Raw genomic sequence first — 230,686 nt, forward strand, 5'->3', positions numbered from 1 at the left:
ACCGACGTGAATCCACACTGGATGGCGCGCAGCACCTGCGCAATCGAAGCGCCGTGGTCAAGGTGAATGGTGAAGGGCACTTTGCTTTTCAGCGTGCGTTCACGCACATAGCCAAAGAATTCATCGGTCACGAACTCCAACTCACTCGGGTGAATCGAGATGATCGCCGGAGTATTGGTGGCCTCGGCTTCCTCCACCACAGCACGAATAAAGCAGCTGTCTGCTACGTTAAAAGCGCCGATGGCGAAGCGGTGTTCACGAGTCGGTGCCAACATCTCTTTCATAGAAATCAACATGTTAATATTTCCTCAACGTGAGTTTTACCAGAGCCGACGCGTGCGCCGACCCGATGATGGATAAAAAGGGAAATGCTTCTGCATCCTGTTGCTGCGCGACTTATCGCGCTGTATCTTGCCGCTGCTTTACATCGCGATGATCGAAGCGGCTTTTCAGGTGCGTGTTAATGCGTCAAATCACGAGTGTTCTTTTCCACGCGTACCCTACGGGGCCCCGTAGGGGGGCCATTTATGGCGTCCGCGCCCTACGCTTTGCCAGCCGATCCCGACCAGCTCAGATACTCAATCACCACTTCACGGCAGGCGGATTCCATCAGCCCAAGCAGATCGGCCAGTTCCGCGTGCGGATGCTGTTTCAGCGCCTGCTCAACCGCGTTTTTACCGGCATCAAACACTGCGGCGCCGACGTTAATCTTCGCCACACCATGCTGACTGACGCGGCGAATATCCTCGGCGGGTGTGCCCGAACCGCCATGCAGTGCCAATGGACGTGTTGAGACCGCATGCAGCTCCTGCAAGCGCTGGAAATCAATCTTCGGCTTCACGCCAGCCGGGTAGAGCCCGTGCGCAGTGCCCACCGAAATCGCCAGCAAATCGATATCGGTTTGCTCAATAAACGGCAGCACGTCAGCAACCTGCGTCATTTTCACCGACGCATCCGCCAGCTCATAGGTGGGTGCATCGGCGATATGCCCCAACTCACCTTCGACGCAAACGCCAGCGGTGTGCGCCATCTTCACTACCGCTGCGGTCTGGTGGATATTTTCGGCCAGCGGATCGGCAGAGGCATCGATCATCAGGCCGGTAAAGCCGGCGCGAAATGCCTGGCCAATCAGCGGAAAGGCCTTGCCGTGGTCCAGCGCCAGCGCAACGGGTACCGTGGCGGCATTCGCCAGTGTCTGCACCAGCGGCACCGCGACGGCAGGTGGGAAGTGCGTGCTGTGGCCCTGATAGACATTTAATATCAGCGGTGCGCGCTGTTGCTCGGCGGCCTGAATCGCCGCCCGCGCGGTTTCAAGGTTGAAGCAGTTGATCGCCAGCACGGCATACTGCTGCTTAGCGGCGGCCTGAATCAGGTCATTCATCATGGCAAACATGGTGGCTCCTTATTCCAGTGTGAATTTGATCTCTTCGTCGCGGACGCCAGGGGCTTCCACGTCATCGAACTCTTCATCTGCCTGCGTCACCGGTTTCTTCATCAGCGACAGCATCACGCCGCACACCACGGTGCCGATTCCCAGCGCCAGACAGAACATCAGCGGTTTGGTGAACAGCGGCACTACAAACATCCCGCCGTGCGGCACCGGTGCTTCCACGCCCCACACCATAATCAGCCCACCGGCGATGGCAGAGGCCACCACGCAGCTGCCGACCACACGCAGCAGGTCACGCGCTGCAATCGGAATCACCCCTTCGGTAATCATGCAGATGCCCATCGGGAAGGCGGCTTTCAGCGCCTCTTTCTCCGCTTTGGTGTACTTATGGCGCGTCAGCAGATACGACAGCGTGATGCCAAACGGTGGAATCATTGAGCCGACAAACTTCACTGCTTCCGGGCCATAAATTCCGTCGACCAGCATGCCGTCGGCGAACAGCGACATGGTCTTGTTGATGGGGCCGCCGAAGTCAAAGGTCGCCATCGCGCCCAGCACCGCACCCAGCACAAACTTCGATCCGCCCTGCATCGACTCCAGCAGATGAATCAGCGCTTTCTGTAGCCAGACAATCGGCTGGCCAATAAAGGTCATCATCAACAGCCCGGCGATGATGGTGCTCAACACCGGCAGCACCATAATCGGCATCAACCCCTGCATCGACTGCGGCAGCTTAATGGTGCGGCGCAACAGCAATACCGTGTAACCCACCAGGAAGCCGCCGAGCATACCGCCGATAAAACCGGTGCCGATCTGCCCGCAGATGAAGCCGACGATCAAACCTGGCGCAAAGCCGGGACGATCGGCGATCGAGTAGGCAATCGCCGCGCTGATCAGCGGCACGATCAAGCCCATGCCCCAGCCGCCGATCTGATTCAGCATCCAGGCGATAGTGCCGGTTTGCTTGCCGACATCCGGCCCGCCAATCACCTGGCCGAGTGCGATACAGATCCCGGCGGCGACGATCAGCGGGATCATCCAGGAGATCCCGGTGAGCAAGTGACCTTTAATCTCTTGTCCGTACTGACGTTTGTTGTCGTTCATGATGGATCTCCTCAGGCTCGCGCCAGTGAATCCGCCACTTTTTCGAGGAATTTCACCGGTGACTTGATCACCACTTCGGTTTTCACTCGCACAATGGGTTTGCCCTGGAAACGTTCTTCGCCGTTGATCTTCACATCAATGGCGAGGATCACTACGTCAGCGGCGGCGATGTCTTCACGCGTCAGCGCGGTTTCAGTGCCAATGGTGCCCTGGGTTTCAACGTGGATGGTGTGGCCCAGTGCATGAGCGCCTTTGATCAGTTTTTCACGCGCAATATAGGTATGCGCGATGCCTGCCGTGCAGGCCGCTACACAGACGATATTCATGTGTCACCTCAAAGAGTTAGGGGATTAACAGAGGTCGGTTTCGGCGTACTGGCTAAACAGCCGGATGATATTGCTGGGGTCGTTTTCCACCAGCAGTTGGGCTATCACCTCATCATCGGCCAGCGCGCTGGCCACCTGCGACAACAGGCGAATATGGGTGGTGTTCTGATCTTCCAGTCGCACCGCGAACAGGATGATGCAGCGCACCTGGCTGCCATCGAGCGTTTCCCAGGGGATATCCTGTTGGGTACGACCAATGGCTAATGTGGTGTGTTGGACGGCGGAAGACTTGCCGTGCGGAATAGCAACGTGGTTTTCGAATCCGGTTGAGCCTTCAGCTTCACGCAGCCAGACATCTTCAATAAAGGCTGCGCGATCGGTGATGGCGCCGTCCTGATACAGCAGATCGGTCAGTTCGTTGATCACTTCTTCTTTGGTGGTGGCGGTGAGCGCCAGGTTAACGCGGCGTGGCGTCAGAATGCGGGAAATGTCCATGGGTTTTACCTCATTCAATTAATGTTCAGCCAACGCGCAGTGCGCGCTGTCCGGCAGCTGGCTGCCAATCATGGCGTCAGTCACCCGCCGGATATCGTCATCGTTAAAAAATGCACTCACATACACTGCCGGAATAGGCCCGGCGTTGAGATGGATAGTGGTGATCACTAAATCCACCGTCTGGTTCTGACAAAACGCGGCGTGATTGCTGGCGGAGACCACACCCGCAATTTCCCAGTCAGGGAACGCCCGCAAGATGCGGCTCTTCAGCAGATGCGACGTCCCCACGCCGCTGGAACACACCACCAGAATGCGTTTATGGGCAATTTGCCGCTCCAGCGCAGCCTGGAAATGCACGCAGAGATAACCGATTTCGTCGTCAGCCACTGGCGAAAGCCCATAAGTGCGAGCGGTTAATTGCATCGCCTGTTGCGTTAACGAAAATATGCCCTTCATTTCCTGCTGAATATCCTCCAGCAGCGGATTGCGAATATGAATGTGATATTTGAGTCGATTTAATAGTGGCTTTATATGCACCAGTAAGCCGTCAAATAATAATCGGTCCTGCGCTAAATCTTGCTGAATAAAGGCTGCGAAACGATCAATTAATTCACAGGTTATTTTTACGGACTCTGCGGTGGAGAATTGATTATGCATCGGCGCATTATCGCCGCGCTCTTCCACCACAATGCCGGATGACACGATATATTGATAAATAAAACCCACTTCATCGGCGGGCAGGGCGCAGCACATCCGCTGTTCAATCTGCGTCACCATTTGCTGGGCAATCAGTAAAATGCGCTGATCGAGATCCTGCATTGTGGCCAGGGTTGCCAATGCCAGCGCATTCCCCTGCGCCATGCGGTGCATCATGATCAGAATATGGGTGCAGAGATTCAGATACCAGGCATCGCCTAGCGGGTAACTGAGTTGCTGCTCCATCTGTTGCAGCAGCGTCTGCACAAAAGCCACATCCTCATCGCCAAAATAATGCACCAGTGCCTGCTGGCTGCCGGGATCTAGGCGCGGTAACAGCGGCGTGCCAGCGACGTTTTGCTGCATCACATCATTAATCAGGGAGACCATTGCCTGACGCAGCGCCTGTTCGTTGCCTTCGATATGGGTGCCGCCTGGCCCACGTTGCAGCGTCAAACCCAGCGGCTGCAGCCACTCTTCAATCACCTTAAGGTCATTCACAATCGAGGCGTGGCTGATAAAATAGCGTTCCGACAGCTTACTGATCGAGGTTGCACGCGGCGCGTCACTCAGCAACTGCGAGGCAATTTTTACTCTGCGGCTGTTTTGCCCCAGCGCATCGGCACTGCTTTCATCGCCGTTGAGTTGCTGCTCCAGTTGCAGGCGCTGCTGGATATCATCAACCCGCAAACGCACGCCGCGGCCTGGGGTTTTCTCCAGCGTTAGTGACCAGCTACCAAGCCAGCTTTCCAGCCACTGCAGGTCGCGCTGAATCGTCTTTTCTGACACGACCAACTGTAGGGCTAATTCTCTGATCGGCTGCGGTGCAGCATGTTGCAACAGCAGTTTGACTAAACGGTGTTGTCGCGAAGTCAGTATTTGCATTCGGTCACCCTTTATTTTGGCAAAGCGTTTTTAAGATTATTTCCTCGTTATCTATTTCTTCATGCCAGAAATCAGGAGCGCAATATTGATGTCTTATGGAGTATAAATTTAGGAAAGGACGGTGTAAGCAACAATACTAAATGTTGTCCATGATTACGGACAGCTTTAATACACCTGAAATCGTTAATAATTAATTGCGATCCTGCTCACATATTAATTGGGATATTAATTGTGATATTGCTCTCATTCCTTTTTCATTTTCCAACCGATATCACGTTATTTAATGCCTTACGATTCTGCCTGCGGTCATTGGCTTCCCTGTGACTAACTCGCACGAATAAGGTACTATCCTCGCCAAATGAGCGCCGGATGCCCCGCCGTTGCGGGCCACGAAGTGAGGATGCGAGCTTAATGAGCGAATTGACGCAGGATGGTGCAGAGCGTCTTGCCCTGCACAAATTTACGGAAAACGCGTACCTGAACTACTCCATGTACGTGATCATGGACCGCGCACTGCCGTATATCGGCGATGGTCTGAAACCGGTGCAGCGTCGTATTGTTTACGCGATGTCGGAACTGGGCCTCAACGCCAGCGCCAAATTCAAAAAATCTGCCCGTACCGTGGGTGACGTATTAGGTAAATACCATCCGCACGGCGACAGCGCCTGTTATGAAGCGATGGTATTGATGGCGCAGCCGTTCTCCTATCGCTATCCGCTGGTGGATGGACAGGGTAACTGGGGTGCACCGGACGATCCCAAATCCTTCGCCGCGATGCGTTACACCGAATCACGCCTGTCCAAATATGCCGAGATTTTGCTGGGCGAGCTGGGACAAGGCACGGTGGATTATATCCCCAACTTCGACGGCACCATGCAGGAGCCGAAGATGTTGCCGGCGCGTCTGCCGAACATCCTGCTGAACGGCACCACCGGTATCGCCGTGGGCATGGCCACCGATATTCCTCCGCACAACCTGCGTGAAGTGGCGGAAGCGGCGGTGAAGCTGATCGACAAACCCAACGCCACGCTGGATGAGTTGCTGGATATTGTGCAGGGCCCGGATTATCCGACCGAAGCCGAGATCATCACGCCGCGCAGCGAGATCCGTAAGATCTACCAAAGCGGGCGCGGTTCGATCCGTCAGCGCGCGGTATGGAAGAAAGAAGACGGCGATGTGGTGATCACGGCACTGCCGCACCAGGTTTCCGGTGCGCGCGTGCTGGAGCAGATCGCCAACCAGATGCGCAATAAAAAGCTGCCGATGGTGGAAGATCTGCGTGATGAATCCAACCATGAGAACCCAACGCGTCTGGTGATTGTGCCGCGCTCCAATCGCGTGGATGTGGAGCAGGTGATGAATCATCTGTTTGCCACCACCGATCTGGAAAAGAGCTATCGCGTTAACCTGAATATGATCGGACTGGATAACCGTCCGGCGGTGAAAAACCTGCTGGAGATCCTGTCTGAATGGCTGGTGTACCGTCGCGATACCGTGACGCGCCGCCTGAACTATCGCTTAGAGCGCGTGCTGCGCCGCCTGCATATCCTCGAAGGTTTGCTGGTGGCGTTCCTCAACATTGATGAAGTGATTCACATCATCCGTACTGAGGACGAGCCTAAGCAAGTACTGATGTCGCGCTTTGAACTCAGCGACACGCAAGCCGAATCCATTCTGGAACTGAAACTGCGCCATCTCGCCAAACTGGAAGAGATGAAGATTCGCGGTGAGCAGGCGGAGCTGGAGAAAGAGCGCGATCAGCTGCAGGCGATTCTGGCGTCCGAACGCAAGATGAGTAACCTGCTGAAGAAAGAATTGCTGGCAGACAGCCAGACCTACGGTGACGATCGTCGTTCGCCGCTGCATGAGCGTGAAGAAGCTAAAGCGCTGAGCGAAACTGAGCTGGTGAGTGCCGAGCCGGTAACGATTGTGCTGTCGCAGATGGGCTGGGTGCGCAGCGCCAAAGGCCACGATATCGATCCAACCGGTCTCAGTTACAAAGCCGGTGACAGTTACCTCGCCGCCGCCCGCGGTAAGAGCAACCAGCCCGTGGCCTTTATCGACTCCACCGGCCGTAGCTATACGCTGGATCCGACCTCGTTGCCGTCGGCGCGCGGGCAGGGCGAGCCGCTAACCGGCAAACTGACGCCACCGCCAGGTGCCGCGTTTGAACAGGTGCTGATGGAAGCGGACGACCAGAAACTGTTGATGGCCTCCGATGCGGGTTACGGCTTTATCTGTACCTTTGCCGATTTGATTTCGCGCAACCGCGCCGGTAAAGCGCTGCTAACGTTGCCAGACAATGCCAAAGTGATGACGCCAATGGCGGTGCATTCGGGCGATGATATGCTGCTGGCGATTACCCAGGCCGGACGTATGTTGATGTTCCCGGTGGGCGATCTGCCACAGATGTCGAAAGGCAAAGGTAATAAAATCATCTCTATTCCATCAGCGGATGCCGCTGCGGGCGTGGATAAGCTGCAGTGGTTGCTGATTCTGCCGCCGGGCAGTTCGATCACCCTGTATGTCGGCAAACGTAAGCTGATCATGCGTGATGAGGATCTGCAAAAAGTGCGTGCCGATCGCGGTCGTCGTGGCAGCGTGTCGCGTGGCCTGCAGCGCATTGATAGCGTAGAAGTGAATGCGCCAGCGCGCCCGAAAAGTGACGCCAGTAGCGAAGAATAAGACTGACCAGGCAATGGATTGCCCAACTTGAGGAAGCTATGTTACTAATTATACGCACGATTATTGTTATCGTTTATTCGATTTTGGTGTGCATCTTCGGCAGTATCTGGTGTTTGTTCTCACCGCGTAATCCCCGCCATGTGGCGACGTTCGGCCATATGTTTGGTCGCCTGTCGACGGTGTTTGGCGTCAAAGTCGAACTGCGCAAACCCGTTGACGCGGAGAACTATGGCAATGCGATTTACATTGCCAACCATCAGAACAATTACGACATGATCACGGCGGCGAAGATCGTGCAGCCGACCACGGTCACCGTCGGCAAAAAGAGCCTGCTGTGGATCCCGTTCTTTGGTCAACTCTACTGGCTGACCGGTAATTTGCTGATTGACCGTGATAACCGCGCCAAAGCGCATGGCACCATCGGTGAACTGGTCGAGCAGTTTAATAAAAAGAAGATTTCATTCTGGATGTTTCCGGAAGGCACCCGCAGCCGTGGCCGTGGTTTACTGCCGTTTAAAACCGGTGCGTTTCACGCTGCGGTGGCAGCAGGTGTGCCGATAATCCCTGTGGTGGTGTCGAATACCCACGGCAAAGTGAAACTTAATCGCTGGAACAACGGCCTGGTGATTGTTGAAATGCTGCCGCCAGTGGATACCAAGCAGTTTGAAACCACCTCGGTGCGCAAATTAGCCACCCACTGCCGCGAATTAATGTCTGCTAAGCTGGAAGAATTGAACGCCGAAGTCGCCGAACGCGAAAAAAACGGTAAACTCTAGCCATCCACGGGGCAGAAACGCTGCCCCGTGCTCATCACAGCAAAAACTCACTAACAAGAACAACATGGACACGGCGTCTTCACGCCCCGCTCAAAAGGTCTGAAGTTTTATGTCTTGCAGCAGACGTCAGTTTATTCAGCTTTCCGCCGGTGTTGCGCTGGCGACCAGTAGTATGCCTTATGCCGCCTACGCTGCGGCCCCGATGGGCGATGTGCCGCTTCCTGTTCCGCCACTGCTTGAATCTCGCCGTGGCCAGCCGCTCTTTCTGACGCTGCAACGCAGCCATTGGTCATTTAGCGGTAATAGCAATAAAGTGCCGGTCTGGGGCATTAATGGCATGTACCTCGGCCCCACGGTGCGCGTCTACAGCGGCGATGATGTGAAGCTGATTTACAGCAACCGTCTCAACGAACCGGTGGCGATGACGGTCAGCGGATTGCAGGTGCCGGGCGCCTTAATGGGCGGTGCGCCGCGCATGATGTCAGCTGGCGTTGACTGGGCGCCGGTATTGCCGGTTCGTCAGGGTGCATCGACCTTGTGGTATCACGCCAATACGCCAAATCGTATGGCGCCACACGTCTACAATGGCCTGGCGGGCATGTGGCTGATTGAAGATGACGTCAGCAAAGCGCTGCCGTTACCTAAGCACTATGGCGTTGATGACTTCCCGCTGATTATCCAGGACAAGCGTCTCGATAACTTTGCCACGCCGGTTTATAACCCACCCTCAGACGGCGGTTTCCTCGGGGATACGTTGCTGGTCAACGGCGTGCAGAATCCGTATGTCGAGGTGTCGCGTGGTTGGGTGCGTCTGCGCCTGTTGAATGCTTCGAACGCGCGTCGCTTTGATTTGAGCTTCTCGGATAATCGTCCGTTTACCGTGATTGCCAGCGATCAAGGCTTCCTGCCTGCGCCCGTTGCGGTGCAAACGCTGTCGCTGGCACCCGGTGAACGCCGTGAAGTGCTGGTGGATATGTCGCAGGGCGATGAAGTCTCGATTACGGCAGGGACTGCGGCGGGCCTGATGGATCGCCTGCGGGGTCTGTTTGAACCTTCCTCCATTCTCGCCAACACGCTGGTTCTGAGCCTGCGCCCGACCGGCTTACTGCCGCTGGTTACCGACAATCTGCCGATGCGCTTATTAGCGGATCAGATTCTGGATGGTGTGGCGGTGCGCACGCGCGAATTCCGCATTGGCGACAGTGTGCCGGGCATCAATGGCGCACTCTGGGACATGAGCCGCATCGACACCACGGTGCAGCAGGGCACCTTTGAACGCTGGATTATTCACGCCGATCGTCCACAGTCGCTGCATATTCAGGGCGTGATGTTCCTGATCAAGAGCGTCAATGGCGCACAGCCGATGGGCGAGGATCGCGGCTGGAAAGATACGGTGTGGGTGGATGGTGATGTCGAATTATTGGTGAGCTTCCCACAGAGTTCGTCGGATCACTTCCCGTTTGTCTACTACAGCCAGACGCTGGAGTTAGCCGATCGCGGCACGGCGGGGCAGCTACAGGTCAATCCCGTCCCTTAAGAAAAAAGGTGCGCAGCGATGCGCACCTTACAAGAGATCGCCAAATTGACAGGGTCACGATGCATAGCGATCCGCACATGACCGCACGACTGTTGTTAAGCCAATGCAGGCGAGCACGCGCTAGCCGTATCCGCCTGGCGTTTAAACTGTGCCGACTTACCCGTTAAAGCTCTCCGGATCCGGCCCCAAACGATTTCCTTTATCCAGCTTAGTCATCTCGCTGATCTCGGGTTTTTCCAGTCTGAAGTCGAACACCTGGAAGTTTTCACGAATACGTTCCGGCGTCACCGATTTTGGAATCACCACTAATCCGCTATCCAGATGCCAGCGAATCACAATCTGCGCTGGCGTTTTACTGTATTTCTTCGCCAACTCGCGAATGATCTCCTGATCGAATACCCCTTTACCGCCTTGCGCCAGCGGGCTCCAGGATTCGGTCTGAATCTGATGCAGTGCGTTCCAGGCATGCAGCGTGCGCTGTTGCAGCATGGGATGCAGCTCAATCTGATTCACCACCGGCGAGACGCCTGTTTCATCGATCAGGCGTTTAAGATGGGCTTCATGGAAGTTACAGACGCCAATGCTTTTGGTTAAGCCCTGCTGCTGCAGCTCAATCATCTTTTTCCAGGCTTCAACGTAGTGATCTTTTTCCGGGCACGGCCAGTGCATCAGATAGAGATCGACACTCTCCAGTTGCAGCTTCTTCAGGCTGGTTTCAATCGCCTGCTGGCCGTTCTGCTGATCGTCATTCCACAGTTTGGTGGTAATGAAAATGTCTTCGCGTGCGACATCGGTGTCCTGCAGTGCCTGACCGACGGCTTCCTCATTTTTGTAGATGGCGGCGGTATCAATCGAGCGATAGCCTACTTTTAAAGCCTCGACAATCGCCGCCCGGGCATCCTCGATACTCGCTTGCCAGACACCGAGTCCGAGTTGCGGCATCATATTGCCGTCGTGCAGTTTGATAATGGGTTGCTCTGCCATAGTTGCTCCTTATCTGTCGCAGTGACTTACCGTAAAAGCGCTGAGGTTAAGTCTAGTCAACAAACTCAACCGCAGGATCATTGTGGCAATCACCTCGCCCTTTTACCCTGGTCATTTCTGCCAGAATCTTGCCTGATTCTGCTGAAGGGTGGAGCTTTGAGCAGCATTGCGGCACACTGATTTTTTTGCTGCCTGAGAGTGATCCATGCCGAACGATGCCCTTTGCCGCCAGCTGGCGCAGCGCGTGACCGCGCTAATGAATGATGCGCGTAAGCCGCTATGCGCCGTGGAAAACGTCAAGCTCATCTACGCCTGCGAAACACTTCCACGCACACCGATGATGTATCAACCCGGCATTGTGATTCTTTTTCAGGGGCGTAAAACCGGTTATCTCGGCAGCACGGTGTTTCATTACGACGCCACGAAGTATTTGATGCTGACCGTACCGCTGCCGGTGGAATGCGAAACCGAAGCCACCCCGGAAGAGCCGCTGGCCGGCATGTGCCTGAGCGTGGATATCGCCAGCTTACAGGATCTATTGATGGATATCGGCGACGACGAACAATTTCAGCCGCAGTTGCATACTTCCGGTATCCATTCGGCGTTTATGAGTGAAGAGATGCTGTGCGCTGCCGAGCGTTTGCTGGATGCGATGAGCCATCCGCGTGATGCGCGCGTGCTGGGACCACAGCTGGTGCGGGAAATTATCTACTATGTGCTCACCGGCCCGATTGGCGGTGCGCTGCTGTCGCTGGTGAATCGTCAGACCCAGTTCAGTCAGATTGCGCGCGCCTTACGCCGCATCGAAAGCCATTTCGCCGAAAGTCTCAGCGTCGATATGCTGGCTGCTGAAGTGAACATGAGCGTTTCGGCGTTCCATCACAACTTCAAAGCCGTCACCCAGACCTCGCCGCTGCAATATCTGAAGCGCTATCGTCTGCATCAGGCACGATTGATGATGTTGCAGGATGGGATGAAAGCCAGTGCGGCAGCGGTGCGCGTGGGCTATGAAAGCCCTTCGCAATTCTCGCGGGAGTTTAAGCGCTATTTCGGCGTGACGCCGGGAGAGGAAGCCAGCCGCGTGCGCCAAACGTTGCCGTTTGACGCTGCCTGAACAAATACAGATCAATGTGCATTGAAAGAAATGGCACTGCGCTATGGGTTGCTGTTTGACGCCATCTGAACGGCCAAATGTGCATCAATGCGCGCGCGACGAAACGGCACTGAACCATTGAAGGGTTGCCATTAATGGCAACCCGAACCGAATTAGCTCGTTTTCTGGCGGCGTTTTTTCCAGATCACCACGATGCTGCCGGTCAGACCGACAAACAGCAACACCATCGGCAGCACCATCAGCACTGCCATCACCTGATCTTCGTGACGCTTGATAAACGGCACCTGACTGATGCCATAGCCCATGGCGACCACAATCCCGACCCACAGCGCGCCGCTCAGCCAGTTAAACAGCTGGAAACGCCCATTCTGTAAACCCGAAATGCCTGCCATGGTCGGCAGCAATGTGCGAACAAACGCCAGGAAACGCCCGACCAGCAGCGCCATCAAACCGTGGCGGTTAAACAGATTCCAGGCGCGCTGATGATATTGCGCCGGTAAATGCATCAACCAGCTTTTCACCATCCGCGTATTGCCCAGCCATCGCCCCTGTAAATAACTCAACCAGCAGCCCAGGCTGGCGGCAGTGGTCAGAATCACCATCGTGGGCACGAAATCCATCACGCCTTTGGCAATCATGGCACCTGCGAGCAGCAACAGGCTGTCACCCGGCAGAAAAGAGGCAGGTAACAAACCGTTTTCCAAAAACAGCGTTAAAAACATCACGCCGTAGACAATCCACACGACATCCGGATTGGCCAGCGCGGCAAAATCCTGATGCCAGAGCGCGTGGACAATCTCATGTAAAACACCCATCTGCTATCCCATCGAGTCACAAGGATTCTATTTTAACCATCTGTGGCATCGCAGACGTTGATCTCACCGATGCGGCACGAAATGGTTTAGGTTTTGTTTAAATATTTACTGTTTTAAGCGCGCAAAGCCCGCTTTCAGGTCGTTCAGCAGGTCATCAACGTGTTCAAGACCAATGTGCAAACGCACCAGCGTACCGTTGAAATCGACGCCGCCTGCCGGGCGAATCTCCGCCAGCTCTTCCGGTTGGTTGGCCAGAATCAGGGATTCATAGCCACCCCATGAATAAGCCATGCTGAAATGGTGGAAGTGATCGAGGTAATTAGCCAGCTGCTCACGGCTCAATTTTTCATGCAGGATGAAGGAAAACAGTCCACTGCTGCCGTTGAAATCACGCTGCCAGAATTCATGGCCTTTACTCTGTGCCAGCGCCGGATGGTTGACGCGCGCCACTTCCGGTTGTACTGCCAGCCATTCCGCGACCTGCAAACCGCTCTCTTCATGCTGGCGCAAACGCGTACCAAGTGTGCGCAAACCGCGGCTGGCCATGTACGCCGTATCGGCATCCACCATCTGGCCCATCAGGTACGAATTCTCTCGCAGCTGCGGCCAGCAACGTTCATTGGCGACGGCGGTGCCAATCATCGCGTCGCTGTGGCCAATAATGTATTTGGTGCCTGCCTGAATCGAAATATCGATGCCATGTTCCAGCGCGTTAAACAACACACCCGCCGCCCAGGTATTATCGATCATGATGATCGCATCGGGTGCTTTGGCGCGCACGGCGGCCACGATGGCAGGAATATCCTGCACTTCCATGGTGATGGAAGCGGGAGACTCGAGGAACACCACGCGGGTATTTGGCTGAATCAGTTCACCGATCTCACTGCCAATGCAGTGATCAAAGAAGGTGGTGGTGACATTGAGCTTACTGAGAATTTTGGTGCAGAAATCCTGCGTTGGCTCATAGACCGCGCCGCTCACCAGAATGTGATCGCCCGCTTCGACAAAGGAGATAATCGCATTGGATACTGCAGCCGCACCACACGGATAAAGCGCGCAACCCGCGCCGCCTTCCAGTTCGGTCATGGCGTCTTGCAGCGAGAAGTGGGTGAGGGTGCCACGGCGGCCATAAAAAAGCTCGCCCGATGCACGACCCGCGGTCGCCCGTTTTTTGTCAGCAACCGTGTCAAAAACCAGTGAAGATGCGCGTTGAATGACGCTGTTAACTGAGCCCTGAGTGTAACGTTTGCTTCGTCCCGCGCTAACCAGCGTGGTATCAATTTTATTCGTTGCCATCACTGCCTTTCCTGACACTTACCACATAACATCCACGTTACCACGAAACACCGCAGTGGGTTGCGCCTGATTGCGGATTATCAGAGTGACGCCAGTATTCTGTAAATCATTTGCCAAATTGTGGAAATACAAGACACTTTTGGATTGTAAATAGTAATGAGAACTACTATCACTTCGGTCAATTTTTTTGCTATGATCCGCGCTTCAATCGTGAACTGTGCAACAGAAGTTGGAGACGCAGCGTGGTAGCCAGTGATTTGATGCAAACGGACCTCTCCGTTTGGGGCATGTATCAGCATGCCGATATCGTGGTAAAAGTGGTGATGATTGGCCTGTTACTGGCCTCGGTTGTCACCTGGGCGATTTTCTTCGGCAAGTTTGCTGAGCTGAGCGGGGCGAAACGTCGCCTGAAACGCGAACAGCAGGCGCTGGGCGAAGCACGTTCGCTCAATGATGCTTACCGCGCCGCTGAAAGCTTCAACAGCAACAGCCACAGTGCGGTGTTGCTGAACGATGCGCAGAACGAGTTGGAACTCTCTGCGGGTACCGAAGACCTTGATGGCATTAAGGAACGTACCAGCTTCCGCCTTGAGCGTCGCGTTGCGGCTTTCAGCCGTCATGCCGGCCGCGGTAACGGCTTCCTCGCTACCATCGGTTCTGTTGCTCCCTTCATCGGCCTGTTTGGTACCGTGTGGGGCATCATGAACAGCTTTATCGGTATCGCTAAAACTCAGACCACCAACCTCGCTGTTGTGGCGCCGGGCATCGCAGAAGCGTTGCTGGCGACCGCGATTGGTCTGGTTGCCGCTATTCCTGCTGTTGTTATCTACAACGTCTTCGCGCGCATGATTGCCAGCTACAAAGCCTCATTGGGTGATGTTGCGGCCCAGGTGATGCTGCTGCAGAGCCGCGATCTGGATCTCGGCAACGTGGATACCGCGAAAGAAGCGACCCGTCCGGCGGCGGCACAGAAACTGCGCGTAGGATAAGTAATATGGCGATGCGTTTAAACGATGATTCGGTAGGCGATGGCGAAATGCATGAAATCAACGTGACGCCGTTTATCGACGTTATGCTGGTTCTGCTGATCATCTTTATGGTCGCCGCGCCATTAGCCACGGTGGATGTGCGCGTTAATCTGCCTGCGTCCACCAGCGCACCGCAACCGCGTCCGGAAAAACCAGTTTATCTGTCCATCAAAGAAGATAAGCAGATTTATATCGGCAACGATGCGGTGACCAAAGAGACGCTGGTGAATGCGCTGACGGCGCAGACCGAAGGCAAGAAAGACACCACCATCTTCTTCCAGGCGGATAAGTCAGTGGATTATGAAACGCTGATGAGCGTGATGGATCAATTGCGTGAAGCGGGTTATTTGAAGATTGGTTTGATGGGCATGGAGACGGTGAAGAAGTAATTCCCCCTCTGATCGCTCACAAGGGCCGCTATCAATAGCGGCCCTTTTTGTTTGCTTCCGCCGCCAATGTTAATTTTTTGTTACTTTTGGTCTTACTTTTGTAAACTGCAATGGTGAAGCGGATCACATCTATTCCTGGCGCAACCCGCTACAACGGAAGAAAAACCCAGGAAGGACAATATGAGCGCGAGTCAATCTTTACAAAAACCATCGCAAGGCGGTGCCAAGACCATCTTTAGCGTTACCAGCGGTAACTTTCTTGAGATGTACGATTTTATGGTGTTTGGCTATTACGCTACGGCGATCGCCAAAACCTTTTTCCCCGGAGATGATCCCTTTGCTTCACTGATGCTCACGCTGATGACCTTTGGCGCGGGCTTCCTGATGCGTCCACTTGGCGCGATTATTCTGGGTGCCTACATTGACCATCACGGACGCCGTAAAGGGCTGTTACTGACATTAGGCTTGATGGCGTTGGGCACACTCACCATCGCCCTGGTGCCGGGCTATGCCACGTTGGGGGCTGCCGCGCCGATTCTGATTCTGCTGGGTCGTTTGCTGCAGGGCTTCTCTGCGGGCGTGGAGTTGGGCGGTGTGTCGGTTTATCTGTCTGAAGTGGCGCCAAAAGGACGCAAAGGTTTCTATGTTAGCTGGCAGTCCGGTAGCCAGCAGGTCGCGGTGATCTTCGCTGCGCTGCTTGGCCTCGGTCTTAATCATCTACTGGCGAAGGAAGCGGTCACCGAGTGGGGCTGGCGTATTCCGTTCGTGGTCGGTTGTATGATTGTGCCGTTCCTGTTCTGGATCCGCCGCATGCTGGAAGAAACCGAAGCGTTCAGCAAGCGCAAGCAGCATCCAACTATGGGACAGATTATGCGCTCGGTCGGTGAGAACTGGGCATTGGTGCTGGCGGGTATGCTGATGGTGGTGACTACCACGGTGATGTTCTACATGATCACCGCCTTCACCCCGACCTTCGGTAAAACCGTGCTGATGATGAGCGATGAGCAGAGTTTTATGGTGACGCTGTTCGTCGGTATCTCTAACCTGATTTGGTTGCCCGTCATGGGCTCGCTGTCGGACCGCATAGGGCGTCGTCCGCTGCTGATCACCTTCACCATCCTGATGATTCTGACCACCTGGCCGGTGCTGCACTGGCTGGTGGGATCACCTACGTTTGCGCATCTGGTGGAAGCGGAGCTGTGGTTATCGTTCCTGTATGCCAGCTATAACGGGGCGATGGTGGTTTACCTGGCGGAAATTATGCCGGCTGAAGTGCGCGCCACCGGCTTCTCACTGGCGTACAGCCTGGCGACCGCGCTGTTTGGTGGCTTCACGCCAGCAGTTTCAAGCTACCTAATCCATGCCACGGGCGATAAAGCGATGCCCGGCGTGTGGTTGTCATTCGCTGCGGTGTGTGGATTGATCGGCACGCTGCTGATTGGCCGCATGGTGAAACAATATCAGGCGCGCCATGGCGGCACGCCGGTGGGGGCTTCGCTGTAACGTCCTGGCTGACAACGGGTCACATGTCAGGCCGTTGAGAAGCCATTCGAATAAAGCAGCCTCTTTCTGAAGGGGCTGCTTTTTTGTTTGTGTAGGGGGACTCATTCATCGGGCCCTTATCAACAGACTAGATCGTCGCCAATGTCCTGCCTAAAACGACAGGTCCACCACCACGCTGTCCGTGTAACTCCCCGCCGCTGGCGTATTCTGCGTCGTCAGAATCTGCGCGGTATAGGTGAAGTTGCGCGTCACCAGATCCGCGTTAAGAGAGGTGGCGCTGGCGCTGCTCCAGCGGTCGGTGCCGGTCGGTCCCCAGCGCGTTGTGGTGGTGGTGCCCTTGTAGATGTCGTACGCCAGTCGGTTGGTGCCGCTCGCCATCTGGCGCGTGGTGCCGCTGTAGTAACTACCATTGCTCAACCCCACAGTGAAGGTGCTGCCTTTTGAACACACCACGTTGATGGTCTGCTGCACCGTGGAGAAACTTCCCACCAGCGGCGCGCTGCCAAAACTCACGTTAGGAGCGGTGATGGTGGTGCAGTCATTCGTCACTATCAGGTTAACGGTAATCGGCATCGCGGTGCCGGTACTGGTTTGCACCGTTCCTACGCACAAACCTGCTACGTTCAACCCGGCACATACCGTATAACTCACCGTTATGGTTATCGTCGTGGTGTAAGTGCCGGCTGCAATCACCTGTCCCGTTAGGGTGCGGAAATAGAGCGGAATATTAAAGTTAAGGCTGTTCCCAAGCGCCAGCAGCAAGGCCGAGCTCCAGCGATAGCTGCCGCCCTGTTGCAACTCTGTGGCGCAGGCGCTGTCGATGCACATCTGAATCGGAATGCTGTCGGTGCCAGTGCTCGAACTTTTCAACACCGCGCGCGTGCCGCTGAGATAGGTCGCAGTGGTGAAGGCGTATGTGACGTTATCGGTGCCCAACAGCGAAAGCGTGCCGGAACCACAGTTGACGTTGGTGGTGCTGGAAGTGTTCTGCACGGTAGAGCCAACCGCGAAGGTGGTCACGGAGCCGAAGGTCGCCGCTGGGGCCGATAAACTACAAAGCGCATAACTGGTGCCCGGCAAGATAAACAGCGCCAGCAGCAAAAAAATCTTTCTCATGGTGAGATTCCTGACTGTGAATTATTGGCCGTGCTGACCGCCGAACCCGGTGCCGGCGGCGGCAGATCGCACGTCAGCGGACCGTAGGTTTCCAGCGCTTTTGGCTGGCCGTCTGCAATGGTCAGCGTGGTATCACAACTGCGCCCATCAGGCGTCATGACATGAATCGGGTTTTCAGCGCTCAGGTTCTCCATCCAGACAATGCCATCCCATCCGATATATTCCGTACCCTGATTAGGGCGCAACACCTGGCTGGAGATTGGCAACGGTTGCCCCTGTTTATCATGCAGCACCACACTGGCGGCACGCAGGCGCTCTACCGGGAAGTTCAGCAGGTAACCACTTTTCCGTTTCACTGCAAAACGCTGTTCCACCTTTGGCGCGGTGCGGTCAGCCGGTAAATCCAGGGTATCGATGTCATATTTCGCGCCGTAGTAACTGCTGATCGAGGGCACCAGCAAATAGCCCTGATTATCGGTGCGTCCCATTTCCTGGTTTTCATAGCGCACCGTGACATCGGGGTAGTCGGTTTTCACCACCACAAACGCATCATTGATATCGTTGGCGGCAAACACGCGGTTATCCATCAGCACCAGCGAACCGGTGAAATCGGCCCACTGCGTGGTGTTATCGTTATCGCCGTAGAATCCAGCGGAGGTGTCGATTTTGTTATTGCGATAGCGCAGGCTCGCCTGACGATAATCACCGCTGTCGCTGCCCTGATTGGCCCAGGCCGCATCGTAAGCAAAGCCACCATCGGTCGGCATGGCGCGTGACACATAGAGACGCTGATTGTTGTTGCCCTGCTGATCGCGCTCGTAACTCACCGAAGCGCTGCTCTGTTCGCCGAACGGGATCACCAGAGATATAGCACCGCTCCAGTCGCCCTGTTCCTGATCGCGGCTGGCGGAGATATACAAGCTACTGTTACCCCACAGGTTTTTACTCCATGACAGGTTCCATAAACGGGTGCGATCGCCCGATCCTCCGGCAATATCAAAATAGGCCAGACCCAGACTGCCATATTGATTGAGTGACACGCTGGCGGTGTATTGTGCACTGCGTCGCGCCAGTGAATAGCTGGTGCTAGCGCTGTCGCCCCGGCTGCCGACCAGCGCCAGATTGCCGTAATCTGCAGTGCGTAAAATATGCTGCGTGCCGAGGCTGAACCAGCTGTTGTTATATTGATAACCCCAGCTATATTGCGTGCCGGGTTTTCCCTCCATCTGGCTTTGTGCCAGGGCACCATTCACTACCCCCCAACTGCCGAGCTTCACTAAGCCTCCTGCGCCGCCGGTGGCCACGTTGTCGCTGCCTTCCGCATGGCTCTCCAGGGTCAGCCAGTCGGTTAACCCGTAACGATAAGATCCGCTGGCTGCCGCTGCGCCATAGTCAAAGTTTTCCAGTCCGTAGTTTTCACGCAGGGCACCGGCAGAGAAGGAGTAATCCGACAAACCCTGTCGCAGCAGGCTGCTCGATACATAAAACGGCAGCGTGGTGGTGACCTGACGCCCCACGGCATCGGTGGTGGTGATCACCGCATCGCCCGCCCCATTGACGAACGGCACATTGGTCAGCGACCACGGACCCGGCTGCACATTGGCTTGCGTACTGCGATAACCGTTAATAAACAGATCGACGGAAGAGGGCACCGCGGCCTGGCCGGAAAACGCCGGCAGAGGGTAAGTGACCAAATCCGGCCGCACGCTGAAATCACGCGCAATCTGCACGCCACCCAGACGCACGCTGTTACTCCAGCTCAGCGCATCGGTCACCAGGTCTCCGGCACGCCAGCTGATCGCATCGTTCTCATCTTCATTGCTAAACCAGGTGTCGTAGCGAATATATCCCTCTTGCTGACCGCTTACGCCGCCTTCAAGTTGTTGGGTGTAGACGCCATTGGTGGAGAACTGTCCGATGGGGCCAAACACGCGCAGCTCATTCCAGCTCGACAGGCGGGAGCCGGCATTATCGGTACGGGTGGCGTAAAAGTCGTAATTGAGCAGCGCACCGTTACTGGCACGCCCCGGATAGCGTGGACCGCGCTGATCTTTACCGATCACCTGACCGGGCAGCCAGGCGGGCGGAACGGTGAGCAACAGGCGCTGACGGCGCTCGTCATATTCGGCTTTCACCTCCGCAAGTTGATTCACATCGATTTGCTCGCCCTGAAGTTTCTCTGCAGGGATACCGGCACGCTGCAAATCGCCACTGCGCAGCCAAAAGTCCCCGTTTTTACGCTCCACTGGTACGATATCGCCGCGAGCGTTCTGATTCACCACCAGCTCCAGCATGTACTGCTGACCGCTGGCGTTGTTCTCCAGCGCAGGGGGCGGGGGTAGCTCGGAGAAGGTCTCCGCGCTACTGATTTGAGGTAACAGGCATAGCACGCTAGCCACTGCCAGCGTGCAGGGATGCAGCGAAAACGTCATCAACGCGCGGCCGCGCTGCTCCAGTGCCCTTTATTGACCTCCGCTGACAACTCCCCGCTCACGCTGCTGGTTAATGGCCAGCGGTTGCTGCTGTTTGCCAGTACGTAGCCAAACAGACCATTGCCCAGGCGGCGACCACCAATGGTGACGTTACTCAGCCGCGCATGGCCGTTGCCACGGTTGGTGAGCTCCAGCCAGCGCTTGCCACCACTGTCCACCTGTTGCCAGCTGAGTTGCGGCTTCGCACTGTCGCTGGTAACACCGTTACCATAAACAAACAGCGGAACCGAATAGCGCATCTGGAAGGTTAATCCCGCCTGATTTTCGCCGGGTGTGCGTGGCGTAGGGATTTCATCCAGCACCACGCGGTAGGACATTTCGCGTCCCGCTTGCGGCGCGCCCTGCTTAATGAGTCGTACCAGCTGTTTCTGACCCGGTTCGAGGCGCACCATTGGTGGGCTGGCGACCACTTGCTGCTGGGTTTGATACTGTTCCTGACCGCCCACTTGCAGCCAGCTAAAGATACGCACCTGCATCATGGTGGTGGTATTTCCACGGTTTTCCAGCCACAGCTCACTGGCTTTCTCATCGGGATTGATGGCGGGATCGATGGGCCAAATCATCAGCGAATTGGCGGCGTGGGCAGTAGGCATTAGGGCCATACTAAACAACAGTAGCAAGGCGCGCAGGTTCATGATTATTCATCCTTCTTTATCACTGCCGTCACCAGCTAAGCGTAACGGTTAAGGTGTCGGTATAAGTGCCGGCGCGCGTGGGGCCGGGCAGCGTTAACAGGCCATAAATCGGCAAAGTAATGTTATTGGCGTTGCTGTAACTCAGCGCCACGGCGCTATTCACGGGAATCGCCGTGGTGTGTGCCGCGTTGGTGTAAAGGGAATAGGGCACGGTATTGGTGTTGCCCGAGACCTTGAGATTGCGGGTAGTAGAGTAATTGGCGCCGCCATTGATACTCATGCTAACGGCGGTGCCTGGCGTGCAGGCGAGAATGATGGTGGTGCTTTGCACATAGCTGGCGCTCACGCTGCTGGACGACACACCCGATTGCGTGCCGAAATTAAGCGTGCCAAATACCCCGGTATTGGTACCGGAGACAACACAGCCTGCCACTACTGATGCAGAGACCTGAAAGGTTGCGGTTGGCAACCCCCAGGCAGAGACGCTCCCTATCAGCAGGGCGAGGCCGCCTGCACTGTGCGCCCAACGCTGCACCACGGCCACCCTGATTACCCCACAACTGACCTCAGTAGTTCACCGCAACGTTAATGGTGTCGGTATAAGTCCCTGCCGGGATCAGTGGGTTAAACCCGCCCCCCACGACACGACCGTAAATGGCGTAGTTGGTGCCTAAGGTCGGGTCCGTGGTGCCGCTGGCGGCAATGTTGGTGTTATTGGCGATGGCGGTAGTAAATGCCGCATCGCTATACAGGGTATAGGCAATGCCTTGGGTGTTATTGGAACCGAGGATCAGATAGCGAGGCTGGCCGCTAACGGTGCCGTAAATGGTCGCCGGTGCAGCATTACTGCTGGTGACCTGCACGTTGAAAGTCTGGCCGGTGGTGCAGCGAACATAAATACCGTTGCCCGATGCGCCGACCAACGTGGCGTTCAGGGTATCAAAGGTCGCCGCGCTGCTACCAAAGTTCAGGGTACCGAAGTTGCCCCCCGTGGTGGCAGACTGACCATTCACCAGGCAACCGGTGGTCAGGGTCAGGGTCGCATTAATGGTTCCCGTTGTGGTGGCGGCAAAAGCCGCGTGAGGGGCGAGCACGACGCTCAGGCTGGACGCCAAAAGAAAAAGCTTGAGTTTCATAATCATTCCTTACTGATTATCCAAGGTCAGTGCTTTTTCACCTGGTGATTCATTTATGTAACGAATCCGAAGTCAAACAAGAGCCACGATCGGCTTTACCGCGTAAGTGCCCGACATCTAGGAATATTCTTAGATGATGGATTTATGATTTATATCAGTTTTCTTTACTATAGATCAGCAAATCAACACTGGGAGCGTTGCGCTTAGATTTTTCATTAATCAATCCACACTTTTCGCCGATAACGCAGTAATCGCAAGGGATGACAACCGGTTAAAAAAACTAAACAGCGAGTGATTTAACCCTCTACCGCGATTAACCGTTCAATGCTATGTTCGTGCATTAATCAGATATTATTAATTTTTCTGACTGCGACTGACGATGAAAAACCAAAAACATAGTGCGGTGTTTCCAGAATTGTCTGGATCGGTTACTCCCTCTGCCTCACTGCGTGCGGTCATGACTCACCTTTAATCAATGTTCTCGAACACTTTGAACTTTTTTGACGATACAGCACCTGCTCCGCAGCGGGCTGAGTTTAGGAGCGCACATGCTGCTGGTTACCTGGGATAGCGTTCTGGTCACGGTTTCATTGATCGTGGCCTTCATTGCTGCGTTTACCGCACTGGATACGGCGGGACGCGTCGCGGTTTCACGCGGCTGTCTGGCGAAAATGTGGCTGATTGGCGGTGGCACCGCGATGGGCATTGGCATCTGGGCGATGCACTTCATTGGCATGCTGGCGATGATGATGCCGATGACCATGCGTTATGACATTACCCTCACCACGGTTTCTCTGCTGGTAGCGATCCTCTCTGCCATCTTTGCTTTCGCGCAGGGCGTGCAGGGCAGCCATTTAACTCCACGTCGGCTGCTTCGTGGCACACTGATACTCGGCAGCGGTGTCGTGGCGATGCATTACATCGGCATGAATGCCTTGATGATCGAACCGGCGATACGCTGGGACATGCCGCTGGTCGCGCTCTCCGTGGTGATTGCCTATGCCGCCTCAGGTGCGGCCCTGTGGCTGGCGTTTCATCTGCGCCAGGGCGAGAGCGTGTGGATCATGCGCGTTTGTGCTGCGCTGGTGATGGGCATTGCCATCGCCGGGATGCACTATACCGGCATGGCCGCGGCGGAGTACAGTATGCCGAGCACCATGCAGCAGCATCATGGCATCAGTGAAGATGGATTGGCGGTGTGGGTGACCATTATCACATTGTCCATCCTCGGCCTCACGCTGTTAGTTTCCATGCTGGATGCCCAGCTACGCGCGGCACGTCTGGCCACCAAACTCAAACGCGCCAACAGTGAACTGCGCCAGCTGGCGATGCATGACAATCTCACCTCGCTGCCCAACCGCGTGCTGCTGGAGCAGCAACTGACGGCACAGATCAAGCAAGCCACTTTGCAGGATGAAACCTTTGCGCTGATGTTTATGGATCTCGACGGCTTCAAAGCGGTCAACGATACCTGGGGCCATCATGTGGGCGATCGTCTGCTCATCGCGGTAGCCGAGCGACTGCGCGTACAACTGGGCGAAGGCGTGTTACTTGCGCGACTTGGAGGCGATGAGTTTGTGTTGCTGTGTCCGCAATACAATGATTTGCAGGCCTCGGCGCTGGCGCAACAGTTGGTCAATGCCATCGATGCGCCGTTTGAACTGGATCGTTATTCGCTGCGGGTGTCACTCAGTATTGGCATCGTGGTGTTCCCACTGCACGGTCGAAGTCAGCAGGAGATGATGTTCAACGCCGATTCCGCCATGTACCACACCAAACACAGTGGCCGAAACGGCTGGTGCCTGTTTGAGCCTGTGATGAGCGCGGTGGCGCAGCATCAGCTGGCGCTGGCGAATGATCTGTGGAATGCGCTGGAATATCAGGAAATGTGCCTGTTCTATCAGCCAAAATTCCGCGCGGGCGGCACGGTGCTGATGGGCTTCGAAGCGTTATTGCGCTGGCAGCATCCACGTCGGGGATTGCTGATGCCAGATATGTTCCTGCCGCGCGCGGAGAAAACCGGGCAAATCGTGGCGCTGGGCAATTGGGTGATCAACGAGGCGTGCCGCCAGTTGAAGCAGTGGCACGATGAAGGTCACCGCGACTGGAGCGTGTCCGTCAACCTTTCGGCGTTGCAATTCCATCAGCGTGATCTTATCGACAGCTTACGTCATGCACTGCAACGTTATCAGCTGCCGGAGGGCGCGCTGATGCTGGAGATAACCGAGAATATCGCGATGCGCGACCCGCAGTTCAGCCAGCAGCGCATTGCTGAACTGCACCAGTTGGGCGTGAAAGTGGCTATCGATAACTTCGGTATCGGTTATGCCAATTTGCTGCATCTGAAACATCTGGAAGCCACCGAACTGAAAATCGACCGCGCCTTTATTAACAGCCTGCGTGCCGACAGCGAGGACGCCACCGTCGTGAGCGCGATGCTGACGCTGGCCCAAAGTCTCAATCTGCGCATGGTCGCCGAAGGGGTGGAAACTGAGGAGCAGCAGCGTTTGCTGACCGGACTCGGTTTTGACACGCTGCAGGGCTATCTGCTCGGCAAGCCGACACCAGCGGAGCGTATCGGTGAATTCACCGCTGCGTTTAATGCACCGCCGCTGTTTGCTGAGCACCCGCTGCCTTTAACCAGCGCCTGATAAACAATTTTTATTTTCTTCCGCATCGGAAGGTTTCATCGTTCAAAGACTCAAATCGGCAGGTTATCTGCCGATAAATCACACAATAAAACCAATGACATTGACTTTTTCTTTATAACACCACAGCTGAGTGACAACGGCTTTAACTTGGGAAATCACTATGTTAGTGACTTCGTACGATTCGTTTACCGTCATCGTTTCCATTCTGGTGGCGATGCTGGCTTCGTTTACCGCGCTGGATATGGCGGGCCGCGTAGCTTCTTCAACCGGCAAGGTGGCGCTGGTTTGGTTATTAGGCGGTGGATTCGCCATGGGCGTGGGCGTCTGGGCGATGCATTTCATCGGCATGCTATCGATGAGCCTGGATATGGTGATGAGTTACGATCCGCTGCTAACGGCGACGTCGATGGCGGTGGCGATTCTGGCATCGATTTTTGCCTTGTGGCTGGTGTGCTCATCCCATGATTTATCCTGGCGGCGCTTAACGGGCGGGGCTTTGGTGCTCGGTTCCGGCGTGGTCGCCATGCACTACATGGGCATGGCCGCGCTGATGTTTGCGCCGGGCATCGTCTGGAATTGGGGCTGGGTTGCCGCTTCGGTGGTGATTGCGCTGGTGGCATCGGGCGCGGCACTGTGGCTCGCCTTTAACCTGCGTGAAGGACATGGTCGCGTGACGATGCTGCGTCTCGGTGCTTCGGTGGTGATGGGCTGCGCCATTGCCGGCATGCACTACACCGGTATGGCCGCTGCCAGCTTCCCGATGATGAGTCATGCCACGCACATGGGCGTCAACAGCAACTGGCTGGCGATAGTGGTCACCGTGGTGACGCTGGCGATCCTCGGTATCACCTTGCTGGTTTCGATGCTGGATGCTCGGCTGCAAGCGCGCACCTCTATCCTTGCGCACTCGCTGGCGGAAGCCAACCGTGAACTGGCGCAGCTGGCCCTGCACGACAACCTGACACGCCTGCCAAACCGTATTTTGCTCGAGGATCGTCTGGAGCAATCCATGAACAAGGCCAACCGCGAAAAGTCGCAGTTTGCGCTGATGTTTATGGATTTGGATGGCTTCAAAGCGGTCAACGATGCTTTTGGTCACCATGTCGGTGACAACCTGCTGATTGCCGTGGCCGAGCGTATGATCGGCCAAATGAAAGGTCACCACACGCTGGCGCGCATGGGCGGCGACGAGTTTGTGCTGCTGATCGAAATCGATGAGCCCAATGATGCCGCTGCGGTAGCGGATGCGCTGGTGAAAGCGGTCGATCGCCCGTTCGATATTTCGCGCTATGAACTGATGGTGTCACTGAGTATCGGCATCGCGGTCTACCCTGGCGACGGGAAAGATGAGCGCGAGCTGATGTTTAACGCCGATGCCGCGATGTACCACACCAAGAACAACGGCCGTAATGGCTACAACTTCTTCCAGCCATCGATGAACACCCTCGCGCAGTCGCAGCTGCAGCTGAACAACGACCTGTGGCAAGCATTAGATAACGGCGAGTTACGTCTGTTTTACCAGCCAAAATACTGTGCGCCGAGCGGTCCGATTCTTGGTTTTGAAGCCCTGTTGCGGTGGGAACATCCTTCGCGCGGTTTGCTGGCACCGGACAAATTCCTGCCGATTGCCGAGAAGACTGGCATGATCATCAACATCGGCAATTGGGTGATCAACGAAGCCTGTCGTCAGTTGCATAGCTGGCATCTGCAGGGCCATCCACACTGGTCGGTAGCGGTGAATCTCTCCGCGCTGCAGTTTGAACAGAGCAACCTGGTGGAAACCGTGACGCAGGCGCTGGCGAAGCACCAGATCCCGGCCGAATTGCTGACGCTGGAAGTGACGGAAACCACCGCGATGCGTGATCCAGAAGAGAGTGTGCGTATCCTGACACAACTGACGGATATGGGCGTGAAAGCCTCGATCGATGATTTTGGTACGGGTTACTCCAGCCTGCTCTATTTGAAACGTTTGCCCGCCAGTGAGTTGAAGATTGACCGTGCCTTCGTCAATGAGCTGCAGGCGAAATCAGAAGATGCCACCATCGTCTCTGCCATTGTGGCACTGGCGCAGTCACTGGATCTCAAAGTGGTCGCAGAAGGGGTGGAAACACAGGATCAGCAAGCGTTTCTCACCGGCCTGGGTTGCGATACGTTGCAGGGTTATCTGCTGGGTAAACCGGTGCCGCCGGAACGCATCCATGAGTTGCCGAATTTTGTCGAAAACGAGCAGCAGCTGGTGCAGCTACCTTAAGGTAAGGGGGCAGTGATTGCCCCCATGCCAACTTCTCCTGCAAGCCGGGGAAGGTGCACGCCTGTGCGCGCAGAAAGTGAGTGCCTGAGTGTGATTCCCTCGCCTGTACGAGTCTCTCAGCTCAATACCCTTCTCCCGTCAGCAGGGGATGGGCGGTAAAGCCTGAGTACAGCATCGATTCCCTGCCCAACGATGCTCTCTCTCGCTTGCGGGACAGGCCCAGGGTGAGGGAAAATGGTCGCCTCTATCCCCCATATCGGAGCCAGGGTGGCGAAATATCAGCAGTTGGTTGATCAGCTTCGGACGCAGATTGAAGCGCGCATCTGGCCGCCGGGCGAAAAGCTGCCGTCGTTGCGTCAGCAGGCGGAACAGAGCGGCCTCAGCCTGATGACGGTGATGCACGCCTATGAAGTGCTGGAAAGCCAGGGCTGGATCCAGTCAAAACCGCAATCCGGATACTACGTTGCGCCGCGTGCCGCCGAAAGCCGTCCGCGACTGCCCACGCAGGCGATTGCCAAAACCGAGCAGGCGGACACCAACAGTTTCGTTTTTGATGTGCTGCAAGCCACGCGTGACCCGGGCATCATGCCGTTTGGCTCTGCCTTTCCCGATCCTGAACTCTTTCCACAGCGTCAGCTGATGCGCTCGCTGGTTAAGGTCTCACACAATCTGAAACCCAGCGATGCCCTGAATAACCTGCCGCCAGGCAACGAAGCGCTGCGTAAAATTCTGGCGCAACGTTATGCCCAGCAGGGCATCACCTTGTCGCCGGACGATATCGTCATCACCAATGGTGCGATGGAAGCGCTGAACCTCAGCCTGCAAGCGGTGACTGAACCCGGCGATTGGGTAGTAATTGAAAATCCTTCGTTTTACGGTGCCTTGCAGGTGATTGAGCGGCTGAAACTGAATGCGATTGCCATCGCCAGCGATGTCGAGCAGGGCATCGATCTCGACGAGCTGGAGCAGGCGCTGCAACGCTGGCCGGTCAAAGCCTGCTGGCTGATGACTAACCGACAAAACCCGCTGGGCTTTACCCTGAGCGCTGAACGAAAACAGCAGTTGGTGTCTTTGCTGGCGCGCTATCAGGTCGCGATGATTGAGGATGATGTTTACAGCGATCTCTACAGCGGTCACGACAAGCCTTTGCCCGCCAAAGCCTTTGATCGCGAGGGGAATGTGCTGCACTGCGGCAGTTTTTCGAAGAATCTGGTGGCGGGATTTCGCGTAGGTTGGGTGGCTGCCGGGCGCTACGCACAGCGCGTACAGCGAATTCAGCTCATGAGCACGCTCTCCACCAGCGCGCCGATGCAGCTGGCATTAGCTGACTTCCTCAGCACCCGCAGTTACGACACGCACTTAAAGAAACTGCGCCAGGCGCTGGCTAAGCGTAAGCAGCTTGCACATCAGGCTTTACGTCGCGTGCTGCCTGCTGACGCGCAGATCAGCGATACGCCGGGCGGCTATTTCCTGTGGATTGCGCTGCCGCAGCAGATCAACACCACGCAGCTCTATCATTTGGCGTTAAAAGAGGGCATCAGCATCGCCCCCGGCCAGCTGTTCTCGGGCAGTGAAGGGTTCAGCCACTGCTTCCGCTTCAACACCGCCTGGCCGTGGGATGCCCGCGCTGAGGCGGCGGTGGAGACGTTAGGGAAATTGATTGCTCAGCTGGAATCGCCCTAAATGGCGACGCTATAAATGCGGCTGACTTTAATCGCGGCATACAGAAGCGGCCCGATAAATGCCGCTGCCGTATTAGGCGAACCAGCACAATCGCGAGAATTTTGTAGGGTGCGCATTAATGCGCACCTCCAATAAATGGCAATGAATCAGATGGATGACGCCTGTTTATTTCCCCATGTCAGGTAATAAACATCATAAAAATCCACTTCGCCTTTCTGCTTCATCAGGCGATCGATGCCGCTGCGCACGCGGTCGGGCGTGCCGGGATTCTCCACGATTTTATCCAGCGCCTGCTGGGACACCGGCTGCACGTAATACCACTCCCCGTTGTAGCACACGCGCAGATCCAGCGTGTCGATATCCTCAAAGCGGTATTTGGGGTTGATATCCATCAGCATCAGGAAGCTCATCACCAATACAAAGGCGGTGGCGAACCAGAACGCGGGCCAGCCGAGCATATCAGTGGAGAAGATCAGCGCCACGCACAGCGCGTAGCACAGGTACATGATCGCCCACAGCCCCGGATGGGTTTTGAGGAATGAAAAGCTAAAGCGTGGCAGATTATCGCGCTGGCCTTCACGGTTCAGCGTGGCGATTTCATCGAGCAGAATTTGTTTGATCGCTTCCATAGTTCACCTCTAAATGTTACTGCCTGCCAGTTAATCACATAACAGTGAAGCGAATCAGACACAGATCCTGAGTGTTTTTTTATAACAGTTTGCTGGCGGTTTTATCGGCCCCACAAAATGTTAAATATGTTGCTAACTAATTTGGCTTTAGTAAGGTAAATCATTCTTTTATGTGAATTTTGTCGGCGGGCGCACATTGCAATGCCGTCGGGGTTTGCCACAATTAAGCAACGTGGCTTCCCGGAGAAAGAGTATGACTGCCAACACTTCCAGCCTGCTGTTACTGATGTCTTTCGCCGCCGGTACCTTTTCTGCAGGTTCATCCAATAATCCGCAGCATTTGATGCTGTCGCAGCCCTCAGGCGGCGTGCCTAATAATCTGCTGCCGCTGATCATCTGGCCGGGCATCGCGCCTGACTATGATGAAGAGCTGCAAAGCAACAGCGCCGAATGGTTTGAAAAAACCTTCACTGCCAACGGCTGGCCGGCCGCGTGGCGCGCACCGATCTTCCCTTACACTCATTACCATCCGAATACCCATGAAGTGCTGGGTGTGGCGTCCGGTTGGGCGGAAGTGCTGTTTGGTGGCGATAGCGGCCGCATGGTGACGCTGCGCGAGGGCGATGCGGTGCTGATCCCCGCCGGTGTCGGCCATAAACAGGTGTTCGCCTCAGACGACTTTTTCGCCGTTGGCGCCTATCCTGAAGGCATGTCCCCGGAAACCGTGCGTGATGAACCTTCTCGTTTACGCGCGGCGAAAGATCAAATCGCGCGCGTGCCTTTACCGCATCGCGATCCTTTCACGGGGGGCGATGGAGCGTTGACGGATATCTGGCTGCCAATTGCGCAGCAGTTAATGCACCAGTAAGGTGCAATCTGAGGGTTATCCGGCGCTGCTCCGTTATCGGGGCGCGTGTGCCGTTTGGGGCGTGAGCCTCTGGCACACTTTGTGCAGGAGAGGATCCAGGTCCTCTGACAAGCGCCGGGTAAATCATGAAAGAAAGCTACCAGATAGCGTCACACTTCTATGATGAGATGTTATTGAGCAACGGTGAACACCGTGCGCACTATCAGCATTACTGGGAGTGGTTACAACAGGCGGACAAAGAGGCCGTGGCGCGTAAGCGCGAAGAAGCGGAACTGTTGTTTCATCGTGTGGGCATCACCTTCAATGTCTATGGAGACGATGGCGGCGCGGAACGGCTCATCCCGTTCGACAGCGTACCGCGTATTATTCCGGCGGGTGAATGGGCGATGCTCGATCGCGGCATCCGCCAGCGCGTGCAGGCGCTGAATGCCTTCCTGCATGACATCTACCATCAACAACACATCCTCAAGGCGGGGATCGTGCCTGCCGAGCAAGTGCTGGTAAACGATCAATATCAGCCCTGCATGCAAGGTGTCGATCTGCACCGCAACATCTATGCGCACATTACCGGTGTCGATATGGTGCGCAACAACGACGGCGAGTACTACGTACTGGAGGACAATCTGCGCACGCCTTCTGGCGTCTCCTACATGCTGGAGAACCGCAAGATGATGATGCGCCTCTATCCCGAGTTGTTTGTCGAGCAGCATGTGGCACCGGTAGAACGTTATCCTTCGCATCTGCTGCAAACCCTGCGCGAAAGCTCACCGGTCAACGATCCGGTGGTGGTGGTGCTGACGCCGGGCCGCTTCAACAGCGCTTACTTCGAACACAGTTTCCTGGCGCAGCAGATGGGCGTCGAGCTGGTGGAAAGTGCCGATCTGTTTGTCAAAGACGGTGCGGTGATGATGCGCACCACCGCCGGGCCGTGCAAAGTCGATGTGATCTATCGTCGCGTTGATGATGCGTTCCTCGATCCGCTGGCGTTCCGTCCCGATTCGATGCTCGGCGTGCCGGGCCTGCTGTCGGTGTATCGATCCGGCAACGTGGTGCTGGCCAATGCGATCGGTACCGGCGTGGCCGATGACAAATCGATCTATCCCTACGTGCCCGACATGATCCGTTTCTATCTGGATGAAGATCCGATCCTCAACAACGTGCCGACCTGGCAGTGCCGTAAGCCGCAGGATCTGACTTACGTCCTCGCCAATCTCAGCAAAATGGTGGTGAAAGAGGTACACGGCGCCGGCGGTTACGGCATGTTGATTGGCCCGGTGGCCAGCCAGCAAGAATTGAGTGATTTCCGCGATCGGCTGAAAGCACGCCCGGAAAACTACATCGCCCAGGACACGCTATCGCTCTCCACCTGTCCGACTTTTATCGACAACGGCCTGGCGCCGCGCCATATCGATTTGCGTCCCTTTGCCTTATGCGGAGCGGATATTCGTTTAGTACCGGGTGGCTTAACCCGCGTGGCGCTGACTGAAGGTTCGCTGGTGGTGAACTCGTCGCAGGGCGGTGGCACCAAGGACACCTGGGTTCTGGAGGATGACGCATCATGCTAAGCCGCACGGCCAGTGGCCTCTATTGGATGGCGCGCTATCTGGAGCGCGCAGAACAACTTGCCCGGGTGCTGGATGTCACCAACCGGCTTTCGCTGATGCCGGTGCGCAACAGCCAAACCGATGAGCTGCTGTTGCCGCTCAATCTCACCGGCACGCGTCAGCTGTTTGAAACCCTCAACGGGCGTTTCACCATGCCGCAGCTGTTTAACTTTTTCGCCCTCGACGATCGTAACCCCAGCAGCATTTTTAGCTGCTGGCAGGAGGCGTGGAACAATGCGCACGCGGTGCGCGGCAGTCTGTCGTCTGAAGTGTGGGAGAGCATCAACTCGACGTGGATTGAGATGCGTAACATGCGGCGACGCGGCATCACCAGCGCCAACGCTGACAGCTTTTTTGACTGGGTGAAAGAGCGCTCACACCTGTTTCGCGGCGCGATGTTCGGCACATTGTTGCGTGGCGATGCGATGTGTTTTATCCGTATCGGCACGCTGATGGAGCGCAGCGACGGCACCGCGCGCTTGTTGAGCGTCAACCAGCAACTGCTGGAGCAGAACCCTGATTCGGTACGGGAATATTACTGCCTCGATACCTTGCTGCGTGCAGTGTCGGCGCGTGAAGCCTATAACGCGATCTTTAAGCAGCAACTGATGCCGGATCTGGTGAATGAGATGCTGATCCTGCGTAACGAAAGCCCGCGTTCGCTGCACTCCTGCATTGAGGAGATCGCCAACCAGCTGGAACAGATCGGCAGCAGCGGTGAGGATCGTCCACGCTATCTGGTGACGGTGCTGTTGGCTGAAATGCGCTTCAGCACCTGGGAAAGTCTGACGCGTGACGGGTTGTATAGCTGGCTTAATCACTTTCTCTCGCAGACCAACGCGCTGGCAGAAAGCATCAATCAGACCTATCTGGAGGCGAAATGAGACTGAACATCGAGCACAAAACCTGGTATGCCTATGAGCATCAGGTCAAACTCAGCACCCAGTATCTGCGCCTGACGCCGCAAAACTCGGTGCACCAGCAGATTTTGTCATGGGATCTCGATTTACCGTGCGAGGCCACGCGCACCACTGATGCTTACGGCAACGTGTTGCACGTGCTGACGCTAGATACGCCACATCAGCAACTGGAGATTGCCGCGCGCGGGGTGGTGGAAATTCTGGATGAAGGGGAGTATGCCCCCGATCCTGAATCGATCCTTTCGCCATTGGTGTTTCTGCGCGCCACGCCATTAACCTTGCCCGATGCGGCGATTCGCGATTTCGCACAGCGCTACTGGCACGCAGAAAAACCGCTCGCCAGCCTGGAAAAACTGATGGATGAGCTGCTGTTGAAAATGCCGTACCAGCCTGGCAGCACGCAGGTGAGTGATACCGCAGCGAAAGTATTTGCGGCGGGCAGCGGCGTTTGTCAGGATCACAGCCATGTGTTTCTGGCTTGTTGTCGCAGTCTCGGGATCCCGGCGCGCTATGTCAGCGGCTATCTTTATACGGACAATGTCGAACACGTTGCTACTCACGCCTGGGTTGAAGCCTGGCTGGATGGCAGTTGGCACAGCTTTGATATCACCAACAATACGCGCAGTACGCGCCAGCATTTACGTCTGGCGGTGGGTGTGGATTATCTCGATGCTTGTCCGGTGCGCGGTATGCGGCTGGGCGGCGGCGGTGAGGATATGCTGGCGATGGCCGCGGTGCAGCAGGTGCATGCGCAGCAGTGATATTTTTTTGCAGGCGTGACTATGACTTATTGTGTGGCAATGCGTTTATCGTCAGGGATGATTTTTGTATCGGATTCACGCACCAACGCGGGCGTCGATCATATTTCCTCGTTCCGTAAATTACACGTGTTTCAGGTGGATGATGAACGCACGCTGGTGCTGCAAAGCGCCGGTAATCTGGCGACCACGCAAAGCGTGATGAGTTTGCTACGGCGTAATAACCACGACAGCGATCAGCCCAATCTGCTGAATGGGCGCTCGCTGTATGACATTGCGCTATTGGTGGGGGAAACCCTGCGTGAAGTGATCAAGCGTGATGGCGAAGAGTTTGGTGGCACGCTGCTGTTAGGTGGACAGATTCGCGGTGAAGAGCCGCGCCTGTTCCAAATCTATCCGCAGGGCAACTTCATTGAAGCCAGCGTAGATACGCCTTATTTCCAGATTGGTGAAAGCAAATACGGCAAGCCGATTATTGATCGCGTATTGCGCTATGAAACCCCGCTTAGCCAGGCAATGCAGTGCGCGCTGATTTCCATGGATTCAACGCTGGCGAGTAACATTTCGGTAGGCCTGCCGCTGGATGTGATGGTCTATCACACCGACAGCTTCAAAGATAACGAACAGCATCATATTACCGAACAACACCCTTACTTTTCGCAGATTCGTCAGCTGTGGAGCAAAGGCTTGTTGAGCGTGTTCTCACAATTGCCGCCGTTAAAACTATAGAGCAACGCCGCGAGAGACATCACGCCGCTACCCTAAAGCGCCCCATTCGGTAGCGGCGTCACTCCTTGCACATTTTCCCGCAATAACGCCGCGTCAGTCCCGCATGATAAACCGCGTTGCTGCAATGAATTGATCAATTCAGTCGCGGCGCACTGTCGTGCTTCTGCTTTCCGCTCCTGCTTTTTCCGTTCCGCTTCGGTACTGGTCATAAATCTGAAAACAAGCCTGTTTAACTTCGGTGCCATAAACCTCTGCGCACAAAAGGTGAATGATGTTTTCTGTTGATCAGCTTCTCGATACTTACTGGCCAGGCCATCACCCCGCGAACTGGCAAAAAAGCCTGTTGAAATGGGCCGTTCGCGAACATGAATTCCAATCTTTTGCTGACCGTTATCGCCACCTGAAAGGGGTGGATATGGTCGAGCAAGTGCTGGAGCACCTGGATGTGCGCTGTGAATTAAGTGAACGCGATTTGGAGCAGATCCCGACCAGCGGCCCGGTGGTGATTGTCGCCAACCATCCGCTCGGTGCGCTCGACGGCCTGGCGCTGCTGGCGGCCGTTTCTCAGGTACGTCGTGATGTGAAAATCGTGGCGAACCGCATGTTGATGATGCTGGAACCGATTAACAACCTGATGTTGCCCGTGGATAACATGGGCAACCGTACCAGTCGCGAACAGCTGACGCGCATGCAACAGCATCTCGACAATCAGGGGGCGCTGATTATCTTCCCGGCAGGTGAAGTGTCCCGTCTCTCCAGCCGTGGTGTGCGCGATAACCGCTGGCATCACAGCTTCCTGCGCCTGGCCGCCCGTGCTCGTGCGCCGATTGTTCCGGCACACGTCGTCGGACGTAATAGCCTGGCGTTCTATGCCGCCGCCAAAATTGCCTCACCACTGGCGCTGCTGATGCTGGTGCGCGAAATGTTCCGCCAGCGTGGATCGCGCATCAAGCTGCATATTGGCGAGCAGATCCCGTTTGCCAACTGGCACGACGGCCACACGCCGGGCAAAGAGCTGGCGAAACGGTTGCGCAAGCATTTGTATCGCATTGGTCAGGGCCGTCGGGGTCTGTTCCAGACTGAAGCGGCGATTGCGCGTCCGGAAGACCGTGCCGAACTGAAAAAAGCGCTGATGGAGAGTGAGCGTCTGGGCTCGCTGCCGGATGGCAAACAGATCTACCTGTGGCGTCGTAACGGCGCGACCTGGGTGCCGCTGCTGCGTGAACTCGGACGCCTGCGTGAAATCGCCTTCCGCGCCGTGGGCGAGGGCAGCGGTCGCCGTCGTGACCTCGATAAATACGATGACGATTACTATCACCTGATTCTGTGGGATGACGATGCGCTGGAAATTGTTGGCGCTTATCGCTTTATTCCGGGTGCCGAGCAGCTGGAACGTCGTGGTCTGGAAGGCATCTACAGCGATAGCCTGTTCCACTACGACGAGCGCATGCTGCCGATCATCAATCAGGGTCTGGAACTGGGTCGCAGCTTTATCCAGCCCGCCTACTGGGGCAAACGTGGTCTGGATTATCTGTGGATGGGCATTGGTGCCTATATCGCCAAATACCCGGAGACCCGCTATCTGTTTGGCCCGGTATCGATCTCCGGCGGTATGCCACTGGCGGCACGCGATCTGTTAGTGGCGTTCTACCGCATGTACTTCCCAACCGAGTTGCCGCTGGCGAAGTCGCGTCGTCCCTATCCGGCCTCGCTGCCGGAAGTGCTGGCGCAGTTTACCGGTGATAACTACGCCGAAGACTTGCGCCGCCTGAAGCATCTGCTGGCGAACCTCGGCACCGCGATTCCCACGCTCTACAAGCAGTACTCTGAAGTGTGTGAGCCGGGCGGGGTGCAGTTTATCGATTTCGGCAGCGATCCCGATTTCAACCACTGTATCGACGGGTTGGTGCTGGTGGATCTGTCACGCGTGAAGCCATCGCGCTATGAGCGTTATATCGGTATGCATTTGCAGGCTGAAAGCGTCGAATAAGGTACACGGAGGCTCTCGGGCCTCCCGTTCTGTTTGAGCACGGAAACGTCAAGTTGATGTCACGGGATCGTCATCTGATTGTCGTAGGGTCTTAGCCGGACTGTCAGATAAAGGCCAGAAACATGGCAACAATCACACTTCGCGGGTTAAGCAAAGCCTTTGCTGCCCAGCCGGTACTTCAGGATATCTCGCTGCAGATTGCGCAGGGAGAGTTCATCGCCGTTCTGGGTCCTTCGGGCTGCGGCAAAACCACCCTATTACGTCTGCTGGCGGGCTTTGAAACCGCTGATGCCGGTGAAATCCACGTCGGCGAGCGCTGCTTTGCTGCGCCGGGCGTGCACCTGCCGCCAGAAGAGCGCCAACTTGGCGTGGTGTTCCAGAGCTATGCGCTGTGGCCACATATGACGGTGGCGGAAAACGTCGCCTATAGCCTCAAAGTCAACGGCGTAGCGCGCCATGAGCGTGACAGCCGCACGCAGCAGGCGCTGGAGCTGGTGGGATTAGAACATTTTGCTTCACGCCGTCCGGCCGATCTTTCAGGTGGCCAACGTCAGCGTGTGGCGTTAGCCCGCTGCCTGGTCGCCAAACCCACGCTGGTGCTGCTCGACGAACCATTGGCCAATCTTGATGTATACCTGCGCGCCACCATGGAAGAGGAGTTTCGCCGCTTCCATCGCTACAGCCACGCCACCTTGCTCTACATCACCCACGACCAGCACGAAGCGATGGCGCTGGCCGACCGCATTGTGGTGATGGACGGCGGCCGCGTAATGCAGTTTGCCACGCCGCAAACCCTGTGGCGTGAACCGGCGAATGAAATGGTGGCGGGTTTTATCGATGACGGCAAAGTGCTGGCGGTCAGCGATATTGAACCAACAGGCGAGGGCAAAGCGCTCGCCACGCTGTGCGGTCTGCGCGTCACCTTGCGCTGTGCGGCCGAACAACGCCCGATGCCTCACGGCAAAGCCAGTTTTCATGCGGTGGATTTCCGCCTCGCTGAACCGGATGAACCGCAGTTTGCGGTGCGCGTGCAGCGGGTGATCTATCGCGGCAGCCATTACCAGATTGATGTTGCGCCACTTGATGCGCCAGACCACAGCATCACGCTGCAGCTGGCGGAGACCGCTTTACCCGTTGTGGATGCGACCCTTGGGGTGGCGCTGCGCGACGATTGGATTCTTCCTTCATAACATTCAGATACTTAGGGAAATTGCTATGCGCACGTCTTTTAACGCTTTGATGTTAGCCAGTGGATTAGTGTTTGCCGCCACCAGCCACGCCGATGATGCCCCGTCCGGCAAGCTGGTGATTTACACCTCACAGGCACCGGAAATCGCGCAGCAAACCGTGGACGCGTTCAAAGCCGCGTACCCGAAAATCGAAGTGGAGTGGACGCGTAACGGCACCACGCAGCTGATGAACGTGTTGCAGACCGAGATGATGAGCGGTGGTGCCAAGCCGGACGTGCTGCTGATTGCCGATGCCATCAACCTCGGTGCCCTGAAAAATCAGAACCAGCTCTACAGCTACAACGATGCGCCGTTGAGTCACATCAATCCGTCCTTCTACGACAAAGACAAAACCTTCTTTGGTACCAAAATCATCGCCACGGTGATTGCTTACAACACCCAGCACGCACAGCCGATTGACAGCTGGAACGCGCTGGCGGTAGAGGCCAACAAAGGTCAGATCGCCATGCCAAGCCCGCTCTACTCTGGTGCGGCGCTGTACAAGCTGCACACCGACATCAACACGCCAACCATCGGCTGGAATTTCTACAAGAAGCTGGCAGCGATTGGCGTGGCACCGCAGGGCGGCAACGGTCCGGCGCTGAAAGCGGTCGCCAGCGGGCTGGATAAGTACGGCATCATCACTGACGCTGACGTGATTCTGGCGAAGAAAAAAGGCTCGCCGGTGGATCTGGTGTACCCGAAAGAGGGCGTGTCTTACGTGACGGAGCCGGTAGCGATCATGAAGTCGGTGCACAACCTGCCAGCCGCTAAAGCCTTCGTGAACTTTATGCTGTCTGAACAAGGCCAGAAGCTGGTGGTCGAGCAGGGCAACCGCCCGGTGGACGATCGTGTTTCTGCACCGGCGGGCTTTACACCCATCAATAAAATCAAGCTGCTGACCCCTGACGTCGCGAAAGCCATCAAGGAAGATGCCACGGTGCGCGATCAGTTCACCGCAATGTTTGGCGGCTAAGCATGAGCGTGGTGAGCAACGAATGGCGTAACGCGGCGCGTGGCGGTCAACGCTGGCGTCTCAACAGCGAAAAGCTGATCCTGGCCCTGATGGTGCTGCTGATTGGCTTATTGTCGGTGGCGCCACTGCTGCGACTGGTGTGGACGGCGATTGCCCCGCAAGGCGTGCCGGATCTGGCGCGCTTGTCGCGCCTGATAGCCAGCGACCGCGTGCTGATTGCCAGCGGCAATACGTTGCTCATCGCCTTGAGTTCGACCCTGATTTCAGTGCTGCTTGGCACCGCCGCCGCCTGGCTGGTGGCGCTGAGCGATCTGCGCGCCAAAACCGCCTGGGTGTTTGCCTTTATCCTGCCGCTGATGATTCCGCCGCAGGTTACGGCGCTCGCATGGCTACAGGCGCTGGCACCGTCCAGCCCGTTAGCGCTGCTGTTTGGTTCACTCGGCTTGCGATGGTTTGCACCGGGCGAGCAACCGCTTTATTCGCTGAGCGGCATCGTGCTGCTGCTCGGTACACACAACGCGCCACTGGTGTTTCTCACTGTACGTGCCGGTTTGCGTCGTTTACCGGCTGATTTAGTCGAAGCGGCGCAGATCAGCGGTGCCTCGCGGATGCGCGTGTTGTTGACCATCATTCTGCCGCTGGCGCGCCCGGCGATCTTTGCCGGGGCTGCACTGACCTTTGTTGCGGCCGCCGGTAACTTCGGTATTCAGGCGATGCTGGGCATTCCCGCCCGCGTGCCAACGCTGATTACGCTGGTCTATCAGCAGCTTAACGGCATTGGCCCGAGTGCCTTACCCAATACCGCCGTTTACGCGCTGCTGATTGCCGTGATCACGCTGGCGGGCATGGCGGCCAGCGCCTGGCTCGGCGGTCGTCACGATGTGCGCGTCAACGGTGCGCCGCGTCTGTGGCAGCAACCATTAGGACGCGGGCGGTTGGCGATTGAAGGCGCGGCCTGGCTGTGGATGGCGCTAACGCTGCTGCTGCCGGTCAGTGCGCTGCTGATCACTGCACTCACCAGCGGATATGGTCAGGCGCTCACCTGGCAAACGCTGACGCTGGAGAACTTCCGCAGCGCGCTGTGGGGCTATCCGGCGGTGCGCCATGCCTTTATGACCAGCCTCGGGCTGACCACGCTGGCGGCGATGATTCTGACGTCCACCGCGCTGTTCCTGGCGTATTTCCTCAGCTGGCGCCGGACCAAACTGGTGCGCGGCCTGTGGCTGGCAAGTGAACTGACTTATGCCTTGCCGGGGATTGTCACCGGCGTAGCGGCGATGCTGTTCTTCCTGCGCCCGCTGCCGATCATCAATGTGTCGCTGTATGGCACGGTGTGGATCATCCTCGCCGCTTATCTGGCGAACTTCCTTGCGCTAGTGTTGCGTCCAACGCTGGCGGGATTCGCGCAGCTGGAACCGGCGCTGGATGAGGCGGCACGCTTGTGTGGTGCCAGCTTTATGCGCCGCATGCGCGATATTTTACTGCCGCTGGCGGCGCCTTCTGCGCTGGCGGGCACGGTGCTGGTGTTCCTCACCGCACTGAATGAAATCCAGGTTTCGGTATTGCTGGTGACCTCGCAAACCCAAACCATCGGACCCACCATCGTGTTCCTTGACGAAGGGGGCTCCGCCTCGCTGGCGGCCGCGGTAGGCTGCCTGATGATTCTGGTCGTGTGTTTGCTGATGGGACTGGCAACGCGGCTGGCGCGGCGTCTGCCGCAAGGGGTTTTACCATGGCAAGCTTAACGGTTATCAGCGGTGTGGGTGGCAAGCTGCCCGCGGCTTTTTTGGTCGAGATGGAAGGCTATCGCCTGCTGTGGGATCTCGGGGCCGGCCCACAACCCGGCGTGCGCCCGGATATCCGCGCCATTGGCCGCGTTGATGCGTTATGTTTGACCCACTCGCACATTGACCACGCGGCCTCGCTCGACTGCTGGGCGCAAATCGGCTCGCCGCCGGTGTACGCCACCGAGCAAACCTGGTTACAGCTGGCTAACGTCGCGGTGCCGATGTATGCGCGACGTTTGTTACCGCTGCGCGGGCAAACGGCCATTGGCCCGTTGCATCTGTTTACTGGCCGCAGCGGCCATTCACCGGGCTCGGTGTGGTTCCATCTGCCCATCGCCGGTGGCATCACCTACATGGGCGACTGGAGCCGTGAAGCGCTGCTGTTACCGTTTGACTGCCCGCCGTCGGCAAAACTATTAATCACGGATGCTTCCTACGGCGACCGCACGCAGCGTTTGCGCGATCAAATGGATGCGCTGGCGATAGCCGCCACCCACGGCGCGGTGATTGCCGTGCCGGAACACGGACGCGGGCCGGAAGTGGCTTTACAGCTCACCGCGCGGGGTCTGGCGGTTCAGCTCTGCCCACAAATTCGCAGTGAGGTCGCGCAACTGCTGGCGATGGACAAGCTGCCCGCCACCACGGCGCTGGGATTGGTGCGCTTGTTGAAACAGCCGCAGCCGCAACAATGGCGGCCTGCAGATGTGATTGTGGCGGCCGATGCGGTGGCCGACAGCGGCTTAGCCGCGCAGCTGAGTGCTCAACCAGGCTTTAAGCTGATCTTCAGCAGTCACGTTGCGCCCGGCACACGCGCAGCCAGGTTGCTGGCCGATCAGCAGGCGCGGTGGCTACCGTGGAATGTTCATCCGCCAATTGACGATCAACTGTGGTTGATCGAGAAAACTGCTGCCCAGCGCGTGATACCAGCCTTTGTTGCGGCGGCGGAGTGCCCGATTTTAGCGGCGCGTGCCCCTTTGTGCTGGCAAGTGCATTTTCCCCTGCAATGCCATCTTGATAGCCCCCGTTTCCCCCACGAGCAGCGTCAACGCAGCAGGATAAATTGAGTATCCCGCTGAATGTTTTTTCGCCATTGCCGATAACCTGACTACCAACTTTTGTCTGTGGACGATTAACGCTTGTCAGCGCTGTACTTTTGCGTTTAAGTCTCCACAGCAATTAGGATTTTTCTTAAGAAGCAATTTTTACCAGGCCAGCAATAGGCGAACAACAATGAATAATAACTCTGACGTCATGTACCGGCTGCTGGTGCAGAGCGTGGTGGATTATGCCATTTACATGCTCAAACCCGATGGCACCGTCGCCAACTGGAATGCAGGGGCACAACGCGCCAAAGGTTACACGCCCGACGAAATCGTCGGTAAAAACTTCGCGCTGTTCTACAGCGAAGACGATCGTAAAAACGGTGCGCCACAGCGTGGACTTTCCGTCGCGACAGCGGTGGGGCGCTTCGAGACGGAAGGCTGGCGCTATCGCAAAGATGGCAGCGCCTTCTGGGCACATGTGGTGATTGATGCGATTCGTGACGACTTCGGCGAACTGCTCGGCTTCGCCAAAGTCACGCGTGACTGCACGGTTCAGCAGGAGCAGCAGCGTAAGCAACAGGAACAGGAGCAACGTTTCCGTTTATTAGTTGAAGGCGTAACGGACTACGCCATCTACATGCTTGATCTCGACGGCAACGTCGAAAACTGGAATGCCGGCGCGCAGCGTGCCAAAGGCTATGTGGCTGAAGAGATTGTCGGTCAGAACTTTGCACGTTTCTACAGCGCGCAGGATCGTAAAAATCATATTCCGGAAAAGAACCTCAGCACCGCTTTCAAAACCGGCCGCTTCGAAGATGAAGGCTGGCGCTATCGCAAAGATGGGAGTGCGTTCTGGGCACATGTGATTATTGATGCGATTCGTGATGATGCGGGCAAGCTGATTGGCTACGCCAAAATCACCCGTGACTGCACTGAACAGCGTGAGCTGCAGCGCAAGCAGCAGGAGTACGAGAAGACCTTCCGGCTGCTGGTGGAGGGCGTCACTGATTACGCCATCTATATGCTGGATCTGCAGGGCCGCGTAGTGAACTGGAACGCCGGTGCGCAGCGTGCAAAGGGTTACCTTTCTGACGAGATCGTCGGCCAGCACTTTTCGGTGTTCTATGGTTCGCAGGAGCGGCTGACCAACACGCCGGAAGCCAACCTGGGTATCGCGCTGAAGACCGGTCGCTTCGAGGATGAAGGCTGGCGCTATCGTAAAGATGGTTCGGCGTTCTGGGCGCATGTGGTGATCGATGCCATCCACAATGAAGATGGCAAGATGATCGGCTTCGCTAAAATCACCCGAGATGTCACCGAACGTCGTGAGAATGAACAGCAACTGCTGCGCGCGCGGGATCTGGCGCAGGCGCAGAGTGCCAAAATGTCTGAGCTGTCTGGCTTCCTCGACACCATCATCAGCAATATCCCTTCATGCGTCATTGTAGAAGACGCCATCAGCCGCGAAATCCTGATGGTCAATGACAAAGCCGAACAGCTGTTTGATGTCAGTAAACCCTTGATTATGCACAAGCGTCCGCACGAATGTATGTCGGCGGAGCTGAGTGACTATTTCAACAGCCTGGCGGATATCGCGCTGCGCAGCGAAGGCATCCATTCACGCGAGCAGCTGCTGCTCACCGCAGGCGGCGACCGTATTCTGCATACCCGTGCCACCACTATCAGTGGCAAAGATATGCGTCAAAACTACGTGATGCTGATTGTCGAAGACGTGACCGACCAGCGTGAAGCCGATGCGCGTATTCACCATATGGCGCACCACGATAACCTCACCAGCCTGCCAAACCGTATTCTGTTCCGGCAGAAGCTGAGTGAAGCGCTGCGTCAGGATAACCAACACCATGCGCTGAGCGCCACGCTGTGTCTCGATCTCGATAACTTCAAGAACGTTAACGATGCGCTGGGTCATCAGATTGGTGACGATCTGCTGCGCGTGGTGGCAAAACGCTTGCGTAGTGCGCTGCGCGACCATGACACGCTGGCGCGTATTGGCGGCGACGAATTTGCTATCGTGCTGCCGAATATCAATAACGCGCAGGAAGCGGCGGTGGTGGCACAGCGCCTGATTGAAGCGATCCGTCCGCCTATCAATGTTGAAGGGCACAACCTTTCCGTTGGGTTGAGCGTGGGCATTGCGTTGACGTCACAGGTCACCAACACGCCAGAGCACATGCTGCGCTGTGCGGATATGGCGCTGTACGAAGCCAAACGCAACGGACGCAACCGCTATGAACACTTCACCATGGAAATGGATGATGTGGCGCGCAGCCGCCGCGTGATTGAAAACGATCTGCGTGAGGCGATCACCGGGCGTCAGCTGAAACTCTACTATCAGCCGATCACCAATGAGGACGAAATCATTGGTTATGAAGCGCTGATGCGCTGGCACCATCCGGTTAAGGGCTTGATCATGCCGAATGATTTTATCCCGATTGCCGAAGAGACCGGGCTTATCCATATGCTGGGCGCTTATGCGCTGTATGAAGCCTGCCGCGAGGCACAGACTTGGGGCACCGAGCAGTCAGTGTCGGTTAACCTGTCGCCGTTGCAGTTCAAGAACAGCTCGCTGGTGTCGGTGGTGGAAGGCGCGTTGCGCGAATCCGGATTGGCTCCGCAACGCCTCGAAGTGGAGATCACTGAATCGGTGCTGCTGGATGACACGCTGGGCAATATCCGCACCCTGCAAAGCCTGAAGGCGATTGGCGTGCAGATTGCGCTGGATGATTTCGGCACGGGCTACTCATCGCTCAGCTATCTGCGATCTTTCCCGTTCGACAAGATCAAAATCGACAAGTCGTTTATCAACGATATGGGTGACAGTCGCGAAGCGCTGGCGATTATCCGGGCGATCACCGGCATGAGCCGCAGCCTGGATATTCAGATCACCGCCGAAGGGGTGGAGAGCAGCGAGCAATTCGCCAAGCTGCGTGAAGAGGGTTGTACGCTGTTCCAGGGCTATTTCTTTGGCCGCCCGCAGCCTTCGGAACTGCGTCTGAAAGAGCTGGAATAAGCTCGCCATAAATGGCGACGTTACAACCCAGGGGCGCATTGATACGCTCCTGGTTGTTTATAAGCTCGTCGCAATCTAAGCGTAAGATTTCAGCATAAAAAAACGCCCGGCATTGCCGGGCGTTGTGCTGTTTGCTGTGTGAAATCTTTATTATGACTGGCCGTGGCCTTCGACGTTCATGCGGCCCAGGTCTTTGTCCACCAGGAACAGGCCTTCGCCTTTGTTGCCGACCAGCGCCAGTTTATCCAGTACGGTTTTGAACAGCTTCTCTTCTTCGTGCTGCTCAGCCACATACCACTGCAGGAAATTGAAGGTTGAGTAGTCCTGAGACATCAACGCGGTGTGTACCAGGTCGTTGATGCGCTGCGTGATCAGCTGCTCATGCTTCAGCGCTTCTTCCAGCACGTCATTCAGTGAGTTCCAGCTAACGGCAGGGGCGGCAATGCTGCCCAGCACCGGCAGAGAACCGGCATCGCTAACGTAATCGAACAGACGCTGCATATGTTCCATTTCTTCGCGAGAGTGCATTTTCAGGAATGAAGCGGCACCTTCAAAACCTTTGTCGCTGCACCATGCGCTCATCTGCAGATACAGGTTGGCAGAGAAGAATTCGAGGTTCAGTTGATCGTTCAGGCGAGAGGTCATTTCAGCAGTTAACATGGCTGAGTCCTTTTTAATTTGTCAGGTGAAGTACGGTGAATTATGCATCAATCTATACTTTTTTGTGAAGGCTTTTTCGTCAAAAAGTTGAAATTATCTTATTGATTGTAAATGGAATTATTTCATTTATTGAATGCGAAGAGTTCTCAGTTTTGACTCATTTTCATTCACGCTGGATTGATTATAGCCGTACATCGGCGGATGCTGTGGCGAGCCTTTACTTGTCAGGAGCTTAGCGGTGTCGAACGTATTAGATCATTACCATTACCTGCATGAAATCCCGGAACTGGGATTCGAAGAATTCAAAACTTCCGCCTACATCGCCGACCAGCTTGAGCAGGCTGGCATCAGTGTGACGCGCGGCATTAATCACACCACCGGCATCGTGGCGGAAATTGACAGCGGCGTGCCGGGTCCGGTACTGGCGCTACGTGCAGATATGGATGCACTCGGCCACATCATTAACGGCGTCGCCTGTGCACGCCATACCTGCGGCCACGATGGGCACTCATCGGTGGTGCTGACGGCAGCACAGGAGTTGCTGAAAGAGGGCGCAATCAAGCGCGGCAAGCTAAAGCTGCTGTTCCAGCCTGCGGAAGAACTCGGTGCGGGTGCGTTATCGATGATTGAGGGCGGTGCGCTGGATGATGTCGAGATGATCCTCGGTTTCCATGTGCGTCCACTGGAAGAGTGCCATGTCGGACAAGCCACGCCAGCCGTGCTCTATTCGGCGTGCAGCACGCTGGAAGCGACAATTAAAGGTGTGCCTGCTCATGCCGCGCGCCCACATTTGGGTGTCAATGCACTGGATGCCGCAGTACAAGCGGTACAGGCGGTGAACAGTATCCATCTGGCGCCGGGCCTGACATGGAGCGTGAAAGCCACCCGCTTCCTGTGTGATGCCGGTGTCACCAACTCGGTGCCGGATGAGGCGCGTGTGGTATGGGATCTGCGTTCGCAGGAGAACGCGCCGATGGAAGTGCTGAAACAGAAAGTGACGCAGGCGATTCAGCACAGCGTGGCTGCATTGGGTGCGAGCGCTGAAGTGGTGGTACTGAAAGAGATGCCCGCCGCAGAAATCCACGAGGAAGCCACGGCGGTGATCCGGGCTGCGATCGTTGATGTGCTGGGGGAAGAAGGGCTGCTCGACACCAAATCCACACCAGGCAGTGAAGACTTCTTCTACTACCCGGTGAAGAGACCGCAGGTGAAAGCCGGTTTCTGGGGTTTGGGCACCAATCTGGTGCCGGGCCTGCATCATCCGGATATGCGTTTTGAACTGAGTTCGCTGGAGATCGGGGTGAAGATCTTTAAGGCGGCAGTGGTGCGCGTGTTGGGTTAGCCGTATGTCGTTTCCCACATTCCAGCCTCTCCCGCAAATGGGAGAGGCTGTTACCCGGAATGAAAACCTCGCTCGAATAGCCTTCTTACTCCTCACTTGCAGGGCAGCGGCTGAGTGAGGCTGTCACCCGGAATGAAAGCCTCGCTCGAACAGTCCCTTCTTCTCATTTGCAGGAAAGCGGCTGAGTAAGACTGCCAACTGGCATCAAAGCCTCACTCGAATAGCCTCTTCTCCTCGCTTGCAGGAAAACGGCAGGGCGAGGGTGCACACAGGTTCCATCCCACGATTTCCCCGCCTGCTGAAATATTGTATGCTATGCCGCCTTAATGCTGACTGGATAACCGGACTGCCGCCAATGTAGATCGCGCACATCTTGCTGTGAACTGACGCCACTGCGTCACCATTGGTACCGTTATCCCCCGGCTTTGCCCGGAACGATTTATTCGCAGCGCGCCGCCCGCGCGTTGCCCTTGAAGAAGAATTCACACATGTCTATTGCTTCCTTTTTAGATGAAGTGGCGCGCCGCCGTACGTTTGCGATCATCTCGCACCCGGATGCCGGTAAAACCACCATTACCGAAAAAGTGCTGCTGTTCGGGCAGGCGATCCAAACCGCCGGTACCGTCAAAGGCCGCGGCTCCAGCCAGCATGCTAAATCTGACTGGATGGAGATGGAGAAACAACGTGGTATCTCCATCACCACCTCGGTGATGCAATTCCCGTATCGCGACAGTCTGGTGAACCTGCTGGATACCCCAGGGCACGAAGACTTCTCTGAAGATACCTACCGTACGCTGACGGCGGTTGACTGCTGTTTGATGGTGATCGATGCCGCGAAAGGTGTTGAAGATCGTACCCGTAAGCTGATGGAAGTGACCCGTCTGCGCGATACGCCGATCATCACCTTTATGAACAAACTTGACCGTGACATCCGCGATCCGATGGAACTGCTGGATGAAGTTGAGAGCGAGTTGAAGATCGCCTGCGCGCCAATTACCTGGCCGATTGGTTGCGGTAAGCTGTTCAAAGGCGTGTATCACCTCTACAAAGATGAAACTTACCTGTATCAAACCGGTAAGGGCCATACCATTCAGGAAGTGCGCATTGTCAAAGGTCTGGCGAACCCGGATCTCGACGCGGCGGTCGGTGAAGACCTGGCACAGCAACTGCGTGATGAGCTGGAACTGGTGCAGGGCGCGTCCCACGAGTTCGATCAGGAGCTGTTCCTGAGCGGTGAAATTACCCCGGTGTTCTTCGGCACCGCGCTGGGTAACTTCGGCGTCGATCATATGCTCGATGGCTTAGTGGCTTGGGCGCCGACGCCGATGCCACGTAAAACCGATGCGCGTCTGGTGGAATCCAGCGAGGAGAAATTCAGCGGCTTCGTGTTTAAGATCCAGGCGAATATGGATCCAAAACACCGTGACCGTGTTGCCTTCATGCGTGTGGTTTCTGGCAAGTACGAGAAAGGCATGAAGCTGCGCCAGGTGCGTACTGGCAAAGACGTGGTAATCTCGGATGCGTTGACCTTTATGGCCGGCGACCGTTCGCACGTAGAAGAAGCCTTCCCTGGCGACATCATCGGCCTGCACAACCACGGCACCATTCAGATCGGCGACACCTTTACCCAGGGTGAAACCATGAAGTTCACCGGTATTCCGAACTTCGCCCCGGAGCTGTTCCGTCGTATTCGTCTGCGCGACCCGCTGAAGCAGAAACAGCTGCTGAAAGGGCTGGTACAGCTGTCGGAAGAGGGCGCGGTGCAGGTGTTCCGCCCAGTGCACAACAACGATCTGATCGTGGGTGCGGTCGGTGTGCTGCAGTTTGAAGTGGTTGTGGCGCGTCTGAAAAGCGAATACAACGTTGAAGCGATTTATGAAGCTATCAACGTCGCAACCGCTCGTTGGGTTGAGTGCAGTGATGCGAAGAAATTCGACGACTTCCAACGCAAAAACGAAGTGAACCTGGCGCTGGATGGCGGTGATAACCTCACTTACATCGCCCCGACCATGGTGAACCTCAACATCACGCAGGAACGCTATCCTGACGTGACGTTCCGCAAAACGCGCGAACATTAATCCCGCCTCACAAACAGGGCCAGTGATTTTCACTGGCCCTGTTTTTATCCTACAGACTCCTCCTAATTACGCTGCGTTTATCGCTTTTTGGCGAGATATCAACCACAAAAGCCAGCAAAACCTGTAATCCCTACTATGATTATCCTGTCGGACGAGAAAAGAGACCCAAGGGTTTCATTACGTCTATAAATGCAGCGACGCCGTTTGTTGCTGGCGCATTCGCAGTTGCGAGTGAGTTAACTGATAGAAGGATGATATCGATGAATAAGACTAAGATTGCCAAAACCCTGATTGCGGCTCTGGCCACTACTGCCTTGATGGGCGGCGCGGCGTTTGCTGCGGATACCAGCAGCACGGGTTCTAAAATCGATAGTTCTATGAATAAAGTCGATGGTTTTATGGATGACAGCGGCATCACGGCCAAGGCCAAAGCGGCACTGGTGGATGATGAAGCGATTAAAAGTACGGATATCTCAGTGAAAACGCATCAGGGCGTGGTCACGCTGAGCGGCTTTGTCGCTTCGCAGGATCAGGCGGAAAAAGCCGTGGCGCTGGTGCAAAAAGTTGAGGGTGTGAAATCCGTCAGTGACAAACTGCACGTTAGAGACAGCAAAGAGACCACACTGAAAGGTTATGCGGGGGATACCGCAACCACCAGTGAAATCAAAGCTAAGCTATTAGCAGATGACATTGTGCCATCGCGCAACGTGAAGGTGGAAACCACCGATGGCGTGGTGCAGTTATCAGGAGAAGTGGCGAACCAGGCACAGTCCGATCGTGCTGAGAAAATCGCCAAAGCCATTGAAGGCGTCAAAAGCGTGAAGAATGACCTGAAGGTGAAATCTTAACGCGAGCGAAGCGGCACTGTTTCGGTGCCGTTTCGTAATAAAAACAATGTGGTATGAATAAGCAGTTCGATTTTCACTACGGTAAGGAGAGGCTTATGTTTCGTTGGGGTATTATCTTTCTGGTCATCGCTCTGATTGCTGCAGCATTAGGTTTCGGCGGTCTGGCGGGTACGGCAGCATGGGCAGCTAAAATTGTCTTCATTGTCGGTATTATTCTGTTCCTCGTAAGCCTGTTTACCGGGCGTAAACGACCCTGACCGATTGCGTTAACACAACGCTAACCCGCGAGTCACTAAAGCGGAGACCAGTCATTTGCGGCATAATAGGCAGCCGCACCGATTGCACGATGCAATAGGTCAGGGAATGACAATGACTGGTTCTCCGGGATGCTGCCGTCAGCGGCTCCCTCAGAGCAGGAAAACTGAGGGACATCCATTGGGAATACGCATCCCGGTGTCGCTGGACACCTTTGAGCCACTGGCGCTCACCCCATTTAAATCCAAAAAAATTGCCCTGGTCTGCGAAGGCGGCGGTCAACGCGGCATCTTCACCGCAGGCGTCCTTGATGAGTTTCAGCGCGCCGGTTTTAACCCGTTTCAATTGATGCTGGGCACCTCCGCTGGAGCACAAAACCTGTCTGCGTTTGTTTGCGCCCAGCCGGGCTACGCGCGCCGCGTCATCACGCGTTATACCACCAGCAAATTGTTTTTTGATCCGTTGCGCTTTGTGCGCGGCGGCCATCTGATCGATCTCGACTGGCTAATCGATATCACCAAACAAGAGTTTCCATTGTCCCTGAGCAACGCCGAAGGGCTGTTTGCCAAAGGCAACGAGTTCTATATGTGCGCCTGCCGGGGAGATGATTACCGCGCCGAATATTTCAATCCCACCAACCTGAACTGGCATGACGTTATCAAGGCCTCCAGCGCCATTCCGGGTTTCTATCGCAGCGGCGTGCTGATGGATGGGGTGAACTATCTGGATGGCGGTATCAGCGATGCCATTCCGGTGCGCGAAGCGGCACGGCGTGGCGCTGATACCATTGTGGTGATCCGCACCGTGCCGTCACAAATGTCTTACACGCCGAAATGGTTCAAACGCATGGAGCGCTGGCTGGGTGACAGCGCGCTGCAGCCGATGATCAATATCCTGCATCACCATGAAGAGAGCTATCGAGAGATTCAGCTGTTCATCGATCAGCCGCCGGACGATCTGCGCATCATTGAAATTTACCCGCCAAAACCGCTGGCGAGTATGGCGCTGGGCAGCCGTTTGGCCTCACTGAATCAGGATTACCATTTAGGGCGCCGCAGCGGCCGCTATTTCCTCGCGACGCTGGGTCAATGGCTGAGCGATGCCGAACCGTTCCTGCGCCAGACTACCGTGACACCGCCGGCCGCCGTGGCGAATGCGCCAGACAATCGTGCCGTGCATACGCCGCCGCTGGCGGATAATGATGCCGATTTTGATGCAGGATCGCTGGCATGAGATTTATCGACACCCACTGCCATTTCGATTTCCCGCCTTTTGTTGATGACGCCACAGGCAGCATCGCCCGCGCGGCGCAGTCGGGTGTGGAACGCATTATTGTGCCGAGCGTCGATGCCAGCCGCTTTGCACTGGTCAGCCAGCTGGCGCAACAGCACGAGGCGCTGTATGCCGCATTAGGGCTGCATCCGATCAATATTGCCGTGCATCAGGATGCGCATCTGGATCAGCTGGAACAATGGTTGAAAACGCCGGATAGCAAACGCGTGGCGATCGGCGAGATCGGCCTCGATCTGTACATGCAAGATGCGCAATTTGATAAGCAGACGCGGTTACTGGATGCACAGCTCAAACTGGCGAAACAGTATGATTTGCCGGTGATCCTGCATTCGCGTCGCACCCACGATCAGTTGGCGCTGCATTTGCGTCGCCATGATTTACCGCGCCGTGGCGTGGTACACGGTTTTGCGGGCAGCCAGCAGCAGGCAGAACGTTTTATTCAGCTTGGCTATGCGATCGGCGTGGGTGGCACCATCACCTATGAACGCGCCAGTAAAACCCGCAACACCATTGCTAACCTGCCGCTTAACTCGCTGTTGCTGGAAACCGATGCGCCCGATATGCCGTTGCAGGGTTATCAGGGGCAGCCCAACCGCCCTGAGCGCGCGCGTAACGTGTTTGATGTGCTGTGTCAGTTGCGCAGTGAATCGCCCGATATCATTGCCGATACGCTGTGGCAAAACAGCCTGCGCGTGTTTGCCCTGCCTGCCTGATCCCCTCCCGACACAATCTGGATTTCCCGCGGTTTTGGCGGGTATTGGCTACAGTAATAAAATCGGCATTACCCTTTTTCGCCCTGATTTGTGATAATATTCACAACCTGTATTGCGCCTGAAAACGGGTGTGCTGGCGGTTATTTGTGACTTAAATCACTAAATAATTGTATTCATATGACGAATTTTCTTTTTTCATGTGACATGAAGCGCAATTCATTCAGGTGTGGTTTGTTAGAATTATCACATTATCCGGTGGGCACAGTCTGCCGGTCACCTTTTGGAGAGCATCATGACCGATCTTAAAGCGGCCGCACAACGCGCCCTGCAACTGATGGATTTGACCACCCTGAACGACGATGACACCGATGAGAAGGTGATCGCGCTGTGTCATCAGGCGAAGTCGCCAGCCGGTAACACCGCGGCCATTTGCATCTATCCGCGTTTCATCCCTGCGGCACGTAAAGCACTGCGCGAGCAGGGCACGCCTGATATCCGCATCGCCACGGTCACTAACTTCCCGCACGGCAACGATGACGTTGAGATCGCGCTGGCAGAAACCCGTGCGGCGATTGCATACGGTGCAGACGAAGTGGACGTGGTCTTCCCGTATCGCGCGCTGATTGCCGGCAATCGCGACATCGGTTTTGCGCTGGTGAAAGCCTGTAAAGAAGCCTGCGCCGCTGCCAACGTGCTGCTGAAAGTGATCATCGAAACCGGTGAACTGAAAGAAGAAGCGCTGATTCGCGCCGCTTCTGAAATCGCTATCGATGCCGGTGCGGATTTCATTAAAACCTCAACCGGTAAAGTGCCGGTTAACGCCACGCCAGAGGTGGCAGCCATCATGATGCAGGTGATTCATGATAAAGGCGTGCAGCAGCAGGTGGGCTTTAAGCCTGCGGGTGGCGTGCGCACGGCGGAAGATGCCGCGATCTATCTGAAGCTGGCGGATGACATTCTGGGCGAAGGCTGGGCGGATGCGCGCCACTTCCGCTTTGGTGCTTCAAGCCTGCTGGCGAGCCTGCTGAACACTCTGGGCCACGCGACTGCGACCAGCAAAGCGGGCTACTGATCCCAGCCTCAGGGTCGCCATCAATGGCGACCCAAAGAATGTTTGGTGCATTTCACAGCAATCCCCCGGGGAGGCAACCTTGTTCCTGCCACAAGAAATTATTCGAAAAAAACGCGACGGCCAGCCACTGAGCGAGGCGGAGATCCGTTTCTTTATCAATGGCGTGCGCGACAACAGCGTATCAGAAGGCCAGATTGCCGCGCTGGCAATGACCATCTACTTCCACGATATGAATCTGGAAGAGCGTGTGGCGCTGACCATGGCGATGCGCGATTCCGGTTCGGTGCTCAACTGGAAGTCATTGAACCTCAACGGCCCGATTGTTGATAAGCACTCCACCGGCGGCGTGGGCGACGTAACATCGCTGATGCTCGGCCCGATGGTGGCCGCGTGTGGCGGTTATGTCCCGATGATCTCCGGGCGCGGCCTCGGTCACACCGGCGGTACGCTGGATAAGCTGGAAGCGATCCCCGGTTTCGATATCTTCCCGAGTGACGATCGTTTCCGCCAGATCATCAAAGATGTGGGTATTGCCATCATTGGCCAGACCAACTCACTGGCGCCTGCCGATAAGCGTTTCTACGCCACGCGTGATATCACCGCTACCGTTGACTCGATCCCGCTGATCACCGCCTCGATCCTCGCCAAGAAACTGGCGGAAGGACTGGATGCGCTGGTGATGGATGTGAAAGTCGGTTCCGGTGCCTTTATGCCGACCTTTGAAGCTTCAGAAAATCTGGCGCAGGCGATAGTTGGCGTGGCGAACGGTGCGGGCTGTAAAACCACCGCGCTGCTCACCGATATGAATCAGGTGCTGGCATCCACCGCCGGTAACGCGCTGGAAGTTCGCGAAGCGGTGCAGTTCCTGACGGGTGAGGCGCGCAATCCACGCCTGCTGGAAGTGACCATGGCGCTGTGCTCGGAAATGCTGATCTCCGGCAAACTGGCAGAGAACGACGCCGAAGCGCGGCAGAAACTGCAAAACGTGCTGGATAACGGCAAAGCGGCGGAAGTGTTCGCGCGCATGGTGGCGGCGCAGAACGGCCCGGTTGATTTTATCGAGCGTATGGATAGCTATCTGCCTGCACCGACCCTGAGCAAAGCGGTGTATGCCGATCGCGCCGGGATTGTCAGCGCCATGGATACCCGTGCGCTGGGTATGGCGGTGGTGTCGTTGGGTGGGGGTCGTCAGCGTGCCAGTGACAGCATTGATTACAGCGTGGGCTTAAGTGACATGACCACGCTCGGCACGCAGGTTGATGCACAGCGCCCGCTGGCGGTGATTCATGCCGCGTCGGAAGCGCAGTGGCAGCAGGCTGCGGAAGCGGTCAAAGCGGCTATCACGTTGAGTGACAGTGCGCCTGCGGAAACGCCGGTGGTCTATCGCCGCGTCAGCGAGTAACGCTTCTTCGTGCCAGGGAGCGGCCATTCGGGTATACTGATCTGATCGCTTTTTTTTGACTTGTCATCGCGCCATTGCGCAGGAGACTTGCATGAAACGTGCTTTTATTATGGTTCTCGACTCCTTCGGGATCGGCTCCAGCAAAGACGCCGATAAATTCGGTGATGAAGGATCGGATACGCTCGGCCATATCGCCGAAGCGTGCTTCGAAGGCCGCGCCAATGAAGGTCGCGAAGGCCCGCTGCATCTGCCAAACCTGACCGCGCTCGGTCTGGGTAAAGCCGCTGAACTCTCTACAGGCCGCTTCCCGCCTGGCCTCGACGCCAATGCTGAAATCATTGGTGCCTACGCTTACGCCAGTGAGCTGTCATCCGGTAAAGATACGCCGTCAGGCCACTGGGAAATCGCCGGCGTGCCGGTGCTGTTTGACTGGGGCTACTTCAGCGACAAAGAGAACAGCTTCCCGCAGGCGCTGCTCGACGTGCTGGTAAAACGCGCCGATTTGCCGGGCTATCTTGGTAACTGCCATTCGTCCGGTACGGTGATCCTCGACCAGCTGGGCGAAGAGCACATGAAGTCCGGCAAGCCGATTTTCTACACCTCGGCGGACTCGGTATTCCAGATTGCCTGTCACGAAGAGACCTTTGGTCTGGATCGTCTGTACGAACTGTGCGAAATCGCGCGTGAAGAGCTGACCAACGGCGGTTACAACATCGGCCGTGTGATTGCGCGTCCGTTTGTCGGTGACAAAGCGGGCAACTTCGAGCGTACCGGCAACCGCCACGATCTCGCGGTGGAACCCCCTGCGCCAACCATGCTGAAAAAGCTGGTGGACGAGAAGGGCGGCGAAGTGATTTCCGTGGGTAAAATTGCGGATATCTACGCCGAGCAGGGCATCACCCAGAAAGTGAAAGCTACCGGGCTGGATGCACTGTTTAACGCCACCATCGAGCAGATAAAAAAGGCGCCGGACAATTCCATCGTCTTCACCAACTTCGTTGATTTTGACTCCACCTGGGGACATCGTCGCGATATCGCCGGATATGCGGGCGGTTTAGAGTTCTTCGACCGCCGTTTGCCGGAGCTGATGGCGCTGGTGAAAGAGGGTGATATTCTGATCCTCACCGCCGACCACGGTTGTGACCCAAGCTGGAAGGGCACCGAGCACACGCGCGAGCACATCCCGATTTTGATTTATGGTCCAAAAGTGAAGCCAGGATCGCTGGGTTATCGCGATACCTTTGCGGATATCGGCCAGACCATTGCGAAGTATTTTGGCCTGTCCAGCATGGACTACGGCAAAAGCCTGCTGTAAAACAGCCCACCAATTTTAAAAAGGAAAATAACCATGGCAACGCCTCATATTAATGCAGAAATGGGTGACTTCGCGGACGTGGTGCTGATGCCGGGCGATCCGCTGCGCGCTAAGCACATCGCAGAAACCTTCCTGGAAGATGCGGTTGAAGTGAACAACGTGCGCGGCATGCTGGGTTACACCGGGACGTACAAAGGCCGTAAGATTTCGGTCATGGGCCACGGTATGGGTATTCCATCCTGCTCGATCTACACCAAAGAGCTGATCACTGATTTCGGCGTGAAGAAAATCATCCGTGTTGGTTCCTGTGGCGCGGTGCGTGCCGACGTGAAACTGCGTGACGTGGTGATTGGTTTGGGTGCTTGCACCGATTCCAAAGTAAACCGTATGCGTTTCAAGGATCACGACTTCGCGGCGATTGCGGACTTCGACATGGTGCGTAACGCGGTTGATGCCGCCAAAGCGCTGGGTGTGGACGCGCGCGTCGGCAATATCTTCTCTGCTGACCTGTTCTATACGCCAGATCCGCAGATGTTCGATGTGATGGAGAAGTACGGCATTCTGGGCGTGGAAATGGAAGCCGCCGGTATCTACGGTGTGGCAGCGGAGTTCGGGGCTAAAGCGTTGACCATCTGCACCGTGTCGGATCATATCCGCACGCACGAGCAGACCACGGCTGCTGAGCGCCAGACCACCTTCAACGATATGATCAAGATCGCGCTGGAGTCGGTGCTGCTGGGGGATTAATCCCGGCTGTTTTGTTCGGTGCGCTGCAAGGCGCACCTGACGAAACGCACCAGCGCAAAGGGTCGTCATTGATGGCGACCTAATTCTTCACCCTGCCATTTATGACGACCTCGTGAGTTACCGCTCGAAATCAGCGATACCACTCAGGGCGACCTGAACCTCTCCTCGTAAACATCTGACACACTTTTACCCAGGCTTGTGCATCTTCGTGCTGGCTCTAAAGCAATCTGTGCTTATCATTAGCGTGATAACAAAGAGACTAAGCCCCCCTGATGAATTTCCGTAATTTCGAAGCTGAAGAAAAACTGTTTGTCCGCCGTGCGCTTGTCGCTTTTGCTCTGGTCGTCATCTGTTTCATTATCCTTGGCGTTAACCTGTATCGTCTGCAGGTGGATCAGCACAGCTATTACCAGACGCGGTCCAACGAAAACGACATCAAAATGATCCCCATCGCGCCGACGCGAGGGTTGATCTACGATCGCAACGGTATTCCGCTGGTGCGTAACGTCACCTGGTATGACATCCTCGTGACGCCGTACAAAATCGACAATATGCAGGAAACGCTGAAGCAGCTGACGCCGATTGTCGACCTGACGCCGGAAGAAATTGAAACCTTCGAGCACGAACTCAAACAGAACAGCCGCTATAAGCCGGTCGAGTTAAAAGCAGAACTCACCGATGAGCAGGTGGCGCGCTTCTCCGTCAATCAGTTCCGTTTCACCGGCGTGGCCATCGACACCTATGAGGACCGCGAGTATCCCTATGGCGCCGATTTAGCCCATGTGGTGGGCTATGTTTCCAAGATCAACGATAACGATTTCAAACGCCTGAATGCCGAAGGCGTCGGCGAAAACTATGCTGCCGACCACAACATCGGTAAGCAGGGCATCGAAGGCTATTACGAGTCAATTTTGCACGGCAAAACTGGTTATCAGGAAGTGGAAGTGGATAACCACGGTCGCATTGTGCGCGTGCTGAAAGAAGTGCCGCCGGTTGCCGGGCAGAACGTCTATCTGACGCTGGATCTGCATCTGCAACAGTACGTTGAGAGCCAACTGGTGGGCCAGCGTGCGGCGGCGCTGATTGAAGATCCGCGCGATGGCAGCGTGTTAGCGATGGTGTCTGCGCCCAGTTACGATCCTAATCCGTTTGTGAAAGGCATTAGCTACAAAGCTTATAAAACGTTGCTGGCGGACAAAAACCTGCCGCTGATTAACCGTGTCACCCAAGGCCTGTATCCACCGGCTTCGACGGTCAAACCTTATATGGCGATGTCCGCGCTGCTGACCAAGGTGATCACCCCCAGCTTTACCATCTTCGGCGCACCGACCTGGACACTGCCAGGCACCGATCGTAAATATCGTGACTGGAAAAAATCGGGGCATGGCACGCTGGATGTCACCAAGGCGATTGAGGAGTCGGCGGACAGCTTCTTCTATCAGGTGGCGTTTATGATGGGCATCGATCGTATTCACACCATGCTGAGCCAGTTTGGCTACGGCAAACCGACCGGCATCGATCTCAATGAAGAGTATTCAGGATTGCTGCCAAGTCGTGAGTGGAAGCAGAAAGTACATAAACACGCGTGGTATCAGGGCGATACGGTTTCGGTAGGGATTGGGCAGGGTTACTGGATCGCTACGCCGATTCAGATGGTGAAAGCGCTGGTGGCACTGCTCAACAATGGCCGGGTGATTAATCCGCACCTGCTGGAGAAATCGCAGCGTGGCACTGAGCAGCAGCTGTATCAGCCGAAAGAACCGCAGCCGCAGATTGGCGATCCAAAATCACCGTACTGGTCGCTGGTGCGTCACGCGATGTTCGGCATGGCCAATGCACCGAACGGTACCGGTTATAAGTACTTCCACACTGCGCCTTACGGCATTGCGGCCAAATCGGGGACGTCTCAGGTGTTCAGTCTGAAGCAGAACCAGGTCTACAACGCGAAAATGATCCCGACGCGCCTGCGTGACCACATCTTCTATACCGCGTTCGCACCCTTTAATGATCCGAAAGTGGCGGTGGCGTTGATTCTGGAAAACGGGGGAAGTGAAGGGGTGACGGCAGCACCGTTGATGCGCAATATTCTCGATCACATCTTCCTGCCGCCACCGTCTGAGCCGCCGGTGGAAACAGCGCAGAAAAATTAATTTGCGCGAGACCGCACCCATCTTTGCGGTGCGATTTATCGCGCGAACCTGATAAAGCCGTATTGCTAATCTCTGCGCTATAAATTCCGCCGCGACAAGGCTCGTCTAGCGGAAGAAAACCCGATTGCGACCGTGGTTTTTCGCATCATATAGCGCGGCATCAGCATTGTTATACAGGGTTTCGAAATCAGAGCCCGGTTTGCCGTAGCTCACGCCGAGGCTGGCCGTGACTAATTGACCCGGCAGCACCGCCAATGGCGAGGCGTTCAGTGAGGCGTGAATCGCGCCTGCGACAATCACCGCGTCTGATAAACGGTAGTGCGGCAACAGCACGGTAAACTCTTCACCGCCAATACGGCCAATGCTGGCTTCTTCCGGACAGTGCGTCTGAATACGCGACACCAGGCCGCAAATCACCTTATCCCCCATTGGATGACCGAACTCATCGTTGATCTTCTTGAAGTGGTCGATATCGAGAATGATCAGCGCCGCCGGGCCATTGCTCAACGTATTCGTAATACGCTGAATGATGGCACCGCGGTTCCAGACAGCGGTGAGAGGATCGTGGCTGGCTTTGTATTCCAGCTCCTGAGCCAGTTGATGCAGCTGCTCATTGACGCGGTTCAGCTCGCGTTCAGCACGGTCACTGCGCGAGATCATGCGATAGGTCTCGCGCATCAGGCGCTGATAGTGGCGATTAACGTTCAGCAACGCATTACGATAATCGTCTGCACTGAGCGAGGTCTGAGCCGCAACATCCTGAGCGCGCGTTAGCACCTCGCTCTCTTCGCGAAACAGCTCATTCAGGTCCATCATGAGGCCATTTCCGCTCGCAGATTGACCTGCAGATCGGTGAAGTCCAGCGCCAGTTCCTGACCGAACTCTTCAGACACATCATCTTCTTCATCAAAGAACCAGTTGAGTTCAACCTTCTGGCCTTTCTGCGCCAGCTGATTGAACAGATCGAACAGGCTGAACAGCATTTTGGTACTGGAGCTGTTGAAATAGCGCAGGGCAATATTGGCTTCGATCTGGCCGCTTTGTGCGGGCTGCCAGCTTTCCAGCGCATCCAGCAACGGACGGTAGAAGGCGGCGGCGTTTTCTGGCCAGGACTCTCCTCGCAGGGAAAACTGGCCGCTTTCGAAGTCAAAATTGACCTCGGGAGTGCTTTCTGTGGCAGCAATAACAAGGTTTTGCATAAACAATTCAATCCTGGTGAATGGTGGCTTTGAGCCAAAACGTGGCGTAACCACTGGACTCCAGCGGACGCAGTTCATACTCCAGCGGTTCACTGACATCGCGGGCAAGTGTCAGTAATCCTATGTTGGCCCCTTTGCTTGTGGCAGGGCTCTCAGCTCGCAGACCTACGCGGTAGGCCTGTTTGATCTCTTCATTGCTCATGGTACGCAGCAAATCCAGCCAGTAACGCAGCTGCTCACAGGCGACTTCATCGACCTGATTGCTGCTTTCCAGCACGTAGTTGTCGCCATCTACGCGCAGCGTAACGGTGCCAAAACGAAAATCCTGCTCGGCGTGGTTCATGACGCGGCTATCCTGCGAATAACGCAGGATATTCTGTACGATTTCAACAAAGCTGGAGAACAAGCGGCGGCGCACTTTCACCGGCGCCTGCTGGTTCTCCAGAAAGACCTTAATCACCTCGCCCATGGCGGTGATGTTCTGCGGCGAGAAGAAGCCAGTATAGTGCAGTGCAACGCTTTCTGGCGGTACGCGGCTAAGGGTTGAACCTGAGTTCATAGGGTGCTCATTCAATAACGGAAGCCAAACCAGGTGACGTCATCGCGTCGCGGCTGGTTGCCTTGCCAGTTGAGAAATTCCCGCTCAAAGGTCGCTGACAGCTCGTCCATCGGCAGGGTTTGATATTGTGTTACCAGCGTCTGAATGCGCTTTTTGCCAAACATAATATGGCGTTCACCGCCGGGCTGATCGGTCACGCCATCGGTCATCACCAACAACATATCGCCGGGATGCAGCGTGCGTTGATGTTCCGGCCAGATGTAATCCTGCGGCGTATCGGTGTAACCCACACCGACGCGATCGGCCTTTAGCGATTCCGCTTCGCCAGCAGCTGGATGTAACAGCGCATGCATGCGTGCGCTGGCCCAGCTGAGTTGATGTTGGTGAGTATCAAGGCGTAGCGCGATAGCATCACAGCCGTCATTGGAGAGCGACGTTTGCTGCGTGGCATTGAGCTGCCCAAGGGTTTGTTTAATATGACGATTCAGTGATTGCAGCAGATCGGACGGTGCCCGACGGTTTTTCTGCAGCGCGTTTTCCAGCGCGGATTGCAGGATCACCGTCATAAAGGCACCCGGAATGCCATGGCCGGTGCAGTCGGCAATCAATGCCAGCCAGCCGTGTTCATCCTGATGGAATGCATAATAGTCGCCGCCCACGCCATCGCGCGGCTGCCAGTGCAGGCACCAGTCATTGAGTTGCTGGGCCATTTGCTGTTTTGAGCGATCAAGCATCGCGTCCTGAATCACGCGTGCATAATCGATACTCTGCAAAATTTGTTGATGCTGCTGCGCCTGCAAATCGGAGACGGTGCGGATCAAATCGATCCCCAAACCGATGCCGATATAGCGGCCTTGTTCGGTCAAAATAAATCCGTCGGTGACCGATTTATCACCGGTTGCCACCACCTGATGCGCCACCTGATCCAGCTCGGTATCGGCATCAATCACCAGCGGCTCTTTGTCCATAAAAGCGATGCAGCTTTTGCGGTCATAGAGTTCGCGGAAGAACGGGCGCGTCATCTGTGACAGGAAGATATGGCGGTTGATCATGCCAAACGGCGTGCCGTTCTCGATGACCGGCAAACCGATCAAATCTTTGTGTTCGGTAAACAAAGCCATGACCGCAGTATTATCCATGGCGGGACTCACAAACGGTACCTCAATGCACAGCGAACGCGCACGGGAACGGCTCGACAGGGAGGTTAATCCTGCGCGTAAATCAGGCAGCTGCATAAGAATTATTCTGGCATTGATTAGGATTTATCCTAGATTACTGCACTGCCATGACAGTTTTATGTCACAGCAGTGCAATAGAAGAAGAGATAAGACGAAAATCACTCTTCTTTCAAGGCTTCAGCCACATGACTGATAGCGCGCAACACTTCGCTGGAGCTGCCGCGAATCTCAGAGATCACACCACCCGCTTCTTTGGCTAACACGACGCCATGATCGGCACGTTTCAGGTTAGATTCGATGCCCTTCAACGCTTTTTCGGCGAGAGTGTGATTATGTTGCACCATATTCTCGATCTCGGTGGTGGCGCGGTTGATGTTCGCCGCCAGCGTGCGAACCTCGTTAGCGACCACCGCAAAGCTGCGACCATGTTGCCCGGCGCGTGCAGCTTCCACCGCGGCGTTGAGCGCCAGCAGATTGGTCTGATCGGCTATGCGGCGAATGCTCTCGACAATCGCACCAATGCGGTCTGAGGATTCGCTGAGGTTACTGATATCGCCGGAAATACCGTGCAGTTCGCCCGCCAGTTCATTGATGGTTTGCACACTGTTTTCAATCACCGTGGCACCGAGGCGCGTGCTTTCGCTGGTTTGCAGCGCCGTTTGATACGCCTGCTGTGCCGCCTCGCGCTCCAGATGGTTCTTCTCCACCTGTGCAGTGACATCGGTGGCGAATTTCACCACTTTGTACAGTTCGCCCGCTTCATTGAAAACCGGGTTATAAGTGGCACGCAGCCAAACGGTGCGTCCCAGTTTGTTAACGCGCTCAAACTGGCCGGAGATATATTCGCCCTGATTCAGCTTGTGCCAGAAGCGGCGATACTCGTCACTGTTGCGCATCTGCGGCGGGCAGAACTGGCTGTGATGAACGCCAATTACTTCATCGCTGCGATAACCCATGGTTTTAAGGAAATTGTCATTGGTCATCAGCACTTCGCCTTTGAGGTTAAAGGCGATGACCGCCATCGAACGCTCAATGGCGGTGGTCATGGCGCGCTGCTCTTGCGCATCAATAATCCGTGCGGTGATATCGCTCGCCAGCTTAACGATTTTAATCACCCGGCCGCTGCGATCCTGCACCGGCACATAGTTGGCTTCCAGCCAGATTGGACGGCTGTGTTTTGCCACGCGCAGGAATTTGTCGCTAAAGCCTTCGCCACGGTTCAGGCGGCGCCAGAAATCGCGATACTGCGGGGACTGGACTAAATCAGCCGTGCAAAACATGCTGTGATGCTGGCCAACAATCTCCTTCAGCGTGTATCCCATCCGTTCAAGGAACAGTTCATTGGCGGTGAGAATGTGGCCTTCCGGCGTAAATTCAACCATCGCAATCGCATCCTGCAACGAACTGAGCGTTGCATTGCTGCGAGCGCGCTTCTGCCACGCCAGGCGTGACAGGATTCCCGATGTAATTGTGCTAAACATGGTGGACCTTATTATTGGTATTTGTCGTCACATCGGTTATCGGCGGGTGCGGTTAAAAATTCACCACTAAAGTTGGTAATTGCAGAAATTTTTTACCGGATGGTCTGAAGGTTGCTGTAAAAGCCAGCAGTCAGCGGATTTTTGCTGAAAAGCGTTTGACGGTGCGGCCTGAGTAGGGTTTAATGCGCCCCGTTGCCCGGATAGCTCAGTCGGTAGAGCAGGGGATTGAAAATCCCCGTGTCCGTGGTTCGATTCCGCGTCCGGGCACCAACATTCTGAAAACCCAGCCTTTATGGCTGGGTTTTTGCTTTTGTGGGTTTGTAAAACATCTTCACGTACTCACCCAATCAAAAGCATTAATCTTGATTCCTGCGCTTTAACGGTATGCACTGCAGTAGCTCACCACATACAGAGCGCTTGCCGGATAACGATAATTCTACCCTTAGATCCATCCACCGGCAGGTTAATGCCGTGGCTCATGCCGATAATTTCAATGCTGCCTTCACGATTTTGAACATCAACAGATCCTCGAATATCTTCTCCACTATCGTCTTTCAGCCACATATACGGAGGGAATAGCATTCTACTTTCTCTTTGTTTTTTTTAAATAACTTCATGATTGTTAAGTAAACAGCTGCAGAGATGGACATCACGATGGAAAAATCAATGTAGAAATAGGCGTCGTAGAGGGTTTCAATGTTGGATTCGCCACTGATAAAAACGGCGACCTTATGGGCGAAATCTTGAGAGATATACGTATCAGCACAACCGATCGATCTGCCCACAACAAGCGTTATAAGTATAAAGAAAACGCATTTTGCGATTCTAAGGGCAAGTAATTGAGCCATTGGCCACAACCTCAATTAATCCTCGGGCCATAAAAGAAAGCTGGCTTGTTACGGACACCATTGCAGTGTTCATAAACGCCTGGCGGATACGAGCGTAGTCTGCGCTATTTGGGATCAATGTTCCCTGAAGTGCCATTACCTGTCCATAATTAACAATCATGTAATAACTGTGGGTAATGTTACATATGATGAATTTTTAGAGTCAGTGAGAATAATAACGTGTTTTCATTTTTGCATAGTCGCCCACATTATATAATCGTCTGAAGGCCAGATTCGGTATGAGTACCGAATAATTTTTAATCGCGAAAAAATAAACACTTGCGTAGCCGTTTTCCTGAGGTGGTAATTAACTATTAAGCTGACGATTGATATTGTCAACCTGAAGGATATCCTGACATTAATGGAGCCTGTCAGGTTTTTACTACGAAGATTTCATCAAATCATGGTAATTATAAGATGGTTGGTAATATTGTCTTTAGTTATGTGTTTAATTAATAATTTATCGCATAAGCGCTGTAAGGTTCTTATGTTCTGTTGCTCGCTATTCTCAGTGATGACTTGATTTTTAAGTGCACGGAAATAGCGATAAACTCCTTCAAAACACTTTTAACAAATGGACGCGTTATTATGAATAAGCTCATTAAGTTTTCAATTGCCGCTGCGGTAGTGACTCTGCTGTCTGGATGTACTGGAAGCGTGTACAACAAAGAAAAGAACTGTGATTACGATTACCTGCTTCATCCGGCTGTTTCTATCTCGAAAATTATTGGCGGTTGTGGGCCAGTAGATAAATAATCAGTATTGAAGATTAGCGGCCAGTCACGCCAGTTAACTGGTCGCAACACCTTTAACAACCCTGAAAAATCTGAAAGATAAATTCCTATCGTGTTGTTTTAAAGTGGTTTTATTTTATTTTTGAGAGTGTTAACTTTAAAGATGGAAAGTTTATTCTTCTTTTGTCTTGCAATGTTGCATTAGACATGCGTAAATGAACTCCAGTCTGATTTGCAGACAGTTTCAAAGTTAGTTCACAGTTTATCTCTCATCTACGTCAGTGCCGAAAATAAGCCTTTCTCTTTGAGTTTTATCTCAGTCCTGATTTTTCTCTGCGATTCAGTTCACTCAGCCTCACGGCAAAAGAAAAGGTATTAATTATGTCTAATAAAATTCTCGGTACAGTAAAGTGGTTTAATTCTGAAAAAGGTTTCGGTTTTATTACCCCTGAAAATGGTAGCAAAGATGTCTTCGTGCATTTCTCTGCTATCAATGGTAGTGATTTCCGCTCCCTTGAAGAGGGTCAGCATGTTGAATTCTCCGTACAAGATGGACCGAAAGGCCCTTCAGCAATCAATGTTACAGGTCTCTAATATTAATTTGTTCACCTATTTTATGAGATGTCCTCAGTGTCAGGGCTCTCAATACCGTAAGTCAGTATTTGATGTCAGCCAAAAAAATCCTCACGGTGCGACTTGCATTTTCTGCAAGTCCACGATGATTGAGCTTAAAAATATCGCTGCATAAACGCAGGTTTGCACAACTTTTCGTGTAACGTCCTCACGCTGTATCTGAACGATAACCCCGCGTTATAACTCGAGCTGAATCGGCTCGATATCGCCATTCTGCTGTGCCGGCTGCGCGCAGCAGATTAATATCTCCCCCTCTGCAACACTGGCACTCGGCGCAGTCGTGTAGGTTACTGCTCCCTTTAGAATCCGCGTTTTGCACGATCCACAATGCCCTTCACGACAGCTGTACTCCGGGCTTAACCCACGTGCTTCGGCCAGTTCCAGCAGTGAACCGCTTTGCGGTGTCCAGCGCGCCTCTTTCAGTGATGCCATAAATTTAATCGGCACGTCATGAGTTGCAACCGCTGGCAGCGCCAGTTCGGGCTCAGCTTCATCTTTGTGGCGCTGCAGCGATGAGGGACCAAAAGCCTCCGCGTGAATATGCTGGTCGGCGATGTTGAAGCTGCGCAGCCCGTCATATAACTCCTGAGTAAACTGCGGCGGGCCACACAGGTAAAAGTCGTAGTCGTTAAAGGGCAGCACCTGTGAAAGCAGCGCCATATCGATGCGTCCGGCGACATCGTAATCGAATCCCAATTCTGCATCCTCCGGCTGGCTCAACGCGCGCACCAGTTTGAATGCGCCTTGTGAGGCCGACAGCAATGCATCCAGTTCTCGTACAAATGGGCGTTCCGCTTTGTTGCGCGCGGACTGAATAAAGTAAGTGGGGCGCATGCGCTGTTTGCGGCGTCCTTCATAAACCAGATGGCGCAGCATCGCCAGCATCGGAGTAATGCCGACGCCTGCCGCCATCAAAACCGCTGGGCGCGTCTCTTGTGCATCGATGGTGAAATCACCGGCCGGCGCACGGGTTTCAATTTGGTCGCCGACCCGAAGATGATCGTGCAGATAGCGCGAAACCACGCCATCGCGTTTGATGCTGATGCGATAAAAACCATCTGACGGCGCGACGGACAGGGTGTAGTGGCGAATAAGTGGTTTCTCAGCATCGGGTAATCGCACACGAATCGGCAAATGTTGTCCGGCCTGGTGCGGCAGTAAACCCGCGCCATCATCCGGCCTCAGATGAAATGAGCGAATCGACGCGCTCTCATCAACAATCTTCGTCACTCTGAATGGCCGCCAGCGCTGGGCCAGTTCGCTGGCGCGCAGGCGTTCGGCAGCCGATTGCCAGTCGCCGGTCATTTCTGAAGCCGGTGAGATACCGCCCGCTTCCGTTTCCCAGCGCAAGGCGAGGGCGGCATGACGGCGCACGATGCGGCGCGGGCGGAACGTCCACAGCCGTTCGGCACCCTGAAATGCAGCGATCTCCGGTGAATCGAGGATCACGCTGGCATCACCGGTCATTTGCAGCGTATCGCCGCTGCGGTAATCGACAAACAGCAGCCCGGCTTTACCGTTCTGGTGGATGTTGCCGAGCGTGGAGAAAAACAGGTTGCCGTTAAAATCGGGAATGGTCAGCAGGCCATCGTCATTCACGCGCACAAAGCCGGGTTTGCCGCCGCGATGCGAGGCATCCACCTGCTGTTCATTGTAGGTGGCAACGTAAAACGCATCTGCGTTGGTAACTGTGGTGAGAGCCGGCTGATCCAGCGTGCTAAGTACTTCAATCTCACCTGTCGCAGGCTCATCGGGCGAGCGAGCAAAGCGGAAGTCGCGCAGCTGAATATAGCGCGGGCAGTTGCCGAAACTCTGCTCTACCTGTACCCGAAAGCCACCGCCAATCGCGCTCAGGACACCGTTCATGCGGTTACGTCGACGGGTGTGCAACTCGATGCCGAGCAGGCCAACCGGTGCGCCGTCAGTAAACCCGACAGCAGCCGGATCGCGGGGATCGGGCTGGGCGGCAATATCCAGCGTGGTGGCGTTGGGCGAGAAAATAAAACCGGGTTGGCCTTCCAGCAGCGTAGCCCAGGCATCGCCTTGCGCGTCCACGCTGCCTGCCACGATAAACGGCAGCTGCGCGTAGAAGTCACGATGCTGATCGGGCATGTAGTCGCGAATCACGCGCTGGCCGACTTCCGCCATGCGTTCGGCTACGCCCGCCTGTTGTTGCAGGGCTATTTCACCTGCATGCCATACCGGAAGTTTCTCGCCCATGATCGTTAACTCACGCGATGCTGCGCAGACCGGCAGCGGTTTGCGGGAAGGGAACAAAGCCCGGCAGCGCTTCGATACGGCGTAACAGCGCATTGACCGCCGGATAGCCAGAGAGATCCACATTGCCTTCCGGCGCGCCGATCAGGTAGCTGTACTGCGCGATATCCGCGATGGTCGGGCGATCGCCCACCAGCCATTCACACCCGGTAAGATGTTGATCCATCAGCGCCAAAATGGTGTGCGTACGGGCGATCACTTCGTCAGGGTTGAACGAGCGGCCAAACACGGTAATCAAGCGTGCCGCGCAAGGGCCATAAGCCAGTTCACCTGCCGCGACAGATAACCAGCGTTGCACCTGCGCCGCACCCAGCGCATCTTCTGGTAACCACTCACTGCGGCCTGATTTTTTCGCCAGATAAACCAGAATGGCGTTGGAGTCGGAGATATACGCGCCTTCATCTTCCAGCACCGGCACCTGGCCGAACGGGTTGATGGCGAGAAACGCCGGGGATTTGTGTTCACCGTTAGCGAGGTCTACATCAATCACCTCGTGCGGCAGGTCGAGCAGTGACAGGAACAGACGTGCACGGTGCGCATGACCAGAAAGCGGGAAGTGGTAGAGTTTCATCATTAATGTCCTTTAGTGGTGGATGGGGTGATCCCAAACGCTGTCTAAAGGTTGTCATAGCCTGTGACGCGGCAGAATAGCCGGGTTTGCGAAGTCATTATTGCGGAAAATGGAAGAATGGCGGGCAGTGCTGAAACACGGCGGCCCTGCAAAATCGTTAAACCTATTTTGCAGGGCGCGCAGTCATGCGTATCGCTATTGCCGCGAGGGGTTGGCCGGGAACGATGAAACCACCGCACTCCCTGTCACAGCCTGAGCCTGCTGTTCGCTTTGCTGTTCTTCGCGCTGTTTCAAACGATCCCATACGCGGAAGAACGGATAGTAGATCACCATCGAGATCGCCAGGTTGACCACCTGTAACACCGTGCCGGAAATGTGCCCGCCGGTTGCCAGATAGCCGCTGACAAATATCGGCGTGGTAAACGGCAAAGCGATCCCGGCGGGTGGCGCGACTAATCCGGTCGTCATGGCCGCCCAGGAGACAATCACCAGCACGACCGGCGTCAAAATAAACGGCAGGAACAGATAGGGGTTCATCACCAGCGGAATACCAAACACCAGGGGTTCGCTGATATTGAACAAGGCGGCTGGTCCGGCAATCTTACCCAGCTGTTTCATCTGGCGGCTGCGTGAACGGATCAGCATAAAGATCACCAACCCCAGCAAGGCACCGGTACCACCGGGCGCAATCCACAAATCATAAAACTGCTGCGTGAAGATGTGCGGGATCGGCTGGTTATGCTGGAACGCTTCCAGGTTTTCACTCATGTTGGAGAGCCAGACCGGCTGGATGAACACCAGCACAATGGCATCGCCGTGCAATCCTAGCGTCCAGAGAATGCCAATCAACAGCACTGAGAAAATCATCCCCGGCAGCGTGCCGCCTACGTGGTGCATCGGCAATCCAATCACGGTGGCGATCAGGTTGTTGATGTCGCCAAACGGCGAGGCTTCCACTGCCAGACGGATGATCAGCACCACCGCCAGCACGCAAAAGCCAGGCACCAGTGCGAGGAAGGATTTGGCCACCGCAGGCGGCACACCTTCCGGCATCTTGATCACCAGATTGCGGTTATGAACGAAGCGATAAATCTCTGTCGACATCAGCGCAATCACAATGGCCACGAACAAGCCCTGGCTGCCAATCATCGAGATCGGCAGTACGCCGGTCACCAGCTGTGCGGGCGCATTTTCCACTGGGGCAAACAGTGTCTGCTGCGGAATGGTCATCACAAATGCCACTAACGCCATGGCACCGCTGGTGAGCGGGTCCAGCGTGCGGTACTTCTCCGCCAGACGGTAGGCGATGCCGAAGCTGGAGATCAGCGCCATGATGTCGTAGGTGGCACGCACCGGATAGAGCAGTTTGTTGCGCCAGGTGTCGCCAAACAGATCCGCCATCAAGTGGCCCCAGGCTGGGATGGGCAGATAGGCGAAAATCAGGAAGAAACTGCCAATCAGCATAAACGGCATATTGAGAATGATGCCGTCACGCACCGAAAGCACATGTTTCTGGCCCGCGACTTTCAGCGCTGCGGGCAACACATAACGTTCAATAAAAGTACGGTTGGACACAGGGCCTCCTCAGGCTCAATGGCGCAACGATATGATAATAAGCGGTCCCTTTGCACCTTCACTCGCGGCGGAAAAATCGCGCCGCCAGCGTTGGTGCAGGTGACCTTACATTGCCAGATGCCTTCAATTGCGCAGCAGCACGGTTTATCGGGCATATCGGGAACCGCATGCTCGCGATTGCACCGCTACGGCGCTATTGAGCCGATGAGAACTGCGGCAACCACGGTTTGTTCAGGGTTAACACTTCGTCCAGCAGGGCTTCCGCTGTCGTGACATCACCCACCAGAGGGTTGCCCAACAGCGCCAGCAGCGCCTGATCCCGGTCACCGTGTATTGCCGCTTCAATGGTTAAGCGCTCGAAGGCTTTAATCTGCTGCGTCAGACCGTGCATCAGCGACGGCAACTCGCCAAACACCAACGGGTGCGCACCCTGGGCATCCACCAGGCAGTTCACTTCCACCACCGCGTCATCGGGCAGGCCGTGAATTGCGCCGTTATTGCGGCAGTTCACCACCAGATTCTTGCCGCTGTTGTTGTGAATCGCGCTGATCAGCTCGACCGCCACTTCAGAGTAATAGGCGCCACCGCGGAAGCTTAACTGCTCGGGCTTGTGCGCCAGCTGCGGGTCGGCATACAACGCAAACAGCTCGGCTTCCACCTTCATGACCTGCTCAGCGCGGGTGCCTTCGTGCCCGTTTTTGGCTTTCTCCTGTTCTTCAGCCAGCATCTGCGGCGTCTGCCAGTAGTAGCGATGATACGGACAAGGAATGGCGTTGAGCGCGCGCAGGAACTGCGGCGACCACGGCATATCTTTGATGTTGTTCATGGTCAGCGACTGACCATCACACAGTTGGTCAATCACCTGTTTGGTGACATCTTCGCCACGACAGGTGACCTGATGCACCCACACCAGATGATTGAGCCCGGCAAAGCGCAACTGCACATCATCCCATGGCGCGTCGAGCATACCGGCAATCATATGATGCATATTCACCGGTACGTTACACAGACCGATGATTTTGGCGTTGCTATAACGCGATACCGCTTCAGTGACGATCCCGGCGGGGTTGGTGAAGTTGATGATAAAGGCATCGGGCGCCAGCTCTTCTACTTTCCGCGCCACATTCAGCATCACCGGAATGGTGCGCAGGGCTTTGGCAAAACCGCCCACGCCCGTGGTTTCCTGGCCGAGTCGTCCATATTTCAGGCCAAGACGCTCATCGGCTGCGCGCGCCGCCAGCTGGCCGACGCGCAGTTGGGTCAGCACGAAGTTCGCACCGCGAATCGCATCATCCAGCTCAAAGTGCACGCTGACGTTGACCTGCTCTAATCCCTTCTTCTGCAGCATCCGGCGAGTGAGGTCGGCAATAATATTCACTTTCTCGCGACCCGATTCCACATCCACCAGCGCCAGTTCAGTCACAGGTAACTGCGCATAACGGTTGATGATTCCTTCGACCAGCTCCGGTGAATAGCTGCTGCCACCACCAATAATTGCCATTTTAAGCATCGCTTCCTCCTGCCGCAGTACGGCGATAGAGTTCAATGATTTCGCCTGCCAGATCCTGCACCAGCATGGCATTCATCAGGTGATCCTGGGCATGTACCAGAATCAGAGTGACAGGCAGTTTGCCGCTGCCCTCATCGAGGCTGATCAACGCCGTTTGCTGCTGATGCGCGCCATTGACGCTCTCTTTGGCCGCCATGAGCTGCTGCTCGGCGGCGGAAAACTGGCCTTCACGCGCCAATCGCAGGGCGCTCAGTGCTGCACTGCGGGCAGCACCGGCCTGCACCAGCAGCAGCATGATCTGTTCTTCAAACTCGATAACCACTTCTTCGGACATGCAGAATCCCCCACAGCACAAGGCCGTGTTTAAATCGGTCAGTTTGGATAAAACGGAAGTATTACGAGGCGTGTAACGCCAGGGCGGTATCCAGCACCTGTTCACCACGCATCATGCCGTAATCCATCATGTCGATTACGGCGACAGCTTTGCCCTGCGGCTCAGCGATGGCAGTCAGGCGGGCGGCTTCAAAATTCACCTGTGGGCCAAGCAGCACCACATCGGCATCCGGCAGGATGCGCTCGAATTCCGCTACCGGTACCGCTTTGATATCTATCGTCAATCCGCGCCCCTGAGCAGCGCTCTGCATTTTGTTGACCAGCATGCTAGTGGACATGCCCGCAGCACAGCAAAGTACGATACGCATATGATTTCCTCCTGTGATTTGTCGGGGCCATTTAAGACCTGTGTTGGAGGCGGTGTAAATACCCTCTGGACAGACGATTTTCTGATGAATGAATAATTAATTATTTAAAATTAATTGGTTACGTGATGATTGTTTGTGAAAATATTTTTCACGACTGTGATCGGTGCTGTAATTTATCGTTAACATAAGCGGGATTTAACCCTTCCAGCGGTGAAATCGCTGAAAAAAAACTCACACTGAAAAATATTTTCATGCATGATGAGTGTTCGCAACGAGAGGATGTGGTGAGCGGATGGATATTGTCTGGCAACTGCGGCAGCAGTCGGCACGCGCGGATGCGCCTGAATCTAAGCTGGCGCGTTTTATTCTGGAAAACCTGCATGTCAGCACGCAGGCGACAATGGAAAGTCTGGCAACGCAGGCAGGGGTGGGTCCTGAAGTCCTGCGCCGCTTTGCGGTATCGGCAGGCTGTCGCGATTTAGATGATTTCCTGCATCAGGTGCGCAAAGCAGGACAGCAGGAAGGGGCATTTATCGATGTCATCCGGCAGCGCCAGCCATCGCTGAGCCAGCAGGAAAACCGTGTGGCGCTGGCAATTCTTAACGATATCGCGTTTGCCGCATCGGCTACGATCGAGCAATTAGCCGGACGCGCCGAAGTCAGTGCTGCCACCATCACCCGTTTTGCCCGTTCTGTGGGTTGTGAAGATATTCGCGAATTGCGTATGCGGCTGGCGCGTGCCAGTTCTGTGCCTTCAACCCCAACCGCGCAGGGTATTCCGCAGCTGGAGGCGATTCATCAGGCGTTAGCCCAGCAGTGGTCATTGGCGGAAACGGCCACCTGGGAGCGGGCAGCACGGGCGTTACGCCAGGCGCGTAGCGTGTTGTTGATTGGTGCGGCAGGACAAACCACGCCGCTGGTGGCTGAAGTACACCAGCGATTAACGGCGACGGGTCTGGCACTGGCATGGATTCAGGATGATAACCTGCTGCGTATGACGTTGAGCCGATTACAGCCGGATGATTTGCTGCTGATCCTCGCGCCGGATGCGGTGAACAGCAGCGTGCTCAGTGCCGTGCATCACGCTCATATCCAAAAAACGGCGGTCATTGCGATCTGCCCAACTAGGCTGGATCTGGCGAGTCAGGCCGACATTTGGTTGCCGCTGCCGGATGATCCACAGGCGCGCAGCTATGGAATTCTCTGCGCGCTGGATCGGCTGGAAATGGCGCTTACGTCATTTTAGCGCGTAGATTTCTGACATCAGCGTGCTGCCATCTTGCAGCACCACTTCAACGGGTACACGCTGATAGCCTTCGCCTTCAAACTCATCAAGCATTGACCAGTTTGCCGGAAGATTTTCCGAACTGAAGACAAAGCCGTTGACCTGCGTGCCTTCAGCTGAGAGTTCAATACCTGGAAAACCCATCGCTGCGCCCCAGCCTGCTTCACGCAAATTGCCGAGCACATAACCTGGCTGCCAGCTTCCGCCGATATTTTCCATAATATGTGCATTAGGACGGCCGGGACCGAGCGTGCCGTAAACGAAGAGACTGTGCATTAACTACCTCAGCAATAAGGGAAAGGCTTTGAATCTATCGCGGGAGGCGAGGTAAGCCAATGGCGTGTAACGTCTGCCCGTTTCTCGTTGAGTAAAGCAGACGTTACAGCCACTTGATTTACAGGTAATCCAGTATGAAGGTGGCGGTCGCCGTGAATTGTCCATGTCCAATTCGTCGGTTAAGAATGGCATCAGGCTCTCCCTGCACATAGGCCTGGAATGCCAGCACCATATTGCCTGCTTGTAATGCTTTTGCCGGGGCAGGTTTATTAATTTTCACGGCAGATCCATCTAAACCCTCAATGCCGATGGCAACACCGCGTGCTGTGCTACCCGCATCAAGGCGCAATAATCCAGGCAACGAGGAATTCTCTGTGCCTTGAAACGTTACTTCGACTTCTTTAAATACGCTGACATCGCAGTCCTCTAAATGAATAAGCAACGGACGACTGGGTGTGCGGGTGTAGCGATAAAGAAACTTATCAATGACCTCTTCAAAATCAAGTTTAATTAAGTCGTCACCCGGCCGTATAAAACAAGGTGCATCGACAAGGCTGCCACGCATAATGAGGTTTTCCGCGGCCTTGACCGCAGAGGATGTGAGCATTCCACAGCTTAACGTGAATAGGATGCTTAACAATGTGATGATTCGCTTCATGGTTAATCCTATTGGTAATCTGCAATGATTGTGGCTCGCGACGTAAAGTCACCGGCATCGGGCAACGCTGCTGGATTAGCAACAGGAACAACCGTTAAGGTGGGGGGGCGCAAAAGGTTGATGGCAATATATTGGTTTATACGCAGCGGAGAACCATTCTGCTCAACCCTTATTCCCAAACCACTTTTGTTAGTCACAACGGCGGTATTATCAAAGCTTGCTGGCGTTCCTTGCACGCTTAAACGTACGCTTCCGGTACCCGTGCAGGCCACTGAATAAGGCACGGGACGACGGTATTTATCGCCATCGATACCACGAATAATTAAGGTGTCGAAATCGATGGTAATCGTTCCGCCACTATTTATTTCGCAGGGAATAGATTCCACAAGTGTGCCTTTAAAGGTGACATCTGTTGCTTGTGCTGATGGAAGCGCCATATATAAACAAGCTAATAACATTGCCTGCTGTCCCTTAAGGCATTTGACGTATCTCATTGTTCTCCCCTATTGATACTCAACCAGCAGCGTTGACGTCGCGGTAAATGTCCCACCTGTGACAGCGCCGCTGCGATTTTTGACTAATACCGCGCTAAGTAACGGTCTTGCGGGGTCGGTGAAGTTATGCCAACTGTTAACCGCCATCTTGGTACCGTTGCTTTTTAATTCAATCGCAAGATTGGCTTTACTGGTACCCAGGACGGTGGTGTCGAATGAGGCACCGCCTCCGCGTAATTGCATTTTTAGCGCTTTTGAAGTGGCTGCTGAGCAATCAAGTACATAAGGTATTGAGCGTTCATAAATCCGGCTATCAATTCGCGAAATAATAATGTCATTGCCAAAATCGATCGGTATATCCCGATTACCATTAACGATACAGGGCGGCGCTAATACTTTGACCTTCACCGTGGCGGTGGTTGAAAATGCTTGCACAGAACCGGTCAAAGGAATAAAAGCGAGTGATATCGCCAACGCGCTGCTTAAAAGCAGCGCATTTGTTCTTTTGTTTGAACGTGAATTAATCATAATTCAACCTAAAATTCACATTGGCGGAATAACTGCCGGCGCGCAGATTCTCGCGTGTGCGCTCTGGAGCAATGTAATAGATCACTACGTTGCTGGCCGGTTTCAATATCAGCGGTTTACCCTTTTGCCCAAGTACGACGTTTTGGCGAAACGCATCTTTTAAGCGCAACCCCATGCCGTCTACACCCTGTGCTTTTATAAGTTGCGGGTTCGCATCATCTTCTATTCCGGTAAATGTGAAGGATACTGCAGGCTGAGCGGCATTCCAGACTAAGTTTCCTCTCACATCACGGTTTGCCGATGACGTGCGCAGGCAGTCATGCAAATAGAGTGCAACGGGGACTAAGTTGCCATTATCACCCGGAAGCTTTAGCTTGCCCGTGGCAATATTACCTAAGTCAACAGACTGATCGGCTGAACGCATATCCAGCCGGCAGGCGCTTTCGGTTAAAGTGCCGTGAGCACGGATGACACCGTAGTTGCCATCCACCAGGCCATCATCAAAACCTGCCTGCGCCACTGAAGAAAATAGCAATGCGCAGGACAGCAATGCGGTTCCCTGAATCTTTCTACATCCCGTTACTGAATGTGCAGCGATGATTATTTTTCGCATCTGATCACTTCCCTGATTATTTTGGCGTTGCGCGTTTGCTGGTATCAACAGTGCAAACATTACCGCTGCATTTAAAAGTCAATGCGGTTTGCCCGCCGTAATCATTGACGTAAACCAATACCGGCGTTGGGCCTAGCGCTGCGGCGCTCCCGCCTAATTCCGACTGACTCTTTGGTGAAACCATCAATGCATCAAATCCTTTAATAACATCGCCTTCCTTTTTCGCGCTGGCACCAATCAACGTGACGTAATAAGGCGTCGGATTGATAACGGTATATTTATCACCACTTTTACTTAGCGTGATCTTTTCCTGGAATGGCGACGCATGTTGTGCCGCCGCCGCTTCTGCTAATGCAGCAGGGCGATAAAAAATTTTGATGCGTGTTTGCAGGGCGATTTGTAATACATTGGGCTTATCACTTTTTGGTGGTATCTCTCGCAGGTTGAAATAAAACAGTGATTCCCGATCTTGTGGCAGCCTTTTAAAGGCTTCAGAAGAGGAAAGGGCCTGAATTTTGACCTGGCTTTCTGCTTTAGGCTCGATGCGTTGTACAGGCGGCACCACTGTTAATGGGCTGCTGTTATCCAGTTTTTCACCTTGCTCATCTTCCAGCCAGCCCTGAGCGAGATAAGGTAATTCGGTGTTTTGGTTGCTGACGGTCAAACTCACCGATTTCTCTGAGCCGGGAAAAACAACGCGCGTTCTGTCCAATGAAATGGCAGCGGAAACCGAGTGAGCAATAATGCTCAATGCTGTTACAGTGAAGACGTTAAGTAATATTTTTCTTTTCATCATTGACCTACAGAATAAAATGACTGGTTTATGTTTATTTATAAGCTCGCGATTTCTTCGCAAGGAAGTAATAGATTGTTCATCATGTTTTCAGGCAGATTCTTTGGCAGAGAAATTTTGCATTGCTCTGCATTATTCCAACGCACCGTCATGCTATCGCCTGCATTGATTCCGCTCAGATACACACTGCCATCATCATTAACGATGCCCGTTTCCTGGTTTTTTATATTCAGCACGGTGGCACCAAACGGCGGTGCACTGCCATCAGCCAGGCGGATTACTGCCATGGCTTTTTCACCGGAGATGACTTTGAATTTCCGATAGCCAATTGCACCTTCAGTCAGCGTTCCTTGCACCACCGATTGGCTGGCTTCGACGTTATCTGCCAACTTATCGAGGTTGATTCGCACGCTGTTGCGGTAGTAGCTACTGACATCGCTCACCACAGCGTTACCGTAACGGTTGGTATAAACTGGATTGCCATAACCGCCGACAGGCACACCGGCAACGCCATCGGTGTCCACTAGCATCCTTGTTCCGCCCATAATATTGCTGCGATGTAATGCACCGCCTTTAGGGGTGAGCGTTGCACCACCTTGCATGGAAACACCTAAGGCGCTGTATTGACCTTCGCGATAGCTGGCCGAGGTGTTTACCTGCGCCAGCGTGCCGTTATGGGTGTAATAGCCGCTCAGGTCGGCGCCCTGGCGTGCAACACCGGTACTCACTTGATACGAGTCAGCATCGCCCACGCGACTGTAATAACTCACGCTTTGACGGTTATCCCCCCTGGCATAGGAACCGTTGTAACTTACCGTTCCAGAGGCGCCCCAGGGCAAAGACAGCGACATATACATGCCGTCATCATGGGTGTTATTGAATTTGTTGCGATAGGCCGTCATGGAAAGACTCAGATTCCTAAAGCGGCCAAGATCGAAATAACGCGAAAGCGAAAAGTCGTAGCGGTCGTTAGCAGGCTGATTCCAGTACGTCTGGTGGTTGTAATTCACATATGCGGTCAGGTTCAGCGATTCAAACTGTTGATTCAGCGAGATGGTATACATCTCTTTGCTGCGTCCAGCGGTGATATCGCCATCCCGTGCATCCAGATATTCGGCCATGGAACGGAAGCCACTATCGGAAAAACGATAGCCGGCGAACGTCACCTGACTTCCGGTTTGATCAAAACGTTTGGCGTAACTCAGGCGATAAGACCCTCCGCGTTGCGTATCCTGAGCCGGTACCTTGGCTTGCGACAGGGTGACGTCTGATGAAATGGCACCAAATGCCAGTAAATCACGCCCTACACCAACGGAAAGCGCGTTGTAATCTTCTCCACCAATGCCGCCGCCATACAGTGACCAGCCGTTACTCACCCCCCATGAAAGCTCACCGGTCGCAAACATCGGACCATCGACACGGTGCTTCCAATCTGAGGGCTTGCCCACGGCGGTTTTAAAACGCACTTGTCCCGGTCGGGTGAGATACGGGATGGTGGCAGTGCTAACCTGATATTGCTTTACGCTGCCATCCTGCTCTTCAACGCGTACATCGAGATTACCGGAAACTCCACTATCCAGATCCTGAATACGGTATGGACCGGCAGCGACTTGTACCTCTTTGATGATGCGGCCTTGTTGACTGATGGTGATTTTGGCATTGCTCTTTGCCACGCCGCTGACTTCCGGCGCATAGCCACGCAAGTTCGGGGGCAACATGTTGTCATCGGATACCAAACTCAATCCGGTGAAACGGAAGCTGTCGAAGATGGCCGAGCTTAGGTAATCCTCACCCATGATAAATCTTGCACCGAGCTTGCTCAGGGCGCGATAAGCGTAGAATCGGCTCCAGTCCCAGCTTCGCGTTCCTGATTCATGATTATTGCCGCTGCGGCGATCGTAACGGGACTGCCAATCTGCGCGTACCCGCCAGGCGTCAAAGTTGGCACCCGTCGTGCCGTTACCCGATAAATTTGTGCCGCTGCCTCCGCCCGCCCCGTTTTGTTGCAGGGTTTGCAGGCTGAGATTGTAGTCAAAGAGTGCGCCAGTAATGCCTTCTTCCCAACGAGCAGGCGGATCCCAATAGGGGCTGCTGTACTCCAAATAGGCTTGCGGGATGCTAACGAACAGCGCTGATTTTCCTAAATCACCACGAGCTTCCATACCCTTTATGCTGTCCAGATTGAGACACTGCTGGTTATGCCACCACGTGAGACTCGCCAATGTGGTCTCTTTCAGGCCAAACTGCTCCACCATCTCCGGTGAAATGCAGGCTACGCTCTCATTAACGTTATTTTCTGCTGGGTAGAAGTGAATCTGCCGCTCAGGCAAGGTGTTCGCATTAAGATCAATCGCGAGGGTATAGGCTCCCGGTAAAATAAAGCCCTTACGCGAGAACTGGCTTAAATCGATATTGCTTCGATCTTTGAGATCAAGGACATCTGTATTGAACTGCACATCACTGGCAGCTTTAGAGGTCGATAATTCCCCAATGAATAATGTTGTCCCAACTGCGGTGATAAAAAAAAGAGAAGCCGCATTGCGCGGAAAACGTAACAGCATGATGGCGTGCCCCGTTAGTTATAATCTATTCTGAAACGGATAGTTAATTGATGATCGCCAGCTTGTAATATTTCCTGGTTACCGACTAAGTTGAGCGTGTACTTAAGATGCATATTCTCAACGATGAGATCGCCATCAGGCAGATGTACACCTGGCGTTGCAACATTCCCTATAAGATCACTGATCTTGACGGAAACTCCGCTGGCAGTACCTGCTGTTTTAAAGTGACCTTTGTCATTTTCACCATCAAACATGACTTTAAAGTTTTTCCAGTCTGGCTTACTGGGATCCAGGCGGGTCAGGACGCAACCAAATAAACGAATGGAGAACTCTTTTTTAGGCCCTTGACCATCCCTTATGATTTTACTAATTGGATGGTTTCCCATATACAGGGTTTGATCGCGATCGCCAACTTCAATTGCACAAGGCGTTTCCACAATTGAACCTGTCATATTTACACGACCAAAACCTTCGTTATTCGCGAAGGTGAGATAGGGCGTTCCCAAGGTGCTGCACAATACCAGGAATGGGGCCACATAACGTAATAATAAGGGCTTCCAATACATCAATATGCTCCAGAATACGGTACAGATTAAAAAACCTGCGACAGGCACGCCGCAGGTAAATAGGTCATGCGTTTTATTAGTTGTAATTCAGCACGAAATTAGTCGGTACCTGGAAGCTACCAGGCACGATGGTCGTCGTGGCCCCACCACCTTTAAGACGTGCTGCGAAGGCCAGGGTGTTGTTGCCATTGATCACCGTCTGGCCTGAAGAGGCAGTGTTCAGTTTGACCTTTACACCATCGCCATCAGTCAGGACAACGGAGGCTCCGCTGGCATCACCACCGACCAGCGCCAGGCTTTCAGAATCATAAGGTGAGGCTGCGCCGGTAAAGGTGACAGTCACTTTGTCTTTGGTGCCGGGCGTAGCGATAACACAGTCTTCCAATTCAATGTTGAAGGGTTTTGGGCTAGATGAACCTGTATTTCCGTTCGCCGCCAATGCTACGTTGGAAATAGCACCAAGAGATACCGTTTGATCCAATGAACCCGGCGCGATAGAACAAGGTGCATCAATAATCGAGCCGGTAAAGGTGACTTTTCCGGTACCACTTGCAGCATGGGTAGAGGAAACAGCAAACAGGCTTAACATAGATAAGGCAATAATACTCTTTTTCATTTAATGTCTTCCATTTGGTTTAGTACCCATATTTTATTATTGATAAATATGGTGTTCACTAATATTGCATCAGGCGCATGCGCGATGATTTACGCTTTTGATCTGATAAAATATTAGTATTTGCACACTGCTATCAGGTGCTCCTGGAACATGCAAATACAGATCTGCATGTTTCATTCTGCTCAGCCTTTTATTTATTTTTAGTGGCGTCGTTGGGGGCATTATGGAGGGAGGGTTGCTTGATGAAAATAAGATTTGTTTTGTGTTGGTGTAGTGAGTGAATGGGCTATTTGTCAGGGATGTATTACATGTGAAGAAATAAGGGGGCTTTCTTAGGGTTTTGAATAAGAGTGAACGATGGAACCCATTGCTAAAAACTATAACATTGCGAAATGAGTGTTACTGTGAGCAGTGTCGTAATTATTACGAGAGTAATTAATGATTATTGCTAATAATATAAAAATATCTTCACTTGCTGAATCTTAACAGGAATGCCCACCCCCATACCCTGTGTGGGCAGAGTTGCTGTTATCGGCTCAACACCTGCGCACCGGCGTTTTTCTCCAGCCGCCAGACATCGAACAGAGACATCAATACCAACAAAGCCACACCCGCGAAAGCGATACGAATATCGCTCTGTTCAATGGTGGCATGCTCCTGCCACAGCATCGAACCGCGCAAGAACAGAGCGGCTAATGCAATGCCGGCGCTCATGCTGAACTGGAAGAAGATGCTGAACACCACGGAGGCATCACTCATTTTGGTTTGCGGCACATCGGCAAAGCCTAAACTGTTGTAACAGCTGAACTGAAGCGAGCGCGATAATCCGCCAATAAAAAGAATGGCAGCAATTGCGAAATAGCCAAGGGAAGAGCTGAGCAGCAAACAGCCCAGCATCGCTGCCAGACTGATGACGCCGTTAACCATCAATACCTGACGGAAACCAAAGCGTTTCATCAGCCAGATGGTGGCCGGTTTCATTGCCAGATTTCCGGCAAACACCCACAGTACCATGGCACCCGCTTGTGCCGCGCTCCAGCCGAATCCCAATTGGAACAATAGCGGAAGAAGGAAGGGCACTGCATTTATCGACGCGCGGAAAAACGAACCGCCCACCACTGCGTTGCGGAAGGTGTTAATGGTGAGCGCGTTAAACGGCAGTAATGGTTGCGGATGGCTAAAGCTGTGACGATAGGCCATAACGCTACACAATATCCCGGCCAACAGCAGCGGGATACCGAGGCTGAGATGCATTTGGCCCAGGGCTTCCAGCGCGATGATCAACGCCGTACAGGCGGTGGCCGTGAGGACGAAACCCCGCACATCAAAGGGGCGTAACAGCTCTGCTTTGAACTGCGGCACCAGATAGCCAGTGGCGATAATAGCGAGGATGCCAAGAGGAATATTCAGCCAGAAGATCCAGGGCCAATGCCCGTAAGTCACAATCAACCCACCCAATGGCGGGCCGAGTACGGGGGCGATCAATCCAGGCCAGGTAATAAAGGCGATGGTTTTCACCATGTCTTTCTTTTCGGTGACGCGTAGCACCACCATACGCCCCACCGGCACCATCATCGCGCCGCCGATGCCCTGCAAAATACGGCTCAGGGTGAACATCGGTAACGTGTCACTGAGGCCGCACAGCACCGAGGCGAGGGTAAAGATCAAAATGGCGCAAGCAAACACGGTACGTGCGCCGAAACGCTCCGCCAACCAGCCGCTCGTGGGAATGCCTACGGCGACAGCCAGTAAATAGGCACTGACACCCACATTCAGCGCCACCGGGCTGGCGGTGAAATCCCGCGCCATTTGAGGGATCGCGGTGGTCATCACCGTGGCGTCGAGGTTTTCCATAAAGAAGGTCACTGCGACCAGCAGTGCCAGCAGCATGGTGTGATTCGGCTTAGTGCCAGGTTGTGTCATAACGTCCCTGAATATTCGATAAATCAAGAAAGTGAAGGCGTATTATTTTTGAGCACAACTGCGTCACATGCAAGCAACATATTGTGAAAAACCCGGCTATTGCCGGGTTGCGAGAGGTAACTATAAGGATATGAATTATAACGTGAATGTTGTTAGAGAAGATTTATCACAATCGTACCGCTGCCGCTCTTATCGCCAGGCGTTGGATTGGTCGCTTTGAGCGTGGAAGCGACAGTATGGGCTGACGTGCCGCTGGGTAAAGAAATCGTTCCAGAGCTGCGGCCATCAAAGGTGAGGGTTGATGTCACTCCACCTCCCAAATTGATGGTGCCGCCCAGGCTTGCAATGGTGGCAGAGGTTGCCCGATTACAAATGACATTGATTGAAACGCTATCCCTTTTACCATTAACCTGGCCCGCTTGCAGTGTGCCATGGTCGATGTTTGGTGAACCTGAAAATGAGCAACTGGTGGGGACCGGAGGAGCTGACGCTGCCCGGCACACAGTACCGGGCTGATTTTGATAATCAGTGCCGGGGAAATATGCGCTGAGTGCGCCAGCGCCACCAACACAAACAGAATAAGGCGGGCTTCCAGAAGTAAAATGAGTCAGTGTGCCACTGCCTGGATGAGTCCTTAAAAATGCGCTGTTGGCCTCCGCCCAAGTCGCCCTGGTGGATACGAAAACGTAGCGCACGCCTCTTACGACGCGCGCTGAGCCGTCAGAATTATCAATAACCCAAATGCCAAAAAAACATCCCGTCCCCCCTGTCCTGCAAACAGGGCCAGTGGTGGGGTTTCCACCTGAGGTGCTGCTATAGCTAAGGGTGACGTTGTGACTACTATCGTATGATGCACTGGTGATGGATATGACAGCATGGGCGCTGAATGAAGAGAGTAAGAAAATGAGCGAAAATAAAAAGGGTATTTTTTTCATTTTAATCCTGGTTGAATTTTAAATCAGTTATCAACATGTTGATATTTTTTTTGATTTTTCGGGGGCATTTAACTGATTTATTCTGGCGGATTTCTATTTACCAATCTGGCAGGTGGGGATCTTATTTGAGTACTACTATTCTGTTTCTAATGTCATGCGTTCCCTACAATCGAGAGACGGTTTCATTTGACTGGAAAATTTAGCAGTATGAATTTGTGAGGAATGGATGGTGTGATGCCATCATGTTTTAAGAGAAGCAATGTTCAGAATATTTAAAAAGCGTTTACGCCGTTTCAGCAGCGTAAACGCATCAATACCTTACTTCTTATCCGCAGACAGCGACTCGCGAACCTTCTGCACCTCTTTTGCCGAAACCGCCGGCGCATCATTGCTCCAGCCGCTGCGCACAAACGTAGCCAGTTGCGCGACTTGCTCATCGCTGAGACGTCCTGAGAAGTCCGGCATCGCCATCACAGAAGGCGCTTTCGGCGTAGACGGAGTCTGCGCACCCTGCAGGATAATGTTGATGAGTCCAGTAGGATTATCTGCTGTCACAATGTCGCCGCCGTTCAGGCGCGGGAAGATGCCTTTCGCCCCGTTGCCATCGGTCCAGTGACAGGCCTCGCAGTTGTTCATGTACAACATTTGGCCCGCGTTCAGATTATGTCCCTGCGTCAGGAAGTCAGCGGTTTTCTGCGTTTCCTGATCGACAGCAGCACGACGGTTTTTCACTGGCACATCCGCAGGCAATGACTTCAGGTAGCGGGCAATCGCCTGCAAATCCGCATCATTCATATGCTGCATGCTGTGTTCCACCACACCCGTCATCTCGCCGCCAACGGAGGCAAAGTCGTTACGCCCGGTCGCCAGATAGTCGGTGATATCTTTCACGCTCCAGGTCGGCATGCCGCGCAGAGCAGGCACCGGCCAGCCGTTGAGTTCGCCACCTGCCAGATAATGCGGGTTGGATTCGTTGAGCGCTTTTTTCTGCATGCCGATACCGCGCGGCGTGTGGCAACTGCCGCAGTGACCCAAGGTTTCCACCAGATACTTGCCGCGATTCAGTTCTTCAGGTGCCGTTGGCAGGGAGGTAAATGGCTTATCTTCGGTAAACGCTTTATTCCAGAACCACATACCCCAGCGCTGACTGAAAGGGAACATCAGCGAGGTTTCCGGTGCTTTTTCCACTACCGGCTGCACGCCCTTCATAAAGTAGACATATAGCGCATGGATATCTGCATCGGTGACGCCACGGTAGTCGGGATAGGGCATGGCCGGATAGAGATTTTTACCATCGCGGCGCACGCCTTTGCGCACGGCATCGGCAAACTCCTGCTCGGTGTATTCACCAATACCCGCCTTAGGATCCGGGGAGATATTGGTGGAATAAATCACCCCCATCGGACTGGCAATCGCCAAACCGCCGCCGAAGGCTTTCCCACCGTCTGTCTTCCACGCGGTAGCGGCGATATCAGGCTATCAATATGGCGCGAATATCATTCACATTGGTGAGCGTCGGGCCCGTGATCACTAAATCCCCGGTGGAGTGAAAATAGCTGTAGCTGTCATGAGCATCCAGGTAGGCCGGGGCACTTAGGCCGTTGATCTTGCCGCGTGCCAGCGTATCGGGATACACCAACGCACCCGCCGCATCTTCGGTGCCATCAATACCATCGGTATCACCCGCTACCGCCCAGATGCCACTTTCACCCTGCAATGCGCAGGCCAGACTGAGCAGAAACTCGGTATTGCGTCCGCCTTTGCCCGCCCGCCCGTTTGCCACAGTGACCGTGGTTTCGCCGCCGGAAAGCAGCACAGCGGGCCCGACAACGGGATGACCGTACTGCTTTACCGACCGGGCAATACCGGCCATCACCACCGCCACTTCACGGCTTTCACCTTCGATGGCATCGCCGAGAATCAAGGGGGTCAGCCCTTGCGCGCGGGCGGCCAACGCTGCAGCCTGCAACGCGAGTGCAGGTGCCGCAATCAGCCTGACCTCACTGTTCGCGGCATTTTCCACCGGGCGGGTCGGCTGGTTCAGTACCTTACGCACCGCTTCCGGCACTGCGATGCCATAGCGCTCCAACACCCTGAGCGCATCGCGCGGCGTACTCTGGTCGGCAACGGTAGGGCCAGAAGCCACATCCGTCGGGTTATCACCCGGCACATCGCTGATAATCAGTGACACGATGCGCGCCGGTTGGGCCAGCGCCGCCAGCTTGCCGCCCTTCACCGCAGAGAGATGACGGCGAACCAGATTCATCTCTTTGATGTTGGCGCCGCTGTGCAGCAGGGCGCGGGTAATCGTCTGCTTATCGGCCAGCGTTAATCCCGGTGCGGGCAGCGCCATCAGCGCCGATCCTCCACCAGAAATCAGCGCCAGCACCAAATCATCCGGGGTTAACCCGCGCAGCGTCTCCACAATCAGCATCGCGGCGGTTTCGCTCATGGCATCAGACACCGGATGTGCTGCCTCAAGAATACGGATGCGGCCCGCGGGTACGGCATGGCCGTAACGCGTCACCACCACGCCCGAGACATCCACATCTGGCCAGGCCGCATCCACCGCTGCCGCCATCGCAGCGGAGGCTTTACCGGCACCGATCACCACGCAACGTCCGCGTGGCTTTTCCGGCAGGTTGGGGGGGATCACCGGTCCGGCGCGGGCGCTGTCGACAGCGTGCTGAAAGATATCGCGCAGGATCTCTGCGGCCTGTTCATTTCTCATGATTATGCGGTCTCGGCGACGTTGGCTTTGGCTTCGATGAATTGCACGACGGCTCGCGTCACGTCAGCGGTATTGGCGGTGCCACCGACATCCGGCGTCAGAATGCCCTGTTCGCACACGTACTCAATGCCTTCCATGATCAGCGCTGCCGCATCAGGTTCGCCGAGGTGATCCAGCATCTGCACGGCAGTCCAGAAGGTGGCAATCGGGTTAGCGATGCCTTTGCCGGTGATATCAAACGCCGAGCCATGAATCGGTTCGAACATGGAAGGGAAACGGCGTTGTGGATCGATATTGGCGGTCGGTGCCACGCCCAGACTGCCCGCCAACGCACCGGCCAGATCGGAGAGGATGTCGGCGTGTAGGTTAGTGGCGACAATGGTGTCCAGCGTCTGCGGGTGCAGCGTCATGCGGTGCGTCATCGCATCGACCAGCATTTTGTCCCACTGCACATCCGGGAACTCCAGCGCCACTTCAGCGGCAATCTCATCCCACATCACCATGCCGTGACGCTGGGCGTTCGATTTAGTCACCACGGTCAGCAGTTTGCGTGGACGCGACTGCGCCAGTTTAAAGGCATAACGCATGATGCGGGTGACACCAACGCGGGTGAAGATCGCCACTTCGGTGCCCACTTCTTCCGGCAAGCCACGGTGCGCACGACCGCCGTTACCGGAATATTCACCTTCTGAGTTCTCACGTACGATGACCCAATCCAGATCGCCTGGACCACGGTTGCGCAGCGGCGAGGTGACCCCCGGCAGAATTTTGGTTGGACGCACGTTGGCGTACTGGTCGAAGCCCTGGCAAATCGGCAGACGCAGGCCCCACAGCGTAATGTGGTCAGGCACATCCGGCGCACCTACCGCACCGAAGTAAATGGCATCGAATTTTTTCAGCGTGTTCAGGCCATCTTCCGGCATCATCACGCCATGTTTTTTGTAGTAATCCGAACCCCAGTCAAACGTCTGCACATCAAACTTCAACTGTGGATTTTGACGCGTCAGCGCCTGCAGCACTTCCACGCCCGCTGAAATCACTTCCGGGCCGATACCGTCGGCAGGAATCGCGGCAATTTTGTAGTTACGCATAGTTACTTCTCCAATCAATGAGTATGAGGATGAGGAATCTCTGCCGTTTGCGGTTTATTCGCTTTGGCAGACAGAATCAGAACGACGAGGGCGGAGAGCGCCAGCAGTCCGGCGACGAAATAAAGACCCCAGGTGTAGCTACCGGTTTGCTGGCGGATGACACCGATCATCATCGGGCCGACAAAACCGCCGAGGTTGCCGATGGAGTTAATGGTGGCGATACCTGCTGCGGCGGCCGGGCCGCTGAGGAACAGGGTTGGCATGCTCCAGAGTGGCGGTTTCGAGGCGCTGATCCCCACGGTGACCAGCGTCAGGGCGATAATCACGGCAAACAGCGTGCTGACGTTACCAGCGTAAATCAGTCCGGCTGCGGCCAGTAAACAGGCACCAATCACATGCCAGCTGCGCTCTTTAGTGCGATCCGAGTGGCGTGCCCACAGGATCATCGCGATGACGCCGATCACTGCCGGGAAGGCGTTAAGGAAACCTATCTCCAGCGAGGAAGCACCAAAGCTGCGAATAATTTGCGGTGACCAGATGCCGAGGGTGTACAAGCCTGCGGACGTGCCGAAGTAGACCAACGCCAGCGCCAACACGCGCTTATCCGCCAGCCCGCGCCAGGCACTGCTGTGGCTCTGTTTTGCCGCACGCGCCAGCTCCTCAGCCTGCATGGTGTTTTCCAGCCACGCCCGCTCTTCGTCCGTCAGCCATTTGGCTTTGGCCGGACGATCGGTAAGGAAGAACAGCACCACCACGCCGAGCGCCAATGCTGGAATGGCTTCTAGCACAAACATCCACTGCCAGCCCGCGTAGCCCAGGAAGCCATGCATCTCCAGCAAGGCAGCGGAGATAGGCGAACCCAGCGCGGTCGAGAGTGGCGCCGCAGCCATAAAAATGGCCGTGACCTGCGCCCGTTTAGCCGCCGGAAACCAGTAGCTGAGATAGAGGATGATGCCGGGGAAGAAGCCGGCCTCCGCCACACCGAGCAGGAATCGCAAGGTGTAGAAGCTGGTGGTGCCTTGCACAAAGGCCATGCAGCCGGAGACCAATCCCCAGGTGATCATCACGCGGGCAATCCAGATCCGCGCACCGACTTTATGCAGAATTAAATTCGACGGTACTTCGAACAAGAAATAACCGAGGAAAAAGATTCCCGCACCCAAACCAAATACCGTGGGCGAGAAACCTAAATCCTGATTCATGGTTAACGCGGCAAAACCAATGTTGACGCGATCGAGAAAGGCGATGAAGTAGAGCAGCATGATGAAGGGCACAATGCGTAACGTCACTTTACGCATCACCCTTTTTTCGAGGTGAGAGTTCATATTAAAGTGCTCCAGATTGTGTAGGGTGGTGTTATTTTTTTGTAATCGAGTTCAGTATGCAGTTTTGACCTGGCGGATCATCAAGAGTGGATTATATAAAGTATTTGAATAATCGAATGGCGAGGGAAATGTGGATATAAATCAACTGCGTTGTTTTGTGGCAGTGGGTAAAGAACTCCATTTTGGTCGGGCAGCCCAAAGAATGGAAATGATGCCTGCGTCACTTTCTCGCTTCATTCGATTACTCGAAGAGGACCTCGGCGTACGTTTGTTGAACCGTTCAACACGCAACGTTTCTTTAACGGCAGAGGGCGCGATATTTTTTGACGAAGCCAGCAAATTAATCGATCAATTTGATGCGCTGGCCCTGCGTTTTAAAGTGGGATTAAAAGATGAGCGCCGAACATTACGTATTGGTGCGATAGACAGCGCGGCGCGAGGATTAGTGCCCGCCTTGTTAAACTTATTTATCCCACTGCATCCCACCAGCGATATTCATATTATCGAAGATAAAACCGTCAATCTGATCCCGAAATTAAAATCAGGCTGGTTGGATATGATTATTATTCGTGCGCCGCAGGTGATTGATGCCTCACTGGCCATGCGCTTTATTACCCGCGAAAGCTGCGTGCTGGCGGTGCCACACAATCATCCGCTGGCGGGGAGAACGCAGGTCGCCGTGGAAGATTTTCAGCATGAAGCGATGATTATCCCTGACCGCCGTACCCGACCACACAGTCACGATCTCACCATGAGTTTGTTTAAACAGGCGGGATTAACGCCTCACATCGCGCAGTTCGCTGAAGAGAAACAGACCATTTTAAGTTTGGTTGGGGCGGGATTAGGGCTGGCAGTGGTACCCGCATCCTATCGCACCATGAACAGCGAAAGCGTCAGCTATATTGCATTGGCCTTGCCAGAGCAAATAAAAGGTCTGCCGCTGAGTATTGCCTGGCAAAAAGGCAATGAAGATGATTATCTGCGAGAGATGCTGCGCCTGTTAAATGACAACAAGCGCGAGCTGACTGAAAAACTGTGATGAATGCTTAACTAAATTCCGATTCCGGCGGGCAGTTCTCGCGAATATATATATTAAACGGCGTATAGCTGCCCGGGCTTTTATCACTTTCCACCCGATTGAAATGCACAGCAATAATTTCCAGCGCACGGCGTGCTTCTTCATGCGGATTTTGGTCGATAATCACATCGATGACCCCTTCACGCAGCATACGACGACGCTCGGTAGTTAATTCATGGGTAATTAATACCATTTGCTGTTCCAGCCCAAGGGACTTAATCGCTTGTGTGATATTGGTATTACCTGCTGAAACATTATAAATGCCGCGAATATTCGGATTATTTTGTAATGCTCTGCGCACCACTTCACCGGCACGGGTTTGATCTTCACCACTCTCCAGTGTTTCGCTGATCGCAAATAACGGGAAGCGCTCACGCAGCACTGAGCGAAACCCCATCTCGCGCTCCTCGTGCCCAATCATGTGCTGCATCCCCAACACCACCAACACCTCTCCGCCCTGACTGCCGCAAAAGCGGCCCATGAGTTCCCCGGCGGCGCGGCCCATTTGACGGTTGTCCGGCCCCACATAAGCGATTCGCCCGCTGGTGGGAATGTCCGTAACCAGCGTCACCACCGGGGTTTTGGCGGATATCTGTCTTAGCGCCTCTGCAACGTCAGGATCGTTGGGACAGACCACAATCATCGCGTCATTCACCGAGGCAATCTGGTGAATCTGCTTGATGGTGCCCTGCGGTTTAGTCAGGTCGAGATAGTGAATAAAACAGTTAAGACGCATTTCCGACAGCGTGGCGCCGATATCGGCGAAGGCATTACGCAGGCCGCGATAAAAGGGATTCTTCGGCGACTGCATCAGTACCGCCACGCGCAGCATCGGCAAATAGCCGCGAAACAGCACGCGATCCACATTGAGCTTATTGGCCCACTCCAGCACTTTGGCTTCCCGCGCGGGTGAGACACCGCCACGTCGGTTCATCACCCGATCAACGGTACTTAAACTGACGCCTGCGGCGGCAGCTATCTGATCCAACGTGGTTTTTTTGATGTCGCTCACATTAATTATCCGTTTTGAAGGGAAACCATCATTGCGTGAATGTTTACCGCCAATTCAGCATTTGATCAACATTTATGCATCAATTAATTTCAAAGGGTGATGTGCGTAGAGTTTATTTAACGATTCGATGAATTTCGCAGGCCAATAATCAGCGCAGAAACCGGTCTTTATTTAAAAGTTAAAGATAAAAGTGCGTGAATTATTCAGCCAATGCCACTCTTTTTATTTCAGGAGTTAACATGACGCAATTAACAGGTATTGCGCTGCTCGGTGCGGGCCGGATGGCGAAAGTACACGCGGCAGCGATTCGCCAGGCAGGTGGGCAGATTGTGGCGGTGTACGATCCGGTTAGCGCCGCAGCAGATGCGATGGCAGCAGAAACCGGAGCGGCGGTGGCATCGAGCGCGGCAGCGGCCATCAGTCACCCTCAGGTCAGCGCCGTGGTGATCGCCACCTCGTCAGATACCCATGTGGAACTGATCATTGCGGCCGTCAATGCCGGTAAACCGGTACTGTGTGAAAAGCCGATCGCCAGCAGCCTGGCGGATGCGCGGCATTGCATTGAGATCATCGGCAGCGAGGCCGCTCAGCGGGTGTTTCTTGGCTTCAATCGTCGCTTTGACCGTGGGCATGCCTCGGTGCGCCATGCGGTACAGGCCGGTGAGATTGGTCGTCTTGAGCAACTGACCATCACCAGTCGCGATCCCTTCCCGCCGCCGCTGGAATACATTCCACGCTCCGGCGGCCTGTTCCGCGACATGATGATCCACGATTTCGATATGGCACGCGGCATTGTCGGCAAAGAGTTTGTCAGTATCACCGCGCACGGATCGTCGATTATCGATCCCGAAATCGGTCGCCTGGAAGATGTGGATACTGCCAGCGTGACGTTACTGGCGGAGGACGGCACACTCGTCACTATCCTCAACTCCCGCCGCTGCAGCTATGGCTTTGACCAACGCATTGAAGCCTTTGGTGCCAGCGGCATGGTGATGTCCGATAACCCGCGCCAGTCTGGCTTTACCCGCTATGCACCAGATGCGCCGGGCTGTGCCGCACCGATTCTTGAATTCTTTATGGAGCGCTACGGCCCCAGCTATGTGGAGGAGATGCGGCTGTTCCTGGAGTGTGCACAGAGCGGCAAACCAATGCCGGTCAATGCATTGGACGGACTGAAAGCCGCACTGCTCGCAGAAGCTGCCACCGAATCACTCAGACTGGGTAAAACCCTGCACCTCACTGGATTAGATCAGGAGTTCCATCATGCGTAACACTGCTGGCCGACATACGAATACCATTGCCATCGTGACCGGTGGCGCACAGGGCGTGGGTTTTGCCATCGCACGTCAACTGGTACGGGAGGGTTGCACACGATTGATCCTTGCCGGGCGTGATGCAGAGAAGGGCGCGCGTGCCAGTGCCAAACTGGCTGAACGGGGCGCCACCGCGCAGTTCGTCGCGCTGGATTTGCAGAATGTGGATGCGTGCCTGGCATTAACCGAGCGGGCGGTCGCTGCCTTTGGCGACGTGAACGTGCTGGTAAATGCCGCCGCACTGGGCGCACGCGGCACACTGGTGGATACCCCAGTGGCACTCTGGGATCAGATGTTCAATACCAACGCGCGCGCACCTTTCTTTCTGATGCAAGGCTTTGTGCGCCATCGGCTGGCTCAGGGTGGCAGTGGGGCGATCGTCAATATCCTGTCGCAGTGCGCGCACTGTGGGCAATCCTATCTGGCACCCTATTCCGCCTCTAAAGGCGCGCTCGCCACGCTGACTAAAAACGTAGCCAATGCCTATCGCGGCAACCGTATTCGCTGCAATGCCATTTTGCCCGGCTGGATGGACACGCCAGGCGAGGATCTCACCCAACGAAAATATCACGGCGCGACAGATGGCTGGCTGGAACGTGCCGAGGCCTCGCAGCCGATGGGACAGCTTTGTAAGCCGCAGCAGTTGGCAAGCCTCGCCAGCTATCTGCTCAGTCAGGAAGCCGGTGTGATGACCGGTGCATTAATCGATTACGACCAGAATGTTGCCGGTGCTTATCCCGAGTAAGGATGCGCCGATTCTGCCCCCTACAAATCCATACAATAAGGTCAGATTATGCAATTAAAAAAACACCTTACCGCACTGGCACTGCTGTGCGCGCTACCCGTGAGCGTGATGGCGAAAGATCTCAGCATTGGGGTCAGCATGGATCACTTCGACGATAACTTTCAGACCATCCTGCGCCAGGCGATGGCGAGCAAAATGAAACAGCTTGGTGATGTTCAGGGACAGTTTGAGGATGCGAAAGGGGATTCCGCACAGCAGTTGCAGCAGGTGGAATCCTTTATCGGCCAGGGCGTTGACGCCATCATCGTCACGCCTACCGATACCCAGGCAATGAAACCGATTATCGCACTGGCACAGCGATCTAACGTGCCGCTGGTATTCGTTAACCGTCGGCCAGAAACCCCGTTGAGTGATCGCATGGCCTATGTTGGATCGGAGCCACGTCTGGCTGGAAAAATACAAATGGAAGCACTGGCGAAGAAGATGGGGGATAAAGGCAATGTGATGATCCTGATGGGGAATCTGTCGGGCGAAGATACCCGCGAACGCACTAAAGGGGTAGAAGAGGTGATTGCGCAGCATCCGGGCATGAAGGTGCTGGATAAGCAATCCGCGCTGTACTTCCGCAAAGAAGCCAATGATGTCACCACCAACTGGCTGCTTACCGGCCAGGATATCAACGCCATCGTCGCCAACAATGATGAGATGGCGATCGGTGCCATTCTGGCACTCAAGCAGGCGGGCGCGAAGAACGTGCAGGTGGCGGGCATTGACGGCACACCGGATGCGTTGCAGTTCATCAAGAGTGGCGAGATGAGCCTGACGGTGTTTCAGGATGCAAAAGGTCAGGGCGATGGTGCGGTGCAATCGGCGGTTGCGTTGGTGAAAGGCGAGAAGGTGGCGAAGGATACCTTTATTCCTTATCAACTGATTACCCGGGAAAATTACAGTGAGTTTGCACAGAATAAGGTGCGCTAAATATTAAGGTGCTGCTTCCGGTGCGCAGTAATGCGCACCCTGCAATGACCGGTAGCGACCAATGTGCATCCTGAAATTATGAGCGCTGTGGATAGCCCTTGCAGCAGCAGAGGCGCTCTGGCCTCCACTATCGTGCCCCCTTTTACCACACGCACTGAAGCTAAAGAGCAGGCCAGCCCCTGTACGACACCAGACTGCGTTGTCACCCGTCGCTTAACTGACGAGCATGACGACCACCGCGCAGTTTTTCCCGCAGTGGCTAATTCGCATAACTCTCTCTATGATGAATTTTTTCCCGCGTTATTGTCGGGAACGATCAGTGACTTAGGGAAGTAACCACGCGATGACTCTGTTAAACGACCTCGATCTGCGTCAGCTGGAAGCCTTCTCGGCGGTAATTTCAGCGGGCAGCGTTACGGCGGCTGCCAAAGCGCTCAATCGTTCGCAGCCCGCCGTCTCCCGCCTGATTCAGGAGCTGGAGCAGTCGCTGGGTTATCCGCTGTTTATCCGCAACGGCCCGCGTATTCACCCCTCGGAAGAAGCACTGCAGCTGCATCAGTATGTGCAGAAAGCGCTGCTGTCGCTGCAACAGATCCGACTCCGCGCACAAGAGATCGCGCATCAGCAGCATCGCCCGCTCAGTATTGCCGCCACGCCGGCACTGGCCGCCGGGTTGCTGCCCCAGGCGCTGGCGGCATTGAACCTGCAAAACAAAGTGCAGATTATCAGCGAATCGGCGGAGCAGACCGCGCATGCGGTGATCACCGCTGAAGCCGATATTGGATTATGTAGCTTGCCGCTGGAGCATCATGCGGTGGAGTTGCACTGGATTGGGCAATCACAGTGCGTGATTGCGCTGCCGGAAGAGGATGAACTGGCGGCACACAGTTCGCTCTCGCTGAGCCAGCTTGCTGGACGCCGTTTGATTGCGCCATGGAGTCCGCAACGCCTGCGTGGTCGTTACGAAAAAGCGCTGAAGAAAGTCAAAGCGCCACTGCTGGAAACCATCGAAACCAACTCCTCGGCGAATATTCTGGGCTGCGTGCGTGCCGGATTGGGCGTGGCGATCCTCGAACCGGTGACAGGCTGGGGCATGCCGCTGGCTGGGGTGGCAATCCGTCCGATTCAGGAAGACATTCCTTACTTCTTTGGCGTGATCACGCCGCAAGGTCGGCAGATTTCCAGCGCGGCCCAGGCGCTGGTGGAAGCGCTGGCAGACGTTGCGGCCGAGTTGCTGCCAGGATTTGAACGCCTGCCCGCCAGCGAGCATCCGCGCATCATGCGAGTGATCAACCAGGAGTCATAGCGGCACGCAACACGGCACGGGATGTTCCTTCCTGATCGTCGCGGCACGATTTATCGTGCATTTAACAGCAGCATCATCGCTTCAACAAGCGCGATAACTCGCGCCGCTACGCATCAGAACGGCATGCAACTCGGCACGGGATGTTCCTACCTAATCGTAGCGGCATAATTTATCGTGCAATTAACAGCGGCATCATCGCTTCATCAACCGCGAAGGATTACCCGCCATTCAACGCTTATAACTTTTTCGGCATAAGATATAAGAAATCCATTGGTCAAATCCTGAGCGAAAATCTTGACTCACATTTAGGGCAAGAGGATTATGCGAAAACTTAGCTCTTACTATGCGTATTGATGATTGTTAGCTACCTATTATGCGTTTTATAGATAATAAAAAAGGTAGGGTCATCGGCGTGTTTTCATCGTTTTCGCTCGCTCTCAACGCGATCGCTGACACCAGGGAAATCTCTCTATGACATATGCCGCCAACGGTCTTGCCGCATTAGAAGCTCAGCTTCAGCAGGATCTGGAATTTCTGGAACTGCCCGCCAAATCCTGGGTACCGGAACGCACCTTTCAGAGTGCGCCGGTCCGCGATGTGGTGGTGATTGGCGCAGGCATGTGCGGTCTGGCGGCACTCGCCAAATTGCAGTTCACCGGCATCAGCAATGTGGTGGCTTATGACGCCGCACCCGCTGGGCTGGAGGGTCCGTGGATCACTTTTGCGCGTATGGAAACCCTGCGCTCACCGAAAACGTTGCACGGCCCGGCACTCGGCCTCGCACAGCTGACCTTCCGCGCCTGGTTCACGGCGCAGTGGGGCAAAGAGGCGTGGCAGGCGCTGGACAAGATCCCTAAAGCGCAGTGGATGGATTACCTGATTTGGTATCGCAAGGTATTGAATCTGCCGGTACAGAACAATGTGCGCGTCACTCACATTGCGCAGGCCGGGGATTTGATTGCGCTGGATCTGGACGGTGCCGAAACCGATCGGGTTTACACGCGTCGCCTGGTGCTCGCCACCGGACGTTCTGGTCTCGGTGGTTTCGCCGTACCGGATTTCCTACAGGGCATTGATCGTCAGTTCTGGGCACACTCCGCTGATGACATCGATTTCACGGCCTTAAAAGGCAAGCGCATTGCCGTGATTGGCGCAGGCGCATCGTCGATGGACAACGCGGCTACCGCGCTGGAGCAGGGCGCGGGCGCAGTGGATCTGCTGATTCGTCGTAAAGAGATGCCGCGCATCAATAAAATGACCGGGATTGGTAGCCAGGGCGTGGTGCACGGCATGCATCAGCTGCCAGACGCGTGGAAATGGAAATTCGTCGATTATACCGCCGCCACCCAAACGCCACCGCCGCGCTCTTCAACCCTGCGTGTGTCACGCCATGAAAATGCGCGCTTCTTCCTCGACTGCGGAATTAACGCCGTCAAACAGGAAGAAAACGGTCTGGTGATTGAAACCACCCAGGGTGCACTGCACTACGATTTTTTGATCGCCGCCACCGGCTTCACCAACGATTTCCACGGCCGACCGGAGTTTGCCACTATCGCGCCGCATATTCGCAGCTGGTCTGACGGTCGCTATCAACCTGAGATGGGCAATCCGCGCCACAGTCTGCTGGAAGCACCGGATCTCGGCTCTTCGTTCGAGTTCCGCGAATTGACGCCTGATGCCTGCCCAATGCTGGCACACATCTACTGCTTCAACGATGCCGCGATGCTGACGCACGGTAAAGTCTCCGGCGATATTCCTGCGGTGAGCGCCGGGGCCGATCGCCTGGTGCGCGGTATTACTGCCTCACTGTTTGCCGAGGACGTCGAGCAGCACTACGCCAACTTACAAGCTTTTGACACCCCTGAACTACAGGGCGATGAATGGGTGGATTCAACCCCGTTACTAAAACAGGAGAACGCGTTGTGAGCGACGCTATTGATCAAGCAGCCGGATTAACACCAGAAGAGGCGTTGTATCAGACGCGCCGCCTGCGTCCCGAATTTGTTGAGGGTGCGGAAGCGTGCCGTGTGTCTGTACTGACGCCGGAAGACGATCAGGGTTTACCTGCGGATCTGCGTCTGGCGCTGGCGCAGCGTATGGCGGTGTTGAACTACGATGCGCCGCTGCAACGTGATTACCAGGCGCAACTGGCGGTGTTAAATCCGTCTGAAGCCCTGCTGGCGCTGGCTTCAGGTTGCGCCGTAGCGGAAGAGCCGCTGGCCACGATTGCGCGCCATGCCGACATGGTCACGCAACAGCCCATTCAGGCTACCGAACAGCATATTCGCTTGCTGGAGCAGGCCGGTTTGAGCAACCCGCAAATTGTTGCGCTCTCTGAGCTGATCGCCTTTGTTAACTTCCAGACGCGCGTGGCGGCTGGCTTACGTTTGATGAGGTCCGCATGATTCCGTCGGTAAATCTCAAGCCGCTGCACTGGCATCCGTACATCACGCCAGTCGATGTAGAACAGGCGACACCGGCGCAGCTGGATGCGATGAAAGTCACGCCGTCCAACAAGAAGATCTCCGAGTACGTGCGCACGCTGGTGCACGATCCCGAGAGTTACACCGCACGTACCGGGCTGTTCAACGCCATTATGTATGTCGAAGGTGGCCTCGATCGCGCCGATCGTGAGCTGGGCGCGCTGGGGGCTTCGATCGTCAACGGCTGCCGTTATTGCGCGGTGGTGCATGCGCGCCGTCATGCACAGCTGGCCGACAGTGACGCCGTGGTCAGTGCCATCTATTTTGATAGAGCGAATGTATTAGGTGAACGCGATGCGGCGATCTATCGCTTTGCTCGCCGTTTATCGGTTACGCCTTCTGAGGCCACACCGGAAGATGTGGCGGCACTGCGTGCCGTCGGCATGAACGATCAGGAGATTATCGATCTGATCCACGCCATCGCCATTTTCGGCTGGGCCAACCGTCTGATGCATGTGCTCGGCCATGCTGACCTGAACAAATAAGGGCTGCACCGGATGTTAGAACTCAACAATATTACGCTCTCTTACGGCAGCAATCCGATCCTGAAAGGGGTTGATCTGTCGGTAAAACGCGGCGATGTGGTATCGATCATCGGGCCAAGCGGCACCGGTAAAACCACGCTGCTGCGCTGCATCAACTATCTGGCGAAGCCATCAGCCGGGACGATTCAGCTGGATCAGATCCGCATGGATTATCAGTCACCGGATAAAGCGGCGATCCAGGCGATCCGCTTGCGCACCGCCATGGTATTCCAGCAGTTCAACGTATTCAAAAACATGACGGTGCTGGAAAACGTGATGGATCCGCTGATCGTCATCCAGCGTAAAACCAAACAGCAAGCGCGCGACATCGCCGTGCAGGAGCTGGAACGCGTGGGTCTGGGTACCAAGCTCGATCACTATCCGTCGCAACTCTCTGGCGGCCAGTTACAGCGTACCGGTATCGCCCGTGCTTTGGCGGTGCGTCCGGATGTGATGCTGTTTGATGAACCGACCTCATCGCTCGATCCTGAGCTGGTGGGTGAAGTGCTGAAAGTGATTAAAGACGTGGCGTCATCCGGCATTACCTCGCTGCTGGTGACGCATGAGATGCAGTTCGCGAAAAGCATTTCGAATCGCATCGTGTTTATGGATCAGGGTGTCGTGGCCGCGCAGGGCAGTCCGGCAGAGATGTTTGATAACCCAACCCTGCCGCGCCTTGCACAGTTCCTCAGTTCAGAACGAGCATTCTAATAATTAAAGGAATCAAAGACATGCCTGCAATCAAAACCACATTACGTCGCCTGGCCGCGCCTGGCATCATCGCTTTAGCCCTGATCAGCGGTAACAGCTTTGCTGACGCGGTTCGCACCATCAAAATCGCCACCGCAGCGGAATCCAAACCGCTGTCATGGGGCGCGATCGGTCACGAACCTGAGGGTTACGAGCCGGACGTGCTCAAAGCCATCAACGCTAAATTGCCACAGTACAAATTTGTGATGGAAGGCGCGGCGGATATCGCGCAGGAAACGGGCCTGGTGACCGGCAAGTACGACATGGCGACCGGCGGTTACTACAAAGCGCCAGCGCGCAGCAAACAGTTCCTGATCCCGGATGCACCGATCGGTGCCAGCCTGATGAAGATCTACAGCCGCAGCGACAGCAATATCAACGGCATGAAGGATCTGGTCGGTAAGAATATCGTGCCGGTGACCGCAGGCGGCGGCGTGTATAAATTCGTCACTCAGTGGCAGCAGGATAACCCGAACGACAAAATCACCATCAAAGCGTCCAGCGCGGGCGTGCCTTATCCGGATCGCCTGAAAGAAGTGCAGAACGGGAAGTACGATGCGCTGATCCTGCCTTCAAACCTCGGTGAGCAGACGGTGATTGACAACCAGAAACTGGCGATCAAAGCCAGTGAGCCAGTGGTGATTAACAACACCTATGTGCTGATCCACCGTTCTGCCGAAAACCAGGCCCTGAACGATGACGTGAATAAAGCGCTGAAAGAACTGAAAGATGACGGCACACTGGATAAGCTGGCGCAGAAGTGGTTCGGCGAAGAAGTCACTAAATACATGAAGTAATAGATTCACTGCGCCCGGTGTTAAGCCGGGCGCATGCTGTCCTTTTTAGCAGGAGTGTTTCACCGTGAATCTATCCTCCATGATTCCAGAACTGCTGTCGGCGCTGCCACTGACGCTCGGCATCATGTTTGTCGCGATGATTGCCGGGTTCTTTCTGGCGCTGATCGCCACCGTTTTTCGCGTGCGCCGTATTCCCGTGATCAGCCAACTGGCCGATCTCTATGTTTCCTACGCGCGCAGCGTGCCGGTGGTTTTACAGCTGTTTGTCGCGTTTTACGGCATGCCGCTGATTACCGATAATTTTGGTTTTAGCGATTTCTTCACGGCCAACGTGGCGGCGATGATTGGCTTGAGCCTATACCATGGCGGCTATCTCTCTGAAGTGATGCGCCCAGCGTATCTGGCGGTGGAGCGCGGTCAGCACGATGCTACTGACAGCCTCGGCTACAGCTTCCGCCAGAAAATGCTGCGCGTGATTGGGCCGCAGGCGGTGCATTTTGCACTTCCGGGCTACGGCAATGCGATTATCTATCTGATTCACAACGTGGCGCTGGTGATGTACATCGGGGCGGCGGATGTGATGGCAACCGCGCACCTGATCATGGAACGCGATTACAACCAGTATCAGTTCGGCACTTATCTGGTGCTGGCCGTGCTCTATTCACTGCTGTGCGGTGTGGCGTGGCTGGTGATCCGCTTCTTTGAACAACGCCATGCGAAGTACAGCTCGAAGTCTGCGCCGCGCGTGAAGTTCACTACCAGCGTCTGAGAAGGGGAGACAAACCATGTTTGATGCTGAGGTTTTGCTGCCGGACTTCTGGAGCATTCTCGATGCGGTACCGGTGACGCTGCTGATGGCGGTCACGGTGTTTATTTGTTCGACGCTATTGGGCGGGCTGTTTGCCTTTATTGAGCATCGCCGCATTCCGCTGCTGCGCCAGTTGGTGATCACCTACAAAATCGCTTTCAAAGGCGTGCCAATGGTGGTGGTGATTTTCCTCGCCTATTACGGCTTGCCACCGGCGCTGCACTTTGTTGCCACGCTGTTTGGCGTCGAGGTGAATGCCCACTCACTGCCGAACTGGGTGATCATCATTGTGGCGCTGAGTGCCTGTGTTGCGGCATTCCAGGCCGAAGTGTGGAAAGGTGCACTGAACTCGTTCGACAGCGGACAATCCGATGCGGCTTTATCGCTGGGCTACAGCGGCGGACAGCTGTTCCGTCGGGTGATGTTCCCACAGATTATTGTGGCGGCGATCCCCGATCTGGCGAATGCCTTTATGGTGATCATGAAAGCCCTGTCGCTGGCGTTTGCCATCGAAGTGGTGGATATCTTTGCCCAGGCGCAGCTGACGGCGGCACTGAACTTCTACTACCTCGAAGCCTTCCTGATTGCAGTGGTGTTCTATATGGTGATTGCCTATGTGGTCACTAAGATCGCCGACAAGATCGAGGCGGCGCTGCGCGTGCGCACCTAGAGATTGCTCAGTGGTGATGAAACGGCAGCCCAGTGTGGCTGCCGTTTTTTTTTGGCAAATTTGCGCGCGCTACCGGGCTTGCTGCTCTCTGATAGCGGCGCAATGCTTTGCGTTTCACAATGAACACTCCTTGCTTTCATTTTGCAAGTTACTTGCAAAATGAAAGTCACTCTGCAACAGTATTCCGCATCAGACCTTTGCGGAATACTTCCCATGAAAAACGAACCGCTTTACCACATGCCTTGTCCTATCGCCCGCAGCCTGGGCCGCGTCGGCGATGGCTGGAGCATGCTGATCATGCGCGATGCACTGGCTGGCTTCACCCGCTTTGATGAGTTCCAAAAAAGCAGCGGCGTGGCACCCAACATTCTGTCACGTCGCCTGAAAGAGCTGGTGGAAGACGGTTTGCTGGAAAAGGTGTGCTATAGCACCACGCCCGCTCGTTACGAATACCATCTCACCCCGGCCGGACGAGATTTTCGCGGTGTGATTCTGGCGCTGGCCGAGTGGGGCAGCAATCACTTCTCGCCGGAAGGACGTCAGATGCAGTTGGTGGAAACCGCCACGCAGCGCCCGGTGAAGCTGCAACTGGTCGATAGTGAAAATGGCCAACCGCTGACGCTCGACAAATACCAAATGGTGCCGGGTCCAGCGGCGGTGCCGATGATGCACTATCGCCATGATTATCTGCAGAAAAAACGTGCCGGCGATACCACACAGAAATTCGCGCCGCCCGCGCTGTCAGAGAAGCAATCATGACGCTTACACGCAAAAAATCGGCACTGTTGCTGGCGCTGACGATCGGCGGTTTAGCGGCGGCAGGTTATGGCTATTACTGGTGGCACACCGCGCGCTTTATGCCTTCCACCGATGATGCCTATGTCGGCGCCGATATCAGTGCCATCTCGGCGAAAGTCTCCGGCTATATCCACGCGCTGGCGGTGCAGGATAACGCATGGGTGAAAAAGGGTGATCTGCTGGTACAACTGGATAACCGGGATTATCTGGCCGCGGTGGATCAGGCCGCAGGGGAAGTGGCGGCACAGCAAGCCGCGTTAAGCGACATTGCTGCTACGCGCCAGCTACAGCTCGCGACCATCGCCGGCACGCACGCTTCTCTGCTGGCGGCGCAGGCAGTGACGCTGAAAACCACCTCAGATCAGCGCCGCTACAGTGCGCTGGCCAGTAGTTCAGCGGTCTCACAGCAAATCCGCGATCATGCACAAGCGGACTACCATCAGGCGATGGCGGAAGAGAGCAAAACCCGTGCGGATAAAACCGTCGCCGAGCGTCAGTTGCAGGTGCTGGATGCGCGTGATCAGCAGGCCAAAGCAGCTTTGACCCAGGCACAAGCGGGATTGGCGATGGCGAAGCTCAATCTCGAATACACCGAGATCCGCGCCCCTTTTGATGGCGTAGTCGGCAATCGTCGTGCGTGGTCAGGTTCCTTTGTCAGCAGCGGTACACAATTGCTGTCGCTGGTGCCGGCGCAAGGGCTATGGATCGATGCCAACTTCAAAGAGAGCCAACTGGCCAATATGCGGCCCGGACAAACGGCGCATATCGTGGCGGACGTTTTACCCGGCCGTACCTTCGACGGCCATGTTGGCAGTTTGTCACCGGCCACCGGCTCGCGTTTTAGCATTCTCCCGGCGGAAAATGCCACCGGCAACTTCACCAAAATCGTCCAACGTGTGCCGGTGCGCATTGTGCTGGACGGTGATGCGGCAGTGCTCGGCCTGTTACGGCCGGGTCTTTCCGTCACGGTGACGGTGGATGAGAGAAGCGCGCGATGAGCAGCGTCGCCGCGCTGCTGGCACCGGCGGAGATGCCGATCAGCAAAAAGGTCTTTGCTTTCGCCACGATGTGCATCGGCATGTTTATTGCCTTACTGGATATCCAGATTGTCTCCGCCTCGTTACGGGATATCGGTGGGGGGCTGTCGGCGGGCGATGATGAAACCGTGTGGGTGCAAACCAGCTATCTGATTGCGGAAATCATCATTATTCCGCTTTCCGGCTGGCTGGCGAGCGTGATGTCTACGCGCTGGCTGTTTGCCGTCTCCGCCTGTGGCTTCACGCTGATGAGTTTACTTTGTGCCTGGGCGTGGAACATCCAGAGCATGATCGCCTTCCGGGCGTTACAGGGATTGGCGGGCGGCTCGATGATCCCGTTGGTGTTCACCACGGCTTTTGCCTTTTTTCAGGGCAAGCAGCGAGTGATTGCGGCCGCCACAGTGGGGGCGTTGGCCTCATTAGCACCAACGCTGGGGCCGACGGTCGGTGGTTGGATCACCGATAACTTCAGCTGGCACTGGCTGTTTTATATCAACATCATCCCCGGCATTTATATTGCCATTGCGGTGCCGATCCTGGTGAAGATCGACAGCCCCAACCCTGACCTGCTGCGAGGAGCGGATTACTTCAGCATCCTGTTGCTGGCACTGTCGCTGGGCTGTCTGGAATACACGCTGGAAGAGGGGCCGCGCTGGGGCTGGTTTGACGATAGCACCATCAGCACCACGGGCTGGATCGCCTTGGTGTGTGGCGTGCTGTTCGTTATCCGTACCCTGAATCACGCGAAGCCGATCATGGATCTACGCGCCCTGAAAGATCCGGGCTTTACCCTCGGCTGTTATTTCTCGTTTATGGCTGGCGTGGGGATCTTCGCCACCATCTATCTCACGCCGCTGTTTCTCAGCCAGGTGCGCGGCTTTAGTGCGCTGGAGATCGGTTTAGCGATCTTCTCTACCGGCATCTTTCAGATCCTGTCGATCCCGTTTTATGCCTGGCTGGCGAATCGCGTCGATCTGCGCATTTTGCTGGCGTTTGGCCTGATAAGTTTTGGCGTATCGATGTTTTTCTTTGTGCCGATCACCCATGACTGGGGGGCGAAAGAGCTGCTGTTCCCGCAGGCGTTTCGCGGCATGGCACAGCAGTTTGCCGTCGCGCCTACGGTGACGTTGACGCTCGGCAGCTTACCGCCCGCACGACTAAAATTAGCGTCAGGACTGTTTAATCTGATGCGTAATCTCGGGGGTGCTATCGGCATTGCGCTGTGCGGCACCGTGTTAAATGACCGCACCAATCTGCACTTCAGCCGCCTGGCCGATCACCTCAACAGCGCCAGTTTGTCCTTGGGCGACTATCTGCAATCGCGCACCGCAGCCCTGATTTTCAACGGACTCAGCCCGGATGCGGCGCACACGGCGGCGCTGCAATCGCTGGCTTCACTCACGTTGCGTGAGGCGCGCACCCAGGCCTTTTCGGACGCATTCTGGCTGATTATGGTCGGATTTTGTATCGCTGCGCTGCTGGTTCCTTTTATGAAAAAGCCCGCAGCTTAAGGAGTTATCAATGAAACGTATTGTGATTACAGGTATGGGCATGGTGTCCCCGCTTGGCTGCGGCACAGAAGCCGTGTGGCAGTCACTGCTGGCAGGAAAATCGGGCATCAGCGCCTTACCGGAAGAGACGGTGCAAGACATCAGCTGCAAAGTCGCAGGACAGGTGCCCACGCTGGAGCAAGATCCTCAGCATGGCTTCGATCCCGAACGCGTGATCGCACCGAAAGATCGCAAGAAAATGGATCGCTTTATTGAGTTCGCGCTGGTGGCGGCGCACGAAGCCCTGACGCAAGCCAAATGGTTCCCGCAGGATGAGACGCTGCGCCAGCGTACCGCCACGGTGATCGCCACTGGAATCGGCGGCTTCAACGAAATTGCCAATGCGGTGGAAACCACCGCCAATCGCGGGCCGCGCCGCTTATCGCCGTTTACCATACCTTCCTTCCTCGCCAACCTGGCGGCGGGGCATGTATCGATTGCCCACGGCTTTAGTGGCCCGATTGGCGCACCCGTCACAGCCTGTGCGGCGGGCGCGCAGGCGATTGGCGATGCGGCACGGTTGATTCGCAGCGGCGAAGCGGATATCGCGCTGTGCGGCGGTACAGAAGCGGCGATCCATCGCGTGAGTCTGGCGGGCTTTGCCGCCGCGAAAGCGATGTCGGGTGGATTTAACGATCATCCCGAACAGGCATCTCGTCCGTTTGATCGCGATCGTGATGGCTTTGTCATGGGAGAAGGCGCTGGCCTGCTGGTGATTGAATCACTGGAGCATGCGCAGGCACGCGGTGCGACACCGCTGGCTGAGTTAGTCGGCTATGGCACCAGCGCTGATGCCTATCATCTCACCGCCGGACCGGAAACCGGTGAGGGCGCTCGTCGTGCGATGGAGACTGCACTGGCGCAGGCGGGCATTACTCCTGCCGACGTGCAGCACATTAATGCGCATGCCACCTCGACGCCAGTGGGGGATAAGGGTGAACTGGCAGCGATCCGCACACTGTTTGCGGGCAGCGAGGTGGCGATCACCTCAACGAAATCTGCCACCGGGCATTTGCTGGGGGCAGCGGGCGGCGTAGAAGCAATCTTCTCGATTCTGGCGCTGCGCGATCAAATCGCCCCGCCGACGCTCAATCTGCTGCACCCTGACGAAGCCGCAGCAGGGCTGAATTTGGTGGCGTTAAAACCACAGCCGCTGGCGATGCAGTATGTGTTGTCGAACGGTTTTGGCTTCGGCGGCGTGAATGCCAGCTTGCTGTTTAAGGGTTGGGATGAGGTTTTCCGTTAACGTGTTGGGAAGACTAACGGCAATTAAAAAGGCCGCTGTTAACAGCGGCCTGGAGGGCGGGGTGAATTAGCGCTTTTCCAGCGCTTCCCACAGACCCATCAGGTAAGTGGTGCCGAGTGCACGGTCATACAGACCGTAGCCCGGACGTCCGGTTTCGCCCCAGATAAAGCGGCCATGATCGGAACGGATATAGCCATCGAAGCCGTTGTCGTGCATCGATTGCAGCACTTTGTACATATCCAGCGAGCCGTATTCGGTCGGGTGTGCACACTCGTAGAAATCTTTGTCCTGAATAATCTTGATGTTACGCACGTGCGCAAACGGAATACGTTTGCGGCGCGAGAACTCGGCCAGAATACCGTACACATCATTCTGCGGATCTTCCGCAATTGATCCGGTACACAGCGTGATGCCGTTAGCCTCCGAATCCACAACGTTACAGATCCAGTCGAGGTCTTCGCGATTCTTCACAATGCGTGGCAGACCGAAGATCGAGTACGGTGGATCGTCAGGATGGATCGCCATCTTCACGCCCACTTCTTCACACACCGGGATCACCGCTTTCAGGAAGTATGCGAGGTTTTCACGCAGCTTGTTGTCATCAACGTCTTTGTATTGCGCAAACAGATCCTGCACCTTCGCCAGACGCTCTGGCTCCCAACCCGGCAGTGCGAAACCGTTTGAGTTGCCCAACACCTCCTGCACCACTTCGTCGAGGCTCTTATCAATGCCTTTCTTCTCGAACGCCATGGTAAGTGAGCCGTCTGGCAGCACGTAGTTCATGTCGGTCTTCATCCAGTCAAATACCGGCATGAAGTTGTAGCAGATCACTTTCACGCCCACTTCGGCGAGGTTGCGGATGCTCTGCTTGTAGTTCTCGATATATTGATCGCGGCTCGGCAGGCCGATTTTGATGTCGTCGTGAATGTTGACGCTCTCGATCACTTCCACCGTCAGACCGGCGGCATGCACCTGATCAACCAGCGTTTGAATCTTATCTTTCGGCCAGGTTTCCCCGACCGGCACGTCATACAACGCGCCCACCACGCCACGGACACCCGGCACCTGGCGAATATATTCCAGCGAAACTTTATCTTCTTTGGGACCAAACCAACGCATTGTCAGTTGCATAATCTCATCCACCGTCATCGTGTTGCTGCGATAACTGTTAAACTACCATTCTAGTAAACATGATCCCAGCATCGACTCGCGAATATCTGTTGATCCGCGTCACAGAACACAATTTCTTAGTCGAGGCAGGGGAATGGAGGATTTATGCGGCCTGACTTTAATGCGGACGCTAACGCAAAGAGAACGATAAAGAGAGATGCGCCATTTTTCTGGCGCGTTTTCCACTGCTTTGCAGGAATAAAGAAAGTTTTGTTAGCTGAAATAACCTCAATGCTTCGCCGTTCCCTCTGAGCTTGATGCAATTTTCCGCTACTGATCGGCTTTTCATTTGTTTTATTTATCAGAAACTTCTTGGCAGGCAGAATAACCCTTATTTCCTCTCCGTCAGCCATCATGTCCGAAGAAGCGCTGCGTCAGCAGATTCAGAACCTGAAAAAGCATAATGCGCGCTTAAAGCGCATAGCGCATGACGCGCGAAACAAGCTGAGTGCGGCGCTGGACGGAACCGGTTTATGTTTGTGGCAGCTGGATATTCCCAGCGGCAAGCTGGTGATTTTCAATCGACGCTGGGGTTCGATGCTGGGTTTTCAGCCGAAAGAGACCAAAGCGCAGTTTGAAGTTTGGCGCGAACGCCTGCACCCCGAGGACGCCGATGAAGTGCTCAGGGCGTTTTACGATCACATCGAAGGGCGTGCGCCTTACTATGAAGCGCTGCATCGCATGCTGGGTAAGAACGACAAAATTACCTGGGTGTTGGATCGCGGGCGCGTGACCGAGTGGGATGAAGAGGGGAATCCGCTCAAAGTTACCGGCACGCATATCGATATGACCAAAGAGAAGCAGTATGAAGCGCAGCTCTCTTCATTGGCTCATCACGATCCGCTAACCGGTCTGACCAACCGCCATGCGCTGCAAACGCATTTCAGCAAAATGAAAACGCAGGGGCCGCTGTGCGTGGCATTTATCGATCTCGATAATTTTAAGCATGTTAACGATACGCTGGGCCATCGCAGTGGCGATGAAGTGCTGATTCAGCTCAGCCAGCGCATTCTTGACCAGGTGCCGCCAAACGTGGTGGTGGGTCGCCTGGGCGGGGATGAGTTTGTGCTGCTGATGCCGTTCCTGATCGATTTCCCCAAAGTGCGCATCATGATGCAGTCGGTGCTGGATGCCGCGCTGACGCCGTTCGATGTCGATAACGGCCATGCGCACATTGGTGCTTCCATTGGCGTGGCGACGGTACAGCCGCACTTTAGTTTTGATGAGGCGCTGACACGTGCCGATGAAGCGATGTACCAGATTAAGAAGAACGGCAAGCAAGGGTTTGGCCTGGCGGGGTAATCTTTTGCGGTTGGGGAAACAGACCCGCGCCAGCGCCAAAGTCGGTGTCCCAATTTGCAGCAAAGCCCTCTCACCAGGAGAGGGCCCTAAACCGCCTTTAACTCAAAACGCGAAGCACGAACAGCCCAGCGCACCCCAGAAGGCATGGTTATCCGACACCGGCACCGAAGACTGGCGTGCCACATCGTGCGAGTGGCTGTGTACGCCACAAGGGCCGCTGCACTGGTGCACTTTCGGCATCATCGCCGCACGACCACTGGCTTGCGGTGGCGCGCTACGGTAGTGGCCCGGCACGGTGACCACCGGAGACCACTCTGGCAACACTGGTACCGGTGGCGGCGACAGCGGCGTGAAGCCGCCCGCGGCATACACCACTTCGCCATCGACCAGCGTCAACACCGATTCAATCCCTTTAATCTCCTCTTCCGGCACGCTGAAGAAATCTTTCGACAGCAGCACCAGATCCGCTAACTGACCCACTTTGATTTCACCTTTGGCGTTTTGCTCGCTGGAGAACCAGGCGCTGCCTTTGGTCCACAGCATCAGCGCGGTTTCACGGTCAATACGCGAATTGTCATCGTATAACTGCATGCCGCCGACGGTGCGGCCAGAAACCAGCCAGTAGAGCGCGGTCCACGGGTTGTAGCTGGCGACACGGGTGGCATCCGTGCCCAAACCGACGGGCACTTCCGCATCGAGCATGCGCGCCACTGGCGGCGTCTGTTTGGCGGCTTCTTTACCGTAGCGATCGACAAAGTATTCACCCTGGAACGCCATACGATGCTGCACGGCCAGCCCGCCACCCAGCGCTTTGACGCGCTCAATATTGGCTTCGGTGATGGTCTCGGCGTGGTCAAAGAACCAGTGCAGGCCGTTAAATGGAATATCGCGGTTTACTTTTTCGAACACGTCCAGCATGCGGCTGATCGATTCGTTGTAGGTGGCATGCAGACGGAACGGCCAGCGATGCTCAACCAGATGGCGCACCACGCGCTCCAGTTCATCTTCCATGCCGGGGGCCAGATCGGGGCGCGGTTCGAGGAAGTCTTCGAAATCTGCCGCCGAGAACACCAGCATCTCGCCCGCACCTTTGTGACGCAGGAAATTGGTGCCCTGGCCCGGCTTCAGCATGTCGGTCCACTTCTCGAAATCTTCCAGCTCATGGCCGGGACGCTGGGTAAACAGGTTGTAGGCAATGCGCACGGTCAGCTGCTTTTTGGTGTGCAGTTCCGAAATCACATCGTAATCATCGGGATAGTTCTGGAAGCCGCCGCCCGCATCAATCGCGCTGGTCAGGCCGAGGCGGTTCAGCTCACGCATAAACTGACGTGTGGAGTTAACCTGCTGCTCCAGCGGCAGCTTCGGTCCTTTCGCCAGCGTGGCGTACAGCAGCATGGCATTCGGACGCGCAATCAGCATACCGGTGGGATTACCATTGCTGTCGCGCTGGATTTCACCGCCCGGCGGGTTCGGCGTGTCTTTGGTGTAACCCACAACCCGCAGTGCGGCGCGGTTCAGCAGGGCGCGGTCATACAGGTGCAGAATAAACACCGGAGTATCGGGCGCGGCGGCGTTGATCTCATCCAGCGTTGGCATGCGGCGTTCAGCAAACTGGAATTCGCTCCAGCCGCCGACGACACGGACCCACTGTGGTGAAGGCGTGCGCAGGGCCTGCTCACGCAGCATGCGAAGTGCATCGGCCAGCGACGGCACGCCCTCCCAGCGCAGCTCAAGATTGTAGTTGAGGCCGCCACGAATCAGGTGCAGGTGCGAGTCGTTGAGGCCGGGAATACCGGTGTGCCCTTTGGCATCAATAATTTGCGTATCGCTGCCGGCAAAGCGCATCACTTCCGCTTCGCTGCCCACCGCGAGAAACTTGCCGTCTTTGATCGCCACAGCGGTGGCTAAAGGGTTGGCGCGATCCACGGTGTGGAATTTGCCGTTGGTAAAAATCAGTGAGGCCGTTGTCATTATCTCTTCTCCAGTTAGATTACGCGTTGCGGCCAATAAGCCACTGTTTTAAAACACGAGTTACCATCGGCATCCACAAGAACACCACCAGTGCCACCACGCTGGCATCATTCAGTAAGTGGCCCCACAGCGTGCCGTGCGCGGCGGGCAATACCTGATTCCATAACCACGGCACCAGGTTGGTAGAAGGAAAAATGACTCCCAGTGTCAGTAAGTATTGTTTCCATTTCGCCGGTTTGACCTGGCCTTTTTGCGTGGGGGTGAACCAGAACGCGGCGCCAGGACGCACTTCAATATGTTCCGGCTGTGCCAGCATCGTCGGCAGGTCTTGGATTAACGCGTTGCGTTGGTCCGATTTCAGCCAGGCGTACAGCTCATCCAGCCCGGTAAAGCGAATCAGCACGGTGTAAGCGTTGTCGCCGTGCACCGGGCGCAGCACATTGACGCCGAGATGGCCGGGAAAGCTCGCGGCCTGCGGCATAATGGTGTCGAGCCACTGCTCATAACGGGCCTGCTGTTCTGGCAGGATGCTGTGGGTAATCACCAGCGTCACATGGTTGGCTTGCTGTGAGTAATTCATCGTAAGTTCCTGAGTTTCCGCTGGTGAAAGTGCTTGCGTCGTTGAGTAAAAAAATACGAAATGAGAGCGTTTATTGATAACGGATAGATTTTGGGTTGTTGTTCAACAATTTTTGGGGAGGCATGGGGAATGCGTTTAAACCTTGAGGCGCTGCTGATTTTGGATGCGTTGGATCGCCACGGCACCTTTGCCGCTGCGGCTGCGCGACTGTTTAAAACCGCATCGGCGTTGAGCTATACCGTGCAGAAGATGGAGAGCGATCTCAAGATCACACTGCTCGATCGCTCCGGCCATCGCGCCACTTTCACCCCAACCGGGCGTTTGATGCTGGAAAAAGGCCGCACTCTGCTTCGCGCGGTCAACGAGTTAGAACAACAGGCGCGCTATGTTGAGAGTGGCTGGGAAAGCCAGCTGGTGATCAGCGTGGATGCCTCACTGCCGTTTCGTATTCTCACGCCGCTGATTGATCGTTTTTATCAGGAGCATCCGCATACTCAGCTGCAATTCCGTCAGGACGTACTGGCTGGCTGCTGGGAAGCGCTCAACTATGGCGAAGCGGACATTGTCTTTGGCGCGGTGCAGGAACCCGCCACGCGCAAAGAGATTGTCTGCCAACCGCTCGGCTGGCTGGATTATGTGTTTGCAGTCGCGCCGGAACATCCTCTTGCTTCAGCACCGGAACCGCTGCTGCGTGAGCAGATCCGCCAGTACCGCGCGGTTACCGTACACGACTCGTCTCGTCATGGCGCAGGCATCGATTTACGCGTGCTGGATGAACAGAAAACCCTGAGCGTGCATGACTTCCCGGCGAAACTGCAGGCGCAGCTGGATGGTTTGGGCTGTGGCTATCTGCCGCTGTACCTGGCGAGACCGCATCTGGAGAGCGGGGCGCTGGTGGCACGCCAGCTGGATAGCGAATGCCGCCGCGATATGGCGTATCTGGCGTGGAATGAAACAGCAACCGGCAATGCGGCAACCTGGTGGCGTGAGCACCTGCTCACGCTGCCGGGTTTACAGGAGATTTATTCTCCCGCGTAAAGCGTCGTTATATCGCAATGTGGTGACTGACCTGCGGGGCTTCCTCGCCTTGATGATATTGCAAAACCGCTTGCTGCAACTCAGCATCGGCGTGCGACACACGCTGGTGCTGACGCATATGCTCCTGCCAGGACTCCACCATAAACCACTCCAGCAATGCCGTCGGATCGTCGGTTTGTTCCATTAAGCCCCATGAATAGGCGCCATCACGACGGCGTGACTGTGCCAGTTTGTGAATCGCTTTTTTGAAGGCGGCGCGATCTTCCTGCGGTACGCGGTAGCGAATCTGAATCAACACCGGACCATGACGCACATCGACATCGTTGTGCACCACCGGTGCGGCCCAATGCTCAGCGGGTTGCAAATCCGCTTCACCTGCAGGCAGCGCCAGACGTTTCAGCAGTACGCCAGTGATCACCAGACCGGCCCCGGCAATCAGCAAAGTGGTGGCCAGACCGAGCTGCTGTGCGATCAGGCCCCACGCAAGACTGCCACCGGCCAATGTGCCGTTAAACACCATCAGATACACCGCCAGACCACGACCGCGCACCCAATCCGGCAATACCGCCTGCGCTACGCCATTCAAAGTGGTCAGCGCAATAATCCAGCCGACGCCCAGCACCAACATCAACAGCAGCGCCAGCCACTGCGGCGGGCTCATCGCTAATGCCAGCATCACTAGCGCGCTCAGCACCGCAGAGAGCAGCAGCAAACCATCGTTGCTCAGTTTGCTGCGCAGACGCGGCAGCAGCAGCGCACCGGCAATCGCACCGGCGCCCACCGCACCCAATAGCAAGCCGTAAAAGCCTGCGGTACCGTGCAGCATGGTGCGTGCCACCAATGGCAACAGCGCCCAGATGGCACTGGCAAAGGCGAAATACATTGCTGCACGCAACAGCACACGGTGCAGTTCGCGGCTGGCTTTGACATAGCGCAGGCCAGCACGGAAGGCGCCAAAGAAGTGCTCATTCAGCTCGGTCTTGGCTTTCGCCGGGCGTTTCCAGTACAGCAGGGCAGCAATAACGAAAAAATAACTCGCCACATCGGCACCATATGCCGCCATGGCGCCTAAACTTGCCAGCAGCAAACCGCCGGTGGCAGGACCGATGGCGCGGGCAATATTGATGCCTAGCGAGTTAAGCGCAACCGCGTTTTTCAGCTCATGACGCGGCACCAGTTCCGGCACAATCGCCTGCCATGCTGGGCCGAATAGCGCTGCGCCGATACCGCCGACGAAGGTCAGGCCGATCAGCCACTCTACGGTAAGCCAGTGATTGTGCGACAGCACCAGCAGGGTGCCGCTGACGCTGGCCATCAGGATTTGCACCACGATGAGTAATCGGCGGCGATCGACGATATCAGAGAGCACGCCCGCTGGTAGTGCCAGTAAAAACACCGGCAGGGTGGCCGCCGTTTGCATCAACGCCACGGCGGTCGGGTTATCGGATAATCCGGTCACCAGCCAGGCGCTGGCAACGTCGCGGATAAAGCTACCGGTGTTGCCGAGTACTGAGGCCGTCCAGATCAGGGCGAACAGCCCGTAGGCGAAGGGAGAAAAAGCGCCGCCGCGTGGCGTCGTGGGGTTTTGCTGGCTCATCATCGTGTTCCTGTAAATGTGCGATGTATGCACCTTACGAAGCCCGTGAGACGCTTGATAGCGGAAAAAATCGGCCAACTTGTTCAGGCTTTTTTGACAGCCTCGCAGGGCAAAAATCTTTGAACAAGTTGTCAAAATCTCTGCTTTAGGTTTTTCAGTTAGACCGATGTAGTTTGATTGGCAGACACAACATCACTCACTTAACGGAGCAAAAAACATGAGCACATTCAAAGCGAAAGACGGCGTTAACCTCTACTACAAAGATTGGGGCAAAGGTCAGCCAGTCCTGTTCAGCCACGGCTGGCCGCTGGACGCAGATATGTGGGAGAGCCAGCTGAATTTTCTTGCTGAACGTGGCTATCGTGCCATTGCGTTTGACCGTCGCGGCTTTGGTCGCTCTGAGCAGCCGTGGGAAGGCTACGATTACGATACCTTCGCCGATGATATCCATGCGCTGATTGAGCATCTGCAACTGGATGACATCACGCTGGTGGGCTTCTCAATGGGCGGCGGTGACGTTTCACGTTATATCGGTCGTTACGGCACGGCGAAGGTGAAAGGGCTGGTGCTACTGGGTGCGGTGACGCCCATCTTCGGCAAAACCGATGATCATCCGGAAGGCGTTGAAAAAGCGGTATTTGATGGCATCAACGCGGGCCTGCGTAAAGACCGGGCGCAGTTTATTAAAGACTTCGCCACACCGTTTTATGGCGCCAATGCCGGACAGACCATTTCTGAGGGCGTGATGACACAGACGCTGAATATCGCGCTGCTGGCCTCACTGAAAGGCACGATCGATTGTGTCACGGCGTTTGCGGAAACCGATTTCCGCGCTGATATTGCCAAAGTGGATGTGCCAACGCTGGTGATCCACGGCAGCAATGACCAGATCGTGCCGTTTGAAGCCACCGGTAAGCTGGTACACGAGATGATCGAAGGTTCAGAGCTGAAAGTGTACGAGAACGGCCCGCACGGTTTTGCGGTGACGCATCAGGACCAACTGAACGACGACTTGCTGGCGTTCCTGCAGGGAAATAAATAATCGCAGGTTTCGATGCGCCGCGATTGATTGCGCTAACTGGCAGCGGTGTTGCTGCTATCAAATTCGCCATACATTGCACGGCTGGTCATAAAAAAGGGCGCTGAGGCGCCCTTTGTGTTTTTTAATCCGCCAGCAAATGCCCGTACATGGTCATCAACCGACGCGTCACGCCGTTGGTCCAGCCGAAGCCATCCTGCAGTGGATACTCACCACCGCCACCCGGACGGGCACGATCGCCGCTGATGTCATACTTCTCCACCAGCTTGTGATGCAGTGAATAGAAGTTCTTCACCGTGGTCAGCCAGTTAACGGCGATCTCTGTCGCCAGCGTCTCTTCACCGTAATGATTCAGACCCACCACCGCCATCCATTGTAATGGCGCCCAGCCGTTGGGTTTATCCCACTGTTCACCGCTCTCTACCATTGATGTCACCAGGCCGCCCTGAGTCAGCAGCAGCTGACGCAGCGCCACCGCCTGCAGATGCGCTTGCTCCGGCGAAGCCAGGCCAAGGAACAGCGGCACCACAGCTGCAGCCGTGAAGGCACCAAAGCGTTCGTCGCGCCAGTTGTAATCACGGTACACGCCTGCGGTGTCATCCCACAGGTAACGATGAATCGCCTGCTTACGCGTATCGGCTTTTTTCTGCCATGCCAGCGCCGTTAGCTCTTCACCTTTGGCGTGTGACAGCGTGGAGATCATCAGCTCCAGCTTGTAGAGAAACGCATTCAAATCCACCGGAATAAACTGGGTAGTACGAATGCTGGCCAGACGCTGTGGATCGCGCAACCAGCGTGAGGAGTAATCCCAACCCGATGCGGCACCGGCACGCAAATCGCGATACACCTCATTCGCCGGACGGCTGGATTTGCTGGCGGTTTCCACGTCTTCCATCCACGACTCATCACGCGGCGTGTCGCGGTCATCCCAGTAACGGTTGAGCAGTGAACCATCCGGCATACGCACCACGTGGCGATACGCCTGATGTGGCATCAGCTCGCCCGCGCCATCCATCCAGAACTGATACTCTTTCATCAGCTGGTCGAGATAACGCTTGGCACCGCGAATCCCATCCTCTTCAAACAGCTCAACCATCAGGGCAAACACCGGAGGCTGTGAGCGGCTGAGATAATAAGTCCGGTTGCCGTTTGGCACGTGGCCGTAGTTATCGATCAGCCATGCGAAGTTATCTGCCATGTCGCGCAGCAAATCGTCACGCCCGGCATCGGCAAGGCCGAGCATGCTGAAATAGGAGTCCCAGTAATAGGTCTCACCAAAGCGTCCGCCGGGCACCACATAGGGTTTTGGCAGCGGCAGCAGCGATGAGTGCGGTAAATGCTGTTGCGGCATTTTGGTTAACACCGGCCACAGCTCGTCAATATGTTCCGTCAGCGATTTATCCGGATTGGAAACATAAAAACTTTCATTTACCTGTGGCAAATAAAAATGGTCGTGCACGAATTTTTCGAGATCGAATTCGGCCGAGCGACGCGTGCGACGATAGCGGATTAATATATCCAGCGGATCATATTTTGGCGCGCAGTCCGGGAATGTTTTTCCATCCGGAAATATGCGCGACATCTGCACATGCTCGAACAGTTCAAGATAGCGATCGGCAGGGGTGAGCGCATCTGGCGCGGGCAGACCCTGGATCAGCTCCGGTTCCGGCTCGGAATCCTCCATGCCTTCGCGGATAAATTCGTGAGGATCGTATTGATACCCCAAATCAGCATGGGCTTCGTGTTCCCCGAAAGCTTGACGTTGCTGGTGGTTAGTATTAATAGCGGCCTCCTGAAATTGCCTGGTTGCTCAAAGCACAAATTATAGAGCTTTGAATAGCTGAGACAACAATGCGAAATATCTATGAACGTAATAAATCTTGTCGATTGATCCGGCTTTTTAGTGAATTTACAGCGATTACAACAAGCTATATTTCAGGAAGTGAAAGCAGTGTTTTAAATGGTGGTTCAAATCAGCGCACAGAATTATCTGTAAATAAGAAAATCGCCATTATTTGGCTTAAGTAGCGCGCTTTGCTTTGATCATTTGGTGGCATACGAGACGGGAATCAGGCCAGCGTGCGCTGGCCTGATGAGACATTACTTCGCCAGTGTGGCTTTAATCACTTCAGCATAGGGCGTGGTCGGGCGGCCAATCAGTTTGCTCAGTGCATGACTGTCATCGAACAATCCGCCTTGTGCAGCACCGGCATCAGAATCCGCCAGCAGTTCTGCTAATGCATCCGGCAAACCAGCCCCTTTCAATGCCGCCTCGAACTCAGCAGGCGGCAGGTTGATGTAATCCACTTGCTCACCAGACTGTTTAGCAATCTCGGCGCTGAACTCGGCCAGCGTATAGCTCTCATCGCCTGCGAGTTCATACACTTTACCTGCCTGATCGTCACGGCTGATCACTTCAGCGGCAGCAGCGGCGTAGTCCACGCGGGCGGCCGATGAGATGCGGCCTTCACCCACTGCACCAATAAAGGCGTGATGCGCCAGCGCTGGGGCAATGCTGGCGGCATAGTTCTCGGTGTACCAGCCATTACGCAGCAGGGCATAGGGCACGCCTGAGGCCTTGAGCATCGCTTCCGTGGCGCGGTGCTCGACGCCCAGACCCAGCATGGTGGTATCTGCATGCAGCAGGCTGGTGTAGGCGATAAACTTCACGCCCGCCGCTTTTGCCGCATCAATCACCGCCTGGTGCTGGGCTTCACGCTGACCCACTTCGCTGGAAGAGATCAGCAGCAGTTTATCGACGCCGCTGAACGCGCTTTTCAGCGTGTCTGGTTTACTGTAATCCGCCGCGCGCAACGTTACGCCCAGCGCTTTGAGATCGTCTGCTTTCTCAGGTGAACGCACTGCCGCAATCACTTCGCTGGCAGGCACTTTTTTCAGTAACTCGTTAATCACCAAACGGCCCAATTGGCCTGTGGCACCGGTAATCGCAATCATGATGTTCTCCTTCAGTTTGAGCTGGAATGAAATCAGCCTAAGGGATAAACTAACTTTTAGTAAGTACTTACAGATTTGTTAGTTTGGGGGAAGCAGCATAAATGTCTGAAAAATTGAGTAATAAATTTATCCGTGGCGAGCTGCTCAATGTAAATTGCCCTTCACGCGACGTGCTCAAGCGCATCACCAGCCGCTGGAGCGTATTGGTATTATTAGCGCTGCGCGAAGAAACGCTGCGTTTTAGTGAACTGCGCCGCAAGATCGGTGGTGTTAGTGAACGCATGCTGGCGCAAACGCTGCGCTATATGGAAGAAGATGGGTTTATCGAACGCATCGCCTATGAAGTGGTACCACCGCATGTGGAATACCACCTGACGCCACTCGGGCGTGAAGTTGAAGGGCATGTGATTGGCCTGGCCGACTGGCTGGAAAGCAATGTGCACCGTATTGTGAAGGAAACGCCATCCGCCTGATGCGCAAGGTCGGCGCGCGGCGCTGACCTGACCCTTTTTTTCACTTCGATCATCCTCACATTTTTTTCTGATCCCACCCTGAATCCCTAGATCCTTCTCACACTTTATGAGCAAAAAACAGTGGTTACCCGTAACCCCGGTGGCGCGCTCTCCAGCCTGTATCTACGTTGTATACAATTCGCATCCAATTTGAATGTGATGCGTTACGCGGCCGAAAACACCACGGCCTAAAGGTTCATGCTGTCGTCATGAGGTACGTCATGCCACAGGGACAATCTAAATCGATAATGCTGGATAAGGCGATCAGTGCACGCAGAACCAACGTGCGCTGGCTGGTGGTCGCCGTGCTGTTTTTTGTCACGCTGATTAACTATGCCGACCGCGCCTCGATCTCGCTGGCGGGGCCGGGGATGGCAAAAGATCTTGGGCTCAACGCCGTAGACATGGGCGTGATCTTTTCGGCATTTGGCTGGGCCTATGTACTGTTTCAGCTGCCGGGCGGTTGGTTGCTGGATCGCTACGGCTCGAAACTGATCTACAGCCTGAGTATCTTTTTCTGGTCGTTATTCACCCTGATGACCGGCCTCGCGGGCTTTGTCACTGGCGCGGCGGCGGTCGTGGTGGTGTTTTGTCTGCGATTTTTAGTCGGTGCGGCGGAATCACCGTCATTTCCGGCGAACAGTCGCCTGGTGGCAGCCTGGTTCCCGGCTTCTGAGCGCGGCACGGCGGCGGCGATCTTTGCCTCCGCGCAATACGGTGCCACCGTGTTCTTTGCGCCGCTGATGGGCTGGCTGGCACATACCTACGGCTGGCATTCGGTGTTTACCGTGCTGGGCCTGATCGGCATCGCCTTTCTGCCGTTGTTCCGCAAACTGGTGCATGACCCGCTATCGCATCCGATGACGAATCAGGCTGAGCTGAATCATATGCAGCAGGGCGGGGCGCTGGTGAATATGGATGGTGATAAGCACAAGCCGCGTCTCAGCTGGCTGAAGCAACTACTCAGCAGCCGCATGATGCTGGGCATCTACCTTGCGCAATATTGCTTAAACGCGATTGGCTTCTTCTTCATCACCTGGTTTCCGGTTTACCTGGTGCAGGAAAAGCACATGACCATCATGAAAGCGGGGTTTGTCGCTGCCATTCCGGCAGTATGCGGATTCCTTGGCGGCATTATGGGCGGCTTCCTGTCAGATGTGCTGATTCGTCGCGGGATGTCGTTGTCACTGGCGCGCAAACTGCCGATTGTCTGCGGCATGCTGCTGTGTTGCGTGATGGTGCTGTGTAATTACACCGACTCAGAAACCGCAGTCATCGCGATTATGGCGGCCTCTTTCCTCGGCAAAGGCATTGGCGGCATGGGCTGGACGGTCAACGCTGACACCGCGCCAAAAGAGATCGCGGGCTTATCCGGCAGCGTGCTTAACACCTTCAGCAATGCGTCGAGCATTACCACGCCGATCATCATCGGCTTCATTCTGCAACTCACCGGATCTTTCAACGGCGTGTTGTGGTTCGTGATCGCGCATGCGGTGGCGGTGATCCTTTTCTATCTGTTCATGGTCGGCAAGATCAAACGTTTTGAACTGCGCGATGTTGGGGAGGAAGCGTAATGGAGAGTCCTGGCTACAAGCCTTCGCTCAGCGAAATAGCCTATCGGCGTATTAAAGAGATGATTTTGTCACTGACGCTGGCACCGGGTAGCTCATTGACAGAAATGGGATTGATTGACCAGCTGGGCATGAGTCGCACGCCGATTCGTGAAGCGCTGTATCGCCTGCAGCAAGAACGCTTTGTGGAGTTGACGCCGCGCAAAGGCTGGTTCGTCAGTGAAATCAAATTGCAGGATATTCAGCAGCTGTTTGTCATTCGTGAGGCGCTGGAGGGGATTGCCACGCGGCAGGCGACGCAGCGAACGCCCGATCATGAGCTGGCGGTGATGGCGGATAAACTGGCCGCGCTGGAACAGGGCCTGCGTGATGATGAACTGAATGCCACTGATGCCGGTGATGAGATCCATACGCTGATCTTTGCACACGCCGACAACCCTTACATCAGCAGCATCATGACGCTTTATCTGGATCGTCTTCAGCTGTTTCACGTTATCGCGATGAATCTACCGGGCCGTAAATGGCAATCCTGGCTGGAGCATCGTCAGATTTTAGCGGCCATGCAGTCGCGCGATGCCGATGCGGCCGAACAGGCGATGCGACAACACATCCGCAGTAGTCTGCAAAGTATTCTGGAAGGGCTGATGCAGCAGCCCGGCTTCCCCTCTCCCGGCGTGCGACTCACGCCCTCTCTTTGATAGGAGTCACGATGCGCAAGGCGATTATTTTTGGCGTTGACGGCCTGACGATGCCGCTGCTGCAACGCTATGTGGCACAGGGCGCGCTGCCCCACATTGCTCGTATGCTACAGCAGGGCTCCGCAGCGGAGTTGCTGCCCTTTATCTCGGCATGGGGCGATGTCAACTGGGTGACCTTTCTCGCCGGGCAGAGCCCTGGCACCAGCTGGATTGGCCAGGGATTGCCGCCCGACAACCAGCAAAGCCGCAACTTACTGGCAACGATGCAAGAGGCTGGGCAGCGCGCGGCACTGGTGCATTTTCCGGAAAGCGTCAAAGCCGATGGCGACCACTTCAGCTTTGCGCCCTATTGGGGACGTGCACAGCCGTGGCCGGGCGAGATATTCCGGCCAATGGGACACACCACGCGCCTCACCGAGCGTTTAGGCCAGGGCGGTGCGAAGCAACAAACGCTGGGCTGGCCACCCAAAAGTGCGCTGGCGTATCACAACAAAGGCGCCTGGCAGGCACTTGAGGCGAGCGAAGAGGGTTATGTTCTGTGGTTACGCGGCGGACATGGCGATGAGCTGGCGTTAACGCTGCGGGTTGAGCAGGGACAGCCATCCCTGCAATTCGGTGAACAGCGAGTTGTCCTGCCGATCGGGCAGTGGTCTGCATGGCTGTCTCTGGCCACTTATGACATTCCCGGCAGCGTGCGTTTTTACTGCGGCGAATGTGATGCGCGGGGCAATATCGAAATTTTGCAAAGCCAGGTGACACGTACCGATGCCCTGAGCAGCGATGCGCGTTATTTACAGCAGCAAACACCTTTCTTCAGCAAAGGGGTGGCAAAAGCGGCGCCACAAACGCCTTATCTGGCCGCAACCTGGCAGGAGGGCGATGAGCAGTCGCAGTGGCTGGTAGATAGCGCACTGGAATTAACGCAACGCCAGGGCTTTGCGTTATGGGCGACGGTGCATCGGCTGGTGGACGAATCGCACCACAACTGCCTTGGGCAGACCGATCCGGATTCCCCGTTCTTTGATGCACAGCAGGCAGAGCAATATGACGCGGTGATGCGCCGCAGTTATCAAATTCTTGATGACAGCATTGGCCGTTTGCTGGACGAAACGGACGAGGAAACGCTGGTGGTGCTCGCATCCGATCACGGCGCTGTGCCCAACAGCTATATGTGCGACATCTATCGTTATCTGCAAAAGCAGTCGCTGGCCGTGCTGGATGCGCAAGGCCTGCCGGATATGGCCCGTTCGCCGCTTTATCTCAAAGCAGAGCGCGGCGGTTTGGAAATCTTCGTGAATCATGACGTCGTTGCGCCACAGCAGGTTGACGATCTCTGCGCCCGCACCCTGCAGGCACTGAGCGGCTGGCAGGTGCAGGAGGGCGATGATGTGCGTAACGCGGTGAGTATCGCGCTGCGACGTGACGATGCAGTGGCTCTGGGATTCTGGGGCGACTGCGCAGGCGACATTGTCTTTGCCTACAACACCGGTTTCGTCTGGGGCGTTAGCCAGACGGGTGAAGATATTTGTGCTGTGGAAGAACCCGGCGCAAATCATGGTCCGCAGAAACCCACCGCAGAAACCGCTCTCGGCTCCAACTATGGCGTGATGCTGGCAAGGGGCAAAGGCATACGCCAAGGTTACTACCATCCGCGCCAGCAGCGTGGACCTTACCGCATGACCGACCCTGCGGCGACGCTGGCGCACTGGCTTGGCCTTAACACACGCGATCTCGATGGACGCATCATGAGTGAAATTTTTGACACCCCGCAGGAGCCACAATCATGAAAATCACCGCCGTTAACACGCACCTGCTGAGTGCCAAACTTAGCCAACCGTTCGCCTATTCACGTGCCCGTTATGATACCCGCACCGCGATGCTGGTGGAGATAGTGACCGATCAGGGGCTGGTTGGCTGGGGAGAGTGCTACGGTCCGGCGCGCATCACCAAAGCGGTGGTGGATGAACTCGGGCAGATGTTGATGGGCGAAGATGCACTGCGCTGCGACTTTCTCTGGCAGGAACTTTACGCCAGGCTGCGCGACCACGGCCAGAAAGGCGTGGTGATTCAGGGATTGAGCGGTATTGATATCGCGCTGTGGGATCTGCGTGGCAAATATTTTGGCGTCCCGGCTTATCAACTGCTGGGTGGCGCCACGCGAACCGAAGTGCAGGCTTATGCCACCGGATTATATCGGCGTGACAGTGGCGACCCGCTGCATTATTTGTGCGAAGAAGCAGCGGGTTACATTGAGCAGGGTTTCCAGGCCATGAAGCTTAAAGTGGGATTTGGCGTGCGTGAGGATGCAGCGGTGACCCGGGCCATTCGCGACACCATTGGCGAAGACACCGCGCTGATGATCGACGCCAATCACGCTTATGACGCGGTTGCTGCCATTCGGCTTGGTCGGGAAGTGGAAGAGCTGGATATTGGCTGGTTTGAAGAGCCGGTGCCGCCAGAAGATTTAGCCGGCTACCGTGCGGTGAAAGCGGCGATCGATATCCCGGTTGCCGGTGGCGAATGCGAATTCACCCGCTATGGTTTCCGCGAAGTGCTGACACAACAGGCGATGGATATTATCCAACCCGATATCTGCGCGGCCGGTGGCTTATCGGAGTGCAAGAAGATTGCCGATATGGCGCAGGCGTTTGGTGTGCGCGTTAATCCGCACGTCTGGGGCAGCGGCATTGGTATTGCCGCTTCGTTACAGTGGATGGCGACAGTGCCGACGCATACGCCCACATCGCTACAGCCGGTTCAGCCTCTGCTTGAATTCGACCAAACCGAGCATCCGATTCGACAGGCCATTATCGCCGAACCTCTTGTGCAGCAAAATGGATGGGTGCAAATCCCGAACGGGCCGGGATTAGGCATTGAAATCAATCGCGATGCCTTGCGGCATTTCGCACTGTAGAGGTGGCAAGAAGGGCGGTCATAAAGACCGCCCTCGATGAACATCAGTCGACAGCGCGTATCCCTTCTCAGCCGTGCAGATACTTCTCAAACCACCCCAATGTCCGGCTCCACGCCAGTTCGGCTGCCGCTTTGTCATAACGTGGGGTCGAATCGTTGTGGAACCCATGATTCACGCCAGGATAGATATAGGCTTCATAGGTTTTGTGGTTGGCTTTCAGCGCCTCTTCATAGGCTGGCCAGCCTTCGTTGATGCCTTTGTCTAACGCGGCATAGTGCAGCAGCAGTGGGGCGTTAATGCGCGGCACGTCTTCCGCTTTAGGCTGGCGGCCATAAAACGGCACCGCACAAGCCAGTTCCGGGAAGGCCACGGCAGCAGCATTCGCCACGCCGCCGCCGTAACAGAAGCCGGTGATGCCAACTTTGCCGGTGCCCTCTTCGTGGTGCATCAGGAAATCGACGGCGGCAAAAAAGTCGTTCATGAGCTTAGTTGGATCGACTTTGGCTTGCATCGCACGGCCCTCTTCGTCATTGCCGGGATAGCCGCCCATTGAACTCAGGCCGTCCGGTGCCAGCGCGATATATCCGGCTTTCGCCACGCGGCGTGCGACATCCTCTATATAAGGATTCAATCCGCGATTCTCATGCACCACCACCACTGCACCCACTTTGCCGCTGGCTTTGGCCGGGCGCACCAGATAGCCTCGCACCTCACCGTGGCCTTGTGGTGAGGGATAGTGAATGTATTCGGGTTTAATCTCGGTATCGGTGAATTCAACCTGCTGCGCCAGCGCGTAGTTGGGGCTCATGGCGCTGAGCAAGGTGGCGCCGGTCATGCCGGCGATGGTGAACTTAGCAGCAAGGGTGATGAACTCACGTTTGCTGATCCTGCCGTGCGCGTAATAGTCATATAACTCAAGCAGTTCCTGGGGAAAATCTTGTGCGGTAAGACGGGTCATAACCTCTCCTTCGCTGATTAACCGATGGCTTTGCTGCTCTAAAAAAGCACAGTGGGTTAACGCTTGCAAACGCTATGCCGCAAAGCGTTAAGAGAAAGAGGAGCGGCAATGTGCCTGCCTATTCCTGGAAAAATATATCCTTTGGTTTTAAAAGAGGGCTATTTTAATTAACAATCGAGATAACATCATATTGTCTGGAATTATTGACACGTTATCTGGCGAAAGATTGAATTAACCTTCCTGTTATCCGCACTAAAAAATAATCAAATGAGAGAGTTAACGGGTAACGATGAGATCTTAGCGCGAAGGTTAATAACAATATCGCTACAATAACCGAGGGTTGTTAACCTTAGGTCTGTGATATCAATCAATTAGTCTTTGATGAAGACAATGATCGTTATCAACAAACACTGTTATAGTTTTAAAGACTTCCTCTGTTTATTTTCGTTCTGACTGCTTCCTTTTACATTAGTGCGACCTTTCATCCGATAAGACGAAATAGATTCCCGCACGCTGTTGTTCATTATAAGTAAAAATTCCAGTGCACTTTGTGGCAATGAGGTAAGCAATGTTTGGATTAGATGCCTTTCACCTGGCAAGGATACAGTTCGCCTTTACTGTCTCCTTCCATATTATTTTTCCGGCTATCACCATCGGCCTCGCCAGTTTCCTGGCGGTGCTCGAAGGGATGTGGCTGAAAACCCGTAATGAGACCTATCGCGATCTCTATCATTTCTGGTCTAAAGCCTTTGCCGTGAACTTCGGTATGGGCGTGGTCTCCGGGCTGGTAATGGCTTACCAATTCGGGACTAACTGGAGTGGTTTCTCTCAGTTTGCCGGCAGTATCACCGGGCCACTGCTCACTTATGAAGTGTTGACCGCCTTCTTCCTTGAAGCCGGTTTCCTTGGCGTGATGCTATTCGGTTGGAACCGCGTGGGGCCGGGGCTGCACTTCTTTGCTACCTGCATGGTGGCATTGGGCACCATCTTCTCAACGTTCTGGATCCTGGCCTCTAACAGCTGGATGCACACCCCTCAGGGTTACATTATTGAGAATGGGGTCGTGGTGCCGCAGGACTGGTTGAAAATCATCTTCAATCCGTCATTCCCGTTCCGTTTACTGCACATGTCCACCGCGGCTTTTCTGGCCAGTGCCTTCTTTGTCGGCGCCTCTGCGGCCTGGCATCTGCTGCGCGGCAATGACAATCCCGCGGTGCGCAAGATGTTCTCCATGGCGTTGTGGATGGCATTAATCGTCTCGCCAGTTCAGGCATTTCTCGGCGATGCGCACGGTCTGAATACTCTGGAATATCAGCCTGCGAAAATTGCGGCGATCGAAGGGCACTGGGAAAACAAGCCGGGTGAGCCCACGCCATTGATTCTGTTCGGCGTGCCGGATATGGAGCAGGAGCGCACCAAATATGCGTTGGAGATTCCCTACCTTGGCAGTCTGATTCTGACCCACAGTCTGGAGAAGCAAATTCCGGCACTGAAAACCTTCCCGAAAGAGGACCGCCCAAACTCTACCGTGATTTTCTGGTCGTTCCGCGTGATGGTGGCGCTAGGCCTGTTAATGATCGGCATGGGAGTGATCAGCCTGTGGCTGCGGGTGAAGAAGCGTTTGTATCAGTCGCGACCATTCCTGTGGTTCTGTTTGTTGATGGGGCCATCGGGACTGATCGCCATTCTGGCTGGCTGGATTACCACCGAAATGGGCCGCCAGCCGTGGGTAGTGTATGGCGTGCAGCGCACTATTGATGCGGTCTCTGCCCATGGCAATCTGCACATGAGCATCAGCCTGATGGCCTTCATTTTGGTCTACTGCTCGGTGTTTGGGGTCGGCTATCACTACATGATGCGGCTGATTAAAGAAGGTCCAGTGACCGGAGAAGGCAGAGAAGTAGCGCACGGTGGTCCCGGAGAGCAGCACACTCCAGCTCGCCCGTTATCTGCTGCCAATACTCATAAGCGCGGGGAGCAGTAATCATGATCGACTTTTCTATTATCTGGTTCGCCATCATCGTGTTTGGCACCCTGATGTACATCGTGATGGATGGCTTTGATTTGGGCATTGGTCTGCTATTGCCGTTCAATAAAGATCCGATTGAGCGCGACATGATGGTCAATACTGTGGCTCCCGTTTGGGACGGTAACGAAACCTGGCTGGTACTGGGTGGTGCTGCGCTATTTGGTGCATTCCCACTGGCCTATTCGGTGCTGCTGGATGCGTTATCGATCCCATTAACCACGATGCTAATCGGCTTGATTTTCCGCGGTGTGGCATTTGAGTTCCGATTTAAGGCCACCGAAGAGCATCGTCCGTTCTGGGATAAATCGTTCATCGCCGGTTCGCTGCTGGCGACTTTTAGTCAGGGCGTTGCAGTGGGCGCCATTCTTAATGGCTTCCCGGTATCAGGTCGTGAATATGCCGGTTCAGCAATGAGCTGGCTGGCACCGTTCCCACTGTTTTGCGGTGTTGGCTTAGTGATCGCTTATGCACTGCTGGGCTGCACCTGGCTGATTATGAAAACCGAGCACGACCTGCACCGCAAAATGTCAGCATTGGCGACGCCACTTACCCTGACGTTACTAGTGGTAGTCGGCATTATCAGTATCTGGACGCCGCTCACCCACGCGGATATCGCGCAACGCTGGTTCTCACGACCAAACCTGTTCTGGTTCCTGCCTGTTCCGCTGCTGGTGGTGCTATGCTCGTGGGGGATTGTGCGTGCCATCAAACGTGAAGCGCATTACTCACCGTTTCTATTGACGCTGGCGCTGATTTTCCTCGGCTTCTCCGGCCTGGGCATTAGCATCTGGCCAAACATCGTGCCACCGTCGATCACCATCTGGCAGGCCGCGTCTCCGGCCAGCAGCCAGGCGTTTATGTTGGTGGGCGGTCTACTGATTATCCCGGTGATTCTGGGTTACACCTTCTGGAGTTATTACGTGTTCCGCGGAAAAATCAAAGCCGACGAGGGGTACCATTAATATGCCAATCGAAGTCAGCAAAATGAAAGACGGAGTAACGCCGTCTCCATGGTGGAAGCGGGTGATGTGGCTGGTCATCATCTATGGAGCCAGTGTGCTGGCACTCGCTGTAGTGGCATCACTGTTTCGTATGATGATGAACGCAGCAGGCATGCATACGCACTAGGTTTACGGAGTAACAAGATTTACAACAGTGTGCACTCCATTACAAAAATCGCGTGAAGGTCGCCGGTAATGGCGACCTTATTCACATTATCGCAGCGTAAAATTGACCTGAAAACGTTAGTAACCTAAGCAATTAATGCTTTTCCCGCCTCGCTGCCTTTACTCTTCCTTACGTAAGTAATACGTTTTTGTTATATTTATGTGACTAATCGCGCAAATTCATTACCTTCACACTTATCACTCGATTGAAAAAATCATGCTCAGCCTGAATCTTAAAAAACAGTACATCAACGATCTGGTGGACTGGATAGAGGCGAATCTGACCGATGAGCTCAATATCGATCTGATTACCCTGAAATCTGGTTACTCCAAGTGGCACATGCAGCGCATGTTCAAAGAGATGACCGGCCAAACACTGGCCTCGTATACGCGTAAGCGTCGCCTGACCATGTCAGCGATGGCGCTGCGTTTGACCAGCATGCCGCTCATCGATATTGCCGTGCGCTTTGGCTTCGATAACCAGCAGAATTTCACGAGAGTATTCAAAAGCCACTTCTCCATGACGCCCGGCGCCTATCGCCGCATCCCGGACATGCTGATGAAGGATTTCCACAGTCGTATTTCCACGCAGCGTTCGTGGGTCAACGCGCGTCTGGCCGAGAAGCCGGAGTTGCAGCTGTGTGGTGAAGTGATTGAGTGGGAATGCCGCTTTGGCGAGTACATCGATCATCATAATCAGGTGGTCGCGCAGCATACCCGCGATTTTGTCCGCTTTGCCGGTAAACATGTCAGCCGTGGCTGGCTGGGATTCCAGTTCAGCCCAGGCGTGAATTCTGCCGACCAGCAGCACATTAGCTTGTTCCAGGCGCTGGAAAGTCAGTATGCCGATGTGATGCCGCGCAATGTGCAGAACTGGACCGGAGAAAGCGGCTTGTATGCCGAGATTGACTGGCATGGCGCACCGGAAGAGATCAATGCATTTACCGCAGAAATTTACTACAACCACTTGCCGGCACTGGGCGTGGCGCGTCGGGCAGGTAAAGATCTGCTAAAACTGGATCTGAAATACAGCACGCCTGATTTGTTGCAGGGCACGTTCTACATTCCGGTCTCCACCTGCTAATGCATAAATCGTGCGGTTAACTGTGACTAACCGCACGATTTTATAAAATATTCGCCGTAACTGGCGTAAAATACTTCATCGAAACCTGATTGGCCGCGTAAAACACCAGCCGCCATACATCAGGCTGGATAATCACCTGCATTCCTGGTCCGCTCTGGACCGTCAAAGTGAAAAAGAAAAAATTATGCGACTTTTACCGTTGTTCCTCATGACAGCGCTTGTGGCGTTTTCCTCGCTGGCAAGTGCACAGATGGCTGAGCCTTTCTCTCCGCCGGGCGGCCTGCATCCTCATCAGACTCACTGCCAGCAGCATGAAATTTTGGGCGATAACCCGCTGCCGCAACACAGCCAGGATGACAATAGCTTCGTTAACTGCGGCAACCATCAGGCCTGATTTCCCTCTGGTTTTACCGCGCTTTACCCCATGACTATCGATGACACGCCGCACGTTTGTTGCGGCGCGATCGTTGCCTGCCATTGCCCGCTCATCGAACGCAATCCTCTTTAACTGCGGTTCTCTCCTGAAATTCAGTTGGCGTTAGTCCCTGCTCCAACCGGTGCAATCCACGCCGAAAATTCTGCAACTTTTCCCAATAGCATTTTTCGGCATTGCATCGAAGATATATCATAACTATGCTAGCCAACGTCAGATGAGAATGATTTTCGATAACGTTTGGCGTGAACGACTCTCAAGCTGCGGTAATCTCAGTTTAGGGGAGGCATCTTGCCACTCAGGATAAGTCATCGCAGGGGCACACTCATTCACGTCTTTGCCTGGAGAGAATACTTGCAAAAAAACATTAACGATCGCGCACCAAAGCGCGTACGCAACGAATTACGCTTCCGTCATATCACCGTGGCGAGCAAAACCTTAATCGCGGGGGAGTTTTGGCGCATTGAGTTTACCGGCAGCGATCTGGCTGGGTTTAATTCACCGTCATTCGACGATCACATTAAAGTTTTCTTCCCGGGCAATGCGGGCAGCGCATTGGCTTTGCCGCAAATGACCGAAGAGGGGATCGTCTGGCCCGGCGGCGTACGCCCGGCAGCTCGCGATTACACCCCGCTGGCGTTCAACGGCACCGATTCACTGACGCTCGATTTCTATATCCATGATGGCGGCGTCGCCAGCAACTGGGCGAATGAGGCGAAGCCAGGCGATCAGATCGCCATGGGCGGCCCGCGTGGCTCCTGCGTAGTGCCCGTGGATTATGCCTGCCAGGTTTACGTGTGCGATGAGACCGGGCTGCCAGCCTTTAAGCGTCGTTACGCTGAGATGCAGGCGCAGCAGATCCATCTGCTGGCCTACGCCGATGAAACCACCGGGCGCGATTACCTCGGTGATCTGCCGAATGTACAGGTGACCTGGCTCGGCAGTGGCAGCATGCAGGTGGATAACCTCGGCCCGCTGATTGCGCAGCTGGATAAGATCTCACTGCCAACAGAAGAGTATTTCATCTGGCTGACGGGTGAAGGTGAGGCGGTAAAATTGCTGAGCGACTACTTTACGCAACGCCGTGGTGCCCACACCGACTTCGTGCGCGCGGTGGCGTACTGGCATCAGAAATAACTGACTTCGCCGCGCCCGCTGCCGCCTGTGTTGAATTTTGCCAGGCGGCAGACTACTATCAACCTCCCTTAATTGACCTCAGGGAAGGCAATGAAACAGCAGCGGGATTTTCCATGGCAGTCCGATAATGCACAACGTGCAATCTGTGCAGGTGCGCGTAAAAAGCGCCGCGAAAGGATGCTGGATGCCAGTGATATTCGCCTGTTAATGATGCACTTCCTCGCCAACGGTTCTGCGCATGGCTATGAGCTGATCAAGTCAGTGGAAGAGCTGTCCAAAGGGGAATACTCTCCCAGCCCTGGCATCATCTATCCTAACCTCACGTTGCTCGAAGAGATGGATGCGATCCGCGTGGTGGATGCGCATGCGTCGCGTAAAGCCTATGCGCTCAATGATGGCGGTCGCGCGTTATTAGCCGAGAACGGCGAGAATATTGCCAATATTATTGAGCGTCTGACTTCGCTGGCGATATTGGTCAATAATCGCAGTATTCCAGAAGTCGAGCAGGCCATTCATCATATTCGCCACACGCTGAATCATCGTTTATCGCAGGAAGATATTTCGCCTGAGTCGCTGAATATTGTGATAAATGCACTGAACGAAGCGACAGAGAAAATCGCGAATAGCTAATCGTACCTGGCCAGCAGAATAAATGCCTTTCGCGCCGATTAGCCATCTCACTTTCTGACATGGCCACGTTAGTCATCGCGAAAAATCGCCCATCATAGCTGCTGAAACAGCAGGCCGATAATTAAGCCCTTGATCGCAATAAATCACCGTTCTGGAATGTTCATTGCCATTCGAATGTGCGCATCTATCCGCTCGGGGCTTAGCCCGGCTTCTTCTTATCCACGTGCCCTAACTCGCGATCCGGCCAGCAGAAATCACGCACGCGCTGTTTCAGCGCCGCTGCATCCGGGAATCCGCCTTCCTGTTTACGCTCCCAAATCACCGTGCCATCAATGCTGATTTCGAACACACCGCCGGTGCCGGGTTTTAGCGTCACTGCGCTCAAATCTTCGGCAAAAGTGTGCAACAGTTCTTGTGCCATCCACGCCGAACGCAGCAGCCAGTTGCATTGAGTGCAGTAGTAAATGGTCACAGCCGGTTTTTGCGTCATCAGGTGCCTCTTCTTAATTATTGATTATAAACAAGTTAACAAAATGTGCGGTCTAAGATACATCTTAGTGTAAAGTTTATTGATAATGATTACCAATTGCATTACATTCCTGACGAAATTATTTATTACATAAAATAAGTCCACACATTTTACGGTTTATTAACGCATATCGCGTTTTTTTGGCGGCAATCCAGTGAGCGAATACTAACAATTAACCAGGTATTTCGCGCATGTCTTCACTCTTACAGGGAATGACCCAGCAACGTCTGTTTAAAGTTGCCATTTTGTCTTCCGCTATTCACGCCGCTTGCAGCTACGCGGCCAGCGATAACACGACACTTGCTTTATCTTCTGACAAATCCACCACTGCAGAGTCGGTCATGACGGTCACTGCACCGAAGCTGGAGAAACAAGCCGGTAGTAAAAGCACCATTACCGCCGCCGACATGCAGCGTGATGGCGGCAATGATTTCGGTACCATCATGCGCTACGAACCCGGCGTAACAGCAACCGGTGCCAGCGGTGGTTCTTCTGCGGGTAAAAGTGGCTTCGATCGTGCGGGTTACACTGGCTACAACATCCGTGGTCTGGAAAGTAACCGCGTCGATATCAACGTTGACGGTGTTTCTCTGCCGGATGCCACCGGACGCAGCTACGTCAGCCGCGCCGGTTTAGATACCTTTGGTATTGGCCGCGATTACATCGACCCTTATATGTTTGGTCGCGTGGATATCGATAAAGGTGCGACGTCTGTCTCTCAGCCCAACACCGCGATTGGTGGTGCGGTCTCGTTCCGTAATAAGACGCCAGACGACTACTTACATCCGGGTAAAACCACCTATTTTGGCTACCAGAGCGACTTCGATTCTTCCAATCGCAGCTGGCACAACGGCATCACTGCGGCAGCAGGTGATGAGGAACTGCGCGGTATCTTTGTCTATAGCCGCCGCGATGGTCAGGAAACGCAAAACAACGATGCGAGCCGTGGGGCATATCCAGCCAACTGGCACTCTGACGCACTGCTGGGCAGCATGGTGTGGGAGCCGAATGATGCGCACAAAATCACCGGTACCGCCGACTTCTATCACAAAACCAATCACACCCATTACGACAGCTGGGATACTTCAGGCAATACCGTTTACGGCACGGCACAACAGCAGAGCGATACCCGTCGCTTTGGCTTGAGCCTGGCGGACGAATACACGCCGTACAACGATTTCATCGACAGCCTGACCTCACGTGTCTACTGGCAGCACACCGAAGCGCATGACAATACTTATATGCCTTCAAGCGCGACAGCCTATGAGACGGTCTACTCTGACTACAACACGGACAGCTACGGTTTTGAAACTAATCTGGCTAAAACGCTGGGTCGTCATGAGCTGACTGCCGGTTTGAATGGACGTCTGGAAAAAACCGAACGCCCATTCCGCCAGTCACCGACACCAAGTACATTCAGTGTGATCATGCAGCCTGAAGCAGATAGCCGCAGCTATACGCTCGGCGGTTTTGTGCAGGATAAGATCAACTTCGACCTGGATAGCCACAACTTTGCGGTGGTGCCGGGCGTGCGTGTGGCGTACCAAAATACCAAGCCCGAGAACCTCAGCAGCCTGACCAGCGGCAGCTCCGTGCTGACCGAATCAGGAGTCGACACGCTGTACGGCTCTGGCAACAGCGATACGCAAGTTCTCCCATCGCTGGCATTCCAGTATGAGCTCACGCCAACCCTGATGACTTATCTGCAATACAAACGCGGCGCGCAGTTCCCGAACGCCAGCCAGCTGTATGGTTCATGGAACCTGGGTTCCAGCTATGCGGGTAGAGCGCAATATGCGCTGATTGGTAATGCGGATCTGAACACTGAAACCAGCAACAACTTCGAATGGGGTCTGAAAGGACAGCCGACCGAAGGCGTGGTGATGAGCACGGCGGTTTACTACAACGCCTACAAAAACTTCATCGCCTATAACCGTTACACCCGTTCCGGCAACCCGGATAAATTCACTAACGTTCCGAGCAACATTTACACCACTTATCAGGCAGAGAACCGCGATAAAGCCTATATCTATGGTGCAGAGTTGAGTGGAAAAGTGAATTTCGGCACCTGGTATGAAGATGTGCAGGGCCTGAGCGCACGCTTTGCCTTTAGCTATAACGAAGGTAAATCGAAGTCGAGCTACCTCGGCGACCGTTACGTCGATCTGGAAAGCGTACCGCCAATGAAAGCGGTGCTGGGGCTGGGTTGGGATGCGCCACAGAACCAGTATGGTGCAGCGGTGACGGCAACCTTCGTGAAGGGCAAAAAGGCCACGGCGACCAACCGCCAGAGCTATAACAATACCGGTTCTGCACTGACCGATTCCACCACCGATTACGCGCGCGTGCCGGGTTACGGGATGGTCGATCTGACGGCGTACTGGCAGGTGGCGAAGAACGTCAAGCTGAGCGGTGGCGTGTATAACCTGACAGATCGTAAATATTGGGATTACCTGAGCAGCCGCGAAATGACCAGCGATACCGCACAGGATCGCAACGATATCGCACTGGCAACTCAGCCAGGCCGCACCTTCCAGCTCGGTGTGAACGTCGACTTCTAATCACATTTTCGCCCTGCGTTCGCGCAGGGCCTTTTCATGGAGCAAGTGCAATGAACCCACGTTACGATCACTACCTGGCGCTGAAAGGCGAACATCCGAAGAAGTATGCCCGCGATCTGGCGGCCCTGATGGGCATTGGCGAAGCGCAGCTGTGTGAAGCGCGCGTCGGCCAGGATGCGCAAGCGTTAAAAGCGGATTTCCCGGCGTTGCTGAAGGCACTGGCAGCCGTCGGCGAAACCAAAAGCATCACCCGCAACGAATATGCGGTGCATGAGCAGGTGGGCAAATATGAAAACCTGCACCTCGGCGAACATGCCGGACTGATCCTTAACCCACGCGCGCTCGATCAGCGTCTGTTCCCGGCACAGTGGCACAGCGCTTTCTTCCTGCGTGAGCAGACCGCGCGCGGTGAGCGTCAAAGCATCCAGATTTTTGATCGCCACGCGGATGCGGTGCTGAAAATCTACACCACCGACAATACCGACATGGCGGCATGGGATACGCTGATCGCAGAATTCACCGTCGAAGCCGCTGCGGCACTCGATCCACAACCTGCCGCCGCGCCAGAACATAGCCGCGCCATTGATGCCGATAAAGTGGAAGCCGAATGGCGCGCCATGACCGATGTGCATCAGTTCTTTGGCCTACTGAAGCGCCACAATATTTCACGCCAGCAAGCGTTTCACGCGGTGTCGGACGATCTGGCACACCAGGTCAGCAACGATTCACTGGCTCAACTGCTGGAGCAGGCGCAGCAGGATGGCAACGAAATCATGATCTTTATCGGCAACCGTGGTTGCACGCAGATCTTCACTGGTGCGGTGGAGAAACTGATGCCGATGGACAACTGGGTCAACATCTTCAACCCAACCTTTACGCTGCACCTGATGGCCGATCACATCGCCGAGAGCTGGGTAACGCGGAAACCGAGTGGCGATGGCTTTGTCACCAGCCTCGAACTGTTTGCCGCCGACGGCACGCAGATCGCGCAACTGTATGGTCAGCGCAGCGAAGGGACGCCAGAGCAGGCGCGCTGGCGTGAGCAGGTCACCGCGCTGGGAGCGACAGCATGAAACGTCTGACCCTATTACTGCTGGGCGCGCTGGCGCTGCCGGCATTTGCTGCTGAACGGGTGATCTCCATCGGCGGTGATGTGACACAAATCATTTATGCGCTGGATGGGCAGGCCGATCTGGTGGCGCGCGACAGCACCAGCCAGCATCCGGCGCAGGCTAACAAGCTGCCGGATATCGGCTATATGCGCCAGCTCAATGCCGAAGGCATTCTGGCCATGAAGCCCACGCTTGTATTGACCAGCGAGCTGGCGAAACCGTCGCTGGTGTTGCAGCAGATTGAGAGCGCTGGGGTGAAGGTGGTGGATGTCACCGGCAAAACCAGCCTCGACGCCATCCCGGAAAAGATCGCCACCATCGGCAAAGCGCTGCATCGTGATGCCGAAGCGAAGGCGCTCATCGAGAAAGTGAACAAGCAGCGTGCGCAGATTCCCCAGCAGCCGCTGCCGGTGAAGGTGCTGTTTGTAATGGCGCACGGTGGCATGCGCACTCAGGCAGCAGGCAACCAAACGGGCGCTGATGCCGCAATCCGCAGTGCCGGTCTGGTCAACGCCATGGCGGCGATCCCGCATTATCAGCAGCTGTCACAGGAAGGTGTGGTTGCTGCCGCGCCGGATCTGGTGGTGGTGGGTGAAGATGGCCTGCGCACCCTCGGCGGCGAAGAGAAAATCTGGTCGCTGCCGGGGCTGGCGTTGACGCCAGCGGGCCAGCACCACGCGCTGCTGGTGGTGGATGAGATGGCGCTACTGAGCTTTGGTCTCGATACACCGGAGACTATCGTGAAGCTGCGCAAAGCCGCCGAAGCGGTAAAACATGACTAACAGTGCTGTGATGCGCTGGCTGCTATTGATGGGCATCAGCATGGTGATTTGCATGCTGATGGCCGCCAATTTTGGCGCCATGCCGCTGTCGATGCGCACGCTGTTCCATGCACCGCTCAGCGATATGGCGTGGCAAATCTGGCTGAACATCCGCCTGCCGCGCGTGTTGCTGGCGGTGTTGCTCGGTATGGCATTGGCGGTGTCTGGCGCAGTGATGCAGGGCCTGTTTCGCAATCCGCTGGCCGATCCGGGGTTGCTCGGCATCAGCAGCGGAGCCGGGCTGGCCGTCGCGTTTTCTATTATCGTTCCGCTCAGCTTGCCGCCTTTGCTGGCGCTGTGGCTGCCTTCGATTGCAGCGTTTATCGGCAGCCTGATCGTCACACTGCTGATTTTTAGTTTTAGTCGGCTGGCGCTGGGGAATTTGTCACGTTTGCTACTGATCGGTATCGCTATCAACGCCTTGTGCGGTGCGGCGGTGGGCGTGCTCTCCTGGCTCAGTAATGATCAGCAGTTACGCCAGCTGGCGCTGTGGGGGATGGGCAGTTTGAGCGCGGCACAATGGCCGAGTCTGGTGGTGTGTGCTGTACTGATTCTTCCTGCGCTGATTGCCATCCAGGCCCGTGCGCGCCGTCTTAATCTGCTGCAACTCGGTGAGGAAGACGCGCATTACATGGGGATTGATGTGAAGCGCACCCAGCGTGAGTTACTGATACTGAGTGCGCTGCTGGTGGGCACGGCGGTGTCGGTGAGCGGGATTATCGGCTTTGTCGGATTGGTGGTGCCGCACGTGATGCGTTTCTGTGTCGGGAGCGATCATCGCTGGATGTTGCCGGGTTCGGCGCTGGCGGGAGCCATCTTGCTATTGCTGGCGGATACACTGGCGCGCACGGTGGTGATTCCGGCGGAAATGCCGGTGGGATTGATCACCAGCCTGATCGGTGGTCCATGGTTTCTCTGGCTGATTCTGCGCCAGAAAAGGGGGATGAATGAGTGATTCAATGCAGGCTCGCGGCCTGCGCTTTAGTCATGGCACGCGTGCGCTGATTGATGATGTCTCTATCACCTTACAGCCAGGCGAAATGATCGCTTTGATTGGCCCCAACGGCGCGGGTAAATCCACGCTGTTGCGCCTGCTGACTGGATTTCTGGCGCCCGAAGCGGGTGAGTGCTGGCTCGGCGATCGCCCGTTAAGCGATTGGCCGCGTGAACCGCTGGCGCAACGTCGTGCGGTGATGCGCCAGCAAAACAGCGTAACTTTCCCGCTGCCTGCTGAAGAAGTGGTGGCGATGGGCCGTGCGCCCTGGCCTGCCAGCAAATCCAAAGCGGTGATCGAGGAAGTGATGCAGATTACTGGCAGTCTGGAACTGGCAAAGCGCGATTATCGTTCGCTTTCTGGCGGGGAACAGCAGCGCGTGCAGCTGGCGCGAGTACTGGCACAGTTATGGCACGATGACGGTCCACGCGGCTGGCTGTTTCTTGATGAGCCGACGTCGGCACTCGATCTGTATTGGCAGCAGTACAGTTTGCGATTGCTGCATAAGCTGACGCGTAACGGCCGCTTTAGCGTTTGTACCGTGCTGCACGATCTTAATCTGGCGTCGCTATGGTCCGATCGTATTCTGCTGTTGCATCAGGGCAAGCTGGTGGCGCAGGGTTCACCGCAAGAGGTGATGACGGAAAATACGCTGACGCGCTGGTATCAGGCTGAGCTGCACGTGGTGATGCCGCAAGGGCAGGGCAGGCCGCAAATTCAGCTGCGGGCTTAAAGCCGATTCAAATCGTAGCGGCGCGATATATCGCGCATGTCTGAAGCGATGATGCTGCTGACAAACGCGCAATAAATTGCACCGCTATACGTTCTTAACGGCAATCCACAATCAGACGGCCACGGACTTCGCCCGCCAGCAAGGCTTCAGCACCTTCACGTGCTTCACTCAGTGGGATCACTTTGGTCAACTGCTCCAGCAGTGCGCCATCCACCAGTTCAGCCAGACGCTGCCACGCTTGCTCACGCAATGGCTTAGCGCACATCACGCTATCCACACCGGCTAACACCACGCCGCGCAGAATAAACGGTGCCACGCTGGTGGGCAGATCCAGACCTTGCGCCATGCCGCACGCAGCCACCACGCCATCGCGCTTGATGCCCGCCAGCACATTGGCCAGGGTATGGCTGCCGACGCTATCAATCGCCGCAGCCCAGCGCTCTTTCGCCAGAGGTTTGCCGGGCGCGCTCAACTCAGCACGATCGATAATCGAGGAGGCGCCAAGGGTATTGATCAGGTAGTCGCTGTCACTGGCGCGACCGCTGGAGGCCACCACGTCATAACCTAAACGAGCCAGCAAACTGACGCTGAAGCTGCCCACGCCGCCGCTGGCACCCGTTACCAGCACCGGCCCCTGCTGTGGCGTGATGCCCTGTTTTTCCAGCGCCAATACGCACAGCATGGCGGTGAACCCGGCCGTGCCGATGGCCATGGTTTGTAACGGGCTGAGCGCAGCAGGCACTTTCGCCAGCCAGTCACCGGAAACGCTGGCCTTTTGTGCCAATCCGCCCCAATGTTTCTCACCTACGCCCCAACCGGTGAGCAGTGCAACATCGTCCTGCTGCCATTCCGGATGGCGGCTGCTGATCACCCGACCGACAAAATCGATGCCCGGCACCATCGGGAACTGACGCACAATCGGCCCTTTGTTGCAGATGGCCAGCGCGTCTTTATAGTTGAGCGTGGAGTAACTGACTTCGAGGGTGACATCCTGATCGGGCAGTTGTTGCTCTGTCAAATCCTGCAGAGATGTGCGGTAACCCTGTTCATCATTTTCAATGACCAATGCCTTGAACATGCAGCCTCCGGCTGATTGAGGAAAGTGCGGGTCATATTACTCCTCTGGAAACAGGGAGCAACACGAAGGCGGACACACCTTGCATAAATTCGCATAACACAAGGATATTTAAGCGTTTTTATCAAGTGTTGATTTAATATTCACTTATTAATCAAATGGTTGTTGAATGTTGCTTATGCGTATCAATCTCGTTGCAACGGGTTGTTCCAGCAAAAAAAAGATGCCATCATTGCGCCGCAGTTTTCCACCGATTCCATTCACACTGAGGACGCCGCCATGCTCGGTACAATGCGCTTTTGCACTTGTCTCCGTTCGCTTTACGATAAGCGTCCCTCCGTCATCTGTTGTTCGCATTTCTCGCTCACCATGCGGTGAGGCCAGCTTAACGCGCTATGCTGTTGGACATGACTAAAGACAGACGCGATCTGACTTTACTGATGTCTATCGGTTGCGGCGGTTGATCCGCCCGAAGACGTTATTCGCCGGGGAATTTTCCTCATTGCTGTGCCACTGGCACCCACTCATCCTTCATTACGGGGATTTGTGTTATGAATCCATTGAAAATCGCTGCCAGCGTTGCGGTAGCGCCAAGCCTGAGCCTGAACACCGCGCGTGATGTGGTGACACTCGACAATACTGATTTTACCGATGTGGCGGCTGTGGTCGTCTCACTGGCGGATACACGCAGTGGCATGTTAACGCTGTTGCGTCAGACCGGCTTTAATCTGCCGGTGTTTGTCGCCAACGCGTTCGATGAAGAAGTGCTGAAGCTGCCGGGCGTGACCGGTGAAATCAACGGTGCACCGAAAGAGTGGGAAGCGCTGGAGGAGGCCGCGCAGGCGTATGAGTCTGACCTGCTGCCGCCGTTCTTCGATACCCTGACGCGCTATGTTGATATGCAGAATAGCACCTTCGCCTGTCCGGGCCATCAGGGCGGGGCGTTCTTCCGTAAACATCCGGCCGGGCGTCAGTTCTATGAATTCTATGGCGAGAACGTGTTTCGTTCTGACATGTGCAACGCCGACGTCAAGTTGGGCGACCTGCTGATCCACGAAGGTTCAGCGAAAGATGCGCAGAAGTACGCAGCGAAAGTGTTCAACGCAGACAAAACCTATTTCGTGCTGAACGGCACCTCCAGCGCCAACAAAGTGGTGACTAACGCCATGTTAACGCGCGGCGATCTGGTGCTGTTTGATCGCAACAACCATAAATCCAACCATCACGGCGCGCTGATTCAGGCGGGCGCGACGCCAATATATCTGGAAGCGGCACGTAACCCGTTCGGCTTTATCGGCGGGATTGATGCGCACTGTTTTGATGAAGCTTACCTGCGCGAACAGGTGCAGAAAGTCGCGCCGCATCGTGCCAAAGATCAGCGCCCGTTCCGCCTGGCAATCATCCAGCTCGGCACCTACGATGGCACCGTCTACAACGCGCGCCAGGTGGTGGATCGCATCGGCCATCTGTGTGATTACATCCTGTTTGATTCTGCGTGGCTGGGCTACGAGCAATTTATCCCGCTGATGGAAGGCTGCTCGCCGCTGACGCTGGAGCTGAACGAGAACGATCCCGGCATTTTTGTCACCCAGTCGGCGCACAAACAGCTGGCGGGCTTCTCGCAGACCTCGCAGATTCACAAAAAAGACAACCACATCCGCGGTCAAAAACGCTTCTGTCCGCACAAGCGTCTCAACAACGCTTTCATGCTGCATGCTTCAACCAGCCCGTTCTATCCGCTGTTTGCCGCGCTGGATATCAACGCACGTATGCACAAAGGTGAAGCCGGGCGCAGCATGTGGCACGAATGCGTCACCATCGGCATTGATGCGCGCAAAGCGATTCTGGAACGCTGCGAGATGATTCAGCCGTTCCTGCCGGAGAAGGTGCACGGTAAGCTATGGCAGTCGGCGGAAACCGAAGTCATTGCCGCCGACCCAGCCTACTTCAGCCTTGCACCGGGCGAGAAATGGCACGGCTTTGAGGGGTATGCCAGCGAGCAATATCTGGTCGATCCCTGCAAGCTGCTGCTGACCACGCCCGGCATTGATGCCGCCAGTGGGGAATACACCAGCTTCGGTATCCCGGCGACCATTCTGGCGAACTACCTGCGCGAGAACGGCATTGTGCCGGAGAAGTGCGATCTCAACTCCATCCTGTTCCTGCTGACGCCAGCGGAGAATCCCGAGAAGATGGCGCATCTGGTGGCGATGCTCGAGCAGTTTGAACACCATGTGAAAGAGGATGCGCTGCTGGCTGAAGTGCTGCCGAGCGTCTACCGCAAAAACATGGAACGCTACAAAGGCTACACGCTGCGCCGCCTGTGCCAGGAGATGCACGATCTCTACGTCAGCTATGATGTGAAAGATCTGCAGAAAGCGATGTTCCGCGAAGCCTGTTTCCCGAAAGTGGAAGTGAATCCACAGGACGCGCATCAGGCTTACATCCGTGGTGAGGTGGAGCTGGTAGCGATTGCGCAAGCCGAAGGGCGCATTGCTGCCGAAGGTGCGCTGCCCTATCCACCGGGCGTACTGTGCGTGGTGCCGGGAGAAGTGTGGGGTGGCGCGGTGCAGCGTTATTTCCTCGCGCTGGAAGAGGGCATCAATTTGTTGCCGGGCTTCTCACCGGAGCTGCAAGGGGTCTACACCGAGGAAGATGACAGCGGTCGTAAACACTTAGTGGCGAACATGATGGTGCGCGAATAGACACCATTCATGTGCAGTGATGCCTCTTTTATATCGCCCATGGCAATAAAAAAGAGGCAGTCAGATTCAATCAATATCTCTCTGTCTGCCTCTGCAATAACGGATACGTCATCTCATTCGGAGACGATTAATACCGATGATAACTACGCTGTGCCTGATTCACCTTATACAGATAGCGGCGTGACTCGCCCGATGGGTGGTTGGTGGTCAGCGTCTGATACACTTCATTCGGCGACATGCCGTTAATCAGCGAGAAGGCGCGATCTTTATCGCTGGAGAACACGCGCAGTACGCTGCCCGCGCCGCCGTTGTAGGCGGTGATCACCGCGTAACGGCGTGACACCGGATCCTGAATTCCGCCTAAATAGCTCTTCTGCAGCAGTGACAGATAGGCCGTGCCCGCATCGATGTTATTGGCCGGGTCGAGCAGATAGCTGCGGCTTGGTTTACCCCATTTGCCCTTCATGCGGAACACGTCCACGCCAGCGGTGTGCTGAACCACCTGCATCAAGCCCAGCGCATCAGAGTTGCTGACCGCATAGGGGTTGAAGCTCGATTCTGTCTGCATAATCGCCAGAATCAGGGATGCATCTACGCCGTACTCTTCAGCGGCTTTACGCACCAGCGGCAGATATTTATGCGCACGTTTGTCGAGGTGGTTCGGTACCATCGGAATGGTCACCGACCAGATCACGTGTAGGCCGGAAGTGCGTTTTTGCAGCTTGTTCTGGATCAGGTAATCGGCAAAGCTGGCTGCGCGACCCTGCCAGCGAATCGGCTGTCCGGTGTTATCCAGTACCTGGCCGTAAAGCAGCGGCTCTTTACTGATCTGAATATCATTGGCATCGGAGTAGAGATCGACATTACCGGGATCGTCACCAATCAGCAGCGTGGTGATGATCGCCTGACGCAGGCTGGCCATCGGATCGGTGCCGGCAATGGTCTCAATGGTGATGCTACCGCTGTCGAAGTTGATGTGACTGCGGGTGTAATAGCTGTCGCTATATTTGACGTAATCTTTCGGTCCGGCGATCAGGACCTCGTTGATTCCCCAAATATTTTCAATGTTGGCGGCGAACTGCCCCATCAGGATGTCGAAACCGTTGGTGTCCTTGACCCACTCTTCGTGATACTGCGATTTTTTTTGTCCGGAGCAGGAAACCAAAAGTGGGGCAATCACTAACAGCGCTATCAGTTTTTTATTCATTGTAAATGCGTGCCTGATTCGAAAAAGAGGGCCTCAAAGGAAGGCCCTGAACGTTTATTTTTCTGGCGGGGTGAAACCTTCGATGTGCACATCTTTGCCTTCGAACAGGAAATTGATCATCTCCTTTTCCAGCACTTTGCGATCTTCCGGATTCATCATGTTGAGCTTCTTCTCATTGATCAACATGGTCTGCTTGGACATCCACTGCTGCCAGGCTTCTTTGGAAATATCATTGTAGATGCGTTTACCGATCTCACCTGGATAGAGCTGGAAATCCTGCCCTTCAGCGTCGCGTTGCAGAAACGTACAAAAAATGGTGCGGCTCATTACTCTTCCTCTTGGATCACGCGCGTGTGCAGTGCCAGTTGCTGGGGATGGCGCAATTCGTGCAGCAAACGCTCAACGGGCGCTGCCAAACCCACTGACGGTGGTTGCGCTAAGTTATACCAGAGACCGCTCGCTTCATCCATCAGCGACCCGGCAGAAGGCCACGCCAGCCACATAGGCACAATGTCTAAGTGGAAATGGCTGAAGGTATGACGAAACGCCGTTAGCTGCTGCGGTTTAGCGTGAATGCCGCGTTCGGCCAGCCAGTCAGTTAGCGCTTGCTCACTAGTAAACTGCGGGAAACAGAACAGGCCGCCCCATAATCCCACTGGCGGACGTTGCTCCAGAAACACGTCGTCGCCGTGCTGCATCATCAGGAACCAGCCGGTGCGCTCGGGAATCGTTACTTTGGGCTTCTTACCTGGATACTCCGCCCAACTATTGTTGGCATACGCTACGCAGCCGTTGCTGACCGGGCAAATTTCACATTTGGGACGTGAGCGAGTACACACTAACGCACCGAGATCCATCATCGCCTGATTAAACTGGCTAACGCCTTCGGCAGGCGTCACTTCTTCGCTGATTTGCCATAGACGTTTCTCAACATCTTTTTTGCCCGGCCAACCGCCGACGACATAACAACGTGCCAGCACGCGCTTGACGTTGCCATCGAGAATCGGGAAGTGGAGGCCCAGCGACAGGGACAGCACGGCACCCGCCGTGGAGCGCCCAACGCCGGGCAGCGCGGCTACGTCATCGAAATTGCGCGGGAACTCGCCACCGTGCTTATCGACCACCTGTTTTGCCGCTTTATGCAAATTGCGCGCACGGGCGTAATAGCCGAGGCCGGTCCACAGATGCAGTACTTCGTCCAGCGGTGCAGCGGCCAGATCGGCAATCGTCGGGAAGCGCGCCATAAAGCGTTCAAAGTAAGGGATAACGGTGGCAACTTGTGTCTGCTGCAGCATCACTTCGGAGAGCCACACCTTATAGGGTGTTTTCTCCTGCTGCCACGGCAGGGTTTTGCGGCCGAAGCGCTGATACCACTCCAGCACCTGTTGCGCGAACTGCGGCGCTTGCATCATTTGAGGAAATATTCCGTGTTTGCTCTACAATCAGGCAGGAATTCCAGCACAGAGACATCGGGGTGTAAACCGGAAGATTGCAAAGGCTTGCTTCTGCTATCTAACTTTGCATAATGCCCGTTTCCCAGAAAAGGCTAACCAGCAGGCTTCAACATGATTAATGACGTCATCACCCCGGAATTTGATGAGAACGGGCGGCCATTACGCCGTATCCGCAGTTTTGTGCGCCGCCAGGGGCGCTTAACGAAAGGACAGCAGCTCGCGCTCGATAATTACTGGCCGGAGATGGGCGTCGAGTTCCAGCAGGAGCCGCTGGATTTAGCTGCACTGTTTGGTCGCGAAGCGCCAGTGGTGCTGGAAATCGGTTTTGGTATGGGCGCCTCACTGGTGACCATGGCGCAAAATAATCCCCATCAGAACTTCCTCGGCCTTGAAGTCCATGCGCCGGGCGTGGGCGCTTGCCTGGCTTCGGCAAAAGAAGCGGGCGTGGAAAACCTGCGCGTGATGTGTCACGACGCAGTGGAAGTGCTGCAGCAGATGATTCCGGATAACTCACTGCGCATGGTTCAACTGTTCTTCCCGGATCCATGGCATAAAGCGCGCCACAATAAACGTCGCATTGTGCAGGTACCTTTTGCCGAGTTGGTGATGCGTAAGCTGAAACTGGGCGGCGTGTTCCATATGGCCACCGACTGGGAAGATTACGCGACGCACATGCTGGAAATCATGAGCAGCGTGGATGGGTATAAAAACCTGTCAGAAGCTAACGATTACGTGCCGCGTCCGGAAACGCGCCCGTTAACGAAATTTGAGCAGCGCGGGCAGCGACTGGGCCACGGCGTTTGGGATCTGATGTTTGAGAGGATTAAATAATGGCCGTACAGCGTAGCCGTCGTTTACGTAAAAAACTGCATATCGATGAGTTTCAGGAGTTAGGTTTCTCTGTTGCCTGGCGTTTTGCCGAAGGCACCACCGAGGAGCAAATTGATGCCACGCTGGATCAGTTTATTACTGAAGTGATTGATCCGAATGGCCTGGCGTATGACGGCAGCGGTTATCTGGTGTGGGAAGGCCTGGTTTGCCTGCAGGAAACCGGTAAGTGCACTGATGAGCACCGTGAGCTGGTGCGTAAATGGCTGGAGAAACGCGAGCTGTCAGATGTTCAGGTGACTGAACTCTTTGACGTCTGGTGGGACTAACTATTTTACCAGCCTGAGAGATCGCTTCAGGCTAGCTCACTTGCGCTTTGGGCGCCGGGCAGTGCATGCACAAATTGCGATAGCAATCTGAACGCCCACAGGGCGGCTCCGAAAGGGGCGAGCATCACGAGTCATTCTTGTGTACTCCGATGCGCGCCAGTTGCTGTGCGCTGACCGTTTTCCAATTCGCTGCGCCGCTTGTGCCTGACCTGTTCTTACAGCAAGGCGTGGGCGGCTTTTCATTTTAGGGAGATTTCATGGTTCGTAAGGCGCTTCTTACCGCACTGCTGCTGGCTGCTGCATCACAGGCCCAGGCTGATTATCAGTGCAGTGTTAATCCTCAGGATGACGTGATCATCAAACCGCAGAGTGTGCAGGTGGTGGGCACTAACGGTAATCTTGAAATCTCACCGCAGGGCGATGTGACCTTTAACGGGCAGAAAGCCAACGTGGATAACGCCACGCGTCAGAAGGCCATCGACTATCAGAATGCGTTACGCCGTGATTTGCCGTGGGTTGATAACGGTGCATCAACGCGTCTGGAGCGCAGCCGCGTAGCGCTGGATAAAGTGATTGTGGAAAAGCTCGGTGCCAACAGCAACGTGCGCAATCGTCTGACCAAACTGGATGGACAGCTAAAGCAGCAGATGAACCGTATCATTGAGCATCGCCCGGATGGTTTGACCTTCCACCATCAGGCGATTGATCAGGTGCGCGCCGATGGCGAAAAGCTGGTGCAGAGCACGCTGGGCGGCATTATGCAGGACAGCCTGAACGAGATGGGCAGCAGCCAGGCCGCGAGCGGCAGCAATCCACTGCAGGCGATTATGGGCAACCTTGGCGGTCTGCAGCAGGCGGTTCAGGCGGAATGGAATAAGCAGGAACAGGACTTCCAGAATTTCGGTCATGAGGTGTGTAATCGCGTGACGGATCTGGAAGCACAGCGTAAAGGTTTGATGCAGAACGTTAAGTAAGTTGTGTCGCGGCCTTCGAAAAGGCCTCGTCGTGAGGACAGCGAATGTCTTCGGGAACGGGGTCACTTCAGCAGGTGCGCCGCTGTGCACAGGCGGCTTAGCCGCTTTGATGGCCTGGTTGCGAAGCCGTCTTGAATTAGCCGCCGCCTTGAATGCCAGGGGGGACGGGTAAGCCGTTTCGAATTAGCCGCCGCCTTGAATGTCAGGGGAGACGGGTAAGCCGTTTAGAATTAGCCGCCGCCTTGAATGTCAGGGGAGACGGCTAAGCCTTTTTGAACACTAAGGGTGTCTCAACATAGGGGCGGCTCAGTGCAGCTTCGTACTAAGGTCTAAGCGTATGGGCTCTGGCCTACATAAACAGTTCAAGCAGCGAATTCAGGAACAACTTCCCTTTCTCGGTTATCTGCCACTGCTCTGCGGTTTCCACCACGTAACCCGCTTTGATCGCTTCATCCATCTGCGCACGGATCACTTGCTCATCCAACCCGGTATAGCGGCTGAAATCTGCACGCGGTGCGGCTTCCAGCAGACGGAAGCGGTTCATAAAGAACTCAAACGGCTTATCATCGTTCTCCACGTTGTGCTGCTTGTCGAGATACTTACCTTGCATAAAGCCGCGCGGATGACGGGTTTTCACCGTACGCACAATTCTGCCATCCGGTTGCGTCAGTTTGCCGTGGGCACCACAGCCGATGCCAAGGTAATCACCAAAGCGCCAGTAGTTGAGGTTGTGTTCGCAGCGATAACCCGGCTTGGCATAGGCTGAAGTCTCGTACTGCTGATAACCAGCGGCACTTAGCAATTCATGGCCTTGCTCATAGATATCCCACAGCGCATCGTCATCCGGCAATACCGGCGGACGCGAGCTGAACATCGTATTCGGTTCGATGGTTAGCTGATACCACGACAGGTGCGGCGGATTCAGCGCAATCGCCTGACGCAAATCGTCCAGTGCCTCTTCCAGTGACTGATCGGGCAAACCGTGCATCAGATCGAGGTTAAAGCTGCGCAGGCCAAGACCGGCGGCGAGATGGGCGGCACGTACCGCTTCATCAGGGCCGTGAATGCGCCCTAAGCGCTCCAGCTTCTGCGGGCTAAAACTCTGCACGCCAATCGAAATACGGTTAATACCGGCTTTCTGGTAGCCGCTGAAGCGATCCGCTTCCACGGTGCCCGGATTGGCTTCCATGGTGACCTCTGCATCGGCCGCCAGCGGCAGGCGCGCGCGCACGCCATCCATCAACATTTGCATGGCGTTGCTGCTGAGCAGGCTCGGTGTGCCGCCGCCAATGAAGATGGTGCGCACTTCACGGCCAGCGGTAAGCGGCAGGTCCTGTTCAAGATCGCTGAGCAGGTGCTGCACATACTCGATGTGCGGCACCTCGCCTTTTAACGCGTGAGAGTTGAAATCACAGTACGGGCACTTCTGTACACACCACGGAATGTGGATGTACAGGCTTAACGGAGGTAACTCAGGCATCGCGCATCGCATCCAGTAACAGCGTCAATGCTTTGCCACGGTGAGAAACAGCACGCTTTTCATCTTTACTCAGCTCTGCTGCGGTTTTGCCTAGTTCAGGAACATAGAAAATCGGGTCGTAACCAAAGCCGCCTTCACCTGCGGCTGCACGGGTAATTTCACCCGCCCAACTGCCGTGGAACACCAACGGTGTGGGATCTTCAGCATGACGCACATAAACCAGCACACAGTGGAACTGCGCCTGACGTTGCCCCTCCGGCACATTTTCTAATGCAACCAGCAGCTTATCGAGATTTTGCTGATCGCTGGCGTCTTCACCGGCATAGCGCGCAGAGTAGATGCCTGGCGCGCCGCCGAGCGCATCTACCGCCAGACCAGAGTCATCGGCAATCGCTGGTAAGCCAGTGATCTGCGCCGCATGACGCGCCTTAAGAAGGGCATTTTCAATAAAGGTCAGGCCGGTTTCTTCCGCTGACTCAACGCCCAGCTCGGTTTGTGCCACGATATCGAGGCCGAAGGCCGCTAACAAATCGGCCAGTTCACGAACTTTGCCCGGATTACCGGTGGCGAGTACGACTTTTTGCATAACAGTTCCAGATTAACGAATTACAGCAAATACCAGAGGCCTGGGAACAGGTCCATGCCGAGGAAATTCAGCGCGTACAGCACCAGAATCACAATCATGGCAGAGAAATCGATGCCGCCCATCGCAGGCAGAATACGGCGAATCGGTGCCATCAGCGGTTCAGTCAGCTGAATCAACACGTAATCAATCGGGCCACGTCCCTGGCTGATCCAGCTCATCAGTGAACGAATGATAATCACCCAGAACACCAGATAACCGGCGGATTTCACCAGTGACAGCAGGCCGACCAACAGATTGGTGGGATCCACGGAGAATACGCCAACCTGAATTAACAGTAGCACCGGATATTTCAGGGTGGTCAGTACAAAGGCCAACACCAGCGAGGCCGTGTCAATCGGGCCTATTGCTGGCAGCACGCGACGCAGCGGTTTGATAATCGGCTGTGTAATCTTCACCACAAACTGTGACAGCGGGTTATAGAAATCACAGCGTGACCACTGCATCCAGATGCGCAGCAGCAATACCATCACGTACAGGTCGATCAGCGTTTTGACTAAAAACGTCATTGTTAACATGAGGTTCCTCAATTATTGTTGTGAAGGTCGCGCATAATCTCGCGCGCCAAATACGGCGGTGCCAATACGCACCATGGTGCTGCCTGCGGCGATTGCCGCATCCATGTCGTCGCTCATTCCCAGAGAAAGCGTATCGACGTCAGGGTAATTCTGTTGCAGGGCGCGAAACGCGTCAGCCATCTGCTGGCATACCGCGAACTGTCGATCGTAATCAGGCTCCGGTGCCGGGATCGCCATCAATCCGCGCAAGCGCAGATGTGGTAATGCGGCTATCTGTGCCGCCAGCGCCGGAATCGCCTCCAGCATGATGCCAGATTTGCTGTTCTCGTCACTGATATTTACCTGAATTAACACGTTAAGCGGCGGCAGCGCTGCCGGACGCTGATCGTTAAGACGTTGTGCGATGCGTTCACGATCCACGGTGTGACACCAGGCAAAATTCTCCGCCACCAGGCGGCTTTTATTGGATTGCAGCGGCCCGATAAAGTGCCACTGCAGATCAGGATGTGCGGCCAGCTCAGCCACCTTTTCAACCCCTTCCTGTACGTAATTTTCACCGAATGCCTGCTGACCCGCAGCAATCGCTTCTGCGACTGCGCTCGCAGGTTTGGTTTTGCTCACTGCAAGCAGGGTAATTTCTTCTGGCGCGCGGCCGCAGCGTGCAGCGGCAGTGGCGATACGCTCACGCACTTGCTGTAGGTTGTGCTCAATGGAAGTCATAGTCAGGAGAAGTTAAATGGATTTGGATGAAGTTGTGGCCCTTAGTGTAAAGCATAACGCCGCCGATCTGCACCTTTGCAGCGGACATTTACCGCACTGGCGACGGCAGGGCGTGCTGGAGCCGATCCCTCATCAAACCGCATTGGATGGTGACTGGCTGGAAACCTTCTTGCAACAGTGGCTCAGCGGCGTGCAGCAGGATGAGCTGGAAGCGAGCGGGCACGTTGATTTTGCCATCACCCTGGAAAGCGGCGTGCGTTTGCGTGCCAACCTGTTTATGCAGCGCCACGGTTTATCGCTGGCGCTGCGCTTGATTGCCAGCCAGGCACCCAACATCAACCAGTTGCAACTGCCCGATGTGGCACAGCAATTGTTGCAGCAGGAAGAGGGGCTGATCTTAATCACGGGTGCCACCGGCAGCGGTAAATCCACCACGCTGGCGGCGATGGTGGACAGCCTCAATCGCGAACAGGCACGCCACATTATTACGCTGGAAGATCCGATTGAGTTTGTGCATCACAGCCAGCGCTCGTTGATACAGCAGCGGGAAGTGGGTACACACACGGCGTCATTCCAGCAAGGATTGAAAGCGGCGCTGCGCGAAGACCCGGATGTGATTCTGCTGGGTGAGCTACGGGACAGCGAGACCATTCGGCTGGCGCTGACGGCGGCAGAGACCGGGCATCTGGTACTGGCAACGCTGCACACGCGCGGTGCCACGCAAGCGGTGGATCGGCTGGTGGATGTGTTTCCAGCCGAGGAAAAAAACCTGGTGCGCACCCAGCTGGCGGGCAGTTTGAAAGCGGTGCTGGCGCAGCGTTTGGTGCCGGCAAAAAATGGCGGTCGGATTGGTTTGTTCGAGGTGCTGGTGGCCACGCCTGCGGTGGTCAATTTAATCCGCGAGGGCAAGATGCATCAATTGCCTGGCGTGCTGCAAACCGGCGCGCAGGCAGGGATGCAGACGTTCGCGCAGAGCGAACAGGCACGTCAACAGGCGGGATTGATTTGAGTGTGTGCGAGTCGATTCAAAAGGGCGGGCATAATTTGCCAGGTGCGCATTCACGCGCACCTGGATTTTATTCAATGCGTGTCGAACCAATCTTCCAGAATGATCACCGCCGATTGTGAATCGACCTGACCTTTCTGCAATGCACGGAAGCCACCGCGTTCGAACAGGTCGGCGCGCGCTTCCACGGTGCTTAACCGCTCATCCTGCAACTCAACGCGCACGCCAAATCGGCCATGAATGCGATTGGCGAACTTGCGTGCGCGTTCGGTTAACGGCTGCTCGGTGCCGTCCATGTTCAACGGCAAGCCCACCACCACGTAATCAGGCTGCCACTCTTTCAGTAGCTTCTCAATCAGCTTCCAGTCTGGCGTGCCGTCTTGCGCTTTAAGCGCGGTCAGAGCGCGTGCGGTGCCGGTCAGCTGCTGGCCAACAGCCACGCCGATGCTTTTGGTGCCGAAATCGAAGCCCAGTAAAGTTTCACTGGCCATCAGGCGTGCCCTGCGTCGCTGGTCATATTATGAATATCAATGCCCATGCTGCGCGCAGCTTCGCGCCAGCGTTCGGCGATTGGCGTCTGGAACAGAATATTGCTGTTCGCCGGGGTGGTCAGCCAGGCATTTTCCAACAGCTCGTTCTCCAGCTGATCTTTCTCCCATGCGCAGTAACCTAACGCTACCAGCACGTTATCAGGCTGTTCTGCGGTGCCGATCGCTTCCAGCACATCCCGTGAAGTGGTGATCACGGTGTTATCAGAGATACGGATACTGGAAGAGTAAATTTTCTGGGCCGAGTGCAGGATAAAGCCGCGATCTTCCGCCAGCGGGCCGCCAGCGAACACCGGCTTGTCCAGCTTAATGGCAGGGTCACGTTCTGTTGGGCTGATTTTAAGTTTCTTCAGAATGCCTTCGACCGTCAGGTTTTCCATCGGCTTATTCACGATCAAGCCCATGGCGCCATCTTCATTGTGCTCGCAGATATACACCACCGAGCGTTTGAACAGCGGGTCCTGCAGCGACGGCATCGCAATCAAAAAATGGTGCTGTAAATTCATTCTCACTCGTATACCAAAAATAACCGGCGCGGCCGCAGCCACGTCGGTTTTGGGTTCTCACGGCGCTTACACGCCGTTGACATCAGCCCAGGCGTTTCTCAATGGCATCCATCAGCATGCCGGTGATCGAGATCGGGAATGCAGCCTCGATTTCACGCACGCAGGTTGGGCTGGTTACGTTAACTTCGGTGAGTTTATCACCAATGATGTCCAGACCGACAAAAATCAGCCCTTTAGCTTTCAGCGTTGGACCCACGCGACGGGCGATTTCCCAGTCGCTATCACTCAACGGGCGTGCTTCACCGCGGCCACCCGCTGCAAGGTTACCACGGGTTTCGCCACCCTGTGGGATACGCGCCAGGCAGTAAGGCACCGGCTCACCATCCACCACCAGCACGCGTTTATCGCCATCTTTAATCGCTGGCAGATAGTTTTGCGCCATGCAGAAGTTCTGGCCGTGGTTGGTCAGGGTTTCGGTGATGACGCCAAAGTTCGGGTCGTCCTGCTTCACGCGGAAGATCGAGGCACCGCCCATACCGTCCAGCGGCTTCAGGATCACATCACCGTGCTCCTGCCAGAAGGCACGCAACTGCTCTTTGTTGCGGGTCACCAGCGTATCTGGCGTCAGGTCGGCGAACCACGCGGTGTAAAGCTTCTCGTTACAGTCACGCAGGCTCTGCGGTTTGTTGACGATCAATGTGCCTTGCTCTTCTGCACGTTCCAGCAGGTAGGTGGCATAGATGAATTCGGTATCGAACGGCGGATCTTTACGCATCAGCACTACGTTGAGATCGGCCAGCGGGATCACCTGCTCACTGCCTAACTCATACCATTTGTCGTAGTTTTGCTCCACGCTCAGCAGGCGCGTGCGGGCGTAGGTCACGCCACCGCGCAGGGAGAGATCGCCCATCTCCATGTAATGAATTTCGTAACCACGGCGCTGTGCTTCCAGCAACATGGCGAAGCTGGTGTCTTTTTTAATGTTGATGGACGAAATTGGGTCCATAACGATGCCAAGCTTAATCATTATTCTCTCCTCAAAGGGGGATTTCTTGCCCCGTTCCGTGACAGCGCTGCGGCTTTTCACGTGCGTAGTTTTACAACCCGAAAGTATCCCTTAACCGAGGTCACCAAACCTCACCTGAAGTGCCGTAATGGCCGTGAGCGCAGTGGTTTCTGTGCGCAGCACGCGTGGGCCTAACAAAATATCGGTGAAACCCTGCTGCGCCGTCATGGCAATTTCGTCCGCTGAGAGACCACCTTCCGGACCAATTAGCAGGCGAACACGTTCAACCGGCTGCGGCAGGGTGTTAATACTGTGACTGGCACGTGGATGCAGATTAAGCTTTAAGCCACTCTCCTGCTCAGCACACCAGGCTTCCAGCGTCATCGCTTCACGGATTTCCGGCACACGATTACGGCCGCACTGTTCGCAGGCGGCAATCGCAATTTTTTGCCATTGCTGAATCTTTTTCGCCAGTCTTTCAGCATCCAGCTTTACGCCGCAGCGCTCCGAAAACAAGGGTGTAATGACGTTCACGCCGAGTTCGATCGATTTCTGGATGGTGAATTCCATTTTTTCGCCGCGCGACATCACCTGCCCAAGATGGAGATGGAGCGGAGATTCACGGTCATCAGGCTGACTGGCAAGGACCCTTACTTTTACACGCTTTTTATCAGCCTGGGTGATTTCGGCGTTAAAAGTCAGATTACTGCCATCAAACAGCTCAATTTGTTGACCGGCGGTCATGCGCAGCACGCGCCCGACGTGGTTAGCGGCATCTTCATCGAGGAAGACTTCACTGTTAACTTCAAGAGGTTCGGGATGATAAATGCGAGGTATGCGCATGCGGTTCCTGCCAGCGTTATGCCGTGTCATCGGACACGGCCCAATCGGAAAAAAGCTAGTGTAGGGTAGCGCTTTTAGCGCTGGCAAGCCTGTTGTACATAGGGATTGTGATTTCCCTGCACCTGCGCGATGCGGTTGTCGCGTTCGCACTCCCATTGGCTTACCGGATATTGCTTGTTCCAGGCGGTAAACAACTGGGTCTGCTGGCGTGACAGACGCAGCTGATATTGGTCACGCATGTAGAAGTAGGTGCGGGCGATGGCGCCGCGTGCACGCTCGGGTGGCTGCGCCAGCTTCTGCTTGAAATCGACTTTCATTGCGCACTGACCATATTGCGCGTCGCCGCCATTCCACTGACTGTACTGGAAATTATTGCGATCGCCATTCACTTCACCAATCGCTGGCTGCAGATTATGCAGGTCGCTTTCAATGCGGCGGTAATCGGCATCTTTACTGCATTTTTTACGACCGCCGTTTTGCCAGCACTGGCGCTGATGGCCGAACTCCCATGCCGGCATCACATGTTCCCACTCAATACGTTCAGCGCGATTGGCATTTTTACGGACGCTGTAGCCGCAGCTACTGAGATCGGGCACGCCTTTCTTGCCGTGCCAGCTGATTTTGCAGCCGCAGTAAAATTCTGCCGGAGCATCGGCATTGATCTGCGCGGCGACCACTTTGGCCTGCTGGAAGTTATTTTGATTGTAGTGGGTAATGCTGAGGCTGAAGGCGCTAATGGGGGCAACTAATAAGGAGAGTAACAACAGCGTTTTGCGAGACATATTCCAAAAATTACCTGATGCGTAAAAAGGCGGCAGGGTAGCAGAATGGCGCAGGATGGGATATCAGATAAACGGATTAACCTGCTGAAAATTCACCAGGTTGCAGCAGAGTACCGCATTGCACGCAGCGGTATTCACTTTCACCCCGTAACACGCGGTTGTGACGGCGCACGGTGAGCTGGTGCTGCTGACAGCGGCAGCGATAGGGGAAGGTGTTGCTGCGCACCGAAGCGATTTCGAACTGATGGGTACGACGCGCGGGAACGCCGAGCACGCTCTCCATCATCCACTTCCACTCTTTGCCGTGCGGCGGCACGCGACCAAAGGTTTTCCATACCAGCAGGTGCGCCAGCTCGTGCGGCACCACCTCATCCACAAAGGCCTGCTGATTCTCCAGCAATAGCACCGGGTTGATGCGAATCTCCCATTTCTCCAGCCAGGCCGTACCGGCAGCGGTACCGCGCTGCTGATACACCAGCTTCGGCTCGTCATAGTGACGCTCCAGCTTTTCATTGGCGAGCTGCAAATGGTGACGCAACGAGCGCATCACGGCTTGTTGCAGGGCAATGGGAAGGCGAGGTGTTTTCATGCCGGGCAGGATAACCTGGTACGCACAAATGCGCACCTGACGAAACGCACAAAAAAAGGGCCGCCAATCGGCAGCCCTTCGTATCGCTTATCGACCTTATTGCTGGCCGATATCGCGCAGTTTTTTGCCTTTCATCAGGTTGCGCTCGATGTGTTCCAGCGAGACGTTTTTGGTCTCGGGAATCAGCGCTATGGTCAGCAGGATAAAGAACACGTTCAGACCTGCGTACACCCAGAAGGTCGGCGCGTTGCCCAGCGTGTTGAGCATGGTCAGGAAGGTGGCACCGACGATCATGTTGGCAATCCAGTTGGTTGCGGTCGATACGGTGATACCAAAATCGCGGCCTTTCAGCGGCTGAATTTCTGAACACAGTACCCAGATCAACGGACCCGCAGACATCGCAAAACCAACGATGAACATCAGCAGCATGGCGACAGCAAAGTACTGTGCGGATGCAGAGTTGATGCCGATGTGCAGCATGGTACCGAGGATACCCATACCGGCAGCCATCACGATAAAGCCCAGCACCAGCGTCGGTTTACGGCCCCAGCGATCCACCAGGCCAATCGCAATAAAGGTCGCCAGTACGTTGACCAGACCGACAATGACGGTGCCCCACATCTGCTGAGTGGTATTAGCGAAGCCCGCAATCTCAAAGATTTTTGGCGCGTAATACATGATGACGTTCATACCGGTGAACTGCTGCATCACCTGCAACAGCACACCCAGGAACACCGCACGGCGGAAGTTACTGTTGCTCTGGAACAGCTGCCAGCCAGACTGTTTAATCTTCAGGCTTTCACGAATCTCATCCAGTTCACGTTTAGCTTGTTCGCTGGTATCACGCAGACGAGCCAGCACGCGTTCTGCACTGCGGAAATCGCCTTTCGCCGCCAGCCAGCGTGGGCTGTTTGGCAGGAAGAATACGCCCACCAGCAGCAGCACTGCCGGAATGGTGATGATGCCCAGCATCCAGCGCCATGCGCCAGCGTCACTGAAAGCGGTATCAGACAGATACGCGCCAAGGATACCGATGGTGATCATCAACTGATACAGAGAAATCATGCTGCCACGAATCTTTTCCGGTGCGATTTCAGAAAGATACAGAGGAGCAGTGTAAGACGCGACACCCACGGCCAAGCCGAGCACCACACGTGCAGCAATCAGCATGTCCGGGCTAACCGCCATGGCTGACCACAGTGAACCGATCACGAACAGAATCGCACCCGCCATCAGGCTCTTTTTACGGCCGAGATGTGAAGACATCCAGCCGCTACCAATCGCACCGACAGCCGCACCGAACATCATTGAGCTGACAATCCACTCTTGCTCATGTGCAGTCACGTTGAAATCTTTGGCGATGAAGGGCAGGGCACCAGCGATAACGCCGATATCCAGACCAAACAGCAGGCCGGCCAGAGCCGCTAAGAAGCAGACAAACAAGGTCATCATCTTGTTCGACGTTCTGCTCTTATGAGTATTACCAGGCATAATGCCTCCGAAGTTTATCTATCATTGTTTTTATCAATGTTATGAAACCTGCCGACGGAAAAAAGTGAGGATGATCACATCAGTGTAATCGGTTACACACGCTGAAACCCTGCAATCCAGCATTTTCCGCCTGAAGTAGTTACGTAACCAGTAAGGTATAGCACCCTTTAAGTTTCTGACATCTCTCTAAATATCGGCTATCAGACGACGCTGAAAATAACGCATTTTAATGCGAATAACTACGCTGAAAATTCTCTAAATGACAGATTACAAAAGGTTTTCAAAATGTAATCGTTAACACTTTGTTGTAAACAGAGAAAATGAAGTGTAGACGGCGGGGAAAAATGTGCTGGCTGGTTAACGGGCGAGGTATCAGAAGACATGAAGAGCCCCACTCATGAGGGAGTGTTGGGCAAACCATTGCAGTTTTGATGAGCCGACAGCAGGGGCAGTTAAAAAATGCCAGTCAGGTTTAACTGGCTGGCATGACGCAATAAGCGGACCCTATACAGAGAAATACGGGGTTAATTAATTGAATAACTCAGGGAGTACGGGCCGGATTTGTTTTCCATACCGTATACCTTACCGCTGTAATCAACATGTATCCTGTCGCCATCTACCGCAACAGAGGATATTGTTCCTCCCCCTGTCAGGAATGGGAATTCTGCGTTTAGCGCCTTCACATCGGCGCCGCCATTATTATGAAAGTAATAACGGAAAACAGTTGGCACTGTTGCCCCACCATCATTGTTTTGCGTAGTGTAAAGCCATAGTTCCGCACTGACCTGCCGCACACTCTGAAGTGAATCATTCGCGCGGGGATCTGGTTGATAAGTAAACCAAACGAAAGCCAATAGCATGATCGTGATTAGCCAGTGGATACCATTAATAACCGTTCTGGCGCGCATAATCGATGCCCTCCCGGATAGCACGTTGGTCTTCGGGGTCATCACCATAAGGCGGGCCACCTCGCCAGTTTCCCCATTCAGGACGTGAGGTTCCGGCACGAGACTGCGCCCATCCGGCTCCCATGAGTAAAATCTCAGCTGGAATACCCGCTGCAGTACCCGTCGCACCAAAGTTAAAGTTACCAAATGCGGCCCAGTACGGATCAAATTGTTTGTAATCCCATGGTCCACGCCCGCGAACTTTTTGGTAGAACCAGTAATACGTTTGCGGCAATGCCATGTTGCATCCATAGCCGCGACTGCGTGCTTCTCTCATATTGTTTTGTAAGATCTGAATTGCGCCGCTGGGGGCAATGCCAGGTGGTGATGCCATATCCAACTCCCTTTGCAGTTTCCATGTTATTAGTGTGGGATTATGTAATAAATAGAAACAACTTAAAAGGCCGCCACGGGCGCAATTGCGGGCAGTTAATGATTAGCTTAAAGAGTTGCGCTGTTCGTACGTAGAACGATCACTGGGTCACATTATTAAACGGACAAATGACGTTAGCTCGAAAGTTTGGATGGTGAGTCTGTTGGGAAGACAGCAACAAAAAAATGCCAGTCAGACTTAACTGACCGGCATTACTATTTAAGAGGCTTGTTTTTCGCTGAAGCGGTCTGAATTACAGGCCAGCAGCCTCACGCAGTTGAGCAGCTTTATCCGTCTGCTCCCACGGGAAGTGTTCGCGACCAAAGTGACCGTAAGCGGCGGTCTCTTTGTAGATTGGCTTCAGCAGGTCCATCATCTGAATCAGGCCGTAAGGACGCAGGTCGAAGAACTCACGTACCAGCAGGGTCAGCTGTTCGGTAGGGACTTTCTCAGTACCGAAAGTTTCCACCATGATGGAGGTTGGCTCAGCCACGCCAATCGCGTAAGAAACCTGGATTTCGCAACGGTCAGCCAGGCCCGCCGCGACGATGTTTTTCGCGACATAGCGCGCTGCGTAGGCAGCAGAACGGTCAACTTTAGACGGGTCTTTACCAGAGAACGCACCACCACCGTGACGCGCCATACCGCCGTAGGTATCAACGATGATTTTACGACCCGTCAGACCGCAGTCGCCCATTGGGCCGCCGATCACGAAACGACCGGTTGGGTTGATGTGGTATTTGGTGCTGGCATTTACCCACTCAGTAGGCAGTACCGGCTTGATGATCTCTTCCATTACCGCTTCACGCAGATCGGCTGTCGAAATTTCTTCAGCGTGCTGAGTTGACAGTACAACCGCATCGATACCGACAATTTTGCCGCCATCGTACTGGAAAGTGATCTGGCTTTTCGCATCCGGACGCAACCACGGCAGTGTACCGCTTTTACGCACTTCAGCCTGACGCTGCACCAGACGGTGCGCATAGGTCACCGGAGCAGGCATCAGCACGTCTGTTTCGTTGGTGGCATAGCCAAACATCAGGCCCTGGTCGCCTGCGCCCTGTTCCAGCGGATCGCTACGGTCAACGCCCTGGTTGATATCAGGAGACTGCTTGCCAATCGCGCTCAGTACGGCGCAAGAGTTTGCATCGAAGCCCATATCGGAATGGACATAGCCGATTTCACGTACGGTATTACGGGTGATCTCTTCGATATCAACCCATGCGCTGGTGGTGATTTCACCGCCAACCAGCACCATACCGGTTTTAACGTAAGTTTCGCAGGCCACGCGTGCTTTAGGATCCTGTTCGAGGATCGCATCTAACACGGCATCGGAAATTTGGTCAGCGATTTTATCAGGATGTCCTTCTGATACGGACTCAGATGTAAATAGGTGTTTAGCCATTCTGTTCTTTACCTTACAAATGGTTTGAATTCGACTGCATAGCGTAAGTGGACCAGGCCAACTCGACGCCCCTTCAGGCAAAGCCGCGAGCAGTAGGGAGTATGGGCGCATTCGCCGACACCGCCTGGATGTTAACCAGTTTAGATGGAAAACCATCTGGACGGCTATTCTAGGTCACACAGTGAGCACTTTTCCAGTGCTTTTTCGGATTCCGCACGTTTACGCAAGTGGGCTGATGGAAGAAATTCCTGACACCTTCCACAGAATCCAGACAAAGATTTTGCTTTTTCACCCTGCAGACTGTATAAAACGCCGCTGCTGTCGACCACAGTACAAAAGGATGACGCCACCGTGCGTCGCGCCGTCAGAGCTGTTCTCTGATTTTCACCCAGGCCGTTTCTCGTTTGCTGTTTGCAGGCGTTGGAGGTGATAAAAGTAATGAACCACACTTCTCTTCTTCCCGGTTCACTGCGCTCTATGTGCGCGCTGGCAATCCTATCCCAATCCAGTTTTATTCTTTTCTCTCGTCGAAGTTTTGCGCGTTGCGGTAATTATCCCGACACGAGCGCCGGCTAAGCTATTCCCTCATTTCTGTCACTGTGTTTCACTCGTCTTACGCGGTACAAGCGTTGGCTTTTGGCCCGTTTTTTACTGACTGCGGCGTGGTGTTTTACACTTAGAGTCAGCAACGTGCACGGCAACCCGATAATCGGAGCTCAGCAGGATGGGGAAATGTTTACCCGGACTCACAACAGCAAGACCCGGCAACTGTTTCATATTTCAACGGAAAATTGAGGTTCGCGATGTCTGACGACATGAAGAATATCAAGGGTTCGTCAGCTGGCGAACAGGGTGTACTCCGCTCCATGCAGGAGGTGGCGATGAACGATCAGGAAGCAAGCAGAATGCTGCGTACCTACAATATTGCCTGGTGGGGTAATAACTATTATGACGTCAACGAGCTGGGCCACATCAGCGTGTGCCCGGATCCGGATCAGCCGGAAGTGCGCGTTGACCTGGCGAGACTGGTCAAAGAGCGTGAAGCCGATGGCCAGCGTCTGCCTGCGCTGTTCTGCTTCCCTCAGATTTTACAGCATCGCCTGCGTTCGATTAACGCCGCCTTTAAGCGTGCGCGCGAGTCTTACGGCTACAAAGGTGACTACTTCCTGGTTTACCCAATCAAGGTTAACCAGCATAAGCGCGTAATCGAGTCGCTGGTGAACTCCGGTGAACCACTGGGTCTGGAAGCCGGTTCGAAAGCGGAGCTGATGGCAGTGCTGGCGCACGCCGGTAAAACCCGTTCCGTGATCGTCTGCAACGGCTACAAAGACCGTGAATACATTCGCCTGGCGCTGATCGGTGAGAAGCTCGGTCACAAAGTTTACCTGGTCATCGAGAAGATGACTGAGGTTCGCCTGGTGCTGGAAGAGGCGGAACGCCTGAATGTGATCCCGCGTTTGGGGATTCGTGCGCGTCTGGCATCGCAAGGCTCAGGCAAATGGCAGTCGAGCGGTGGCGAGAAGTCTAAATTTGGTCTGGCGGCGTCGCAGGTATTGCAGCTGGTGGACATCATGCGCAAAGCCGGTCGTCTCGATAGCCTGCAACTGCTGCATTTCCATCTCGGTTCGCAGATGTCGAACATCCGCGACATCGCCACCGGCGTGCGTGAATCGGCGCGCTTCTATGTGGAGCTGGCGAAACTCGGCGTCAACATCAAATGCTTCGATGTCGGCGGCGGTTTGGGCGTCGATTATGAAGGTACGCGTTCGCAGTCTGATTGTTCGGTGAACTACGGCCTGAACGAATACGCCAACAACGTGATTTGGGCGATTGGCGATGCCTGTGAAGAGAACGGTCTGGAGCATCCAACGGTCATCACGGAGTCAGGTCGTGCGGTGACGGCGCACCACACCGTATTGGTCTCCAACATCATTGGGGTTGAGCGCAACGAATTCAGTACGCCAGTGGCACCGGATGTGGATTCACCGCGTCCGATTCAGAGCCTGTGGGATACCTGGCAAGAGATGCACGAGCCGAACGTCCGTCGTTCGCTGCGTGAATGGCTGCACGATAGCCAGATGGATTTGTTCGATATCCATACTGGCTACTCTTCCGGCACCTATGATCTCGGTCAGCGCGCCTGGGCAGAGCAGCTCTATTTGAGCATTTGTCACTATATCCAGCAGCATCTGGACCCAAGCAACCGCGCGCACCGTCCAATCATTGATGAATTGCAGGAGCGCATGGCGGATAAGATTTACGTCAACTTCTCGCTGTTCCAGTCAATGCCGGATGCATGGGGTATCGATCAGCTGTTCCCGGTGCTGCCGCTGGAAGGGCTGAATAAGATCCCTCAGCGTCGTGCGGTGTTGCTCGACATCACCTGTGACTCCGACGGCACCATCGATCACTACGTGGATGGCGACGGTATTGCGACTACCATGCCGATGCCAGAGTACGACATTGATAATCCGCCGATGCTGGGCTTCTTTATGGTGGGCGCGTATCAGGAAATCCTCGGCAATATGCACAACCTGTTTGGTGATACCGAAGCGGTTGACGTGTTTGCCTTCCCGGATGGCAGTGTAGAAGTGCAGTTGTCAGATGAAGGCGATACCGTGGCGGACATGCTGCAATACGTGCAGCTGAACCCGAACGATTTGATGACGCTGTTCCGCGATCAGGTTACCCGGCAGCATGATATCGACGAAGACCTGCGCGCGCAGTTCCTCGAAGAGTTTGAAAGCGGTCTGTATGGATACACTTATCTTGAAGATGAGTAATCGTTAACGCGCTTAGCGGGCCCTGGTCAGGGCCCGTTTCATTCCCCTGCCATTATATTTTCTTATTTCTTCTTTATTTATTTAAAATGTGATGAAGATCATCTTCAAAGAATCTTAACCTTGCGTTTTAAACTCGCGCTTTAAATACGTCTTTTCTATCTCCTTTATTTTCATTCATTAAGCCAAAAGCACACAGTGTCGCGCGTCTTAATACCCCTCCATTAACTACTGATTTCGTAAGGATTAGGTAGCCTGACTGTTATGTTTTTCTTGCAATGTATAATCAAAATTTAAACATTAAGAGTTGAATAGTACCGGTTTGAAATTGAGTTTATTGGAATCTTTTGGAGCCAATTAATTCCAAAAGAAAAAACTGCATTTTAGGACAAAAATAAACTACCACAATTGTTGACTTAATTTTTATTATTTAAAATCAATTACTTATATTTTTTTGGATCTGTCAAGGTTAGCGGTAAGTTAAATTTTTCCAGGAATTATCTGATCGTTATCTGAAATTAAAAGAAATTCACTCACGAAATTGATAGTTTTAAACGATTAAAGTTGGGGGCGACGTTTACTAAAATCTATTTTTCAAACTGTAAGCTGTACGTTAGGCTTCAGTTAAGGTGTTAAGTTTTATCGATGTTTCCCTTACCTCTCACATGAGTAATCCTGACAATTCAGGAGTATCAGTTAGTTGCAGAAGGGACCGTGAAATGAGCAATCAACCCGAATACATTTTTTTGTTAGAACCGGTTCACGACATCACCGGGGAGTTGATTGCATGGGAGTTGCTTACACGATTCTCAGATGATGCAGATATTAATAATAAGCGTAACCCTTGCAGGGATGAAGGGTTCTTCAGTCGGCTTCCTGCTGACGAGAAATGGCAGTTATTCCTCCACCAGATCGGAAAACTTATTCAGCTATACCAGAAAGGGTTTGATCAGATAGTCAGTGTAAATGTGGATAGAGATATCGTCGCCGGTATTTTTGAAGATGCTGAAATACAAAAAAAACTGGCGAAACTGACGTTGTTGCGTTTAGAGATATCCGCCTTCTTTACCGCGCGCTTTAACAGCGCAGACCTGCTGATATTAAAAGGTGTCGCGAAGGTGACACACGCCCCTTTATGGCTTGATGACTTTGGTCCGGGTTATTCCAACCTGACCATGCTTGATAGCGGAATATTTGAAATCGTCAAGATTGACAAAGAATTTTTTTGGCAATTTGGCGACGGTCACATTTTTGACACGCTGCTTAGCCACCTCAACCAATTATGCAAAGGCGTGATTGTTGAGGGCGTCGAAAGCCAATCACACCTCGAACTGCTCGCGCATAAGGCAGTTTACGGTATGCAGGGCTATCACTGGCAGAGTGTCTATCTAAATGATTTTATTAAGCAATCCTGAAGTGGTGCGGGTTCGGCCAGGATAATCGGGGGCAGATAAAATGTCTAAAAATGGGTTTGTTGCATTCAACTTGATTTGTGCTCGCCCATTGGAAAATAGAGGCATTTCCCCCTTTGTTCCGCTGAAAAATAAACCCAACCCTCTCTCGGGATGGAGGCTTAACTCGGCTCAGCGCGATTTCATCATGAGTTTTTATGAAATCGACCAAGAGAGGAAGTGAATAGTCATTTGGATTATTCGCCATTGAAGCCGGTATCTGCGGATACCGGGCGTTTTTATGGAATTTAATAACTGCGCGGGATTTCGATAACATGAATAATATCTCTATCACTCCTAAAGGTGGGACGGTTGCTTCTGAAGTCAGTGGCAGCCAGGTCAATTTATCTGCGCCAAGCGTAGTTAAACTTCACCTTAATCAATCAGATATTAAGTCTTTCACACGCAATGGTAATGATTTAGTCGTCACCACAAAATCTGGTGAAGTAGTTGTTATTCATAACTTTTATACGGCAGCAGGCGACAGTGACCTGGTGCTGCAGGACGACAAAGGTGCGCTGTGGTGGGTTGAAGATCCGGGCACTGATGGGTTCCAGTACGTCAACATCGACAGCACCGAAGGGCTATTGGCTGAGAACACCACCAATGATGGCACGATTGCGGCCTTCGGTATCGGTGGTGCAGCTCTGGCAGGCTTGGGCGCGATGTTTGCCGGTTCGGCGGGCGGTGGCGGCGGTAATGCCGCAGTCAGTGACGGTAGCACCGGTGGTGGTAATAACGGCGGTGGTAACAACGGCGGCGGTAATAACGGTGGCGGCAACAATGGTGGAGGCGATACCACTCCTCCAGCCGTAGTCACCAACCTGGTGGTCAGTGATAACGTTGGTCCCTATCAGGGCGCAATCACCACCGGATCAGTCTCTGATGACAACACTCCAACCTTAAGTGGTAACGGCGAAGTCGGGGCCATTATTCGCGTTTATGATGGCACAACGCTGCTGGGTTCCACCGTGGTGGGCGCGAATGGCACCTGGACTTTCACTTCCCCAGCGTTGCCAGACGGTTCACATAGCCTGACCGTCACCGCGACCGATGCGGCTGGCAATACCAGCGCCGCCAGCGATCCGATCACCTTTACTGTGGATACCACTGCGCCAGAAGCGGTGAGTGATCTTAGTGTCGGGAATAACGCCGGCTCGGTGGTGATTCCCATCACGAACGGCGGCGCAACCAATGACACCACACCAGTGCTGAGCGGCCGAGGCGAGGTGGGGAGTATTATCACTATTCGCGATGGCGATACCGTTCTGGGCAGCGTCACCGTAGGCAGCAACGGCAGCTGGAGTTTCACCAGTCCCGCGTTAGATCAGGGTAGTCATACTCTCAGCATCACCTCAACAGACGCGGCGGGCAACACCAGTGCAGCGACCACTATTACCTTCACGGTCGATACCGTAGCACCAACCAGCGCCACGGGTCTGGCCTTAAGCGGAAATGCTGACGGTACGGCCTCACAGGTTTCCAGCGGCGGAACAACGGATGACAGCACACCAACCCTGAGCGGAAATGGTGAAGTAGGCGCGGTGATCAGTGTTTATGACAACAACATTCTGATTGGCACGGCGGTGGTCGGTAGCGATAGCAACTGGAGCTTCACCACGCCAGCTCTCAGCAACGGTTCACACAGTCTGACCGTGACGCAGACTGATGCTGCCGGCAATGTCAGCTCGGTTTCTGATGCGTTTGACTTTAATGTGCAGGCTGGGCTGCCTCCAGCCACCACCTCACTGGAAATTACCGACGACACCGGCAACACTCTGGTGCAGCTGGCTAATGGCGCCAGCACCCATGACAGCACGCCAACGCTGAGTGGGCTGGCCATTGCCGGTGCACTGATCACCCTCTACAACGGCACGACAGAAATCGGCAGTGTGGTGGCGGGCCCGGATGGACAGTGGAGCTTCACGCCAGCTGCACTTGCAGATGGCACTTACAATTTCCATGCCTCTGTCACCGATACCGATGGCGATGGCAGCGTGACGCAAACGCCGATCATTGTCATCACCATCGATACAGTGGTGCCGAGTGCAGCAGCGGGCTTGCAGTTGAGTGATAACGGCAGTGGTACCGTGCAGCCCATTGCTTCAGGGGGGGCAACCAACACCACTCATCCAGTGCTGAGCGGCACAGCGGAACCTGGCAGCACCGTTACCGTTCGTGATGGTACGATCGTACTTGGCACCGCCACAGTGGGCAGCAACGGCAGCTGGAGCTTTACCTCCCCAACCCTCTCAGAGGGTAGCCACAGTCTTACCACCACCGTGACCGATCCTGCAGGTAACACCAGCGCAGCATCGGATCCTATCACCTTCACCGTCGATACCCAGGCGCCAGCGGCTGCCAGTAATCTGGTCGTCACTGACGATGTCGGCGCAAGCACCGGGCCGCTCACGGCTGGAGCAACGACTGACGACAACACGCCGACTCTTAGCGGTAACGCCGAAGCGAACAGTATCGTAAAAATTTACGATGGCACGACGTTGTTGGGAAGTGTTGCAGTCGGCAGCAGTGGCAGCTGGAGTTTCACCACGCCAGTTCTGAGCAACGGCAGCCATACGTTAAGCACCACGGTGACTGATGCGGCGGGAAATGTCAGCCAGGCAACCACCGGATTTGGCATCACTGTTGCTGCGGGAGTGCCACCAACCACCAGTACGCTGCAAGTCACCGACGATAGCGGTAGCACGCTGAAAGTTCTGCCAGATGGCTCCAGCACGCATGATAAAACACCGGTTCTCAGCGGCCAGGCAGCCGCCGGGGATATCATCACGCTTTACAACGGTACGACACTGCTGGGCAGCACCACGGCGGGTTCAGATGGACAATGGAGCTTCACCCCGGCTTCGCTGGCGGATGGAACTTATGCCTTCCATGCCGTGGCGACCGATAGCACCGGAAACCCCACCAATTCCGTTACCATCAACATCACCATCGATACCGTCGCGCCCGCAGTGGCAGGCGATCTGCAACTCAGTAACAACAACGGAAGTGTTGTTACGCCAATCGCTGCAGGCGGCACGACCAGCGACAATACCCCAGTACTCAGCGGCACGGCAGAACCGGGAAGCATCGTCACAGTGAGTGATGGTAGCAATGTGCTGGGTACGGCGACAGTGGGGGCTAATGGCAGCTGGAGCTTCACCTCGCCAGCTCTGAGTGACGGTAGCCATAGCCTGACCACGAAGGTCACCGATGCGGCGGGTAACACTGGTCCAGCGTCCACACCCGTTACGTTAACCGTAGACACTACACCTCCTACCGCCGTAAGCGGTTTAGTGGTCACCGATAATGTTGGCGACTCACAGGGTGCATTGGCATCAGGAGATATCACTGATGACAATACGCCGACGCTGAGTGGCACGGGCGAACCGAACGCGCTGTTAAGTATTTATGATGGCACCACTTTGCTGGGCAATGTGACCGTGAATACGGACGGCACCTGGACCTTCACCACCCCAGCACTGAGTAATGGCAGCCACACTTTCACCATCACCGCCACAGACGCAGCCGGTAACGTGGGGCCAACCAGCCCGCCGTTTACGGTGAATATCGAAGCCGGATTGCCAGCGGCGACCACTTCACTGCAGGGTGTTGATGACAATGGGAATACCGTCGAACCGTTGACCAATGGTGTCAGTACCAATGACCCTACACCGGTGCTGATTGGTGTGGCGAGTCCGGGAAATATCATCACTTTGTATGATGGAGGTACGCTGCTCGGTAGCACAACGGCGGGTAGCAATGGCCAATGGTTATTCCGAGTTGGCACCCTGTCGGATGGTGCGCACGCGCTGCATGGCACCATTACCGATGCGGCAGGTAACGTAACGCCAACTGCCACACTCAATATCACCGTCGACACCATTGCACCGGATGCCGCCAGCGGATTGCAGCTGAATAACGATGCAGGCAGCACCGCCGTTCCTATCACCGCAGGTAGCGTCACCAATGATCCGACTCCCGTGTTGAGCGGTAGCGCGGAGGCGGGTAGCGTTGTCACGGTTCGTGACGGCAGCACCGTTCTGGGTAAGGTGACGGTCGGCAGTAACGGCACCTGGACTTTCACTACCCCGGCACTGGGTGAAGGCAACCACAGTCTGACCACCACCGTGACGGATGCGGCAGGTAACGCCAGCCCGGCAACCACGCCGATCTCCTTCAGTGTAGATACCACTGCACCCGCTGCTGTCAGTGGTCTGGTGGTGACCGATGATGTGGGTAGTAGCACGGGTCCACTGACATCGGGTGCAACTACCGATGACAGCACACCTACCTTGAGTGGTACAGCGGAAGCGGGCAGCATCGTAAAAGTTTACGATGGCACCACGCTGCTAGGGTCGGCTGCAGTAGGCAGCAATGGTAGCTGGACCTTCACGCCAGCATCACCGTTGACTAACGGCCAGCATAACTTCACTACCACGGTGACCGATGCAGCGGGCAACGTCAGCCCAGCTTCCCCGGCCTTTACGGTCAACATTGATGCGGGTGTACCTGCAACCAACGATCTGATCGTCGTGTCAGATGACAGCGGCAGCACTATTGTTCAGTTGACGGATAACTCCAGCACCCATGACACCACGCCGGTGTTAAGCGGTCTGGCGGGCGCGGGCGACCTGATCACTATCTTCAACGGCACGACCGTGTTGGGCTCGGTGACGGCAGGCAGCGATGGGCAGTGGAGCTTTACGCCATCTGCTTTAGTTGACGGCACATACGCCTTCCACGCTCAAGCGACAAATCCAACAACCGGCGCGGTGACAGATACCCCAACCATTAATGTCACTATCGACACCGCTGCTCCGACGGCACCAACCAATGTTGGACTGACAAATGGGGATGGCGATCCGATCCCTTCAGGCAGTAGCACTAACACCAACACGCCAACCCTCACCGGCAGTGGTGGTGAGCCTGGCAGTACCGTGACCATTTCCGATGGCACCACGGTAATTGGTACCACCACAGTCGGTGGCGATGGTACCTGGACATACACCACTCCGCCTTTAAGCGACGGCAACCATAGCCTGACGTCAACGGTGACGGATCCAGCGGGCAACACCAGTCCGTCCTCAACGCCAGTGACCGTGACCGTGGATACTCAGCCTCCGGCAGCGGCTGGCAATGTCCAACTTACTTACGAGGGTGGCACGCCAATTACTTCTGGCGGCAGCACCAATGACAACACGCCAACCCTGAACGGCACCGCAGAACCGGGCAGTACGGTAACCGTTTCTGATGGCGGCGCGGTATTGGGCACCGCCACTACCGGAAGCGATGGCACCTGGAGCTATACCCCAACTACGCCGCTGGGCGATGGCAGCCATAGCCTGACCACAACCGTCACCGATCCGGCGGGTAATACCGGACCGGCTAGTACGCCCGTCATTGTAACAGTCGACACCACCGCGCCCGCTGCAGCATCCGGTGTGCTGCTGAGCAATGATTCCAGCGGCACAGCAGTACCGATCACTGGCGGCACCACCAATGACACCACGCCGGTGCTGAGTGGTCGTGCCGAACCTGGCAGCACGGTTAACGTGTCTGATAACGGTACCGTGATTGGCTCGACCACGGTGGGTAATGACGGCAACTGGAGCTTTACGCCATCGGCCCCGTTGAGCGATGGCAGCCATAGTCTGACCACGACCGTGACTGACCCTGCGGGCAATACCGGCGCGGCAAGCGCACCCATCTCAGTCACCGTGGATACCACTATCCCTGCTGCACCGGGTAATGTGGCGTTGAGCAATGATGAGAGCGGCACCCCTGTACCGATTACCTCTGGTGCGGCGACCAATGATGTCACGCCCGTTCTGAGTGGCTCGGCAGCGGCAGGCAGCACGATCACCGTCTCTGATGGTGGCACCGTGCTGGGTAGCGTGGTGGTGGGCAGCGGTGGCACCTGGAGCTTTACGCCAACGACGCCGTTAGGCGAAGGCAGTCACAGTATTACTGCGACCACCACCAGCCCGGCAGGCAATACCAGTGCGCCATCTTCGCCAATCGTCATCACGGTCGATACCACAGCACCTGAAGAAGCGAGTGGTCTGCAGCTCAACAATGACAGCAGCGGCACGCCAGTTCCTATTGCCGCAGATGGCACCACCAATGACACCACTCCAGTCCTGAGTGGTACCGCTGAACCGGGCAGCACGGTGAAAGTTTCTGACAACGGCACGGAGATTGGTTCGGTCACCGTTGGCAGCAATGGTAGCTGGAGTTTCACCCCAACGACGCCGCTGGAGTCGGGTTCGCATAGCCTGACGACCACCGTGACGGATCCGGCCGGCAACACCGGTCCGGAAACCACACCGATTACCTTTAACGTGGACACCACGCAGCCTGAACCTGCTAGTGGACTGGTGCTGAACAATGACACCAGCGGTACGGCGGTACCGATTACCAATGGCGCGACCAATGACACCACACCGGTGTTAACCGGTTCAGCCGATGTTGGCAGCACTGTTACCGTGCTGGATGGCACCACGGTTCTGGGCACTGTGGTTGTAGGCGCTGGCGGGACCTGGAGCTTCACTACGCCAGCGCTGAGCCAGGGCGATCACAGTCTGACCACAACGGTGACCAGCCCGGCAGGTAACGTGAGCGAGGCTTCACCAGCCATCACCTTCACCGTGGATACACAAGCACCTGCAGCGGCAGGAGGGCTGCAGTTCACCACCGACGACGGCACGCCAATTGCCACAGGCGGATCCACCAGCGATACCACGCCAACCCTGAGCGGAACTGCTGAAGTCGGCAGTACGGTCACCATCTCCGAAGGGACCACCGTGCTTGGCTCTGTCGTGGTGGGCAGCGGTGGTACCTGGAGCTTCACACCCACAACGCCGCTGGAGGAGGGCAGCCACAGTCTGACCACCGTGGTCACTGACCCGGCAGGAAACAGCAGTGCGCCAACCTCTGAGGTGATTGTCATTGTCGATAGCACCTCTCCGGGGGAAGTCGGCGATCTGCAACTCAGTAATGATTCAACGGGTGTGGCGGTGCCTATTACCGCAGGCAGTGCCACTAACGACGCTACACCAGTACTCAGCGGTACCGCTGAAGCAGGCAGTATCGTCACAGTGAAAGACAATGGCACCACGATTGGTACCGCGATTGTTGGCAGCGATGGTAACTGGAGCTTTACGCCAGCGGCCGCATTGGCTGAGGGCCCACACAGTCTGACTACCATCGTCACCGATTCAACCGGCAACGCCGGTCCTGAATCACCTGCATTTGAATTCAGCGTGGATACCGTTGCGCCTGATTCGGCCAATGCAGTGGTACTGAACAATGACAACGGCGGTGGTGTGATTCCGATCACATCAGGTGGCGCGACCAATGACACCACGCCGGTACTGAGCGGAACAGCAGAGGCGGGTACCATCATCACCGTGCGTGATGGCGATACCGTGCTCGGCAGTGTGCAGGTCGCAGTGGGTGGCGCCTGGAGCTTCACTTCACCTGTGCTCAGTCAGGGGGCGCACAGTCTCACCGCAACCGTGACAGATGCAGCAGGCAACAGCAGTGCACCTTCTACGGCGATCACCTTTACTGTCGATACCCAGGCACCTAACACCGCCGGTGCCGTGCAGTTAAGTAATGACAGCAGCGGCACTGCTGTACCCATCACCGCGGGAAGTGTCACCAATGACAATACGCCAGTACTGAGCGGAACCGCTGAAGTGGGCACGACTGTCACCATCCTTGATGGCAGTAATGTGCTGGGCACTGTAGTGGTGGGCACTGGCGGCACCTGGACCTTTACACCCACATTGGCATTGGGCGAGGGGGTGCACAGTATTACCACCACCGTTACCGATGCTGCGGGCAACGTCAGTGCACCATCAGCGGCGATTGGCTTTACCGTGGACAGCACACCACCAGCGACTCCGGTGGTGACCAGCCTCAGCAATAACAACGCCGGTACTGCCGTGGTGATCACTGCGGGCAGCACCACCAATGACTCCACACCTGTTATTCGCGGAACGGGCGAAATTGGCGCTACCGTGACCATTCGTGATGGCAGTACGGTTCTGGGGACGGCGATTGTCGGTACCAACGGCATCTGGCGCTTCGAGCCGACTACAGCACTGGGCCAGGGCAGCCATACTCTGACGGCTACCGCAACAGACACCGCAGGAAACAGCAGTGCACCTTCTGCTGGCATTACTTTCAACGTAGATACCATCGCACCTGACGCTATCAGTGATTTGGTGGCGAAAGATGACAGTGGCAATACGCTAACCGGAGTGACCAACGACAATACACCATCCCTGAGCGGCACGGCGGAAGCGGGCAGTATCATCAAAGTTTACGATGGCACCACCCTGATCGGTTCAACTCAGGCTGGCACCGGCGGTACCTGGAACTTCACGACTCAGACCCTGACCGACGGCGCTCACACGCTGACTGCCACCGCCACCGATACGGCGGGCAACGTCAGTGCTGCGGGTAATGCGGTGACAATAACGGTGGATACTTCTGTTCCGTCTACGCCAGATTTTGTGGTCACCAATAACGATGTCTTGCCAACGGAGACAGTAGCGAACAACGGCTATACCAACGACAACACGCCAGTGTTGAGTGGTACCGCTACGGCTAACAGCCTGGTGACCATTTATGATGGCAATACGGCGATTGGTAGCGTCACCACCAATGCGCAGGGCGTGTGGAGCTTCACAGCGGATACGCTGAATGATGGTGCGCATCCACTGACCATTACGGTGACTGATTCAGCGGGCAACGTCAGCCCGGCTTCTGCTGTGGTCACGATCAATATTGACACTGAAGCGCCGGATGTGGCGCAAGGCGTGACCGTCAACAACAACGAAGGCAGTACGTTGGTGCCGATTGCAGCAGACGGCTTTACCAACGACACCACGCCACAACTAACCGGCAGTGCCGAGGCTGGCAGTATCGTCAGAATTTATGACGGTGCTGGCGAAATCGGCTCGGTGTTGGTAGGCAGCAGTGGTAACTGGAGTTTCACCACCGACACCCTGGGTCAAGGTGAACACAATCTGAGTGTGACGGTGACGGATGCGGCAGGTAATACCAGTGCTAATTCCCCAACCCTGACCTTTACCGTGGACAGTGAAGCACCGGACGCAGCGCAAGGTCTTACGCTCGCCAATAACAACAGCGGCACAGAAGTGCCTGTTACGAGCGGCAGCACGACCAATGACAGTACACCGGTTCTGCGCGGTACAGCGGAAGCCAACAGCACCATTATTATCTCTGATGGCAATACCGTTCTCGGTACGGTTATCGCGGATGGCAGTGGTGACTGGAGTTACTCACCAACATTGACAGATGGTACCCATAATCTGAGCGTGGTGGTGCAGGATGCGGCCGGCAATACTAGCCCGATCAGCGACGTTGTGAACGTCACCATTGATACCGTGGCACCGCCATCGGTAACCAACCTGGTGCTGACCAACAACATTGATGGTGCGATTAACATTCCAAACGGCGGTTTGACCAACGACAGCACGCCAGTGCTGAGCGGCAACGGGGAGGTGGGCAGCATCATTACCATCTCTGATGCCAGTGGGGTATTGGGATCCACAACCGTTATTGCCGGTGGTACATGGAGCTTTACGCCACCCACTGCGCTGGCGGACGGTTCTCATACCTTCAGTGTCAGTGCATCTGATGCAGCTGGTAACGTGAGCGGTACCACCACCATTAGTGCGGTGATTGATGCCACACCTCCTGCGGCACCAAGTGCGATTACTGCCAGCAATGACAACGGAACGATGCCGGTGGCGATTGCAAATGGCAGCACCACCAACGACAGTTCGCCGTTCCTCAGCGGTAGTGGTGAAGCGGGTAGCATTATCCGCATCTATGATGGCACCACGGTGTTGGGCAGTACGGCGGTGGGGAGTAATGGTCAATGGAGCTTCAGCGTGCCAGCACTGGATGACGGCACCTATACGCTGCGCGTGACGGCAACGGATGCCGCAGGTAACACCAGTCAGGCCGCGAACACCGTTGACTTCACCGTTGACGCCACTCCACCAGTAACCCCAACGCTGTTGGTGACCAACGACATCACCTCTACGGTCGTGGACAACAACGGATTAACCAATGACAACACGCCTTCACTGAGTGGTAGCGCCGAGGCGAACAGTCTGGTGACCATTTATGATGGCACCACGGTCATCGGTTCAACCACGGCGACCAGTGGCGGTACCTGGACCTTTACTTCACCAACGCTGACCGACGGTTCGCATACGCTCACTGTCACCGTGACCGATGAAGTGGGTAACGTGAGTACTTCGGCGCCGACTGTCGTTCGCATTGATGCCACACCGCCGCAGCCGGTTAGCGATCTGCTGCTGCAAAACAACAGCGGTAGCACCCCGACTACCATTGCCAATGGCGGCACCACCAATGACAGTACACCACTGCTCAGCGGTAAGGCGGAAGCGGGATCAACCGTAACGGTTTATGAGGGTACCACCGTGCTGGGTACTGCAGTGGCAGATACCAATGGCAACTGGAGTGTGGCGACCACAACACTGACCGATGCGACGCATTCGCTAACCATCAATGTCACTGACCCGGCAGGTAACGTCAGCTCCAATGCTTCTGCAACGCTGACTGTGGATACCTCTACACCAGCGCAAGTATTGACGTTTGCGATTTATAACAACGCCAATACCACGCCTGTCGAAGTCGCTAACAATGGCTACTCCAATGACAACACGCCAGTGCTGCGCGGCACTGGTGTCGCAGGTACCACTATCAATATCTTTGTGGATGGTGTGCAAGTGGGTACCACCACGGTAGCGAGCAATGGCGTATGGCGCTATGAAACGGGCACGCAAACTGACGGTCTCCACAATTATGCGGTGTCAGTCACCAACGCTGCTGGCACCACTAGCGCTCAAACTGCAGCGATTGGCGTCAATATTGATACGGGTATTCCGACTACAGTGAGTGCCCTGGTGGTGAGTGATGATGCAGGTGGCAGCACCGGTAACCTGACATCTGGCCAAACCACCGATGATAATACACCGACTTTCGGCGGCTCAGCGGAAGCCGGAAGTACGGTATCAGTTTACGATGGTACAACGCTACTGGGAACCGCGACGGCAACAGGTGGTGCATGGAGCTTCACGCCACCGGCAGGGTTGTCAAACGGTAGCCATAGCTTCACCTTTACGGTGACGGATCAGGCTGGCAACGTCAGCGCTGCAAGTACTCCGGCATTCACGCTGAACATTTCTGCAGGATTGCCGACCACCACCAGTACGTTGGTTATCACCGATGACAGCGGCAGTACGCCTGTCACGCTGGCTAATGGTGCGAACACCAAAGATGGTACGCCTGTGCTGACAGGTTCTGCGGATCCGGGTGATGTCATTACCATCCACGATGTCAACAATACGGTGCTGGGAAGTCTCACTGTTGGCGCAAGCGGCCAGTGGAGCTTCAATCCAACGCTGGTAGATGGTGCTCACGCGATATATGTGACTACCGTTGATTCGTTGGGTAACCCGGGAGACACCTCTGCAACCATCACCTTCACCATCGACACTGTTGCACCAGTAGCCGTGACCGATCTGGCGGCTGCCAATAACAATGGCGGTGCACCGGTTGCGATTGCCAATAACGGCATCACCAATGACAGCACCCCGCTGCTCACCGGTAACACGGAAGCAAACGGCATTGTCACCATCTATGACGGCAACACCGTTGTGGGTTCAACGACAGCCAGTGCAACGGGTGCGTGGAGCTTTATTTCACCTACCCTGAGCCAGGGCGCACATACCTTAAGCGTCACAGTCACCGATGCAGCAGGAAACGTAGGGCCTCGTTCTTCTACCGTGAACTTCACCGTGGATAGCATTGCGCCTAACGCCACTACGCTGGTGGTCACCAATGACGCTAATGGCAATACGGTGGTGCCAAATAATGGTGCGACCAACGACTCGACTCCAACGCTGAGTGGCACGGCAGAAGCCAATGGCCGCGTCTCCGTTTACGATGGCACGACGCTGCTAGGTACGGCGATTGCCAGTGCGACAGGGGCATGGACCTTCACCTCAACGGCATTGACGCAGGGCTCGCATACGCTGAATGTCACCGTGACGGATGCGGCAGGCAACGTCAGCGGTACTACGTCGTCGACTGTGGTGATCGATACCACTCCGCCGGCTGCTGTCGCGGGGCTGGCTGCCGCCAACAACAACGGCAGTACGCCAGTGGCGATTGCCGCAGGCAGCAGCACCAACGACAACACCCCAGCGCTAAGTGGTACAGCAGAAGCAGGCAGCGTCGTCAAAATCTATGACGGCACAATTCTGCTGGGTTCGGTGACGGCGAACGCCACCACCGGTGCGTGGAGTTACACCTCAACGCAGCTGGCTGATGGCGCACACACCATCAACGTGACGGCGACCGATGCGGCGGGCAACACCAGCTCGAATGCCTCGATTACCTTTACCGTGGTGACAGGTGCGCCGAATCCGGTGACAGGCCTGGTGGTGAACGACAACGTGGGCACCTCACAAGGCCCGTTGACGAGTGGTGCATCTACCGATGACAACACGCCAACCCTGAGCGGTTCCGCGACGGCAGGCAACATTGTGGTGATTTCTGAGGGCACCACCGTTCTCGGCTCGGTCGTCGTCGGAAGCGGTGGCACCTGGACCTTCACCACTGCAGCACTGAGTGAAGGATCGCATCCACTGAGTGTCACCGTGCGTGATGCAGCGGGCAACACCAGTACGGCCACTAACTTCACTGTGGTGGTGGATACCGTGGCGCCGGCAACGACGTCACTGGTGGTCACCAACGATAACACCACGGCCGTCGTCCCCAACGGTGGCTCGACCAACGACACCACGCCAACACTGAGCGGTGTGGCGGAAGCCAACGGTCGCGTCTCGATTTACGATGGTACTAACTTGTTGGGCACGGCGATTGCCAGCGGCACCGGCGCATGGACCTTCACCTCAACGGCACTGGCACAGGGCTCTCATACGCTGAACGTCACGGTGACTGATGCAGCAGGTAACGTCAGTGGTACCACCTCTTCTGTGGTGGTGATCGATACCACACCTCCGGCGGCGGTAGCGAGCCTGGCAGCGGCGAACAACAACGGCAGTACGCCGGTGGCGATTCTCGCAGGCAGCAGCACCAACGACAACACGCCAGCCATCAGCGGTACGGCGGAAGCGGGTAGTGTGGTGAGGGTCTACGATGGCGGAACCCTGCTCGGTTCTGTTATCGCAGGCAGCAACGGTGCCTGGAGTCTGACATCCACCACGCTGGCTGACGGTAGCCACACCATCAACGTGACGGCGACCGATGCGGCGGGCAACATCAGTCCGAATGCGTCCATCACCTTCACGGTGGATACCGCCGTGCCTGCCACGGTCACTAACCTGGTGGTCACCAACGATGTCACCAGCACCACGGTGCCAAACGGCGGTTCAACCAATGACAACACGCCAACCCTTACCGGTACGGCTGAGGCGAATGCGATTGTCACGGTGTATGACGGCACGACAGTATTGGGCTCCACTACGGCCAGCGGCACCGGTGCATGGAGCTTCGTCAGCCCGGCATTGAGCAACGGGACACATCCGCTGAGTGTCACAGTGAAAGACGCAGCGGGTAACGTCAGTCCGGCATCGACCCCGGTTTCCGTGATTGTCGATACCGTGGCGCCGAATGCTTCGACGCTGGTCATCACTAACGACAACACTAATACTACGGTGCCAAACGGTGGATCGACTAACGACAGCACGCCAACCCTGAGCGGTACGGCGGAAGTGGGCAGCATCGTCAGGATTTACGATGGCAGCACGCTGCTTACCTCCATCACTGTCGGTGCTTCTGGAAACTGGACCTATACCACTGCGGCTCTGAGCCAGGGTTCACACCCGATCAGCGTCACGTCGACGGATGCGGCAGGTAACATCAGCGCGACCACCAGTGCGACGGTGAATATCGATACCGTAATTCCTACCATCACTCTGGCGGCGGCCAATAACAACGGCAGTACCGCAGTAGCGATTGGCGCAGGGACCAGCACCAACGACAACACGCCTGCATTTAGCGGCACCGCGGAAGCGAACAGCGTCGTCAAAATCTTCGACGGCGGTGTGCAGATCGGTTCTGTGACGGCCAGCAGTACGGGCGCGTGGAGTTGGACCTCAACTACCCTGACTGAAGGTGCGCACACCATCACCGCGACCGCGACCGATGCTGCGGGTAACGTCAGTCCTGCCGCTTCCACCAACTTCATCGTGGATACGGTGGTGCCTAACACCGTCACCAACCTGGTGGTCACCAACGATAACACCAGCACAGTGGTGCCAACCGGCGGTTCTACCAACGACAACACGCCAACCCTCTCCGGTACGGCTGAGGCGAACGCGATTGTCACGGTGTATGACGGCACGACCGTGCTGGGTTCCACTACCGCCAGCGGTACCGGCGCGTGGAGCTTTGTCAGCCCGGTATTGAGTAATGGTAGCCACCCACTAAGTGTGACGGTGAAAGATGCGGCGGGTAACGTCAGCCCATCCTCAACACCGGTCACCATCACCGTGGATACCGTAGCGCCAAATACCGCAACGCTGGTGATCACCAACGATGTCACCAACACCACGGTCGCCAGCGGGGGTTCCACCAACGACACTACGCCAACGCTGAGTGGTACGGCGGAAGCCGGTGGTCGTGTGACTATCTATGACGGTACAACGGCGCTGGGTACTGCTATCGCCAACAGTTCGGGAGCGTGGACCTTCACAACCTCGACCTTGACGCAAGGCTCGCATACCATCAGCGTGTCGGTCACGGATGCAGCCGGTAACGTCAGTGGCAGAACCAACGCCACCGTGGTTATCGACACCACGCCTCCGGCAGCGGTTACCCTGGTGGCGGCCAATAACAATGGCAGCACGGCGGTGACGATTCCGAATAACGGAGTCACCAATGACAGCACGCCGCTGTTGAGCGGTACGGGTGAGGTCGGGGCTAAGGTCAGTATCTATGACGGTACAATCTTGCTGGGCACCACCACCGTCGCCAGCAACGGCACCTGGAGCTTCATCTCCACCACGTTGAGCAACGGCAGCCATACGTTGAATGTCACCCAGACAGATGCGGCGGGCAACGTTAGCCCGAATGCATCAACCGTGATGACCATCGACACTGTGGCACCGAATGCGGTCACCAACCTGGTGATCAACGATGATGTTGGTGCGAGCCAGGGACCGTTGGCCAATGGCGCCGTTACCGATGATGCGACGCCGACCCTGAGCGGTACCGCAGAAGCGAATGCCATTGTCACCATCTATGACGGCACAACGGTGCTGGGTTCTGTAACTGCCGGGACCAACGGTGCATGGACCTTCACCACGGCCACGTTGAGTAACGGTACCCATCCGTTGAGCGTCACGGTGACCGATGCAGCGGGTAACACCAGTGCAGCTTCCGCAACGGTCTCCATTACCGTGGATACCGTGGCTCCAGCGGCATCAACCCTGGTGATTACCAACGACATCACCAACACCACGGTGGCAAACGGCGGTTACACCAATGACACCACGCCAACCCTGAGCGGTACGGCGGAAGTGGGCAGCAAAGTGTCGATCTACGACGGCACGACGCTGCTGGGCACGTTGACGGTGGGCAGCAGTGGCGCATGGACCTACACCACGACGGTATTGACGCAGGGTAGCCACCCGATCAATGTCACCGTGACGGATCCAGCAGGCAATGTCAGCGGCACCACGTCAGCCACGGTGATTGTCGATAGCGTGGCTCCAGCGGCAGTGACCAGTCTCGTTGCGGCCAACAACAACGGCAGTACGGCGGTGACGATTCCTAACAATGGTGCCACCAATGACAGCACGCCACTCTTGACCGGTAACGGTGAAGTCGGTGCACGCGTCAATATTTATGATGGCACTACGCTGCTCGGCACGACTACGGTGGGCAGTAACGGCACCTGGAGCTTTATCTCCACCACCTTGAGCAACGGTACGCACACCATCAACGTATCGCAGACCGATGCGGCAGGTAACACCAGTCCAACGGCCTCGACCACGCTGCGTGTGGACACCGTAGCTCCAACGGCAAGTACGCTGACCATTACCGACGATACCGGCACCACGCCGGTGACGCTGGCCAATGGCGCCTACACCAAAGACACCACGCCAACCTTGAGTGGCACGGCAGAAGTGGGTGCGATTGTCACCATCTATGATGGCGCGACCGTTCTTGGCTCCCTCACCGTAGGCAGTTCCGGTGCATGGACCTACACCACTGCGGTTCTGGCGAACGGTGCGCATCCGTTGAGCACCACCGTCACGGATGCGGCGGGTAACGTCAGTTCCGGCAACACTACAGCCACGGTGAACATCGATAACGTGGCACCAGTCGCGGTGACCAACCTGGCGATTAACTCGGCGGGTACCACCGTAACCGGTAGTGGTGAAGTGGGCGATACGGTGACGGTGCGTGATGCCAACGGTAACTCGCTCGGTACCACGACAGTCGGCGCGGCGGGCACCTGGTCGGTGACCCTCAGCACCGCACAAACCACCGGTGCTTCACTGTCCGTTATCCAGACTGACCGTGCGGGCAACGTCTCACCATCCGCCTCGTTGACCGGGGTGATTCGTATCGTGGCCGCCAACGACACCAATGAGGTGGACTACAGCACAACCACGCAAACGGTGAATAACGGCACCACCAGCGTCTCGCATGCGGCTCTGGCCACGGTGAACCTTGGCACACTGCTGGGTGTAGGCGTTCTGTCTAACGGTAACGCTTATACCTTTAACGTGGGCAGTGGTGATACCCGCACTGTAACCCTGCACGGTTCGGTCGGTGGTATTTCTCTGATATCAACCTACTCGCTGTATCTCTATCAACAGAACTCAGATGGTTCCTGGACACTGAAGAGCGTGACATCGAACTATCTGGCGACCACATTGCTGTCAATCGGTACTCAGACAGGTGCCAACGTCACTTATAGCGGACTCGGCGCGGGTACCTATGCGGTGGTGATTGGTTCGAGTGGCGGTATTGCCGTGCTGCCAAGCACCACCATCACCACGGTGACAGATACCACGCTGGATGCGGTGACAGTTTCCTCAACGGTAACGGGCAATCTGCTGACCAATGACACCAGCTCAGTCGCGGGTACGGTACCAACCGGTACTGCGGTGACTACGGTGTCGGGCAGTGCCGTTGCCGCGACGGGCAACACGGTGATCAATACCACCTACGGTACGCTGACCATCGATTCGCACGGTAACTACACCTACGTGCTGAAGGCGGGGCTGGACGTCAGTACCTTGCCAACCACCGACACCTTCACTTATTCGGTGAGGGATTCCAGTGGTGCAGTGACTTCAGCATCCCTGACGGTCACGTTGCATAACGGTGCGGCGACATCGCTCACAGTGAACAGCCTGCTGGCGGAAACCACCTCAACCGGTGATCACGATGCCAGCGGCAGTATCTACGGTGACTCGACGACGCATACCGGAACCTTGAGTATCACTAATGAACACGGTGATGTCACAACGGTTCACAGCGTGGGTACCACGTCGATTGCCGGGGACTATGGTGTGCTGAGTATTGCAGCCAACGGTAGCTACACCTATACGCTTAATGCAGGGGTTGATGGACAAAGCCTGCTGCATAAAGAGGTGTTCAGCTACACGCTGGCAGCAAGCGATGGCACCATCACCACGCACTCCTTCACCATCGACCTGCATCCGACCATCACAGGAACGGCGGGGGCTGACACCATCACCGGCGGTGCGTATAACGACACCATCACGACCGGTGCGGGTGCCGATACCCTGGTGTATCACCTGTTGGCGAGTGCAGACTCAACGGGAGGGAACGGTCACGATACCTGGACCGACTTCAATGTTGCGCAAGGCGACAAAATTGACATCAGTAACTTGCTAATCGGCTGGAATGATTCCACAAGTAATATTAATGATTTCGTGAAAGTGGATCATACTTCAGATGGCAATACCGTGCTCTCAATTGACCGTGACGGTACCGGTACGGGTTACAGCAGTACCCAGTTGATAACGCTGGAAGGTGTCAACGTTTCACTGGAGGAATTGCTGCAGCAACCGCACCAGACTCACACGGCATAAGGGGCCGCGCGTAGCAAGGATGCAGTAAGGGCTCATGGATGAGCCCCTTTCCTTTTACTGACTGGTGGATTATCGATGGATTTGATGCAATCAGGCGCTCCAACTCGCCGTTACTCTAAGCTCAGCGTCTTCTGTGCGGGCATCGCTTTATTTCATTGTTCACAACTCATGGCTGCCAGTGATGCGCTCACCTCGGCCAGCAGAATCACCTCCGCAGGCCTGGCGCAACAGCAGCAGGATCTGCCGTCATTAACCGGTGAAGTGGCCGAACCCGCATTGGCTCACGTCCCGGATTCACTCACCATCAACCAGGCCGTACAGCGTGCCATTCAGTGGCATCCAGATATCGCGCAGGCGGTGGGCAAAATGCTGGAACAGGCCAACCAGGTGGATGTGGCGAAAGCCAAATATTATCCGCAAATCAGTGGCGGGATGAACAACGGCTATAGCAATGCCTATACCGAAAAGGGGTTCAGCCCATCGTTTGTGTTATCGGTTTCGCAGATGTTGTATGACTTTGGCAAAGTCAGCAGCTCGGTGCGATCCGCTGAAGCCGGCGTGGCGATGGAACAAGCCAACGTGCTGGTGAGTATTGATACAGTGGCACATGACACGGCTTCCGCGCTGGTGGAAGTGCAGGGCTATCAGCAACTCGTCAAGATTGCCCAGCAGCAGCTCGATGCACTGAGCAAAATTGGCGATCTGGCCCGTCAGCGAAATGATGAAGGCGCGGCTTCGCTCTCCGATGCCACGCAAACGGATGCGCGTATTGAAGGTGCGCGCACCACGCTGATTCAGTATCAGGCCAACCTCGATCGCTGGCGTGCCACGCTGGCGACCTATCTCGGTTGGCCGCTGGTGAAGAAAGTGAATGAAGATTTTCCGGTGAACCTGACGCGCTCCTGCTCGGTGGGTAAAGCGGATGACAAACTCAACCCGGCGGTGCTGTCGGCATGGGCACAGGCCAATCAGGCACAGGCAAAACTGGATAATGCTAACGCGCAGAACCTGCCAACGATTTCGCTGGAACCCCAGGTGACGCACTACCTCAACAATCATTACTCCGGCAGCGAAACGCTCGATCGCACTCAGTATCAGGCCTTCGTCAAAGTGGAGATGCCGATCTATCAGGGAGGCGGGATCACTGCCGCGCGTGACGCCGCTGCCAACGCCTTGCAAGCCGCCACCGCGGCCGTAAATTCCGCGCGCCTGAAAGCACGGCAGCAACTCAGTGAATCGCAAAGTGCAGCCCTTAGCTTGTCGCAAAGTCTGGCGATTATGGGGCGGCAACAGACGCTGGGTGAGAAAACCCAGCAGCTCTATCAGGATCAGTATCTGCAACTCGGCACCCGTCCGCTGCTGGACGTGCTTAACGCCGAGCAGGAAGTGTTCCAGACCCGTTTCACCCTGCAGCAAACCATCAGTCAATTACGATCGTTGCAACTCGACTGCTTATACAGCACCGGGCATATCCGATCGGCGTTCGCGTTGAATAATCAGCGGATCCAGAATGTGGAGATCCAGCCATGACCCAGTTACAAATTCCCGATGCCCCGAACGGTGATACCAGCAGTGGTGCCGACGGGCACGTTCCGTTAAATGGATGGGCGACGGCGATCATCCAGATCGCCACCCATTATCGTTTGCCCTGTTCTCCGGGCATGATCATGGCCGCCGCCGAATGGCAGGGTAAACAGACGCGCGACAAAGCGCTGCGCCATTTAGCGCGCCAGGCGGGGTTATCGCTCCAGCTGTACGAAGAGAACAAGTGGGAAATCACCAGCTGGCGTTTGCCACTGGCAGTGGAGCTGGCCGACGGGCAGGTCGGTGTTATCACCAACTTCGATGGTGAAGATGAAGTGCGTGTGCACTTTTCGGGAGATGAGCAACCGGCGCCCGTTGCGCTGGAAACGCTGCTGCCGGAGATTCGTTTTGCCGCCGCATTACGTCCGGTCACCGCTGCCAAAGACAGCCGCGTCGATCGCTATCTGGCAACGGTCAAGCCGGATTGGCTGCGGCGTTTGGTGCTGCACGACCTGCGGCCTTATGGCCACGTGATGCTGGGATCCTTCCTGCTCAACCTGCTGGCGATGGTTGGCATTATCTTCTCGATGCAGGTGTATGACCGCGTGATTCCGGCGCAATCTTATCCCACGCTGTATGTCCTCTATATCGGGGTGATTATCTCCGTGGTGTTCACCTACGTCCTGCGTGTCGGGCGCGATCATGTCACTGACCTGCTGGGTAAACGTGCCGATATGCGTGTTTCGGATCGCGTGTTTGGTCATGCGCTGCGGCTGCGTAATAGTGCGGTGCCGCGTTCCACCGGTACTTTTATCTCGCAGCTGCGCGAGCTGGAATCGATCCGCGAAATGGTGACCTCAACCACCGTTTCCGCCATTGTTGATATGCCGTTCTTCCTGCTGTTTATGCTGGTGATGGCGATCATTGCGCCACAGCTGGCGTGGATTGCGCCGATTGCGGTGATCCTGATGGTGTTGCCCGGCATTCTCAGCCAGAAGAAGTTGTCAAAGCTGGCGCAGCAAAACCTGAAGGAATCGACGCTGCGAAATGCGGTACTGGTGGAGAGCGTGCAGGGGCTGGAGGACATCAAGCTGATGCAGGCGGAAGACCGTTTCCTGCAACAGTGGAACAGCTACATTCGCATTACGGCGCAATCCGGTGTGGAGATGCGCAAAGTGATGCATTCGCTGATCAGCTGGGGTGTCACGGTGCAGGGGTTGGTGTATGCCAGCGTGATCGTGGTCGGTGCGCCGATGGTGATCAACGGCGATATCACCACCGGTGCGATTGTTGCGGCTTCGCTGCTCTCTTCGCGCATGATTGCCCCCATGGCGACGTTGTGTGGTGTGCTGGCTCGCTGGCAGCAGGTGAAAGCCGCCAAAGGCAGTCTGGATGCATTGATGAATCTGCCGGTGGAGAACAGTAAAGACGAGACGCGTATCCATTGTCCGGTGCTGTTTGGTCATTATCAGTTCAATGATGCGATGTTTCGTTACTACACCGATTCACTCACCATCGCGCTGCGTATCAAAAGCCTAACCATCAAGCCGGGTGAGAGAATTGCCGTGCTTGGTCGCAACGGTTCGGGCAAATCGACCTTGTTGCAGGCGATGATTGGTGGCATGGATCTGGTGGGCGGCGAGCTGCGTCTGGATAACCTCAGTTTGCCGCATATTGATGTCTCGGATGTACGGCGTAATGTGGGTTTGATGACGCAAAACGCGCGCCTGTTCCACGGCACACTGCGTGAAAACCTCACCATGGGCGCGGCCCACGCGACTGACGATGCCATCTTCGGTGCATTAACGGTCAGCGGCGGGGCGGATTTCATTCGTCGTTTGCCACTCGGTCTCGATCATCCGGTGATGGAGGGCGGGATAGGCTTATCGGGCGGTCAGCGCCAGTCAGTGCTACTGGCTCGCATGCTGTTGCGCGATCCCAACATTATCCTGCTGGATGAACCTACAGCGGCGCTGGATGATCATACCGAGAAGGAGTTCATCGAACGTCTGGGCGCGTGGCTGAATGGCCGCACGCTGATCGTGGCGACGCACCGTGCGGCGATACTTGCGCTGGTGGATCGCGTGCTGGTGCTGAAAGATGGGCAACTGGTGATGGACAGCCCGAAAGAGAATGCGTTGCCGCCACCGCGTGCCGGCGGTAATCCACCGGAGGTGCGCCCATGATGAAGCAACTTCCCGGCAAACTGCGGCTGGTCACCGCGGCAGAAGTCGATTCCTCTGACGACCTGTTGGGGGAGCTGAAATCTGAGACCCACTACACTGGTGCGGTCAGGCTGATCACCATCAGCGCCGCGTTGATCCTGATATCGCTGGTGTGGGCCTGGTTTGGCACGCTGGATGAAGTCTCAACCGGCACGGGCAAAGTGATCCCGAGCTCACGTGACCAGGTGCTGCAATCCTTAGAAGGTGGGATCCTCACCGAGCTGTATGTGCACGAAGGCGATCGGGTGAAGGCGGGGCAGGTAGTGGCGCGTCTGGATCCCACGCGCTCGCAATCCAGCGTTGGTGAAAGTGCGGCGCGTTATCGTGCGGCACTGGCAGCGGCCTCGCGCCTGAGAGCGGAGGTCAACGATGATCCCCTTACGTTCCCCAATGAGCTCAAAGCTTATCCTGATTTGATTGCCTCTGAGACGCGGTTGTACAAAACCAAACGCGCTCAGCTTTCTGACTCGACGAAGCAGTTCAACGAGTCGCTGGCGTTGGCGAACAAGGAATTGGCGATCACACAAAAGCTGGCCAAAACCGGTGCCGCCAGTAGCGTCGAAGTGCTGCGTTTGCAGCGTGATAAATCAGACCTGGAGCTAAAACTCACCGACATGCGCTCGCAATACTATGTGCAGGCGCGTGAGGAGTTGGCAAAAGCCAGTGCCGAAGCGGACAGCCTGGCTGAGGTGATCAAAGGGCGCGAAGATACGGTGACGCGCCTGACCATCCGTTCACCGATGAACGGCATCGTGAAAAACATCAAAGTCTCCACCGTTGGCGGAGTGATTCCTCCCAACGGTGAACTGATGAACATCGTGCCGTTAAACGACCGGTTGCTGATTGAGGCGCGCCTGTCACCGCGTGATATTGCCTTTATCCATCCCGGCCAGCGTGCGGTGGTGAAGATCTCGGCCTATGACTACGCGATTTATGGTGGGATGAACGGCGTGGTGGAAAGCATTTCACCGGATACCATCCAGGATGAGGTGAAGCCGGAGATTTACTACTATCGCGTGTTTATCCGCACTGATAACGACTACGTGCAGAACAAAGCCGGTAAGCGCTACTCGATCAGTCCGGGGATGGTTTCTACGGTCGATATCAAGACTGGCGAGAAGACCATCATGGATTATCTGGTGAAACCGTTTAATAAAGCCAAAGAGGCGATGCGCGAACGTTAATCGCATATCGTGCATGTTTAAAAGCCGCCGCTGAGGAGTCAACGGCGGCTTTTTTGTGTCTGCAAGGTACATTACTTAAGTTTGGCTAATATTTTGTGGCAGGATTAATGCATTGAATAAAGCGTAATACAGCCCTCTTTTACATAGCATTAGCAGTAATCTTTTACCTCATTTTTTGCAGGTATTGATGACAGAAAAACAAGACCGGTCTTAGGGCTTTTCTACTTTTTTATTGATTTAATTAGTTGAAGTAGCAATTGCTGGAAGCTTTTTGATATTTTTAGAAACCTTTAGTGCAATTTAGTGTAATGTTTCGCCTTGTTAACTTATTCGACCATTAACTTGCTTAAAACAGGTGTTTTATACCACTTTTGTTTGTTTTTAATGCAAGGATAGTCTGTTGAATGTCAGGATTTGAATAGAGGTTTACTGACAAAAATTGTGCGGGCTAGTGCCATGTATTACAAAGCGTATCGAATTTCCACCCCTTGCTTATTTCAGGCTTCTCCGTGAGTAACGCAGTGCGAAAAATTAAATATCGCTAACCTCCTGACTCGTTAAATGTACGCTTACGCTCGTGCTTTGACTCGCCTCAAGGTGTGAGGGTCCGGTCTGGTTTTAAGTGAATTAGGATAGAAATTTTAATGTAATGAGTGCGTCATGATTCCACCTGTCTGGAAGCATGCCGATGGCATTTGCTCCATGACTTCATACAAAAGAACTTAATCCAAAACCTTCGTGCCGACTCAATGTCAGCGCTCAAAGAGTCCCGCATTGAAGTTTTTTGGGCGTTGCCTGGCGTGAGTGACCCATTAGCAACAAATAAATTACCGAATAATACGGGTTAGCTGTCTGCCAGAGGATATAGGCAGGAAAACATGGCGAACATCTCTTCAAGCGGATCATTTCCGTGCGGTAGCTATGGATATACAGCAACGTATCAGCCTATTTCTGCATTTATGCTGTTCCTGCTCTGGTAATACCTCGCAATGGTTTGGCAAATAATCACCGTTGGGTGCCTTCAGCGGCTATTTCGCCTTCCAGAATTTAAATTGTTGGAAAACTGATCTATGAACAACGTCACTCGTCTTCTGGTGATTTCATTCGCCCTCATCTTGGGTGGATGCGCATATTCACCGAAGCAGGTTAAGGCATCAAGGCCGCTTGTTAATCAAGCTGCGACACCCGGTCTGCAGGCTATGCCAAACAATCTGCAGCAATCCCTGAATATCCTGCAGCAGGGTGCCACGCTAAACGCCAACAGCCATACTTATACGCTGGGGCAGCGTTATGTCTCTGCTTTGGGGCAGGAATGTATCGAATTAGTGCGTAACCGCAACGACAACCGGTCGCAGCTCGGCGTGACCTGTAAAAACGACGAGACATGGTATCAGGTACCGCAACTTGAGCAGGCTTCTGCCAGCGACCTCCTTGTCGTGCAATAAATTTAAAGAGAAATGTTGTGAAGATAACGAAATTTCGGCCATTGAGTGCCATCTTACTGCTGATTTGCACCTCTTGCGCTGCGCTGGCCGCACCGACGAAAGAAGAGGCGCAAGCCTTCGGCATGAATAGTCCGGCAGATACTGGCGATGGTCGAATGCACTTGGGCGGCCAACAGGCAATGAGCGGACAGGCGAATACCACCTCCACGACCGGGACTTTTACGCAACAAAACCGGCAGGGAATGCTACTGCCGGGTGAGAGTGATGTACGTAAATTATTGCCGCAGTCTGAATCTGGTCTGCCTCCCCCTTACGGCGCCAACTTGTTTGCCGGCGGCTATGAAACCGAACGCGGTGACGGGCTGAACGATAATTATCTGATCGCACCCGGCGATAAGATCAACATTTGGATCTGGGGCGCAGTCAATTTCTCAAACGTGGTAACCGTTGATAATCAGGGAAATATTTTCATTCCTGACGTTGGGCCGATTAATGTCCACAACGTGACCGCCAGTAAAGTGAATGCACTTGTCACCAGTCATATCAGCGAAGTATTTACTAATAACGTCAATGTCTATGTCAATTTACTGACGGCGACGCCAGTGAGTGTATTTGTTTCTGGTCCGGTTATCCGTCCAGGTCAATATGCCGGACAATCTTCTGATAGCGTGCTCTATTTTCTGAAGCGCGCAGGCGGAATTGATTCCGACCGTGGTAGCTATCGCCATATTAAGGTACTGCGCCAAAATCGCGTCATTCAGGAAATTGACCTGTATGAATTTATGCAGCAGGGCAGGATGCCAAAGCTGTCGCTGAAAGATCAGGACGTGATTTTGGTCGAGTCGCAGGGTCCGATGATCAGTGTGGCCGGTAAAGTACGTAATCCGTTTCGCTTCGAATTAAAGAACAGCAGCGCGCTGGGCTCTGAACTGGTGTCATTTGCCTTGCCCCTTGCCAAGGTGAGTCACGTTGGGGTGATTGGCGATCGTCCAAACGGTCCGTTCTCGGTGTATATGCCGTACAGAGATTTTGACCGCATCCAGTTAAAAGACGGCGACAAAGTGCTGTTCAATGATGATATGCATGCGCAGGTTTACGATGTGCAAATTATCGGCAGTTACCGCGGGCCATCTTATTTCACCGTACGTAAAGAAACGCGTCTTCACGATCTGTTAAACCACATCCCTATTGATCCGAACATGGCGGATTATGGCTCGATCTACATCATGCGTAAGAGCGTGGCGGCACGGCAGAAAGAGATGCTGGAAGATTCACTCAACCGCCTTGAGCGCAGTGTGTTTACCGCACCCGCCAACTCTGACGGTGAAGCCTCTATTCGTACTAAAGAAGCTGAGCTTGTCATGCAGTTTGTGGAGAAAGCGCGTAAGGTCCAACCACTAGGTAAAGTGGTGGTGTCGGATAAAGGCGTGATTGCCAATATCATGCTTGAACAAGGCGACCAGATTGTTATCCCGTACAAGACCGACCTGATTCAGGTGGGTGGCGAAGTGATGATGCCACAAGCGGTGGTGTACAACGAAGGCGCCAGGCTTGACGACTATGTTGCCTGGGCGGGTGGTTTCACCGACCGTGCAAATGACAAGCGCATTGCTGTGGTGCATGCCAACGGTCTGATGGAATTCCAGGACGCCGGTAGCGTGATGCCGGGCGATCAGATTCTCGTCATGCCGAAAGTGGACAGCAAAATGATGCAGTCCATCAAGGACATTACTCAGGTCATCTATCAGGTTGCTGTAGCGGCCAACGTGGTCCTCAGATAAAACTAACTTCGGGCTCGCTTGAAGTGAGCCCGTCCTGTGATATCGGCTTTCCTATGTTTAAACCCATTCTTAACCAAACGCCTCGCAGTCCATTTCAGGTCCTTCGCGATGTGACGTTTGGCCTCTTGATTCGTGAACTGAAAACCAGATTTGGTAGTTATCGGCTGGGGTATGTCTGGGCGCTGATAGATCCGTTACTGATGATTAGCGCATTTAGCCTGATATTTGGTATGCGCGGACATAGCGGTTTTGGCGGTGCGCCAGCACCGTTGTTTATTACTGCCAGTTATTTGCCCTTTCTTTTTTTTAGAAATGTGGTGAATAAACTGCAATCGGCAGTCAATGCCAACATGGGGCTGTTCTGTTATAGGCAGGTAACGCCTTTTGCTACGTTTGTGGCTCGCTTTATCCTGGAAGCCATTATTGGGCTGGTAGTTGGCTGTGTGCTTGTATTGGGATTACTTTGGCTTGGTTTCGATGCAATTCCTAACGATCCCTTGCAAGTTGTTTTTATATTTCTTTTGTTAATGACATTCTCATTTTCATTGGGTGTTGTTTTTTGCATCTTAATTAATTTAGTTAATGAAGCAGATAAATTTCTTAACCTTATAATGATGCCATTAATGTTTATTTCATGCGTAATGTACCCACTGGCAACGGTACCTGTCCAGTTCCAACACTGGTTTATATGGAATCCATTGGTGCATGCCGTCGAATTAATGCGATCTGGCTGGATAGCAGGTTATGTAAGCCCTGATGTTAGTTGGACCTATTTAGCAAGTTTGACATTGGTCTTACTAACGTTTGCGATGAGCTGTTATCGCCTAAGCCATCGCAGATTGATTGCTAGCTAAAGCTAAATAAACATGATTATTCTTGATAACGTTTCGAAATATTATCCCACTAAGTTTGGCCGTAATTATGTGCTGCGTGATGTAAACGTAACGCTGCCACGAGATCGTAATATAGGTATTCTAGGTGCCAATGGGGCGGGGAAATCAACCCTTCTGCGTCTGCTGGGTGGGATGGATATGCCCAGCAGGGGTAAGGTCACTCGTCAATGTCGTGTTTCCTGGCCATTAGCGCTTAATGGTGGTTTTCAGGGTAGCATGACTGGACGGGAAAATACCCGATTTGTCTGTCGCATTCATGGAGTACGTGATACGCAAGCCATTGAAGAGTGGGTGAAGGAATTCTCGGAAATTGGTCAGCATTTTGAACTGCCGATTAAAGCTTACTCCAGTGGTATGAAATCAAAATTCTCATTTGCCGTTAGTATGGCATTCGATTTTGATATCTATCTGACCGATGAAATTACTTCTGTGGGTGATGCTCGCTTTAAGCAGAAATGTATTGATACGTTCACGCAAAAGCGCGAGACCGCTAGTTTAATCATGGTTTCGCATGATATGAAAAATTTACGCCAACAATGCGATATGGGTATTCTACTGCGTAATAGCAAGCTAGAAATATTCGAAAATATCGACGATGCCATCCGTATTTATCAGAGCCTGTAACAAGCCTAAAACAATGACTCAGCCAATTCACCCTCACAAACCTTCAATTTTGATGCGCAAGCTGCGCAAATTAAAAACCAAACCTAAACATTTTATTGTCGACTCCAGTGGCTATCGCCTGACTCATCGCTCCTGGAAAAAAAGCCATAGACTTGGTGGATTTCAGTGGGTAGTCGCCTGTTTTATTATTGCCACAATCTACTTTGGGTTTATTGCATCGGGTCGTTATGTAAGCCGGGCAGATATAGTGGTTAAGCAAGCAGATCAAATTAAGATGCTACCTGATGCTTTGTCGATGCTAGGGCTTGGTGGTAGTAATCACGAAGATGTGCTGTTAATCCAGGACTATCTGAAATCAGCAGACCTTCTCGATAAATTAGATAAAGAATTGGCGCTTAAAGTACACTACCAAAACCACAAGGTAGACTTTTTTTCTCGTCTTCCGAACGACGTTAGCCGAGAACAATTTCTAAAATATTATCGTGATCACCTCTCATTGCATCTGGATGATTTATCCGGAGTACTCACTATTGAGCTACAAGCCTTTGACCCTGCCTACGGTCAGCGAGTGGTCAATCAGATGCTTAAAGAATCTGAGGGCTTCATCAACAGGCTGGGGCATCAGGTAGCCCTGGAACAACTTACTTTTATTGAGAAAGAAGTTGATCGTTCCTATCAGCGTCTGCAAAGCGAGAAAGCGAAAGTTCTGGAGTTCCAAAACACCCATCATCTAATCAGCCCAGAATCATCCAGTACCGCCCGCATGGGGGTGGTTAGCCAGATAGAAGCCCAGCTGGCTCAACAGCAGGCTCAGTTAAAACAACTGCAAAGCTATATGAAAGAAAGCGCACCTTCAGTTGTATCTGTGCAGGCAAGGATCGATGCCTTAACTCAGCAATTGGCTCAGGAGAAATCCAAACTGACAGGTGTGGATAAAGATGCGATGAACGAAGTGATCGCCAGCTATATGGGTGTTGAAACACAGGCAACATTAGCTGCGGATCTCTACAAAACTGGCTTGATTAGTCTGGAGCAAGCCAGAATAGAGGCGTACCGCAAACTAAAACATCTGTTAATTATTAGCAAGCCGACGTTGGCAGAGGAAGCAGAGTATCCACGCCGGCTTTATAACCTGGCTACTATAGCGGTACTACTTTGTCTGCTATATGGCCTGATTGTAATGGGCTTGGCTACCTTACGAGAGCATCAGGACTGATTATATATTATGGACTAAGCTTATATATTATCGACTGGGAAATTAATTTGGTTATTAAAGAGAATCCCAGACTTATATATCCTACTTATGAATCATTATGCTGAATACTTACAAGTGTTATGTATGACATTTGTGACTTTTTAAAATAAATTAAGTTTTGAAATGCCAATAATTTTAAAACCATTATTATTATGAGTGAGGGTGTCTGGTGAGCTTATATTTATATAGATCTTCAGAGGCTAAGTTAGAGCAGTGCAGATCGTTCCCCATACATTCATCTTCTGCGGAAGAGCTAATATCTCTGCTTCAATTAGCGCCAGAGGGTGATATATTCATATGGGAGTATAATTATCCATGGAGCGATATTGGAAGTGAGGATGCTATCACAAAAGAAACGTTAGAAAAATGGAATGAGAAACAACAATATATCTTGTCATTAATTAACAAGGATAAAAGCAAATTTATTTTCTTCAATAGAAGCGTTATCACACTGTCTTCAGTTATTAAACATATATCGAGCGAAGGGGAAAACAGAGAAATAAAAGACCTGCTAAGTGATAAACAGAAGGTAATGATAAGTCAATATTTAGGTTTTTTTTTGGATGTGGGGGAATGAATATTGGCGTACTTTAGAACGTCTAGATGAAGTATCGCTTCGGCCAAATGGTATTAAGCCAATTAGAGAGGATGATTTTACAAACGGATCTGAAGATAAATTAATTTGCGCTGCTAATTTTTTGTCAGATGTAATAAATGAAGTCACAGCCTTGGAATATAATATTGAGTTAAGATTCAATGAAATATCTACATTGACGCTGATGCTGCAAGAAAGTCAAAGCAAAGAAGAAAAAATCTTTTCAAGAAATAACAGTGTTAAAGTAAAAAATGCTCAATTAAATTTAAAAGAAAAAATTAAATTTGAGCATGTTGAAGATTTTGTTAATCTTAGTGAAAATCCAGATTTAAAAGAAATGGCTGAAATTGATTATCTAAAGGAACTTAGTAGGTTAAACGTTGAACTTGGTAAAAATAAAGCGTCACTGACGTGTAGATTCAATGAGTTAGCACTGATTACAAGATTGCTTGAAAAGGCAAATCGGGAAGTGTTAAAGCTTCAAGGGGAAATTTCAGCGGTTAATGATAGGCATGAAAAAATCAAAAATAGTTTTTCGTGGAAAGCAACAGCACCTATTCGCGCTTTATGTTATCCCGTAAAGATTAAAAAAGAAAAAAGTAATAATAAGCTAAATAATAAAATACAGTTAATTAGGAATTCAGTCTATTTCTATTCTGAGTGGTACTTGTTGCAGAATCCAGATGTTGAAAGCTCTGGGATTGATCCTGCTAAGCATTACTTATTATTTGGCGGTTTTGAAAATAGAGATCCATCATCAAGTTTTTCTAATGAAGTGTATTTTGAACTTCATCCGGACGTTAAGAAAAAAGGCGTTAATCCGCTTGAGCATTACATTGTTTTCGGTATTAAAGAAAACCGGAAAATAAAATATTAATGGGCAAGAAAATGAGTTATTCTAATTTATTAAATGAAGTATCTTCCATTGGTTTAGTAGACCCAGTTTGGTATGCCACAGAATACCCTGATGTGATTAAAACTGGTATTAATCCTATTGAGCATTATATTAAATATGGCTTTTATCTCAAAAGGAAGCCATCAGAATCATTTGATGTTAATAAATATGGAAAAATTTCAAGTTTGACGATGTTGTGTGAAATGATAGCTAAAGAGAATAACGCGAGTCATTTAGTTATTCAAAAAAACACTACACAGCCGAAGAATACTACAAAGACAAAGAATACGGCAAAGTCAAACAATAATACCCGCTTCCGGGGATGCTTTGATTCTTTGTCAACGACAGAGATGCGTGGTTGGGCAATAGATGAAAGCAATCCAGGGAAGCCCGTAAGCATTGATGTTTACGTTGATAATAATTTACTTATGCAAATCAAAACGGATAAAAACCGAGGCGATCTTACAAGGAAAGGACTTCCTGGACAGTGTGCAGGTTTCTTACTATCCTTCCAGGAAGGTATTTTAAAAAATGGCTCTGTTATTGATTTGAAGTTTTCTGGCACAACTCAATCACTTAATAATACCAATAAGACATATAATGGTGATTTTCTAAGAAATATCTACAATTCAAGATATATCGATTTTCTAAGATCAAAAAAAATAAGAAATATAACGGTCGTAGTTCCTGTTTATAATGCTTACGAAGCTGTTAGTGATTGTTTAAACTCTCTTGTTAAAACACTGAGTGATGAAGTACAAGTACTGATGATTGATGATTGCAGTACTGATGGAAAAATACCAATTCTACTCAAAGAGTTTAAGGATAAACATGGTTTTATACATGTAACTAATAATTATAATCTAGGCTATACAAAAACAGTAAATAAAGCTATAAAACTAAGCGGTGAAAACGATGTTGTATTGCTTAATAGTGATACAGTTACTACACATAGATGGTTAGATTCGCTTAAATACTTAGCTTATTCCAGAAGTCAGGTATCAACCGTTACAGCTCTTTCAGATAATTCCGGTGCCTTTTCTGTTCCTGATGTCGGGAAATTCAATGAAATAAAAGCTGGGTTGACTCAGGAAGAACATGCTCGTCTGATTACTCAAAACACCTTTGGCAACCCTATCTCAGTTCCTACTGGGAATGGTTTTTGCTTCTATATTAGAAGAGACTTCCTTAACATATTTGGTCTGTTTGACGAAGAAAAATACCCAATAGGTTACGGTGAGGAAAACGATTTATGCATGAGAGCTTTTCGTGCTGGTTGGCTTAATCTCATTTGCGATAAGTCCTTTGTTTATCACAAAAGAAGTCAGAGTTTTAAAGATGAAAAAATTAAGTTAATGGAGGCTGGAGCTAAACAACTTCGCTTTGATTATCCCGAGTATAAAAAATTGACATCAAGATTTCATGATGTCGAATTCAACCTATTGCGTTCAAACATCAGAGCTGCACTTGAAGAAGACCGTACTATATTGCCACGTGCATTATTTGTTATATCAACGACAACGGGAGGCACACCGCAAACCAATCAAGATCTAATGCGTGCAATATCAGACAAATATAGCTGCTATTTATTAAGGTGCGACAAGTCAAACATTTATTTATCAAGGATGATAGATGGTGAATTAGAAATAATTGAAGAGATGAAAATCAGCATTCCTATCAACGCTTTAGAACACCGTTCAGAGGAATACGATATTGTTGTTGCTGAAATGTTATATAAATACAGGATTGAGTTGTTACATATTAGACATATTGCCTGGCATAGTTTAAATCTCCCCTCTATATCAAAGTCAATGAACATCCCAGTCATTTATTCGATGCACGATTTTTATTCAATTTGTCCTACAGTTACGCTGAGTAATGAATCAGGGGAATACTGTACTGGGGCATGCAATAATAAGAATAAAGATTGCAAAGTAGCACTATGGGAAGATGGCGATATTATTAATTTAAAAAATAATTATGTGTATAGATGGCGTGAGCAATTTAGTGATTTCTTATCATATTGCGATGCTGTAATTACTACAGATAATTCCGCCAAAGAACAAATATGTAATATCTTCCCACAGTTGGAAAATAAGTTCGCTGTTATACCGCATGGCCGAGACTTCAGTTCAATGCACCCTGGGGAAGTACTTGATACTCACCCTAAAAAAATAAAAATCATTGTACCTGGAAATATTTCTTTAGCCAAAGGTGCATTGCTAATTAAAAAAATGATTGAAGAAGATACACAAAATGAATTTGAGTTCCATTTTTTAGGGAAAGTTGCATCCGAGTTAAGCGGATTGGGGGTTTACCATGGCCATTATACTCGTGATGATGTTGTTGATAAGATAAAAGAAATTAAGCCCCATATCGGTATAGTACTTTCTTTATGGCCTGAAACTTTCTGCCACACGCTCACTGAAATGTGGGCCGCAGGCGTTCCCGTTTTAGGTGTAGATTTGGGTGCCGTAGGTAATAGAATTAAGGAAACTGGGGCCGGCTGGCTAGTAAGCAGTGATATAAATTCTTATGATTGCAAAGAGTCGATAATTAATGCAGTTTCTGATAAAAAACTCTATAAAGAGAAAATTGATAATTTAAATAATTGGCAAAAAAGTGTTGGTTTGACTAATACAACTGATTGGATGAGCGAACAGTATATATTATTGTATGAGAGCCTTCATGTTTCTTGAAGGGATCTTGCTGAGTGTGTGTTTCTTTCACAAATATGTTGTGCGAAAAATTTTAGAGTAAGGTTTTTGCTCTGAAAGTTTTCATAATTCCAGAGGAAATGCCGTAGGACTTTTACCATGATTATTAAAACTTTAAAAAGGTTGATGGATGGTTAACGGCGTCGAGCCCCAAATGGGCGTTGAAGTGATTTTTGCAGAAGATATTGGGTACAATGCGATCACTATAAAAAATAATGGTTTCAGGAATAAAAAACCAAATGTTTTCAATGAACATCTTATCCCTGATAAAGTAAGACGTGCAATGTCAACTGGATGGGATTCCAATGAAATATTAGGTAAGGATATTAGAATAATCGAATTACATGACGTTATTGTAGGAGAGCAAGGCTTAGTTATAGATTCAAACTTTAGAGTAATAAAAGAGACTATAACGCAACATTCATCTCTTGAAATAGAAGGGTTTATAAACAGAGCTAGAAATTTCAATCACATAGAATATGTTCAGGGTAGTTTTATAAATCTTAGGAAAAGGGGAGAGCAAAATTACGGGCATTGGTTGATTGAGTGCCTTCCTAAGATCAATTACCTTTCTCATATTAATAAAGATTTAAAAGTGCTTGTGCCTGATGTTAGCAGTCAGATGAATCTCGTTATTGAGACATCGTTGAGAACGTCTTGTTCATCTCCAAATCTTATGATAATGAAGATGGGAAAAAGTGAGATCAAACGTTTCCAGAAACTTGTAATAATTGATGGCTTGACCCATCACGGCACTTATATGGCTCCGCAAGTAGTCCAGTTTAATAGTCAGTTGAGGGAAAGTGTCGCTGGAGCAGGACCGAAAAAAGTCCTATTATTAAGGGATTCTCCTCATAGACGTATTAGCAATATTGATCACCTGTCATCTTCTTTGAAAAAACTTGGTTTTTCAGCTATAACTCCAGGTAAGCTTAATCTAAAAGAACAAATATCTGCTCTGAAAAATGCTGATACTGTAATTGGTGTTATGGGGGCTGAAATGACTAATATTGTATATGCAGATAAATATGCGAATATACTTAATATTGCACCCGCATCAATGCCTGATACTTTTTTTCATTTTATTTCCGTTCATAAAGAACACTCCTATAATGAATATAGATGTGAAACTGAAGGTGTTGAGAAAAATAGAAATAATTCCATGAGTGTAGACGTGGGGCATATATGTGATATTGTAATGGGAATGTCTTTATAATATGTATTTTGTCTGTTTTTGAATTTATATTAGGCTGTGGTGATTTAATCATTTTTAATGAGAGTTAGACGTGGTTGGCATTGTCAGTTAGTGGCTGAATTTTGCAGTGATTGGTCATTGATGTCATGATGAGTTTCTTTGCATTATGTAATCTGAAGCTGAAATATTATGTGGGGTGTTTTATGTGTTTTGGAATCATCATTTATAAATCCCCTTCAATAAATTTCATTTGAAGTTTATCTCTGTTCTCTAGAATGTTCTGGTTTTAAATGAAGTACGCCCAAGCACCTGCCAAGATTAGGGTTGTTAATGATCGCGCTGAATTTACCTTGAATTATGAATTTGGGGTTTGATTTTTGCTTTGCAATGGAATGTGTTTTAATTGCAGTTTTAATGATGTTCTTTGTTGTTTTTTTTTATTCTTGGAACTTTAATTAAAGTGGCTTAACGCATTTAATTTATTCGTTGTTGAGGTACGGGTTTGAATTACTACCTTTTATTACCATCGGTTAACGATTTTTATGAGTGATTATTATGAAGATAGCTATAACTGGAACTGGTTATGTCGGCCTATCAAATGCCATACTATTATCTCAGTGTCATCAAGTCATCGCTCTTGATGTAATGCTCGAAAAAGTTAATAAAATCAACAATCATCAGTCGCCCATTGTAGACAATGAAATTGAAGACTACTTAGCCAATAAGCCTCTTAATCTTAGTGCAACAATCGATAAAGTCGAAGCCTATAAAGATGCTGAGTTTGTCATTATCGCAACACCAACTGACTACGACCCAAAGACTAACTACTTCAACACCAGCACTGTAGAAGCCGTTATTAGGGACGTAATCAGCATTAACCCGCTAGCAATCATGATCATCAAGTCCACCATTCCAGTGGGCTTTACCGAGCGAATGCGACAGGAATTTGGCACAGATAATATAATCTTTTCACCTGAATTTCTTCGTGAAGGGCGTGCCCTCTATGACAACCTTTATCCCTCACGAATCGTCGTAGGTGAATGCAGTGAGCGTGCGCAGCGTTTCGCCGACCTGCTTAAAGAAGGTGCCATCAAGAAAGATGTTGAGGTGTTGCTTACTGGAAGTACCGAAGCTGAAGCTATCAAGTTGTTCGCCAATACCTATCTCGCCATGCGCGTTGCGTATTTCAATGAGCTAGATACCTATGCTCAGTCGCATGGGCTAGATAGTCGACAGATTATTGAAGGTATTGGTCTGGATCCACGTATAGGCACGCATTATAACAATCCTTCGTTTGGCTATGGTGGCTACTGTCTGCCTAAAGACACTAAGCAGTTGTTAGCAAACTATCAGGAAGTGCCTAGTAATCTGATACGCGCTATTGTCGATGCGAATACCACCCGTAAGGATTTTATTGCTGACAGTGTGATTAGTCGCCAGCCTAAGGTTGTGGGCATCCATCGTTTGGTCATGAAAGCGGGTTCCGATAACTTCCGTTCATCCGCTATTCAGGCGGTCATGAAGCGGATTAAAGCCAAAGGGATCGAGGTCGTCGTCTTTGAACCAACAATCAAAGAAGATACCTTCTTTAATTCTCGGGTTATCCGAGATATCGGAGAATTCAAAGCGATTAGTGATGTTATTCTCTGTAACCGAATGGCAAATGAATTAGCCAATGTAGCGGATAAAGTTTATACCCGCGATCTCTTTGGTTCAGATTGAGATACGCCAATAAATAATCATACCCCTCATTATTGATAGTTCTTTTAGACGACAACTTTATCTGTAATTTGACCGAGAGTGCATTTTGAAATTATTAGTTGCTGCAATTGTTAAAAACGAAGTAGATGCCCTTTTGGAGTGGGTTGCATACCACAGAGTTGTAGGGGTAAGCGGATTCATTATTGCGGATAACGGTAGTAATGATGGTTCCCGTGCTTTGCTCGACAGGCTTAAAAGGCTCGGGATTGCAACGGTACTCGACTTTCCAACTGTTGATGGAAAAAAGCCGCAGTTACCCGCTTACGAGCGTATTCTACGTAGTTGCGACACTGACAGTGATTTGCTGGCATTTATTGATGCCGATGAATTTTTGGTGTCGCTCAATCCTGAGCAAAGTTTAATAACTAGTCTGAAAGAATGGTTTAACGAACCTTCAGTTAGTGCTGTTGCCCTTAACTGGGCAAACTTTGGTTCAAGCGGTGAGTTGTTCGCTGAAGAGGGATTGGTAACAGAGCGCTTTACCCAACGTGCCCCTCAGCAATTCAATGCCAATAAAAATTTTAAGAGTATTGTCAGATCCAACTGCGTCAATCACTTTAGTAATCCACATCATGCCGATCTGCGTTTTGGCCGCTATATCGATACGCAGGGCAATGATTTGGTCTTACACCCAAAACATGGCAATGGCGTCAGTGCCGAAGTTATCTGGAGCGGTGTGCGGGTCAACCATTACGCAGTCAAATCGCTGGAAGAGTTCTTACTCGGTAAACACCTGCGCGGCAGCGCTGCCACGACCAACCGTGTAAAACATAAAGCCTATTTCAACGCCCATGACCGCAATGACGAAACCTGTCTATTGGCCGCCGCTCTAGCCCCTAAAGTCAAAGCAGAGATGGCAGCAATACAAGCGCAATTGGATGCATTGCCAGAACCAGAACTAGAGAGCCCGCCGAAGAGCGACTCCTGGTTGGCGTCCCGAGTTAAAAAGCTCATCGGCTAATCGACGTATTTTCATTCTCTGACAGGAGTCAGAAGCGGGCCTTCCCACTTCATGGCTGTAAACCCTCTATGCATAGCTATCACCACTGGCACCCTCTGGCACTGCCAGACACCACCTTATTACGCGCGGGCTGGTTCCTGATTCAGGGCACACTGCATGCGCGTTATCCTCGGGGAGAAACCCGGCTGCGCTGGCAGTGCGGCCAGGAGACCTGGCATGAGCAAATCCTGCCGGTCACGCGTCGCGGTACTCTGCTGGAGCTGGTCTGGTTACCGGTGGGGGCCACCGAAGTGGGGCTGCTTGCCAGCAGCGAAGGGACGGAATATCAGTTGAGTATTGTCCGCTTTGCGCAGGTTTCAGCGGGCAACAGTCTCATGCGCCGTTTACGCCGGGTGTGGCATTTCTATCAGCGCCTGGACGCGCAAAAGCGCAAGCGCCTGGGGTTGTCTTGGCATCTGTGGTTTACCGACTTACAGCAGGCTTACCAGCTGGTCGGCAAGATCCGTGACGACAGGCCACTACACGCCTATGAACACTGGCTGGCTAATTTCGATACCGTGCAACCTGGTGAGCGCCGCCTGATTGACCGTCTGCTGGCCCGCTGGGGCAATCTGCCCCATGTATGTCTGCATCTGGTGAAGGGGGGCGATGAGGCGTCACGGCAACGTACCCTCACCAGCATCGCGGCGCTATGTTACCCGACAACACATATCACTGTGCTGGAACAACCTCCAGCCGCGCACAGGCCAGTGGGAGAGTGGCAATGGGCGATTCCAGTGGGCGCTGAACTGGCTCCGGCTGCACTGGTGTGGCTGTCGCATCAGCTACGCCAAACACCCAATGCACAATGGATTTACGGCGATCACGATTTGTTGGACGGCAAAGGCAAACGCCACTCGCCAGACTTCAAGCCTGACTGGAATGAAACCTTGCTGCAAAGCCAAAACTATATTGGCTGGTGTGGGTTATGGCGGGAGCAGGGAGATAAATCCATCCCTCAGGATGGAGCTGAAAGTTATCGTGGGTGGTTCCAGTTGGCTCGCCAGCTTGCGCCACAAGAGATTGCACACATTCCGGCCTTGTTGATGCACGTGCCGGACACATTGCCGATGCAAGATAGCTATGAATCACTGGCAGCTATGCTGCAAGATTTGCCCGTCGGCGTAACGCTGGAGTCAGCGCCACACGGGATTTGCCGCTGGCGCTGGCCGTTGCCAGCTGAACTGCCGCGGGTGTCGGTGATTATTCCCACTCGCAACGGGCTGGCACATCTCAGACCTCGTATTGGAAGCCTGGTGCAACACACCTGCTACCCAAATGTTGAAATAATGGTAATGGATAACCAGAGTGATGACCCTGAAACACTGGCCTATTTTGCTCATATCAGCAAAGAGTACGGTGTGCAGGTCATCTCCTGGGACCATCCGTTTAACTACTCGGCGATCAACAACGCCGGGGTGCGTGAGGCCACGGGTGAGTTTATCTGCCTGTTGAATGACGATACAGAAGTGATCAACCCACTGTGGCTGGATGAGATGGTTTCTCACCTGCTGCGACCGGGCGTGGGGATTGTAGGGGCTCGACTCTATTACGGTGATGGTCGGGTTCAGCATGCGGGGGATGCGGTTGGGCCGGGGGGCTGTGCCGATCATTTCCACAGTGGCCTGGCCGCCGACGAGCCCGGTTACCAGCGCAGGGCGGTGAGCGCGCAGGAATTGTCCGCTGTGACCGCGGCCTGTTTGCTTACCCCTCGGGAACTCTATTTGTCTCTCAACGGCTTAGATGAAGTGAACCTGCCAGTGGCCTTTAACGACGTGGATTACTGTCTGCGGGTGGGGGAGGCTGGGTGGCGCATCGTCTGGACGCCTTTTGCTGAGCTATACCACCATGAGTCGGTATCTCGAGGCAAAGATGTGACGCCGGAACAACTGGCACGCTCGCGGGGTGAACTGCGCTATATGAAAAAACGCTGGGCCAGGCGGCTCAAACACGATCCTGCATACAATCCTAACCTGAGCTACGATCGACCCGATTTCTCCCTAAGCCATACTCCTAATGTGGTACTGCCATGGACGAGTTAATCAGAAAGGCGCTGTTTAAACCCTATCTGAAGTTGAATAAGCAAAGCAGCGGGACAGAGTGCCGCACATTACTGATTTTGCATGAGGGTAATTCACCGACGCTGGCCTATTTTGAAGCCGCCATCAGAAGCCGTTTTTCCGGCGCACAATGTCAGCTAGTGGATACCTTAACCACACCCACTATCGAAGTGGATAACGGAACCGCTATTGTAGTCATCCGCTTTATTTCTGCTCCGTGGCAGCGTGAAATCGCCCGCAATATGGATGACCTCTCACAGGTGGTCTATTTCATGGATGACGATTTGCTGGATCCATCGGCTTTGACGGCGTTGCCTAAAGGTTATCGGACTAAAATTATTCGTCGTTCTGCAGCCCAGCACCGCTGGATCACCTCGCATTGCGACAGTATCTGGGTATCGACGTCGTATCTGGCGAGGAAATATGCGCACCTCAATCCCGATGTAGTGCCTGCTAAGCCCACGCCACAGTTGCTTGCTGTAAAGCAGCCCGTAAAAATCGCTTATCACGGTTCAAGCTCGCATCAGGCCGAGAAGTATTGGTTGCGCGAGGTAGTGGCAGGCGTATTGGCGCAGTGTCCACAAGCCAGCTTCGAAATATTTGGTGAGCACGAGGTTTATAAACTCTATCGCGATTTACCACGCGTAACGGTATTGCATCCGATGAGTTGGCAAAACTATCTGGATTATACGCAGCACCACCGAATCGATATTGGTCTGGCACCTTTACTGGAGTCGGCATTCAATAGGGCGCGCGGTCCAGTCAAATTTTATGATTTCATTCGTATGGGAGCTGTAGGGGTTTATAGCAATTGCGCGCCCTATAGTGATTTTATTGAACAGAATATTAATGGTGTATTGCTGAGTAACGATCCACAAAAATGGATTGAGGCAATATCGCTGTTGGTCAATTCCGATCAAAAACGCCTAACGCTGGCGAATAATGCGAAAGAATATACGGACTCGTTATTGTATTAACACCCAACGCGTCGGCAAATAAAACACTCTAATTTAAAGCCGGCCATGTATTCACATGCGCCTGCCGCTAACACACGGTCAAAACGCAGAGCAAAGACCGTTTTCTGGTGACCATTTCATCCACATAGAAAGTAAAAATTGCTTATGAAAATCCTTGTAACTGGGGGAGCCGGTTTTATCGGTTCTGCTGTTGTTCGCCACATCATCCGTGAAACTCAGGATGCAGTGATCAATCTTGATCAACTCACCTATGCAGGCAATCTGGAATCGCTGGCCGATGTCGCGGCAAGTGACCGTTATACCTTTGAACAGGTCGATATTTGTCAGCGTGCGGAGCTGGATCGGGTCTTTGCCACTCATCAACCCGATGCGGTGATGCATCTGGCTGCTGAGAGTCATGTGGATCGCTCCATTACGGGGCCAGCCGCTTTTATCGAAACCAATATCGTCGGCACCTATACGCTGCTCGAAGCGGCTCGCGCTTACTGGAGCGAGCTGGATGAAGACCGCAAGCTGGCGTTCCGTTTCCACCACATCTCAACTGATGAAGTGTATGGCGATCTGCCACATCCGAATGAAGTGAGCGCAGGTACTGAGTTGCCGCTCTTTAACGAAACCAAAGCATACGCGCCAAGCAGCCCTTACTCTGCGTCTAAGGCCTCTAGCGATCATCTGGTGCGCGCATGGCATCGCACCTATGGCTTGCCGACAGTCGTCACCAACTGCTCCAACAACTACGGTCCGTATCACTTCCCGGAGAAGTTGATCCCGCTGGTGATCCTCAATGCGCTGAATGGCAAAGCACTGCCCATTTACGGTAAAGGCGATCAAATCCGCGACTGGCTGTATGTTGAAGATCATGCCCGCGCGCTTTATACCGTCGTCACCAAAAGTGTGGTAGGTGAAACCTACAACATCGGCGGCCACAACGAGAAACAGAACCTGGACGTGGTGCACACTATTTGCGATCTGCTCGACGAGATGGTGCCAAAAGCCAGTTCTTACCGCGAGCAGATCACCTACGTAGCCGACCGCCCAGGTCATGACCGTCGCTATGCCATTGATGCCTGCAAAATGAGCCATGAGCTGAACTGGCAGCCGCAGGAGACGTTCGAGTCCGGCATCCGTAAAACCGTGCAATGGTATTTGGATAACCAGCAGTGGGTGAATAACGTTCAAAGCGGCAGTTATCAGGACTGGATCGCGAAAAACTACCAGGAACGTCACTGATGCATATTCTTCTGTTTGGCAAAAATGGTCAGGTTGGCTGGGAGTTACAGCGTGCGCTGTTACCGCTCGGCCGTATTACCGCGGTGGATTTTGACTCCACTGACTACTGCGGGGACTTCAGTAACCCGGCGGGTGTGGCCGAGACCGTTCGCCTGCTGAAGCCGGACGTGATTGTGAACGCCGCCGCCCACACCGCGGTGGATAAAGCCGAGAGCGAGCGTGATTTTGCCGAGCTGCTCAACGCCACAAGCGTGGCCGCCATCGCCAAAGAAGCCGAAGCACTCGACGCCTGGTTGGTTCACTACTCCACCGACTACGTCTTCAACGGCAGCGGCGAAAAACCCTGGCTGGAAACAGACCAGACCGCGCCACTGAACGTCTACGGTGAAACCAAGCTGGCGGGCGAACATGCTGCTGCGCTGTGCTCTCGTCACTTGGTGTTCCGTACCAGCTGGGTGTATGCCGCTCGTGGTGCCAACTTTGCCAAAACCATGCTGCGCTTTGGTAAAGAGCGCAGTGAGATGTCGGTTATCAACGATCAGTTTGGTGCACCGACTGGGGCAGAATTGCTGGCCGATTGCACAGCCCATGCGATCCGTATCGCACAGGATAAACCGGAGGTTGCCGGGCTTTATCACCTGATCGCCTCAGGCACTACCACCTGGTTTGATTATGCTCAGCGCGTATTCGCCACCGCAAGTGCAGCCGGCATTGAGCTGGCAGTCACTCAGGTGAATGCTGTTCCGACCAGCGCATTCCCAACGCCGGCTAAACGTCCCCAGAACTCACGCCTTGAAACCAGCAAGTTTCAGCGCACCTTTGGGTTGACGCTGCCGGACTGGACTGTCGGCGTGGATCGCATGTTGGCCGAAATCCTCGGCAAGTAAACAGATTAAGTGAGGCTATTGATGCCTTTTTAATCGACGTGGACTTTGTCTGGGGTGGCACAGTGGCCTCCCTTTTACAGTAATCAAGAAAGAAGCATTGAAGAGTTATGAGCAAGCGTAAAGGTATTATTCTGGCTGGTGGGGCTGGTACTCGCCTTTATCCGGTGACCATGGCGGTGAGTAAGCAGCTGCTGCCAATCTATGACAAACCGATGATCTACTACCCGTTGAGCACCCTGATGCTGGCCGGTATTCGCGATATTTTGATCATCAGCACCCCGCAAGATACGCCGCGCTTCGAGCAACTGCTAGGCGATGGCAGCCAATGGGGCCTGAATCTGCAATACAAAGTACAGCCAAGTCCAGACGGTTTGGCTCAAGCCTTCATCCTCGGCGAAGACTTTATCGGAAACGATGACTGCGCGCTGGTGTTGGGTGACAACATCTTCTACGGTCACGACCTGCAAAAAGAGCTGGAAGCGGCTGCGAGCAAATCGGCGGGAGGCACGGTCTTTGCCTATCATGTGCATGATCCTGAGCGCTATGGCGTAGTGGAGTTTGATGCAGAAGGTAAAGCGATCTCCCTGGAGGAGAAACCGCTGGAGCCAAAGAGCAACTATGCAGTCACCGGGCTCTATTTCTACGATAATCGCGTGGTAGAGATTGCCAAAAGCCTAAAACCCTCCCCGCGTGGCGAGCTGGAAATCACCGATCTCAACCGCATTTACCTTGAACAGGGTGAGATGTCAGTTGCCATGATGGGCCGTGGTTTTGCCTGGTTGGATACCGGCACTCATGAGAGCCTGATCGAGGCCAGCAACTTCATTCAGACGATCGAAACCCGTCAGGGGTTGAAAGTGGCCTGCCCTGAAGAGATTGCTTACCGTAAAAAATTCATCGATGCCGACCAGGTGCGCACATTAGCCGCGCCACTGGCTAAGAATGCCTACGGGCAGTATCTGTTGAAAATGATTAAGTAATTTTCTTTTTTTCTGGGGCATGCGTCCCTTTTGGAATCAGGTTTCAACCATGGATGTTATTCAAACTGCAATTCCCGATGTATTTATTCTTCAACCAACAGTGTTTGGCGATGATCGTGGTTTCTTCTTCGAAAGTTTCAGTCATCAGCAATTCGAAACTGCCATTGGCCGCAGCGTAAACTTTGTCCAGGACAACCACTCAAAATCCTCTAAGGGTGTATTACGTGGCCTGCATTACCAGCTCGCGCCGCATGCGCAGGGCAAACTGGTGCGTTGTATCGCAGGTGAAGTGTTCGACGTGGCGGTGGATATCCGTAAAAGTTCCCCGACCTTTGGTCAGTGGGTGGGTGTGCATTTGTCGGGTGAGAACAAGCGCCAGCTGTGGATCCCAGAAGGTTTTGCTCACGGTTTTATGACGCTAAGCGACACCGCAGAATTCTTGTATAAAACCACCCATTACTATGCGCCGGAAAGTGACCGTGGCATTCGCTGGAATGACGAGACCTTAGCCATCACGTGGCCGAAAATCGACAGCGAGATTCTCACCTCGACCAAAGACAGCATTGCTAAGTCCCTCCCAGACGCAGAGCACTTTATCTGAGTCACACTCCTCCGCGATGGCGTGTGGAGTTTCTACCGCGCAGAGTTCGAATGAAATTTTACACAGGTTCAGCCGGAATCCTTGCCAAAAAAGCACGGTTTGAGCCGATGCTTGGCCACACATTACATGCCTTCAAAGCCAGTATGACGCTCGCTGAAGACGATGTGCTGGTTGGCTGGGGCCAAAAGAGCAACACCCGGCAGATAAAGCAAAGGGCCGAGAAACTCGGGCTGCCGTACTGGCAGCTGGAAGATGGCTTTATCGGCTATATTGGCCACCCCGCCAGGGGAGGCGTGCCAGTCTCCCTGATCGTTGATCCGGTAGGCGTTTACTATGATGCCCGCCAGCCTAGTTACCTTGAGCAATTAATCGCCACACCGTGCGATGCTGCTATGCTGGCGAGAGCTGAGAAGCTGACGAGCGAACTGCTTCGTCTGGGGATCACCAAATACAACTGCTACGGCACAGCGCGCGATTTACCAGCAGCTCTAGCCATACGTCTGCAAAACGATCCTCGCTCTAAAGTGTTGCTGATTGATCAGGTGGCCGGTGATCTCTCCATCCCTGGCGCGCTGGCTAGCGAAGCAGATTTTATTGATATGGTCGCAGCAGCAAGGCGCAACCATCCTGATGCCCGGCTGCTGCTACGCACTCACCCGGATACCCGTCTGGGCAGAAAGAGTGGCGTACTGGCGCGTTTGCAGATGGAGGATGTGGAAGTGGTGGCCGATCACTGCCATCCCCATGCACTGCTCAATCAGGTAGACGCGGTCTACACCGTATCATCCCAGATGGGGTTCGAAGCCCTATTGCTGGGCAAGACAGTCTATTGCTTCGGCATGCCGTTTTACGCGGGATGGGGGCTGACCCATGACAGTCAACATCTTAAGCGGCGGCAGACGAAGGCCTGCCTGCCACAATTGGTGGCAGCGGCGTTGATTCAGTATCCGCGCTACCTCGATCCGGTGCTGGGCGAGCGCTGTGAAGTGGAGCAGGTGTTGCCCATTATCGCGCGTCAGCAGAATCCGCCCCCGCATTATCGACGCCTGTATCTGGTGGGTTTCTCGTTGTGGAAACGCGCATTTATGCGTGCTTTCTGTTCGCCGCTAGCTGAGGAGATCTGCTTTGTGCGTAAGCTACCAAAACAGGTGGCTTCTGATGAGCAGGTTTTGGTCTGGGGCAGTCGTCATCCTGAACTCGCCAACCCTATACGGGTGGAAGACGGCTTTATCCGCTCGCGAGGTCTGGGGTCTAATCTGTGTCGCCCTTCATCGCTCTCTATTGATCCTGTGGGGATCTATTTCGACAGCCGTCGGCCAAGCCGGATCGAGCAACTGCTGAATCAACAGCAACTGACAGAGAAACAGCTGGCGCGCGGCGCGGCGCTAATCGATCTGCTTCAGCAGAATGGGGTCAGCAAATACAACGTCGGTAATGTGCAACCTTTCACGCCGCCTGTTGATGGTCGTCCGCTGTTGCTGGTGGTGGGGCAGGTCGATGGTGATGCATCGATCCTGACGGGTAGCCCGGTCATTCATAGCAATGAACAACTGCTATGGGCCGTACGTGCCGCCAGACCGGAAGCTCATATTTTGTTTAAACCTCATCCAGACGTGGTAGCAGGCAACCGTGAAGGGGCGATATCTGAGGCGTGTTTGACGTCTTGTGTCGATAGCCAGGTGCTGGATATCGGCCTGACCAGTCTCTATCCGCATGTAGACGAGTTGCATACCATGACCTCGCTGAGCGGTTTTGAAGCTTTAGTGCAGGGTGTAAAAGTCACCACCTGGGGCCAGCCGTTTTATAGCGGCTGGGGGCTGACTAACGATATCCATCCTGCTGAACGTCGCCAGCGTCATTTATCTTTGGCTGCGCTGGTTTATACCACGCTGGTCGCCTATCCACGTTATATCGACTGGCAGAGTGGTTTGTGGATGAGCCCGGAGCAGTTAATCCACCAGTTAGCGCAGCAGGGCAACTCCCCGGCACAGAAATCCAGCCGCTGGCAACGCTGGCAAATGAAATTGAGCTACCTCGTGCAGACATTCCGTTAGCGAACGGTTTATCCCCACCAATGAAAGAAAAACGGCCATCAAGCCACTCATATATACGATCCCGCAACGGAACCGCTCTGGGAAAAATAATGGAAGAGCCAGCTATCCGCCATTTGCTTAATGGCCGACGATATCTTTTTTTACAGGGGCCAATGGGCCCTTGCTTTTCACGTCTGGCGATCTGGTTGCAAAACAGCCATCGTGAAGTGAAGCAGGTTTGCTTCAATGCCGGGGATTCATGGTATGCCGCGAAAGAAACCGCGCTGCATTACACCGGATCGGCGAAGAAATTTGCTTATTGGCTGCGTGAGTTACACAAAGAGTACCCCTTCGACACCATTGTCTGTTTCGGTGACTGCCGCCCAATGCATGTCGAAGCTAAGAAATGGTCGAGTACCCAGTCGATCGATTTCCTTGCATTCGAAGAAGGATACTTTCGTCCGTTTTATATCACCCTTGAAAAAGGGGGCGTAAATGCATTTTCTTCAATGCCCATTGAGGCGAAATATTATCGCGAGCAGCCGCTGCCCGAATTGAAAACGCCGACGCCGTGGAAGCCGAGTGCCTATAATCGCGCGGCCCATGCCATGTTTTATTATGCAGCGGGCTGGTTTGGCCGCCACCGTTATAAAGGCTACAGGCATCATAAGTCGTTCTCACCCTGGTATGAGATGCGCTGCTGGATACGTGCAGGTCGCCGCAAACTCGTCTACCGCTGGCAGCAACGCAACATGTTGAGCCATATCACCGGTGAACTGGACAATCAGTACTATCTGGCGATTTTACAGGTTTATAACGACAGTCAGATCATCCATCACAGCCCTTATAAAGACGTACGAGACTATATTGAAACGGTGATCCGATCATTTGCCCGTCATGCGCCAAAAGAACGACACCTGGTGTTTAAACACCACCCAATGGATCGTGGCCATCGTTTTTATGGCACCTTTATTAACGTGCTGACTGAAAAATATGGCATCAGCGGTCGGGTTATCTACGTGCACGATCTCTCTTTACCCGCTTTGCTGACCCACACCCGGGCGGTGATCACGGTGAACAGTACCGCCGGTCTGTCGGCATTAATCCACAATAAGCCGCTTAAAGTGATGGGTAAGGCGCTTTACAACATCGAAGGCTTGGCCTGGCAGGGGCCGCTCAACCAGTTTTGGCAGTCGGATTTTGTCCCCGATAAAAAACTTTTTCAGCGCTTTCGCACTCATTTGCTTTATAACACGCAAATTAATGCCGTCTTTTACGGTAAGTCCGACTGGCTCGATATTCCTTCAGAGACCCTCCAGCCTACTGCTCTCACTAATCTCGAACGGAAGTGAGCTGGAAATTTGGGGAAATGTCTCGTGCGTACCTATGCTGCCAAAGTGATATCAGCGATTTATTTCAAATGTCATTAAAGCGTCGATTGCAGAGCATGAAAATCTCCGCAATAATTACGTTCAATAAATCCCTTCCTCGTCGGGCCTAACGACGCGGAGGGGATTTTTTTTACCTATATTTTAGTGGCTAACCGACTCACGGATCTTAAAGAGGACAAGTTATGTATAACACCCTGGGCAATCAGTACGATAACTCCCTGGTTTCTAACGCCTTCGGTTTCATGCGCTTCCCGGTGAACTTCCAGCCTTACGACAGCGATGCTGAGTGGGTGATCACCGGTGTACCTTTCGATGCCGCAACGTCGGGTCGTCCGGGCAGCCGTTTAGGGCCGGGTGCGATTCGCCAGATCTCCACTAACCTCGCATGGGAAGGTTGCCGCTGGCCGTGGGATTTCGACCTGCGTCAGCGCCTGAACGTGGTGGATTGCGGTGACCTCGTTTACGCATTCGGTGATTCACAGGATCTCTCTGACAAATTGCAGGCGCACGCTGAGAAATTGCTGGCAAACGGTAAGCGTATGCTGACCTTCGGGGGCGACCACTACGTCACGCTGCCGCTGTTGCGCGCGCACGCTAAGCACTTCGGTAAAATGGCACTGGTGCACTTTGATGCGCACACTGACACTTACTCTAACGGTCCAACCTTCGACCACGGCACCATGTTCTTCACCGCACCGAAAGAAGGGCTGATCGATCCAAATCACTCAGTGCAGATTGGTATCCGTACCGAGTTTGATAAGAGCCTTGGCTTTAACGTGCTGGATGCAGCACAGGTTAACGATCGCAGCGTCGATGATATTCTGGCGGAAGTGAAACGCACTGTGGGCGATCTGCCGGTGTATCTGACCTTTGATATCGACTGTCTGGATCCGGCACACGCACCGGGCACCGGCACGCCTGTGATCGGCGGACTGACCAGCGATAAAGCCACCAAGCTGATTCGTGGCTTGCAGGGTATGAACATCGTCGGGATGGATCTGGTGGAAGTGGCACCGGGTTACGACCACGCCGATCTGACATCACTGGCGGCGGCTACGTTGGCGCTGGATATGCTGCACGTGCAGGCAGCGAACAAAGGCTAATACTGGGAAGGGCAGGGCGAGAGCCTTGTCCTCAAATCAACTGTTGATAGTGATACAAAGATTAAAAACTGAGGGCGATCATTTGCTCTCGACTTCCCCGATTCCTAATAGTCGCCATTGATGTCCTGAGCGGCAGACCTTACCACCAGATACGCGCCGATCAGCACAATCGCGATAACGACGGCGAGAATAATCAGAATGGTCATCATAGTATGTGGTGCTCCGGTGACTCTCTCTGGTATCGCCTGCAAACAAACGGTCAGTGTAGACCATCTTCACCATGAAATGGCCCCGTCTGGTGAATACAGACCATTGTCACGCTTCTCGCATTGATGCCTCAACAACTTAAAGGTGACAATTCATTATCGGCACCCTGTAGCTATACTTTTGGGCGTAGCGTTAGTTATCGCTTCGTTAATCACGGTTACTCAATCTTTGGAGGTCACCATGGGCTTTCTGGATGAATTAGTGGGTTCGCTGGGGAGCGGCAACGGGCAAGGCAATCAGTTGGGTCAGTTGCAGGCGATCTGGAATTGGGTGCAGGAGCAGGGCGGAATCGAAGTGCTACTGCAGAAGTTTCAACAGGGCGGGTTCGGTGAGGTGCTGGGTTCGTGGATCGGCACCGGCGGTAATCAACAGGTCGGCGGCGGTGAGATTCAGAGTGCCTTTGGGCAGGAGGAGTTGCAGTCGCTGGCTGATAAGCTGGGCACCGATGTGAATGGTGCATCTGGCACGCTGGCGTCGTTGTTGCCGCAATTGATCGATAAGATGTCGCCGCAAGGTCAACTGGATGAGCAGAGTCTGCACAACAACCAGCTGGATTTGGGATCGATGGTGGATGATCTGTTTAAGCGGTAATTGTCGAAGTGGAAGAGAGGAGCGCACCGGCGCTCCTTTTTATTGTCGATTATTTGCCATCTGCCGCAATACGATCGCGGATGTGCTGTGCACGTGCTGCGGAATCCGGGTGGGAATCAAACATCGAACTCGTTTGGCCTTGCTGCATTTTCGCCAGTTTCTCGAAACTGGTGGCTAAGCCGAGCGGATTAACACCGCGCTTTTTCAGCAGGTCATAAGAGTAGTCATCCGCCTGCGATTCCTGGGTCTGCGAGAACTGCGCATTGACCAGCTTTTCGCTCAGATCGCCCAACTGGGATTGCGACAGTTGACCAATCACGCCACCAACCGAGGCCGCGGCGGTGCGTGCCGCCGTGGTGGCATAAGCAACCTGCATCGCTTTACGCGTATGGCCGAGCGCCACGTGGCCCATTTCGTGGCCGAGTACGCCTTCCACTTCGTTATCCGTCATCATATCCATCAAGCCGCTGTAAACGCGGATACAGCCGTTGGCCATCGCCCACGCGTTCACATCTTTGGTCAGATAGACTTTGTAGTTGGCTGGCACGCCGTTGATATTATCGCCCAGCGCTGCGGCGATTTTGTTCAGACGCTGTTGATATTCACTGTTGGCAGGTGCGAGCTGGTTGTCTTTGTCCATCTGGGCACAGGACTGATCGCTGAGCTGCTTCACTTGTGAATCATTCAACGTATAAGCCTGATAGGCCTGCGCGCCGGATTGCAGTAGCGCGTTATTGTCCATCCCTTCACAGCCGCTTAGCAGCGAAGCGATTCCCACAGCAAGAATGGTGGCGCGGATTTTCATTGAGAGGTCCTTTGCGTAACAAGGTAGAGAAAACAAACACCTGAAATTGAGATCGGTGTTCAAACGCTTTGGTTATAGCGTGCATCCTGTTCACTGGCTAGCAGACAAGCCCCGAATTGCAACCGTTTACCCGCTATTTAGCACGTCGACGCATGTACTTTTGCCCCGATTTTCATGTACATTGATGTGCGACTTTTTTCTCGCTTCGCCTGATAACTGATTAATTACAATACGTTAAGCGCGGCGGAGCATTAATCCGACCTGGAGTAGAAGATGCCCTCTCGTAAAGAGCTTGCCAACGCCATTCGCGCGTTAAGTATGGATGCAGTACAGAAAGCCAAATCGGGACATCCTGGTGCCCCTATGGGCATGGCGGACATCGCCGAAGTGCTGTGGCGTGACTTCCTGAACCACAATCCGACTAACCCGCTGTGGGCAGACCGTGACCGCTTCGTGCTGTCTAACGGTCATGGCTCCATGCTGATTTACAGCCTGCTGCACCTCACCGGTTATGACCTGCCGATGAGCGAGCTGCAGAACTTCCGTCAGCTGCACTCTAAAACTCCAGGCCACCCAGAATACGGCTACACCGCTGGCGTTGAAACCACCACCGGTCCACTGGGCCAGGGTATCGCTAACGCAGTAGGCTTCGCCATCGCTGAGCGCACTTTAGCGGCACAGTTCAACCGTCCAGGCCATGACATCGTAGACCACAACACTTACGTGTTCATGGGCGACGGCTGCATGATGGAAGGTATCTCACACGAAGTGTGCTCCATCGCCGGTACCCTGAAACTGGGTAAACTGGTTGCCTTCTATGATGACAACGGCATCTCAATCGACGGTCACGTTGATGGCTGGTTCACTGACGATACCGCAGCACGCTTCGAAGCTTACGGCTGGCACGTGGTGCGTGGCGTAGACGGTCACGACGCTGACGCCATCAAGAAAGCAGTAGAAGAAGCCAAAGCGGTTTCAGACAAACCTTCACTGCTGATGTGCAAAACCATCATCGGTTTCGGTTCACCGAACAAAGCCGGTACGCACGATTCGCACGGCGCACCGCTGGGCGACGACGAAATCGCACTGACCCGCAAACAGCTGGGCTGGAACCACGCGCCGTTTGAAATTCCTTCAGACATCTACGCGCAGTGGGATGCGAAAGAAGCCGGCCAGGCGAAAGAGTCCGCATGGGATAAGAAGTTTGCTGCTTATGCTGCTGCTCATCCTGAGCTGGCTGCTGAGTTCACGCGTCGTACCAACAACGAGCTGCCAGCGAACTGGGAAACCGAATCGCAGAAGTTCATCGAGCAGCTGCAGGCTAACCCAGCCAAAATCGCCAGCCGTAAAGCGTCTCAGAATGCGATTGAAGCCTTCGGTAAAATCCTGCCGGAATACCTGGGCGGCTCCGCTGACCTGGCACCAAGCAACCTGACTATGTGGTCGGGTTCTAAGCCAATCAACGAGGATGCTGCGGGTAACTACATCCATTACGGCGTGCGCGAATTCGGTATGACCGCGATCGCTAACGGCCTTGCACTGCACGGTGGTTTCCTGCCGTACACTGCGACCTTCCTGATGTTTGTAGAATACGCACGTAACGCGGCGCGTATGGCTGCACTGATGAAGATTCGTCAGATCATGGTCTACACCCATGACTCCATCGGTCTGGGTGAAGATGGTCCAACGCACCAGCCGGTTGAGCAGATGGCTAGCCTGCGCGTGACACCAAACATGAGCCTGTGGCGTCCATGTGACCAGGTTGAATCTGCGGTTGCCTGGAAATACGCTATCGAGCGCGTTGACGGCCCATCAGCCCTGATCTTCTCTCGTCAGAATCTGGCGCAGCAGGATCGTACCGCTGAGCAGCTGGCTAACGTGGCGCGCGGTGGTTATGTGCTCAAAGACAGCGCAGGTACGCCAGAGCTGATCCTGATCGCTACCGGTTCAGAAGTCGAACTGGCGGTTGCCGCTTACGACCAGCTGACCAGCGAAGGCCGTAAAGTGCGCGTGGTGTCTATGCCTTCGACCGATGCCTTTGACAAGCAGGACGCGGCTTACCGTGAATCTGTACTGCCGAAAGCGGTTGCTGCGCGTGTGGCAATCGAAGCCGGCATCGCAGACTACTGGTTCAAATACACCGGTCTGAATGGCGCTATCGTCGGCATGACCACCTTCGGTGAGTCTGCTCCAGCAGAACTGCTGTTCAAAGAGTTCGGCTTCACCGTTGAGAACGTGGTGAACACCGCGAAATCTATTCTGTAATCAGCGGTCGCCATCAAGGGCGGCCCGACAGGTGATTATCGCTATTGAAGGTGCGCATTGATGCGCACCTTTTTTCATTTCAACTCCCGCCTCAAACCTGAAACGGTTCAATTATTCCTGAAGTAATAATTTTTACATGCGAATTATGTGACCCAGATCCAATAATCAGCAGCGCAATTGATCGCAATCATTCCTGTTATTCCTTGCATGCTTTATTCTAGCTGAACCGTTTCAGTTGCAATTCAGTGGCATCATTTTGCAACGTTAAGCGGGCAATAATTCCCTGTACAAAACGCAGCGAAACGCTCAAGGTATTTGGCACGTTTTTTTGGGCTGTTGTTGCAGGAAGTGAGATGACCGTTCGCATAGCAATTAATGGTTTTGGTCGTATCGGACGCAATGTGCTGCGTGCCTTGTACGAAACCGGCCGCCGCGCTGAGATCACCGTGGTAGCGATCAACGAGCTGGCTGAAGCCACTGGCATGGCACATTTGCTGAAGTATGACACCAGCCATGGCCGCTTTGCCTGGGATGTGCGCCAGGAGCGCGATCAGCTGTTCGTGGGCGACGACACCATCCGCATTCTGCATCTGGCCGATATTGATACCCTGCCGTGGCAGGAACTGAATGTCGATATCGTGCTGGATTGTACCGGGGTATACGGCAGCCGCGCCGATGGCGAAGCACATCTGCAGGCGGGCGCGAAGAAAGTGTTGTTCTCGCATCCGGGCGGTAATGATTTGGATGCCACCGTGGTGTTCGGCGTTAACGAACAAGCTCTTAAACAAACTGACCGCATTGTCTCCAACGCATCCTGTACCACCAACTGCATTATTCCGGTGATCAAGTTGCTGGATGACGCCTTCGGAATTGAGTCAGGCACCGTGACCACGATTCACTCGGCGATGCACGACCAACAGGTGATTGACGCCTATCACAGCGATCTGCGTCGTACCCGTGCCGCCAGCCAATCGATCATTCCGGTGGATACGCGTCTTGCTGCGGGCATTACCCGTATTTTTCCGAAATTTAACGACCGCTTCGAAGCCATCGCTGTCCGTGTTCCCACGATTAACGTGACAGCCATTGATTTGAGCGTTTCAGTACGCGAAGCCGTGAAGGCCTGTGAGGTCAATGCCTTGCTGCAAAACGCGTCAGAAGGGGCGTTTCGTGGTATAGTTGACTATACGGAATTACCGTTAGTCTCAGTAGATTTCAACCATGATCCGCACAGTGCCATAGTGGACGGCACACAGACGCGGGTCAGTGGTCACCACCTGATCAAAACCTTGGTTTGGTGTGACAACGAATGGGGCTTTGCTAACCGCATGATCGACACCACGTTAGCAATGGCCGCAAGCGGTTTCAGGTAAGACGCGGACTGCGTCTGGCAAAACTTATGAGAATCAACGAGAGGGTTCACCATGTCTGTAATTAAAATGACCGATCTGGATCTTGCTGGTAAGCGTGTTCTGATCCGTGCCGATCTCAACGTGCCAGTGAAAGAAGGGAAAGTGACGTCAGATGCACGTATCCGTGCTTCTCTGCCTACCATCGAAGCGGCGTTGAAACAGGGCGCGAAAGTGATGGTTACCTCTCACCTGGGTCGCCCGACCGAAGGTGAATACAACGAAGAATTCTCCCTGCTGCCTGTTGTTAACTACCTGAAAGACAAACTGAACGGCACCACCGTTACCCTGGCGAAAGACTACCTCGACGGCGTTGAAGTCGGCGCAGGTGAGCTGGTGGTTCTGGAAAACGTTCGCTTCAACAAAGGCGAGAAGAAAGACGAAGAGACCCTGTCGAAGAAATATGCCGCACTGTGCGACGTCTTCGTGATGGATGCTTTCGGTACTGCGCACCGCGCGCAGGCTTCTACCCACGGTGTGGGCAAGTTCGCACCGATCGCTTGTGCTGGCCCGCTGCTGTCTGCTGAGCTGGAAGCGCTGGGTAAAGTGATGAGCAACCCAGAGCGTCCGCTGGTCGCCGTTGTGGGGGGTTCTAAAGTCTCTACCAAATTCGACGTGCTGCAGTCTCTGGTGAAAATCGCGGATACCGTGATTGTCGGCGGCGGCATCGCTAACACCTTCGTGGCTATCGACAACAAAGTCGGTAAATCACTGTACGAACCAGACTTCGTTGAAGCGGCGAAAAAGCTGCGTGACGAGCACGGCATCCCAGTTCCAACCGACTCTCGCGTAGGAACGGAATTCTCTGAAACTGCCCCTTCAACCGTGAAAAAGGTTTCCGAAGTGGCGGATAACGAAGAGATTATGGACTTCGGTGACGAAACCGCACAGGCGATGGCGAAACTGCTGAAAGAAGCAAAAACCATCCTGTGGAACGGTCCAGTTGGCGTGTTCGAATTCCCGAACTTCCGCAAAGGCACCGAAATTGTGGCGAACGCGATTGCAGACAGCGACGCGTTCTCTGTTGCGGGTGGTGGCGATACCCTGGCAGCGATTGACCTGTTCGGTCTCGAAGACAAGATCTCCTACATCTCTACCGGCGGTGGCGCATTCCTCGAGTTCGTGGAAGGCAAAAAACTGCCAGCGGTAGCGATGCTGGAAGAGCGCGCTAAGCAGTAATTTTTGGGGGCGGCGCTTCGGCGCCGTCTGAAGGCTTGCCCATCCTGGGCAAAAAATCGACGTCCCCTCGTGGGATGAACGGTAACGAAACAGGACACAACCATGTCTAAAATTTTTGATTTCGTAAAACCCGGCGTTGTCACTGGTGATGACGTTCAGAAAGTTTTCCAAGTAGCGAAAGAAAACAAATTCGCTCTGCCTGCAGTTAACTGCGTCGGCACGGACTCCATCAACGCGGTACTGGAAGCTGCGGCCAAAGTTAAAGCGCCGGTCATCGTTCAGTTCTCCAATGGTGGTGCTGCCTTCATCGCCGGTAAAGGTTTCAAAACCGACAAGCCACAGGGCGCGGCAATCTTCGGCGCTATCGCGGGTGCACACCATGTGCATCTGATGGCTGAACAGTACGGCGTGCCAGTGATTCTGCACACCGACCACTGCGCCAAGAAACTGCTGCCGTGGATCGACGGTCTGCTGGATGCCGGTGAAGAGCACTTCAAGAAAACCGGTAAGCCACTGTTCTCTTCTCACATGATCGACCTGTCAGAAGAGTCACTGGAAGAGAACATCGAGATCTCTTCTAAATACCTGGCGCGTATGGCGAAAATCGACATGACGCTGGAAATCGAACTGGGTTGCACCGGTGGCGAAGAAGATGGCGTGGACAACAGCCATATGGACGCATCTGCGCTGTACACCCAGCCAGAAGACGTTGATTACGCGTACACCGAGCTGAGCAAAATCAGCCCACGTTTCACCATCGCGGCTTCCTTCGGTAACGTGCACGGCGTGTACAAGCCAGGCAACGTGAAACTGACCCCGACAATCCTGCGTGATTCTCAGGAATACGTGACCAAGAAACACAACCTGCCGCACAACGCGCTGGACTTCGTGTTCCACGGTGGTTCAGGTTCTTCTGCTGCAGAAATCGAAGAGTCAATTGGTTACGGCGTAATCAAGATGAACATCGATACCGATACCCAATGGGCGACCTGGGACGGCATCCTGCAGTACTACAAAAAGAACGAAGACTATCTGCAAGGCCAGTTGGGTAACCCAAATGGTGTGGATAGCCCGAACAAGAAATACTACGACCCACGCGTATGGCTGCGCTCTGCACAGGCTTCAATGGTTGTGCGTTTAGAGCAGGCTTTCAAAGAGCTGAACGCTGTCGACGTGCTGTAATTTCTCCTTACAGTACAAAAAAGGCCCGAAAGGGCCTTTTTTTTATGCATTCGATTCGGAATAGTGAGGAAATTCAGGCCATTTTTGGCGCTTCATGCCATTTTTGTTTACCCTTGTACACGGGAGTGCCGGAGTTAATCTGGCCGTTTTTGCATTTTCCTGCGGGAAACTCAACAACAGGGCTAACAAATGGAAGACTTAAATGTCGTCGATGGCATTAACAACGCTGGCGGCTGGCTGGTAAGAAATCAGGCGCTGATCCTGAGCTATTTCGTCAATATCGCTGCAGCGATTGTCATCATTGTGATCGGTATGATGGCAGCGCGTATTATTTCGAAAGGCATCAACCGCGTGCTGGTGGCGCGTCATATCGATGCCACAGTCGCAGATTTCCTTTCGGCGCTGGTGCGCTATGGCGTGATTGCCTTTACCTTGATTGCTGCGCTGGGCCGCGTCGGGGTGCAAACCGCATCGGTGATTGCGGTACTGGGTGCAGCGGGTTTGGCCTTAGCGTTATCCCTGCAGGGTTCGCTGTCCAACCTTGCCGCGGGTGTACTACTGGTGACCTTCCGTCCATTTAAAACTGGCGAGTTCGTGGATCTCGGTGGCGTGATGGGAACGGTGCAGAACGTGCAGATCTTCTCCACCACCATGAAGAGCGCGGACGGTAAAATTGTCGTGGTGCCTAACGGCAAGGTGATTGCGGGTAATATCGTTAACTACTCACGCGAACCCATTCGCCGTAATGAGTTTATTATCGGTGTGGCCTACGACGCGGATGTCGACCAGGTGATCGCGCTGTTCAGGGAAGTGGTTGAGGCCGATGAACGCGTGCTGAAAGACATGGGTATCCAGATCGGCCTGAACGAACTGGCCGCGTCTTCACTCAACTTTGTCGTGCGCTGCTGGAGTAAGAGCAGTGACCTGCAAAACGTCTACTGGGATCTGTTGAAGAACTTCAAGCGTACGCTGGACGCGAACGGTATTGGCATCCCTTATCCGCAGATGGATGTGCATCTGCATCAGGTGAAGAACGAACAGCAACCTGAGCGCGCTGAGTAATCAATGAGTGGCGGTGCGCATCTCATGTGCACCCCACAAAACCCGATCATATCCCTTAAGGGCCATCATCTATGGCGACCGAAAGCGCACTCATCGCCATCACTTCGCTATTGATATCAATCTTATTACTTTCTCTAATACCCGATTAAATCTTTCAATTTCCACTAATATCCTCGCGTCACTATACTGCATCGCATTATCTCGTTACTCAGGATCGCCATCGTGTTATCTGTTTATTTACAAGGACTTGCCCTTGGGGCAGCACTCATTCTGCCATTAGGCCCACAAAACGCATTCGTGATGAATCAGGGCATTAAACGCCACTACCATTTAATGACCGCAGGGTTATGCACGCTGAGCGATATCGTGCTGATTTGCGGCGGTATTTTTGGTGGTAGTGCGCTGCTGAATCAATCCCCGATTCTGCTGATGCTGATCACCTGGGCGGGCGTGGCGTTTCTGCTGTGGTACGGCTGGGGCGCACTGCGCAGCGCATGGCAGGGCGATGTGACGTTAGCGACAGAAGCCGCGCTGAAGCAAGGTCGCTGGCGCATCGTTGCCACCATCGTCGCGGTGACCTGGCTCAATCCGCACGTCTACCTTGATACCTTTGTGGTGCTGGGTAGCCTCGGCAGTCAGCTTCCTTCTACCGAAGCGCGTCAGTGGTTCGCGTTGGGCACGGTGAGTGCTTCAATTATCTGGTTCTTTGGACTGGCGCTGTTAGCCGCGTGGCTGTCACCGTGTCTGCGCACCGTGCGTGCGCAGCGCATCATCAATCTGCTGGTGGGCGGCGTGATGTGGTTTATCGCTATCCAGCTGGCGCGTCAGGGTATTGCCGCGTTATGATGCAGATGTAAGCCGTACAGTGCGGGCAGCGCGCCCGCACTGGCCAGCAGCTCTAAACGAATCTGTCGGAAGCTCACCCCCTGCGGTACGGCGTGATGGCACAGCGAGTGATGGTTATCTTCGACTTCAATCAGTAACTCTTCATCCAGCCAGAGACGATAATGCGTGGTGCAGTGCGGCGTGACCGCTTGTGCGTGCCCCATCTGCACCGTCTCCATCGCATGGTCAAAGTCGTTATCAAACAACAGCGTGATTTGGCGAGCGTGTTGCTGCTGTTCCCAGCGCCAAATAACCGTTGGCTGAGCGTCATCCCGTGCCGGCACCCAGCAGTTGGTGTGCTGTTCCGGACGCAATTTGCCGTTGAGCAGATAGTCCCGATGCCAGAGTTTTAACGGCGTCTCCAGCGTGAAGGCGAACAGTATTTGATGCGACACGCGGCGCGGTAGCCAGAAATCGAACTCATCGACGCCGTAATCGCCATCGTTAATCTGTCGCGTGCGTTTGGCGACGCGTGGATTGAGGCTGTTAAACACCATCATGACCCCGGGCAGACGCTGCTGAGTGAGGGCCACTTCAATCGCCGGATTTTCTTCAAAGGCGATAAACAGATAACGATCGCAATCTGCACGGTAATCAAAACTCAGGCGGTAGTTGCCCTGATCGTTAACCGTGAGTGTTTGGCTGGCGATGTGACGATCGCCGCAAGTGTTGGCCGGATTGTCACTGCTGAGCAGCGAAACCTGCATCTTCTGCGTTTGTTTGGCACGCAGTTGCACGGTTAACGCAGGCAAACGTTCACCGGCTTTTAATGGCAGCAGCAGAGCACAGCGCGATTGCAGCGGCTGCCAACCGGCATCGGCGGGGAGATTGCTAAGCTGCAGAGTGCTGCTGACTTCGATCTGCGCATCGCGGGCCGGACTCAGCAATGGATGGCGTGGGATAAACGCACCCTGACGCAGTAGTTGCTGCTGCAACTGTGTGACGCGATCTGGCTGCGCCAGCTGCGACGGCGTGAGTTGCTGCTGATGACAGATGGCCGCCGCACGACCCACCACTTCACCCAGTACGCCGCAGGTGCACATCACGCGTGCGCTGCCAAAGGCAACGTGGGTGGCTGAGATTAAACGACCGGTGAGCAGCATATTATCCAGCGACTGGCTGTATAGCGCACGAAATGGAATGGTATAGGTGCCTTTGCTGTGGAACTGGCGGCAGCCATCGTGTTCGCTGTACACGCCATCGGCCGGATGCAGGTCAATCGACCAGCCGCCGTAGGCAACGGCGTCGTAGTGATCGCGCTGTTCAATGATGTCCTGCTGACATAGTAACGTGTCACCGAGGAAGCGACGGCTTTCGCGCTTGCCGGGGATCAGGCCTACCCATTCGATGGTCAGGGTATCGGCATCCGGAAACTCGCCGGAGTTTTTAATGTAATCCCACACGCCCCAAACAATTTTCCACAGCTCCCATTTGATGATTTCGCTTTCGTGCACCGTATCGAGCCGTCCGCCCCATTCCAGCCACCACAAATCGCAACCGTTAAGATCGGAGCTCAGGCGTTTGTAACGCGGAATGGCGGTAATCTCTTTAAGCGCAAAAGAGGGCGGGACAAAGCGAACCGGCTGCGAAGTGCGTTTGGTGTAGAAGTAGATTGAGTGGCCGAGTTTGTGTCCAAAATGTTCGCCTGGCGCCATCTTTTCGCCAAATTCCTCAACAGTTTCCGCTCCCACACGATGCGCGGCACCCGCCAGATATCCCAGCACGCCATCGCCGCTGGCATCGATAAACTGGCTGGCGTTGACGTGGTAGCGTGTCTGATTAATGGCGTTAAAAGCTTGCACGGCTTGTAAGCGGCGGCCTTCTTTCGTGATATCGCTGACCACCGTGTTGAGCAGCAGCGTCACACCGGGTTGTGACTGCACCAAATCCAGCAGCACCATATCGAACAGCACCGGGTTGCCCTCTTTGTTGCGCCACAGGTTTTCCTCCATGATCTCGCCCATGATGCCGCCTTCGCGCGCCCAGCGGTTGTTGTTGCCCATATGCGATGTTGCACCGTTGGCCCATAACCGCACTTCACTCGAGGCGTTGCCACCCAGCACCGGGCGATCCTGAACCAACACCACCTGCAATCCGTCACGCGCGGCGGCCAGTGCGGCACACACGCCCGCGAGCCCACCGCCCGCCACCAGCAGATCGGCCTGTAACTTTTGCTCTGGGAAGTGGCGCGCATTTTGCGAAGAGAAAGTCTGCATCATTTGCTTCCTGTCATGCTGAAGCTAAGATTGGAGTTTTGAGCGCCACAGGGTGAACTATGTCTTCTCAACCCAACCAAAGCCTGATTGATGGGATTCGCTGCTTGCAGTATTTGGTTTCCAGCGATAAAGCCGTGGGCTGCCGTGAACTGGCGCGACAGATGGACATGAACAGCACGCGCGTTAACCGCCTGTTGATGACCATGGCCTCGATTGGCCTGACGATTCAGGACGAACACCGCCGCTATTTGCCCGGCCCGGGGATTCATGCTCTGGCGGCGCAGGCGATTCGCGGCTCCTCGCTGTTTGCCCAGGCGCTGCCGCAACTGGAAGCACACGCGCCGCGCGACATTGTGGTGGCGCTGGGTGTGCTGTGGGAGGACCAGGTGATTTACATCTGGCACTCCGAACCGGGTGAGCGCACCAGTGCCAGCCAGGCGCTGGCCGGTTTCCGCATGCTGCCGGCGTGGCAGTCGGTGATTGGTGTGTCGCTGCTGGCGACAGAGAGTGATGAGCAGTTGCGTCCACGATTTACCGACGAACAGTGGGCGCAAATGGCGCCGTTGCTGGCGCGTAAGCGTGATGCAAACCATTTGATCTGGCACCGTGATGACGGCGAAATCAGCATGGCGCAGCCAATCAATAACAATCGCGCTGCGTTGGCGTTCGCCAAAATCTGGCAGGCCGACGACGCACATCTGCAGCAGCGGGTGACGCAGTTGCACTCGCTGGCGCAAGTGCTGATCAGTGCGCGCTGACATGCTCGATTTTCCCGACCACGAACAGATAGCTGCAAATGCCTATCGCCGCCAGCACGGCAATAAAGCCGAGTGCTGGCGCGAAATTATCGCCATCGATCAGCGCGCCAATGGCAATCGGCACCACAATAGCGGAAAGCGCGCCGGTGAAATTGAATACGCCGCCCGCTAAGCCAATCAGATGGCGAGGTGCCAGTGCGGTGACAAACACCCAGGTGATGGTCGCGAGGCCGTTGCCAAAAAACGCCAGCGACATAAACAGCACGATGAGCGTGGAGTCGTCGGTGTAATTGGCACCAAGAATAAACAGCGTCAGGAACAGGCCAAGGATGACCGGCAGTTTACGCGCCACGCTGGGCGACACGCCTCGCCGTATCATGCGATCCGAAGCGAAACCTGCCAGCAGTACGCCACAGAAAGCGGCGAAGTAGGGCACGGAAGCCACATAGCCGCTTTTAATGAAGCCCATATGGCGATACTCCACCAGATAGGTCGGGAACCAGGTGAGGAAGAACCAAAAGGTGGCTGAGATAGTAAACTGGCCGATATAGATACCCACCAGTTTGCGGCTGCGGAACATTTGTGCCAGAACGGCCCAGCGGGCCTTCGGCTGCTGCGTGTGCTGACGGCTCTCGAGTAAGGCACCGTTGCTGCGCAGATAGTTTAATTCGGCTTCTGACACGCCTTTATGCTCATGTGGCTCACGGTAAAGCAGATACCACACCAACGCCCAAATCATCCCGGTCACACCGGTAATCAGAAACAGACCGCGCCAGCCAAACGCATCCTGTACGTGGAACAGCAGCGGCGTCATGCAGGCGAGTCCCACAAACTGGGCCGAGGAGTAAATGCCGATGGCGCTGGCACGCTCCTGTTCCGGGAACCAGCTGGAAATCACGCGGTTATTCGAAGGCATTACCGGCGCTTCAAAGGCACCGACGCCCAGGCGCAAGCCAAACAGCGCACCAAAGCTGTTGGCGAGCGCATGCAGGGCAGTGATTAATGACCAGGCAAACAGGCCCACGCCATACACCAGACGCGCGCCGAGACGATCGATCAGAAAGCCGCCGGGGATCTGCAGCGCAGCATAGATCCAGCCAAATGCTGAGAAGATCAACCCCATCTCCATTGGCGTAAAGCGCAATTCGCCGGCCATTTGCGTGGCGGCCACAGAGAGATTGGTACGATCCATGTAGTTGATGATGATGTTGATAAACACCAGACCCAGCATCAGGAATCGCGTCCGTCCGGCGCGAACGGCAATGGCGCTTTGGCTAATTGGCTGCTCTGTCATACCACAACTCCCCATAAGGCTAGAATTGTTTCTTTAATAGAAACACCAAGGCAAAATTTCCGCGAATCCGTTAATCTGGTTTTGCGATCGCGGATACGTTAATACCGTCGTTATCCGAACTTTTTGGTGATTTCAAACTCAGACCATCACGCATAGTAATGTGTTTTAGGTTTAGCCATAGTGGCGACCTGTAAATTGAACCTTCAAGGAGGACTTTCGTGAAACTGAAAGCACTGGCGCTGGCCGCCGTAATGAGCACGGGCGTAATGTCAGCGATGGTACACGCGGGTGAAGTCCCGAATGGCCCGCATGTCGTCACCTCTGGTCAGGCAAGCGTAGATGCCCGTCCTGATATCGCGACACTCTCCATCGTGGTGAATGTTTCCTCGAAAGATGCGGCTGATGCGAAAAAACAAGCTGATGACCGCGTGGCGCAATATTTCGATTTCCTGCAAAAGAACGGTATCGAGAAGAAAGATATTGATGCGGCAAACCTGAGCACGCAACCGGAGTATGACTACACCAAAGAAGGCAAGTCGGTACTAAAAGGCTATCGTGCGGTGCGCCAGGTGCAGGTAACGTTACGTCAGCTGGATAAACTGAATGAGTTACTGGACGGTGCGCTGAAATCTGGCCTGAACGAAATCCGTTCGGTGGAGCTGGGTGTAGCGAATGCCGATGCCTATAAAGATCAGGCACGCAAAGCCGCGATTGCTAACGCCACTCAGCAGGCCGGTGCACTGGCAGAAGGCTTCAACGCGAAATTAGGCCCGGTGTACAGCATCCGCTATCACGTGGCGAACTACCAGCCAATGCCAATGGCGCGCATGTATAAAGCGGCTGCGGCCCCTGCGGATACCACCGCGCAGCAGACTTATGAGCAGCAGAGCATTCACTTTGACGATCAGGTTGATGTGGTGTTCGAGATCAAGCCGAATACCGCTCAGTAATCTGATGTGTTGAATCGTAGCGGCGTGATTGAACGCGCTGATTGGCGGTGGAACTGCCGTTCATTTACGCAATCAATTAAGCCGCTACGTTAATCTGCATTTGGGCTTATGCCGCCGCCGTATCCTGACGCAACACGCGATGACCGTGTGCGATCAACGCATCCGTCACGCTGCGCATCAAACGGCTCTCTGGCGCGAAGCGGTGCCAGTAAAGCATGCGGCGCTGGTACAGGCCTGGCGTCAAATCCACCAAATCACCTTGCGCCAGTTCTCGCTCAATCTGTAAGTGTGGGATCATACAGCACACTGAACCCTGACGCGCCAACTGCACAAAGGCTTCCGACGAATTAACGATGTGGCACGGTACGCTGCCCGGTGACAGATCGAAGTTCTGCTGTAAAAACGCCTGATGCATATCATCCAGATGGTCAAACGCCACCGCAGGGGCTTTCAACAAAGCAGAGCGCGTGACGCCATTCGGGAAGTAGCGCGCAGCGAAATCTGGCGACGCGCAGAACAGATAATCCAGTGCACCCAACTGATCCACCAGACAACTCGGCAGCGGCTGCGGCTGGATACTGACGGCGCCGACCACTTCACCGCGACGCAGGCGTTCCTGGGTACGGGTTTCATCTTCTACCTGCAAATTCAGGCGCACCGGCGAATCGGCCAGCACGTCTTTCAGTGCAGGCAGCAGCCAGGTCGCCAGACTGTCGGCGTTGACCGCCAGTGACAGCAGCAGTGGCGTCGTGCCGCCGTTGTCATCACCCAGCCACTCTTCTTCCAGCAACTCCACCTGATGTAGCAGCGCCAGCAGTTTTTGTCCTTGCTCGGTCGGACGCGGCGGTACGGTGCGCACCAGCAGCGGCTGACCAAATAAATTTTCCAGCTGTTTAATGCGCTGTGACACCGCAGACTGCGTGATGCAGAGTTTTTGGGCCGCACGCTCAAAACCGCGCTCGCGAATCACAGCATCCAGCGCCTGAAGCGTTCGATAATCCGGGCGTTTCATTGTTGTTCTCTCTCGTTCAGGATGGAAAGTACTATGCCACAAAACGGTCATATTGTGCTGCGGCGGATTTTTGCGGGCTGGCTTCCAAAGGCTTAAATCGATGCGTTAACAGCCGCGCATTTTCACGACGCCTTGTTTTATACTACGCGCACTTCGATGTCGCACAGGTTTTAAACATACCATGACCCAGGATGAACTGAAAAAAGCGGTTGGTTGGGCAGCACTGCAATACGTGCAACCCGGCACCATTGTTGGCGTTGGCACCGGTTCAACAGCGGCGCATTTTATTGATGCGCTTGGCACCATGAAAGATCAAATTGAAGGCGCGGTCTCCAGTTCGGAAGCCTCGACGGAAAAACTCAAAGCCCTGGGAATTCCGGTTTTTGATCTGAATAACGTCGATGAACTGTCGGTTTACGTTGATGGCGCGGACGAGATTAATCCACAGATGCAGATGATCAAAGGCGGCGGCGCAGCGCTGACGCGTGAGAAAATTGTCGCAGCCGTGGCGAAAAAGTTTATCTGCATTGCGGATGCCTCCAAAGAGGTGGACGTGTTGGGCAATTTCCCGTTGCCGGTGGAAGTGATTCCGATGGCGCGCGCGTTTGTTGCGCGTGAACTGGTGAAGCTGGGCGGCCAACCTGAGTATCGTCAGAATGTGGTGACCGACAACGGCAACATTATTCTCGACGTGCATAATCTGCGTATTCTCGACCCGATTGCATTGGAAAAAACCATCAATGCACTGCCGGGCGTGGTCACCGTTGGCTTGTTTGCCGCGCGTGGCGCTGATGTTGCCTTAATCGGCACAGCAGATGGCGTGAAAACCATCACTTATTGATCTGATAGCGTACTCACCGGCGCGTGTGCTGCGCCGGTTATTTCCATCTGCAAAACATCTTTTCTTGCTGGGGTGAAATTTGGTGACTTATGTCACAAAAGATTCATCAACAGCAGGTTCGTACTTCGGCGCACTCGCATCCCACGATTTTGTACGGCTTTGTGCTGCCTCAACGTGGGCGCGTGCTGGCGGTCAGGCAATCGTTTGTATTGCCGCGCTCGAAATTTTTGATATTTTGGCAGAAGGCTACCTTATGGTAGTCCTCGTTGAATTCTGAATAGGGTCGGGAAATGGCAAAGGTATCACTGGAAAAAGACAAGATTAAGTTCCTGCTGGTGGAAGGCGTTCACCAGAGTGCACTGGATAATCTGCGTGCTGCGGGTTACACCAACATCGAATTCCATAAAGGGGCACTGGATGCGGAGTCGCTGAAGTCCTCCATCCGCGATGCGCACTTCATTGGTATCCGTTCCCGCACCCAACTGACCGAAGAGATCTTTGCGGCGGCCGAAAAGCTGGTCGCGGTAGGCTGCTTCTGCATCGGTACTAACCAGGTTGATCTGAATGCTGCTGCAAAACGCGGTGTGCCGGTCTTCAATGCACCATTCTCTAATACCCGTTCGGTAGCCGAACTGGTGATCGGCGAAATGCTGCTGATGCTGCGCGGGATCCCTGAAGCAAACGCCAAAGCACACCGTGGTATCTGGAACAAAGTGGCGAACGGCTCGTTCGAAGCGCGTGGTAAGAAGCTGGGCATCATTGGCTACGGCCATATCGGGATGCAGCTTGGCGTGCTGGCAGAAGGCCTGGGCATGCACGTGTTCTTCTACGACATCGAGACCAAATTACCGCTGGGTAATGCGACTCAGGTTCGTCACCTGTCTGATCTGCTTAACATGAGCGACGTGGTCAGCCTGCACGTTCCAGAAAATGCCTCAACGCAGAATATGATTGGCGCAGACGAGTTGGCGCTGATGAAGCCGGGCGCACTGCTGATTAACGCCGCACGCGGAACCGTGATTGATATTCCAGCCCTGTGCAACGCCCTGGCGAACAAGCATCTCTCCGGTGCGGCCATCGACGTCTTCCCGGTTGAACCGGCGACCAACAGCGATCCGTTCAACTCACCGCTGTGCGAGTTTGATAACGTGATCCTGACGCCACATATCGGGGGCTCCACTCAGGAAGCTCAGGAAAACATCGGCCTGGAAGTCTCGGGCAAGCTGGCGAAATACTCTGACAACGGTTCTACGCTGTCCGCCGTTAACTTCCCGGAAGTGTCCCTGCCGATGCATGCTGCCAGCGCCAGCCGCTTGCTGCACATCCATGAGAACCGCCCAGGCGTGTTGACCGCGATTAACCAGATCTTTGCCGAGCAGGGCATCAACATTGCCGCTCAGTATCTGCAGACCTCGCCGGTGATGGGTTATGTGGTTATCGATATCGATGCAGAAGAAGATGTGGCGGAAAAAGCGCTGCAGCTGATGAAAGCGATTCCGGGCACCATTCGCGCCCGCCTGCTGTACTGATGATTCAGGGCACCTTGCGTGCCCGTCTGCTGTGTTGATGATTCAGGGCACCTTGCGTGCCCGTTCATCTTGCTGATTGATCAGGGCGCCACCTCAATTGGCGCCCTTTGTTTTATCGCTCGGCGCTATCCCACTGCCACAGCTTTGACGGCGTTAAAATAGCAGGCAAAGGGACATCCCATGCCGCGACTGGCAATGTCTCAACACGCTGGCAATCGTGCGTAATGCCCATCGGTAAAAAGCCATGCTGTTGCCAGTGCTGCAGGGTGCGATCGTAAAAACCTCCCCCCATACCCAATCGCTGACCCTGGTGGTCAAATGCCACTAACGGCACCAGCATCACATCCAACTGATCGAGTGTGGCCATCTGCGTGATATCCAGCGGCGGTTCAGGGATGCGCAATTTGTTTGGGGCCAGTGACGTCTCAGGCGTGTAACGCAGGAACAGCAGATGCCCGGGAGCGAAAGGATGCAGTACCGGCAAATAAACCTGCTTTTTCTGTTGCCACAGCTTGGCAATCAGCGGGCGGGTGTTGATTTCGCCATCGACAGATAAAAACAGCGCGATGCGTTGGGCATTAGCGATAGGCGCAAAGTTAATAGCGTGCTCGGCGAGCAGATCGGCAGCTTGCTCCTGCTGTTCAGGCGTAAGGTTGCGGCGCAGATGGCGCACATGCTGGCGGATGTCCTGGCGATCAAGTAGGGAAGGTGCGGTCATGATGTCCCCGGCAGAGTCGGCAATTTGACCAACTATATCATGCGAAGCGGGAGATTCTCGTCATACTTCAGGTACAGGGGACTAACTGCGCTCATGCACCCCAATCACTCAATTCGTTAAGCTGATTGGGATCCATTTGCTTGCCGCCTTGCTGAAACATAAGTCTCTGGCGAAGGGGACTAAAGAGGAGATCTCCGAGATGCCGCCGCAGGCTGTAACCCTTGAACCCATGGTTCAAGGTGAACATGCCGTCACAATTATTAGGCTTCTCGGACGGACCGAGCATGCGCACAAATTGTGGATCGTCACATTCTGTTGGTATTAAATATCGGCTCAGGGGACGGGCCCGCTTGCAAACATCTCAGAGAAAATTGACTTCACCGTCACTCTAACACGAGTACCATGAAGTGTTATTCGAATTTAGGGCCCTGGCGATCAGTTATGCGACCTTGCTCAACTAATGCTTGTTCAATGGTCTGCTGCAGCATGCGGATACGTTGTTCCATGTTTGCTGCATAGTCGCGCGTCTTGCCTTTTTCCTGTGCCAGCTCGTGGCAGATGTTTAAGGCGGCGATGAACACCAGTTGCTCTGTATTGGTGACTCTAGTGCGAACTTTTAAATCTTGCAACCGTTGATTGAGATCCTCTGCAGCCAGATTCAGCGCATCTTGCTGTTCGGGCGGACAATTTACTCTCAATGAACGACCAAAAATCTGAATATCTACCGGTTGTGCAGACATGCCACCATCCTGACTGATTACTCTGTTCGCATCTCCCTT

The 230,686-nt window shown here is 54.2% G+C and carries 188 protein-coding genes, 1 tRNA gene, 1 other RNA gene and 2 pseudogenes (1 of these 192 only partly in view); 115 read left to right on the forward strand and 77 right to left on the reverse strand.

Features of this window, described 5'->3' with window-relative positions; genetic code table 11:
• The 6 genes from LH22_RS05355 to LH22_RS05380 form a co-directional block, all read right to left on the reverse strand.
• On the reverse strand, positions 1 to 296 hold the 5' portion of the coding sequence (locus tag LH22_RS05355; protein WP_038644693.1) for a ketose-bisphosphate aldolase. It extends 568 nt beyond the left edge of the window; only the first 296 of its 864 coding nucleotides appear in the window; the start codon lies at positions 294 to 296; its stop codon lies off the left edge, out of view.
• A gap of 245 nt (positions 297 to 541) precedes the next feature.
• Positions 542 to 1,393 carry a class II fructose-bisphosphate aldolase gene (locus LH22_RS05360; RefSeq protein ID WP_038644695.1) on the reverse strand — a complete coding sequence of 284 codons (852 nt, stop codon included), beginning with the start codon at positions 1,391 to 1,393 and terminating at the stop codon, positions 542 to 544.
• A 9-nt stretch (positions 1,394 to 1,402) separates the two neighbouring features.
• Positions 1,403 to 2,494: a PTS fructose transporter subunit IIC gene (locus LH22_RS05365; protein WP_034828408.1), complete on the reverse strand. Its 1,092-nt coding sequence runs from the start codon at positions 2,492 to 2,494 to the stop codon at positions 1,403 to 1,405.
• 11 nt (positions 2,495 to 2,505) lie between these two features.
• A complete protein-coding gene (locus LH22_RS05370; RefSeq protein WP_034828411.1) occupies positions 2,506 to 2,820 on the reverse strand; it encodes a PTS fructose transporter subunit IIB in 315 nt (104 codons plus the stop codon).
• 24 nt (positions 2,821 to 2,844) lie between these two features.
• Positions 2,845 to 3,315, reverse strand: a complete 471-nt coding sequence (locus LH22_RS05375) for a PTS sugar transporter subunit IIA (RefSeq protein WP_034828413.1) — start codon at positions 3,313 to 3,315, stop codon at positions 2,845 to 2,847.
• 18 nt (positions 3,316 to 3,333) lie between these two features.
• Positions 3,334 to 4,896 (reverse strand): BglG family transcription antiterminator, encoded by a 1,563-nt coding sequence (locus tag LH22_RS05380; RefSeq protein ID WP_038644697.1) that lies wholly within the window; start codon positions 4,894 to 4,896, stop codon positions 3,334 to 3,336.
• A gap of 411 nt (positions 4,897 to 5,307) precedes the next feature.
• Between LH22_RS05380 and parC the strand changes: the two genes are divergently transcribed.
• The 3 genes from parC to ftsP all read left to right on the forward strand — a co-directional run bounded on the left by parC (position 5,308) and on the right by ftsP (position 9,894).
• A complete protein-coding gene (gene parC / locus LH22_RS05385; RefSeq protein ID WP_038644699.1) occupies positions 5,308 to 7,581 on the forward strand; it encodes a DNA topoisomerase IV subunit A in 2,274 nt (757 codons plus the stop codon).
• Positions 7,582 to 7,619: 38 nt separating this feature from the next.
• Positions 7,620 to 8,357: a 1-acylglycerol-3-phosphate O-acyltransferase gene (locus LH22_RS05390; RefSeq protein WP_038644701.1), complete on the forward strand. Its 738-nt coding sequence runs from the start codon at positions 7,620 to 7,622 to the stop codon at positions 8,355 to 8,357.
• Between the two features lie 109 nt (positions 8,358 to 8,466).
• On the forward strand, positions 8,467 to 9,894 hold the full coding sequence (gene ftsP, locus LH22_RS05395) for a cell division protein FtsP (RefSeq protein ID WP_038644703.1): 1,428 nt from the start codon (positions 8,467 to 8,469) through the stop codon (positions 9,892 to 9,894).
• Between the two features lie 156 nt (positions 9,895 to 10,050).
• Here the strand turns inward: ftsP and dkgA are convergent, their stop codons facing one another.
• Positions 10,051 to 10,878, reverse strand: coding sequence for a 2,5-didehydrogluconate reductase DkgA (dkgA, locus tag LH22_RS05400; protein ID WP_038644705.1), 828 nt, complete (start codon positions 10,876 to 10,878; stop codon positions 10,051 to 10,053).
• Positions 10,879 to 11,083: 205 nt separating this feature from the next.
• On the opposite strand from dkgA, the gene LH22_RS05405 reads away from it, so the two are divergent.
• Positions 11,084 to 11,992, forward strand: a complete 909-nt coding sequence (locus LH22_RS05405; RefSeq protein WP_038644707.1) for an AraC family transcriptional regulator — start codon at positions 11,084 to 11,086, stop codon at positions 11,990 to 11,992.
• A gap of 152 nt (positions 11,993 to 12,144) precedes the next feature.
• On the opposite strand, the gene LH22_RS05410 is transcribed toward LH22_RS05405, so the two are convergent.
• Positions 12,145 to 12,807, reverse strand: coding sequence for a DedA family protein (locus LH22_RS05410; protein ID WP_038644709.1), 663 nt, complete (start codon positions 12,805 to 12,807; stop codon positions 12,145 to 12,147).
• Positions 12,808 to 12,912: 105 nt separating this feature from the next.
• Positions 12,913 to 14,103 carry a cystathionine beta-lyase gene (metC, locus tag LH22_RS05415; RefSeq protein ID WP_038644710.1) on the reverse strand — a complete coding sequence of 397 codons (1,191 nt, stop codon included), beginning with the start codon at positions 14,101 to 14,103 and terminating at the stop codon, positions 12,913 to 12,915.
• Between the two features lie 260 nt (positions 14,104 to 14,363).
• Here metC and exbB point away from each other — a divergent pair, with 260 nt between their 5' ends.
• The 3 genes from exbB (at position 14,364) to LH22_RS05430 (ending at position 17,023) form a co-directional block, all read left to right on the forward strand.
• Complete coding sequence (gene exbB / locus LH22_RS05420) at positions 14,364 to 15,092, forward strand: tol-pal system-associated acyl-CoA thioesterase (protein ID WP_071845590.1); 729 nt, start codon at positions 14,364 to 14,366, stop codon at positions 15,090 to 15,092.
• Positions 15,093 to 15,097: 5 nt separating this feature from the next.
• The gene (exbD, locus tag LH22_RS05425; protein WP_034828432.1) at positions 15,098 to 15,520 is read left to right on the forward strand and encodes a TonB system transport protein ExbD; all 423 of its coding nucleotides are present in this window, start codon (positions 15,098 to 15,100) and stop codon (positions 15,518 to 15,520) included.
• A gap of 180 nt (positions 15,521 to 15,700) precedes the next feature.
• Positions 15,701 to 17,023: an MFS transporter gene (locus LH22_RS05430; protein ID WP_038644714.1), complete on the forward strand. Its 1,323-nt coding sequence runs from the start codon at positions 15,701 to 15,703 to the stop codon at positions 17,021 to 17,023.
• 150 nt (positions 17,024 to 17,173) lie between these two features.
• Here the strand turns inward: LH22_RS05430 and LH22_RS05435 are convergent, their stop codons facing one another.
• Genes LH22_RS05435 through LH22_RS05455 form a run of 5 tightly spaced genes read right to left on the reverse strand, consistent with a single transcriptional unit; the run spans position 17,174 to position 22,402 of the window.
• Complete coding sequence (locus LH22_RS05435; RefSeq protein WP_038644716.1) at positions 17,174 to 18,139, reverse strand: Csu type fimbrial protein; 966 nt, start codon at positions 18,137 to 18,139, stop codon at positions 17,174 to 17,176.
• Positions 18,136 to 20,574: a fimbria/pilus outer membrane usher protein gene (locus LH22_RS05440; RefSeq protein ID WP_205624984.1), complete on the reverse strand. Its 2,439-nt coding sequence runs from the start codon at positions 20,572 to 20,574 to the stop codon at positions 18,136 to 18,138. Before LH22_RS05440 ends, LH22_RS05435 begins: the two co-directional genes overlap by 4 nt.
• Positions 20,571 to 21,269, reverse strand: coding sequence for a fimbrial biogenesis chaperone (locus LH22_RS05445; RefSeq protein ID WP_205624993.1), 699 nt, complete (start codon positions 21,267 to 21,269; stop codon positions 20,571 to 20,573). Before LH22_RS05445 ends, LH22_RS05440 begins: the two co-directional genes overlap by 4 nt.
• A gap of 25 nt (positions 21,270 to 21,294) precedes the next feature.
• Positions 21,295 to 21,810, reverse strand: coding sequence for a Csu type fimbrial protein (locus LH22_RS05450; RefSeq protein ID WP_038644721.1), 516 nt, complete (start codon positions 21,808 to 21,810; stop codon positions 21,295 to 21,297).
• Between the two features lie 22 nt (positions 21,811 to 21,832).
• Positions 21,833 to 22,402 (reverse strand): spore coat protein U domain-containing protein, encoded by a 570-nt coding sequence (locus tag LH22_RS05455; protein WP_038644722.1) that lies wholly within the window; start codon positions 22,400 to 22,402, stop codon positions 21,833 to 21,835.
• Positions 22,403 to 22,950: 548 nt separating this feature from the next.
• On the opposite strand from LH22_RS05455, the gene LH22_RS05460 reads away from it, so the two are divergent.
• The 3 genes from LH22_RS05460 to LH22_RS05470 all read left to right on the forward strand — a co-directional run bounded on the left by LH22_RS05460 (position 22,951) and on the right by LH22_RS05470 (position 28,987).
• Positions 22,951 to 25,053, forward strand: a complete 2,103-nt coding sequence (locus tag LH22_RS05460) for a putative bifunctional diguanylate cyclase/phosphodiesterase (RefSeq protein WP_038644724.1) — start codon at positions 22,951 to 22,953, stop codon at positions 25,051 to 25,053.
• Positions 25,054 to 25,213: 160 nt separating this feature from the next.
• A complete protein-coding gene (locus LH22_RS05465) occupies positions 25,214 to 27,304 on the forward strand; it encodes a putative bifunctional diguanylate cyclase/phosphodiesterase (RefSeq protein ID WP_038644726.1) in 2,091 nt (696 codons plus the stop codon).
• 267 nt (positions 27,305 to 27,571) lie between these two features.
• Positions 27,572 to 28,987, forward strand: coding sequence for a PLP-dependent aminotransferase family protein (locus LH22_RS05470; protein WP_038644728.1), 1,416 nt, complete (start codon positions 27,572 to 27,574; stop codon positions 28,985 to 28,987).
• A 146-nt stretch (positions 28,988 to 29,133) separates the two neighbouring features.
• Here the strand turns inward: LH22_RS05470 and LH22_RS05475 are convergent, their stop codons facing one another.
• A complete protein-coding gene (locus LH22_RS05475) occupies positions 29,134 to 29,616 on the reverse strand; it encodes a YlaC family protein (protein ID WP_038644730.1) in 483 nt (160 codons plus the stop codon).
• A 253-nt stretch (positions 29,617 to 29,869) separates the two neighbouring features.
• Between LH22_RS05475 and LH22_RS05480 the strand changes: the two genes are divergently transcribed.
• The 11 genes from LH22_RS05480 (at position 29,870) to LH22_RS05530 (ending at position 44,551) form a co-directional block, all read left to right on the forward strand.
• Positions 29,870 to 30,484 (forward strand): cupin domain-containing protein, encoded by a 615-nt coding sequence (locus tag LH22_RS05480; protein ID WP_038644732.1) that lies wholly within the window; start codon positions 29,870 to 29,872, stop codon positions 30,482 to 30,484.
• Positions 30,485 to 30,609: 125 nt separating this feature from the next.
• Positions 30,610 to 32,049: a circularly permuted type 2 ATP-grasp protein gene (locus tag LH22_RS05485; protein WP_038644733.1), complete on the forward strand. Its 1,440-nt coding sequence runs from the start codon at positions 30,610 to 30,612 to the stop codon at positions 32,047 to 32,049.
• Positions 32,043 to 32,972 carry an alpha-E domain-containing protein gene (locus LH22_RS05490; protein ID WP_038644735.1) on the forward strand — a complete coding sequence of 310 codons (930 nt, stop codon included), beginning with the start codon at positions 32,043 to 32,045 and terminating at the stop codon, positions 32,970 to 32,972. Before LH22_RS05485 ends, LH22_RS05490 begins: the two co-directional genes overlap by 7 nt.
• Positions 32,969 to 33,769 carry a transglutaminase family protein gene (locus tag LH22_RS05495; protein WP_038644737.1) on the forward strand — a complete coding sequence of 267 codons (801 nt, stop codon included), beginning with the start codon at positions 32,969 to 32,971 and terminating at the stop codon, positions 33,767 to 33,769. Before LH22_RS05490 ends, LH22_RS05495 begins: the two co-directional genes overlap by 4 nt.
• 21 nt (positions 33,770 to 33,790) lie before the next feature.
• Positions 33,791 to 34,495, forward strand: a complete 705-nt coding sequence (locus tag LH22_RS05500) for a proteasome-type protease (protein WP_038644739.1) — start codon at positions 33,791 to 33,793, stop codon at positions 34,493 to 34,495.
• 271 nt (positions 34,496 to 34,766) lie between these two features.
• Positions 34,767 to 36,485, forward strand: a complete 1,719-nt coding sequence (locus LH22_RS05505) for a lysophospholipid acyltransferase family protein (protein WP_038644741.1) — start codon at positions 34,767 to 34,769, stop codon at positions 36,483 to 36,485.
• Between the two features lie 122 nt (positions 36,486 to 36,607).
• A complete protein-coding gene (locus LH22_RS05510) occupies positions 36,608 to 37,675 on the forward strand; it encodes an ABC transporter ATP-binding protein (protein ID WP_038644743.1) in 1,068 nt (355 codons plus the stop codon).
• A 25-nt stretch (positions 37,676 to 37,700) separates the two neighbouring features.
• On the forward strand, positions 37,701 to 38,690 hold the full coding sequence (locus tag LH22_RS05515) for an ABC transporter substrate-binding protein (RefSeq protein ID WP_038644745.1): 990 nt from the start codon (positions 37,701 to 37,703) through the stop codon (positions 38,688 to 38,690).
• Positions 38,691 to 38,692: 2 nt separating this feature from the next.
• Complete coding sequence (locus LH22_RS05520; RefSeq protein WP_038644747.1) at positions 38,693 to 40,435, forward strand: ABC transporter permease; 1,743 nt, start codon at positions 38,693 to 38,695, stop codon at positions 40,433 to 40,435.
• Positions 40,423 to 41,541, forward strand: a complete 1,119-nt coding sequence (locus tag LH22_RS05525; RefSeq protein ID WP_081946712.1) for an MBL fold metallo-hydrolase — start codon at positions 40,423 to 40,425, stop codon at positions 41,539 to 41,541. The genes LH22_RS05520 and LH22_RS05525 overlap by 13 nt, the downstream gene beginning before the upstream one ends.
• Before the next feature lie 166 nt (positions 41,542 to 41,707).
• Positions 41,708 to 44,551, forward strand: coding sequence for a sensor domain-containing protein (locus tag LH22_RS05530; protein ID WP_038644748.1), 2,844 nt, complete (start codon positions 41,708 to 41,710; stop codon positions 44,549 to 44,551).
• Positions 44,552 to 44,701: 150 nt separating this feature from the next.
• Here LH22_RS05530 and ftnA read toward each other — a convergent pair whose 3' ends face one another.
• Positions 44,702 to 45,211, reverse strand: coding sequence for a non-heme ferritin (ftnA, locus tag LH22_RS05535; protein ID WP_038644750.1), 510 nt, complete (start codon positions 45,209 to 45,211; stop codon positions 44,702 to 44,704).
• A gap of 238 nt (positions 45,212 to 45,449) precedes the next feature.
• On the opposite strand from ftnA, the gene LH22_RS05540 reads away from it, so the two are divergent.
• From LH22_RS05540 to mrdA, 11 genes are all read left to right on the forward strand, one after another.
• Positions 45,450 to 46,553 (forward strand): M20 peptidase aminoacylase family protein, encoded by a 1,104-nt coding sequence (locus LH22_RS05540; protein ID WP_038644752.1) that lies wholly within the window; start codon positions 45,450 to 45,452, stop codon positions 46,551 to 46,553.
• 488 nt (positions 46,554 to 47,041) lie between these two features.
• A complete protein-coding gene (gene prfC / locus LH22_RS05545; protein WP_038644754.1) occupies positions 47,042 to 48,631 on the forward strand; it encodes a peptide chain release factor 3 in 1,590 nt (529 codons plus the stop codon).
• Between the two features lie 260 nt (positions 48,632 to 48,891).
• Positions 48,892 to 49,479, forward strand: coding sequence for a molecular chaperone OsmY (gene osmY / locus LH22_RS05550; RefSeq protein ID WP_038644755.1), 588 nt, complete (start codon positions 48,892 to 48,894; stop codon positions 49,477 to 49,479).
• A 95-nt stretch (positions 49,480 to 49,574) separates the two neighbouring features.
• A complete protein-coding gene (locus tag LH22_RS20070) occupies positions 49,575 to 49,736 on the forward strand; it encodes a DUF1328 domain-containing protein (RefSeq protein WP_007893192.1) in 162 nt (53 codons plus the stop codon).
• 178 nt (positions 49,737 to 49,914) lie between these two features.
• Entirely contained in the window at positions 49,915 to 50,967 is a 1,053-nt protein-coding gene (locus tag LH22_RS05555) for a patatin-like phospholipase family protein (RefSeq protein WP_038644757.1), read from the forward strand.
• The gene (locus LH22_RS05560) at positions 50,964 to 51,740 is read left to right on the forward strand and encodes a TatD family hydrolase (protein ID WP_038644759.1); all 777 of its coding nucleotides are present in this window, start codon (positions 50,964 to 50,966) and stop codon (positions 51,738 to 51,740) included. Before LH22_RS05555 ends, LH22_RS05560 begins: the two co-directional genes overlap by 4 nt.
• A 292-nt stretch (positions 51,741 to 52,032) precedes the next feature.
• The gene (deoC, locus tag LH22_RS05565) at positions 52,033 to 52,812 is read left to right on the forward strand and encodes a deoxyribose-phosphate aldolase (protein WP_038644761.1); all 780 of its coding nucleotides are present in this window, start codon (positions 52,033 to 52,035) and stop codon (positions 52,810 to 52,812) included.
• A 79-nt stretch (positions 52,813 to 52,891) separates the two neighbouring features.
• Positions 52,892 to 54,214, forward strand: coding sequence for a thymidine phosphorylase (deoA, locus tag LH22_RS05570; protein ID WP_038644763.1), 1,323 nt, complete (start codon positions 52,892 to 52,894; stop codon positions 54,212 to 54,214).
• Positions 54,215 to 54,305: 91 nt separating this feature from the next.
• Positions 54,306 to 55,529, forward strand: coding sequence for a phosphopentomutase (deoB, locus tag LH22_RS05575; protein WP_038644765.1), 1,224 nt, complete (start codon positions 54,306 to 54,308; stop codon positions 55,527 to 55,529).
• A 33-nt stretch (positions 55,530 to 55,562) separates the two neighbouring features.
• Entirely contained in the window at positions 55,563 to 56,276 is a 714-nt protein-coding gene (gene deoD, locus LH22_RS05580; RefSeq protein WP_034828492.1) for a purine-nucleoside phosphorylase, read from the forward strand.
• A 272-nt stretch (positions 56,277 to 56,548) separates the two neighbouring features.
• Entirely contained in the window at positions 56,549 to 58,426 is a 1,878-nt protein-coding gene (mrdA, locus tag LH22_RS05585) for a penicillin-binding protein 2 (protein WP_038644767.1), read from the forward strand.
• A 105-nt stretch (positions 58,427 to 58,531) separates the two neighbouring features.
• On the opposite strand, the gene LH22_RS05590 is transcribed toward mrdA, so the two are convergent.
• The 5 genes from LH22_RS05590 to LH22_RS05610 all read right to left on the reverse strand — a co-directional run bounded on the left by LH22_RS05590 (position 58,532) and on the right by LH22_RS05610 (position 62,843).
• Positions 58,532 to 59,242: a GGDEF domain-containing protein gene (locus LH22_RS05590; RefSeq protein WP_081946713.1), complete on the reverse strand. Its 711-nt coding sequence runs from the start codon at positions 59,240 to 59,242 to the stop codon at positions 58,532 to 58,534.
• Entirely contained in the window at positions 59,239 to 59,625 is a 387-nt protein-coding gene (locus LH22_RS05595) for a DUF1987 domain-containing protein (RefSeq protein ID WP_034828496.1), read from the reverse strand. Before LH22_RS05595 ends, LH22_RS05590 begins: the two co-directional genes overlap by 4 nt.
• A 7-nt stretch (positions 59,626 to 59,632) precedes the next feature.
• Positions 59,633 to 60,184: a SiaB family protein kinase gene (locus LH22_RS05600; protein ID WP_038644769.1), complete on the reverse strand. Its 552-nt coding sequence runs from the start codon at positions 60,182 to 60,184 to the stop codon at positions 59,633 to 59,635.
• 11 nt (positions 60,185 to 60,195) lie between these two features.
• Complete coding sequence (locus tag LH22_RS05605) at positions 60,196 to 61,419, reverse strand: SpoIIE family protein phosphatase (RefSeq protein ID WP_038644771.1); 1,224 nt, start codon at positions 61,417 to 61,419, stop codon at positions 60,196 to 60,198.
• A 101-nt stretch (positions 61,420 to 61,520) separates the two neighbouring features.
• Positions 61,521 to 62,843, reverse strand: a complete 1,323-nt coding sequence (locus tag LH22_RS05610) for a methyl-accepting chemotaxis protein (protein WP_038644773.1) — start codon at positions 62,841 to 62,843, stop codon at positions 61,521 to 61,523.
• Between the two features lie 194 nt (positions 62,844 to 63,037).
• On the opposite strand from LH22_RS05610, the gene LH22_RS05615 reads away from it, so the two are divergent.
• Positions 63,038 to 63,113: transfer RNA gene (locus LH22_RS05615), tRNA-Phe, on the forward strand.
• A 147-nt stretch (positions 63,114 to 63,260) separates the two neighbouring features.
• Here the strand turns inward: LH22_RS05615 and LH22_RS20840 are convergent.
• Positions 63,261 to 63,425 (reverse strand): annotated as a pseudogene (locus tag LH22_RS20840) (type VI secretion system tube protein Hcp); the annotation flags it as partial.
• A gap of 893 nt (positions 63,426 to 64,318) precedes the next feature.
• Here LH22_RS20840 and LH22_RS20080 point away from each other — a divergent pair.
• From LH22_RS20080 to LH22_RS20845, 3 genes are all read left to right on the forward strand, one after another.
• The gene (locus LH22_RS20080) at positions 64,319 to 64,486 is read left to right on the forward strand and encodes a YhfL family protein (protein ID WP_071845640.1); all 168 of its coding nucleotides are present in this window, start codon (positions 64,319 to 64,321) and stop codon (positions 64,484 to 64,486) included.
• 359 nt (positions 64,487 to 64,845) lie between these two features.
• Positions 64,846 to 65,058, forward strand: a complete 213-nt coding sequence (cspE, locus tag LH22_RS20085) for a transcription antiterminator/RNA stability regulator CspE (protein WP_071845591.1) — start codon at positions 64,846 to 64,848, stop codon at positions 65,056 to 65,058.
• Between the two features lie 22 nt (positions 65,059 to 65,080).
• Positions 65,081 to 65,212 (forward strand): hypothetical protein, encoded by a 132-nt coding sequence (locus tag LH22_RS20845; protein WP_430905173.1) that lies wholly within the window; start codon positions 65,081 to 65,083, stop codon positions 65,210 to 65,212.
• Between the two features lie 62 nt (positions 65,213 to 65,274).
• Here LH22_RS20845 and LH22_RS05625 read toward each other — a convergent pair whose 3' ends face one another.
• The 6 genes from LH22_RS05625 to LH22_RS05650 form a co-directional block, all read right to left on the reverse strand.
• Entirely contained in the window at positions 65,275 to 67,317 is a 2,043-nt protein-coding gene (locus tag LH22_RS05625; protein ID WP_038644775.1) for a pyridoxamine 5'-phosphate oxidase family protein, read from the reverse strand.
• A gap of 10 nt (positions 67,318 to 67,327) precedes the next feature.
• On the reverse strand, positions 67,328 to 67,948 hold the full coding sequence (locus tag LH22_RS05630; RefSeq protein ID WP_240474692.1) for a glutathione S-transferase family protein: 621 nt from the start codon (positions 67,946 to 67,948) through the stop codon (positions 67,328 to 67,330).
• A 192-nt stretch (positions 67,949 to 68,140) separates the two neighbouring features.
• On the reverse strand, positions 68,141 to 69,520 hold the full coding sequence (gene celB, locus LH22_RS05635) for a PTS cellobiose transporter subunit IIC (RefSeq protein ID WP_038644778.1): 1,380 nt from the start codon (positions 69,518 to 69,520) through the stop codon (positions 68,141 to 68,143).
• Positions 69,521 to 69,713: 193 nt separating this feature from the next.
• Complete coding sequence (locus tag LH22_RS05640; protein WP_038644780.1) at positions 69,714 to 71,030, reverse strand: 6-phospho-beta-glucosidase; 1,317 nt, start codon at positions 71,028 to 71,030, stop codon at positions 69,714 to 69,716.
• Positions 71,023 to 71,364 (reverse strand): PTS lactose/cellobiose transporter subunit IIA, encoded by a 342-nt coding sequence (locus LH22_RS05645; RefSeq protein WP_038644782.1) that lies wholly within the window; start codon positions 71,362 to 71,364, stop codon positions 71,023 to 71,025. The genes LH22_RS05640 and LH22_RS05645 overlap by 8 nt, the downstream gene beginning before the upstream one ends.
• Positions 71,365 to 71,425: 61 nt before the next feature.
• Positions 71,426 to 71,731 (reverse strand): PTS sugar transporter subunit IIB, encoded by a 306-nt coding sequence (locus tag LH22_RS05650; protein WP_038644784.1) that lies wholly within the window; start codon positions 71,729 to 71,731, stop codon positions 71,426 to 71,428.
• A gap of 292 nt (positions 71,732 to 72,023) precedes the next feature.
• Here LH22_RS05650 and LH22_RS05655 point away from each other — a divergent pair, with 292 nt between their 5' ends.
• Positions 72,024 to 72,977, forward strand: a complete 954-nt coding sequence (locus LH22_RS05655) for a MurR/RpiR family transcriptional regulator (RefSeq protein WP_038644786.1) — start codon at positions 72,024 to 72,026, stop codon at positions 72,975 to 72,977.
• Here the strand turns inward: LH22_RS05655 and LH22_RS05660 are convergent.
• The 15 genes and pseudogenes from LH22_RS05660 to LH22_RS05720 all read right to left on the reverse strand — a co-directional run bounded on the left by LH22_RS05660 (position 72,969) and on the right by LH22_RS05720 (position 88,126).
• On the reverse strand, positions 72,969 to 73,292 hold the full coding sequence (locus LH22_RS05660) for a gamma-glutamylcyclotransferase family protein (RefSeq protein ID WP_038644788.1): 324 nt from the start codon (positions 73,290 to 73,292) through the stop codon (positions 72,969 to 72,971). The two genes, LH22_RS05655 and LH22_RS05660, sit on opposite strands and share 9 nt — an antisense overlap.
• A gap of 118 nt (positions 73,293 to 73,410) precedes the next feature.
• Positions 73,411 to 73,950 (reverse strand): fimbrial protein, encoded by a 540-nt coding sequence (locus tag LH22_RS05665; RefSeq protein WP_038644790.1) that lies wholly within the window; start codon positions 73,948 to 73,950, stop codon positions 73,411 to 73,413.
• An 8-nt stretch (positions 73,951 to 73,958) separates the two neighbouring features.
• Complete coding sequence (locus LH22_RS20095; protein ID WP_045814757.1) at positions 73,959 to 74,444, reverse strand: fimbrial protein; 486 nt, start codon at positions 74,442 to 74,444, stop codon at positions 73,959 to 73,961.
• Positions 74,445 to 74,453: 9 nt separating this feature from the next.
• Complete coding sequence (locus LH22_RS05670) at positions 74,454 to 74,972, reverse strand: fimbrial protein (protein ID WP_052059356.1); 519 nt, start codon at positions 74,970 to 74,972, stop codon at positions 74,454 to 74,456.
• Positions 74,965 to 75,645, reverse strand: coding sequence for a fimbrial protein (locus tag LH22_RS05675; RefSeq protein ID WP_240474693.1), 681 nt, complete (start codon positions 75,643 to 75,645; stop codon positions 74,965 to 74,967). Before LH22_RS05675 ends, LH22_RS05670 begins: the two co-directional genes overlap by 8 nt.
• The gene (locus tag LH22_RS05680; RefSeq protein WP_038649880.1) at positions 75,602 to 76,378 is read right to left on the reverse strand and encodes a fimbria/pilus periplasmic chaperone; all 777 of its coding nucleotides are present in this window, start codon (positions 76,376 to 76,378) and stop codon (positions 75,602 to 75,604) included. Before LH22_RS05680 ends, LH22_RS05675 begins: the two co-directional genes overlap by 44 nt.
• 38 nt (positions 76,379 to 76,416) lie before the next feature.
• A complete protein-coding gene (locus LH22_RS05685; protein ID WP_038644792.1) occupies positions 76,417 to 78,939 on the reverse strand; it encodes an outer membrane usher protein in 2,523 nt (840 codons plus the stop codon).
• Between the two features lie 14 nt (positions 78,940 to 78,953).
• On the reverse strand, positions 78,954 to 79,505 hold the full coding sequence (locus LH22_RS05690; RefSeq protein WP_038644794.1) for a fimbrial protein: 552 nt from the start codon (positions 79,503 to 79,505) through the stop codon (positions 78,954 to 78,956).
• A gap of 76 nt (positions 79,506 to 79,581) precedes the next feature.
• Positions 79,582 to 80,121, reverse strand: a complete 540-nt coding sequence (locus LH22_RS05695) for a fimbrial protein (protein ID WP_038644796.1) — start codon at positions 80,119 to 80,121, stop codon at positions 79,582 to 79,584.
• 528 nt (positions 80,122 to 80,649) lie between these two features.
• On the reverse strand, positions 80,650 to 82,044 hold the full coding sequence (locus LH22_RS05700; protein WP_038644797.1) for an MFS transporter: 1,395 nt from the start codon (positions 82,042 to 82,044) through the stop codon (positions 80,650 to 80,652).
• A gap of 152 nt (positions 82,045 to 82,196) precedes the next feature.
• Positions 82,197 to 82,979: a hypothetical protein gene (locus tag LH22_RS20520; protein ID WP_156102776.1), complete on the reverse strand. Its 783-nt coding sequence runs from the start codon at positions 82,977 to 82,979 to the stop codon at positions 82,197 to 82,199.
• Between the two features lie 318 nt (positions 82,980 to 83,297).
• A pseudogene (locus LH22_RS05705) lies at positions 83,298 to 84,422 on the reverse strand (c-type cytochrome); the annotation flags it as partial.
• A gap of 28 nt (positions 84,423 to 84,450) precedes the next feature.
• A complete protein-coding gene (locus LH22_RS05710; RefSeq protein WP_038644799.1) occupies positions 84,451 to 85,710 on the reverse strand; it encodes a glycerate kinase type-2 family protein in 1,260 nt (419 codons plus the stop codon).
• Between the two features lie 2 nt (positions 85,711 to 85,712).
• Positions 85,713 to 86,801, reverse strand: a complete 1,089-nt coding sequence (locus tag LH22_RS05715) for a tartrate dehydrogenase (RefSeq protein ID WP_038644800.1) — start codon at positions 86,799 to 86,801, stop codon at positions 85,713 to 85,715.
• 14 nt (positions 86,802 to 86,815) lie between these two features.
• Complete coding sequence (locus LH22_RS05720) at positions 86,816 to 88,126, reverse strand: MFS transporter (RefSeq protein WP_038644802.1); 1,311 nt, start codon at positions 88,124 to 88,126, stop codon at positions 86,816 to 86,818.
• 130 nt (positions 88,127 to 88,256) lie between these two features.
• Here LH22_RS05720 and LH22_RS05725 point away from each other — a divergent pair, with 130 nt between their 5' ends.
• On the forward strand, positions 88,257 to 89,165 hold the full coding sequence (locus LH22_RS05725) for a LysR family transcriptional regulator (protein WP_038644804.1): 909 nt from the start codon (positions 88,257 to 88,259) through the stop codon (positions 89,163 to 89,165).
• 7 nt (positions 89,166 to 89,172) lie between these two features.
• Here LH22_RS05725 and LH22_RS05730 read toward each other — a convergent pair whose 3' ends face one another.
• Complete coding sequence (locus tag LH22_RS05730) at positions 89,173 to 90,216, reverse strand: LacI family DNA-binding transcriptional regulator (protein WP_038644805.1); 1,044 nt, start codon at positions 90,214 to 90,216, stop codon at positions 89,173 to 89,175.
• Positions 90,217 to 90,455: 239 nt separating this feature from the next.
• On the opposite strand from LH22_RS05730, the gene iolG reads away from it, so the two are divergent.
• The 15 genes from iolG (at position 90,456) to fabF (ending at position 105,221) form a co-directional block, all read left to right on the forward strand.
• Positions 90,456 to 91,487 carry an inositol 2-dehydrogenase gene (gene iolG / locus LH22_RS05735; RefSeq protein WP_038644807.1) on the forward strand — a complete coding sequence of 344 codons (1,032 nt, stop codon included), beginning with the start codon at positions 90,456 to 90,458 and terminating at the stop codon, positions 91,485 to 91,487.
• Complete coding sequence (locus tag LH22_RS05740; protein WP_038644809.1) at positions 91,480 to 92,274, forward strand: SDR family oxidoreductase; 795 nt, start codon at positions 91,480 to 91,482, stop codon at positions 92,272 to 92,274. Before iolG ends, LH22_RS05740 begins: the two co-directional genes overlap by 8 nt.
• A 48-nt stretch (positions 92,275 to 92,322) precedes the next feature.
• Positions 92,323 to 93,252, forward strand: a complete 930-nt coding sequence (locus tag LH22_RS05745) for a sugar ABC transporter substrate-binding protein (RefSeq protein ID WP_038644811.1) — start codon at positions 92,323 to 92,325, stop codon at positions 93,250 to 93,252.
• A gap of 343 nt (positions 93,253 to 93,595) precedes the next feature.
• Positions 93,596 to 94,558 (forward strand): LysR family transcriptional regulator, encoded by a 963-nt coding sequence (locus tag LH22_RS05750; RefSeq protein ID WP_038644813.1) that lies wholly within the window; start codon positions 93,596 to 93,598, stop codon positions 94,556 to 94,558.
• Positions 94,559 to 95,029: 471 nt separating this feature from the next.
• Entirely contained in the window at positions 95,030 to 96,484 is a 1,455-nt protein-coding gene (locus LH22_RS05755; protein ID WP_038644815.1) for an NAD(P)-binding domain-containing protein, read from the forward strand.
• A complete protein-coding gene (locus LH22_RS05760) occupies positions 96,481 to 96,963 on the forward strand; it encodes a CMD domain-containing protein (protein ID WP_038644817.1) in 483 nt (160 codons plus the stop codon). Before LH22_RS05755 ends, LH22_RS05760 begins: the two co-directional genes overlap by 4 nt.
• Positions 96,960 to 97,526, forward strand: a complete 567-nt coding sequence (locus LH22_RS05765) for a peroxidase-related enzyme (RefSeq protein ID WP_038644818.1) — start codon at positions 96,960 to 96,962, stop codon at positions 97,524 to 97,526. The genes LH22_RS05760 and LH22_RS05765 overlap by 4 nt, the downstream gene beginning before the upstream one ends.
• A 12-nt stretch (positions 97,527 to 97,538) precedes the next feature.
• A complete protein-coding gene (locus LH22_RS05770) occupies positions 97,539 to 98,276 on the forward strand; it encodes an amino acid ABC transporter ATP-binding protein (protein WP_038644820.1) in 738 nt (245 codons plus the stop codon).
• 20 nt (positions 98,277 to 98,296) lie between these two features.
• The gene (locus LH22_RS05775) at positions 98,297 to 99,112 is read left to right on the forward strand and encodes a transporter substrate-binding domain-containing protein (RefSeq protein ID WP_034823325.1); all 816 of its coding nucleotides are present in this window, start codon (positions 98,297 to 98,299) and stop codon (positions 99,110 to 99,112) included.
• Between the two features lie 79 nt (positions 99,113 to 99,191).
• A complete protein-coding gene (locus tag LH22_RS05780; protein ID WP_197079577.1) occupies positions 99,192 to 99,881 on the forward strand; it encodes an amino acid ABC transporter permease in 690 nt (229 codons plus the stop codon).
• A 16-nt stretch (positions 99,882 to 99,897) separates the two neighbouring features.
• Positions 99,898 to 100,590: an amino acid ABC transporter permease gene (locus LH22_RS05785; protein ID WP_038644824.1), complete on the forward strand. Its 693-nt coding sequence runs from the start codon at positions 99,898 to 99,900 to the stop codon at positions 100,588 to 100,590.
• 213 nt (positions 100,591 to 100,803) lie between these two features.
• Positions 100,804 to 101,349: a winged helix-turn-helix transcriptional regulator gene (locus tag LH22_RS05790; RefSeq protein WP_038644826.1), complete on the forward strand. Its 546-nt coding sequence runs from the start codon at positions 100,804 to 100,806 to the stop codon at positions 101,347 to 101,349.
• The gene (locus tag LH22_RS05795) at positions 101,346 to 102,386 is read left to right on the forward strand and encodes an HlyD family secretion protein (RefSeq protein WP_038644828.1); all 1,041 of its coding nucleotides are present in this window, start codon (positions 101,346 to 101,348) and stop codon (positions 102,384 to 102,386) included. Before LH22_RS05790 ends, LH22_RS05795 begins: the two co-directional genes overlap by 4 nt.
• On the forward strand, positions 102,383 to 103,936 hold the full coding sequence (locus LH22_RS05800; RefSeq protein WP_038644830.1) for a DHA2 family efflux MFS transporter permease subunit: 1,554 nt from the start codon (positions 102,383 to 102,385) through the stop codon (positions 103,934 to 103,936). Before LH22_RS05795 ends, LH22_RS05800 begins: the two co-directional genes overlap by 4 nt.
• Positions 103,937 to 103,946: 10 nt before the next feature.
• Positions 103,947 to 105,221: a beta-ketoacyl-ACP synthase II gene (fabF, locus tag LH22_RS05805; protein ID WP_038644832.1), complete on the forward strand. Its 1,275-nt coding sequence runs from the start codon at positions 103,947 to 103,949 to the stop codon at positions 105,219 to 105,221.
• 66 nt (positions 105,222 to 105,287) lie between these two features.
• Here fabF and uxuA read toward each other — a convergent pair whose 3' ends face one another.
• A complete protein-coding gene (gene uxuA / locus LH22_RS05810; RefSeq protein WP_038649887.1) occupies positions 105,288 to 106,352 on the reverse strand; it encodes a mannonate dehydratase in 1,065 nt (354 codons plus the stop codon).
• Between the two features lie 393 nt (positions 106,353 to 106,745).
• Here uxuA and LH22_RS05820 point away from each other — a divergent pair, with 393 nt between their 5' ends.
• The gene (locus LH22_RS05820; RefSeq protein WP_038644836.1) at positions 106,746 to 107,693 is read left to right on the forward strand and encodes a sensor domain-containing diguanylate cyclase; all 948 of its coding nucleotides are present in this window, start codon (positions 106,746 to 106,748) and stop codon (positions 107,691 to 107,693) included.
• A gap of 102 nt (positions 107,694 to 107,795) precedes the next feature.
• On the opposite strand, the gene LH22_RS05825 is transcribed toward LH22_RS05820, so the two are convergent.
• Positions 107,796 to 109,664, reverse strand: coding sequence for an amidohydrolase (locus LH22_RS05825; RefSeq protein WP_038644838.1), 1,869 nt, complete (start codon positions 109,662 to 109,664; stop codon positions 107,796 to 107,798).
• A gap of 19 nt (positions 109,665 to 109,683) precedes the next feature.
• Positions 109,684 to 110,244 carry an antibiotic biosynthesis monooxygenase gene (locus LH22_RS05830; protein WP_038644840.1) on the reverse strand — a complete coding sequence of 187 codons (561 nt, stop codon included), beginning with the start codon at positions 110,242 to 110,244 and terminating at the stop codon, positions 109,684 to 109,686.
• A 129-nt stretch (positions 110,245 to 110,373) separates the two neighbouring features.
• Here LH22_RS05830 and LH22_RS05835 point away from each other — a divergent pair, with 129 nt between their 5' ends.
• Positions 110,374 to 111,282, forward strand: coding sequence for a LysR family transcriptional regulator (locus LH22_RS05835; RefSeq protein WP_038644842.1), 909 nt, complete (start codon positions 110,374 to 110,376; stop codon positions 111,280 to 111,282).
• A 7-nt stretch (positions 111,283 to 111,289) separates the two neighbouring features.
• Here the strand turns inward: LH22_RS05835 and LH22_RS05840 are convergent, their stop codons facing one another.
• Positions 111,290 to 112,879 carry an MFS transporter gene (locus tag LH22_RS05840; RefSeq protein WP_038644844.1) on the reverse strand — a complete coding sequence of 530 codons (1,590 nt, stop codon included), beginning with the start codon at positions 112,877 to 112,879 and terminating at the stop codon, positions 111,290 to 111,292.
• 217 nt (positions 112,880 to 113,096) lie between these two features.
• Here LH22_RS05840 and LH22_RS05845 point away from each other — a divergent pair, with 217 nt between their 5' ends.
• Positions 113,097 to 113,921, forward strand: coding sequence for an alpha/beta fold hydrolase (locus tag LH22_RS05845; RefSeq protein WP_038644846.1), 825 nt, complete (start codon positions 113,097 to 113,099; stop codon positions 113,919 to 113,921).
• A 121-nt stretch (positions 113,922 to 114,042) separates the two neighbouring features.
• Here LH22_RS05845 and treF read toward each other — a convergent pair whose 3' ends face one another.
• Both treF and LH22_RS05855 read right to left on the reverse strand, forming a co-directional pair.
• The gene (gene treF, locus LH22_RS05850; protein ID WP_052059359.1) at positions 114,043 to 115,701 is read right to left on the reverse strand and encodes an alpha,alpha-trehalase TreF; all 1,659 of its coding nucleotides are present in this window, start codon (positions 115,699 to 115,701) and stop codon (positions 114,043 to 114,045) included.
• Positions 115,702 to 116,018: 317 nt separating this feature from the next.
• The gene (locus LH22_RS05855) at positions 116,019 to 116,873 is read right to left on the reverse strand and encodes an SDR family oxidoreductase (protein ID WP_038644850.1); all 855 of its coding nucleotides are present in this window, start codon (positions 116,871 to 116,873) and stop codon (positions 116,019 to 116,021) included.
• A gap of 101 nt (positions 116,874 to 116,974) precedes the next feature.
• Between LH22_RS05855 and LH22_RS05860 the strand changes: the two genes are divergently transcribed.
• The 5 genes from LH22_RS05860 (at position 116,975) to LH22_RS05880 (ending at position 122,568) form a co-directional block, all read left to right on the forward strand.
• Positions 116,975 to 117,346 carry a winged helix-turn-helix transcriptional regulator gene (locus LH22_RS05860; protein ID WP_038644852.1) on the forward strand — a complete coding sequence of 124 codons (372 nt, stop codon included), beginning with the start codon at positions 116,975 to 116,977 and terminating at the stop codon, positions 117,344 to 117,346.
• Between the two features lie 260 nt (positions 117,347 to 117,606).
• Complete coding sequence (locus LH22_RS05865; RefSeq protein ID WP_276203257.1) at positions 117,607 to 118,959, forward strand: MFS transporter; 1,353 nt, start codon at positions 117,607 to 117,609, stop codon at positions 118,957 to 118,959.
• Positions 118,959 to 119,654, forward strand: coding sequence for a GntR family transcriptional regulator (locus LH22_RS05870; protein ID WP_038644856.1), 696 nt, complete (start codon positions 118,959 to 118,961; stop codon positions 119,652 to 119,654). Before LH22_RS05865 ends, LH22_RS05870 begins: the two co-directional genes overlap by 1 nt.
• Positions 119,655 to 119,665: 11 nt before the next feature.
• Positions 119,666 to 121,441, forward strand: coding sequence for an alkaline phosphatase family protein (locus tag LH22_RS05875; RefSeq protein ID WP_038644857.1), 1,776 nt, complete (start codon positions 119,666 to 119,668; stop codon positions 121,439 to 121,441).
• Complete coding sequence (locus LH22_RS05880) at positions 121,438 to 122,568, forward strand: mandelate racemase/muconate lactonizing enzyme family protein (RefSeq protein WP_038644859.1); 1,131 nt, start codon at positions 121,438 to 121,440, stop codon at positions 122,566 to 122,568. The genes LH22_RS05875 and LH22_RS05880 overlap by 4 nt, the downstream gene beginning before the upstream one ends.
• A 67-nt stretch (positions 122,569 to 122,635) precedes the next feature.
• Here the strand turns inward: LH22_RS05880 and yghX are convergent, their stop codons facing one another.
• Positions 122,636 to 123,526 carry a YghX family hydrolase gene (yghX, locus tag LH22_RS05885; RefSeq protein WP_038644861.1) on the reverse strand — a complete coding sequence of 297 codons (891 nt, stop codon included), beginning with the start codon at positions 123,524 to 123,526 and terminating at the stop codon, positions 122,636 to 122,638.
• 568 nt (positions 123,527 to 124,094) lie between these two features.
• Between yghX and LH22_RS05890 the strand changes: the two genes are divergently transcribed.
• The 7 genes from LH22_RS05890 (at position 124,095) to LH22_RS05915 (ending at position 130,005) form a co-directional block, all read left to right on the forward strand.
• Positions 124,095 to 125,510, forward strand: a complete 1,416-nt coding sequence (locus LH22_RS05890; RefSeq protein ID WP_038644863.1) for a cytochrome ubiquinol oxidase subunit I — start codon at positions 124,095 to 124,097, stop codon at positions 125,508 to 125,510.
• Between the two features lie 2 nt (positions 125,511 to 125,512).
• A complete protein-coding gene (gene cydB / locus LH22_RS05895; protein WP_038644865.1) occupies positions 125,513 to 126,517 on the forward strand; it encodes a cytochrome d ubiquinol oxidase subunit II in 1,005 nt (334 codons plus the stop codon).
• Position 126,518: 1 nt separating this feature from the next.
• The gene (locus LH22_RS20100; RefSeq protein WP_071845593.1) at positions 126,519 to 126,683 is read left to right on the forward strand and encodes a DUF2474 domain-containing protein; all 165 of its coding nucleotides are present in this window, start codon (positions 126,519 to 126,521) and stop codon (positions 126,681 to 126,683) included.
• A gap of 255 nt (positions 126,684 to 126,938) precedes the next feature.
• Positions 126,939 to 127,805: a helix-turn-helix domain-containing protein gene (locus tag LH22_RS05900; RefSeq protein ID WP_038644867.1), complete on the forward strand. Its 867-nt coding sequence runs from the start codon at positions 126,939 to 126,941 to the stop codon at positions 127,803 to 127,805.
• A gap of 184 nt (positions 127,806 to 127,989) precedes the next feature.
• Positions 127,990 to 128,199, forward strand: a complete 210-nt coding sequence (locus LH22_RS05905) for a hypothetical protein (RefSeq protein WP_038644869.1) — start codon at positions 127,990 to 127,992, stop codon at positions 128,197 to 128,199.
• 393 nt (positions 128,200 to 128,592) lie between these two features.
• Positions 128,593 to 129,375, forward strand: coding sequence for a siderophore-interacting protein (locus LH22_RS05910; RefSeq protein WP_038644871.1), 783 nt, complete (start codon positions 128,593 to 128,595; stop codon positions 129,373 to 129,375).
• Positions 129,376 to 129,465: 90 nt separating this feature from the next.
• Complete coding sequence (locus LH22_RS05915; RefSeq protein ID WP_038644873.1) at positions 129,466 to 130,005, forward strand: PadR family transcriptional regulator; 540 nt, start codon at positions 129,466 to 129,468, stop codon at positions 130,003 to 130,005.
• 199 nt (positions 130,006 to 130,204) lie between these two features.
• Here the strand turns inward: LH22_RS05915 and LH22_RS05920 are convergent, their stop codons facing one another.
• The gene (locus LH22_RS05920) at positions 130,205 to 130,495 is read right to left on the reverse strand and encodes a SelT/SelW/SelH family protein (protein WP_038644875.1); all 291 of its coding nucleotides are present in this window, start codon (positions 130,493 to 130,495) and stop codon (positions 130,205 to 130,207) included.
• Between the two features lie 230 nt (positions 130,496 to 130,725).
• On the opposite strand from LH22_RS05920, the gene LH22_RS05925 reads away from it, so the two are divergent.
• Genes LH22_RS05925 through LH22_RS05945 form a run of 5 tightly spaced genes read left to right on the forward strand, consistent with a single transcriptional unit; the run spans position 130,726 to position 136,755 of the window.
• A complete protein-coding gene (locus LH22_RS05925) occupies positions 130,726 to 133,095 on the forward strand; it encodes a TonB-dependent receptor domain-containing protein (protein WP_038644877.1) in 2,370 nt (789 codons plus the stop codon).
• 50 nt (positions 133,096 to 133,145) lie between these two features.
• On the forward strand, positions 133,146 to 134,168 hold the full coding sequence (locus LH22_RS05930) for a hemin-degrading factor (protein WP_038644879.1): 1,023 nt from the start codon (positions 133,146 to 133,148) through the stop codon (positions 134,166 to 134,168).
• Positions 134,165 to 134,989 carry a heme/hemin ABC transporter substrate-binding protein gene (locus LH22_RS05935; RefSeq protein ID WP_038644880.1) on the forward strand — a complete coding sequence of 275 codons (825 nt, stop codon included), beginning with the start codon at positions 134,165 to 134,167 and terminating at the stop codon, positions 134,987 to 134,989. The genes LH22_RS05930 and LH22_RS05935 overlap by 4 nt, the downstream gene beginning before the upstream one ends.
• Positions 134,982 to 135,983, forward strand: a complete 1,002-nt coding sequence (locus LH22_RS05940) for a FecCD family ABC transporter permease (RefSeq protein ID WP_038644882.1) — start codon at positions 134,982 to 134,984, stop codon at positions 135,981 to 135,983. Before LH22_RS05935 ends, LH22_RS05940 begins: the two co-directional genes overlap by 8 nt.
• Positions 135,976 to 136,755 (forward strand): heme ABC transporter ATP-binding protein, encoded by a 780-nt coding sequence (locus LH22_RS05945; RefSeq protein WP_038644884.1) that lies wholly within the window; start codon positions 135,976 to 135,978, stop codon positions 136,753 to 136,755. Before LH22_RS05940 ends, LH22_RS05945 begins: the two co-directional genes overlap by 8 nt.
• 94 nt (positions 136,756 to 136,849) lie before the next feature.
• Here LH22_RS05945 and LH22_RS05950 read toward each other — a convergent pair whose 3' ends face one another.
• The gene (locus LH22_RS05950) at positions 136,850 to 137,833 is read right to left on the reverse strand and encodes an MDR family oxidoreductase (RefSeq protein ID WP_038644886.1); all 984 of its coding nucleotides are present in this window, start codon (positions 137,831 to 137,833) and stop codon (positions 136,850 to 136,852) included.
• Between the two features lie 548 nt (positions 137,834 to 138,381).
• On the opposite strand from LH22_RS05950, the gene LH22_RS05955 reads away from it, so the two are divergent.
• Complete coding sequence (locus LH22_RS05955; protein ID WP_038644888.1) at positions 138,382 to 140,535, forward strand: ornithine decarboxylase; 2,154 nt, start codon at positions 138,382 to 138,384, stop codon at positions 140,533 to 140,535.
• A 127-nt stretch (positions 140,536 to 140,662) separates the two neighbouring features.
• On the opposite strand, the gene mltC is transcribed toward LH22_RS05955, so the two are convergent.
• Genes mltC through mutY form a run of 3 tightly spaced genes read right to left on the reverse strand, consistent with a single transcriptional unit; the run spans position 140,663 to position 143,154 of the window.
• Positions 140,663 to 141,742: a membrane-bound lytic murein transglycosylase MltC gene (gene mltC, locus LH22_RS05960; RefSeq protein WP_038644890.1), complete on the reverse strand. Its 1,080-nt coding sequence runs from the start codon at positions 141,740 to 141,742 to the stop codon at positions 140,663 to 140,665.
• A 54-nt stretch (positions 141,743 to 141,796) separates the two neighbouring features.
• Positions 141,797 to 142,069 carry an oxidative damage protection protein gene (locus tag LH22_RS05965; RefSeq protein ID WP_038644892.1) on the reverse strand — a complete coding sequence of 91 codons (273 nt, stop codon included), beginning with the start codon at positions 142,067 to 142,069 and terminating at the stop codon, positions 141,797 to 141,799.
• Complete coding sequence (mutY, locus tag LH22_RS05970) at positions 142,069 to 143,154, reverse strand: A/G-specific adenine glycosylase (RefSeq protein ID WP_038644894.1); 1,086 nt, start codon at positions 143,152 to 143,154, stop codon at positions 142,069 to 142,071. Before mutY ends, LH22_RS05965 begins: the two co-directional genes overlap by 1 nt.
• Positions 143,155 to 143,307: 153 nt before the next feature.
• Between mutY and trmB the strand changes: the two genes are divergently transcribed.
• The 3 genes from trmB to LH22_RS05985 all read left to right on the forward strand — a co-directional run bounded on the left by trmB (position 143,308) and on the right by LH22_RS05985 (position 145,327).
• The gene (trmB, locus tag LH22_RS05975; protein WP_038644896.1) at positions 143,308 to 144,027 is read left to right on the forward strand and encodes a tRNA (guanosine(46)-N7)-methyltransferase TrmB; all 720 of its coding nucleotides are present in this window, start codon (positions 143,308 to 143,310) and stop codon (positions 144,025 to 144,027) included.
• Complete coding sequence (locus LH22_RS05980) at positions 144,027 to 144,353, forward strand: YggL family protein (RefSeq protein WP_034823275.1); 327 nt, start codon at positions 144,027 to 144,029, stop codon at positions 144,351 to 144,353. Before trmB ends, LH22_RS05980 begins: the two co-directional genes overlap by 1 nt.
• Positions 144,354 to 144,610: 257 nt before the next feature.
• Positions 144,611 to 145,327, forward strand: a complete 717-nt coding sequence (locus tag LH22_RS05985; protein ID WP_038644898.1) for a DUF2884 domain-containing protein — start codon at positions 144,611 to 144,613, stop codon at positions 145,325 to 145,327.
• Between the two features lie 349 nt (positions 145,328 to 145,676).
• Here LH22_RS05985 and hemW read toward each other — a convergent pair whose 3' ends face one another.
• The 4 genes from hemW to LH22_RS06005 are packed head-to-tail and all read right to left on the reverse strand — an operon-like array spanning position 145,677 to position 148,688.
• Positions 145,677 to 146,807 carry a radical SAM family heme chaperone HemW gene (gene hemW, locus LH22_RS05990; RefSeq protein WP_038644900.1) on the reverse strand — a complete coding sequence of 377 codons (1,131 nt, stop codon included), beginning with the start codon at positions 146,805 to 146,807 and terminating at the stop codon, positions 145,677 to 145,679.
• On the reverse strand, positions 146,800 to 147,393 hold the full coding sequence (locus LH22_RS05995; protein ID WP_038644902.1) for an XTP/dITP diphosphatase: 594 nt from the start codon (positions 147,391 to 147,393) through the stop codon (positions 146,800 to 146,802). The genes hemW and LH22_RS05995 overlap by 8 nt, the downstream gene beginning before the upstream one ends.
• A 20-nt stretch (positions 147,394 to 147,413) precedes the next feature.
• On the reverse strand, positions 147,414 to 147,968 hold the full coding sequence (locus tag LH22_RS06000; RefSeq protein WP_034823271.1) for a YggT family protein: 555 nt from the start codon (positions 147,966 to 147,968) through the stop codon (positions 147,414 to 147,416).
• 12 nt (positions 147,969 to 147,980) lie between these two features.
• On the reverse strand, positions 147,981 to 148,688 hold the full coding sequence (locus LH22_RS06005; RefSeq protein WP_038644904.1) for a YggS family pyridoxal phosphate-dependent enzyme: 708 nt from the start codon (positions 148,686 to 148,688) through the stop codon (positions 147,981 to 147,983).
• Positions 148,689 to 148,704: 16 nt separating this feature from the next.
• Here LH22_RS06005 and LH22_RS06010 point away from each other — a divergent pair, with 16 nt between their 5' ends.
• Complete coding sequence (locus LH22_RS06010) at positions 148,705 to 149,697, forward strand: type IV pilus twitching motility protein PilT (protein WP_038644906.1); 993 nt, start codon at positions 148,705 to 148,707, stop codon at positions 149,695 to 149,697.
• A gap of 71 nt (positions 149,698 to 149,768) precedes the next feature.
• Here the strand turns inward: LH22_RS06010 and ruvX are convergent, their stop codons facing one another.
• From ruvX to metK, 10 genes are all read right to left on the reverse strand, one after another.
• Positions 149,769 to 150,185, reverse strand: coding sequence for a Holliday junction resolvase RuvX (gene ruvX, locus LH22_RS06015; RefSeq protein WP_038644908.1), 417 nt, complete (start codon positions 150,183 to 150,185; stop codon positions 149,769 to 149,771).
• Positions 150,185 to 150,748 (reverse strand): YqgE/AlgH family protein, encoded by a 564-nt coding sequence (locus LH22_RS06020; RefSeq protein ID WP_038644910.1) that lies wholly within the window; start codon positions 150,746 to 150,748, stop codon positions 150,185 to 150,187. The genes ruvX and LH22_RS06020 overlap by 1 nt, the downstream gene beginning before the upstream one ends.
• Positions 150,749 to 150,830: 82 nt before the next feature.
• Positions 150,831 to 151,775, reverse strand: a complete 945-nt coding sequence (gene gshB, locus LH22_RS06025) for a glutathione synthase (protein ID WP_038644912.1) — start codon at positions 151,773 to 151,775, stop codon at positions 150,831 to 150,833.
• 90 nt (positions 151,776 to 151,865) lie between these two features.
• The gene (gene rsmE / locus LH22_RS06030; RefSeq protein ID WP_038644914.1) at positions 151,866 to 152,597 is read right to left on the reverse strand and encodes a 16S rRNA (uracil(1498)-N(3))-methyltransferase; all 732 of its coding nucleotides are present in this window, start codon (positions 152,595 to 152,597) and stop codon (positions 151,866 to 151,868) included.
• A 74-nt stretch (positions 152,598 to 152,671) separates the two neighbouring features.
• Positions 152,672 to 153,379 carry a deoxyribonuclease I gene (gene endA, locus LH22_RS06035; RefSeq protein ID WP_038644916.1) on the reverse strand — a complete coding sequence of 236 codons (708 nt, stop codon included), beginning with the start codon at positions 153,377 to 153,379 and terminating at the stop codon, positions 152,672 to 152,674.
• A 76-nt stretch (positions 153,380 to 153,455) separates the two neighbouring features.
• Positions 153,456 to 153,968 (reverse strand): SprT family zinc-dependent metalloprotease, encoded by a 513-nt coding sequence (locus tag LH22_RS06040; RefSeq protein WP_045831736.1) that lies wholly within the window; start codon positions 153,966 to 153,968, stop codon positions 153,456 to 153,458.
• A gap of 96 nt (positions 153,969 to 154,064) precedes the next feature.
• A complete protein-coding gene (locus LH22_RS06045; protein WP_038644920.1) occupies positions 154,065 to 155,459 on the reverse strand; it encodes a sugar porter family MFS transporter in 1,395 nt (464 codons plus the stop codon).
• A gap of 524 nt (positions 155,460 to 155,983) precedes the next feature.
• Entirely contained in the window at positions 155,984 to 156,367 is a 384-nt protein-coding gene (locus LH22_RS06050; RefSeq protein ID WP_052059361.1) for a hypothetical protein, read from the reverse strand.
• Complete coding sequence (locus tag LH22_RS06055) at positions 156,345 to 156,740, reverse strand: polymorphic toxin type 44 domain-containing protein (protein WP_038644922.1); 396 nt, start codon at positions 156,738 to 156,740, stop codon at positions 156,345 to 156,347. Before LH22_RS06055 ends, LH22_RS06050 begins: the two co-directional genes overlap by 23 nt.
• A 292-nt stretch (positions 156,741 to 157,032) precedes the next feature.
• Complete coding sequence (gene metK, locus LH22_RS06060; protein ID WP_038644924.1) at positions 157,033 to 158,184, reverse strand: methionine adenosyltransferase; 1,152 nt, start codon at positions 158,182 to 158,184, stop codon at positions 157,033 to 157,035.
• 803 nt (positions 158,185 to 158,987) lie between these two features.
• Between metK and speA the strand changes: the two genes are divergently transcribed.
• The 27 genes from speA to LH22_RS06195 all read left to right on the forward strand — a co-directional run bounded on the left by speA (position 158,988) and on the right by LH22_RS06195 (position 211,802).
• A complete protein-coding gene (gene speA, locus LH22_RS06065) occupies positions 158,988 to 160,967 on the forward strand; it encodes a biosynthetic arginine decarboxylase (RefSeq protein WP_071845594.1) in 1,980 nt (659 codons plus the stop codon).
• Between the two features lie 716 nt (positions 160,968 to 161,683).
• Positions 161,684 to 162,379, forward strand: a complete 696-nt coding sequence (locus LH22_RS06070; protein ID WP_038644926.1) for an EAL domain-containing protein — start codon at positions 161,684 to 161,686, stop codon at positions 162,377 to 162,379.
• A 311-nt stretch (positions 162,380 to 162,690) separates the two neighbouring features.
• On the forward strand, positions 162,691 to 180,588 hold the full coding sequence (locus LH22_RS06075) for an Ig-like domain-containing protein (RefSeq protein ID WP_052059363.1): 17,898 nt from the start codon (positions 162,691 to 162,693) through the stop codon (positions 180,586 to 180,588).
• A gap of 168 nt (positions 180,589 to 180,756) precedes the next feature.
• Positions 180,757 to 182,118: a TolC family outer membrane protein gene (locus tag LH22_RS06080; protein ID WP_430905080.1), complete on the forward strand. Its 1,362-nt coding sequence runs from the start codon at positions 180,757 to 180,759 to the stop codon at positions 182,116 to 182,118.
• The gene (locus LH22_RS06085; protein ID WP_038644930.1) at positions 182,115 to 184,298 is read left to right on the forward strand and encodes a type I secretion system permease/ATPase; all 2,184 of its coding nucleotides are present in this window, start codon (positions 182,115 to 182,117) and stop codon (positions 184,296 to 184,298) included. Before LH22_RS06080 ends, LH22_RS06085 begins: the two co-directional genes overlap by 4 nt.
• The gene (locus LH22_RS06090; protein ID WP_430905174.1) at positions 184,298 to 185,521 is read left to right on the forward strand and encodes an HlyD family type I secretion periplasmic adaptor subunit; all 1,224 of its coding nucleotides are present in this window, start codon (positions 184,298 to 184,300) and stop codon (positions 185,519 to 185,521) included. The genes LH22_RS06085 and LH22_RS06090 overlap by 1 nt, the downstream gene beginning before the upstream one ends.
• A 1,199-nt stretch (positions 185,522 to 186,720) precedes the next feature.
• Positions 186,721 to 186,966 carry a hypothetical protein gene (locus tag LH22_RS06095; protein WP_234465266.1) on the forward strand — a complete coding sequence of 82 codons (246 nt, stop codon included), beginning with the start codon at positions 186,721 to 186,723 and terminating at the stop codon, positions 186,964 to 186,966.
• Positions 186,967 to 186,983: 17 nt separating this feature from the next.
• Positions 186,984 to 188,747, forward strand: a complete 1,764-nt coding sequence (locus LH22_RS06100; RefSeq protein WP_038644934.1) for a polysaccharide biosynthesis/export family protein — start codon at positions 186,984 to 186,986, stop codon at positions 188,745 to 188,747.
• Between the two features lie 53 nt (positions 188,748 to 188,800).
• Entirely contained in the window at positions 188,801 to 189,601 is an 801-nt protein-coding gene (locus LH22_RS06105) for an ABC transporter permease (protein ID WP_038644935.1), read from the forward strand.
• A 12-nt stretch (positions 189,602 to 189,613) separates the two neighbouring features.
• Positions 189,614 to 190,264 (forward strand): ABC transporter ATP-binding protein, encoded by a 651-nt coding sequence (locus LH22_RS06110; protein ID WP_038644936.1) that lies wholly within the window; start codon positions 189,614 to 189,616, stop codon positions 190,262 to 190,264.
• 13 nt (positions 190,265 to 190,277) lie between these two features.
• Complete coding sequence (locus LH22_RS06115) at positions 190,278 to 191,480, forward strand: sugar transporter (RefSeq protein WP_038644937.1); 1,203 nt, start codon at positions 190,278 to 190,280, stop codon at positions 191,478 to 191,480.
• Between the two features lie 208 nt (positions 191,481 to 191,688).
• Positions 191,689 to 192,096: a hypothetical protein gene (locus LH22_RS06120; protein ID WP_038644939.1), complete on the forward strand. Its 408-nt coding sequence runs from the start codon at positions 191,689 to 191,691 to the stop codon at positions 192,094 to 192,096.
• Positions 192,083 to 192,991: a hypothetical protein gene (locus tag LH22_RS06125; RefSeq protein WP_038644941.1), complete on the forward strand. Its 909-nt coding sequence runs from the start codon at positions 192,083 to 192,085 to the stop codon at positions 192,989 to 192,991. Before LH22_RS06120 ends, LH22_RS06125 begins: the two co-directional genes overlap by 14 nt.
• The gene (locus tag LH22_RS06130) at positions 192,991 to 195,708 is read left to right on the forward strand and encodes a glycosyltransferase (protein ID WP_038644943.1); all 2,718 of its coding nucleotides are present in this window, start codon (positions 192,991 to 192,993) and stop codon (positions 195,706 to 195,708) included. Before LH22_RS06125 ends, LH22_RS06130 begins: the two co-directional genes overlap by 1 nt.
• Before the next feature lie 172 nt (positions 195,709 to 195,880).
• On the forward strand, positions 195,881 to 196,942 hold the full coding sequence (locus LH22_RS06135) for a glycosyltransferase family 61 protein (protein WP_167540444.1): 1,062 nt from the start codon (positions 195,881 to 195,883) through the stop codon (positions 196,940 to 196,942).
• Positions 196,943 to 197,476: 534 nt separating this feature from the next.
• Complete coding sequence (locus tag LH22_RS06140; RefSeq protein WP_038644947.1) at positions 197,477 to 198,643, forward strand: nucleotide sugar dehydrogenase; 1,167 nt, start codon at positions 197,477 to 197,479, stop codon at positions 198,641 to 198,643.
• 85 nt (positions 198,644 to 198,728) lie between these two features.
• Positions 198,729 to 199,643: a glycosyltransferase family 2 protein gene (locus LH22_RS06145; RefSeq protein ID WP_038644949.1), complete on the forward strand. Its 915-nt coding sequence runs from the start codon at positions 198,729 to 198,731 to the stop codon at positions 199,641 to 199,643.
• A gap of 68 nt (positions 199,644 to 199,711) precedes the next feature.
• Positions 199,712 to 201,724, forward strand: coding sequence for a glycosyltransferase family 2 protein (locus tag LH22_RS06150; RefSeq protein WP_038644951.1), 2,013 nt, complete (start codon positions 199,712 to 199,714; stop codon positions 201,722 to 201,724).
• Positions 201,712 to 202,719, forward strand: coding sequence for a glycosyl transferase group 1 family protein (locus LH22_RS06155; protein ID WP_038644953.1), 1,008 nt, complete (start codon positions 201,712 to 201,714; stop codon positions 202,717 to 202,719). The genes LH22_RS06150 and LH22_RS06155 overlap by 13 nt, the downstream gene beginning before the upstream one ends.
• Positions 202,720 to 202,863: 144 nt before the next feature.
• Complete coding sequence (gene rfbB / locus LH22_RS06160) at positions 202,864 to 203,949, forward strand: dTDP-glucose 4,6-dehydratase (protein ID WP_038644954.1); 1,086 nt, start codon at positions 202,864 to 202,866, stop codon at positions 203,947 to 203,949.
• A complete protein-coding gene (rfbD, locus tag LH22_RS06165) occupies positions 203,949 to 204,836 on the forward strand; it encodes a dTDP-4-dehydrorhamnose reductase (RefSeq protein ID WP_038644956.1) in 888 nt (295 codons plus the stop codon). Before rfbB ends, rfbD begins: the two co-directional genes overlap by 1 nt.
• Positions 204,837 to 204,943: 107 nt before the next feature.
• Complete coding sequence (gene rfbA / locus LH22_RS06170; RefSeq protein WP_038644958.1) at positions 204,944 to 205,816, forward strand: glucose-1-phosphate thymidylyltransferase RfbA; 873 nt, start codon at positions 204,944 to 204,946, stop codon at positions 205,814 to 205,816.
• Between the two features lie 49 nt (positions 205,817 to 205,865).
• The gene (gene rfbC, locus LH22_RS06175) at positions 205,866 to 206,417 is read left to right on the forward strand and encodes a dTDP-4-dehydrorhamnose 3,5-epimerase (RefSeq protein ID WP_038644959.1); all 552 of its coding nucleotides are present in this window, start codon (positions 205,866 to 205,868) and stop codon (positions 206,415 to 206,417) included.
• Positions 206,418 to 206,467: 50 nt separating this feature from the next.
• Entirely contained in the window at positions 206,468 to 208,471 is a 2,004-nt protein-coding gene (locus tag LH22_RS06180; protein WP_038644960.1) for a capsular polysaccharide biosynthesis protein, read from the forward strand.
• Between the two features lie 89 nt (positions 208,472 to 208,560).
• On the forward strand, positions 208,561 to 209,802 hold the full coding sequence (locus LH22_RS06185; RefSeq protein WP_038644961.1) for a capsule biosynthesis protein: 1,242 nt from the start codon (positions 208,561 to 208,563) through the stop codon (positions 209,800 to 209,802).
• A gap of 221 nt (positions 209,803 to 210,023) precedes the next feature.
• Positions 210,024 to 210,944: an agmatinase gene (gene speB / locus LH22_RS06190; protein WP_034823229.1), complete on the forward strand. Its 921-nt coding sequence runs from the start codon at positions 210,024 to 210,026 to the stop codon at positions 210,942 to 210,944.
• A gap of 447 nt (positions 210,945 to 211,391) precedes the next feature.
• Entirely contained in the window at positions 211,392 to 211,802 is a 411-nt protein-coding gene (locus tag LH22_RS06195) for a YidB family protein (protein WP_038644964.1), read from the forward strand.
• Positions 211,803 to 211,851: 49 nt separating this feature from the next.
• Here LH22_RS06195 and LH22_RS06200 read toward each other — a convergent pair whose 3' ends face one another.
• The gene (locus LH22_RS06200) at positions 211,852 to 212,607 is read right to left on the reverse strand and encodes a M48 family metallopeptidase (protein WP_038644966.1); all 756 of its coding nucleotides are present in this window, start codon (positions 212,605 to 212,607) and stop codon (positions 211,852 to 211,854) included.
• Between the two features lie 273 nt (positions 212,608 to 212,880).
• On the opposite strand from LH22_RS06200, the gene tkt reads away from it, so the two are divergent.
• The 6 genes from tkt to argO all read left to right on the forward strand — a co-directional run bounded on the left by tkt (position 212,881) and on the right by argO (position 220,550).
• Positions 212,881 to 214,872 (forward strand): transketolase, encoded by a 1,992-nt coding sequence (gene tkt / locus LH22_RS06205; protein ID WP_038644968.1) that lies wholly within the window; start codon positions 212,881 to 212,883, stop codon positions 214,870 to 214,872.
• 353 nt (positions 214,873 to 215,225) lie between these two features.
• Positions 215,226 to 216,245, forward strand: coding sequence for an erythrose-4-phosphate dehydrogenase (gene epd, locus LH22_RS06210; protein ID WP_038644970.1), 1,020 nt, complete (start codon positions 215,226 to 215,228; stop codon positions 216,243 to 216,245).
• 51 nt (positions 216,246 to 216,296) lie between these two features.
• Positions 216,297 to 217,460, forward strand: a complete 1,164-nt coding sequence (pgk, locus tag LH22_RS06215) for a phosphoglycerate kinase (protein ID WP_038644972.1) — start codon at positions 216,297 to 216,299, stop codon at positions 217,458 to 217,460.
• Positions 217,461 to 217,562: 102 nt separating this feature from the next.
• Positions 217,563 to 218,642, forward strand: a complete 1,080-nt coding sequence (gene fbaA, locus LH22_RS06220) for a class II fructose-bisphosphate aldolase (RefSeq protein WP_034823221.1) — start codon at positions 217,563 to 217,565, stop codon at positions 218,640 to 218,642.
• A 189-nt stretch (positions 218,643 to 218,831) separates the two neighbouring features.
• Positions 218,832 to 219,704 (forward strand): small-conductance mechanosensitive channel MscS, encoded by an 873-nt coding sequence (mscS, locus tag LH22_RS06225; RefSeq protein WP_038644974.1) that lies wholly within the window; start codon positions 218,832 to 218,834, stop codon positions 219,702 to 219,704.
• Between the two features lie 222 nt (positions 219,705 to 219,926).
• On the forward strand, positions 219,927 to 220,550 hold the full coding sequence (gene argO, locus LH22_RS06230) for an arginine exporter ArgO (RefSeq protein WP_038644976.1): 624 nt from the start codon (positions 219,927 to 219,929) through the stop codon (positions 220,548 to 220,550).
• On the opposite strand, the gene LH22_RS06235 is transcribed toward argO, so the two are convergent.
• Positions 220,529 to 222,805, reverse strand: coding sequence for an FAD-dependent oxidoreductase (locus LH22_RS06235; RefSeq protein ID WP_038644978.1), 2,277 nt, complete (start codon positions 222,803 to 222,805; stop codon positions 220,529 to 220,531). The genes argO and LH22_RS06235 overlap by 22 nt on opposite strands.
• Positions 222,806 to 222,864: 59 nt before the next feature.
• Here LH22_RS06235 and LH22_RS06240 point away from each other — a divergent pair, with 59 nt between their 5' ends.
• Positions 222,865 to 223,563, forward strand: coding sequence for an IclR family transcriptional regulator domain-containing protein (locus LH22_RS06240; RefSeq protein WP_038644980.1), 699 nt, complete (start codon positions 222,865 to 222,867; stop codon positions 223,561 to 223,563).
• Here the strand turns inward: LH22_RS06240 and LH22_RS06245 are convergent.
• Entirely contained in the window at positions 223,550 to 224,857 is a 1,308-nt protein-coding gene (locus tag LH22_RS06245) for an MFS transporter (RefSeq protein WP_052059368.1), read from the reverse strand. The genes LH22_RS06240 and LH22_RS06245 overlap by 14 nt on opposite strands.
• A 218-nt stretch (positions 224,858 to 225,075) precedes the next feature.
• Between LH22_RS06245 and LH22_RS06250 the strand changes: the two genes are divergently transcribed.
• Positions 225,076 to 225,807 carry an oxidative stress defense protein gene (locus tag LH22_RS06250; protein ID WP_038644981.1) on the forward strand — a complete coding sequence of 244 codons (732 nt, stop codon included), beginning with the start codon at positions 225,076 to 225,078 and terminating at the stop codon, positions 225,805 to 225,807.
• Positions 225,808 to 225,913: 106 nt separating this feature from the next.
• On the opposite strand, the gene LH22_RS06255 is transcribed toward LH22_RS06250, so the two are convergent.
• Positions 225,914 to 226,819: a LysR family transcriptional regulator ArgP gene (locus LH22_RS06255; protein WP_038644982.1), complete on the reverse strand. Its 906-nt coding sequence runs from the start codon at positions 226,817 to 226,819 to the stop codon at positions 225,914 to 225,916.
• Positions 226,820 to 227,000: 181 nt separating this feature from the next.
• Here LH22_RS06255 and rpiA point away from each other — a divergent pair, with 181 nt between their 5' ends.
• Both rpiA and serA read left to right on the forward strand, forming a co-directional pair.
• Positions 227,001 to 227,660, forward strand: coding sequence for a ribose-5-phosphate isomerase RpiA (rpiA, locus tag LH22_RS06260; protein ID WP_038644984.1), 660 nt, complete (start codon positions 227,001 to 227,003; stop codon positions 227,658 to 227,660).
• Positions 227,661 to 227,950: 290 nt separating this feature from the next.
• A complete protein-coding gene (serA, locus tag LH22_RS06265) occupies positions 227,951 to 229,189 on the forward strand; it encodes a phosphoglycerate dehydrogenase (protein WP_038644986.1) in 1,239 nt (412 codons plus the stop codon).
• A 112-nt stretch (positions 229,190 to 229,301) separates the two neighbouring features.
• Here the strand turns inward: serA and LH22_RS06270 are convergent, their stop codons facing one another.
• The 3 genes from LH22_RS06270 to zapA all read right to left on the reverse strand — a co-directional run bounded on the left by LH22_RS06270 (position 229,302) and on the right by zapA (position 230,647).
• Positions 229,302 to 229,907 (reverse strand): 5-formyltetrahydrofolate cyclo-ligase, encoded by a 606-nt coding sequence (locus LH22_RS06270; protein WP_038644988.1) that lies wholly within the window; start codon positions 229,905 to 229,907, stop codon positions 229,302 to 229,304.
• A 187-nt stretch (positions 229,908 to 230,094) separates the two neighbouring features.
• A non-coding RNA gene (gene ssrS, locus LH22_RS20110) (6S RNA) lies at positions 230,095 to 230,278 on the reverse strand.
• A 39-nt stretch (positions 230,279 to 230,317) separates the two neighbouring features.
• Positions 230,318 to 230,647, reverse strand: coding sequence for a cell division protein ZapA (zapA, locus tag LH22_RS06280; protein ID WP_034823204.1), 330 nt, complete (start codon positions 230,645 to 230,647; stop codon positions 230,318 to 230,320).
• Positions 230,648 to 230,686 lie beyond the last annotated feature (39 nt).

Source organism: Pantoea rwandensis, assembly GCF_000759475.1.
Classification (GTDB): domain Bacteria; phylum Pseudomonadota; class Gammaproteobacteria; order Enterobacterales; family Enterobacteriaceae; genus Pantoea; species Pantoea rwandensis_B.

What these genes read in the sequence shown, in the direction of transcription:
- speB (WP_034823229.1), top strand. Translation starts at nt 210,024, where the DNA reads ATGTATAACACCCTGGGCAATCAGTACGATAACTCCCTGGTTTCTAAC.
- LH22_RS05525 (WP_081946712.1), top strand. Translation starts at nt 40,423, where the DNA reads ATGGCAAGCTTAACGGTTATCAGCGGTGTGGGTGGCAAGCTGCCCGCG.
- LH22_RS05710 (WP_038644799.1), bottom strand. Translation starts at nt 85,710, where the DNA reads ATGAGAAATGAACAGGCCGCAGAGATCCTGCGCGATATCTTTCAGCAC.
- LH22_RS05690 (WP_038644794.1), bottom strand. Translation starts at nt 79,505, where the DNA reads ATGTATTGGAAGCCCTTATTATTACGTTATGTGGCCCCATTCCTGGTA.
- epd (WP_038644970.1), top strand. Translation starts at nt 215,226, where the DNA reads ATGACCGTTCGCATAGCAATTAATGGTTTTGGTCGTATCGGACGCAAT.
- LH22_RS05655 (WP_038644786.1), top strand. Translation starts at nt 72,024, where the DNA reads ATGGATATTGTCTGGCAACTGCGGCAGCAGTCGGCACGCGCGGATGCG.
- LH22_RS05775 (WP_034823325.1), top strand. Translation starts at nt 98,297, where the DNA reads ATGCCTGCAATCAAAACCACATTACGTCGCCTGGCCGCGCCTGGCATC.
- prfC (WP_038644754.1), top strand. Translation starts at nt 47,042, where the DNA reads ATGTCTATTGCTTCCTTTTTAGATGAAGTGGCGCGCCGCCGTACGTTT.
- LH22_RS06125 (WP_038644941.1), top strand. Translation starts at nt 192,083, where the DNA reads ATGTGGGGGAATGAATATTGGCGTACTTTAGAACGTCTAGATGAAGTA.
- LH22_RS05695 (WP_038644796.1), bottom strand. Translation starts at nt 80,121, where the DNA reads ATGAAAAAGAGTATTATTGCCTTATCTATGTTAAGCCTGTTTGCTGTT.
- LH22_RS06085 (WP_038644930.1), top strand. Translation starts at nt 182,115, where the DNA reads ATGACCCAGTTACAAATTCCCGATGCCCCGAACGGTGATACCAGCAGT.
- LH22_RS05955 (WP_038644888.1), top strand. Translation starts at nt 138,382, where the DNA reads ATGAATCCATTGAAAATCGCTGCCAGCGTTGCGGTAGCGCCAAGCCTG.
- mrdA (WP_038644767.1), top strand. Translation starts at nt 56,549, where the DNA reads ATGAATTTCCGTAATTTCGAAGCTGAAGAAAAACTGTTTGTCCGCCGT.
- LH22_RS05360 (WP_038644695.1), bottom strand. Translation starts at nt 1,393, where the DNA reads ATGTTTGCCATGATGAATGACCTGATTCAGGCCGCCGCTAAGCAGCAG.
- LH22_RS05790 (WP_038644826.1), top strand. Translation starts at nt 100,804, where the DNA reads ATGAAAAACGAACCGCTTTACCACATGCCTTGTCCTATCGCCCGCAGC.
- LH22_RS05980 (WP_034823275.1), top strand. Translation starts at nt 144,027, where the DNA reads ATGGCCGTACAGCGTAGCCGTCGTTTACGTAAAAAACTGCATATCGAT.
- LH22_RS06090 (WP_430905174.1), top strand. Translation starts at nt 184,298, where the DNA reads ATGAAGCAACTTCCCGGCAAACTGCGGCTGGTCACCGCGGCAGAAGTC.
- LH22_RS06130 (WP_038644943.1), top strand. Translation starts at nt 192,991, where the DNA reads ATGGGCAAGAAAATGAGTTATTCTAATTTATTAAATGAAGTATCTTCC.
- metK (WP_038644924.1), bottom strand. Translation starts at nt 158,184, where the DNA reads ATGGCTAAACACCTATTTACATCTGAGTCCGTATCAGAAGGACATCCT.
- LH22_RS06040 (WP_045831736.1), bottom strand. Translation starts at nt 153,968, where the DNA reads ATGAAAACACCTCGCCTTCCCATTGCCCTGCAACAAGCCGTGATGCGC.
- LH22_RS05840 (WP_038644844.1), bottom strand. Translation starts at nt 112,879, where the DNA reads ATGAGCCAGCAAAACCCCACGACGCCACGCGGCGGCGCTTTTTCTCCC.
- LH22_RS05665 (WP_038644790.1), bottom strand. Translation starts at nt 73,950, where the DNA reads ATGAAGCGAATCATCACATTGTTAAGCATCCTATTCACGTTAAGCTGT.
- fabF (WP_038644832.1), top strand. Translation starts at nt 103,947, where the DNA reads ATGAAACGTATTGTGATTACAGGTATGGGCATGGTGTCCCCGCTTGGC.
- LH22_RS05500 (WP_038644739.1), top strand. Translation starts at nt 33,791, where the DNA reads ATGACTTATTGTGTGGCAATGCGTTTATCGTCAGGGATGATTTTTGTA.
- LH22_RS05365 (WP_034828408.1), bottom strand. Translation starts at nt 2,494, where the DNA reads ATGAACGACAACAAACGTCAGTACGGACAAGAGATTAAAGGTCACTTG.
- LH22_RS06150 (WP_038644951.1), top strand. Translation starts at nt 199,712, where the DNA reads ATGCATAGCTATCACCACTGGCACCCTCTGGCACTGCCAGACACCACC.
- LH22_RS05765 (WP_038644818.1), top strand. Translation starts at nt 96,960, where the DNA reads ATGATTCCGTCGGTAAATCTCAAGCCGCTGCACTGGCATCCGTACATC.
- LH22_RS05520 (WP_038644747.1), top strand. Translation starts at nt 38,693, where the DNA reads ATGAGCGTGGTGAGCAACGAATGGCGTAACGCGGCGCGTGGCGGTCAA.
- LH22_RS05870 (WP_038644856.1), top strand. Translation starts at nt 118,959, where the DNA reads ATGGAGAGTCCTGGCTACAAGCCTTCGCTCAGCGAAATAGCCTATCGG.
- metC (WP_038644710.1), bottom strand. Translation starts at nt 14,103, where the DNA reads ATGGCAACGAATAAAATTGATACCACGCTGGTTAGCGCGGGACGAAGC.
- LH22_RS05940 (WP_038644882.1), top strand. Translation starts at nt 134,982, where the DNA reads ATGACTAACAGTGCTGTGATGCGCTGGCTGCTATTGATGGGCATCAGC.
- trmB (WP_038644896.1), top strand. Translation starts at nt 143,308, where the DNA reads ATGATTAATGACGTCATCACCCCGGAATTTGATGAGAACGGGCGGCCA.
- LH22_RS06155 (WP_038644953.1), top strand. Translation starts at nt 201,712, where the DNA reads ATGGACGAGTTAATCAGAAAGGCGCTGTTTAAACCCTATCTGAAGTTG.
- LH22_RS05965 (WP_038644892.1), bottom strand. Translation starts at nt 142,069, where the DNA reads ATGAGCCGCACCATTTTTTGTACGTTTCTGCAACGCGACGCTGAAGGG.
- cydB (WP_038644865.1), top strand. Translation starts at nt 125,513, where the DNA reads ATGATCGACTTTTCTATTATCTGGTTCGCCATCATCGTGTTTGGCACC.
- LH22_RS06270 (WP_038644988.1), bottom strand. Translation starts at nt 229,907, where the DNA reads ATGACCGCACCTTCCCTACTTGATCGCCAGGACATCCGCCAGCATGTG.
- LH22_RS05640 (WP_038644780.1), bottom strand. Translation starts at nt 71,030, where the DNA reads ATGCTTAAAATGGCAATTATTGGTGGTGGCAGCAGCTATTCACCGGAG.
- LH22_RS05515 (WP_038644745.1), top strand. Translation starts at nt 37,701, where the DNA reads ATGCGCACGTCTTTTAACGCTTTGATGTTAGCCAGTGGATTAGTGTTT.
- LH22_RS05795 (WP_038644828.1), top strand. Translation starts at nt 101,346, where the DNA reads ATGACGCTTACACGCAAAAAATCGGCACTGTTGCTGGCGCTGACGATC.
- LH22_RS05920 (WP_038644875.1), bottom strand. Translation starts at nt 130,495, where the DNA reads ATGACGCAAAAACCGGCTGTGACCATTTACTACTGCACTCAATGCAAC.
- LH22_RS20100 (WP_071845593.1), top strand. Translation starts at nt 126,519, where the DNA reads ATGCCAATCGAAGTCAGCAAAATGAAAGACGGAGTAACGCCGTCTCCA.
- LH22_RS05800 (WP_038644830.1), top strand. Translation starts at nt 102,383, where the DNA reads ATGAGCAGCGTCGCCGCGCTGCTGGCACCGGCGGAGATGCCGATCAGC.
- LH22_RS05865 (WP_276203257.1), top strand. Translation starts at nt 117,607, where the DNA reads ATGCCACAGGGACAATCTAAATCGATAATGCTGGATAAGGCGATCAGT.
- yghX (WP_038644861.1), bottom strand. Translation starts at nt 123,526, where the DNA reads ATGACCCGTCTTACCGCACAAGATTTTCCCCAGGAACTGCTTGAGTTA.
- LH22_RS05380 (WP_038644697.1), bottom strand. Translation starts at nt 4,896, where the DNA reads ATGCAAATACTGACTTCGCGACAACACCGTTTAGTCAAACTGCTGTTG.
- LH22_RS05490 (WP_038644735.1), top strand. Translation starts at nt 32,043, where the DNA reads ATGCTAAGCCGCACGGCCAGTGGCCTCTATTGGATGGCGCGCTATCTG.
- LH22_RS05480 (WP_038644732.1), top strand. Translation starts at nt 29,870, where the DNA reads ATGACTGCCAACACTTCCAGCCTGCTGTTACTGATGTCTTTCGCCGCC.
- LH22_RS05715 (WP_038644800.1), bottom strand. Translation starts at nt 86,801, where the DNA reads ATGCGTAACTACAAAATTGCCGCGATTCCTGCCGACGGTATCGGCCCG.
- LH22_RS05780 (WP_197079577.1), top strand. Translation starts at nt 99,192, where the DNA reads ATGATTCCAGAACTGCTGTCGGCGCTGCCACTGACGCTCGGCATCATG.
- LH22_RS05995 (WP_038644902.1), bottom strand. Translation starts at nt 147,393, where the DNA reads ATGCAAAAAGTCGTACTCGCCACCGGTAATCCGGGCAAAGTTCGTGAA.
- LH22_RS05900 (WP_038644867.1), top strand. Translation starts at nt 126,939, where the DNA reads ATGCTCAGCCTGAATCTTAAAAAACAGTACATCAACGATCTGGTGGAC.
- LH22_RS05930 (WP_038644879.1), top strand. Translation starts at nt 133,146, where the DNA reads ATGAACCCACGTTACGATCACTACCTGGCGCTGAAAGGCGAACATCCG.
- LH22_RS05600 (WP_038644769.1), bottom strand. Translation starts at nt 60,184, where the DNA reads ATGAACTCAGGTTCAACCCTTAGCCGCGTACCGCCAGAAAGCGTTGCA.
- ruvX (WP_038644908.1), bottom strand. Translation starts at nt 150,185, where the DNA reads ATGGCCAGTGAAACTTTACTGGGCTTCGATTTCGGCACCAAAAGCATC.
- LH22_RS05700 (WP_038644797.1), bottom strand. Translation starts at nt 82,044, where the DNA reads ATGACACAACCTGGCACTAAGCCGAATCACACCATGCTGCTGGCACTG.
- LH22_RS20070 (WP_007893192.1), top strand. Translation starts at nt 49,575, where the DNA reads ATGTTTCGTTGGGGTATTATCTTTCTGGTCATCGCTCTGATTGCTGCA.
- LH22_RS05935 (WP_038644880.1), top strand. Translation starts at nt 134,165, where the DNA reads ATGAAACGTCTGACCCTATTACTGCTGGGCGCGCTGGCGCTGCCGGCA.
- LH22_RS06255 (WP_038644982.1), bottom strand. Translation starts at nt 226,819, where the DNA reads ATGAAACGCCCGGATTATCGAACGCTTCAGGCGCTGGATGCTGTGATT.
- LH22_RS05495 (WP_038644737.1), top strand. Translation starts at nt 32,969, where the DNA reads ATGAGACTGAACATCGAGCACAAAACCTGGTATGCCTATGAGCATCAG.
- LH22_RS06235 (WP_038644978.1), bottom strand. Translation starts at nt 222,805, where the DNA reads ATGCAGACTTTCTCTTCGCAAAATGCGCGCCACTTCCCAGAGCAAAAG.
- LH22_RS05875 (WP_038644857.1), top strand. Translation starts at nt 119,666, where the DNA reads ATGCGCAAGGCGATTATTTTTGGCGTTGACGGCCTGACGATGCCGCTG.
- hemW (WP_038644900.1), bottom strand. Translation starts at nt 146,807, where the DNA reads ATGCCTGAGTTACCTCCGTTAAGCCTGTACATCCACATTCCGTGGTGT.
- gshB (WP_038644912.1), bottom strand. Translation starts at nt 151,775, where the DNA reads ATGATTAAGCTTGGCATCGTTATGGACCCAATTTCGTCCATCAACATT.
- deoC (WP_038644761.1), top strand. Translation starts at nt 52,033, where the DNA reads ATGACCGATCTTAAAGCGGCCGCACAACGCGCCCTGCAACTGATGGAT.
- LH22_RS05755 (WP_038644815.1), top strand. Translation starts at nt 95,030, where the DNA reads ATGACATATGCCGCCAACGGTCTTGCCGCATTAGAAGCTCAGCTTCAG.
- LH22_RS05835 (WP_038644842.1), top strand. Translation starts at nt 110,374, where the DNA reads ATGCGTTTAAACCTTGAGGCGCTGCTGATTTTGGATGCGTTGGATCGC.
- LH22_RS05825 (WP_038644838.1), bottom strand. Translation starts at nt 109,664, where the DNA reads ATGACAACGGCCTCACTGATTTTTACCAACGGCAAATTCCACACCGTG.
- rpiA (WP_038644984.1), top strand. Translation starts at nt 227,001, where the DNA reads ATGACCCAGGATGAACTGAAAAAAGCGGTTGGTTGGGCAGCACTGCAA.
- LH22_RS05390 (WP_038644701.1), top strand. Translation starts at nt 7,620, where the DNA reads ATGTTACTAATTATACGCACGATTATTGTTATCGTTTATTCGATTTTG.
- LH22_RS05560 (WP_038644759.1), top strand. Translation starts at nt 50,964, where the DNA reads ATGAGATTTATCGACACCCACTGCCATTTCGATTTCCCGCCTTTTGTT.
- deoB (WP_038644765.1), top strand. Translation starts at nt 54,306, where the DNA reads ATGAAACGTGCTTTTATTATGGTTCTCGACTCCTTCGGGATCGGCTCC.
- uxuA (WP_038649887.1), bottom strand. Translation starts at nt 106,352, where the DNA reads ATGCAACTGACAATGCGTTGGTTTGGTCCCAAAGAAGATAAAGTTTCG.
- speA (WP_071845594.1), top strand. Translation starts at nt 158,988, where the DNA reads ATGTCTGACGACATGAAGAATATCAAGGGTTCGTCAGCTGGCGAACAG.
- LH22_RS06240 (WP_038644980.1), top strand. Translation starts at nt 222,865, where the DNA reads ATGTCTTCTCAACCCAACCAAAGCCTGATTGATGGGATTCGCTGCTTG.
- endA (WP_038644916.1), bottom strand. Translation starts at nt 153,379, where the DNA reads ATGTCTCGCAAAACGCTGTTGTTACTCTCCTTATTAGTTGCCCCCATT.
- LH22_RS06075 (WP_052059363.1), top strand. Translation starts at nt 162,691, where the DNA reads ATGAATAATATCTCTATCACTCCTAAAGGTGGGACGGTTGCTTCTGAA.
- mutY (WP_038644894.1), bottom strand. Translation starts at nt 143,154, where the DNA reads ATGATGCAAGCGCCGCAGTTCGCGCAACAGGTGCTGGAGTGGTATCAG.
- rfbD (WP_038644956.1), top strand. Translation starts at nt 203,949, where the DNA reads ATGCATATTCTTCTGTTTGGCAAAAATGGTCAGGTTGGCTGGGAGTTA.
- LH22_RS05530 (WP_038644748.1), top strand. Translation starts at nt 41,708, where the DNA reads ATGAATAATAACTCTGACGTCATGTACCGGCTGCTGGTGCAGAGCGTG.
- LH22_RS20520 (WP_156102776.1), bottom strand. Translation starts at nt 82,979, where the DNA reads ATGAAAAAAATACCCTTTTTATTTTCGCTCATTTTCTTACTCTCTTCA.
- LH22_RS06135 (WP_167540444.1), top strand. Translation starts at nt 195,881, where the DNA reads ATGGGCGTTGAAGTGATTTTTGCAGAAGATATTGGGTACAATGCGATC.
- LH22_RS05785 (WP_038644824.1), top strand. Translation starts at nt 99,898, where the DNA reads ATGTTTGATGCTGAGGTTTTGCTGCCGGACTTCTGGAGCATTCTCGAT.
- LH22_RS05830 (WP_038644840.1), bottom strand. Translation starts at nt 110,244, where the DNA reads ATGAATTACTCACAGCAAGCCAACCATGTGACGCTGGTGATTACCCAC.
- LH22_RS05605 (WP_038644771.1), bottom strand. Translation starts at nt 61,419, where the DNA reads ATGCAGCTGCCTGATTTACGCGCAGGATTAACCTCCCTGTCGAGCCGT.
- LH22_RS06115 (WP_038644937.1), top strand. Translation starts at nt 190,278, where the DNA reads ATGACTCAGCCAATTCACCCTCACAAACCTTCAATTTTGATGCGCAAG.
- tkt (WP_038644968.1), top strand. Translation starts at nt 212,881, where the DNA reads ATGCCCTCTCGTAAAGAGCTTGCCAACGCCATTCGCGCGTTAAGTATG.
- LH22_RS05675 (WP_240474693.1), bottom strand. Translation starts at nt 75,645, where the DNA reads ATGTTTGCACTGTTGATACCAGCAAACGCGCAACGCCAAAATAATCAG.
- LH22_RS05630 (WP_240474692.1), bottom strand. Translation starts at nt 67,948, where the DNA reads ATGATGAAACTCTACCACTTCCCGCTTTCTGGTCATGCGCACCGTGCA.
- LH22_RS05950 (WP_038644886.1), bottom strand. Translation starts at nt 137,833, where the DNA reads ATGTTCAAGGCATTGGTCATTGAAAATGATGAACAGGGTTACCGCACA.
- LH22_RS05465 (WP_038644726.1), top strand. Translation starts at nt 25,214, where the DNA reads ATGTTAGTGACTTCGTACGATTCGTTTACCGTCATCGTTTCCATTCTG.
- LH22_RS06005 (WP_038644904.1), bottom strand. Translation starts at nt 148,688, where the DNA reads ATGACTTCCATTGAGCACAACCTACAGCAAGTGCGTGAGCGTATCGCC.
- LH22_RS05845 (WP_038644846.1), top strand. Translation starts at nt 113,097, where the DNA reads ATGAGCACATTCAAAGCGAAAGACGGCGTTAACCTCTACTACAAAGAT.
- LH22_RS05915 (WP_038644873.1), top strand. Translation starts at nt 129,466, where the DNA reads ATGAAACAGCAGCGGGATTTTCCATGGCAGTCCGATAATGCACAACGT.
- LH22_RS06045 (WP_038644920.1), bottom strand. Translation starts at nt 155,459, where the DNA reads ATGCCTGGTAATACTCATAAGAGCAGAACGTCGAACAAGATGATGACC.
- exbD (WP_034828432.1), top strand. Translation starts at nt 15,098, where the DNA reads ATGGCGATGCGTTTAAACGATGATTCGGTAGGCGATGGCGAAATGCAT.
- LH22_RS05375 (WP_034828413.1), bottom strand. Translation starts at nt 3,315, where the DNA reads ATGGACATTTCCCGCATTCTGACGCCACGCCGCGTTAACCTGGCGCTC.
- rsmE (WP_038644914.1), bottom strand. Translation starts at nt 152,597, where the DNA reads ATGCGCATACCTCGCATTTATCATCCCGAACCTCTTGAAGTTAACAGT.
- LH22_RS05750 (WP_038644813.1), top strand. Translation starts at nt 93,596, where the DNA reads ATGACTCTGTTAAACGACCTCGATCTGCGTCAGCTGGAAGCCTTCTCG.
- LH22_RS05455 (WP_038644722.1), bottom strand. Translation starts at nt 22,402, where the DNA reads ATGAAACTCAAGCTTTTTCTTTTGGCGTCCAGCCTGAGCGTCGTGCTC.
- LH22_RS06245 (WP_052059368.1), bottom strand. Translation starts at nt 224,857, where the DNA reads ATGACAGAGCAGCCAATTAGCCAAAGCGCCATTGCCGTTCGCGCCGGA.
- LH22_RS06010 (WP_038644906.1), top strand. Translation starts at nt 148,705, where the DNA reads ATGGATTTGGATGAAGTTGTGGCCCTTAGTGTAAAGCATAACGCCGCC.
- LH22_RS06020 (WP_038644910.1), bottom strand. Translation starts at nt 150,748, where the DNA reads ATGAATTTACAGCACCATTTTTTGATTGCGATGCCGTCGCTGCAGGAC.
- LH22_RS05890 (WP_038644863.1), top strand. Translation starts at nt 124,095, where the DNA reads ATGTTTGGATTAGATGCCTTTCACCTGGCAAGGATACAGTTCGCCTTT.
- LH22_RS05410 (WP_038644709.1), bottom strand. Translation starts at nt 12,807, where the DNA reads ATGGGTGTTTTACATGAGATTGTCCACGCGCTCTGGCATCAGGATTTT.
- LH22_RS05670 (WP_052059356.1), bottom strand. Translation starts at nt 74,972, where the DNA reads ATGATTAATTCACGTTCAAACAAAAGAACAAATGCGCTGCTTTTAAGC.
- LH22_RS20095 (WP_045814757.1), bottom strand. Translation starts at nt 74,444, where the DNA reads ATGAGATACGTCAAATGCCTTAAGGGACAGCAGGCAATGTTATTAGCT.
- LH22_RS06000 (WP_034823271.1), bottom strand. Translation starts at nt 147,968, where the DNA reads ATGTTAACAATGACGTTTTTAGTCAAAACGCTGATCGACCTGTACGTG.
- LH22_RS05860 (WP_038644852.1), top strand. Translation starts at nt 116,975, where the DNA reads ATGTCTGAAAAATTGAGTAATAAATTTATCCGTGGCGAGCTGCTCAAT.
- LH22_RS05945 (WP_038644884.1), top strand. Translation starts at nt 135,976, where the DNA reads ATGAGTGATTCAATGCAGGCTCGCGGCCTGCGCTTTAGTCATGGCACG.
- LH22_RS05925 (WP_038644877.1), top strand. Translation starts at nt 130,726, where the DNA reads ATGTCTTCACTCTTACAGGGAATGACCCAGCAACGTCTGTTTAAAGTT.
- mltC (WP_038644890.1), bottom strand. Translation starts at nt 141,742, where the DNA reads ATGAATAAAAAACTGATAGCGCTGTTAGTGATTGCCCCACTTTTGGTT.
- LH22_RS05660 (WP_038644788.1), bottom strand. Translation starts at nt 73,292, where the DNA reads ATGCACAGTCTCTTCGTTTACGGCACGCTCGGTCCCGGCCGTCCTAAT.
- rfbB (WP_038644954.1), top strand. Translation starts at nt 202,864, where the DNA reads ATGAAAATCCTTGTAACTGGGGGAGCCGGTTTTATCGGTTCTGCTGTT.
- LH22_RS05370 (WP_034828411.1), bottom strand. Translation starts at nt 2,820, where the DNA reads ATGAATATCGTCTGTGTAGCGGCCTGCACGGCAGGCATCGCGCATACC.
- LH22_RS20080 (WP_071845640.1), top strand. Translation starts at nt 64,319, where the DNA reads ATGAATAAGCTCATTAAGTTTTCAATTGCCGCTGCGGTAGTGACTCTG.
- LH22_RS05505 (WP_038644741.1), top strand. Translation starts at nt 34,767, where the DNA reads ATGTTTTCTGTTGATCAGCTTCTCGATACTTACTGGCCAGGCCATCAC.
- LH22_RS06070 (WP_038644926.1), top strand. Translation starts at nt 161,684, where the DNA reads ATGAGCAATCAACCCGAATACATTTTTTTGTTAGAACCGGTTCACGAC.
- LH22_RS05855 (WP_038644850.1), bottom strand. Translation starts at nt 116,873, where the DNA reads ATGATTGCGATTACCGGTGCCACAGGCCAATTGGGCCGTTTGGTGATT.
- pgk (WP_038644972.1), top strand. Translation starts at nt 216,297, where the DNA reads ATGTCTGTAATTAAAATGACCGATCTGGATCTTGCTGGTAAGCGTGTT.
- LH22_RS05510 (WP_038644743.1), top strand. Translation starts at nt 36,608, where the DNA reads ATGGCAACAATCACACTTCGCGGGTTAAGCAAAGCCTTTGCTGCCCAG.
- LH22_RS05475 (WP_038644730.1), bottom strand. Translation starts at nt 29,616, where the DNA reads ATGGAAGCGATCAAACAAATTCTGCTCGATGAAATCGCCACGCTGAAC.
- LH22_RS06105 (WP_038644935.1), top strand. Translation starts at nt 188,801, where the DNA reads ATGTTTAAACCCATTCTTAACCAAACGCCTCGCAGTCCATTTCAGGTC.
- serA (WP_038644986.1), top strand. Translation starts at nt 227,951, where the DNA reads ATGGCAAAGGTATCACTGGAAAAAGACAAGATTAAGTTCCTGCTGGTG.
- LH22_RS05905 (WP_038644869.1), top strand. Translation starts at nt 127,990, where the DNA reads ATGCGACTTTTACCGTTGTTCCTCATGACAGCGCTTGTGGCGTTTTCC.
- LH22_RS06200 (WP_038644966.1), bottom strand. Translation starts at nt 212,607, where the DNA reads ATGAAAATCCGCGCCACCATTCTTGCTGTGGGAATCGCTTCGCTGCTA.
- LH22_RS05650 (WP_038644784.1), bottom strand. Translation starts at nt 71,731, where the DNA reads ATGCGTATCGTACTTTGCTGTGCTGCGGGCATGTCCACTAGCATGCTG.
- LH22_RS05430 (WP_038644714.1), top strand. Translation starts at nt 15,701, where the DNA reads ATGAGCGCGAGTCAATCTTTACAAAAACCATCGCAAGGCGGTGCCAAG.
- ftsP (WP_038644703.1), top strand. Translation starts at nt 8,467, where the DNA reads ATGTCTTGCAGCAGACGTCAGTTTATTCAGCTTTCCGCCGGTGTTGCG.
- LH22_RS06185 (WP_038644961.1), top strand. Translation starts at nt 208,561, where the DNA reads ATGGAAGAGCCAGCTATCCGCCATTTGCTTAATGGCCGACGATATCTT.
- LH22_RS05595 (WP_034828496.1), bottom strand. Translation starts at nt 59,625, where the DNA reads ATGCAAAACCTTGTTATTGCTGCCACAGAAAGCACTCCCGAGGTCAAT.
- iolG (WP_038644807.1), top strand. Translation starts at nt 90,456, where the DNA reads ATGACGCAATTAACAGGTATTGCGCTGCTCGGTGCGGGCCGGATGGCG.
- mscS (WP_038644974.1), top strand. Translation starts at nt 218,832, where the DNA reads ATGGAAGACTTAAATGTCGTCGATGGCATTAACAACGCTGGCGGCTGG.
- exbB (WP_071845590.1), top strand. Translation starts at nt 14,364, where the DNA reads ATGCAAACGGACCTCTCCGTTTGGGGCATGTATCAGCATGCCGATATC.
- LH22_RS06140 (WP_038644947.1), top strand. Translation starts at nt 197,477, where the DNA reads ATGAAGATAGCTATAACTGGAACTGGTTATGTCGGCCTATCAAATGCC.
- LH22_RS05685 (WP_038644792.1), bottom strand. Translation starts at nt 78,939, where the DNA reads ATGCTGTTACGTTTTCCGCGCAATGCGGCTTCTCTTTTTTTTATCACC.
- LH22_RS05745 (WP_038644811.1), top strand. Translation starts at nt 92,323, where the DNA reads ATGCAATTAAAAAAACACCTTACCGCACTGGCACTGCTGTGCGCGCTA.
- LH22_RS06080 (WP_430905080.1), top strand. Translation starts at nt 180,757, where the DNA reads ATGGCTGCCAGTGATGCGCTCACCTCGGCCAGCAGAATCACCTCCGCA.
- LH22_RS06195 (WP_038644964.1), top strand. Translation starts at nt 211,392, where the DNA reads ATGGGCTTTCTGGATGAATTAGTGGGTTCGCTGGGGAGCGGCAACGGG.
- zapA (WP_034823204.1), bottom strand. Translation starts at nt 230,647, where the DNA reads ATGTCTGCACAACCGGTAGATATTCAGATTTTTGGTCGTTCATTGAGA.
- rfbC (WP_038644959.1), top strand. Translation starts at nt 205,866, where the DNA reads ATGGATGTTATTCAAACTGCAATTCCCGATGTATTTATTCTTCAACCA.
- LH22_RS05485 (WP_038644733.1), top strand. Translation starts at nt 30,610, where the DNA reads ATGAAAGAAAGCTACCAGATAGCGTCACACTTCTATGATGAGATGTTA.
- LH22_RS05880 (WP_038644859.1), top strand. Translation starts at nt 121,438, where the DNA reads ATGAAAATCACCGCCGTTAACACGCACCTGCTGAGTGCCAAACTTAGC.
- LH22_RS06050 (WP_052059361.1), bottom strand. Translation starts at nt 156,367, where the DNA reads ATGCGCGCCAGAACGGTTATTAATGGTATCCACTGGCTAATCACGATC.
- parC (WP_038644699.1), top strand. Translation starts at nt 5,308, where the DNA reads ATGAGCGAATTGACGCAGGATGGTGCAGAGCGTCTTGCCCTGCACAAA.
- LH22_RS05985 (WP_038644898.1), top strand. Translation starts at nt 144,611, where the DNA reads ATGGTTCGTAAGGCGCTTCTTACCGCACTGCTGCTGGCTGCTGCATCA.
- LH22_RS05740 (WP_038644809.1), top strand. Translation starts at nt 91,480, where the DNA reads ATGCGTAACACTGCTGGCCGACATACGAATACCATTGCCATCGTGACC.
- LH22_RS06180 (WP_038644960.1), top strand. Translation starts at nt 206,468, where the DNA reads ATGAAATTTTACACAGGTTCAGCCGGAATCCTTGCCAAAAAAGCACGG.
- LH22_RS06110 (WP_038644936.1), top strand. Translation starts at nt 189,614, where the DNA reads ATGATTATTCTTGATAACGTTTCGAAATATTATCCCACTAAGTTTGGC.
- fbaA (WP_034823221.1), top strand. Translation starts at nt 217,563, where the DNA reads ATGTCTAAAATTTTTGATTTCGTAAAACCCGGCGTTGTCACTGGTGAT.
- LH22_RS05625 (WP_038644775.1), bottom strand. Translation starts at nt 67,317, where the DNA reads ATGGGCGAGAAACTTCCGGTATGGCATGCAGGTGAAATAGCCCTGCAA.
- dkgA (WP_038644705.1), bottom strand. Translation starts at nt 10,878, where the DNA reads ATGGCAGAGCAACCCATTATCAAACTGCACGACGGCAATATGATGCCG.
- rfbA (WP_038644958.1), top strand. Translation starts at nt 204,944, where the DNA reads ATGAGCAAGCGTAAAGGTATTATTCTGGCTGGTGGGGCTGGTACTCGC.
- LH22_RS05435 (WP_038644716.1), bottom strand. Translation starts at nt 18,139, where the DNA reads ATGAGAAAGATTTTTTTGCTGCTGGCGCTGTTTATCTTGCCGGGCACC.
- ftnA (WP_038644750.1), bottom strand. Translation starts at nt 45,211, where the DNA reads ATGTTAACTGCTGAAATGACCTCTCGCCTGAACGATCAACTGAACCTC.
- LH22_RS05610 (WP_038644773.1), bottom strand. Translation starts at nt 62,843, where the DNA reads ATGTTTAGCACAATTACATCGGGAATCCTGTCACGCCTGGCGTGGCAG.
- LH22_RS05680 (WP_038649880.1), bottom strand. Translation starts at nt 76,378, where the DNA reads ATGAAAAGAAAAATATTACTTAACGTCTTCACTGTAACAGCATTGAGC.
- deoD (WP_034828492.1), top strand. Translation starts at nt 55,563, where the DNA reads ATGGCAACGCCTCATATTAATGCAGAAATGGGTGACTTCGCGGACGTG.
- cspE (WP_071845591.1), top strand. Translation starts at nt 64,846, where the DNA reads ATGTCTAATAAAATTCTCGGTACAGTAAAGTGGTTTAATTCTGAAAAA.
- LH22_RS05645 (WP_038644782.1), bottom strand. Translation starts at nt 71,364, where the DNA reads ATGTCCGAAGAAGTGGTTATCGAGTTTGAAGAACAGATCATGCTGCTG.
- LH22_RS05405 (WP_038644707.1), top strand. Translation starts at nt 11,084, where the DNA reads ATGCCGAACGATGCCCTTTGCCGCCAGCTGGCGCAGCGCGTGACCGCG.
- LH22_RS20845 (WP_430905173.1), top strand. Translation starts at nt 65,081, where the DNA reads ATGAGATGTCCTCAGTGTCAGGGCTCTCAATACCGTAAGTCAGTATTT.
- LH22_RS06095 (WP_234465266.1), top strand. Translation starts at nt 186,721, where the DNA reads ATGCCAAACAATCTGCAGCAATCCCTGAATATCCTGCAGCAGGGTGCC.
- LH22_RS05460 (WP_038644724.1), top strand. Translation starts at nt 22,951, where the DNA reads ATGCTGCTGGTTACCTGGGATAGCGTTCTGGTCACGGTTTCATTGATC.
- LH22_RS05720 (WP_038644802.1), bottom strand. Translation starts at nt 88,126, where the DNA reads ATGAACTCTCACCTCGAAAAAAGGGTGATGCGTAAAGTGACGTTACGC.
- LH22_RS05770 (WP_038644820.1), top strand. Translation starts at nt 97,539, where the DNA reads ATGTTAGAACTCAACAATATTACGCTCTCTTACGGCAGCAATCCGATC.
- LH22_RS06055 (WP_038644922.1), bottom strand. Translation starts at nt 156,740, where the DNA reads ATGGCATCACCACCTGGCATTGCCCCCAGCGGCGCAATTCAGATCTTA.
- osmY (WP_038644755.1), top strand. Translation starts at nt 48,892, where the DNA reads ATGAATAAGACTAAGATTGCCAAAACCCTGATTGCGGCTCTGGCCACT.
- LH22_RS05590 (WP_081946713.1), bottom strand. Translation starts at nt 59,242, where the DNA reads ATGATGGACCTGAATGAGCTGTTTCGCGAAGAGAGCGAGGTGCTAACG.
- LH22_RS05820 (WP_038644836.1), top strand. Translation starts at nt 106,746, where the DNA reads ATGTCCGAAGAAGCGCTGCGTCAGCAGATTCAGAACCTGAAAAAGCAT.